Below are 229,609 nucleotides of genomic sequence, written 5' to 3'. Positions count from 1 at the left end.
GCGGCCGACCGTCTCGACGGGATCGGTGATGAGTTCGCCGAACACCGGCAGCGTCGCGGCCGTCGTGATCACCGTGACGAGCGAGAACGCGAGGAAGTTGACCGGCAGCCCCCAGAAATTGCCGCGCTTCACTTCGCCGAACGAGCGGCAGTAGCGCGAGAAATCACCGAAGTTCAGCATCGGCCCGGAGAAGTACGACACGACGAGCGACACAGCCGTGATCATCACCGGAATCACTTCCGCGCCGTGGTACTTCACGCCGCCGAGGTTGATGCCGATGTTGCGCCAGCCTGCGCGCCACACCATGTAGCCCGCGAGCATGAACATCACGACGTAGACGGCCGGCCCCGCGAAGTCGATGAACTTCTTGATCGTCTCCATCCCGTTCCAGAACACGAACGCCTGGAGCACCCACAGCAGCATGAAGCCGGCCCAGCCGACCGCCGAGAGCCCGAGGAAGCCGTGGCGATGCACGTCCGCGTACGGCAGCCATTGCGGGAAGAATTTCAGCACGACGATCACGAGCGCACTCGATGCGAGATAGGTCTGGATGCCGTACCACGCGATCGCGATCAACCCGCGGATCACGGCCGGCACGTTCGCGCCGAGCACGCCGAACGTCGCCCGGCACGCGACCGGATACGGCACGCCGATCTGCTGGCTCGGCCGCGCGATCAGGTTGCACAGCAGGTTGACGATGCCGATCCCGGCGATCAGCGCGATCAGCACCTGCCAGCTCGTCAGCCCGAGCGCGAACAGGCTGCCCGCGAACACGTAGCCGCCGACGCTGTGCACGTCCGACATCCAGAACGCGAAGATGTTGTACGAACCCCATGTCTGATTTTTCAGGGGTGCCAAATCTTCGTTGTACAAACGTTCGCTGTAACCATTCGGCAGTGCCGGGTCGCCGCCCTCGCTGCCTTCTTCCGCCGGATAGGCGCTGTCGTGCGCCACACTGAACTGAGCCATGACTTCTCCTTGACGCGGCCGGGCGGCCGCTCCACCGTCATCGAAATCGCTCCGGATCGACGCCCGGAGTCGGACCAGCGGCCCGCGGCAAACACCGCGGGCCTGCATTTCGCTCGTTCTTGTGGCGCGCGGCCGGGTTCGCGTCGCCGCTCAGGCGCCGCCGAACACTTCGCGCAAATCGACCTGCCCTTGCGCGGGCCGGTCCAGCATCTTCAGTTCGACATGCTGCAGGTGGTGCGCCATCAGCGTCACCGCCCGCTTCGGATCGCCCGTCTCCAGCGCGGCGAGGATCTCGTCGTGGTCGTCGCACGAGCACGGGCTGCGCCCGTGCGATTCGTACAGCGCCGACATCAGCGTCGAGCGTGCGACGAGCCCTTCGAGGCACTCGCTGAGCGTCGCATTGCCCATCAGCGTGGCGAGCGCCGTATGGAATTCGCCCGACAGGCGGATCCAGGCCGCGAAGTCGTGCCGCTCGAACGCCTTGCGTTCCTTCTCGATCAACGAGGCGACGCCCTTCAGCCGCTTCGCGCCGGGCCCGGTCGCCAGCCGCTCGACCACGGCGAGCTCGATGATCCGGCGCATCTCGAACACCTCGTGCACGTCCTGCAGCGTCGGGCTCGCAACGAACGCGCCGCGGTTCGGCTCGAGATCGACCAGCTTGTCGGTCGCGAGCTGCGCGAGCGCCTGGCGGATCGTCCCGCGCTTCACGTTGAATACGTCGCAGAGCTGCGCCTCCGTCAGCTTCGCGCCGGGCGCGAGCCGATGCTCGAGGATCGCCGTGCGGATCCGCTCGGCGATCGCTTCGGGACTGGCGGCACCGGACAGGTGGGATTCGGGCTCGTTCATGATCGGCATCGTGTGATGATCCTCATCCTAGGGCGGACATAAAGATTGTCAACAATTCTTTTCCGGCATTGCGCACAATCGGCGTGCATCGATGCGACCCCGTTCGGTGCACGATGCGCAGAATCCATGCATGACAAGGTTTAGACGTACGACGGAGGCGCCTCTCGTCGTATACGCTCCAGGCCATTTTGTTGACAAAACTGGTGCAAGATCTGGCGCCGACCCGGTTGGCGTCGACGAAAATGTTTGACCGTTAGTTGCGCTTCTACGTAAAGAAAAAGGCGGGAAACCCGCCTTTCGACCGACTGCGCCCGCATCAACCGAGGTGCGGATAGTCCGACACAGTGAGGCGGAAACCGTGCGCGTTCGCGACCAGTTGCGCCTGCGCGCCGAACGGCAGCGTCAACAGATCGGGCACGTGGCCGAACTGGAGGCCCGTCACGACCGGGATCCCGATCACCGCACGCACCTGGTCGATCATCGCCTGCATGTCATAACCGTTGTCGTACTCGAACGGCCGAGCGCCGGTGAACTGGCCGAGCACGAGCGCCTGCTGGCGCGCGAGCAGCCCCGACAGGTGCAATTGATAGATCATCCGTTCGATCCGGAACGGCTGCTCGTTGACGTCTTCGATGAACAGGATGCCGCCTTCGATGTCGGGCATGAACGGCGTGCCGACGAGCGACGTGAGGATCGCGAGGTTGCCGCCCCACAGCGTGCCCGTCACGTTCACGCTCTGCACCTGCGGCGCTTCGGCGACGATCGTCGTGCTCGACTGCGTCAGCGTCTGCCAGAAGTGCTGCATCGTGAAATCGCTCGGCGTTTCCGCGCCGAAGTCGGCGGACAGCATCGGGCCGCCGAACGTCTTGATGCGCGCCTTCGCGTACAGCGCGAGCTGGAGCGCCGTGAAATCGCTGTGGCCGACGAGCGCGACCGGCTGGTCACGCAGCCTGCGTTCGAGCCCGCGATAGTCGAGCCCGTGCAGGATGCGTGCGGCGCCGTAGCCGCCGCGCACCGCGAGCGCGATGTCCGGCAGCGGCCGCTCGGGATCGGCAAGGCGGTTCAGGTCGCCTGCCCGCTCGCCGTCGGTGCCGCCGAACCGCTGGAAGCGCCGCTGCGTCGCTTCGATGTTCTCGATGCGATGCTGCGCGGTGCTGAGGCGCTCGAGCGCGCGATTGATTGCGTCTGGGTCGTGCGGATAGCCGGATGGCGCAAGCAGGCGGATGGTGTAGGACGCGGCGGGCTGGAAGGACATGGCGAAGAGAGGTGTCGGGTCGTCAAACCTGCTTAGAGGGTCCGAACCGTCGCCGGTTCACGGAACCGTGCGCGCCCGGCTCGCACCGAGCGACGGGCGCGGCGAGCGCGCCTATGACGCGCCGGATTCGGCGTCGCGGGCCAGCCGCGCTTCGCGCAGCGCGCGACGGCGCTCGGCGAAGAACGACTTCAGCGCGGCGCCGCACTCGTCGGCGAGCACGCCGCCGGTCACTTCGGTATGGTGGTTCAGCTGAGGATTCGCGAAAGCGTCGATCACACTGCCGCACGCGCCCGTCTTCGGATCGGCGGCGCCGTAGACGACCCGCGCGATGCGCGCATGCATGATCGCGCCCGCACACATCAGGCACGGCTCGAGCGTCACGTACAGTTCGCAGCCGGGCATCCGGTAATTCTGCAGTTGCTGCGCGGCCATGCGCAGCGCGGCCATTTCCGCGTGGGCCGACGGGTCGTGCCCGCCGATCGGATGGTTGAAGCCGCGTGCGATCACTTCGTCGCCACGCACGAGCACCGCGCCGACCGGCACTTCACCGGCCGCGCGCGCCTCTTCGGCGGCAGCCTGCGCAAGACGCATGAAATGCAGGTCGCGCGCCGATACGGGCGCTGCTTCGGGAATGGGAGAATCGGCGGCGGGTTCGGACGCAGGGGCGGCTGCCGACCGGGCTGCATCGTGCAGCGCGTCGGACGTCACATCGGCCCCGCTTCGGCGGGCACTTCGTCGAGCCCGCGCTCGCACAGGCGCTCCGCGATGCGCCGGCAGTAGTCGCGCGGCATCACCATCGGGCCGCCGCGCAGCGATTCGAGCGCCATGTCGAGCGCGAGGATCTTCGCCTGCAGCCGGCACCGGGCGGCACGGTCGCTGACCGCCTGCACTTCGTCATGCAGGTTGCGCAGCGCGCGCAATTGCTCGACGGCCGGCGGCACGAAGCCCGCATTCTTCAGGATACGGTTGGCCACCCGCACCTCCTCGGGCACGAGCAAGTCGTCATCCAGCGCCTGCGGCGCGCCGGTACCCGGCAAATCGTCGAACTCGCCCCGGGCGGCGGCGGCGGCAATACGTTGTTCGACCAGGGCGTCAAGCAATCTCATCAGTCAATCGGAACAATGCGGCAGGCCGAATTCTAGCAGGGTGACGCGGGTATGACAGGCCCTTCGAATATATGCTCGATATTGTATTTTTAGGGGCCGAATCGCAGCGCATGCGCGCCGATCGGTCTCATTTGCCGCTCCGCTGCGCCGCAGCGGGCCGCGGGCCGTTCTGACACCCGCCAAAGCGCACGATGTCGGGCCCTGATTTCTTCTTCAGCAACGCGGATCAAGCCGCGCCGATCCGTTGAAACGGAGGCCGCGTCGACGGGTCACGCGGCCACCGTTTCCAGTCGCGCTTTCGCGAACGGGCGGAACATCATCGCCATCAGGAACGCGCCGACGCCGATCGCGAACGAACCGACGTACAGCCAGCCGTAGCTGCCGAACGTATCGACGATCAGGCCGCCGGCCACGGGGCCCGCGGCCATCCCGAGGCTGCCGGCCATCGCGCAGCCGCCGATCACGGTGCCCATCATCCGCAGCGGGAAGTTCTCGCGCGCAAGCACCGAATACAGCGGCATCACGCCCGCGTAGATGAAGCCGAACAAGGTCGCGACCGCGTAAAACCCGTCGAGCGTGCGCACGAAGTCGTACCCGAGCGCGCCGAGCGCCTGCGCAAGCAGCCCGGCTACCAGCATCCGCTTCGCGCCGATGCGGTCGCCCAGGATCCCGAATGCGATCCGCCCGCCCATGCCGGCAAGCCCTTCGACGCTGTAGATCGACACCGCGACGATCAGCGGGATCCCGCACGTCACCGCGTAGCTGACCGTATGGAAGATCGGGCCGGAATGCGTCGCGCAACAGAAGAAGTTGGTCAGCAGCAGCACGACGAACTGCGGCGAACGCAGCGCATCCGCGACCGACATCGCCGCAGGCTCGCCGGCGGGCGCTGGCGCCGCTGGTGCCGCCGGGGCCGCATGCGCGCCGTCGAGCGCGGGCGCCCGGCGCACCAGCAGCGACACCGGAATCATCGTGACGGCCGCCAGCGCCGCAATCAGCAGCATCGACGTGCGCCAGTCGCGCACCGACACCAGCCATGCGGCCAGCGGGGCCATCGTCATCGGCGCCATCCCCATGCCGGCCGACACGAGTGACACCGCGAGGCTGCGGTGCGTGTCGAACCAGCCCGTCACGCACGCCATCATCGGCGCGAATATCGCAGCCGTCGCGCCGCCGACGGCGAGGCCGAAAGTGAGCTGGAACGCGAGCAGCGACGGTGCGCGGCTCGCCAGCGCCAGGCTTGCCGACAACAGGACGGCGCCCGTCATGACGACCGGGCGCGTGCCGATGCGGTCCGACAGACTGCCCCACGCCATGCTCGCGAAGGCCATCGCGATGAAGCCGAGCGTCATCGCACCGGAAATGCCGGTCATCGACCAGCCCGTGTCGCGCGCGATCGCGCGCAGGAACACCGGCAGCGAAAACATCGCGCCAATCGCGATGCAGCCCATCAGGCCGCCCGCGGCGACGATGACCCAGCGGTATCGGGAATCCGTCATGGGGTGCCTCCTTGTCGTGACGACGATCCTCGGGAGCCGGGCCCCACCTGCTTCGCGCAAGCCCGGTCGATGTGGATACGACGGGCGACCCGTCGGGAAATCGACAGGTGCGGCACACGCGACGTCGAATTTTTTGTTGTCCGCCGAGCCACTCTGCCCGCAACGGGCGAATCGGGCCGGCACCGCATGCCGGATCGTCCATTCGGTCAGCCCCCTGCCGTCGCGCTTTTCCGGAATCGGAAAGTCGAAATCAGAAATAGTTGGTTGGGGCGCGCGATCACGCTGACTACACTCGAGCGATCTTGTCATAACAAGTTGATCGATGACCTCCCCCAACGTCGTGCCGCTGTCCGCGGCCCCGCTCTACGTGCAGATCAAGGACACGCTGCGCGCGCGCATTCTCGACGGCACCTATGCGCCGCACAGCCGGATGCCGTCCGAGCACGAACTCTGCGCGATGTTCGACGTCAGCCGTATCACGGTACGCCAGGCACTCGGCGATCTGCAGAAGGAAGGACTGCTGTTCAAGCTGCACGGCAAGGGCACCTTCGTGTCGAAGCCGAAGGCGTTCCAGAACGTGACCTCGCTGCAGGGCTTCGCCGAGGCGATGTCGTCGATGGGCTACGAGATCGTCAACCAGGTGCGCAGTTTCCGCACCGTCAAGGCCGACCGCCATCTCGCGACGAAGCTGAACGTGCCCGAGGGCGCGCCGCTCGTCGAGATTCATCGCGTGCGGCTGCTGAATCGCGAACCGGTCTCGCTCGAGCAGACCTGGGTGCCCGAAGCCCTCGGCAAGCGCCTCGCGGGCGCCGATCTCGCGACCCGCGACATTTTCCTGGTCCTGGAAAACGACTGCGGCATCCCGCTCGGCCATGCCGACGTGTCGATCGACGCGATCCTCGCCGACGAAGAGATCGTCGATGCGCTGCACGTCGAGGAAAGCAGCCCCGTGCTGCGCATCGAGCGCCTCACGCACGACGCGTCGGGCTCGCCGATCGACTACGAGTACCTTTACTTCCGCGGCGACGCCTTCCAGTACCGGCTGCGCATCGACCGGCAGAAGGCGCGCAAACCTGCAAGGAAACAGCGATGACGACTCATGTGCTCGAATACGACATCGTCGTGGTCGGCGGCGGCACCGCCGGCCCGATGGCGGCGATCAAGGCGAAGGAGCGCGATCCGTCCCTGCGCGTGCTGCTGCTTGAAAAAGCCAACGTGAAGCGCAGCGGCGCGATCTCGATGGGGATGGACGGCCTGAACAATGCGGTGATCCCCGGACATGCGACGCCCGAGCAGTACACGCGCGAGATCACGATCGCCAACGACGGGATCGTCGACCAGGAAGCCGTGTACGCGTATGCGACGCACAGCTTCGAGACGATCGAACAGCTCGACCGCTGGGGCGTGAAGTTCGAGAAGGACGGCACCGGCGACTACGCGGTGAAGAAGGTCCATCACATGGGCTCGTACGTGCTGCCGATGCCCGAAGGACACGACATCAAGAAGGTGCTGTACCGGCAGTTGAAGCGCGCGCGCATTGCGATCACGAACCGGATCGTCGCGACGCGCGTGCTGACCGACGCGCACGGCCGCGCGAGCGGCGTGCTCGGCTTCGACTGCCGCACCGCCGAGTTCCACGTGGTCCGCGCGAAGGCCGTGATTCTCTGCTGCGGCGCGGCCGGCCGCCTCGGCCTGCCGGCCTCGGGCTACCTGATGGGCACGTACGAGAACCCGACCAACGCGGGCGACGGCTACGCGATGGCGTATCACGCCGGCGCCGCGCTCGCGAATCTCGAATGCTTCCAGATCAACCCGCTGATCAAGGACTACAACGGCCCCGCGTGCGCTTACGTGACAGGCCCGCTCGGCGGTTTCACCGCGAACGGCAAGGGTGAACGCTTCATCGAATGCGACTACTGGAGCGGCCAGATGATGTGGGAGTTCTACCAGGAACTGCAAAGCGGCAACGGCCCCGTCTTCCTGAAGCTCGACCATCTCGCGGAAGAAACGATCCAGACCATCGAGCAGATCCTGCATACGAACGAGCGGCCGAGCCGCGGCCGCTTCCACGCGGGGCGCGGCACCGATTACCGCAGCCAGATGGTCGAGATGCACATCTCCGAGATCGGTTTCTGCAGCGGCCACAGCGCATCCGGCGTGTATGTGAACGCACGCGCGGAGACGACCGTGCCCGGGCTCTATGCGGCCGGCGACATGGCAGCCGTCCCGCACAACTACATGCTCGGCGCATTTACGTACGGCTGGTTTGCCGGGCAGAATGCGGCCGACTACGTGGCCGGCCGCGAGCACGCGCCGGTGGACGACGAACAGGTCGCCGGCGAACGCACCCGCGTGCTCGCCCCGCTGCTGCGCGAGCGTGGCCTGGCGCCGGCGCAGGTCGAATACAAGCTGCGCCGCATGGTGAACGACTATCTGCAACCGCCGAAGGTGACGCGCAAGATGGAAATCGGGCTGCAACGCTTTGACGCCATTACCGAGGATATCGAATCGATCAAGGCAAACCATCCACACGAGCTGATGCGTGCCGCCGAGGTGCGCGCGATTCGCGACTGCGCGGAAATGGCCGCGCGCGCGTCGCTGTTCCGCACCGAGAGCCGCTGGGGGCTGTACCACCATCGCGTCGACTTTCCGCATCGCAACGACGCCGAGTGGTTCTGCCACACCTGGCTGCGCAAGGACGCCCATGGCGAGATGCGCAGCGAGAAGCGATCGGTCGAACCGTACGTCGTGCCGCTTGCCGACGACGATCGCGCCGCCTACACGAATCTGCGCATCCGCGAACCGGCCGCGCTCGCGGCCGCCCGTTGAGGAACCTGCCATGCCCCATACGCCACACGACATCTTCCAGCGCAGCAGCGCCCCCGTCACGATCGACGAGGCCCGGTGCATCGCCGACAAGGGCTGCACCGTCTGCGTCGACGTGTGCCCGCTCGACCTGCTCGCGATCGACGTGACCAAAGGCAAGGCCTATATGCAGTTCGACGAATGCTGGTACTGCATGCCGTGCGAGCGCGATTGCCCGACCGGCGCAGTCAAGGTCGACATCCCTTACCTGCTGCGCTGACCGCGTCCCTCAACGCTCTCACCCGTCGCCCATGACCGACTCCTCCCTCGCTGCCGCGCTGCCCCGGGCACACGCCTGCGACGAAGCTGCACTCGCCGCCCGCCTCGCCGCGCCCGACGCCTCCGTGCGCCGCGTCGCGCTGTTCGAACTCGCCGATCTCGAAGCCCCCGGATTCGTGCCCGCTTTCATCGCCGCGCTGCGCGACGATCCGTCGGCCGACGTGCGCGGCGAAGCCGCCCGCGTGCTCGGTGCGTGGGAGCAGCCCGACGTCGTCGACGCACTGTGCGGCGCATTGCTCGATCCGGACAACGACGTGCGCACCGCCGCGGCGCAAAGCCTGTCCGAACTGAAGGACGCGGCATCGGGCGCGGTGCTGTGTCGCTGGGCCGACCGGCCCGAGCCGATCGTGCGCCGTGCCGTCCTGCGCGGATTGCGCGAATTGCGCGACCCTGGCGCATTCGCGCCCGCGCTGCACGCGCTCGACGCCGAACACGCCGCGGTGCGCGCCGAAGCCGTGGCGGTGCTCGGCTGGCTCAAGGATCCGCGTGCGCTGCAGCCGCTCGCACGCATCGCGACCACCGATGCCGCCGCGGACGTGCGACGCGTCGCCGTCGGTGCGATCGGGTTCGCGACGCCCGACGATGCATCCGTCATCCACGCGCTGTTCGCCGCGTTGCGCGACCGCGAATGGCAGGTGCGCGAGGAAGCGGCCACGACGCTCGGCAAGCTGCGCGTCGCGACCGCGCGCGAACCGCTCGTCGCCGCGCTCGGCGACGACTACTGGCAGGTGCGCTTGCGTGCCGCGCGCGCACTCGGGCAACTGCGCGATGCGGCCGCGGCGCCGGCCGTCGTCGCGCTGCTCTCGCATGCGATCAGCAACCTGCGCAAGGAAGCCGCGCTTGCGCTCGGTGAATTGCGCGACCGCGCGACGTTGCCCGCACTGACCCACGCACTGGAGGATCAGGATCCGGAAGTACGCAAGGCCGTGCGGATCGCGATCCGGCAAATCGACGAGGCGTCGCAATGATCGCCCCGACCGAAATCGTGCTCGATCATCCGGCGCGCTCGTTGATCCTCCGCTGGCCGGACGGTCGCACGCAACGCGTCAGCTATGCACGGCTGCGCGGCGATTGCCCGTGCGCGGAATGCAGAAGAATCCGGCTCGACGGCGGTCGTGTCGATGCGCTGCCCGAACTGATGCTGGACAGCCTTGAAACAGCCGGCTACGGCATCCGCGCGGTGTTCGGCGACGGTCATGCCCGTGGCATCTATCCGTGGCCCTATCTGGCGGACATGACGGCGCGGCCGTGACGTGGCTCGCGCGGGTGCGTGGACGAAATAGCAGGCGTGCGCAAACGCTGCGATACTGACGCCCACGATCGTCTCCACCCACCGTGGGAGCCAGAACATGCAAACCGCAGTCGGATTCATCGGCCTCGGCGTGATGGGCACGCCGATGGCGCTCAATCTCGCGCGGGCCGGTACGCCACTCGTCGTGTGGAGCCGGTCGCACGGCAGCGACGATGCGCTGCGCGACGCCGGCGCGCGCGTGGCCGAGCACATCGACGACGTGTTCGCGGCCTGCAGCACCGTGATCCTGATGCTCGCGAACGACGCGGCGATCGACGCCGTCCTCGCGCGCGGCACGCCCGGTTTCGCTGCCCGTGTCGGCGAACACACCATCGTGAACATGGGCACGAACGCACCCGAGTATTCGCGCGCGCTGGCCGATGACATCGCTGCCGCGTCGGGCCGCTACGTCGAGGCACCCGTGTCGGGGTCGCGCAAGCCGGCCGAAGCCGGTCAACTCGTCGTGATGCTTGCCGGCGCACCGGACGACGTCGACGCCGTCCGCGCGCTCGTGAAGCCGCTGTGCCGCGACAGCTTCGTGTGCGGCGACGTGCCATCGGCGCTGACGATGAAACTCGCCGTGAACCTGTTCCTGATCACGATGGTCACCGGCCTGACCGAAGCCACACATTTCGCGCAACGCCACGGCATCGATCTCGCCCGCTTCGCCGATGTGCTGAACGCAGGCCCGATGGCGAGCGACGTGTCGCGCGTGAAACTCGGCAAACTCGTCGCGGCCGATTTTTCGGTGCAGGCCGCGATCACCGACGTGCTGAAGAATGCACGCCTCGTCGCCGAATCCGCCCGCGGCATCGGCATCGCGTCGCCGCTGCTCGACATCTGCCATGCGCTGTACGGCGAGACCGAGCGGGCCGGACATGGCGCGCACGACATGGTCGCCGTGATCCGCGCGATCGAGCAGCGTACCGACGACGCACGATGAATCGTTGCCGGCCGCCACACACACTCGAACGCTTCTGCGCTTGGCAATTCATGTCCGATTCTCCCCGCCCGCCGACCGGCGTCACCGCTTGCGTCCGCCCTGTTCCCGCCGTGATCGGCATCGTCCTGCGGGAGCGCGACGTGCTGCTGGTACGCCGCGCCAATCCGCCCGATGCGGGCTGCTGGGGGTTTCCCGGCGGCAAGATCGAGGTGGGGGAATCGATCTCACACGCGGTCGTGCGCGAGATCGCCGAGGAAACCACCGTCGACGTCGAAGCGCTCGACGCCTTTACCGCGCTGGATGCGTTCGATTACGATGCTGACGGCGACGTGCGTCAGCATTTCGTGATGATCGCGGTGCTGTGCAGATGGCTGCGCGGTACGCCTGCCGCCGGCGACGATGCAATCGATGCGCGCTGGTTCAATCTCGCCGAACTCGACCGCGATGACTTGCCGATGAGCGCGGGTGTTCGTGATGTCGCGCGACGCGCGATCGAGCGTACGGCGGACCTTGACGGCGCGCTACGTCCGGCCAATGCCTGAATGAAATACCTGAACATCGCCGTCTTTCACGCAGCCCTTGCGAGTGGCCCGATCGGAGCCACGGCGGTACCGGTTACCCGCCGAACTTCCAATGACAAATCAAAGCTGGGCCAAACCATGATCAGAATTCGCAAGTCCACCCAGGCCGACGGCGCACGCGTGCTGGATATCTGGCGCAACGCGGTCTACGCCACGCACCACTTTCTCAGCGACGACGATCGTCGCGCGATCGAATCCGAAGTCGTCGCGTTCCTGCCCGGTGCACCGCTCGATCTCGCCGTCGATGAAAGCGGCCGCGCGATCGGCTTCATGCTGCTCGACGGCAGTCACATGGAGGCGCTGTTCGTCGATCCCGCTCACCATGGCGCGGGGGTCGGGCGCCTGCTCGTCGAAGAGGCGCTCAAGCGTCATCCCGACCTGTCGACCGACGTCAACGAACAGAACGAATCGGCAGCGGGATTCTATGAGCGGCTCGGCTTCGAGCGGACCGGGCGTTCGGCGCTCGATGGACAAGGGCGGGCCTATCCGCTGATTCACCTGCGCTTCCGCGCGGCACCGCGGCCGCCCGCCGCATACGCAAGCATGCGCGCGGTGTAGTCGTCCTCCCACGCGGTCAGCAACGTCCTGACGAAGTCCTCGCGATTGCGGAAGTGGTGATAGAACGATCCGCGGGTCACGTTCAGTCGTCGCGCGAGGCTCTCGGCCGAAATGCCCGCGTACCCTTCCCCGTCGAGGGTGTCGAAGCCCGCTGCAATCCAGTCGTTACGCGTCAGTGTGCTCATCGTCATCGCCATACAGGCTGTGTATGGTGCGGCATGGACAGATAGGCCGCGAACCCTATCACGGCCGCCGCCGCTCCCGGCAGCGCGCCACGACGCATGGAGTCCGCCTTGAAAGACATTGCGCTCGTCGCCTTCGACCAGGTCGGCGTTCGCCGCGAGGAGGGTCGTTTCTCGAGTTGAACGAGTCTGTCGCGGGCCCGGAGATGCTAACCTCTCGGCCACTCTAACGACACCGCGTGAAGCAACAGGATTCGACCATGCAAACCGTTGCGGTACTGGACTTCGAAACAACCGGACTTTCGCCGAACATGGGCGACCGTGCGACCGAAATCGCCGTCATCCTGCTCCGGGACGGACAAGTCGTCGACCGTTTCCAGAGCCTGATGAATGCGGGCAGGCGCATACCGTCCGATGTCGTCGCGCTGACCGGCATCACGAACGAGATGATCGCATCGGCACCGCCGGCGTCGAAAGTCATGAAGGAAGCCGCGGCGTTCGTCGGCAAGCATGCGGTCGTCGCTCACAACGCCGGTTTCGACAAGCGGTTCTGGCAGGCGGAACTCGGGCTTCTTGGCGTGTCGGCCGAGCATGCCTTTGCCTGCACGATGCTTGTCGCGCGACGCATCTACCCGGACGCCCAGAGTCACCGCCTGTCGAACCTGGTGGATATGCTGCGGCTGCCGAAATCGGGACGTGCGCACCGGGCGATGGTCGATGCCGAGATGGCCGGCCATCTGTGGTGCCGGCTGCAGCAGGACATCGCGCGGACTTACGGACTGGTTCGCATCGATCACGCGCTCATGACACGCGTGCAGGCAACGGCGAAGGCGAAGGTGCCGATGTACTTGCGTTCGCTCGTGGGCTCGCACGCATGATGAATCCGGAGCGTGACGGCCCTGGCTTGTGCAAGCCGTCAACGAAAAACGGCTTGGCAACCTGCCAAGCCGTTTTCTTGCCGCGACAGTCATCCGGTTGATGCCGTCGTGACCCGCTCCGACGCTGACCAGCCGGGTCGCGACTTGGCTTTCGAACTATTCAAGGCCGATAAGAAGGACCTTGAGGGTACCGCCGTGGTTGAGGTCTCCCAGATAGGCCACGACCTTCTGCTTCTGCCCAAGCGCTGTGAGTGCGTTTCCGATCTGGATCAGCAACGCCGTATTCGAGGCATTCACTGCAAACGAATTCCCGCCCTCGTTATTGAGCATGAAAGGAAGGGTATCGTGATTGTCCCAATAGCCCAGTTGAATTGACTCAACGTCTACGCGTTTCAAACCGTCCGCCTGCTCAGCGAACTTCTGAATTTCACTGAAATTTTCGTTCGACATGACAATTTCTCCTGCTGTGAGTTGAAAAACCGAGAACCAGGGCCGTATAGGTCGAATCTGGCTCGCGCGAGTCACGCATCGACAACGTTCATCACAACCTCCGCAGTGGCTTGGGTCAGCCATCCGCGAAGCGCACCTGCCGGGAAGAAATTAGGCTGAGCGCGCGGAGCAATCAATTACACTCGATTACAGTCGCGGTGAAACTGGGCGGGGTAGCCGCACCGCGTTTACCGACTTCTCTGCCAGGCGGTCTCGCTACGCAGCCCGCGGACGCTGTTTCAAATCCGCGCCTTTTGCGCTGCAACTGATTGCAGGCACCGATCGAGTACGGCACGGTGCAATCGATGAGCAAAGTCGCTGGTTGGACGAGTGTGGAAATAGAAGCACCCGCGACGCCTCATCGCGCACGAATGCTCGGGTGCGTTCCAGTCGATGAAACACGAAATCCGCGCGATGTTCCAATCGGGCGGTGGCGCCAGTCGGGTCACCAAAAACAAAAAAGCCCGCTATGAAGCGGGCTTTGATGTGTTCTGCTGTCAAGTCGTACCGGTACGTGCCGGACGGCCAATCATTCCCACTCGATCGTCGCCGGCGGCTTCCCCGAGATGTCATACACCACACGGTTGATCCCGCGCACCTCGTTGATGATCCGGTTCGACGCGCGGCCGAGCAGCGCGTACGGCAGGTGCGCCCAGTGTGCGGTCATGAAGTCGGTCGTCTGCACCGCGCGCAGCGACGTCACGTAATCGTACGTGCGGCCATCGCCCATCACGCCCACCGACTTGACCGGCAGGAACACCGCGAACGCCTGGCTCGTCAGGTCGTACCAGCTCTTGCCGACATCGGCTTCGCCGCACAGGCCGGCAGCCGCATCGTGCGCGGTCGCGGTCGTGTTGCGCAGTTCCTCGATGAAGATCGCGTCCGCGCGGCGCAGCAGATCCGCGAACTCGCGCTTCACTTCGCCGAGAATCCGCACGCCGAGGCCCGGGCCCGGGAACGGATGGCGGTACACCATCTCCGGCGGCAGGCCGAGCGCGACGCCCAGCTCGCGCACTTCGTCCTTGAACAGGTCGCGCAGCGGCTCGAGCAGCTTCAGGCCGAGCGTTTCCGGCAGGCCGCCGACGTTGTGGTGGCTCTTGATCGTCGTCGCCTTCTTCGTCTTCGTGCCGCCCGATTCGACCACGTCCGGGTAGATCGTGCCCTGCGCGAGCCACTTCGCCTTCGACAGCTTCTTCGCCTCGGCCTGGAACACCTCGACGAACTCGCGGCCGATGATCTTGCGCTTCGCTTCCGGATCGGTCACGCCGGCCAGGTGGCCGAGGAACTGTTCGGACGCGTCGACGTGCACGACCTTCGCATGCAGGCGGCCCTCGAACATGTCGAGCACCATCTTGCCTTCGTTCAGGCGCAGCAGGCCGTGGTCGACGAACACGCAGGTGAGCTGGTCGCCGATCGCGCGATGGATCAGCGCAGCCGCGACGCTCGAATCCACACCGCCCGACAGGCCGAGAATCACTTCCTCGTCACCGACCTGCTCGCGGATCTTCGCGACGGCTTCCTCGATGTGGTTGCTCATGATCCAGTCGGGCTTCGCGCCTGCGATCTGCAGCACGAAGCGCTCGATGATCTGGCGGCCCTTCACCGTGTGCGTGACTTCCGGATGGAACTGCACCGCGTAGTAGCCGCGTGCCTCGTCGGCCATGCCGGCGATCGGGCAGCTCGGTGTCGACGCCATCAGCGCGAAGCCCGGCGGCAGCTCGGCAACCTTGTCGCCGTGGCTCATCCAGACCTTCAGCATCCCGTGGCCTTCGTCCGTCTTGAAATCCTCGATGCCGTCGAGCAGGCGCGTGTGGCCGTGCGCGCGCATTTCCGCGTAACCGAATTCGCGGTGGTCGCTCCATTCGACCTTGCCGCCGAGCTGCACGGCCATCGTCTGCATGCCGTAGCAGATGCCGAGCACCGGCACGCCGAGATCCCACACGGCCTGCGGCGCACGCAGCTGATGGTCTTCGTACGTGCTCGCGTGGCTGCCCGACAGGATCACCGCCTTCGGCGCGAACTCGCGGACGAAGTCGTCGGACACATCGTTCGGATGGATTTCGCAGTAGACGTGCGCTTCGCGCACGCGTCGCGCAATCAGTTGGGTGACTTGCGAACCGAAGTCGAGAATCAGGATTTTGTCGTGCATGGCTGCGGACGGGATGAAGAGAATAAGAAAGGCAGCGCATCATTTTCATCATGCGCTGCGTCAATAGCATGGACAACGGCGTCGGGCGGAAGGCAGCACGCTCGACGCATGGCCGGTCAATCCTGCATCGGCGGGCGCTCGTCGAGTGCGACGCCGCCCGACGATGATTGGCCGGATGCGGCCGGCGAAGGTGCCGCTGGCGCCGCGGGACGGCTGACGACAGGTTCGACACGCTGCGGTGCGGACGACGACGGCGCAGATGCCGTCGCCGTCTCGGCCGGACGCTGCGCCGGCGCGCGCGCCTCGAGCGCCTGCGCCTTTTCGCGCCGGCGCACGGCCGATGCGAGCCGCACGCCGCCTAGGCCGAGCACGATCAACGCGACGCCGGCCACGGCCGACAGCACCCTGCCGGCGGCCGCGAGCGCGGGACCGCTGCCGGTGCCGATCGACCAGACGATCGTCAGCGCGCCGATCAGCCAGTACACATGGCCGACCGCTCGCGCGACCGGCGCGGTGAGATCGCCGTTGAACGCTGCATGAAACGCGAGCCACGCGAGCCCGAGCAGCGCGATGCCGAACGCCTGGCCGAGCATCGCCGGCTGGACGTTCGCGAGCTGCAGCGCGTTGAAGAGCGACTGCCAGGGCGTCAGCACGAACAGCACGCCGAACGCCAGCAACAACACGGCATCGATGATCAGCACGGCTCGCAGCAGCGGTTTCATCGGCGATCAGTCCACGTGGTAGTTCGGCGCTTCCTTCGTGATCTGCACGTCGTGCACGTGCGACTCGCGCATGCCCGCCGCGGTGATCTGGACGAATTCGGCCTTGTCGTGCAGTTCGTCGATCGTGCGGCAGCCGCAGTAGCCCATGCTGGCGCGCACACCGCCGACCAGCTGGAACAGGATCGCGTTGACCGAGCCCTTGTATGCGACACGGCCTTCGATGCCTTCCGGCACGAGCTTGTCGATGTTCGCCGAGTTGTCCTGGAAGTAGCGGTCTGCCGCGCCATCCTTCATCGCACCGACGGAACCCATGCCGCGATACGACTTGTACTGGCGGCCCTGGTACAGGAACACGTCGCCCGGCGCCTCTTCGGTGCCCGCGAACATGCTGCCCATCATCACCGCGTTCGCGCCGGCCGCGAGGGCCTTCGACACGTCGCCCGAGAAGCGCACGCCGCCGTCGGCGATGCACGGCACGCCCGTGCCCTTCAGCGCTTCCGCGACGTTCGCGATCGCGCTGATCTGCGGCACGCCGACACCGGCGACGATTCGCGTCGTGCAGATCGAGCCCGGGCCGATGCCGACCTTGACCGCATCTGCGCCGTATTCGACGAGCGCCTTCGCGGCGGCGGCCGTCGCGATGTTGCCGCCGATCACTTCGACGTGCGGGAAGTTCTGCTTGACCCAGCGAACGCGCTCGAGCACGCCCTTGCTGTGGCCGTGCGCGGTATCGACGACGATCACGTCGACGCCGGCCTGCACCAGCAGCTCGACGCGCTCTTCGTTGTCGGGACCGACGCCGACTGCCGCGCCGGCGCGCAGCTTGCCGTGTTCGTCCTTGCACGCGTCCGGGTGCTCGGTCTGCTTCGTGATGTCCTTGACGGTCATCAGGCCGCGCAGTTCGAACGCGTCGTTGACGACCAGCACGCGCTCGAGGCGGTGGCTGTGCATCAGCGCCTTCGCTTCGGCGAGCGGCGTGCCTTCCTTGACCGTGACGAGACGCTCGCGCGGCGTCATGATCGACTTGACCGGCTCATCGAGGCGGGTTTCGAAACGCAGGTCGCGGTTCGTGACGATGCCGACGAGCTGCGGGCCTTCGACGACCGGGAAACCCGAGATGCCATGCTGGCGCGACAGCGCGATCACGTCGTGCACCTTCATTTGCGGCGGCACCGTGATCGGGTCGCGGACGACGCCCGATTCGAAACGCTTGACCTTCGCGACCTCGCGGGCCTGTTCGGCCGGCGTCAGGTTCTTGTGGACGATACCGACGCCACCCTGCTGTGCCATCGCGATCGCAAGGCGACCTTCGGTGACCGTGTCCATCGCGGCGGACACGAGCGGCATGTTCAGGGAGATGTTGCGGGTCAGCTTGGTCTTGAGGCTGGTGTCGCGCGGGAGAACGTCGGAGAAGGCGGGAACGAGGAGCACGTCATCGAAAGTGAGTGCTTTTTGGATCAGACGCATGGCAAATCCTATGGGCGCAAAAGCGAATTATACGCGAAGCGCTGCGAATTTTCACAACACGAACAACGGCTTAGCCGGTTTCGGCCGTTCGGGGGCCGAATCGTTCGGATCGTCGTTCGGTTCGTTTTCGATCGCCTTTCGTTTCACCGCCGCATCGAGCCATTCGCGCAACCGGCCGCGAAACGGCCCATCCGCCTGTTGCGGACGGGCCACGCGGCGGCAGCGGCGACGGGAAAGCGCGGCCCGGCAACACGCCGCACGGGCATGCCTTCCCCGTCTTACAGCAGCCCGGCCGCGCGGACAATCATCGCCGTGCCGCCGCCGACCGCGACCCAGCCGACGATCCGCGCCACCCGCGCGCCGGCCGGCACGAGGCGCTCGGCGGCGATCGCCACCGTCACGGCCGCCATCACGCGCGGATCCATCATGCCGGCGGCCAGCGCGACCGCCATCAGGTTCCCGCAACACATCCCGCATCGCATGGCCGTTCGCACGCCGTGCCGCCATGCCGCACCGGCCTCGGCGCGCGGCGGGGGCACACCGGTCGCGGCGTGCCGGCAGCACGCCAGCCGGCGCGCCTTCCATCCGGAGAATTGCAGGACGCCGGCAGCCAGTACGACCGCGCCAGCCGCGAACGGCATCGCCCCGGCAAGCGCCGGCAGCCTTGCGGCGGCGCCCGTCAGTGCGGCGCCGGCCGGAAACACGAGCGCTCCCACCGCCATCCACACCGCGAAATACCCGGCACCCGCGACGACGACGAGCCCGGCCGAACGCGCCGCCGCCTGCAGGCCGACGCACTGCCGGTATCGCCAGAGCACCGGCGCCAGCACGGGCAGCATCATCGTCACCGTCATCGTGCCCCACATGCCGGCGAACACCGCGAACGCGCGGCCGGCGCTCCATCCACACGGTCGCTGCCACGGCGCCGACGTCATCATCCAGCCGGCGGACACGGGAGCGCCGCCCATCGCGGCCATCGACGCGTACTGCGCCACGGTCGCCATCGCGGCGACGGTGAACACCGCCACGAGCACCACCGCGAAGGCCTGCGGATCGGGCCCCGGAGCGCCGGGCGCCGGCCGTGCCATCGCCCGCCCTCGCCCGCCGCCGGCGCGCTCAGCCGCGTGCGTACTCGTCATGGCGGCGCCACCACGGGCCGGTCTCGTTGCGCCCGCGCGGCGCGCGATCGAGCCACTGGTACATCCCCCACAGCCCGTCGAGCCCGCGCGCATAGGTCGAGTACGTGTGATAGACGATGCCGTCCTCGCGCACGAACGCGCTCATCCCCGGGCGGTCGAGCGAATACGTGACCGCGTCGGTGCCGCATGTCGCCGCGAACTGCACGACCGGTGCCGGCGGCGGGTCCATGTCCATCGCGTGGCCGGCCCGCGCATAGTTGTACTCGACGTCGCCGGCGCGCTGCTGCGTTTCGGTGAACGACACGTTGAAGTCGAAGTTGAAATCGCTGCCGACCGACGACGCCCACGGGAAGCGCCACCCCATCCGCTGCCGGTACGCGCGCAGCTTCGCGAGCGGCGCGCGCGACACGGCGGCGAGCGTCACGTCGTGGTTCGCCAGGTGCACGGCGAAGCCGTCGAAACCGTCGGCAAGCGACGAGCACGACGGACAGCCGGCCTGGTAGTCGGGGCCGAACATGAAGTGATAGACGAGCAGTTGCGAACGGTCGAGAAACAGGTCGTCGAGTGTTGCCTGCCCGTCCTCGGTGTCGAACCGGTAGGTCTTGTCGACGCGCACCCAGGGCAGTGCCTGGCGCCGCCGCGCGAGTTCGTCGCTTTGCCGCGTCAGTGCCTTTTCCGCGTCGAGCAGCGCGCGGCGCTCGGCCAGCCATTCGTCGCGGGTTCCGGTGAGATGGGTCGTCATGGCGGGTTCCTCCTTCCGATGGGTATCCAGGCACGGCATCCGGTGCCGTGTGCGTGGTGCTAGATTAGTGGGGGGCATCGGACCGAAGGGAGTGACAAGTGTGTCGGGATTCGGATGGATTCGCTGATCACGGCGGCCGCGCGCGCGCTTGCGGCCGGTGACGCGCTCGGCGCGCTGAATCGCGTCGCGTTGCGCGACGATGCGCCGGCGCTCGCACTGCGCGGGATCGCGATGGCGCAGCTCGGCGATTTCGAACGCGCGCGCACGCTCGTGCGCGGCGCCGCTCGTGCGTTCGGCCCGAAGGAGGCCGTGGCGCGGGCGCGCTGCGTCGTCGCGGAAGCGGAGATCGCGCTCGCGTCGCGCGACCTGCGCTGGCCGACGCGCGCGCTCGATGCCGCGTGCGCGACGCTCGACGCGCACGGCGACCGCGCAAACGCCGCGCATGCACGCTATCTCGGCGTGCGCCGGCTACTGCTGATCGGCCAGCTCGACGATGCCGAGCGGCTGCTCGCGCATCTCGATCCCTCACCGTTGCCGGCTGCAGCGCGCGCCGCCCATGAGCTGATCGCGGCCGGCATCGCGATGCGCCGCATCCGCACGCACGCGGCGCGCGCCGCGCTCACCCGAGCACGCGCAGCGGCCCGCGACGCCGGCATTGCCGCGCTGACGGCCGAGGTCGACACTGCGGCGCGCGTGCTCGACGCACCGGCCGCGCGCCTCATCACGCGCGGCACATCGCGGCTCGTGCAACTCGACGAAGTGGAGGCGCTGTTCGCATCGAACGCGCTCGTCGTCGACGCGTGCCGCCACACGGTGCGCGACGCGCGCACGACCGTGTCGCTTGCGCGGCGGCCCGTGCTGTTCGTGCTCGCCCGCGCGCTCGGGGAAGCATGGCCGGCCGACGTGTCGCGCAACGCGCTCGTCGCTGCCGCGTTCCGCGCAAAACACGCGGACGAATCGCATCGCGCACGCCTGCGCGTCGAGATCGGCCGGCTGCGCGCGCTGCTGCGGCCGCTCGCGAACGTCATCGCAACCCCGCGCGGCTTCGCGCTCGAACCGCTCGGCATACGCGAGACCGTCGTCCTGGCGCGCCCGGTCGACGATCGCCACGCAGCCGTGCTCGCGCTCCTCGCCGATGGCGAAGCGTGGTCGAGCTCCGCGCTGGCGCTGGCCCTGTGCACGGGCCAGCGCACCGTGCAGCGCGCGCTCGACGCACTCGCCGAAGCGGACAAGGTCCAGGCGCTCGGCCGCGGCCGCGCACGCCGCTGGATGACGCCGCCGCTGCCCGGTTTCGCGACGACCTTGTTACTCCCTGCTCCGCTGCCGGGCGATTAGGATGGCCTCACCGAACGACGAGGTGACGAACATGAAACGCTACCGTGCAGACATCCTTCGCGAATACGGCCCGTTTCCGGGCGTCGACGGCGTACACGGCGTCACGTACGACGGGCAGTACGTGTGGTACGCGTCCGGCGACAAGCTGAATGCGCTCGACCCGGAACGCGGCACGACCGTCCGCTCGATCGACGTCGCCGCGCATGCGGGCACGGCGTTCGACGGCCGCCACCTGTTTCTGATCGTCGAAGACCGCATCGAGAAGATCGATCCGGAATCGGGCCGCGTGCTCGCGACGATCCCCGCACCCGGCGGCGGCGCCGACTCGGGGCTCGCGTGGGCCGAAGGCACGCTGTGGGTCGGCCAGTACCGCGAACGCAAGATTCATCAGATCGATCCGGAATCGGGTGCCGTGCTGCGCACGATCGAGTCGAACCGCTTCGTCACCGGCGTGACGTGGGTCGACGGCGAGCTGTGGCACGGCACCTGGGAAGCCGACGAGAGCGAATTGCGGCACATCGATCCGCGTACGGGTCGAGTGCTCGAGCAGGTCGCCATGCCGCCCGGCGTCGGGGTGTCGGGGCTCGAATCCGACGGCCGCGACCGTTTCTACTGCGGCGGCGGCAACAGCGGCAAGCTGCGCGCCGTGCGGCGCCCGGCGCGAGTGCGGGCGTCAGGCGACGGCGCCGGTGCGACGCCCGATCCGGCCGACGGCTGATCCGCGACCTGCCGCGGCCGCGAACCCTCGATAACCAGGAACGGACCGCGGCAGCTCCGTCGCACAGCACGTCGAAGCCCAGCCATGCCCCGAGTGCAGGAATGAACAAGACGCCGCCGAACCGGCGTCGCTAAGATGCGCGCTCGTTCATGTATTCGGAGCGGTCGATGCAGCGCGGTGTGGTCTATGGTGTTCTGGCAGGTGCCCTGTGGGGCATGGTCTTTCTCGTTCCGCGGTTGCTGACCGACTTCTCGCCGCTGCTGCTGAGCGCCGGCCGCTACGCGATGTACGGCCTGGTGTCGCTCGCGGCCGCGCTGCCGGCCGCCCGCTCGCTGCTCACGCGGCTGGCCCGCGAAGACCTCGTCGCGCTCGTGAAGCTCGCGGTCGTCGGCAACGTCGCGTACTACATGCTGCTGACCGGCGCCGTGCACCTGATCGGCATCGCGCCCAGCTCGCTGATCGTCGGCGTATTGCCCGTCACCGTCACGCTCGCGGGTCTCGGCGACCACGGCGCCGTGCCGCTGCGGCGGCTCGCTATCCCGCTCGCGCTGGTGATCGCGGGCATCGTCTGCATCAACGTCGACCTGTTCACGTCCGACGCAGCACACGCGACGACGCTCGGCCAGAAGCTCGCGGGCATCGCCTGCGCGGCCGGCGCGCTCGCGAGCTGGACCTGGTACGCGGTCGCGAACGCGCGCTACCTGCAGCGCCATCATCATTTCGGCGGCAACGAATGGTCGGTGCTGTGGGGCGTCGTGACCGGCCTGATCGGCGGGCTCTGCTGGATCGCTATCCTCGCGCTACCGGCCGGCACGGTGCAGGCAGCCGTCCCGGCGTCGCGCTGGCAACTGTTCTGGCTGCTGAACCTCGTGCTCGCGATCGGCGCGTCGTGGCTCGGCAACGGGCTGTGGAATGCCGCGTCGAAACGGTTGCCGCTCACGCTGTCGGGCCAGTTGATCGTGTTCGAAACCGTGTTCGCAATGCTTTACGCGTTCGTCTACGACCAGCGGATGCCGCACGCACTCGAGATCGCCGCGCTCGTGCTGCTGCTGGCAGGCGTGTACGGCTCGGTGCGACAGCACGGCAACACACCCGCCGGCGGCGCTACGCCGGGCAACGCGCCAGTCAACGCGAACGCCGCGGCCCACTGAGCGCCGCGGCGTTTGATCGGACGAATCGGAACGGAAGAAGCGGAACCGCGCGCGTCAGCGCGCGTCCTTGTGCATCCACTTGCGGCCCTCGATGGAGCCTTCGCGACGCGACTTGTCGACACGCCGCTGGCGCGCCAGTTTCGGATCGACGATCAGCGGGCGGTAGATCTCGACGCGGTCGTGGTCGGCGAGCGGCGCGTCGAGCGGCGCGAGCTTGCCGTACACGCCCGTCTTCGCGTTCGCGAGATCGATTTCCGGGTGCTGCGCGAGTACGCCGCTCGCCTCGATCGCCGAACGAACGGTCGCCCCTTCCGGCAGCGACAGCGGAATCAGCGTCTGGCGATCCGGCAGCGCGTAGCAGACTTCGATCGACAGCATCGCGTCACCCCTTCCCGTAGCGCTGGTCGGCGCGCTTCACGAACGAATCGACGAACGTGTTCGCGATATGGCTGAACACGGGCCCGATGATCTTCTCGAGCAGGATGCTCGAGAACTCGTAGTGCAGCGCGAATTCGATCTTGCACGCATCGGCACGCAGTGCCGTGAAGCGCCACGAGCCCGTGAACTTCTTGAACGGGCCGTCCGTGAACTCCATGTCGATCCGCGTCGGACGCTGCTGCGTGTTGCGCGTCGCGAAATGCTGCTTGATACCCTTGAAGTTGATGTCGATGCGCGCTTCCATCCCGGTGTCGTCCTGACGGCGAATCTCGACGCCGCCGCACCAGGGCAGGAAATTGGGGTAATCGGCCACGTCGGTGACGAGGTCGAACATCTGTTCCGCCGAATGACGGATCAATACTGTTTTCTGGACATCTGCCATAAATCGCGCGGCATCGCTTAAGGTGAGAACGCAAGCCGGGCGATTCTCGCCCCGCTTTGCTAAAATCGTGATTTTAAACGAGTTGGCCCAATCCATTCATGAGCATCATCGACAACAGGAAGGCGCACTTCGATTATCACATCGAGGAACGCTACGAGGCGGGGCTCGTGCTGGAGGGCTGGGAAGTCAAGGCGCTGCGCGCCGGGCGCGGCCAGATCAAGGAAGGCTACGTCGTGGTGAAGAACGCCGAGATCTTTCTGATCGGCACCCATATCAGCCCGCTGCCCGAAGCCTCGACGCACATCAAGCCCGACCCGGTTCGCACGCGCAAGCTGCTGCTGCACCGTGAGGAAATCAAGAAACTGATCGGCAAGGTCGAGCAGCGCGGCTACACGCTCGTGCCGCTGAACTTCCATTACAAGGGGGGGCGCGTGAAGTGCGACATCGCGCTCGCGAAGGGCAAGAAGCTGCACGACAAGCGCGAAACCGAGAAAAAGCGCGACTGGGAACGCGAAAAGGCACGCATCATGCGCGCCGGCACCTGACCGCGCACACCACGCATCACAAACGACACGGCCCGCTCTAAGCGGGCCGTGTTGCTTTGGGTGACGTGAATCCGGCATGCCGGCTGCCCGGCAGTGGCCGGATCGGCACTTCGCGCGCCACGCCGCCCGTTTCGATTGAAGAAAGGGTCCGCCTGCGGGGCGACACGGGCATCACTCGTGCCCCGGCTGCGCGACGATTCGCCGCACGCGGCAAGGTGACCTCCTGCGCACCGCGCAGGTCCGACTCAGGCCTTCCCGGCCGAAGCCGCCCCCGCGCTCTTGACGATCGTCAGTGCTGACGAGATCGCGGTGCCGAGATCCGACAGGTTCGCCGGCACGATCAGCGTGTTGCCCTGCTTCGCGAGATTCGAGAATGCGCTGACATACTGCTCGGCAACCTTCAGGTTCACCGCGTCCATCCCGCCCTGCGATTGCATCGCGTTCGCGATCTTCTGGATCGCCTGCGCGTTCGCCTCGGCCACCGCCAGAATCGCAGCGGCCTCGCCCTGCGCCTGGTTGATCGCGGCCTGCCGCTCGCCCTCGGATTTCTGGATCGCCGCTTCGCGTGCGCCCGACGCGAGGTTGATCTGCTCCTGCTTGCGGCCTTCGGAGGCAGCGATCAGCGCGCGCTTTTCACGCTCCGCGGTAATCTGCGCCTGCATCGCGTGCAGAATTTCCTTCGGCGGCGTCAGGTCCTTGATCTCGTAGCGCAACACCTTCACGCCCCAGTTCGCGGCGGCCTCGTCGAGCGCCGACACGATGCTGTGGTTGATGAAGTCGCGCTCCTCGAAAGTCTTGTCGAGCTCCAGCTTGCCGATCACCGAGCGCAGCATCGTCTGCGACAACTGCGTGATCGCAAGCACGAAGTTGCTCGACCCGTACGACGCCTTCATCGGGTCCATCACCTGGAAATACAGCACGCCGTCGACTTGCAGCTGCGTGTTGTCGCGCGTGATGCAGATCTGGCTCGGCACGTCGAGCGGGATTTCCTTCAGCACATGCCGATACGCGATGCGATCGACGAACGGCAGCACGATATTGAGACCGGGCGACAGCGTCGCGTGATAGCGACCGAAGCGCTCGAGCACCCACGCATGTTGCTGCGGCACGATCTTCACCGTCTTCGACACGATCACGATCGCGATGACGAGCAGGACAACCCAGATGATCAGCGAATCCATGAAGTATTCCCTCCTTGTTGTATCGGCGGACGATCAGCCCGCGGGTTTCGCCACGACCACGAGACAGCTGCCGCGCACGGCGCTTACCTGATATACGTGCGCATCGTCGCGCTCGCCGCTCGCAAGCTCGACGTCCCAGTCGGCCCCGCGATACTGCACACGCGCGCGGCCGTCGCGCCACGCGTCGACCGTGACGGTCGCGCCGATATCGAGATTGACGTCGGGATTCGTCGACGTGTCGCGCTTCTGCTTGCGACCGAGCCCCGAACGGCGCAGCACGATCATCGCGACGATCGCGACCACCGCCGCCGCACCGAACTGCATGTGCGGCGCGAAACCGGCCAGTTGCAGCAGCCCGCCCGCGAGAAAGCCGAGCGCGATCATCAGCAGGTAGAACGTGCCCGTCAGCAATTCGGCCACGACCAGCACACCCACCGCGACCCACCAGAACAGATGCCCCGACATCATTGTGGTCTCCAGAAAAACATCCCCGTGCTCACCTGCGTTGCATGGAACCAGAATAAGCGTTGGAGCGCTACTCCGGTGCGACATGCGCGCTGCCCCGAGGGGCTGTCGGCACGCTTGGGGCGGCCCGGGGGTACCGACAAACAAAAACACCCCGGTGCCTACCGGGGTGTTTATAGCATGAAGCTTGCATTTTGCCTTCAACGAAAGCACGGCGCCGCCGTGCTTTCGCCGATGGTGCGTTACCGACCGTTACTTCCGGTTGGCAAGCGCCTGCCACGTATCGATGATCGTGTCGGGGTTCAGCGAGATCGACACGATGCCTTCGTCCGTCAGCCATTGCGCGAAGTCCGGGTGATCGGACGGGCCCTGGCCGCAGATGCCGACATACTTGCCCATCTTGCGGCAGGTATCGATCGCGCGCTTCAGCAGGAACTTGACGGCCGGGTCGCGTTCGTCGAAGTCGACAGCCAGCAGTTCCATGCCCGAATCGCGGTCGAGGCCCAGCGTGAGCTGCGTGAGGTCGTTCGACCCGATCGAGAAACCGTCGAAGAACTGCAGGAAATCTTCGGCGAGGATCGCGTTGGTCGGGACTTCGCACATCATCACGAGGCGCAGGCCGTTTTCGCCGCGCTTCAGGCCGAACTTCTCCAGCAGGCCGACGACGCGCTCCGCCTGCTTCACGGTACGCACGAACGGCACCATGATCTCGACGTTGGTCAGGCCCATCTCGTCGCGCACGCGCTTCAGTGCACGGCACTCCATCTCGAACGCCTGCGCGAAGTCTTCAGCGATGTAACGCGACGCGCCGCGGAAGCCCAGCATCGGGTTTTCCTCGTCCGGCTCGTAACGCGAGCCGCCGATCAGCTTCTTGTACTCGTTCGACTTGAAGTCGGACAGACGCACGATCACGGGCTTCGGATAGAACGCCGCGGCGATCGTCGCGACACCTTCCGTCAGCTTGTCGACGTAGAACTGACGCGGCGATGCGTGACCGCGCGCGACGCTCTCGACGGCCTTCTTCAGGTCCTGGTCGATGTTCGGGTACTCGAGGATCGCCTTCGGGTGAACGCCGATGTTGTTGTTGATGATGAACTCGAGACGCGCGAGGCCCACGCCGGCGTTCGGCAACTGCGAGAAGTCGAACGCGAGCTGCGGGTTGCCGACGTTCATCATGATCTTGACCGGGATTTCCGGCAGTTCGCCGCGCTGCACTTCCGTGACTTCCGTCTCGAGCAGGCCGTCGTAGATCTTGCCTTCGTCGCCTTCCGCGCACGACACGGTGACGAGCGCGCCGTCCTTCAGGATGTCGGTTGCGTCGCCGCAGCCGACGACTGCCGGCACGCCGAGTTCACGCGCGATGATCGCCGCGTGGCAGGTCCGGCCGCCACGGTTCGTGACGATCGCCGCTGCACGCTTCATCACCGGCTCCCAATTCGGGTCGGTCATGTCGGCCACGAGCACGTCGCCCGGCTGCACGCGCTCCATTTCCGACGGATCCTGGATCACGCGCACGGGGCCCGCGCCGATCTTCTGGCCGATCGCACGACCCGTCGCGAGCACCTGCGACTGGCCCTTCAGCTTGAAGCGCTGCTCGGCCTTGCCGGTCGCCTGGCTCTTCACGGTTTCCGGGCGTGCCTGCAGGATGAAGATCTTGCCGTCGCGGCCGTCCTTGCCCCACTCGATGTCCATCGGACGCTGGTAGTGCTTCTCGATGATGACCGCATACTTCGCCAGCTCGATCACGTCTTCGTCGGTGATCGAGTAGCGGTTGCGCTGCTCGTGCGGCACGTCGACCGTCTTCACGCGGCCCGGCTCGCCCGGCTGCGTGAATTCCATCTTGATCAGCTTCGAGCCGATCGAACGGCGGATGATCGGGTACTTGTCCTGCGCGAGCGTCGTCTTGAACACATAGAACTCGTCCGGGTTCACTGCGCCCTGCACGACGGTTTCACCCAGGCCATAGCTCGACGTGATGAACACGGCGTCCTTGAAGCCCGATTCGGTGTCGATCGTGAACATCACGCCGGCCGCGCCAACGTCCGAGCGAACCATGCGCTGCACGCCGGCCGACAGCGCGACTTCCGCGTGCGTGAAGCCCTTGTGCACGCGATACGAGATCGCGCGGTCGTTGTACAGCGACGCGAACACGTGCTTCATGCGGTCGAGCACGTCATCGATGCCGACGACGTTCAGGTACGACTCCTGCTGGCCGGCGAACGATGCGTCGGGCAGGTCTTCCGCGGTCGCGGACGAACGCACGGCGAACGACAACTCGCCCGGCGAGCTCTTCGTCAGGATGTCGAACTGCTCACGGATTTCCTGCTCGAGACGTGCCTGCATCGGCGCATCGACGATCCACTTGCGGATTTCGGCACCGGCTTCGGCGAGCGCCTTCACGTCGTCGATGTCGAGCGACTCGAGACGCTTGGCGATGCGGTCGGTAAGGTCGTTGTGCTTGAGGAAATCGCGGAACGCGAGCGCGGTCGTGGCAAAACCGGTGGGTACGCGAACGCCTGCTTCGGAAAGCTGGCTGATCATTTCGCCAAGCGACGCATTCTTGCCGCCGACGATCTCCACATCGGTCATCCGCAACTGCTCGAACGGAATTACATACGCCTGGTCCTTTGCGACGTTTGCTGCGTTAGTCATACAAGCCCCTAAGTGTGAAAAAAATGCTCGATTGCGCAAGTGGGCTTGGACGCGGGCGCTTGCAAAAAGGCGCGGCGCGTCTTGCGCAACCTGTTAGATAAACAATCGCAGCGCCGGATAATCTTCCGACCCGATTTGCAAAAATCCCGGCAGAAGGGCGATATTTGCAGACAAATCGCCAAACTTGCCGGGAATTTTGGAATCAAGCGGCGAAGCCCGCGGCGCCGTTCGCGCCCTGCCCCCGCAATTGCTTATCCAACAGGTTGCCGCTATTCTACCGTGCCGGCTGCCGGATGTGGCGCGACCTTGTCACTGCGTCTGGAGGCGGACCTCCAGCCGCCCGCGCAACCGCCCTTCACGTTCGACGCCCAGATTCATGCTGCCTACCGTATTCATCGTCTCCGACGGCACCGGGATCACTGCCGAAACCTTCGCGCATTCGATCCTCTCCCAGTTCGACCAGAAATTCCGTCTCGTGCGCGTGCCGTTCGTCGACTCGCTCGACAAGGCCTATGCGACCGTCGAGAAGATCAACGAGGCCGCCGTGCACGACGGCCGCCGCGCGATCGTGTTCACGACGCTCGTCGACAGCGAGTCGAACGACATCGTCAAGCGCTCGAACGCACTCGTGCTCGACATGTTCCAGCGCTTCGTCGAACCGCTCGAGCAGGAACTGGAGCTCAAGTCGAGCCACGCGATGGGCCGCGGCCACCAGAACGCGGACACCGAGGAATACAAGACCCGGATCGAGGCGATCAACTTCTCGCTCGCCCACGACGACGGCCAGTCGAACCGCAACCTGTCGGAAGCCGACGTAATCCTCGTCGGCGTGTCGCGCAGCGGCAAGACGCCGACGAGCCTGTATCTCGCGATGCAGTACGGCGTGAAGGCAGCAAACTATCCGCTGATTCCGGAAGATTTCGAGCGCGGCAAGCTGCCGTCGGCGCTGTCGCCGTACAGCGAGAAGCTGTTCGGGCTGTCGATCGACCCGCAGCGCCTGTCCGAGATCCGTAACGAGCGTCGGCCGGGCAGCAAATACGCGGCGCCCGAGAACTGTCGCTACGAGATCAACGAAGCCGAAGCGATGATGCGCCGCGAGGGGATCAAGTGGCTGTCGTCGACGCACAAGTCGATCGAGGAAATCGCGACGACGATCCTGCAGGAAATCCGCCTCGACCGGCAGTCGTACTAAGACTGGCCGCCGCCGGAAACAACAAGGCCGCGCGAACGCGGCCTTTTTCATGGTGCGGAGGAGCACGCACGCGTATGGCGTCACGCACGCCGCTGCTGACGCACCTGCTCGAACAGGCAGACCGCGGCCGCGGCCGCGACGTTCAGCGACTCCATCCCGCCCGGCTGCGGGATCGTTACGCGAAGCGTGGCCGCGTCGCGCCAAAACGCCGACACGCCGGCACCCTCGTTGCCGAACACCCATGCAACCGGCCCCGACAGGTCGCAGTCGTAGACCGCCTGCGCACCGTGCGAGTCGGTCAGCGCGACCGGCACGTCGAGGCGCTCGGCGAGCGCGCCCGCTTCGACGTCCTCGTGGATCGACAGCAGGAAATGCGCCCCCATGCCCGAGCGCAGCACCTTCGACGACCATGCGTACGCGGTCCCCGGCGCACAGAACACGTGGCGCACGCCTGCAGCCGCCGCGCTGCGCAGGATCGAGCCGACGTTGCCGGCGTCCTGCACGCCGTCGAGCACGACCGACGTATGCGTCACGCGCGCCGGCAGCGGCTGCGCCGGCCGGTCGACGAGCAGCAGGAAGCCGACGCCGCTGACGACGTTCGACAACTGCCCGAACAGTGCATCGGGCAGCGTGACGATCCGTTGCGCATCGATGCGCGCGACGATCGCCTGGGCCTCGGCGTGGCCGAGTGCGCCTTCGGTCGTGACGCACAGCTCGGGCGTCGCGCCAGTGTCGAGGTACGCGCTTGCGAGATGGAATCCTTCGAGCAGCGCCTGGCCGCCGCGGCGCTGATGGGACGTCGAACCCGCGAGCGCCTTCAGGCGCTTGTACAGCGGGTTGTCGCGGGAAGTAATGCTTTTCATCGAATCAGGTCGAGCGCCGCACGCACCGGTGCGAACGAGCGCCGATGGGCCTCGCACGGGCCGTGCTCGCGCAGTGCGGCAAGATGTTTCGCGGTGCCGTAGCCCGCATGCACGTTGAAGCCGTACACGGGGAAGCGTTCGTGCAGGTCGACGAGCATGCGGTCGCGTGTGACCTTCGCGAGGATCGACGCGGCCGAGATGCTCGGCACGAGCGCATCGCCGCTGACGATCGCTTCGGCACGCACCGTCAGCGTCGGGCAGCGGTTGCCGTCGATCTGCGCGAGCGTCGGCAGCACCGACAACCCTTCAACCGCCCGCTTCATCGCGAGCATCGTCGCGTGCAGGATGTTCAGCGTGTCGATCTCGTCGACGCTCGCCGATGCGACGCAATACGACAGCGAGCGAGCGACGATCAGCTCGTACAGCGCCTCGCGCTTCTTCGCGGACAGCGCCTTCGAATCGTCGAGCCCGTCGATCGGCTGCGCCGGATCGAGGATCACCGCGGCGGCCACCACCGGCCCCGCGAGCGGGCCGCGGCCCGCTTCGTCGACGCCGCAGACGATCTCGTCGGGACGGCTGAAATCGAAACCGCCCTGCCCGTCGCTCGACGCGCGACGGCGTGGTGCACGTACTGCGGTCATGCGCGCCCCTTGCGTTGTTCGAGCACGCGCACGACCGCTTCGGCCGCCTTCGCGGCCGTGTTCTGTCGCAGCGAAAGATGCATTTCCGTAAATACTTCGGTCAGCGTGCGGCGGTTCGCGTCATCGCGCAGCTGCGTGAGCGTCGCATCGGCGAGCGCCTCGGGCGTCGCGAAATGCTGCAGCAGCTCGGGCACGACGAAACGCCCCGCCAGGATGTTCGGCAAGCCGACGTACGGCAGGTAACCCTGCCTGCGCATGATCTGCCCGGTCAGCCAGGGCACCTTGTACGAAATCACCATCGGCTTCTTCAGCAGCGCGGCTTCCAGCGTCACCGTACCGCTCTTCACGAGGATCGCGTCGGCAGCCGTCATCGCGACCTGCGAGCGGCCGTCGGTGATCGTCAGCGCAAGCTGAGGATGCGCATCGACGAGCGGCTGCAGCAGCGCGCGCAGCGCCGGCGTCGCCGCCGGCATCACGAACCGCACGCCGGGCTCGCGCTGCTGCATCAGCGCCATCGCCGCGAAGAACGTCGGGCCGATCAGCGCGATTTCCGAGCGCCGGCTGCCCGGCAACACGGCGATCACCGGGCCGTCGGCCGGCAGTCCGAGCGCGATGCGCGCACCCTGCGTGTCGGGTTCGAGCGGGATCTCGTCGGCGAGCGGATGGCCGACGTAGGTCGAGGCAACGCCTGCCTTGTCGAGGATCGCCGGTTCGAACGGGAACAGGCACAGCATGTGATCGACTGACTTCGCGATCTTCTTGATCCGGCCGCCGCGCCATGCCCAGATCGACGGGCACACGAAGTGAATCGACGGGATGCCCGCGTCGCGCGCGGCCTGTTCGACGTTGAAGTTGAAGTCGGGCGCGTCGATGCCGATGAAGGCGTCCGGCCGCTCGGCGAGCAACTGGCGCTTCAGCTCGCCGCGAATCCGCAGGATCTCGGGAATCTGGCCCAGCGCCTCGACGTAGCCGCGCACGGTCAGCTTGTCCATCTGCCAGTGCGAGTCGAAGCCATGTGCGATCATCCGCTGCCCGCCGATCCCGTAGTACTGGGCCGATTCGGGCAGCCGCTCGCGCAGCCCGCCGAGCAGCGACGCGCCGAGCAGGTCGCCCGACGGTTCGCCGGCCACCATCGCGAGCCGGAGCTGAGTGGTCGGAAGCGGCATCGCTTAGCGGATGATGCCGCGTTGCGACGCGTCGATGAACTCGACGAGCGCCTTCACGGGTGCGTCGCCTTCGCCGCCCGCCGCCGCCAGCTCGCGCAACTGCACTTTCGCTTCCTCGAGCGACAGGCCGTTCTTGTACAGCAGGCGATACGCGCTGCGCAGCGCGGAGATCGCGTCGGGCGAGAAACCGCGCCGGCGCAGCCCTTCGACGTTGATCCCATGCGGCTCGGCCTTGTTGCCTGCCGCGATCACGAACGGCGGAACGTCCTGCACGAGCGCCGACGCGCCGCCCAGCATCGAGTGCGCACCAATGCGCACGAACTGGTGGACGCCCGACATCCCGCCGACGATCGCCCAGTCGCCGATCTCGACGTGGCCGGCCATCTGGGCGTTGCTCGACAGGATCACGTGATTGCCGACGGTGCAGTCATGACCGATGTGCACATAGGCCATGATCCAGTTGTCGTCACCGAGCGTCGTCACGCCGGCGTCCTGCACGGTGCCCGTGTGGATCGTCGTGAATTCGCGGATCGTGTTGCGGTTGCCTATCACGAGCTTCGTCGGCTCGTCCTTGTACTTCATGTCCTGCGGACGACCCCCGACCGACGCGTAATGGCCGATGCGGTTGTCCTCGCCGAGCGTCGTATGGCCTTCGATCACGCTGTGCGAGCCGATCGTCGTACGCGCGCCGATCGTGACGTGCGGACCGACGATCGCGTACGGGCCGATCTCGACCGATTCGTCGATCTGCGCGCCCGCCTCGACAATCGCGGTGGGATGAATCCTGGTCATGCGCCGTTGCCTCTCGATGTGATGTGTCGCGTTGCGTTGCCTGTCCGTGCCGCGTCGCTCAGGGCGCCACGTCGGTCGTCTTGACCGTGCACATCAATTCGGCTTCCGCCGCCACCTTGCCGTCCACTTCCGCCACCGCCTTGAACTTCCAGATACCGCGGATGTAGCGTTCGAACGTCACGTTCAGAATCAGTTGGTCGCCCGGCTCGACCGGACGCTTGAAGCGCGCGCCGTCGATCCCGACGAAGTAGTACAGCGTGTTCTCCGGATCCTTCGGCTGCTCTTCCGAGAAGGTCAGCAGCGCCGCGGCCTGCGCGAGCGCCTCGAGGATCAGCACGCCCGGCATCACCGGCCGCTTCGGGAAATGCCCCTGGAAGTACGGCTCGTTGATCGACACGTTCTTCAGCGCTTTGATTCCCTTGTGCGGTTCAAGTTCGAGCACGCGATCGACGAGCAGAATCGGGTAGCGATGCGGCAGCAGCGTGAGGATCTTGTGGATGTCGAGATTGATTTTTTCAGTGCTCATGATGGTTCGTCTCACGCAGAGGCTGCGCGGTGGTGATGCAAAGGCTGAAGCGGGCCGCCGTGCGGCCCAGTCTGGCAAACCGGGCCGGTTGCGCTGGCCGTGCCCGGTTCGAGGTCTCGCATGATGCGCTCAGGCGCCCATGCCGCCCTGGGCGGCGAGCGCGGCTTCGAGCGCCTTGATGCGCTCGCGCAGCTTGTCGAGATTGCGCACGAGCGCGGCGCTCTTGTTCCATTCGCCGTGGTCGACGGCCGGGAACGCGCTGGTATAGATGCCCGCCTTCGGCAGTGACTTCGATACGCCCGATTTCGCGGTGATGATGACATAGTCGCCGAGCGTCACGTGCCCGGCGATCCCGGCCGCGCCGCCGATCATGCAATGGCGGCCGATCGTCGTGCTGCCCGCGATCCCGGCGCTGCCGGCGATCACCGTATAGGCGCCGATCCGGCAGTTGTGGCCGATCTGCACCTGGTTGTCGATCTTCACGCATTCCTCGATGACGGTATCCGCCATCGCGCCGCGGTCGATCGTCGTGTTCGCGCCGATCTCGACGTCCGGGCCGATCGTTACGCCACCGACCTGGGGGATCTTGACCCAGCTGCCGGTGCGCGCGTCGCCGTCACCGACGAAATCCGGCGCGAAGCCGAAGCCGTCGGAGCCGATCACCGCACCCGCATGGATGATCGCGCGCGGGCCGATCTTGCAGCCGTGGTATACCGACGCGTTCGGATACAGATGCGAGCCCGCGCCGATCGTCGTGCCGCGGCCGACGAATACGTTCGCGTCGAGCTGCACGCCGTCTTCGATCACCGCACCGGCCTCGACCGTCACGTGCGGGCCGATCACCGCACTCGCGGCAACCTGCGCGGCCGGATCGATCGTCGCGCTCGGATGCACGCCGGCGGCACGCTGCGGCGTGGCCAGGTCGATGAACATCTGCGCGACGCGCGCGAAGTAAGCGTATGGATTCGGCGTGACAATGAAATTGCGGGGACCGGCCGTCCGGCCGCTCGCGGCCGCGCCCAGCCTTTCCAGATCCTTCGGCGCGATCAGCACCGCGCCTGCGCGGGTCGACTCGACCTGCGACAGGTACTTCGGATTCGCGAGGAACGCGAGTTGCTGCGGGCCTGCCTGGTCGAGCGGTGCGAGCCCGCTCACCTTGCACTGTGCGTCGCCGGCGATCTCGCCGCCGAACCGCTTTACGAGTTCCTCAAGCGTCAATGCCATTCGTCGTCTGCTCCGTTCAGTTCGTCGAGCCGGACGCGAGCGCCTTGAGCACCTTGTCGGTGATGTCGATGCGCGGGCTGACGTACACGGCCTCCTGCACGATCAGGTCGTAATTCTGCTGCTCGGCGATCTGCTTGATGACCTTGTTCGCCCGCTCGAGCACTGCCGCCAGTTCCTCGTTGCGGCGCTGGTTCAGGTCTTCGCGGAACTCGCGCTGCTTGCGCTGGAAGTCGGTATCGAGCTGGGCGAGATCGCGCTGCTTCTGCGCGCGGTCGGCCGCCGACAGTGACGCACCGTTCTTGTCCAGCGAATCGGACATCGACTTCAGACGCGCCGCCAGATCCTGCAGATCCTTGTCGCGCTTCGCGAACTCGGCTTCGAGCTTCGTCTGCGCCGCCTTCGCGGGCGCCGACTCGCGCAGGATCCGATCCGAATTGACCGCCGCGATGCGGGCGACGTCCTGTGCGTGCGCCGTTGCCGCGCCCAAGGCCAGCGCAACGGTCAGCGCGCACATCACTCGTTTCGAAAACTTACCGGTTAGCAAAATTACCCTCTCGTTGCTGTTGTCATGCGTTCGGTCAGAACGCCGTCCCGATCTGGAACTGGAATTTCTGGTACTGATCGCCCTCGTGCTTCTGCAGCGGGAAACCGAGGCTCAGCTTCAGCGGGCCGATCGGCGAGATCCACGCGAGACCCACGCCGTAGCCGTAACGCAGGCCGTTGGCGCCCGTACTCGTGCCGCCCGGCGCGTTGCCCCACACGTTACCGCCGTCGAGGAACGTGAACACGCGCAGCGTGCGGTCGTAGCCCGTGCCCGGCAGCGGGAACGTCAGTTCGATGTTACCGACGACCATCTTCGAACCGCCGATCGGGTCGTTCGTCTTCGTGTCGCGCGGGCCCAGCGAGCTCGGCTCGTAGCCACGCACGGAGCCGATACCGCCCGCGTAGTAGTTCTTGAAGATCGGGTACGGGTTGCCGATACCGTTACCGTAGCCGCCTTGCAGGTTCAGGCCCAGAATGAAGCCGCGCGAGAACGAATAGTAGTACTGGGCCTGCAGGTCGGCCTTGTAGTACTGGATCTTCCCGACCGGCACGCCGTACTCCATGTTCGCCTGCGTGAAGTAGCCGCGGCTCGGAATCAGCGCGCTGTCACGCGCGTCGCGCGACCACGCGACCGTCAGCGGCACCGTGTTCGACACGCGGCCGAACTGGTTCACGTAATCCTGGTAGCTCTGCGGCGTGTTCGAATCGACGTCGAGGCGGTTCTGCTCGAAGCCCGCGCCGAAGTAGACGGTGTCGACTTCCGAGAACGGGATGCCGAACTTCATGTTGCCGCCCGCGCTGATGATCCGGAAGCTCGAGCTCGTCGAATAGTAGAGCGGCTGGTACGTGCGGTAGTAGACGTCCGTGATCCGCTTGATGCCGTCGACCGTGAAATACGGGTCGACCTGCGTGACGGTCAGCGTGCGATAGCTCTTCGCGGTGTTGACGTTCACCGACAGGCTGGTACCCGAACCGAACACGTTGTCCTGCGACACGCCGGCCGACAGCACGACCTTGTCCGTCGACGAGAAGCCGGCGCCGAGCGTGATCGCGCCAGTGGGCTTTTCGTCGACCTTCACGTTCACGTCGACCTGGTCGTTCGTGCCTTCGACCGGCACCGTCGTCACGTCGACGTTGGTGAAGTAGCCGAGACGGTTCACGCGATCCTTCGACAGCGCGAGGCGGTTCGAGTCGAACCACGAGCTTTCGAGCTGGCGCATTTCGCGGCGCACCACTTCGTCGCGCGTGCGCGTGTTGCCGACGACGTTGATGCGGCGCACGTACACACGGCGGCTCGGATCAACGACGAGGTTCAGGTTCACCTTGTGATTCGCCTGGTCGATGTCCGGCTGCGCGTTGACGGTCGCGAATGCGTAACCGTATTCACCGAGCTTGTCGACGATCGACTTGGTGGTCTGCTGCAGCTTTTCGGCCGAGAAGCGGTCGCCCGGCTTGATCTTGATCAGCTTGTTGAGTTCGGCTTCGCGATCGAGCAGGTTGCCCGACAGCTTGATGCCCGACACCGTGTACGGCTCGCCTTCGTGCAGCGTGACCGTCAGGTACATGTCCTTCTTGTCGGGCGAGATCGACACCTGGGTCGAATCGATGTTGAACTCGAGATAGCCGCGGTTCAGGTAGTACGAGCGCACCGCTTCGAGGTCGCCCGTCAGCTTTTCCTTCGAGTACAGGTCGTTCTTCGTGTACCAGGAGAACCAGTTCGGCGTCGACAGCTGCATCTCGTCGCGCAGCGTGCTGGTGCTGAATGCCTTGTTGCCGATGAAGTTGATCTGGCGGATCTTCGCGCTCGGGCCTTCAGCCACCGCGAACAGGATCGACACGCGGTTCGCGTCGACCGGCGTGATCGTCGTCTTGACCTCGGCCGCGTAGAAGCCGCGCGTGAGGTACTGGCGCTTGAGCTCCTGCTCCGCCTTGTCGACGAGCGCCTTGTCGTAGTAACGGCCGTCGGCGAGGCCGACAGCGCGCAGCGCCTTCGTCAGGTTATCCTTGTCGAATTCCTTCGTGCCGGTGAAGTCGATCGACGCGATGGCCGGACGCTCCTGCACCTGCACGATCACGACGTTGCCCTGCGTGGCGATGCGTACGTCGTTGAAGAAACCCGTCGCGTACAGCGCGCGGATTGCTTCGGATGCCTTGTCGTCCGTGAAGGTATCGCCCTGCTTGATCGGCAGATAGGCGAACACCGAACCCGCTTCGACGCGCTGCAGCCCCTCGATCTTGATGTCTTGCACCACGAACGGTGCCGCTGCATGCGCCGCGAGGCCGTGCGCGGCGAGCGCGGCCGCTGCAACTGTCTTAGGTACAAAGCGATGAGGTTTGAACAACATGCATCCCCAATATTTAGCTGCATCAAATCAGGCGGCTGCCCAGCGGCGGCCGCCTGACGCTTCAGAAATGGATTAACCGAGCCAGATCGTTGAACAGCGCGATCGCCGATAATGCGACGATGCAGATCAACCCGGCTCTTTGCAGAATCAGCTGCCAGCGCTCCGAGACGGCTTTCCCGGTCGCGGCTTCAACCGCATAATATAACAGATGCCCCCCGTCCAAAACGGGAATCGGCAACAAGTTCAGGACGCCAAGGCTAATGCTGACAAGGGCGAGGAACGACAGGAACGCCGACGGGCCAAGCCGCGCACTCTTGCCCGCGTAGTCCGCGATCGTCACCGGGCCGGACAGGTTCTTCAGCGACGCGTTGCCCGTGATCATGCGCCCGAACATCCGCAGCGAATACACGGAGATGTCCCACGTGCGATGCACGCCGAGCTGCAGGCTCTCGATCGGCCCGTACCGTACGTCGACGGACGGCGCATGCATCGACAGCGCCGCGCCGATACGGCCGACCTCCTGCCCCGACTCGTCGTCGCGCTGCATCTGCGGCACGATCGACACGGTCTGCGCGGCGCCGTCGCGCTCGATCTGCAGATCGAGCGGCTTGCCCGCATGGTGTTTCACGAAATCGATGAAACGCGGCGCGCCGCCGATCGGCTTGCCGTCGAGCGCGACCAGCTTGTCGCCGGACTTCAGCCCCGCCTGCTCCGCCGCGCTGCCGGGCTGCACCGACGCGACCGACAACGTGCCGCCGCCGGTCTCGAAGCCCAGATGGGCCATGAAATCGTCGTCGAGCTGACTTTCGGGAACATGGCGGAGGTCGACGCGGAAATCGAACGTCGTGTTGCCGTCTCGTGCACCGAGCACGATCTCGCGGTGGTCGAACGCCGCCGCCAGCAGCTTCCAGCGCAGGTCAGACCACGACCGCACCGGCTCGGACTCGCCGCCCTGCGCGTCGCCCACGCGCACGTTGCGGATCGACACGATCTGCTCGTTGCCGTCGAAGCCCGCGCGGGCCGCCACCGTGCCGGCGGCCGGCGGTGCGACGATCGCGGCCGGCTCGGTTACGCCGGTGGCGAATACGATGGAAAACAGCGCAATTGCCAACAGAAAGTTGGCAATCGGTCCGGCCGCGACGATTGCGATACGCTTGTAGACGGACTGCCGGTTGAACGCCTGGCCGAGCTCCTCGGGCGGGATGCCGGGGCCGGGGTCGCGCTCGTCGAGCATCTTCACGTAGCCGCCGAGCGGCAGCGCCGCCAGCGTCCACTCGGTGCCCGTCCTGCGGCTGACCCAGCGCGCGACGGGCTGGCCAAAGCCGATCGAGAAACGCAGCACCTTCACGCCGCACCAGCGTGCGACGCGATAGTGTCCGTACTCATGCACGACGACCAGCACCCCGATCGCCACCGCAAACGCGATCAGTTCGACCAGCACGTTCATGAGCACTCCATTCAGACAGTGCGCTCCACGCGGGGCGCAGGCGCTTTCGCAATGATGTCGGCGGCAAGGCGGCGTGCCTCGGCATCCGCCGCCAGGACGTCCTCGAGCCCGTCGGGCGTACGATTCGGCAGCGTGTTGAGCACGGCGTCGACCGTCGCCGCAATCGCCATGAAGCCGATGCGGCGCTCGAGAAACGCTTCGACCGCGACTTCGTTCGCCGCGTTCAATGCGGCGCTCGCGATACCGCCTTCCTCAAGCGCCTTCAGCGCGAGCGCGAGGCACGGGAAGCGCGCGTAATCGGGCTTCTCGAACGACAGCTGGGCGATCTGCGCGAGATCGAGCTGCTCGACGCCCGCATCGACACGCTCGGGGAATGCGAGCGCGTGCGCGATCGGCGTGCGCATGTCGGGGTTGCCGAGCTGGGCGAGCACCGAGCCGTCGCGATACGACACGAGCGAATGGATCACGCTCTGCGGGTGGATCAGCACGTCGATCCGGTCGCCCGGCAGCCCGAAGATCCAGTGCGCCTCGATCACCTCGAGGCCCTTGTTCATCATCGTCGCGGAATCGACCGAGATCTTGCGGCCCATCACCCAGTTCGGATGCTTGCACGCCTCGTCCGGCGTTACGTCGACGAGCGTAGCCGGTTCGCGCGTGCGGAACGGGCCGCCCGACGCGGTCAGGATGATCTTCGAGATCCCGCCGTGCTCGGCCGCGTCGCGCGGCATGCACTGGAAGATCGCGTTGTGCTCGCTGTCGACCGGCAGCAGGATCGCGCCATGGTCGCGCACGGCGTCCATGAAGATCGCGCCCGACATCACCAGCGCTTCCTTGTTCGCGAGCAGGATGCGCTTGCCGGCGCGCGCGGCCGCAAGGCTCGGCGCCATGCCGGCCGCACCGACGATCGCCGCGACCACCGTATCGCAGCCATCGCTCTTCGACACGTCGACGAGCGCCTGTGGTCCGTACAGCACGGTCGTCTTGCTGCCCGCCGCGCGCAGTTTCGCGTCGACCTGCGCGGCCGTCGCGGCATCGCCGACCACGGCCACTTCGGGTGCGAAGCGCAGGCACTGCTCGACCAGCTTGTCGCCGTTGCGATGTGCGGTCAGCGCATAGACCGAGAAACGCTCGGGATGGCGCGCGACCACGTCGAGCGTGCTGTCTCCGATCGAGCCCGTGGAACCGAGCAATGTCAGACGTTTTTGCATAACAGAATTAATGGTTTAACCAAGCAGCAGCATCGCGAGCGGCAGCACCGGCAGCAACGCGTCGACACGATCGAGTACGCCGCCATGGCCAGGCAGCAGTCCGCTCGAATCCTTCACGCCCGCCTGTCGCTTCAGCAACGACTCGAACAGGTCGCCGATCACGCTGTACGCGACCAGCAGCGTCAGTGCGGCCCACGCGCCGGGCATCCCGTAACGCACGGCAAACGCGGAAAACAGGGTCGGCTCGAACGCGTGCGCGGCCATCGCGACACCGGCGACGACCATGACGGCGAGCCAGCCACCGATCGCGCCTTCCCAGCTCTTGCCGGGGCTGATCGTGATGGCCAGTTTACGCTTTCCGAACGCCTTGCCCGCGAAGTATGCGCCGATATCGGCGAGCCAGACGACCAGAAGCAGCGACAACACGAACGGCACGCCCTGCGCGCGGGCCGCGACGAGCGCATGCCAGCAGGCCGCAAAGACCACGAGGCCGGCCGCGAGCAGGAACGGCCGCCATACGCCGCCCGCGAGCTCCGGCTTGCGCCGCAGCGTGAACGGGCCGACCAGCAGCCAGAACACGCCGGCTGCCATGAAAAGGGGACGGGACGAAGCCGCGTCGACGCCGAGCGGCACCGTTGCCGCGAGCGCCAGCGCCGCGACGGCTGCATAGACGACCGGGCCGGCGCCGCCGAGCTTGAGCAGGCGCGCCCACTCCCACGCGGCAAACACGAGCACGACGCCGATCAGCGCGCCGAATCCGGTGAGCGGCGCGAACAGCGTCACCGGCAGCAATACCGCCAGCATCACGATCGCCGTGATCACACGGGTTTTCAGCATGAAAGGGAGTCGGCGTTCTGCGATTGTGGTTCGAGCTGTGCGCTCGTGCGGCCGAAACGGCGCTCGCGCTCCGTATACGACGCCATTGCGTCGGCCAGTGCCGCGCCGTCGAAATCCGGCCAGTATTTGTCGGTGAAATAGAATTCGGCGTACGCGAGCTGCCACAGCAGGAAGTTGCTGACGCGCTGCTCGCCACCGGTACGGATGAAGAGATCGGGCTCCGGCGCATAGGCCATCGCCAGGTGCGGCGCGAATGCGTCCTCGGTCACCTCGACCTCGCGACCTTCGCGCACGGCCTGCTCGACGAGCTTCTTCGTCGCCTGCAGGATGTCCCACCGGCCGCCGTAGTTGGCCGCGATGGTGAGCGTCAGACGGGTATTGCGCGCCGTCTTGGTTTCGGCGCGGCGAATCAGTTCGCGGATGCGCGGCTCGAAGCGCTCGAGATCGCCGACGACACGCAGGCGGATCCCGTTCGCGTGAAGCTTGCCGACCTCGCGCTCGAGCGCGGTGATGAAGAGGCGCATCAGGAACGACACTTCGTCGTTCGGACGGCGCCAGTTCTCCGAACTGAACGCGAACAGCGTCAGGTATTCGACGCCGGCGCGCGCGCAGCCTTCGACCACCGCCCGCACGGCATCGACGCCGCGGGTGTGCCCCGCAACGCGCGGCAAGCGGCGTTCGGTCGCCCAACGGCCGTTGCCGTCCATGATGATCGCGATGTGACGCGGCACGACGCCGACGTCAGGCACGCGAACGGTAGAGCTGGTATAGGTCATGGCCGTTGAGACAGTAATGCGGGAAGAAGGCGGCGCGCGAGGACGGTCGTCAGACCGTCATGATCTCGGCTTCCTTGGTCTGCACGAGCTTGTCGATTTCGGCAACGTGCTTGTCGGTCAGCTTCTGCACGTCGTCGCTCGCGCGGCGCTCGTCGTCTTCCGAGATTTCCTTGTCCTTCACGAGCTTCTTGAGCGCTTCGTTCGCGTCGCGGCGCAGGTTGCGGATCGCGACCTTGGCCGTTTCGCCTTCGCTCTTGACGACCTTGGTGAGCTCGCGGCGGCGCTCTTCCGTCAGCGCGGGCATCGGCACGCGGATCAGGTCGCCGGCGGTGGCCGGGTTCAGGCCCAGGTCGGCTTCGCGGATGGCCTTCTCGACCTTCGCGACCATGTTCTTTTCCCACGGCTGCACGCCGATCGTGCGCGCATCGACGAGCGTCAGGTTAGCGACCTGCGAGATCGGCACCATCGACCCGTAGTAGTCGACCTGCACGTGATCGAGCAGACCGGTGTGTGCACGGCCCGTGCGGATCTTTGCCAGATCGTTCTTGAACGCTTCGATCGAGCGCTGCATCTTTTGCTCGACGCCCTTCTTGGTATCAGCGACACTCATTTCAACCTCCGAACCTTCTAACCTTCAAAGAACGCGGGCCCTGCCCGGCACATCCGGTGCGCCGCGGCCAATGACCCGCATCCGCGGGAGTTTACACGTGGACGAGCGTACCTTCGTCCTCGCCCAGCACGATGCGCTTGAGCGCGCCCGGCTTGTTGATCGAAAACACGCGAATCGGCAGCTTCTGGTCGCGGCACAGCGCAAAGGCCGTCGCGTCCATCACCTGCAGGTTGCGGCTGATCGCCTCGTCGAAAGTGATCGTCGTGTAACGCGTGGCCGACGGATCCTTCTTCGGATCGGCAGAATATACGCCATCGACCTTGGTCGCCTTCAATACGACCTCGGCGCCCACCTCCGAACCGCGCAGCGCGGCGGCCGTGTCGGTCGTGAAGAACGGGTTGCCCGTACCGGCCGCGAAGATCACGACGCGGCCTTCCTCGAGCTGGCGGATCGCGCGGGGCCGAATGTACGGCTCGACGACCTGGTCCATCCGCAGCGCGGACTGCACGCGCGCCTCGATGCCGGCGTGGCGCATCGCGTCCTGCAGCGCCAGCGCGTTCATCATCGTCGCGAGCATCCCCATGTAGTCTGCCGTCGCGCGATCCATGCCGGCCGCGCCGCCGGCGACACCGCGGAAAATATTACCGCCACCGATCACGACCGCGAGCTGCGTCCCGAGACGCACGACTTCGGCGATATCGGCCACCATCCGTTCGATCGTCGCGCGATTGATGCCGAAGGCATCGTCGCCCATCAGTGCTTCGCCGGAGAGTTTGAGGAGAACGCGTTTATAGGCATTGGACATAGGGGCTTCCGAGCGACGAGAGGATGACAACCACGAACTGTAGGGGCGAAATACTGATTCGGGCAAGCGCCGACGGTCGGACCGGGTTTCCCGGCCGGCCGGCGGCGGCGCCGACCGCGGCGGAGCGGACGCCCGCCGCGGATACTGCCTGACTGCTTACGGCTTACTGCTGCTTTGCTGCTGCGACTTGCGCGGCCACTTCGGCGGCGAAGTCGTCCTGGCGCTTCTCGATGCCTTCGCCGACGACGAACAGCGCGAACTTCTGCACTGCGGCATTTGCCGCCTTCAGCATCTGCTCGATCGTCTGCTTGTCGTTCTTCACGAACGTCTGGTTCAGCAGCGACACTTCCTTCAGGTACTTCTGGACGCTACCGTCGACCATCTTCGCGACGATTTCGGCCGGCTTGCCCGATTCCGCAGCCTTCTGCTCGGCCACGCGGCGTTCCGTCTCGATCAGTTCTGCCGGCACGTCGGCCGACGACAGCGCGACCGGCTTCATTGCCGCGATGTGCATCGCGACGTCCTTGCCGACCTGCTCTTCCTCGCCCGTGTACTCGACGATCACGCCGATACGCGCGCCGTGCAGGTACGTTGCGATCTTGTTTGCGGTTTCGAAACGGACGAAACGGCGGATCGAGACGTTCTCGCCGATCTTGCCGATCAGCGCCAGGCGCACTGCATCGACCGTCGAGCCGTCGAGCGGCAGTGCCGACAGCGCAGCCACGTCGGCCGGGTTTTGCGTCGCGACGAGTTCTGCAACCGTCTTCGAGAAAGCGAGGAAGTCGTCGTTCTTCGCGACGAAGTCGGTTTCGCAGTTCAGCTCGACCAGCGCGCCTGCATTGCCGCCGACGAACGATGCGACGACGCCTTCTGCCGTCACGCGCGATGCCGCCTTGCTCGCCTTGTTGCCGAGCTTGACGCGCAGCAGCTCTTCAGCCTTGGCCAGATCGCCGTCAGCTTCCGTCAGCGCCTTCTTGCACTCCATCATCGGTGCGTCGGTCTTTGCGCGCAGTTCTGCCACCATGCTTGCGGTAATTGCCGCCATCATTCGCTCCTTGAGTCTGTATTCACAACGCCGCCCGCTTGGACGCGAACGGCCGAGATTCGTTTCCGGACCCGCACCGATTCGGCGCGATCAGGTCCGGCGCACAAGCTTAAAAAAAGGGGGCCTGTTGAGAGCCCCCTTTTTGCGCCGGCTCGGGGCCAGTTACGCGTTTTCCTCGACGTACTCGTCGTCGCCGCGAGCAGCCTGGACCACTTCGTTGACCGCGTTCGCACGGCCTTCGAGGATCGCGTCGGCCACGCCTTCAGCGTACAGCGCGACTGCCTTGCTCGAGTCGTCGTTACCCGGGATCACGTAATCCACACCTTCCGGCGAGTGGTTCGTATCGACCACGGCGATGACCGGCACACCCAGCTTGTTCGCTTCGGTCACGGCAATCTTGTGGTAGCCGACGTCGACGACGAAGATTGCGTCCGGAATGCCGCCCATGTCCTTCACGCCGCCGATCGACTTCTGCAGCTTCGCGATTTCGCGTTCGAACAGCAGCGCTTCCTTCTTGCTCATCTTCTCGAGCTCGCCTGCCTCGACTGCCGCTTCCATGTCCTTCAGGCGCTTGATCGAAACCTTCAGCGTCTTGAAGTTGGTCATCATGCCGCCGAGCCAGCGTGCGTTGACGTACGGCATGCCTGCGCGCTGCGCTTCCTGGGCGATCGTGTCACGCGATTGACGCTTCGTGCCGACGAACAGGATCGTGCCGCGGTTCGCTGCCAGCTGGCGCACGTACTTCTGTGCGTCCGTGAACATCGGCAGCGTCTTTTCGAGGTTGATGATGTGAATCTTGTTGCGGTGACCGAAAATGAACGGAGCCATCTTCGGGTTCCAGAAGCGCGTCTGGTGACCGAAGTGGACACCCGCTTCCAGCATTTGGCGCATCGTAACTGCCATGTAAATTCTCCACGAGGGTTGGGTCTTAAGCCGGCCGCCGTACCGCCGCGCGATCCCACCCCGAAGGGCGCGAATGCCGCGCGGCCGGCACCCTGGTTGCGCCGGCTTGCGATTCGACACGAGCGAAATGCGCGTGCCGCAAGCCTTTCACCGCCATGCCGCCCCAAAACGGGGCACATCGGCATTTGGATATCGACTTAGCCAAAGAGTATAGCACGCCGATTTGTCCGCTCTCAAGTCGCCCGCCACTTTCGCTTGCCGCGCGGCAACCGGCCGGACAATCCGCGAAAACCCGCATCCGCGCCGCCGGCAGGGGCTGCGACGCCTGCCAGAAGGTGCGATAATCCGTCAATTCACCGCATTCCAGGCATACCTCGATGGCTATTACGCTCAAAAACGAACACGATATCGCCGAGATGCGCGTCGCCTGCCGTCTCGCGAGCGAAGTGCTCGACTTCATCACGCCGCACGTTGTCGCGGGCGTCACGACCGCCGAACTCGACCGCCTCTGCCACGAGTTCATGCTCAACGAACAGGGCACGATCCCCGCGCCGCTGAACTACCAGCCGCCCGGCTACCCGCCGTACCCGAAGGCCACCTGCATTTCGGTCAACGACGTGATCTGCCATGGCATTCCCGGCGAGAAGGTGATCAAGAACGGCGATGCGCTGAACATCGACATCACCGTGATCAAGAACGGCTACTTCGGCGACACGAGCCGCATGTTCATCGTCGGCGAGGGTTCGATCCTCGCTAAGCGCCTCGTGCAGACCACCTACGAATGCATGTGGCTCGGCATCGACCAGGTCAAGCCCGGCGCGCACCTCGGCGACATCGGCTACGCGATCCAGAAGCACGCCGAAGCGCAGGGCTACAGCGTCGTGCGCGAATACTGCGGCCACGGCATCGGCACGGTGTTCCATGAGGATCCGCAGGTCGTCCACTACGGCCGCCCGGGCACCGGCATCGAACTAAAGGCCGGGATGATCTTCACGATCGAGCCGATGATCAACGCCGGCAAGCGCGACATCCGCACGATGCCCGACCAGTGGACGGTCAAGACGCGCGACCGCAGCCTGTCGGCACAGTGGGAGCACACGGTGCTCGTCACCGAAACCGGCTACGAAGTGCTGACCGTGTCGGCCGGCACGCCGGCCCGCCCCGTGTTCGCGCAACCGGCCGCCGCCGTCTGAGCGCCGTCGCGCCAGCCCGCCCCACCCGCACCTGAACGGCCGCCCATGAGCGCTCACGCTGCCCCCTCGCCCGAAGCGCTGTCGCGGCGCGCCGAATTCAAGGCCGCCAAGACGGAGCTGCTCGAGCGCTTTCGCCACGCGGCGAACGTCGCGTCGCTGATGCACGCGCTGTCGAAGCTCACCGATGCAGCGCTGAAGCGCGTGTGGGACGACTGCGGGCTGCCCGCGACGCTCGCCCTCGTCGCCGTCGGCGGCTACGGGCGCGGCGAACTGGCGCCCTATTCCGACGTCGACATCCTGGTATTGCTGCCTGATGCGCACGACCCGGCGCTCGATGCACGCATCGAGCGCTTCATCGGAATGGCGTGGGATCTCGGCCTCGAGATCGGCAGCAGCGTGCGCACGGTCGCGCAGTGCATCGAGGAAGCGTCGCAGGATGTCACGGTGCAGACCTCGCTGCTGGAAGCGCGCCGCATCGTCGGCAGCACCGCGCTGTTCGAACGCTTCACGGTGCGCTACCACGAGGCGCTCGACGCCCGCGCGTTCTTCACCGCGAAGGTGCTCGAGATGCGCCAGCGCCACGCGAAGTTCCAGGACACGCCGTACAGCCTCGAACCGAACGTGAAGGAAAGCCCCGGCGGGTTGCGCGACCTGCAGACGATCCTCTGGATCGCGCGCGCGGCCGGTTTCGGCAGCAGCTGGCGCGAACTCGACACGCGTGGCCTCATCACCGATCGCGAAGCGCGGGAGCTGCGCCGCAACGAAGGCTTCCTGAAGACGCTGCGCGCGCGGCTGCACGTGATCGCCGGCCGCCGCCAGGACATGCTCGTGTTCGACCTGCAGACGCAGGCTGCCGAGAGCTTCGGCTACCAGCCGACGCAGGCCAAGCGCGCCAGCGAGCAACTGATGCGCCGCTACTACTGGGCCGCGAAAGCCGTCACGCAGCTCGCGACGATCCTGATCCAGAACATCGAGGCGCAGCTCTTCCCTGCGACGAGCGGCATCACGCGCGTGCTGTCGGCCGATCGCTTCGTCGAGAAGCAGGGGATGCTCGAGATCGTCGACGACGGCGTGTTCGAACGCCACCCCGACGCGATCCTCGAAGCGTTCCTGTTGTACGAGACGACCCGCGGCGTGAAGGGGCTATCCGCCCGCACGCTGCGCGCGCTGTACAACTCGCGCGAGATCATGAACAACACGTGGCGCCGCGATCCGCAGAATCGCGACATGTTCATGCGGATCCTTCAGCAACCCGAAGGGATCACGCACGCGTTCCGGTTGATGAACCAGACGAGCGTGCTCGGCCGCTACCTGCTGAACTTCCGCCGCATCGTCGGCCAGATGCAGCATGACCTGTACCACGTGTATACGGTCGACCAGCACATCCTGATGGTGTTGCGCAACCTCCGCCGCTTCGCGGTGGCCGAGCATGCGCACGAATATCCGTTCTGCAGCCAGCTGATCGGCAACTTCGAGCGCCCGTGGGTACTGTATGTCGCGGCGCTGTTCCACGACATCGCGAAGGGCCGCGGCGGCGACCATTCGACGCTCGGGATGGCCGACGCGCGGCGCTTCTGCCGCGAGCACGGTATCGCCAGCGACGACGCGGCGCTGATCGTGTGGCTCGTCCAGCATCACCTGACGATGAGCCAGGTCGCACAGAAGCAGGACACGAGCGACCCTGAAGTCATCAAGCGCTTCGCCGAAGTCGTCGGCAACGAACGGTACCTCACCGCGCTGTACCTGCTGACCGTCGCCGATATCCGCGGCACGAGCCCGAAGGTGTGGAACACATGGAAGGGCAAGCTGCTCGAGGATCTGTACCGCATCACGCTCGCGGTGCTCGGCGGGGCCAACCCCGACGCGCATTCGGAGCTGAAGTCGCGGCAGGAGCAGGCGCTCGCGCTGCTGCGGCTCGAGACCGTGCCCGAGGACGCACATCGCGCGCTGTGGGATCAGCTCGACGTCGGCTTCTTCCTGCGTCACGACGCGGCCGACATCGCGTGGCAGACACGCGTGCTGTACCGGCACGTGAATGCCGAAACCGCGATCGTCCGCGCGCGGCCATCGCCGATCGGCGATGCGCTGCAGGTGCTCGTGTACGTGAAGGACCGCCCCGACCTGTTCGCAGGCATCTGCGCGTATTTCGACCGCAACGGGCTGTCGGTGCTCGACGCACGCATCAGCACGACGCGGCACGGCTACGCGCTCGACAACTTCATCGTCACGCAGACCGAAAGTGACGTGCGGTATCGCGATATCGCGAATCTCGTCGAACAACAGCTCGCGTCGCGGCTCACCGAAACCGCACCGCTGCCGGAGCCGTCCAAGGGCCGCCTGTCGAGGCTGTCCCGGACGTTTCCGATCACGCCGCGCGTCGACCTGCGGGCCGACGAGCGCGGCCAGTACTACATCCTGTCCGTGTCGGCCAACGACCGGCCGGGCCTTCTCTATTCGATCGCGCGCGTACTCGCCGAGCACCGGATCGGCGTCCACGCGGCGCGGATCAACACGCTCGGCGAACGCGTCGAGGACATCTTTCTGCTCGCGGGTGCCGGTCTTTCCGACAGCCGCCTGCAGATCCAGCTCGAAACCGAATTGCTGCGTGCGATCGCAGTCTGAAAGAATTCCAGCGTTTATGCGCACCAAACTAACCGTCAAGAATCCGAAGCCGGCGTCGCCGACCCGCGCCCCTGTCCGCTCCGGCAGCCTCGTCGCCCGCAAGGCGGTGCGCCCCGCTGCGCCGCCCGCAGGTGACAAGCCGGCCCGACCGAAGAAGGCGGCCCCGGCCGCCGCCGGCGAGCGCACGTTCAAGCCGCGTGCTGCCGCGGGCGCCGAACGCCCGGGCGCGGATCGCGCACCGTCCAAGCGTGCGCCGCGTGACGGCGGTGCCGAACGCAGCACGCGTGCCCCTTATCGCGACAACGCATCCGGCGAGGGTGCGAAACGCAGCTTCGGCGACCGTCGCACGTCGTCCGATCGCCCGCCCCGTCGTGATGACGATGCACGTCCGCGTCGTGCAGGTGCCGGTGAAGGCGGCGCACGCGCGCCGTATCGCGACAACGCATCCGGCGAAGGCGCAAAGCGCAGCTTCGGCGACCGTCGCACGTCGTCCGATCGCCCGCCCCGCCGTGATGACGATGCACGTCCGCGTCGTGCAAGTGCAGGCGAAGGTGGTGCTCGCGCGCCGTATCGCGACAACGCAGCCGGCGAAGGCGCGAAACGCAGCTTCGGCGACCGCCGCACGTCGTCCGATCGGCCGCCCCGTCGTGATGACGATGCACGTCCGCGCCGCACAAGTGCCGGCGAAGGTGGTGCTCGCGCGCCGTATCGCGACAACGCAGCCGGCGAAGGCGCAAAACGCAGCTTCGGCGACCGTCGCACGTCCTCGGATCGCCCGCCCCGCCGTGATGACGATGCACGTCCGCGCCGCACAAGTGCCGGCGAAGGTGGTGCTCGCGCGCCGTATCGCGACAACGCATCCGGCGAAGGCGCAAAGCGCAGCTTCGGCGACCGTCGCACGTCGTCCGATCGCCCGCCCCGCCGCGATGACGACGCACGTCCGCGTCGTGCAGGTGCCGGCGAAGGTGGTGCTCGCGCGCCGTATCGCGACAACGCAGCCGGCGAAGGCGCAAAGCGCAGCTTCGGCGACCGTCGCACGTCGTCCGATCGCCCGCCCCGCCGCGATGACGACGCACGTCCGCGTCGTGCAGGGGCCGGTGAAGGCGGTACACGCGCACCCTATCGCGACAAGGCATCCGGCGAAGGCGCAAAGCGCAGCTTCGGCGACCGCCCTGCCCGTCCCGCTCGCGACGGCGAGCGTGGCAGCACCGAACGCCGCTCGTCCGGCACGGGGATGAAGACCGCGAAGCCCGTCAAGCGGCCGGCGGCCGACATCGATTACGGTGACGAATCGGGCCTGATGCGCCTGTCGAAACGGATGTCCGAGCTTGGCATGTGCTCGCGCCGCGAAGCCGACGAATGGATCGAAAAGGGCTGGGTCCTCGTCGACGGCGAACGCATCGACACGCTCGGCACCAAGGTACGCGCCGACCAGAAGATCGAGATCGACGAACGGGCAAGCGCCGCGCAGGCCGCGCAAGTGACGATCCTGCTGCACAAGCCGGTCGGTTACGTATCGGGCCAGGCGGAAGACGGCTACGAGCCCGCGGCCGTGCTGATCACGCGCGCGAACCGCTGGAGCGGCGACCATTCGCCGGTGCGCTTCTCGCCGCAGCACCTGCACGCGCTCGCACCGGCCGGCCGCCTGGACATCGATTCGACCGGCCTGCTCGTGCTGACGCAGAACGGCGTGATCGCGAAGCAGTTGATCGGCGAGCAGTCGGATATCGACAAGGAGTACCTGGTGCGCGTGCGCTTCGGCGAGCGGCTCATCGACATCGACCAGCACTTCCCCGCGGAATCGCTCGCGAAGCTGCGCCACGGCCTCGAGCTCGACGGCGTCGCGCTGAAGCCCGCGATGGTGAGCTGGCAGAACGGCGAGCAGTTGCGCTTCGTGCTGCGCGAAGGCAAGAAGCGCCAGATCCGCCGCATGTGCGAACTGGTCGGCCTCGACGTGATCGGCCTGAAGCGCGTACGGATGGGCCGCGTGATGCTCGGCGCGCTGCCGCAGGGTCAATGGCGCTATCTGTCGGCCGACGAGACGTTCTGACCGCGGGCGCGCACACACGTGCGCCACGCAGTGAAAAAGCCCGCGCAAGCGGGCTTTTTCGTTTCCTGCGAGAAACCAGGCTAGCCGGCGGATCAGTCGTCGGAAGCCGGATCGAGCCCCGGGAACAGCACTTCCGTGAAGCCGAAGCGCGTGAAGTCGGTGATCCGCATCGGATACAGCTTGCCGATCAGGTGATCGTATTCGTGCTGGACGACGCGTGCGTGAAAACCGTCGGCAACGCGATCGATCTTCTCGCCGAACTGGTCGAAGCCGCTGTAGCGCACCTTCGCATAGCGGCTGACGACGCCCCGCATGCCCGGTACCGACAGGCAACCTTCCCAGCCCTCTTCCATGTCCGGCGGCATGTATTCGACCTTCGGGTTGATCAGCACGGTCTCGGGTACCGGCGGCGCATCCGGGTAGCGGTTGTTGCTACCGAAGCCGAAGATGATGATCTGCAGCCCGACGCCGATTTGCGGCGCGGCCAGACCGGCACCGTTCGCATGGTGCATCGTCTCGAACATGTCCGCGACGATCTCGTGCAGTTCGGGGGTATCGAACCGCTCGACCGGCTTGGCGACTTCGAGCAGGCGCGGATCGCCCATCTTCAGGATCTCGCGAATCATGGCGTATTGCCCTCCAGGAGTTGGTGCAGACCGTCTTCGTCCAGCACGGGGATGCCGAGTTCCTCGGCCTTCGCGAGCTTGCTGCCGGCTTCGGCGCCCGCGACCACGTAATCCGTCTTCTTCGATACCGAACCGGCCACTTTCGCGCCGGCCGCTTCGAGCATTTCCTTCGCGGCATCGCGCGTGAGCGTCGGCAGCGTACCGGTCAGCACGACCGTCTTGCCGGCCAGCACCCCCTGCGGCGCCTTCGGCGCGGGCGGCCCTTCCGGCCACGTCACCTTGCCCGGCGCGCGCAATTGCTCGATCACGGTCCGGTTATGCTCTTCCGCGAAGAACTGATGCAGCGACTCGGCGACGATCGGCCCGACGTCGTTGACTTCGAGCAGCTCTTCGATCGATGCGTCCATGATCGGCGTCAGCGAGCCGAAATGCTTCGCGAGATCCTTCGCGGTCGATTCGCCCACATGACGGATACCGAGCCCGTAGATGAAGCGCGCGAGCGTCGTATGCTTCGCCTTCTCGAGCGAGTCGAGCAGATTTTGCGCCGACTTCTCGGCGAACCGGTCGAGCTCGGCGAGCGTCGCAAAGCCGAGATTGAACAGGTCGGCCGGCGTGCGCACGAGATTCAGCTCGACGAGCTGGTCGATGATCTTCTCGCCGAGCCCGTCGATGTCGAGCGCGCGGCGCTGCGCGAAGTGCCACAGCGCCTGCTTGCGCTGCGCCGGGCAGAACAGGCCGCCCGTGCAGCGCGCGATCGCCTCGTCGGGCAGGCGCTCGATCTTCGAGCCGCACACCGGGCATTCGGTCGGCATCACGAATTCGGCCGCATCGGCCGGGCGCCGGTCGAGCAGCGCGCCGACCACCTCGGGGATCACGTCGCCCGCGCGGCGCACGATCACGGTATCGCCGATCCGGATGTCCTTGCGGCGCACCTCGTCCTCGTTGTGCAGCGTCGCATTGGTGACGGTCGCGCCGCCGACGAACACGGGCTCGAGGCGCGCGACCGGCGTGATCGCGCCCGTACGGCCGACCTGCACGTCGATCGCGACGAGCTTGGTCAGCGCTTCCTGCGCGGGGAACTTGTGCGCGAGCGCGAAGCGCGGCGCACGCGACACGAAGCCCAGGCGCTCCTGCTCGTCGCGCCGGTTGACCTTGTAGACGACGCCGTCGATGTCATACGGCAGCGACTCACGCTTCTCGCCGATCTTGCGGAAGAAGTCGAGCAAGCCTTCGGCGCCGTGCACGACCGCGCGCTCCCGGTTCACGGGCAGGCCGAGCGACTCGTACCAGTCGAGCAGCGCGCTGTGCGTATCGGGCATCGGCATCCCGTCGAGCACGCCGATGCCGTAAGCGAAGAACGACAGCGGACGCTGCGCAGTGATCTTCGAGTCGAGCTGGCGCAGGCTGCCGGCCGCCGCGTTGCGCGGGTTCGCGAATTCGCGCTGCTCGGCCGCGCGCTGACGTTCGTTCAGGCGTGCGAAATCGCGCTTGAACATCAGCACCTCGCCACGCACATCGAGCACGGCCGGCACCTTCGTGCCCTTCAGCTTCAGCGGAATCGAGCGGATCGTGCGCACGTTCTCGGTCACGTCCTCGCCCGTCGTCCCGTCACCGCGCGTCGACGCCTGCACGAATACGCCCTGCTCGTAGCGCAGCGAGATCGCGAGACCGTCGAACTTCAGTTCGCATGCGTATTCGACGGGCTCCGTTATCGAGCCGGCGAGATCGGTCGTCTTGTCGAGCGCGTCGGCGACACGCTTGTCGAATGCGACGATATCCTCGTCGGCGAAGCCGTTGTTGAGCGACAGCATCGGCGCATCATGGACGACCGGCGTGAAGCCGCCGGCCGCCTCGCCACCGACGCGCTGGGTCGGCGAATCGGGCGTCACGAGTTCGGGATGGTCGGTTTCGAGCTGCTGCAGTTCGCGGAACAGCCGGTCGTATTCGGCGTCGGGCAGATCCGGCTGGTCGAGCACGTAGTAGGCGTAGTTCGCCCGCTCGAGTTGATCGCGCAGCCACGCGGCGCGCGCGTCGGGCTGGCTGGCTGGCGGTTCGGCTTGGGTTCGGGCCATGCTGGCGGCAGATTCGTTCTGAGAAAATCGGATGCCCGATTATCTCAGTTTGCCGCCGTGGCGGGGCGTGCAATGCGCGCCCGATGCACGTGCTGCAGCGCAAACGGCAAGGTGTGCGCTGCAGCGACGAACGGCGGCGCCGACGCCCGCCGTCCGCGCGTTCGCGTTACTGGCTGAAGAGGCGGCGCGTGACCGGCGAACCGGCCGGAATGCCGGCTTCCTCGAGCTTCGCGTACAGCTTCATCAACTGCTGCTCGATCGCGAGTAGCGTCGACTCCGGCAACGGCCGGCGCGAATCGTCGACCACGCGTGCGCCGATCCGTTCGGACAGCGATTTCGCGTAATCGCACATCAGCCGGAACGGCAGGATGTCCTCTTCGGCAACCGGCACGTCGAGCACCAGCGTGATCATGTTGCCGCCCTTGTACGTGAGGTCGTCACGCAGGAAGTTCGTGTCGCCGAACTGCAGCATGAACACGGGGTTCTGCTTCGCGTCGAGCTTCACGAAACGCGTGCCGTCGCGCGACAGCAACAGCCCGTCCTGCGATGCGACCGCCTGCACGTAGTTCGCCGACCACGGCGCGCCGTCCGACATCACGTTGATCGACAACTGCGCGTCGCATTGCGCGGCAAACGCGTCGAGCTCGCGCGCCATCGCGACCGTTTCCATCATGTCCGGGAATTCGGGCGCGCCGTCGATCGCGTCGGCGAACTGCTGGACGCCCGTCACGAATTCGGAGAACTCGAGCTCGTTCAGCGCGCCGCTGCGGTTCGCGAGCTGTGCGGCCGCGCGCAGTTCCTCGTAGCGCACGCCGTTCTGCAGCAACTCCCACTGGCCGCCTTCCGGCTTGCCTTCGATGTGCACGGGCTTGCTGCCCGCGCGGCGCAGCCGCTGCGCGGCCGGCAGGATCTTGTCGCCCGGCAGCGACCCGCCGAGGCGGATCGGCACGATGCAGTCGATCCGGCGGTCGACGATCGCCGGCGGTGCCGACGAGATCGTCGTTGCGGCCGGCAGCACGGGTTCGGCCGGCTCTGCCGGTTCGGCATGCGTTTCGTGCGCGGAGGCCGGCGCGGCTTCTTCGCCGGCAACCGGCTCGACCGATTCGGCCGGTGTATCGACGCCGGTCGCCTCGGCCTGCAGATCGGCCGGCATATCGGCCGGCGCCGCGCCACCGAACGTCGGCTCGACGCGCGCGACTTCGGCTGGCGTGGCGGCCGCCGCAGCCGGTGCCGTAGGCTCGCGCCGCACCGGCTGACGCACCGGCTCGATGAACGGCAGCTCTTCCTCGCGTTCGGGGCGGTTCATCGCCTCGGCCGCTTCCTCCGGCATCGGGCGCGGCATCCTGCGCCGCACCTTCGCGCCTTGCCATGCGTTGTAGACCACGACGCCGCCCACCACGACGGCGCCCGCGCCGATCAAACCGAGTGTCAACTCGTCCATGCACGCTCCATCAGCAATTCTTGTTCGTCGGAACCGCGAACGGGCGCCCATGCGCCGCGCGAACGCGGTCCGGTTTCGTCAAACGTCAATTCTGGGCAAAACCCGCGGCGGTTTCCATGTCCACCGCGACGATCCGCGATACACCCTGCTCCTGCATCGTCACGCCGATCAGCTGCTGCGCCATTTCCATCGCGATCTTGTTGTGCGAGATGAACAGGAACTGCGTCTTGTCGGACATCGCGCGCACGAGATTCGCGAAACGCTCCGTGTTCGCGTCGTCGAGAGGTGCGTCGACCTCGTCGAGCAGACAGAACGGCGCCGGGTTCAGCTGGAACATCGCGAACACCAGCGCGGTCGCGGTCAGCGCCTTCTCGCCGCCCGACAGCAGGTGGATCGTTGCGTTCTTCTTGCCGGGCGGCTGCGCCATCACCTGCACGCCGGCGTCGAGAATTTCGTCGCCCGTCATGATCAGCTTCGCCTGGCCGCCGCCGAACAGGCGCGGGAACAGGTCGCTGAAGTGGCGGTTGACCTCGTCGAAGGTGCCCTGCAGCAGCGTGCGGGTTTCCTGGTCGATCTTGTGGATCGCGTCCTCGAGCGTCGTGATCGCGTCGATCAGGTCGGCCGACTGCGCATCGAGGAACACCTTGCGCTCGCTCGCGGCCTTCAACTCGTCGAGCGCGGCCATGTTCACCGGGCCGAGCGCGTTGATCGCGTTGTTCAGGCGCGTGACCTCGCCCTGCAGGTACGACGGCTTCAGATCCGGCGTCAGCTTCTCGCTCAGCGCGGCCTCGTCGACCTCGGCCGTCGCGAGCTGCTCGGCGAACTGCTCGACGGCCAAGCGCGCAGCCTGCTCCTTCAGCTGCAGTTCGGTGATGCGGTCGCGCAGCGGCTGCAGCGAGCGCTCGGCGACGAGCCGCTGCTCGTCCGACGCGCGCAGTTTTGCAGTCAGGTCGTCGAGCTCGATCCGTGCAGCCTGCAGCGCTTCTTCCTTCACCGCACGAATCTCGAGCGCGTCCTGCAGGCCCGTATGCGCGGTCTGCTCGTTGATCGTCTCGAGCTCGGCGCGTGCGTCTTCCAGAGAAGCGGCAACACGCTCGCTCTGCTCGTGCGCGACCTGGATGCTGCGCTTGAGCTCGTCGATCCGGGTCACCGCGTTGCGCGCGGCGAAGCGCGCATCGTTCGCGCCGCGCTCCAGATCGCGCGCTTCCTGACGCGCCTGCGTCAGCGATTCGTCGAGCGCTTCGAACGCGAGCTGGTTGTCCTCGAAGCGCGCCTGCAGTTCCGCGAGTTCGCCGTCGAAACGCTCGAAATTCGCTTCCGACTCCGCGCGCATCGCGCGCTGCTCTTCGATCTGCGCGCCGATTTCCTCGAGTTCCTCGCGGATCTGCGTGCTGCGCTGCGTGTAACGTTCGTGCGCCTGCGCCAGCTTCAGCACATCCATCTGCAGCGCGTGCACGCGCTGCGTCGCACGCTCGGCCTGCGCCCGCACGTCGCCGAGCGCCTGCGTGGCCTGCGTGTGCGCGGCTTCCGCACGCACGGCTGCCGTGCGCGCCTCGTCGGCGAGCAGCGCCTGTGCGCGCACCTGGCGCGTCAGGTTTTCGATTTCCTGCTGACGGGCCAGCATCCCGGCCTGCTCCGAATCGGCCGCATACAGCTGCACGCCGACGCGCGTGACGATATGGCCGGCCTTGACGACGAACGCGCCGCCTGCCGGCAACTGCGCGCGCGTCGCGAGCGCCTGCGCGACATCGTCGGCGACGTACACGCTGCCGAGCCAGTCGTTCAGCACCGCGCGGATGCCCGCATCGTCGATACGCACGAGCGACAGCACCGGACGTAGGCCGGCCACGGCCGCGGGCGGTTCGCCGGCCACGGGCGGTGCGTAGAACGCGAGCTTCGCGGGCGGTGCGTCGGTGGCAAAAGCCTTCACCCAGTCGAGATTCGACACTTCGAGCGCGGCGAGGCGCTCGCGCAGCACGGCTTCGAGCGCGGCTTCCCAGCCCGCTTCGACATGCAGCTTCTTCCACAAACGCGGCAGCGCGCCGAGCTCGTGCTTGTCGAGCCACGGCTGCACCTTGCCTTCGGTCTGCACGTTTTCCTGCAACTGCTTCAGCGCGGCGAGACGCGCCTCGAGCTGGTGGATCTGCGCGGCTTCGGCCTGCACGCGCTCCTGCGCGGCACGCCGTTCGCCATCGAGGCGCGGCACCGTTTCCTGCGCGTCGGCAAGGCGCGCCTGCGCTTCGGCCAGAATCTCTTCCTGCTCGGCGAGCTGCATGCGCAGTTCTTCGAGCTGGGCTTCGTCCGGCGCGTCGAGCCCGCCCGCTTCGCTCTTCAGGCGCTCATGGCGCTGCTGAAGCTGCTGGAGCTGCTGGTCGGCGTTGCGCTGGTGCGCGGCTTCGAGCTTCAGCGACTGTTCGGTCTGCGCGATCCGCGCGCGCTCGTCGTTGAGCTGCGCCTGCGCGTCGCGCCACTTCGCCTCGAGCGCCGGCAGCGCGTCGTGTTTCGCGGCCGCGTTGTCTTCGGCGAGCGCGGCCTTCTCGTCGGCCATCGCGCGCGCTTCCTCGGCTTCCTCGAGCTCGTCCTGCGCCTTCTCGGCCTGCGCGCGCCATTGCTCGCGTTGCGCATTGAGCGCGGCGATCTGTGCCTGCACGCGGTTGCGCGATTCGACGATGAACTTGATCTCGGCTTCGAGGCGGCTCACCTCGGCGTTCGCCTCGTAGAGCGAACCCTGCGCGCCCTGCATCGCGTCGCTTGCCGAGTAATGCGCGACGCGCAGCGTCTCGAGCTGCGCCTCGACCTCGCGCAGCTTCGCCGTTTGCGCTTCGAGGTCGATCTGCGCCTGCTCGATCGCACGCTGCTGCTTCTGCTGTTCGCCGGCGGCCTCGTTCTTGCGCAGCAGCCACAACAGGCGCTGCTTCTCCTCGCCGTCGGCGACGAGTTCCTTGTACTTGGTGGCGACGACGGCCTGTGCCTCGAGCTTCTCGAGGTTAGCGCCGAGTTCGCGGACGATGTCCTCGACGCGCGTCAGGTTCTCGCGCGTGTCGTGCAGGCGGTTCTCGGTTTCGCGGCGGCGCTCCTTGTACTTCGACACGCCCGCGGCTTCCTCGAGGAACACGCGCAGCTCTTCCGGCTTCGCCTCGATGATCCGCGCGATCATGCCCTGCCCGATGATCGCGTACGCACGCGGCCCGAGGCCGGTGCCGAGGAAGATGTCCTGGATGTCGCGGCGGCGCGCCGGCAGGTTGTTGATGTAGTAGCTCGACGTGCCGTCGCGCGTGAGCACGCGCTTCACGGCGATCTCGCCGTACTGGCCCCACTGGCCGGCCGCGCGGCCGTCGGAGTTGTCGAAGATCAGTTCGACACTGGCCCGGCTGCCGGGCTTGCGGGCGGTCGAGCCGTTGAAGATCACGTCCTGCATCGACTCGCCGCGCAGCTCGGAAGCGCGCGACTCGCCGAGCACCCAGCGCACGGCGTCGATGATGTTGGACTTGCCGCACCCGTTCGGGCCCACCACGCCGACAAGCTGGCCCGGAACCTGGAAATGCGTGGGATCGACAAAGGATTTGAAGCCAGCGAGTTTGATCGAGCTCAGACGCACGGCGGTATCGGATGTGAAGAAGGTGTGAAACGGACGGAGCCGCACTGCGCGAGGCCGGACGGCCCATGCGCGCGGTGCGCCCCGGAATTCAAAAGCGGGGCCGCGCGCATACAGCGTTGGGCCCCGCAAACGGCTTCCATCATACCATCGCGCGTGCGCCGTCCCGACCGTCGCCGGGTTTGTCCGGTGCCGGCGCGGCGCGATGGACCCGGCTCGACAGCAGCGTCGCCAGCACGATGCACGCGCCGCCCGCCCACTCGCGCGCGCTCGGCAGCTCGTTCGCGAACACCCATGCCGACAGCGCGGTGATCACGATCTCGAACAGCATGATGATCGACGCACGGTTCGCCGGCACGCGCGCCAGCCCGTATTGCACGAGCAGGTTGTTCGACGCCATCGTCACGCCGATCGCGACGATGATCAGCGCGGCCGTGCCGAGCTGGCCGCCCGTCGGCGCCGCCGGTATCCCCTCGAACAGCGACGCGATCGCGCCGAACACGGCCGCGCCGCCGAACAGCGTCGCGGTGCGCATCTCGGCGCGCATCTCCGGCAGCTCGCGACTCGCCTTGATCACGAGCACGTTGCTCATCGCGAAGCTCAACCCGGCCGCGAGACCGGCCCATTCGGCCGGAGTGGCCGGCAGCGGCAGGCCGAGCTTCGGCGACCACAGCATCAGCATCGCGCCGCCGATCGACAGCGCCGCAAGCCCCGCGCCGGCCCAGGTCAGCCGCTCGCGCAGCAGGAAGTGCGCGTAGATCGCGGTCCACGCGGGGGTCAGGTAGAACAGCAGCATCACGCGCAGCACTTCGCCGTGGATCGTGCCCCACACGAACCCGAGGTTCGTCACGCCGGCCGTCACCGCGATGCCGGGCAGCACCCAGTGCCAGCGCAGCGTCGAGATCGTGCGGTGCCGCGCGAATATCACGAACAGGAAGGCGACGAGGCTCGTCAGCGCGCTCGCCAGCGTGCCCGTCACGCCCAGCGATGCCAGGATCCGCAGCGGATACCAGATCAGGCCCCATACCGATGCGCCGATCAGGATGGCCAGCGTCGGCAGGCTGCCGCGTACCGCGTTATTCATTTGGTTCAATACCCTTTATTCGACTGGCCCGGCCGCCGTTCCGGCGGGCCGCGACCACATTCCGTCACGCTATAATCGTTCGTTGCGACCCGCGCACCATCGGCGCCCGTTCGCAGCCGCGCGGCACGCCCGCCGCTTCTTTCGCTCCAACCGGCCGCGATGGCCGCTTCGCCCGTGAACCCTCGACTCGACTCGCTCCAGCCCTATCCCTTCGAAAAGCTGCGCGCCCTGTTCAAGGACGTGACGCCCTCCGGCGCCCTCAAACCGATCAGCTTCGGCATCGGCGAGCCCAAACATGCGACTCCGGCGCTGATCCGCGACGCCGTGGTGGCCGCGCTCGACGGTCTCGCATCTTACCCGGCCACCGCCGGCTCGGACGCGCTGCGCACGTCGATCGCGCACTGGCTCGAGCGCCGCTACGGGCTGCCGGCCATCGATCCGGCGACGCAGGTGCTGCCCGTGTCGGGGTCCCGCGAAGCACTGTTCTCGCTTGCGCAGACGGTGATCGACGCACGCCCGTCCGGACAGGGCGAGAAAGCGATCGTACTCTGTCCGAATCCTTTCTATCAAATTTACGAAGGCGCGGCGCTGCTGGCCGGCGCCGAACCCTATTTCGCGAACAGCGACCCGGCCCGCAACTTCGCGTGCGACTACGCGTCCGTGCCCGACGAAGTCTGGGCGCGCACGCAACTGCTGTATGTCTGCTCGCCGGGCAACCCGACGGGCGCCGTGCTGACGCTCGACGACTGGCGCGAGCTGTTCGCGCTGTCCGACCGCCACGGTTTCGTGATCGCATCCGACGAGTGCTATTCGGAAATCTATTTCGACGAAGCGGCGCCGCCGCTCGGCGGCCTCGAGGCCGCGCACCGCCTCGGCCGCGGCTTCGAGCGACTCGTGATGCTGTCGAGCCTGTCGAAGCGCTCGAACGTGCCGGGCATGCGCTCGGGCTTCGTCGCCGGCGACGCGGCGCTGCTGAAGAAATTCCTGCTGTACCGCACCTATCACGGCGCGGCGCTGTCGCCGGTCTGGCAGCACGCGAGCGTCGCCGCTTGGAACGACGAGGCACACGTGCGCGAGAACCGCGCGCTGTACCTGCAGAAGTTCAATACCGTCACGCCGATGCTGGCCGACGTGATCGACGTGAAGCTGCCGGACGCGGCGTTCTACCTGTGGGCCAACGTGTCGCGCACCGGGCTGTCGGACACCGAGTTCGCCCGCCACCTGTACGCCGACTATAATGTGACGGTTCTGCCCGGCTCGTACCTGGCGCGCGATGCGCACGGCACGAATCCGGGCCGCGATTTCATCCGGATCGCGCTCGTCGCGGGCACCCCCGAATGCGTCGAGGGCGCGCAACGCATCGTCGATTTCTGCCGGTCTCTCGCGCGGTAATCTTCCATCCGATCAATTCCATCCATCTCCTGCGAAAACGAACATGTCGCAACAACTTCAGCAAATCATCGATACCGCCTGGGACAACCGCGCCGAGCTGTCGCCGAAGGCCGCACCGGCCGACGTCCGCGAAGCCGTCGCGCACGCGATCGAGCAGCTCGACAAAGGCGCGCTGCGCGTTGCCGAGAAGATCGACGGCAACTGGACCGTGCACCAGTGGCTGAAGAAGGCCGTGCTGCTGTCGTTCCGCCTGGAGGACAACGCACCGATGCCTGCCGGCGGCTACTCGCAGTTCTACGACAAGGTGCCGTCGAAGTTCGCGAACTACACCGCTGAAGATTTCGCCGCAGGCGGCTTCCGCGTCGTCCCGCCGGCCATCGCGCGCCGCGGCTCGTTCATCGCGAAGAACGTCGTGCTGATGCCGTCGTACACCAACATCGGCGCGTACGTCGACGAAGGCACGATGGTCGACACCTGGGCAACGGTCGGTTCGTGCGCGCAGATCGGCAAGAACGTGCACCTGTCGGGCGGCGTCGGTATCGGCGGCGTGCTCGAGCCGCTGCAGGCGAACCCGGTCATCATCGAAGACAACTGCTTCATCGGCGCGCGCTCGGAAGTCGTCGAAGGCGTGATCGTCGAGGAAAACTCGGTGATCTCGATGGGCGTCTACCTCGGCCAGAGCACGAAGATCTACGATCGCGAAACGGGCGAAGTCAGCTACGGCCGCATCCCGGCCGGCTCGGTCGTCGTCGCCGGCAACCTGCCGTCGAAGGATGGCTCGCACAGCCTGTACTGCGCGGTGATCGTCAAGAAGGTCGACGCCAAGACGCGCGCGAAGGTCGGCCTGAACGAGCTGCTGCGAGGCGACTGATGGCAAAGCCGCACACCGTGGTCGTCTACGGCATTCCAAACTGCGACACCGTGAAGAAGGCCCGCGTGTGGCTCGACGATCACGGCGTCGAATTCGAGTTTCACGACTTCAAGAAACTCGGTGTCAGCGCGCCGCTCGTCGAGGACTGGCTGAAGGACGTGTCGCTCGACGCGCTCGTGAACAAGCGCGGCACGACGTGGCGCGGCCTGGACGACGCGATGAAGGCGGCCGCCGAAACGAAGGCCGGCGCGGTCGCGCTGATGATCCACAAGCCGTCGGTCATCAAGCGCCCCGTGCTGGTGGTCAATGGCCGTGTGAAATCGCTCGGCTTCGTGGCCGATCAATACGCGGCGCTGTTTGCCGCATAGGGCTGCCCGCGCTGCGCGGCGCCCGTTCGCGCAGCGCACGACGTCTCATCGCTGCCGGCCACCGCGCCGGCATTTTTTATCGAAAAGTGGTCCGAACCATGTCCGCCACCCTAGCCCTTACCGAACAGCTGATCGCCCGCGCGTCCGTGACGCCCGACGACCAGCATTGCCAGCAGATCATGACCGAGCGCCTCGCCGCGCTCGGCTTCGAATGCGAGACCATCGCGTCGCACGGCGTGACCAATCTGTGGGCCGTCAAGCGCGGCACCGACGGCCGCGACGGCAAGCTGCTCGCGTTCGCGGGCCACACCGATGTCGTGCCGACCGGCCCGCTCGAGCAGTGGAGCTCGCCGCCGTTCATCCCCGCCCATCGTGACGGCAAGCTGTACGGCCGCGGCGCGGCCGACATGAAGACGTCGCTCGCGGCGTTCGTCGTCGCGTCCGAGGAATTCGTCGCAGCCCATCCCGGCCACCGCGGCGCGATCGCGTTCCTGATCACGAGCGACGAGGAAGGCCCCGCCACCGACGGCACCGTGAAGGTCGTCGAGCTGCTCGAAGCACGCGGCGAACGCATGGACTACTGCATCGTCGGCGAGCCGACGTCGACCACCGAGCTCGGCGACGTCGTCAAGAACGGCCGCCGCGGCTCGATGTCGGGCGAACTCGTCGTCAAGGGCGTTCAGGGCCACATCGCGTATCCGCACCTCGCGAAGAACCCGATCCACCTGCTCGCGCCGGCGCTCGCGGAGCTCGCCGCCGAGCAGTGGGACGAAGGCAACGAGTACTTCCCGCCGACCACCTGGCAGGTGTCGAACCTGCACGCCGGCACCGGCGCGACCAACGTGATTCCCGGCCACGCCGACCTGCTGTTCAACTTCCGCTTCTCGACCGCGAGCACGGTCGAGGGCCTGCAGGCGCGCGTGCACGCGATCCTCGACAAGCACGGCCTCGAATACACGCTGAAATGGTCGGTAAGCGGCCTGCCGTTCCTCACGCCGCGCGGCGAGCTGTCGGGCGCGCTGGAAAACGCGATCCGCACCGAGACCGGCATCACGACCGAACTGTCGACGACCGGCGGCACGTCGGACGGCCGTTTCATCGCGCGCATCTGCCCGCAGGTGATCGAGTTCGGCCCGCCGAACGGCAGCATCCACAAGATCGACGAGCACATCGAAGTGCGCTTCGTCGACCCGCTGAAGAACGTGTACCGCCGCGTGCTCGAACAACTGATCGCCTGATGGAGCCTCGCATGACGACACCTTTTGCCACTGTTCGCGACCTGCTGCGCTACGCGGTCACGCGCTTCTCGAAAGCGAAGCTCGCGTTCGGCCACGGCTCCGACAATGCGTACGACGAAGCGGCCTACCTCGTGCTGCGCACGCTCGACCTGCCGCTCGACACGCTCGAGCCGTTCCTCGACGCGCGGCTGCTGCCCGACGAAATCGCGGCCGTGCTCGCGGTGATCGAGCGGCGCGCGACCGACCGCGTGCCGGCCGCGTACCTCACGCATGAAGCGTGGATGCACGGCCACCGCTTCTACGTCGACGAACGTGTGATCGTGCCGCGCTCGTTCATCGGCGAGCTGCTCGACGACGGGCTGCAGCCGTATGTGGCCGATCCCGAGCAGGTCGGCGCGGTGCTCGAGCTGTGCACGGGCTCCGGCTGCCTCGCGATCCTGGCGGCGAGCGCGTTCCCGAACGCCGAGATCGACGCGGTCGACCTGTCCGACAAGGCACTCGAAGTCGCCGAGATCAACGTGCGCGACTACGGCCTCGAAGACCGCGTCGCACTGCATCGCGGCGACCTCTACGCGCCGCTGCCCGCGTTCCGCACCGACCCGGGCTCACGCTATGACGTGATCCTGACCAACCCGCCCTACGTGAACGCGTCGTCGATGGCCGCACTGCCGCCCGAGTACCGGCACGAGCCGGAGATGGCGCTCGCGGGTGGCGATGACGGGATGGACATCGTGCGACGCATCGTCGCCGAAGCCCACCGCTGGCTGCACGACGACGGCGTGCTCGTCGTCGAGATCGGCAACGAGCGCGAAAACGTCGAAGCCGCGTTCGGTGGCCTCGAACTCACGTGGCTGCCCACCAGCGCGGGCGACGACGCCGTGTTCCTGATCCAGGCGTCGGACCTGCCGCGCAAGGGCTGAACCTTTCCGGCTTGCCACCGTGCGGCGCACCGTTGCGCCGCACGGTTGGGTAAGATGCGCGTAGGCGGCCGCCCGGCCGCGCGACCTCAGGAGTCCGTCACGCGCCCATGACCCTCGACTGGCTACATCTCGGCACCCTGATCCTGACCATCCACGTGCTCGGGATCGTCGCGGCGTGCCACGCGATCATGAATACGCGTACGTCGCAAGGCGCGATCGCGTGGGCCGTCTCGCTCGCCGCGATGCCGTACCTGACGCTCGTTCCGTACCTGTTCCTCGGCCGCAGCAAGTTCTCCGGCTACGTCGACGCACGGCGCCACGAGCTGGAATTGTTGCGCACGCACACGCCGCGCTCGCCGTGGCTCAGCAGCGACGCGACCGACGGGCCGGCCGCCGACGCGCTCGGCCAGGCCGCCGTGCTCGCGCTCACGCGGCTCGGCGGCATGCCGTTCCTCGGCGGCAATTCGGTGCGCACGCTCGTGAACGGCGACGCGACGTTCTCGGCGATCCTGGCGGCTATCGACGCCGCGCGTGACTACGTGGTGGTGCAGTTCTTCATCGTGCGCGACGATGCGCTCGGCCGGATGCTGCGCGACTCGCTGCTCGCGCGTGCGGCAGCCGGCGTGCGCTGCTGCCTGCTGTACGACAGCATCGGCAGCTTCGACCTGCCGCACAGCTACGTCGACACGCTGCGCCGGGGTGGCGTCGAAGTTCATCCGTTCGCGACCAACCGGAAGTTCGTCAACCGTTTCCAGCTCAACTTCCGCAACCATCGCAAGATCGTCGTCGTCGACGGCAATCGCGCGTTCGTCGGCGGCCACAACGTCGGCGTCGAGTATCTCGGCGCGAAGCCACGCCTGTCGCCGTGGCGCGACACGCACATCGAGATCCGCGGCCCGGTGGTCGCGAGCATCCAGTACGTGTTCGCCGAAGACTGGCATTGGGCGACGCAGAAACTGCCGCCCCTCGCGCTGCCGCCGCCCGCGCAGCCCGGCGACAACATGCATTGCCTCGCGGTGCCGATGGGGCCGGCCGACAAGCAGGAGACAGGCTCGCTGTTCTTCGTCGAGGCGATCAACGCTGCGCGCGAGCGGGTCTGGATCACCACGCCGTACCTCGTCCCCGACGAAGCCGTGATCTCCGCGTTGAAGCTCGCCGTGATGCGCGGCGTCGACGTGCGCATCCTGATCCCGAGCCGGCGCGATCACTACGTGGTGTTCGAAGCGTCGAAGCTGTACGCACGCGACCTGGTCGATGCGGGCGTCAAGGTGTTCCGCTACCGGCCGGGCTTCCTGCACCAGAAGGTCGTGCTGATCGACCGCATCGCGGCGGCGATCGGCAGCGCGAATCTCGACAACCGCTCGTTCCGCCTCAATTTCGAGATCATGGTGCTGACCGTCGACCGCACGTTCGCCGATGAGGTCGAGACGATGCTGGATGCCGATTTCGCGCAGGCGTACGAGGTCGATGCGAACGAATACCGCCGGTCGCCCGCCTGGCGGCGCATCGCGATGCACGTCGCACGGCTGTTCTCACCGATCCTCTGACGGCCGGGACGGTGGCGGCGCCCGTGCGATCCGCACCGGCGCCGCGAACGCCGCCGGCAGCCGTCACAGCAGCTTGTCGATATCCGCGGCGATTTCGTCGGGCTTGGTAGACGGCGCGTAGCGCTTGACGATGCGCCCTTCGCGATCGATCAGGAATTTCGTGAAATTCCACTTGATCGCCTTGAGGCCGAGGATGCCGGGCGCCTCGTCGGTCAGGTAGCGGTACAGCGGATGGGCATGGTCGCCCTTCACGTCGATCTTCGCGAACATCGGGAAGGTGACGCCGTAATTGCGCTCGCAGAACGCGCCGATCTGCGCGGCGTCGCCGGGCTCCTGCTTGCCGAACTGGTTGCACGGAAAGCCGAGCACATAGAAGCCGCGTGCCGCGTACTGGTCGTACAGCTTCTGCAGCCCCGCGTACTGCGGCGTGAAACCACACTCGCTCGCGGTGTTGACGATCAGCAGCACCTTGCCGCGATACGCGTCGAGCGAGACCGGCGCGCCGGCAAGCGTCTCTGCGCTGAACGAATACAGGGTGGACATCGGGCACTCCTCTTACGAAACCGGATCGACGTGAAGTCTAGGCGAAATTGCCCCGTTGCGGCATCCGCCGAACGGCCAATCCCCGGCGCGAGCGGCGCGCAGTCTAGAATAGCGGTTTTGGCCAGTCATCTCCGCCGTGATCCGTTTCAATCAGTTCAGCCTTGCGCGCGGCACCAAGCCGCTGTTCGAGTCGACCTCCTTCGTGCTCAATCCCGGCGAGAAAGCCGGCCTGATTGGCGCGAACGGCGCCGGCAAGTCGACCCTGTTCTCGGTCCTGCGCGGCGAGTTGCACTCGGACGGCGGCGATTTCTCGATGCCGCCGTCGTGGCGGATCGCCCATGTGTCGCAGGAAACGCCCGCCGTCGACCGCTCGGCGCTCGACTACACGCTCGACGGCGACGCCGCGCTGCGCGAGATCGAGGCGCGCATCGCCGCCGCGTCGGCTGCGCATGACGGCGCCGCCGAAGCCGATGCGCACGCGGCGTTCGCCGACGCCGACGGCTACACCGCACCCGCCCGTGCCGAGGCGCTGCTGCTCGGCCTCGGCTTCACGCTCGCGCAGACGCGCGAATCCGTCGCCAGCTTCTCCGGCGGCTGGCGCATGCGCCTGAACCTCGCGCAGGCGCTGATGTGCCGTTCCGACCTGCTGCTGCTCGACGAACCGACGAACCACCTCGACCTCGACGCGATCGTCTGGCTCGAAGACTGGCTGCACCGCTACCCCGGCACGCTCGTCGTGATTTCGCACGACCGCGAATTCCTCGATTCGATCTGCAATGTCACGCTGCATCTGGAAAACCGCCAGGTGAAGCGCTACGGCGGCAACTACTCGCAGTTCGAAGTGCTGCGCGCACAGCAACTGGCGTTGCAGCAAAGCGCCTACGAAAAGCAGCAGAAGACGATCGAACACCTGCAGAGCTTCGTCGACCGCTTCAAGGCCAAGGCGACCAAGGCCAAGCAGGCCCAGAGCCGGATGAAGGCGCTCGAGAAGATGGAGTTGATCGCGCCCGCGCACATCGCGTCGCCGTTCACGTTCGAATTCCGTACGCCCGACGCCGCGCCGAATCCGATGATGGTGATGGAAGACGTCCGCTGCGGCTACCGCGCCGACGGCGGAGCAGAGATCCCGATCGTCGAGCGGGTCGCGCTGTCGATCCAGAACGGCCAGCGCATCGGCCTGCTCGGCGCGAACGGCCAGGGCAAGTCGACTTTGATCAAGACGCTGGCCGGCACGCTCGCGCCGCTGTCGGGGCACGTCCGAGACGGCAAGGGGCTGACGATCGGCTATTTCGCCCAGCACCAGCTCGAAACGCTGCGCGAGGACGATTCGCCGCTCGCGCATCTGGCGCGGCTCGCGCCCGACACGCGCGAGCAGGAACTGCGCGACTTCCTCGGCGGCTTCAACTTCTCGGGCGACATGGCGACCACCCCGGTCGGGCCGTTTTCGGGCGGTGAAAAGGCACGCCTCGCGCTCGCGCTGATCATCTGGCAGAAGCCCAACCTGCTGCTGCTCGACGAACCCACCAACCACCTCGACCTCGAAACGCGTCATGCGCTGACGATGGCGCTCGCGCAGTTCGAAGGCACGCTGATCCTCGTCTCGCACGACCGCCACCTGCTGCGCGCCACGACCGACCAGTTCATGCTGGTGGCGAAGCACCGGCTGCAGCCGTTCGACGGCGACCTCGACGACTACCGCGACTGGCTGCTGCAGCACGCGGCCGAGCAGCGCGCCGCCGCGAAGGCCGACAGCGCCGCTGCGCCGGGCGCGGGTGCCGCGACCAACCGCAAGGACCAGAAGCGTCAGGCCGCCGAGGAGCGGCAGCGCCTGTCGGTGTTGAAGAAGCCGCTGCAGACGCGCATCACGAAGCTCGAGAAGGAGATGGAGACGCTGCACGCGGAGAAGGCGCGCCTCGACGCATTCGTCGCCGATCCGGCGAGCTACGCAGCCGAGCGCAAGACGGAACTGACCGATGCGATCCGCAAGCTCGGCGACGTCAACACGCGCCTCGAAACGGTTGAGGCCGACTGGCTCGCCGCGCACGAAGAACTCGAACAGATCGGCTGAACGCGGCCGCTGTACCGCCGGCCGGTGCCGCCGGCCCGGCACGCCGGCGAACGGGTTCTTCGACAAACCATCAGGCCCGCACAGGGCCCGGATGCAACAAGGCCGGACACATTGGCCCGGCCTTGTTATTACCGTCGTTTGCCGGCCGCTCGCCGTGCTGCCAGCTCAGCGTCGCGGCAACGTGTCGCGCGGCATCTGCTCGTCGTCCCCCATCAGGTACCGGCGCCCTTCGGTCGGCCGCCTGATCGCCGCGGCCACTTCCGCTTCCGTTACGTCCTCGGACACGACCTTGCGCGCCAGGCGCCCCTCTTCGTCGATCCATTCGACGATCCGGCATCCGCCGCCCCAGGGTTGGCGAATCGGCTCCGACACGCGGCAGCCACGCAGGTTGTAAAGGCGTCCGCTCGGCGCGTCCCCATACGATTTCAACATAGGTTCCCTTCGCATTGCGCGGTTCGACAATCCGGCAAAGGATAGGGAAAAGCGATGTCCGTCGGGTTACAGAACCCTACATCTTCTTTACAGTGAATTACGCGACAGATCGCCCGCTCGGATGGTCGGGGCGCCTGCCGGGCCGGTCACTCGAGATCGCGAACGCGGTCGATCGCCTGTTCGAGCCGATCGACGGCCATCACGTTCAGCCCTTCGATCGGCTGCTTCGGCGCATTAGCCTTCGGGATCAGCGCGGACGTGAAACCGAGCTTCGCGGCTTCCCGCAGCCGCTCCTGCCCGCGCGGCGACGGCCGGATCTCGCCCGCCAGCCCCACTTCGCCGAACACGATCAGCCCTTTCGGCAACGCCTTGTTGCGCATCGACGAATGGATCGCGAGCAGCACCGCGAGGTCGGCGGCCGGCTCGGTGATCTTCACGCCGCCAACCGCATTGAGAAAGACGTCCTGGTCAAAGCACGCGATACCCGCATGCCGGTGCAGCACCGCGAGCAGCATCGCGAGCCGGTTCTGCTCGAGGCCGACCGCGAGCCGGCGCGGGTTCGGCACGTGCGCCGTATCGACGAGCGCCTGGATTTCGACGAGCAGCGGGCGCGTACCTTCCTGCGTGACGAGCACGCACGAGCCGGGCACGACCTGCTCGTGCTGCGACAGGAACAGCGCGGATGGATTCGTGACGCCGCGCAGGCCGCGCTCGGTCATCGCGAACACGCCGAGTTCGTTGACCGCACCGAAGCGGTTCTTGAACGCGCGCACGAGCCGGAACGACGAATGCGTGTCGCCTTCGAAATACAGCACCGTGTCGACGATGTGCTCGAGCACGCGCGGGCCGGCCAGGTTGCCCTCCTTCGTCACGTGCCCGACCATGATGATCGCGGTGCCCGACTGCTTCGCGATGCGCGTGAGCTGCGCCGCGCACTCGCGGACCTGCGCGACCGAGCCCGGCGCCGACGTGAGCGCTTCCGAATAGACGGTCTGGATCGAGTCGATCACGGCCACGTCCGGCCGTTCGGTGTCGATCGCGGCCTGGATCTTCTCGAGCTGGATCTCGGCGAGCAGCTTCAGTTCATCCGCCGGCGCACCGCCGTCGAGCAGTGCAAGCCGTTGTGCGCGCAACGCGATCTGCGCGGCCGATTCCTCGCCGCTGATATAGAGCGCGCGCCGCTCGCTCGCGATGTCCGCGAGCGACTGCAGCAGCAGCGTCGACTTGCCGATGCCCGGGTCGCCGCCGATCAGCACGACGCCGCCGGCAACCAGCCCGCCGCCGAGCACGCGGTCGAATTCGCCGATGCCGGTCGAGAAGCGCGGCACGTCGGCCGCTTCGATGTCGACGAGACGCTGGACGGGCGCCCGCTTCGCGAGCGACTGGAAACGATGGGCCGACGGCGCCTCGACGACCGATTCAACCAGCGTGTTCCAGGCCTGGCACGACGGGCATTGGCCCTGCCACTTCGGGGTCTGTCCGCCGCACTCGCTGCAGACGTATACGGTTTTCTGTTTGGCCACGCGCGACGCCCTTATTCCGCTCGCACGGGCACGCGGCCGGCGACCGCGCACATCAGCTCGTAACCGATCGTCCCGCAATGGCGGGCGACGTCGTCGATCGGCAGCGCGTTGCCCCACAGCTCGACGCGCGCGCCGACACCGGCCTGCGGGCACGGGGTCAGGTCGACGGTGATCATGTCCATCGATACGCGACCGACGATCCGCGTGCGGATGCCGTCGACGATCACGGGCGTGCCTTCGGGCGCGACCCGCGGATAGCCGTCGGCGTAACCGCACGCGACCACGCCGATCCGCATCGGCGCCTGCGCGGAAAACGTCGAGCCATAGCCGATGGCCTGGCCCTTCCCGATCGTCTGCACCGCGATCAGTTCGGACGCGAGCGTCATCGCAGGCTTCAGCCCGGTATCGGCGATGTCGGACGACAACCCGGACGGCGATGCGCCGTACAGCACGATCCCCGGGCGCACCCAGTCGAAGTGCGTGTCCGGATGCCACAGCACGGCCGCGGAGTTCGCGAGGCTGCGCGCACCGGCGATGTTTTCCGCGCCGCGCTCGAACGTCGCGAGCTGCTCGGCGACGCCGCGCTCGTTGTCCGCATCCGAAAAATGGGTCATCAACGTGATCTGGCCGATGCCGGGGCACGCGCGGGCGCGCTCCCATGCGGCGCGGTATTTTTCCGGCACGTAGCCGAGCCGGTTCATCCCGCTGTTCATCTTGAGCTGCACGTTGACGGGCTTCGACAGCCGCGCCGTTTCCAGCATCCGCATCTGCTCGTCGTTGTGGACGGTCGTCGTCAGGCTGTAGCGGTCGATCACGTCGATGTCGGTCGAGCGGAAGAACCCTTCGAGCAGCAGGATCGGGCCGGCCCAGCCGAGCTCGCGCAGCTTGACGGCCTCGTCGAGGTCGAGCAGGCCGAAGCCGTCGGTGCCGCGCAGGCCGGGAAACACTCGCGCGAGACCGTTACCGTACGCGTTGGCCTTGACGACCGCCCAGACCTTGGACGGGCCGGCAAAGCGGCGGACGACGGAAAGATTATTCGCGAGAGCGGCGGTATGGATGGTGGCGGAGATCGGGCGCGGCATGGGAAATTTACGTAAAGACGCTTGCGAATCATCAGCTTACCGCGCCTTTTGAGCACCGAAGCCGACAATTTGCGGAACGATCGGGGAATCTTGCTAGTCCGAACTGGCGTATTTTCATGTTATAAAGCCGTGCGCACAACCCATTTCGAACGGAATAAGCCGATCGCATACCAGGCGGCCTACGCGGCCCTGCCGCAGCGACGAAAGCATCGCATCAGATGAAAAAAGGTTTTTACACCATCATGGCCGCGCAGTTTTTCTCGTCGCTGGCCGACAATGCGCTCCTCATCGCCGCCATCGCCCTGCTGAAAGACCTCCACGCCCCCAACTGGATGACACCGCTGTTGAAGCTGTTCTTCGTGTTGTCCTATGTGGTGCTGGCGGCCTATGTCGGCGCCTTCGCGGATTCGCGCCCGAAGGGCCGCGTGATGTTCATCACCAACTCGATCAAGGTCGTCGGCTGCATGATCATGCTCCTCGGCGCCCACCCGCTGATCGCGTACGGGATCGTCGGTTTCGGCGCGGCGGCCTACTCGCCCGCGAAATACGGCATCCTCACCGAACTGCTGCCGGCCGACCGGCTGGTCGCCGCGAACGGCTGGATCGAAGGCACGACCGTCAGCTCGATCATTCTGGGCACCGTGCTGGGCGGTGCGCTGATCAGCCCGCACATCGCATCGCACGTGATCGCGCACACGCCCGCCTGGATCGGCACGCCCGCCGAAGCGGCGATGGCGATCATCATGGCGATCTACGTGATCGCCGCGCTGTTCAACCTGCGCATCCCCGATACGGGCGCCCGCTACCCGAAGCAGGAACGCGGCCCGGTCAAGCTCCTCACGGATTTCGCCGACTGCTTCATGGTGCTGTGGCGCGACAAGCTCGGCCAGATCTCGCTGGCGGTCACGACGCTGTTCTGGGGCGCGGGCGCGACGCTGCAGTTCATCGTGCTGAAGTGGGCTGAAGTCTCGCTCGGCATGTCGCTGTCGGAAGGCGCGATCCTGCAGGCCGTGGTCGCCGTCGGCGTCGCGGCAGGCGCAATCGCTGCTGCAGCGCGGATCCCGTTGAAGAAATCGCTGACCGTGCTGCCCGTCGGCATCATCATGGGCATCGCGGTGATGCTGATGGCGTTCTATACGCGTGACCTGTTCCCGTCGCACTGGGCCGTGCACTTCGGCCACCTGCGCATGCCCGTGTACCTGATCGTCGCTTACATCTTCCTGATCTGCGTCGGCGCGTTGTCCGGCTACTTCGTCGTTCCGATGAATGCGCTGCTGCAGCATCGCGGCCACGTGCTGCTGTCGGCCGGCCACTCGATCGCGGTGCAGAACTTCAACGAGAACCTGTCGGTGCTCGTGATGCTGTGCCTGTATGCGGTGCTCGTGTGGCTCGACGTGCCGGTCGGCGTCGTGATCGTGCTGTTCGGCACGTTCGTCTGCCTGACGATGTGGCTCGTGATGCGCCGTCACCAGGCGAACCAGCGCCAGTTCGACTCGGTCGCGCTGATCGGCGAATCGCGGCACTGACGCTACCCTTCCCGTTTCCGTCCGCCGGCGCCGGTCCTCGAACCGGCGCGTTGCCCTCATGACACGCCCGATACCCAATATCCTGACGATCGCCGGCTCCGATTCGGGTGGCGGCGCAGGCATCCAGGCCGACCTGAAGACCTTTTCCGCGCTCGGCGCATATGGCGCGAGCGTGATCACCGCGTTGACCGCTCAGAACACGCGCAGCGTGACAGGTGTGCATGCGCCGGACGCGGCGTTCGTGGCCGCACAACTCGATGCGGTGTTCGGCGATATCCGCATCGATGCGGTCAAGATCGGGATGCTCGCGAATGCCGCGATCGTGCACGCGGTGGCCGACGCGCTGCGCCGTTACGCGCCACGCTTCGTCGTGCTCGACACGGTGATGATCTCGAAGAGCTCGCACGCGCTGCTCGCGCCCGATGCCGTCGACGCGTTGCGCGAGGCGCTGCTGCCGCTCGCGACGGTCGTGACGCCGAACCTGCCCGAAGCGGCCGCCCTGCTGAACGATGCGCCCGCAACCACCGAAGACGAGATGGTGCGGCAAGGTCAGGCCTTGTTACAGACGGGCGCGCGCGCCGTGCTGATGAAAGGCGGCCACCTGCCCGACGCGTCCGCGAGCCCCGACTGGCTCGTCGAAGCAGCGCGCACCGTGCGGCTCGATGGCGCACGCGTGCCGGTCAGCAACACGCACGGCACCGGCTGCACGCTGTCGTCGGCGATCGCCGCGCTGCTGCCGCAGCAGCCCGACCTCGAAAGCGCGGTGCGCGAAGCCAAGATCTACCTGACCGGCGCGATCGCCGCGAGTGGCCGCCTCGACGTCGGGCACGGCGTCGGCCCCGTCCATCACTTCCATCGCTGGTGGTAAGCGCCGGCTAGCCCGGCGTCAGCGATCCTGCGCCGCGAACGCCTGCGCGCGCGCCGGCCAGTCGTCCGGCACGATGAAGCCGCGCGCCGTCTCGCGCCACGTGCCATCGCCACCCTTCTCATGGATACCGATCAACGCGGGAGTCTCGCGTGCTGTCAGCACGGACGGCGGTTCCAGAGTGGCCGCCAGCGTTTCGGGTTCGAATCCGCTATCGACGGCAGCCCGTCGCGGCGCAAGCCACGCCAGCCGCGGCAACACGCTCCATGCGACGCCAGCACGCTGCGCGGCCGCCCAGGCCGGCCACTGCGCGTGCGTGAGCCAGAAACCGTGCGGGTGATCCGGCGCGATTTCCGCGGACACCGACGGCAGCGGCGCGCCGTGCGGATAGAACAGCCAGCCCTTGATGAACATCTGCGCATCGGACGGCGCGCCGTAGCCGAGCCGCGCAAACGCGTCGCGATCGCCGAGCCGCAACTGGTGCTCGAGCAACCGGCTGCGCTTGCGGTCGAACCGGTCGACGAGGTTGGGGCCGACGAAATCGGCGAGCGATGCACCGACTTGCACCGGCGCGCATAAATAGCACTTCACCGCGAGCTCCCAGTGCAGGCGCTGCCCGTCCGGTGCATCGACGAGAAAATCGACCTCGCCGAGCGTCTTGCCGTTGCTGCGCAGCGGCAGATTGGCCGCGACGAGCCGCAGCGACGGCCCATGCGTCAGGAAATACTCGAGCAGGCATTCGGCGTAGCGGCCGAGCCGGGTCGGCCGGAACCCGTCAAGTGCGCGATGCAGCGGCTCGGGCTGCGCATCGAGCGCGGCGAGCCATGTTTCGACAGCCGATTGCCCGGCCGCATCCAGCCACGGGCGCGCAAGCGGCGCGGCCGGCACCGCGGTCAGCAGGCTCGGGCTGGCCAGCAGCCAGCCCAGATCCCGGACCGCGACGTCGTGCAGCGTATCGACGAATGCGACCGCCGCGCCGGTCGTCATTGTCCGGCCGGCCCGTTCGCGTCGCCGCCCTCTGCGCGCCGGAACGTGTCGCGCGCGAGGCACAGGTCGGCCCACGCCTTCGACTTGTCCTGCAGGCTGCGCAACAGGTAGGCCGGGTGGTAGGTCACGATCACCGGCACACCTTCGTATGCATGCACGCGGCCGCGCAGCGACGCAATGCTCGCGTCCGTCTTCAGCAGGGTCTGCGCGGCGAAGCGGCCGAGTGCGACGATCAGTTTCGGCTTCACGAGCGCAACCTGGCGCTGCAGATAGGGCTCGCAGCTCGCGACCTCGTCCGGCTCCGGATTGCGGTTGCCGGGCGGCCGGCACTTGATCACGTTCGCGATGTACACGTTGTCGCCGCGCTTGAGCGACAGCGACTGCAGCATGTTGTCGAGGAGCTTGCCGGCCTGGCCGACGAACGGCTCGCCCTGCTTGTCCTCGTTCTCGCCCGGCGCTTCGCCGATCAGCATCCAGTCCGCTTCGCGGTCGCCGACGCCGAACACGGTGTTGGTCCGCTTGTCGCACAGCCGGCAAAGCGTGCAGTCCGACACGCGTGCAGCCAGCGCATCCCAGTCGAGCGCGGCAACCGGCGCACCGACGGGACGCGATTCGGCCACCGGCACGGGGTCGCCCGGCGGCGCCGCATCGAACCACGCGAAATCGTCGGGTCCGGCAGGCGGCATGTCGTCGATCGGCGGCATCGTGTCGGCCGACGCGACCGGCGCAACCGATGCAGGCGCGCGATCGCCATCGTCGACACGCCGCGCCGGAGCGACAGGCTCGCGAGCCGGCGGAGCATCGACGCGCCGCGCCACTGCCGGCGGTGCATCGTCCTGCACGGGCGTACGCGCGGAGCGCGCAGGTCGCTCGGTCGCGACGGCCGGCGCCGCGTCCGCCGCACCGGTTTGCGCGGCGGCGTGCGCGTCGGTTGCCGCGCCCTCGTCCGCGCCTTCATTCGCGCCTTGCTCGCGCCGCACCCAGATCTGCGCGAGGCCCATTTCCTCGAGCGCCGCTTCAGCCCATGCCATGCGCGTCCCCTTCGTCCTTGTTCAGCGTCAGACGCATCACGATCGCGTCCTCCCGACCGCGATGCTTCGCCGGGTAATAATTCTTGCGCCGGCCGATCGTCAAGAAGCCGAAGCGCTCGTACAGATGAATCGCGCGCGGGTTGGACGGCCGCACCTCGAGCAGCACGCCGCCGAGCCCTTCCGCGCGCGAAATGCGCACGGCCTCGCGCAGCAGCGCCAGGCCCGCGCCCGCGCGCTGCGCGGCCGGCGCGACGCACAGGTTCAGCAGGTGCATTTCGTCGATCACGGGCATCAGCACGCAATAGCCGATCAGCGAACCCGTCACGTGCCGCAGGCACACGCCCAGATAGCCGTTGCGCAACGAATCCTCGAAATTGCCGCGGCTCCACGGAAATTCGTACGCGACGCGTTCGATCGAGACGACCTCGTCGAGATCGGCATCCGTCATCGGCGCCAGATAACGGTCGCTCAACAGTACGCCTGTCATCCCTTCGCTCCGCCCGCCTGCGCGGCCCGTGCCGCGACGCGCTCGGCCGTGGTCTGGGCAACCTTGTCGCGCACGTACTCCGGCGCGGCCTGATCGGCCGGCACCGCGCGGCCGGCGCGGAACGCACGCAAAGCGGCATGGGCGACCGCCAGCGCATGCGGCATCGCGTCACCGTCGATCACGGCCGCGTGCGCCGCGGCCGGCAACTGCGCGCCGAACGCGGCGGCCGCATTGCCCGCGAGCGTGAACGGCGCATCGGGCACGCCGACGGCAGCCGGCGCGTCGAGCGAAGCCGGGTGCAGCGTGCGCCAGTCGCCGGCGCCGTCGTCCCACGCGAAATCTGCCCAGTAGGCTTCATCCATCCGCGCATCCAGCGCGGCCAGCACGCGGATCGTGCCGGGCGCGCGCAGCCGCGCGTGCTCGGCGCACGCGAGCAGCGTGCCGATCGGCACGACCGGCAGCCCGCGCCCGAACGCAAGACCCTGGGTGATCCCCGTCGCGGTGCGCAGGCCCGTGAACGAGCCGGGGCCCGAGCCGAAGGCGATCGCATCGCAATCGGCGAGCGTCAGCCCCGACTCGGCGAAAAGCTCCTGGATGGCCGGCAGCACGCGCGTGCTCGACACGGCGCCCGTCAGTTCGTGGCGGACCCAGGTTTGCGGGGTGGAAACGGCGTCATCGGCATGGGCCGAGCGCAGCAGCGCGACCGAGCAGTATTCGGTCGACGTATCGATGGCGAGGAGCACTGTTTGCGTCATGGGCGACATTGTAATGCGACGCCCCGCTCCCACGGGCGATCGGGCCCGATCCGCGCGTGCGCGCGGCACCCGGTGGCGGTTTGGAAGGATCGCTCGACCCCGCGCGGCGGTCCGCTTGTTAAGATCGCCCGACCTGAAACCCTTACGGAGACACCCGATGAGCGAACTCACCGCCCAATTCGACCAGGCCCAGATCGACGTCAAGCAACTGACGGAACGGCCGGGCAACCTGACCCTGCTGCGCCTTTACGCGCTCTTCAAGCAGGCGACCGACGGCGACGCCCATGGCGACAAGCCGGGTTTCACCGACATCGTCGGCAAATACAAGTACGACGCTTGGGATGCGCTGAAGGGCACGTCGCAGGATGCGGCAAAGCAGCAGTACATCGAACTCGTCGAATCGCTGAAGAACGGCACGGCTTCCTGATCGAACCACGCCCTTCGCAATAGGCAATCAAATCAGTGGCGCAGCGCAGCAAATCTCTTTATAATGCGGCCTGCGTCACCTCCGCGCTCGGCTCGCATGCCGTTCCGGCCCGACGCCTCGTAGCGTTAAGCTCCAATCCGGTTTAGAACCTGTCCCCTCCTGCTTCGACCCTAGCGGTCGTCACTTATCAGGCTGGCGGCCCCGCTCCTGAAGCGCGCCGCACCCAAAACAGCTTCTAATGCCTCATCCGCCGACTGTTCGGCGGATTGCACCCGTTTCCCGATTTGCTCGCTGAATCCGACGACTTGGGTATGCGCGATTGGCGCCGACGTTTCACCCACTGTGTTTCAAGGATTGTTATGACTTCGAGCATCAACTCCAGCCCGCTCAACGCGATCGCCGACCAGGCGCTCGGTCTCGACGACGCCGCCGCACCGGCCGCGGTCGAACCGGCGTCGGACGAGCCGAGCTTCGCGTCGCTCGGGTTGTCGCCGGAGATCGTCTCCGCGCTGCAGGCCGCCGGCTATGTGAAGCCGACGCCGGTCCAGCAGCGCGCGATTCCGGCCGGCATCGCCGGCCGCGACCTGCTGGTGTCGAGCCCGACCGGTTCGGGCAAGACGGCCGCATTCATGCTGCCCGCGATCGAACGTTTCGCGCAGCTCCAGAAGACGCTCGCGCAGCAACCGCGCGCGCCGCGCGAAGCAAGCCAGGGCGACCGCCGCGTGCGCCGCCCGCAACCCGTCGCGCGCCCGGGCCTGCTCGTGCTGACGCCGACCCGCGAACTCGCGATGCAGGTCACCACGGCCGCATCGACCTACGGCAAGCACCTGAAGCGCCTGCGCACGGTCAGCATCCTCGGCGGCGTCGCCTACGGCCAGCAGCTGATGCTGCTCGCGAAGAACCCCGAAATCCTGGTCGCCACGCCGGGCCGCCTGCTCGACCACCTCGAGCGTGGCCGTATCGACCTGTCCGAGCTGAAGATGCTCGTGCTCGACGAAGCCGACCGCATGCTCGACATGGGCTTCATCGACGATATCGAAACGATCGTCGCCGCGACGCCCGCGACGCGCCAGACGATGCTGTTCTCGGCGACGCTCGACGGCAAGATCGGTTCGCTGACGAGCCGCCTGCTGAAGGATCCCGAGCGCATCGAGATCCAGCAGCGCCTCGAGTCGCGCGCGAACATCGCGCAGACCGTGCACTACGTCGACGACCGCGACCACAAGGATCGCCTGCTCGATCACCTGCTGCGCGACGACTCGCTCGACCAGGCGATCATCTTCACGGCGACCAAGATCGACGCCGACCAGCTCGCCGGCCGTCTCGCCGACGCCGGCTTCGAATCGGCCGCGCTGCACGGCGACCTGCCGCAGGGCGCGCGCAACCGCACGATCCGTGCGCTGCGCGAGCGCCGCGTGCGCGTGCTGGTGGCCACCGACGTCGCGGCACGCGGTATCGACATCCCGGGCATCACGCACGTGTTCAACTACGACCTGCCGAAGTTCGCGGAAGACTACGTGCACCGTATCGGCCGCACGGGCCGCGCAGGCCGTTCGGGCATCGCGGTGAGCCTCGTGCACCACGCCGAGCAAGGCGCGCTCAAGCGCATCGAGCGTTTCGTGCGCTCGCCGCTGCCGGTCAACGTGATCGAAGGTTTCGAGCCGCGCAAGGCCCCCCCGCGCAACGGCGGCACTGGTGGCCGTGGCCGTCCGGGCGGCGGTAACGGCGGTCGACGTTTCGGCGGCAAGCCGGGCGGTGGCCATGGCGGCAACGGCCGCAGCTACGGCGGCGGCAATGGCGGCGGCTGGAGCGGCAAGCCGGGCGGCAGCCGTGACGGCGGCCCGCGTCGCGACGGCCAGCGCAGCGGCGGCCCGCGTCGCAGCAACTCCGCGTCGTAAGCACGCATGGGCGGCCACCGGCCGCCCGACGGAGGGCAGACCCGCGGATAGCCGCCCTGCCCATCCAGCCAACCGGCGCATCTGCGCCGGTTTTTTTTCGTCTCGCCCCACATTTCACCATACGGAAAATTTTTTTGTGTCGTAAAAAATCATGCTGCGTGGCACAACCCGGGCGATTGCGGGATGGGAAAAAGCATTTCTCATCCCGAAATAGTGATTGCAAATCATTGATTTAAAACAGCTAAAAATTTACGCCATCCGTCGGAAAGCCCCCTGTCCTGCCTTGGTCGATTTGCCTAGACTCTTATACAAGACCTCACGAACCGGAACACACCGCTCCCGGCTTCGAGAACAGCCTCACCACCGTCAGATTCAACCCATCAGGCATCGCACCGCATCAAGGAGCTCATCATGTCGCGTCAGCAACAGGCACAGGAACTGCAAAAGCAATGGGAAACCGATCCGCGCTGGAAAGGCATCAAGCGCAGCTACTCGGCTGAGGACGTGGTCCGCCTGCGTGGTTCGATCCCGATCGAGCACACGCTCGCGAAGCGCGGCGCGGAAAAACTGTGGAGCCTCGTCAACAACGAGCCGTTCGTCAACGCACTCGGCGCACTGACCGGCAACCAGGCGATGCAGCAGGTAAAGGCCGGCCTGAAAGCCATCTACCTGTCCGGCTGGCAAGTGGCCGGCGACGCGAACGTCGCGGGCGAAATGTACCCTGACCAGTCGCTGTACCCGGCAAACTCGGTGCCGCTCGTCGTGAAGCGCATCAACAACACGCTGACGCGCGCCGACCAGATCCAGTGGTCGGAGGGCAAGAACCCGGGCGACGAAGGCTACGTCGATTTCTTCGCACCGATCGTCGCTGACGCGGAAGCCGGTTTCGGCGGCGTGCTGAACGCATTCGAACTGATGAAGGCGATGATCGAAGCCGGCGCGTCGGGCGTCCACTTCGAGGATCAGCTCGCTTCGGTGAAGAAGTGCGGCCACATGGGCGGCAAGGTGCTCGTGCCGACGCGCGAGGCCGTCGCGAAGCTGTCGGCTGCGCGCCTCGCGGCCGACGTGATGGGTACGTCGACCGTGCTGGTCGCCCGCACCGACGCGGAAGCAGCCGACCTGATCACGTCCGACATCGACGACAACGACAAGCCGTTCCTGACGGGCGAGCGCACGGTGGAAGGCTTCTTCCGCACGAAGCCGGGCATCGAGCAGGCGATCTCGCGTGGTCTCGCCTACGCGCCGTACGCCGACCTGGTCTGGTGCGAAACGGGCAAGCCGGATCTCGAGTACGCGAAGAAGTTCGCGGAAGCGATCCACAAGCAGTTCCCGGGCAAGCTGCTGTCGTACAACTGCTCGCCGTCGTTCAACTGGAAGAAGAACCTCGACGACGCGACGATCGCGAAGTTCCAGAAGGAACTCGGCGCGATGGGCTACAAGTTCCAGTTCATCACGCTGGCCGGCTTCCATGCGCTCAACTACTCGATGTTCAACCTCGCGCACGGCTATGCCCGCACGCAGATGAGCGCGTTCGTCGAACTGCAGCAGGCCGAGTTCTTGGCAGCGGACAAGGGCTTCACGGCGGTCAAGCACCAGCGCGAAGTCGGCACCGGCTACTTCGACGCCGTGACGCAGACGGTCGAGCGCGAAGCATCGACGACCGCGCTGCACGGCTCGACCGAAGACGAGCAGTTCTTCGACGGCAAGAAGGTCGCGTAAGCAGAAAGGCACGACGCGCCACGCGTCATGCCGATGCCCGCCCCGTCTCGCGACGGCGCGGCATCGGCCACCGAACAAAAATCAGGGAGGAGACGGCAGGCGCGCGATACCGATCGCGCGACCGGCCGCACGGCCTGCGGGCCGCCAGCAACGACGCGCGCCGGCTCCGTCCGGCGCGCCCTTCTTCCAGGGCGCCGCCCTACCGATACACGATCACCGGAATTTTCGTATGGGTCAGCACGCGCTGTGTCTCGCTGCCGATCAGCAAGCTGCCGAGCCCGCGGCGTCCGTGGGACGCCATGAAGATCACGTCGCAGCCGCCGCGTTCGGCCGCCTCGATGATGCCGAGATACGGCGACGGACGCACGCTCGTCCAGGTGTCGCAATCGACGCCGGCCGCCTTCGCGGCCGATTCGACTTCGTCGAGGTGCGCGCGCGCCTCGCGCTCGCTGCGCGCCCGGAAATCGGCGGGCGGCTCGATGATCACTTCGGAAAACGGCGAGTACGGATACTGCGGCAGGCACGCGTAGGCCGTGACCCGCGCACCGACCGCGCGCGCCAGGTCGATCGCGCCGTCGATCGCCTTCTGCGACAGTTCGGAACCGTCGGTTGGAACGAGGATGTGCCGGAACATCGCGCCCTCCTTCGTCAATTGCGCTCCGCACGTCGCGATCCCGTCCGAGCCAGCCGCGACGCGTCGGACATGCCTGCTACGAGTGTAGTGCGCGAAACCGCCCAACCGGCGCCGTCAGCGGGTTCGCCCTCATATCGGAAACGCGCGGGCACGCGCGGCCTACTCGCCCCAATATCCAGGCTGTTCGTAGGTGTGCTTCAGATAATCGAGAAACAACCGCACGCGCAGCGGCAGATGCCGGCGTTGCGGAAACACCGCATGGATACCGATCGGCGGTGCGGCGAATGCGTCGAGTACGCTCACGAGCCGGCCGGCCGCGATGTCGTCGCCGACCTCCCACCACGAGCGCCACGCGAGCCCGTGGCCTGCGAGGCACCACTCGTGCAGTACCGCGCCGTCCGAGCATTCCATCGTGCCGTTCACGCGGATCGACACGACCTTGCCGTCCTCCTGGAACGTCCAGCCGCGTTGCTGGTTCGCGTTTGCCGCGAGCGCGAGGCAGTTGTGCCGCGCCAGCTCCGCGAGCGACGTGGGCGTGCCGCGCCGTGCGAGATACCCGGGAGAGGCGACGCACACGCGGCGATTCTCGCCGAGCTTCAGCGACACGAGCGACGAATCGGGCAGCTCGCCGAGCCGCACCGCGCAATCGAACCCCTCGTTGACGAGATCGACCATCCGGTCGGACAGGTCGAGCGTGACCGACACGTCTGGATGGCCAACGCTGAATTCGGGCACGAGCGGCGCGACGTGCCGCCGGCCGAAACCGGCCGGCGCGGAAATCCGCAGGTGGCCACTCGCCTTGACGCCGCCGGCGGACACGCTCGCCTCCGCGTTCTGCATGTCGTTGATGATGCGCTGGCAATCCTCGAGGAACGCCGAGCCCTCGAACGTCAGCGTGAGCTTGCGCGTCGTGCGCACCAGCAGCTTCACGCCGAGCCGCTCCTCGAGTGCGTCGAGGCGGCGGCCGATGATCGCCGGTGCGACGCCTTCCGCGTGCGCGGCCGCCGACAGGCTGCCCTTCGCCGCGACCGCGGCAAACGTTTCGATCTGCTTGAACCGGTCCATCACTCGCAGGGGCGGCGCTGCCGCCCTTCAAATAGCTTGAACCGCTCAAGATTAGGTATATGAAAGTAAAAGATCAAGTGATGTTTAGCGTCTTTTTTAGCACATCCGATCACGAATAGAATTCACCTGACCTCTGAAACTGGAGCGCAAGGCTATGTCGGCCACAACGACACTCTCCTCTCCCGACGCAATCCTCTTCGACGCATTCGGCACGTTGTTCGACGTGCGTGCGGTCCTGGCCGCGGCGGAGCAGATGTTTCCCGGTCACGGGGAACGGTTGTCGCAGCTGTGGCGACGCAAGCAAATCGAATACTCGCAGTTGCGCACGCTCGCCGATCCTGCCGGCGCGCGCTATCGCCCGTTCCGGGACATCACGCTCGATGCGCTGCGATTCGCCGCGCGCCGGCTCGGGCTCATGCTGAACAGCGCGGCCGAGAAACGGCTGATGGACGAATACGCATGCCTGTCCACCTATCCCGACACGGTGCCCGCGCTGCGCAAGCTGCGCGCGCTCGACCCGCGCCCGCCGCTCGGGATCCTGTCGAACGGCACGCCGCAGATGCTCGACATCGCGATCAAGAGCGCCGGCATGTCCGGGCTGTTCGATCGCGTGCTGTCGGCCGACACCGTGCGCGCGTACAAGCCGAGCCCGGCTGCCTACGCACTCGGCACCGACGCGTTCGGATCAAACCGGCGCGGCATCGTGTTCGTGTCGTCGAACGCGTGGGACGTCGCCGGCGCCGTCTGGTTCGGCTACACGACGTTCTGGCTCAACCGCACGGGCGCGCCCGCCGAGGAACTCGGCGCGCCGCCCGACGGCACCGGCGCCAGCATGGCCGACCTGCTCGCATTCCTCGCCACCCCGGCTCCGTCCGGCAGACCCGCAAACCGCACGCGCCCCAGCCCGGGTGCATGACGTTCGCAGCGCTGCCGCCTTCCCCCTTTCACCGAAACCGCAACTGACCGACCAAGGAGATGAGACTCATGAGCACCCCGATCACGCTGCCGCAAGGCATGACGATCACCGGCGAAATCAAGCCGGGTTACGAAGCAATCCTGACGCCCGACGCGCTCGCACTCGTCGCGGCGCTGCACCGCACGTTCGAGCCGCGCCGCCAGGCGCTGCTGCAGGCGCGCGTCGAGCGCACGAAACGTCTCGACGCGGGCGAGCGCCCCGACTTTCTGGCCGAGACGAAGGCGATCCGCGAAGGCGACTGGAAGGTCGCGCCGCTGCCGGCCGACCTGCAATGCCGTCGTGTCGAGATCACTGGCCCCGTCGAGCGCAAAATGATCATCAACGCGCTGAACTCGGGTGCCGATTCGTACATGACGGACTTCGAGGATTCGAACGCGCCGAGCTGGACGAACCAGATCGACGGCCAGATCAACCTGAAGGACGCGGTGCGCCGCACGATCTCGCTCGAGCAGAACGGCAAGTCGTACCAGCTGAACGACAAGGTCGCGACGCTGATCGTGCGTCCGCGCGGCTGGCACCTCGACGAGAAGCACGTGACGGTCGACGGCCAGCGCGTGTCCGGCGGCATCTTCGATTTCGCGCTGTTCCTGTTCCACAACGCGAAGGAACTGCTCGCGCGCGGCTCGGGCCCGTACTTCTACCTGCCGAAGATGGAAAGCCATCTCGAGGCGCGCCTGTGGAACGACATCTTCGTCGCCGCGCAGGAAGCCGTCGGCGTGCCGCGCGGCACGATCCGCGCGACGGTGCTGATCGAGACGATCCTCGCCGCGTTCGAAATGGACGAGATCCTGTACGAACTGCGCGAACACAGCTCGGGCCTGAATGCCGGCCGCTGGGACTACATCTTCTCGGCCATCAAGAAGTTCAAGAACGATCGCGACTTCTGCCTCGCCGAGCGTTCGAGGATCACGATGACGGTGCCGTTCATGCGCGCGTACGCATTGCTGTTGCTGAAGACCTGCCACAAGCGCAACGCGCCGGCGATCGGCGGGATGAGCGCGCTGATCCCGATCAAGAACGATCCGGAAGCGAATGACAAGGCGATGGGCGGCGTGCGCTCGGACAAGCAGCGCGACGCGACCGACGGCTACGACGGCGGCTGGGTGGCGCACCCGGGACTCGTGCCGATCGCGATGGAAGAGTTCGTCAAGGTGCTCGGCGACAAGCCGAACCAGATCGCGAAGCAGCGCGACGACGTGCAGGTCGAAGGCAAGAACCTGCTCGACTTCCAGCCTGAAGCGCCGATCACCGAAGCCGGCCTGCGCAATAACATCAACGTCGGCATCCACTACCTCGGCGCATGGCTCGACGGCAACGGCTGCGTGCCGATCCACAACCTGATGGAAGATGCGGCCACGGCCGAAATCTCCCGTTCTCAGGTATGGCAATGGATCCGCTCGCCGAAGGGCGTGCTCGATGACGGCCGTAAGGTCACGGCCGAACTCGTGCGTGAATTCGCGAAGGCCGAGCTGGACAACGTGAAGCGGTCGGTCGGCGGCAACACGCAGCCGTACGAGCGCGCCGCGGCGATCTTCGAGCAGATGTCGACGTCGGAAGGCTTCACCGAATTCCTGACGCTGCCGCTGTACGAGGAAATCTGACGCAGCTGCCCGCCTCGATGAGCGCGGGCCCTGCGTCGGCGCCGATCGCAAGCGATCACGACATCAAAAAAGCGCCCCTCGGGGCGCTTTTTCATTTGCGTCGGGACCGGCTGCCGCGCATCCGGTCAGATGGCTTCCCGCTCGCGCCGGTGCTGAACCCAGTCGCCCGACGCAATGCGCGGATGCCCGGCAATCGCGTGCGCGGCGACCGGATAGTACAGGCAGGCGTACTGCCGGCCGCCGAGCTCGACGGTCACGTTTTCCGGCTTGAACAGCGAGTCGACGCCCGGATACACGCGCTCGATCTCGTCGAGCACGGGAACGAGCTGGTCGTCGACCTCGTAGACGTCGCCCCAGACCAGCGACTTGCCGGCCGACCCGGCGATCATCCCCGGATACGTACCGAAATCGTACAGTTCGCCCGGCAGCGCGGCGGCACCGAGCAGCGTCGGCGCGGCAATCCCGTGCCTGGCGGCCGCGTGGCCGATGTCGTTGGCCTCCCCGTTTCTCAAGGTGCCGTAGACGAATACGTAACGCATCGTGGTTCTCCTCTTTGATTCGTATGTTGCCGTGTTCGCGCGTCATGCGAGCAAAATCGCCCGAGCACCGATAGACCACGATACCGGCCCGATGGTTCGCACCTGCAAGCGCGCCCGGCCCTCGGCAGTCCCGAAATCGCCAGGCCCCCACACAAAGTTCATTCAAGCGCGGCATGATCGACCGACAAACCGCCGCATGCGCTTTCGCGGCGCCTTCTACAATAACGGCATCGCCGCCGCGCTGCCCGAATCGTCCATGAACCCGCCGTTCCAAGCCGACGTACCGAACCCGTACGTCATCGACATTCCGCCCGAATTCGCGCCGACCGCCGCCCATCCGATGCGCGTACGCGCAAGGCAGGTCAATACCGGGCACCGCATCCCGCTGCATACGCATGCGTGGGCGCAGCTCGCGTACGCATCGCGCGGTGTGCTGCGCGTCGCGACGACCGGCACGACATGGATGGTGCCGCCGTCCCGCGCGATCTGGGTGCCGCCCCGCGTGACGCACGAGGTCGTGATCGTCGAAGAGGCGTATTTGCGCACGCTGTATATCGACGAGTCGATCGTGCCGGGCGGGCTCGACGCGTGTCGCGTCGTCGAAGTGACGGGGCTCCTGCGCGAACTGATCGTCGCACTCGATGCACGCGACCTGAGCGCCACGCGCGAACGCCTGCTGTGCGGGCTCGTGCTGGACGAGTTGAGCCACGCCGAACCGCTGCCGCTCGCGGTGCCGATGCCCGACGAAAAAAGGCTGCGCGTGCTGTGCGAATCGGTCCTCGCACACCCGGCGCACGCGGAGTCGCTCGAGCATTGGGCCAGCGAAGTCGGCGCCAGCACACGCACGATTTCGCGGCTCTTCAAGCAGGAGCTGGGCGTGAGCTTTTCGCAGTGGCGCCAGCAGGCGCTGCTGGCGCGAGCCATTCCGCTGCTGAACCAGGGGCGCCCGCTGTCGCATATCGCGCGCGAACTCGGCTACCAGAGCCAGAGCGCCTTTTCAGCGATGTTTCGGCGCGCATTCGGCGAAAGCCCACGTGCATTCATGCTGCGCGGCTACGAGCACCGCGGCCCGGAAGGCAGCCTCGCGGACGACGAGCCCCCGGACGACGATGCGATCGGCGCTGTACGCTGAATACCCCGCCGGGTCGTCAGGGATTCAGACTGGCCTCACCATGTGGCGGATCGAGCCAAGTTGCGCGAGCCGCGACCCGGTAACCTGATAGCCCATGCGCAAGTAGAGACGCGCGGCTGGATTGTCGACGAACACGCGCAGTTGCAGTTCGTGCAGCCCGCGCGCACGTGCCCAGCGGTGCGACATGTCGAGCATGTAGGTGCCAGCGCCCTGCCCACGGTGGCCGGCCGCGATCTGTACGTCGCGGATGTGCAAGGAGTCGTCCTCCTCGGTCACGCGCAGTACGCCGATGCGCTCGCCGTCGGCCTCGAGGATGAAGTTTTCGGATTCGCGCCAACTCGCGTAGAACAGGTCGCTGCGCCACACGAGCCCATGGCGCTTGTAATAGCCGCCCATGTTGCCGTGCGTCAGCGCTTCGGCAAACGGAAAATCGCTGGCCTCCGCGGGCCGGAGCTGATACAGGAGTCGCAGGTCGGTCGGATCGAGCATCGCGCAGGGGTCAAGAACGCATCCCGCCACGATAGCGCAGTCGCGTGCGGATGCAATCGCGGATTTCTCGTAGCGGCCAGATGCCGGATGACCGGGGGTTACGTACCCGCCGGCGGGCGCAACCGGAAACGCAAATGAAAAAGCCCGCATAAAGCGGGCTTTTTCATTTTCTGGCGGAGCGGACGGGACTCGCCTACATCCTGCAGGCCGCGGATGCGCGTCCACGCGCATCCCTTCGAATCCCGCCGGAAGCCGCGCAGGCGGCTTCCTCCGCTCCACAGCCACGCGCCCGCCAGCGGGCGCAACCGGAAACGCAAATGAAAAAGCCCGCATAAAGCGGGCTTTTTCATTTTCTGGCGGAGCGGACGGGACTCGAACCCGCGACCCCCGGCGTGACAGGCCGGTATTCTAACCGACTGAACTACCGCTCCAGTCTTGCTGCTTGCCTGGCAGGCGTCGGTTGCTTCCTGCCGGCGCATCGTTTGTTCGAACGACGCCGAAATCTGGCGTCCCCTAGGGGATTCGAACCCCTGTACTCACCGTGAAAGGGTGATGTCCTAGGCCTCTAGACGAAGGGGACAACGTACTGCCTACATCTTTAATGCAAAAGCCCGTTCAAAAAACGTTCTTTGAACGGGCTTCGTTCTGGCGGAGCGGACGGGGCTCGAACCCGCGACCCCCGGCGTGACAGGCCGGTATTCTAACCAACTGAACTACCGCTCCAGCTTTTTTACTCCCACCTGCAGGACATCGTCACGTTCCTGCGGGTGATGCGACACTTCTACGAAACGCCGCTGAATCTGGCGTCCCCTAGGGGATTCGAACCCCTGTACTCACCGTGAAAGGGTGATGTCCTAGGCCTCTAGACGAAGGGGACAACGTACTGCTTACATCCTTAATGCAAAAGCCCGCTCAAAGACGTCTTGAACGGGCTTCGTTCTGGCGGAGCGGACGGGACTCGAACCCGCGACCCCCGGCGTGACAGGCCGGTATTCTAACCGACTGAACTACCGCTCCAGCTTTCTTACCCTCACCCGCAGGAAGTCGGTTACGTTCCTGCAAGCGTTGCGACATTTCTATGAAACGCCGCTGAATCTGGCGTCCCCTAGGGGATTCGAACCCCTGTACTCACCGTGAAAGGGTGATGTCCTAGGCCTCTAGACGAAGGGGACAAAATCTTTTCAGATTTGTCTGACTTTCGCTATTCACTTTTCAATCAACAGCGAAGGCCGAAATTCTAACTGCTTTGAATCATTTTGTGAAGCATTTATTACTACCACTGCAGCTTCGCAAATCAACTCAGCTTGTTCTGATGGTGGAGGTAAGCGGGATCGAACCGCTGACCTCTTGCATGCCATGCAAGCGCTCTCCCAGCTGAGCTATACCCCCTTGCAGAACAGAAATGAGATTATATGGAGCTACTTTGAACTTGTAAATACCCTTTTTGCGATTCGAGCGAAATTTTTTGCGAAGCTGCCGCGATGTCACGCACGGGCAGCCTCACTCGCCCTCGAGCCTCAGGCCAACGCGGCCTCGATGCGCGACACCACGACATCGCGACCGAACAGCACGAGCACCGCATCGATCGACGGCGTGTGCGTCGTACCCGCCACCAGCAGACGCACCGGCATCGCGAGTTGCGGCATCTTCAGCTTGTGCGTGCCGAGCGTCGCCTTCAGCGCGGCGGACACGGCCTCCTTCGTCCAGTCGGCCGCCTTCAGCGCAACGACGAGATCGGCCAGCGCCGGACGCACCGCATCGGTCACGTGCTGCGCAAGCGCATCGGCTTCCGGCGCCGGCACACGGTAGAACATCGTGGCGCCTTCCGCGATCTCCTTGACCGTCGTCGCGCGATCCTTCATCAGCCCGACCACCGCTTCGAGCGCAGGGCCCGTCGCGATCGCCGCATCATCGATGCCGAGGGCAGCGAGGAACGGCTTCGCCAGCTCGGCGAGGCGTGCGTTGTCCGCTTCCTTGATGTAATGCGCGTTCAGCCAGCTCAGCTTGCTGTGGTCATACTGCGCGGGCGACTTGCCCAGATGCTCGAGATCGAACCATTCGACGAACTGCTCGCGCGAGAAGATCTCGGCGTCGCCGTGCGACCAGCCGAGGCGCGCGAGATAGTTGACGACGGCTTCAGGCAAGAAGCCCGCGTCGCGGTACGCCATCACGCTCATCGCGCCATGCCGCTTGCTCATCTTCTCGCCCTGCTCGTTCAGCACGGTCGGCAGGTGCGCATAGACGGGCGGCTCGCCGCCGAGCGCGTTCAGGATGTTGATCTGGCGCGGCGTGTTGTTCACGTGATCGTCGCCACGAATCACGTGCGTGATGCCCATGTCCATGTCGTCCACCACCACGCAGAAGTTGTAGATCGGCGTGCCGTCCGGGCGCGCGATCACCAGGTCGTCGAGTTCCTCGTTCGAGATCTCGACACGCCCCTTCACGGCGTCGTCCCACACAACCGTGCCCGTCAGCGGATTGCGGAAGCGCAGCACCGGCTTCACGCCAGCCGGCGGCTCCGGCAACACCTTGCCGGGCTCCGGACGCCACGTGCCGTCATAGCGCGGCTTCAGGCCCGCCTCGCGCTGGCGTTCGCGCAGCGCGTCGAGTTCCTCGGCCGACATGTAGCACGGGTACGCGAGCCCCTTCTCCAGCATCTGCGCGAGCACCTCGCGATAGCGGTCCATCCGCTGCATCTGATAAATCGGGCCTTCGTCGAAATCCAGGCCGAGCCACTGCATCCCTTCAAGGATCGCGTCGACCGCTTCCTGCGACGAGCGCTCGACGTCGGTATCCTCGATGCGCAACACGAACGTGCCCTTCATCTTGCGGGCGAACGCCCACGGATAGAGCGCGGAGCGGATGTTGCCGAGGTGGATGAAGCCGGTGGGACTCGGCGCGAAGCGGGTACGGACAGGACGGGTCATAAACGGTAACTCGAACGCCTGGGGCGCATGAATGATTCGACGCGGGATCGACGGCGGCAGCCCGGACAGCAACGGGGCCGGCGACGCCCGGAACGGGAAAGAAGCCGGAATTATACTCGTGCCGGACTTCGCGCCAAGCGCGCCGCTTGCTTTATGATGTGCGCGCCGCGGCCGCCAGCCGACGCGGCGCCAGCCGCCCGGAACCTGCCGCGCGGCTGCTCGGAACCTATCGCCGCCGCGGGCCGTGTAACCCGCCGCCAAGCTGCCGGAGAACCATTCGATGTCGTCCCCTCGCCTGTCGCGCCGCCACTTCACGATCGCCGCCGCGTCCGCCAGCCTCGCCGCCTGCACGTCGTTCGGCGACAAATCCCGCCCGGACAATGCGTCCGGCGCCACGCAGTCGCACGAGAAACCGGTGAAGATCGGCATCGCGCTCGGCGGCGGCGCCGCGCGCGGCTTCTCGCACATTGGCGTGCTGAAGGCCCTCGAGGCCCGCGGCATCCCGGTCGAAATCGTCGCGGGCACGAGCGCGGGCTCGGTGGTCGGCGCACTCTACGCGTCGGGCATGAGCGCGCTGCAGATCAACAAGATCGCCCTCGACATGGACCAGGCCGCGATCAGCGACTGGGCGCTGCCGTTCCGCTCGCGCGGGCTGCTGCAAGGCGTCGCGCTGCAGAACTTCCTGAACAAGACGCTCAACAACCGGCCGATCGAGAAGATGGCGAAGCCGCTCGGCATCGTCGCAACCGATCTGCAGAGCGGTCAGCCGATCCTGTTCCAGCAAGGCAATACGGGACTCGCGGTGCGCGCGTCGTGCAGCGTGCCTTCGGTGTTCGAACCGGTGAAGATCGGCAACCGCGAGTATGTCGACGGCGGCCTCGTGAGCCCGGTGCCCGCGTCGTATGCACGCAAGATGGGCGCGAGCTTCGTGATCGCGGTCGACATCTCGGCCCGGCCGGACGGCGCGGCAACCAACAACCCGATCGAGATGCTGCTGCAGACTTTCACGATCATGGGCCAGACCATCAAGACCTACGAGCTCGACAAGTACGCGGACGTCGTCATTCGCCCGAACCTCAACGCGATGGGGGGCAGCGACTTCAACCAGCGCAACGCGGCAATCCTCGCGGGCGAGGAAGCCGTCGCGCGCATCATGCCGGAACTGCAGCGCAAGCTCGCGGCAGCGCGCGGCGTGGCCGCCGCGTAAGCACGCGATGCGCGGGCCGGCGCGCCAACGGCGGAACGGCTTTCCGCTGGCCGCTTGCACCGCCCCAAAACAAAAACCCTGCCGCCTTTCGGTGACAGGGTTTTTTCGATCCGGCCGGACGGGCCGTCGAACGTCAGTTGTTGCCGTTCGCCGAATCGTCGCCGATCGTTGCGCGCACGCGCTGACGCAGGTCTTCCGGCTTCATCGGAAACTCCGATTCGATCCGGCGCGCGCCGGTGAAACGCTTTTCCCAGTAGCCGCTGTCGAGATCGTCGACGCGAATGGTGCTGCCCGTCGACGGCGAGTGCACGAACTTGTTGTCGCCGATGTAGATGCCGACGTGCGAGAACGTGCGGCGCATCGTGTTGAAGAACACGAGGTCGCCCGGCTTGAGGTTGCTCATGCTCACCTTCTCGCCGACGCGGCTCATCTCTTCCGCACGGCGCGGCAGCGACATGCCGAGCGTGTCCTGGAACACGTAGCGCACGAAGCCGCTGCAGTCGAGGCCCGAATCCGGCGAGTTGCCGCCCCAGCGATACCGCACGCCGATCATGTTCAGCGCGCCGACGACCACGTCGCCAGCCTTGCCGGCCATGCCGGCGAGGAACGACTTCGCACCGCCGCTCGACGGCTGCGCGCTGGTCTGCTGGAGGGACGAATTCGACGCGTTCTGCGTCGAATTCGTGACATTTTGGTTAAAACTGCTGACTTCGTCGGCGAACACGCCGGGAGCTGCTGCAAACAGGGCGCCGATGAACAGCCCGGCGATGGTGCGCGCGCATGCCTGGGTCAGGGATCGATGCTGCATTGGTCGATGGAATTTGCTTAAAAATCAGCTGATTGGCGGAAAATTTCGGTCGATACTAGCCAGCGCGTAATCGTTTGTCAAAACAAATTAATAAATACAATCGAGATGGTCAGACCATTGGCGGCCTATCACGCTTTCCAGACCGCTTTCAACAGCTTTTGTGTGTAAGGATGTGACGGCCTGGTGAAGATGTCGGCCACCTCCCCCGACTCGACGACGGCCCCGTCCTGCATCACCGCCACGCGGTGCGCCATCGCCCCGATCACCTCGAGGTCGTGGCTGATGAATACATAGCCGAGGTTGTATTTCTGTTGCAAATTCGCGAGCAGTTTCAGCACCTGCTGCTGGATCGACACGTCGAGCGCCGACGTCGGCTCGTCGAGGATCAGGATGCGCGGCTCCAGCACCAGCGCCCGCGCGATCGCGATCCGCTGGCGCTGGCCGCCCGAGAATTCGTGCGGATAACGATGCAGCACCGTGCGGTCGAGGCCGACTTCGCGCAGCACCGCGAGCGACTTCGCGCGGCGCGCATCGGGCGTCATGTCCGGGCGATGCAGCTCGAGCCCCTCGCCGACGATCCGCTCGATCGTGTGACGCGGCGAAAGTGAACCGAAGGGATCCTGAAAGACCACCTGCATGTTCGAGCGCAGCGCGGTTTGTTCGCGGCCGCGATAGGTCGACAGCGCGCGCCCCTGGAATTCGATCGTGCCGCCGGCCGTCTTTTGCAGCCCGAGCAGCGCCATCGCGAGCGTCGACTTTCCCGACCCCGATTCGCCGACGATACCGAGCGTCTCGCCCTGCCGCACCGACACCGACACGTCCGCGACGGCCGTCACCGGCACCGAGCCGAACCAGCCCGCGATGCCCGGCCGCTTGCGCGCGAACTGCACGCTCACGTGGTGCGCGTCGAGCACGACGGGCGCGATCGGCATCACCGGCGTGACCGCGCGTTGCGGCCGGCTGTTCAGCAGCCGCTGCGTATACGGATGCTCGGGTTGCGCGAAGATCCGCTCGACGGACCCGCTCTCGACGAGCCGGCCGTGCTCCATCACCGCGACGCGATCCGCGAAGTGCCGCACGAGATTCAGGTCGTGCGTGATCAGCAGGATCGCCATCCCGCGCTTTTCCGCTTCCTCGCGCTGCAGTTCCAGCAGCAGTTCGACGATCTGCGCGCGGATCGTCACGTCGAGCGCGGTGGTCGGCTCGTCGGCCAGCAGCAGGCGCGGACGGCAGGCGAGCGCCATCGCGATCATCGCGCGCTGCCGCTGGCCGCCCGACAACTGGTGAGGATAACTGTCGACGCGCTTCTCCGGCTCCGCGATGCCCGTGCGTGCGAGCAGCGCAATCGCACGCTTGCGCGCCTCGACGGCCGATACGCCGTCGTGCAGCACGATCGTCTCGCCGATCTGCACGCCGATCGTATACAGCGGGTTGAGCGCGGTCATCGGTTCCTGGAAGATCATCGCGATGTCCGAGCCGCGCAGCCCGCGCATCTCGCGCTCGCTCTTGGCCGCCAGGTCCTGCCCCGCGAAGCGGATCGCGCCGCTCACGTCGGCGTCGCGCAACAGCCGCAGGATTGACAGCGCGGTCACGCTCTTGCCCGAACCCGACTCGCCGACCAGCGCGACGCGCTCGCCGCGGCCGATCGCGAGCGTCACGTCGTCCACCGCGACCGTGTCGCCGAAACGCACATGCAGATGCTCGAGCGCCAGCAGCGGCTCTTGCTGCGTCGATACGACCGGCTCGCTCATCGCTGGCCTCCCGCCGCGCGCACCGAATCGGCGATCCGAGTGTCGAGTGCATTGCGCAGCGCGTCCCCCATGAAGGTCAGCAGCAGCAGCGTCGCAACCAGCACGCCGAACGTCGACAGCGAGATCCACCATGCGTCGAGGTTGCCCTTGCCCTGCGCGAGCAGTTCGCCGAGGCTCGGGGTCGGCGGCGGCACGCCGAGCCCGAGGAAATCGAGGCTCGTGAGCGCGAGGATCGAACCGCTCATCCGGAACGGCAGGAACGTGATCACCGGCGTGAGACTGTTCGGCAGCACGTGGCGCCAGATGATCTGCCAGTTCGTGAGGCCCATCGCGCGCGCGGCGCGCACGTAGTCCTGCGTACGGTTGCGCAGGAATTCCGCACGCACGTAGTCGGCGAGCCCGATCCAGCCGAACAGCGACAGCAGCACGATCAGCAGCAGGAAGCTCGGCTCGAAGATCGACGCGAAGATGATCAGCAGGTACAGCTCGGGCAGCGAGCTCCAGATCTCGATCAGCCGCTGCCCGACGATGTCGATGCGCCCGCCGAAGAAACCCTGCACGGCGCCCGCGGCAATCCCGAGCAGCGTGCCGATCACGGTCAGGATCAGCCCGAACTCGACCGACACGCGGAACCCGTACACGAGCCGCGCAAGCAGGTCGCGCCCCTGATCGTCGGTGCCCAACCAGTTCACGCGCGACGGCGGCGCGGGGTTCGGCACGTTCGAGAAGTAGTTCAGCGTGTCGTAGTAATAACGGTTCGGCGGGTAGACGACGAAGTTGCCGGGCGCCTCGAGCCGCTTGCGCACATACGGATCGAGATAGTCAGCCGGCGTCGGGAAATCGCCGCCGAAGGTCGTCTCCGGATACGCATGGAACATCGGGAAATAGGTCTGGCCGTCGTAACGCACGACGAGCGGCTTGTCGTTCGACCACAGCGGCGCCGCGAGACTGGCGGCGAACGCAATCACGAAGATCACAAAACTCCAGTAGCCGAGCCGCTGTTGCCGGAAGCGCTGCCAAACGCGGCGCATGGGCGACGGCGACACGCGTGCGCGCGCCGCGTCGATGCGGGACGATGCGACGGCACGGTTCATCGCGCGCCTCGCCCGGTGACGCCGGGCATGGGGACGGTCGGTTTCATGTCAGCGCTCCAGGTTGCCGAATTGAATGCGCGGGTCGACCCACACGTAGCAGAGATCGGAGATCAGCTTGGTCGCAAGACCGATCAGCGTGAACACGTACAGCGTACCGAGCACGACCGGATAGTCGCGCCGTACGACCGATTCGTACGACAGCAGCCCGAGGCCGTCGAGCGAAAACAGCTTCTCGATCAGCAGGCTACCCGTGAAGAACGCGCCGATGAACGCAGCCGGGAAGCCGACGATCAGCGGCAGCATCGCGTTGCGGAACACGTGCTTCCACAGCACGTGGCGCTCGGAGAGCCCCTTCGCGCGCGCGGTCAGCACGTATTGTCGGCGGATCTGGTCGAGGAACGCATTCTTCGTGAGCATCGTGACGACCGCGAAGCTGCCGACGACCGACGCCGTGATCGGCAGCGCGATGTGCCACAGGTAGTCGAGCACCTTGCCCACGAGCGACAGCTGCGCGAAGTTGTCCGACGTGAGCCCGCGCAGCGGGAACAGCTGCCAGAACGAGCCGCCGCCGAACAGCACGAGCAGCAGCACGCCGAGCACGAAGCCCGGAATCGCATAGCCGACGAGCACGACGAGGCTTGTCGCGACATCGAACGGCGAACCGTTGCGCACCGCCTTCGCAATGCCGAGCGGCACCGATATGAGGTACGTGAGGAAGAACGTCCACAGCCCGATGCTGATCGACACGGGCAGCTTCTGCACGACCAGCGACCACACGCTCTGGTGGCGGAAGTAGCTGTCGCCGAGATCGAAGCGCGCGAAGCGCTTGAGCATCAGCCAGTAGCGTTCGAGAGGCGGTTTGTCGAAGCCGTACAGCGCCTTGAGCTGCGCGAGCTGCTGCGCGTCGACGCCGGTGTGCGCGCGCATCCCGAACGGCACCGCACCCTGCTCCGACGCACCCTTGCGCAATTCCTGCACGGCCTGTTCGACGGGGCCGCCCGGCACGAACTGGATCACCGCGAACGTGAGGGTCAGCACGCCGATGAGCGTCGGGATCATCAGCAGCAGGCGTTTGAGGATGTAGCTCCACATGGGCGTCGACTCGCGATCGGTAAGCGGGATTGGACTCGGGGCGGCGTGGCTCAGCGATCGGGCTTCGCCCACCAGGTCGACACGACCCAGCCCTCGGCCGAATAGTACAGCGGCAGCGTCTGCGGATAGGCGAGCGTGCGCTTGTACGCGATCCGGTGCGTCGTGCTGTACCACTGCGGAACCGCGTAGTAGCCGTGCATCAGCACGCGGTCGAGCGCGTGGGTCGCGTCGAGCAGGTCTTCGCGCGTCTGCGCAGTACCCAGCGAGTGGAGCAACGCATCGACGGCCGGCGACTTCAGCCCGATGAAGTTGTCGGAACCCGGCTCGTCGGCGAACTTGCTCGCGTAACGCGAGTATTGTTCGGCACCCGGAACCTGCACGCCCGGCCAGCGGATCGTCGTCATGTCGTAGTCGAATGCGTCCAGACGCTTCTGCAGCAGCGCGAAATCGGCCGTACGAAAACGTGCGTCGATGCCGAGCTTCGCCAGATTGCGCTGGTACGCCGCCACGATCCCTTCCATCGCCGCGCCCGAATCGTCGAGGATCTCGAACGTGAACGGCTCGCCCTTCGCGTTGCGCAGCGCGCCGTCGCGATAGGTCCAGCCGGCCTGCGCAAGCAGCGCGCGCGCCTTCAGCAGGTTCGCGCGCAGCGAGCCCGGCGGGTTCGTGTCCGGCTGCGTGACCATCGGGCCGAACACGGCCGGGTCGAGCTGCGCGCGCAGCGGCTCCAGCAGCTTCAGCTCGCCGGGGCCGGGCGTGCCGGTCGCCTGCAGGTCGGTGTCGGCGAAGTAGCTGTCCAGACGCGTGTAGGCGCTGTAGAACAGCTGGCGGTTCAACCATTCGAAGTCGAACGCCAGGTCGAGCGCCTGGCGCACGCGCACGTCGCGGAACAACGGCCGGCGCAGGTTCATGAAGAAACCCTGCATGCCGGCGCCGTTGTGCTGGCGGAATTCGCGCTTGACGAGCTCGCCGTTGTCGAAACGCTTGCCGACGTCGCGGCGCGTCCAGTTGCGCGCGATGTACTCCACGAGCACGTCGTATTCGCCGGCCTTGAACGCCTCAAGCCGCGCGACGCCATCGCCATACAGCTTGTAGACGATCCGCTCGAAGTTGTTGGTGCCCACCCGCACCGGCAGATCGGCGCCCCAATACGCCGGGTTGCGCCGGTAAGTAATGGTGCGGCCGTTGTCGTAGCGCTCGATCAGGTACGGGCCGCTGCCGATCGGCTGCTCGAACGCGAGCTGGTCGAACGGGATGCGCGAGCCGTCCGCGCGCAATCCCCACTTGCGCGAGAACACCGTCACGCCGCCGGCGATCAGCGGCAATTCACGGTTCGCGCTGCGGAACTCGAAGCGCACGGTGGCCGGATCGACGACCACAGCCTTCGCGATCTCCGCGAAATACGCGCCGAACTGCGGCGCGGCCTGCTTGCTTTTCAGCGTGTCGAACGAGAACTTGACGTCGTCGGCGGTAACGCGGTCGCCGTTCGAGAAGCGCGCGCGCGGATTCAGGTGGAACGTGACCGAACGGCGGTCCGGCGCGATGTCGATGTCGTCGGCGAGCAGCCCGTACGCGGATGCCGGCTCATCCGAGCTGCCGGTCGCGAGGCTTTCGAACAGCATGTCGATGCCCGGCGCGGGATTGCCGCGCATCGTGAACGGGTTGAACTTGTCGAACGACGTCAGCCGGTTCGGGTTCGCAAGCACCAGCGTGCCGCCCTTCGGCGCGGCGGGGTTGACGTAGTCGAAATGCTTGAAGCCCGGCGGATACTTCGGCTCGCCGTACTGCGCGATGGCGTGGGCCGCGTGCGCAGCGGTTGCGGCCAGCGCCGCCTGCAATGCGAATACCACGGCCGTGCGGCCTGCAACCCGTATGGCACGGCGGGCGCGCGCGACGGCGGCCCAGGGCGAACCCTTCGTCATAGAGGCCCTGTCGGTCGAATGAGAATAGTCACGGGGGACGATTCTACCCATTCAAGCCTGCGAGCCAAAAGAAAACCGCCACGCGGGCGGTTTCTCCGCGAGCGGATCGGGGGCGCGCATCAGGCGGGCGCCCCCTGACGATCAGTGCCAGCCGTTGTGGCGGCCGTTGTCCCAGTGGCCACGATCGCCGCCCCAGCCTCGGCCGTGACGGCGGTACCACTCGTCACGGCCCCAGTAGCGACGGCCGTCCCAGTAGCGGTCGCCATGCCAGCCGATCACGATAGCCGGCGCCGGCGCATAGACAGGGGCCGGCGCGTAGACCGGCGCAGGCTGATAGACGACCGGCGGCGGAGGCGGCGGCGCATACACGGGTGCGGGCGCGACGTAGACTGGCGCCGGAACGCCGAGATTGATCCCGACATTGACTCCCGCCATTGCTGCGCCCGACACGAGCAAGGCCGTCATACCGGTCAAGAGCGAGGCAACACGCAAGGTCTTCATGGATTCCTCTTCTGGTTGTGTCATGTGTGATTCGACTATAACGACAAGCGCCGTCTCCGCATATTTCCACTTTGTAAGAACTGATGCGCGGCATCGCAACGGGAAGCCTGCGCTAACGTCTTGTAACAATCGGCGCCCGCCCTGCCAGTCGCGCCGCTTTCCTGAAACATCTTTCATCCTGCCCCGCGCCCCGCGTCAAGCGGCGCCACGCACACTGCGCGAGCCGAACCGGGCGCCCGCCGCGCTTCGGCAATTCGCTGACAGGCCGGCGCCCCGCGCCGGCGGAGACCTCGCCGATGCTGAAAGTCGTCCGACTCGCGCTCGCGCGCCCCCTACACGTTCATCGTCCTCGCACTGCTGATCCTGATCACGGGCCCGCTCGCGGCACTGCGCACGCCGACCGACATCTTCCCCGACATCCGGATTCCCGTGATCAGCGTCGTGTGGAATGACGCGGGCCTGCAGCCGGCCGACATGGCCGGGCGCATCGTCACCTACGACGAGCGCACGCTCGGCACGACAGTCAACGACGTTGCGTACATCGAGTCGCAGTCGTTCCGCAGCTTCGGGATCGTCAAGATCTTCTTCCAGCCACGCGTCGACATCCGCACCGCGACCGCGCAGGTCACGTCGATCTCGCAGACCGTGCTCAAGCAGATGCCGCCGGGCACCACACCGCCGCAGATCCTCAACGACAACGCATCGACCGTGCCCGTACTGCAGCTGGCGCCGACAAGCGACACACGGAACGAACAGCAGCTCGGCGACTACGCGACCCACGTGATCCGGCCTCAGCTGCTGTCCGTCGCGGGTGTCGCGATTCCGTCGCCGTACGACGGCAAGGTGCGCCAGGTGCAGATCGATCTCGATCCGCAGGCGCTTCCGCGCAGGACGTCGCGACCGCGCTGGCGCAGCAGAACCAGATCATCCCGGCCGGCACTCAGAAGATCGGCGGCTTCGAGTACAACATCCGGCTCAACGACAGTCCGCTGACCATCGACCCAATCAACGCGCTGCCGATCCGGAGCGTGAACGGCGCGGTGATCTTCATGCGCGACGTCGCACACGTACGCGACGGTTATCCGCCGCAAGGCAACATCGTGCGCGTCGACGGCCGTCGCGCGGTGCCGATGAAAACAAAAAGGCGGCACTCGCGTGCCGCCTTTTTGTTGCATGAAAGCGCATGGATACCGACCGCTGCGCCGCGATGCCGCTCAGCGCGACATCATGTTCATGCTGACGTTGTGCATCACCCACAGCGTGCCGACGATCAGGATCGCCGCGGTCAGCACCGTGTAGCTGAACGCCATCACGTTCCAGCGCTGTCCCGACGAGCCGTTCATGTGCAGGAAGTACACGAGGTGCACGACGATCTGCACGAACGCGAGTACGGCAAGCGCGATCAGCGACGCGTGCGGCGACAGCACGCCACCCATCACGAGGCCGAACGACGCGGCCGTGAGCAGCACCGACAGGATGAAACCGGCGACGTAGCCGCCGACACTGCCGTGCCCTTCTTCGAGTTGAGACGAATGCGAATGGGCCATTTAGATCACGCTCGCGAGATAGACAAAGGAAAACACGCAGATCCACACGATGTCGAGGAAGTGCCAGAAGAGGCTCAGGCACGTCAGGCGTCGCAGGTCGCGATCGGTCAGGTCGCCGCCGCGCAACACGATCTGCCCGGCGAGCACGATCATCCACAGCAGGCCGGCCGTCACGTGCAGCCCGTGCGTGCCGACCAGCGTGAAGAACGCGGACAGGAACGCGCTGCGCTGCGGACCCGCGCCTTCCGCGATCAGGTGCGAGAACTCGCGCAGTTCCATCACGAGAAACGCCGCGCCGAGCACGAACGTCACCGCGAGCCATGCGAGCAGCGCACCGCGCCGCTGCTTGTACGCGGCGAGCATCGCGAAACCGTAGGTGATGCTCGACAGCAGCAGCGCGGCGGTTTCCACCGCGACGCCAGGAATGTCGAACAGGTCTTTCGCGGTCGGCCCGCCCGCATACTGCTGGCCGAGCACCGCGAACGTCGCGAACAGCGCCGCAAAGATCACGCAGTCGGTCATCAGGTACAGCCAGAACCCGAACACCGAATGCGACGGCGGATGGTCGTCGTGCTCGAGCAGGGTTGCGCTCAAGGTTTTCTGCAACATCAGTTGGCCTCCAGTTCCACGTCGTCGACGCGCGCGGCCACGCGCTTCGTCGGCTGCTTGTCTTCGATCTTCCGCACCGTCGACGCGGGGATGTAATAGCCGTCGTTATCGCGCGAGCTGTAGATCACGAGCGTCGCGACGATCCCGACGAGCCCGCCGATCGCCATCCACCAGATGTGCCACACCAGCGCGAAGCCGAGCACCAGGCTGAAGATCGCTACCACGAGGCCTGCACAGGTATTCGACGGCATGTGGATGTCGCGAATCGCTGCCGGGTTCGGCCGGCCTTCGCCACGTGCCTTCATGTCCGCATACGCGTCGAGCGTGCGCACCTGCGGGATCAGCGCGAAGTTGTAGTCGGCCGGCGGCGACGAGGTCGCCCACTCCAGCGTGCGGCCGCCCCACGGATCGCCCGTCGTGTCGCGGTACTCGGGCAGGTTGCGGTTGCGGATGCTGACCACCAGTTGCAGCAGCTGGCACGCAATGCCGATCGCGATCAGCACGGCGCCGAACGCGGCGACCAGCAGCCACGGATGCCAGGTCGGGTTGTCGTAGTGGTTGATCCGGCGCGTCATGCCCATGAAGCCGAGCACGTAGAGCGGCACGAATGCAACGTAGAAACCGATCTGCCAGAACCAGAACGCCGCCTTGCCGAGTTTCTCGTTCAGCTTGAAGCCGAACGCCTTCGGGAACCAGTAGTTGAAGCCTGCAAGATAGCCGAACAGCACGCCGCCGATGATCACGTTGTGGAAGTGCGCGATCAGGAACAGGCTGTTGTGCAGCACGAAGTCCGCGCCGGGAATCGCCATCATCACGCCTGTCATGCCGCCGAGCGTGAACGTGACCATGAAGCCGATCGTCCACAGCACGGGAGTCGTGAATTCGATCCGGCCGCGGTACATCGTGAACAGCCAGTTGAACACCTTCACGCCGGTCGGGATCGCGATGATCATCGTCATGATGCCGAAGAACGCATTCACGTTCGCACCCGAGCCCATCGTGAAGAAGTGGTGCAGCCAGACGAGGAACGACAACACCATGATCGCGCAGGTCGCGTACACCATCGTCTTGTAGCCGAACAGCGGCTTCTTCGCGAACGTCGCGATGACTTCCGAGAAGATGCCGAACGCCGGCAGGATCAGGATGTACACCTCGGGGTGACCCCATGCCCAGATCAGGTTCAGGTACAGCATCGCGTTGCCGCCGGCTTCGTTCGTGAAGAAGTGCATGCCGAGGTAACGGTCGAGGCCGAGCAGCGCGAGCGTCGCGGTCAGGATCGGGAACGACGCCATGATCAGCACGTTCGTGCACAGCGCGGTCCACGTGAACACCGGCATCTTCATCAGCGTCATGCCCGGTGCGCGCATCTTGATGATCGTCACGAAGAAGTTCACGCCGGTCAGCAGCGTGCCGACGCCCGAGATCTGCAGCGCCCACAGGTAGTAGTCGACCCCTACCCCCGGACTGAACTGCAACTCCGACAGCGGCGGATACGCGAGCCAGCCCGTCTGTGCGAATTCGCCGATCACGAGCGAGATGTTGATCAGGATCGCGCTGACGGCCGTCATCCAGAACGAGAGCGAGTTGATGAACGGGAATGCGACGTCGCGCGCACCGATCTGCAACGGCACGATCAGGTTCATCAGGCCGACCATGAACACCATCGCCATGAAGAAGATCATGATCACGCCGTGTGCCGTGAAGACCTGGTCATAGTGGTGCGGCGGCAGGTAGCCGGGCCCGTTGTACGCGAGCGCGAGCTGCATGCGCATCATGATCGCGTCGGCGAAGCCGCGCAGCAGCATGATCAACGCGACGATGATGTACATCACGCCGAGTTTCTTGTGGTCGACCGTGGTCAGCCATTGCGTCCACAGCCATTTCCACCGGCCGGTGATCGTCAGCGCGGCGAGAATGCCCAGCACGACCAGCCCCATGAAGGCACCGGCCCCCATGATGATGGGCTGATCGAACGGGATCGCCGAGAGTGTGAGTTTGCCGAACATGCGTTACCCCTTCGTGCCGCAGGCGGCGTCCTTCAGGTCGAGGACGTGGCCATCGTTGTATTTCGCGATGATGTTGTGGAAGAGCCGCGGATCGACCGACGAGAAGTAGCGTACGGGCGCCTTCTCGCTCGGCTGCGCGACGGTGCCGTACACGGTCGCGTCGAGCCGCTCCGGCGACGCCTTCACCTTCTGCACCCATGCATCGAACTGTTCGCGCGGCTCGGCGAGCGTGCGGAACTTCATGTCGGAGAAGCCACGGCCGCTGAAGTTGGCCGACGTGCCCGCAAAGTTGCCGGGCTCGTCGGCAATCAGGTGCAGGCGCGTCTGCATGCCGGCCATCGCATAGACCTGGCCGCCGAGCTGCGGGATGAAGAACGAGTTCATCACCGAATCCGACGTGATGCGGAAATTCACCGGCGTGCCGACCGGAATCGCGAGCTGGTTCACCGACGCGATGCCGAGCTCCGGATAGATGAACAGCCACTTCCAGTCGAGTGCGACGACCTCGACGTCGATCGGCTTCACCGACGACTCGAGCGGCTTGTACGGGTCGAGCTCGTGCGTGGTCTTCCACGTGAGCACGCCGAGGAACAGGATGATCAGCGTCGGCACCGTCCAGATCACGACCTCGATCGCGGTCGAGTGCGACCAGTCCGGCGCGTAGGTGGCGTTGCGGTTCGACGCGCGATACCGCCACGCGAACCACAGCGTGAGCAGAATCACCGGCACGACGACGATCAGCATCGCCCAGGTGGACGTCGCGATCAGTGCCTTTTCGGCAGCGCCCACGCTTCCTTTCGGATTTAGTACATCTAAATTACAGCCTGACAGGCTCAAAGCCGCGCCGATCGACATCAGCGCCGCCCCGCCTTTTGAAGCTTTTCTTTTCATCACACAGCCCGAGGGTCATTGAATCCGTTTGCGTATGCCCGATGCGCATTCGATCCACGAAAGTGGCCGAATCATACGTCGCGCGAGTGCGATGAAAAACCAGCTAATGCGGAAAATCATCATTGCAGAATCTGCTGTGAGACAGATTGTCGCGGGGCAATTTCACGCAGCCGAAAGCCGGCCCGGCGCGGCGTGCGCCGGGCCAGGACCGGATCGATGTGCGTGCAACGACCGCACCGCCGCCGTGCGATGCGCCCCGCTCGCGCGACCTGCCGCGATCAGCCGTGCGTCGATGCCATGTACGACGGCTGCGGCTGCACGGGGCCGTCCGCTGTCGGCAGCTTCGAATGGCTCGCATCTTCGATCAGCCTGCCGACGGTCGGATCGATCGCGTCGGTGAACGGCTTCGGATCGATGCCGACCGCCAGCACGACCAGTGCGAGCGACGCGAACATCACGACCTCGCGGCGGTTCAGGTCGGCGAGCTTCGCGATCCGCTGGCTCGCGACCTTGCCGAACACGACGCGCTTGAGCATCCACAGCGTGTACGACGCGCTGAGGATCAGCGTGAGTGCCGCGATGGCGCCGATCCAGAAGTTGAAGCGGATCGCGCCCATGATGACCATGAACTCGCCGACGAACCCCGACGTGCCCGGCAGGCCGACGTTGGCCATCGCGAACAGCACCGTGAAGGTCGCGAAACGCGGCATCACGCCCGCGACGCCGCCATACGCGGCAATCTCGCGCTGCTTGGTGCGATCGACGAGCACGTTCACGCACAACAGCATCGCGCCCGCGACGAAGCCGTACGACACGAGCTGCACGATCGCGCCTTCGACACCGATCCGGTTGAACAGGAAGAGCCCGAGCGTGACGATCCCCATGTGCGCGACCGTCGAATACGCGAGCAGCTTGCCGAGATCGGTCTGCGCGAGCGCGATCAGGCTCGCATAGATGATCGCGAACAGCGACAGCGCGATCACGGCCGGCGCGAAGAAGTGGCTCGCATCGGGCGTGACCGGCAGCGCGAAGCGCAGGAACCCGTAGCCGCCGAGCTTGAGCATCGCGAGCATCAGCGCGGCGCCGGTCGGGCCGTCGGTGTAGACGTCGCTCAGCCACGTGTGGACCGGCCACATCGGCACCTTGACCGCGAATGCGGCGAAGAAGCCGAGGAACACCAGCAACTGCGGTGCGAAGCCGAGCTGCAGCGTGCGCCATACGGCCATGTCGAACGTATGCGACTGCGCGTACAGGTACAGCATCGCCATCAGCAGCAACAGCGAGCCGGCGAACGAGATGAAGAAGAATTTCACGGCCGCGTACACGCGCCGCTCGCGCCCCCACGTGCCGATCAGCAGGTAAAGCGGGATCAGCGTCGCCTCGAAGAAGATGAAGAACAGCAGCCCGTCCTGTGCGACGAACACGCCGACCATCAGCCCCGACAGGATCAGGAACGACGCGTAGTACTGCGCGACGCGTACCGTGACCGACTCCCACGACGCCACCACCACCACGAGCGTCGTGAACGCGGTCAGCACGACGAGCCACAGTGACGCGCCGTCGATGCCGACCCGCCATCCGGAATTGAATGCCGCCAGCCAGTTGCGGCTTTCGACGAACTGCATCGCGGCCGAGTGCGCATCGAAACCGGCAACCAGCGGCGCGACCGCCGCAAGCCCCACCAGCGCGCCGACGAGCGCGATCAGCCGCGTACGGCGTGGATGACGATCGGAACCGGCGCGCAGCAGGCACGCGCCGCACAGGATCGGAGCCCAGATGGCCAGGCTCAGGAAGGGAAAATCATGCATGTCAACAAGGCCTAGATGAAGTCGCGCACTGCATCGGGGACAGGCGGGACGAAAGGAACGAAATCAATTTGAAAGATAGATTTCGTGAATCGCCGGTGTTGGCAAAATGTAAAGCGACATCACCGGAAAACTTGACGTCGCTCAAACGCGATCGGGTTAACCAGCATAAGGCGATTGATTATTTTCTGCAGCGCAGCAGAGCATCATTTTTTAGAAACGGCCTATGCCAATGATTTTTATGCGTAATTTTTTGTATTGCTCGAGGATGCCGATCGGGAAAAACGACGCAGCGCCGCATTTTTGACACTGGCGGTCTATTCCTGAGGGTCGAAACGAGTGAATTGACGCGCTCGAGGACAGCGCGCGTGCGGCTCTCTAACCTTACGTTTAAACTTTCATTTTTATTTCATTCCGCCTTGCGCGATGCACGTCGCGGGAATGGTTGCTCAACCCTCGCCTTCAGGTTTCCGACCGCGATCGCTGATGACTCAGGCGATCCCACATGTTCATCTTCATCCCGCGATGACGATCGCGTTGCGCAAGAAATTGGACGAAGCGGCTGTCACGCGTGGCATGGACCAGCGCCAAAGCGAGCATCATCGCTCCGGCGCCATGGGGCGCGCCGATCATGCCGCTTGCGGCGAGCTGCCGACTTCGATGCGGGCGCCGTGACGATCGCATCGTAGCCATGCACGACATCCAGCAACGCGGCGTGCATGTCGAACGCGAGAAGGAACGGATAGAGCACGAGCCGCAACGCTGGCCGGGCTCCAGCGCGACGCACTGCGCGGTGATCGCGCGGCACTTGCACTTGTGCAGGATCTGCTGGCGCTCGCCATACGCGTATATGCTGGCGACTGTCGCATGCCGGTAACCGCATAGCCGGGCAATGTCGAACGCGTATCGTGCCGAACGATCCGAACCGGCCCGTCGGGCGCCTCGGGCATCCGTCGCGGCGCCCCTGACGCGCCCGCTTCCGTGTTTCCCCTATTTACAGACGGATCCGCGTCCCGTACCATTTGCATATGGTAACGATACCACAAAAGAGATTGACCATTCGCGATATCGCCACGCTTGCCGGTGTGTCGACGTCCACGGTCTCGCGCGTGCTGAACAATTCCGGTTACGTGAAGGCGGAGGTACGCGAGCGCATCGAAACCGTGATATCGCAGACGCACTACACCCCGTCGGAACTGGCGAAGCAGTTGAAGTCCCACCGCTCGGGGCTGATCGGCGTGATCATTCCGAAGATCAACTCCTATACCACGGGCGAAATCGTGGCAGGCATCTCGTCGACGCTCGAACCGCTGCGCTACCAGATGCTGCTGGCCAACACGAACAACTCGGTCGCGGAAGAAGCCGCGGCCTACGATCTGTTCCGCCGGCAGCGGGTTGCGGGCGTCCTGCACCTCGGAACGACCGTCAACGGCGGCCTCGTCGACGCGATCCGCGAAGCGGGCCTGCCGATCGTGATGATCGGGCAGGACGCGAGCCATCTCGGCATCACGAGCGTGATTCAGAACGAGCGCTCGGCGGCACGCCAGATGACCGAGCATCTGCTCGGCCGCGGGCATACGCGCATCGGGCTCGTGACGGTGGGCGAAGAGGATCTCCAGGTCGGCGGCGAGCGAACGGCGGGCTATGGCGACGCATTCCGGGCGCGGGGCATGCCGGTCGATCCGGAGCTGATCGTCCGCGCGAGTTTCCGGGCCGAGGCCGGCGAGGAAGCGGCGGAACGCCTGCTGCGGATGACGGGCGACGCGCGCTGCACGGCGATTCTGGCGGTGACCGACCGGCTCGCGGTCGGCGTGATGGCCTGCCTGCACGACCGGGGCATCCGCGTACCCGACGACATGGCGGTCGCGGGCATGGGCGATAGCGACATGGCGCGCATGGTGCGCCCTGCCCTGTCGACCGTGCATTACGACTACGCCGACACGGGCGCGGAGGCTGCCCGGCTGATGCTGGAAATGCGCGAGACCAAGAACGGCAAGGTGTCGCGTGCCGTGATGCCGTACCGGCTCGTGCTGCGCCGGAGTACCTGACCGGACGCGCGAGGCGCTGGCGTCCGGCTGAAAGCCCGACGAACGAACCGATCCGGGCATCAGAGACGATGATGTGGTATCGATACCATATGGCATCGATACCACATCGACCACTCAAGGAGGAGAACATGACTGAAATCGAAACCGCACATGCGTTGCTGCCGCTGATCGGCGGCGCCGCGAACGTCGCGCGGCTCTCGCACTGCGCGACCCGGCTGAGGCTCGTCGTCCACGACGCGGACAAGGTCGACAATGGCGCGATCGGCGCGATCGATCTCGTGAAAGGATCGTTCAGCGGCGCCGGACAGGTTCAGATCATCATTGGCCAGGGCATCGTGGAAAAAGTCCACGACGCCCTGCAGCCGCTGCTGGGCGCGTCGGCCGCCGGATCGCTCGACGCGCTGAAGCAGGAGGCCGTGGCGCGGCAAAACCCGGCACAGAAGCTGGCGCGCACGCTGTCGAACATCTTCGTGCCGATCATTCCGGTGATCGTCGCATCCGGCCTGCTGATGGGTCTGCTCGGCATGCTGAAAAGCATGGGCTGGGTCGCCGGCAACAGCGCCGGCTTCCAGATCCTGAATATCTTCGCGAGCACGGCGTTCGTGTTCCTGCCGATCCTGATCGCCTTCTCGGCGGCCCGCGATTTCGGCGTTTCGCCGTTTCTCGCGGCGGCGCTCGCCGGCATCATGATCCATCCCGAGTTGCAGAATGCGTGGACGCTCGGCACCGGCGTCCATGAATACTGGAATCTGTTCGGGCTGCATATCGCGAAGGTCGGCTATCAGGGCACCGTCCTGCCGATCCTGCTGGCCGTCTGGATGATGTCGTGGATCGAGCGGGGCCTGAAGCGGTGCATCCCGGCCTCGATCGACCTGATCTTCACGCCGTTCCTGACGCTACTGATTTCGGGCGCGATCGCGCTGACCGTGGTCGGCCCGATCGGGCGCGCGCTCGGCGACGGCCTGTCGTTCGGCCTGCAGGCGATCTACCAGCACGGCGGCGCGCTTGCGGGAATCCTGTTCGGCGGCCTGTATTCGATGATCGTCATCACGGGCATCCACCACAGCTTCCATGCGATCGAGGCAGGCCTGCTCGCCAGTCCGGCGATCGGCATCAATTTCCTGCTGCCGATCTGGTCGATGGCCAATGTCGCGCAAGGCGGCGCGGCGCTCGCCGTGTTCTTCACCACGCGCGACGACAAGATCCGCCAGGTTGCGATACCCGCCGCACTGTCGTGCCTGGCAGGCATTACCGAAGCCGCGATCTTCGGCGTCAACCTGCGGTTCTTCTGGCCATTCGTGTTCGCGGCGATCGGCGGCGCGGTCGGCGGCGGCTGGGTAGTGGCGACGCACGTCGGCATGACGGGGCTCGGCCTGACGGCTTTGCCCGGGCTCGCGATCGTGCGCCCGGATGGCCTGGTCAACTACGTGATCGGCGGCGTGCTCGCGTTTTCGGTCGCATTCGCCGGGACCTGGCTGCGCAGCGTCGGCATGAAGAAGCCCTATGGAGAGCTGTCCGGTGCGTGACATGACCAAGCTCGACATCCGCGACGACCGCTGGCGGCCGTCGTTCCATCTGTGCCCGCCGTACGGACTGATCAACGACCCGAACGGCCTGATTTACTGGCAATGCGCTTACCACGTCTTCTACCAATGGAATCCGGACGGCTGCGTGCATCAGAACAAGCATTGGGCGCATGTTGTCAGCACCGACCTGATTCATTGGCAGTCCTTGCCGATCGCGCTGGCGCCGGATAGGCCGTACGACGCGCAGGGCTGCTATTCGGGCTGCGCGATCGACGTGGACGACGCGATGCTGCTGATGTACACGGGCAACGTGCGCGACGACTCGGGCGGCCGCGCGAGCCATCAGTGCCTCGCGCGCTCGTCCGACGGCGTGCGGTTCGAGAAGCTCGGGCCGGTGATCGACGGCGCGCCGTCCGGCTATACCGATCATTTCCGCGATCCGAAAGTGTGGCGGCAGAACGGTGCATGGCATGCCGTCTTCGGTGCCCAGCGCAACGATCTGAAGGGAACCGTCGTGCTCGCGACGAGCCCGGATCTGCGTACGTGGCGCATCGTCGGCGAGCTGCTCGCGCCGACCGATGCCTGCTACATGATCGAATGCCCGGATCTGTTCGCGCTGGACGACGAACACGTACTGATCTGCTGCCAGCAGATCGAGGAAGCGCGCAGCGGCGCCCCGTACCGCGAGGATCGGGCCGGCTATCTGGTCGGCCGACTCGACGTGAATGCCGCGACGTTCGCGCACGGCGGCTTCCGGATGCTCGACCACGGCTTCGATTTCTATGCGCCGCAGACGCTGCACGCGCCCGACGGGCGTCGGCTGATGATCGGCTGGATGGGGCTGCCGTCCCGGCCGGATACGCCGACCGTCGCGGCCGGCTGGACGCACTGCCTGACGTTCCCGCGCGAACTGCGCGTCGAGAACGGGCAGTTGCGGCAGCAACCGCTGCGCGAACTCGAGCGTCTGCGCGGGCCGCTAGTCGGGGTGCCGGAGACCCGGCTTGCCGCCGGCGAATCGTTGACGCTGCCGCCATCACCGGGCGCGGCGTGGGAACTGGACATGTCGATCCGCGCGGAAGCCGGCGCGGACTGGGTACTGCACCTGTTCGACAGCGACGCGCAAGCGTTGCGCGTCGTTCGCGACGGTCGCCGCGGCCGGCTCACGCTCGTCCGGCACTGTCCCGCGGCCGGGCAGTTCGACGAACACGCGGCCTATGAAACCGCATCCGACCTCACCCGGCTGCGGCTGTTCGTCGATGGCAGTGCGGTCGAGCTGTTCGTCAACGACGGCGAAGCGGTCTTCACGACGCGCTGCTACCCGACATCGGCAACAACGTCGCCACGCGTGAGCGCCACCCAGCCGCTGACGCTGCACGACACCCGTATGTGGCCCCTACAAAAAAGAGACGCGTAGCAACGCCGTTCTCGCCAATCAATACCCATCAGAGGTTTGGAGACAGACATGAAAACGTGGATCGGCGCGCTGATCGCGTCCGTATCGCTTTACCCGTACGCAAGCGCGTTCGCGGTGGATCTCGGCGACGATTTCCAGTTCAACGGCTATGTCCGCGCGGGCTTCGTATCGGAGCACAGGACCAACGGCGGCGACGTCAACAAATACGCGCTCGGCAACGGTGGCGAAGAGTTCCGCCTCGGCAACGAAGGCGATACGTACACGGAACTCGGTCTCAGGAAAACGTTTCATTTCGACGGCGGCATCACGTGGTCCGCCGCGTATACCGCGACCTACTGGAATCCCGACGCGAACCGCTTCGTGAGCAGCCACGGACAGTACTTCGCCAAGGAGGCGTACGTGACGACGAGCGGCTACGCGTTCTCGCCGTCGACAATCTTCTGGGCCGGCAAACGCTACATCGAGCGCGAGGATGTCCATATCGTCGATCACTTCTTCTACAGCGTCGGCGGCCCGACGATCGATCCCGGCATCGGCGCGACCAACATTCCGCTCGGCGCGACGGCCCGGCTCGGCGTCAGCGTGTTCCGCAGCCAGCAGCATTACAGCCCGACCCTGAACCGGAAGGACGCGACCCGCATGAACGTCGACGTCTACGACATTCCGGTTGGGTCCGAGGGCAAGCTTCGCGTGATCGGCGAGGTGCTGCGCGGCGATTTCCCCGGCGGCTCGTTCGGCGGCGCGCTGACGCTCAAGTACGACAAGGCCAATTTCCTGCTGCCCGGCGTCACGAATTCGGTGTGGCTGCAAGGCAGCACCGGCTATGCGTCGCTCGAAACGGGATTCGGCGATCTGACCCAGCCGAACGGCACGCGCAGCGTGCGACTGCTCGACTCCATTACCTGGCAGCTCGGCCGCTTCGGCGGCCAGGCGCTTGCCGAGTACCAGCGCGGGCAAGGCGCGCATGGTTCGGGCAGCACGACGGGCACCTCGTTCGGCGGACGGGTGTCGTACGCGGTCGCGCGCTACGTGAAGCTGTTGTCGGAGTGCGGCTGGTCGACGCTGCGCGTCAACGGCGGCCCGTTGCAGAAGCTCGACAAATATACGGCGGCGATCGCGTTCAGCACCGGCCCCGAGTTCATGACCCGCCCCGAACTGCGGTTCTACGCGACCCGTGTTGCGTGGAATCAGGCTGCACTCGACGCGCAGGGCGCGAACTGGGGTTCGTGGTCAGCCGGCCGGCAATCGACAAACATGTTCGGGGTTCAGGTCGAAAGCTGGTGGTGATCCGTCAACGCAGCAGTTTCATATTCACGATGCAATTCATCTGGAGTGCAATATGTCGACTCAATCGAATCACGTCACCGTGCTGGCGCCGCTCTCCGGGACGATCGTCCCGATCGAGGACGTGCCGGATCCCGCCTTCGCGCAAAAGATGGTCGGCGACGGCCTGTCGATCGATCCGGAAACCGACGTCGTCCTGGCGCCGATCGACGGCCGGGTCATCGATCTGCACGCATCCCGGCACGCGGTCGTCATCGAGGGCGATGCGGGCATCAGGATCATGGTGCATGTCGGCATCGACACGGTCATGCTCGACGGCGAGGGTTTCGAAGCACTCGTGCGCAAGGGCGACGACGTGCGCGCCGGGCAACCTCTGTTGCGCGTCGATTTCGCGCACGTCGCCGCGCACGCGGCGAGCGTGCTAACGGAAATCGTCGTCGTCAACGGCGAATGCGTGTCGCAAATCGACAAACGCGACGGCCTCGTCGAAGCCGGCAAGAGCGTGCTGCTGACGCTGCATCTCGCGGCGCGCGAGAACGAAGGCCCTGCGCCCGAACCGGACGGCGAGTGGCTGTATGCGCCGTTCGTCGAACTGCCGAATCCGGCGGGCCTGCATGCGCGGCCGGCTGCCGTGCTGGCCAGGGAAGCCCGGCCATTCTCCGCGCACATCGTGCTGTCGTGCGGGACGCTCGGCGCGGATGCCAAATCGGCCGTCGAGGTGATGGCGCTCGCGACGCGGCAAGGCGATCCAGTCCGGCTGAGCGCGCGCGGCCGCGACGCCGCGCAGGCGCTCGACCGGCTCGTGGGCGTGCTGCGGGATGGCTGCGGCGAGCGTCTCGAGCGCGTCGCCGCGGCCGCGCCGTCCGGGCTGGCCACGACGCGCAGCGCGGCGCCGGCGACCGGTCCGGCGGACGGCACATTCGCGGGCGTGCCCGCGTCGCCGGGGCTCGCGCTCGGCCGCATCGTGCAGTGGCGCGCCGCCGAACTCGAATTCGACGAGACCGGCGGCACCTTCGACGACGAACGGGCGCGCCTGTTCGCTGCGCTGCGGCTGGCGGCCGAGCAGATACAGGCACTGATGGCCGGTCGCGGCGAAGCCGGCGCCTGTCAGGCCGAGATCATGGAAGCGCATCTCGCGTTGCTCGACGATCCGGCGCTGATCGATGCCGCGGAAGCCGCGTTGCGGGCCGGCTCGAACGCGCCGGGCGCGTGGCACCAGGCATGCCGGGCGGTGGCCGAACAGCTGGCCGCGCATGCGAGCCCGCTGCTGCGCGAACGGGCGTCGGACATCCGCGATGTCGGCCTGCGCGTGACGTCCCTGCTGACCGGCGTGCGACGCGCGCCGCCGGCGCTGGACACGCAGTCGATCGTGCTGGCCGACGACCTGACGCCGTCGGACACGGTCGCGCTGGATCGCGACCGGGTCGTCGGCCTGTGCACGGCATCGGGCGGGCCGACCAGCCACGTGGCAATTCTGGCGCGGTCGATGGGAATTCCGGCGATCTGCGGCATCGATACGGCGGCGCTATCGCTGAGCGACGGCGTGACCGCGGTGCTCGACGGCACGGCGGGTACGCTCCGGATCGATCCCGATCCGGCGCTGCTCGCCGACGTGACGCGGCGCATGGACGCAGCCGCCGCGCAGCGCAGCGCGAACGAGCGGGACGCGCACCGGATCGGCAGCACGCGCGACGGCCATCGCGTGGAGGTCGTCGCGAACGTGCGCGACGCGGCGGACACCAGGCAGGCGCTGGCGGCCGGCGCCGAAGGCGTCGGGCTGCTGCGTTCGGAATTCCTGTTCGAGGATCGGGCGGCCGCGCCGGGCGAGGACGAGCAGGCGGCCGCCTACGAGGCGGTCGCGGCCGAACTCGGCCGGCACCGTAAGTTCGTGGTCCGCACGCTCGACGTCGGCGGCGACAAGCCGCTGCGCTACCTGCCGCTTCCGAAGGAGACCAATCCGTTTCTCGGCCTGCGGGGCATCCGCGTCAGCCTCGCCTACCCGGATCTGTTCCGCAGCCAGTTGCGCGCGATGCTGCGCGCGGCGCCCCACGGAGATCTCCACGTCATGTTCCCGATGGTGTCCGATCTCGACGAGGTGCTGGCGGCGAAACGTATCCTGCGGGAGGAACAGCAAACGTGTCCGCATCCCGTCAAGATCGGCGTGATGGTCGAAGTACCGGCCGCCGTCGCGATCGTCGAGGCGCTGGCGCAGGAAGTCGACTTCTTTTCGATCGGCACCAACGACCTTGCGCAATATACGCTGGCGATCGATCGCGGCCACGCGAAGCTGTCGGCGCAGGTGGATACGCTGCATCCGGCCGTGCTGAAGATGATCGACCTGACGGTGTCGGGCGCGCACGCGCACGGGAAATGGGTCGGCGTCTGCGGCGCGATGGCTTCCGATCCCGCCGCGACGGCGCTTCTCGTCGGACTCGGTGTCGACGAGTTGTCGGTCAGCGTGCCGGCGATCGCCGCAATCAAGGCGGAACTGGCGACGCTCGATTTCGATGCCTGCCGGACGCTGGCCCGGCATGCGCTGACGCTCGGCAGCGCTGCACAGGTGCGCCACGCAATCGCGAACTGACCGGGCGAACGCTCCACGACGCGCGTGTCGCGCGTCCACTCACCCCGTTTGTCAAACATGGATTCAATACCTGCACGATGACTACTTCCGCTTCTTTATCCGCGCTCGATCAGCCGCTCGACATGGTGATCTTCGGCGGCGCCGGCGACCTGTCCGCGCGCAAGCTGTTGCCGGCGCTCTACATGGCGCACCTGCACGGCAGCCTGCCCGACGCGACGCGCATCATCGCGGTAGGCCGCAGCGACTGGTCGCGCGAGCGCTACCTGGACTTCGTCGAGCAGCGCTCGCGGCCGTTCGTCGACGACCACGCGCTGAATCCGCAAGCGTGGGAAAGCTTCCTGTCGCGCTTCGACTATGCGTGCGTCGACGTCGGCGTCGCGGACGCGTACGGCCATCTCGCCGGGAAGATGCGCGGCGACGCGTTGCGCGTGTTCTATCTCGCGACCGCGCCGAGCCTGTTCGAGACGGTGTGCGACAACCTGGCCCGCTGCGGACTGGTCGACGACCGCGCACGGGTCGTGCTGGAGAAGCCGCTCGGACACGACCTCGCGTCGGCGAAGGCCATCAACGCATCGGTCGGGCGCCACTTCCCGGAAGACCGCATCTACCGGATCGACCACTATCTCGGCAAGGAGACCGTGCAGAACCTGATGGTGCTGCGCTTCGGCAACGCGATCTTCGGGCCGCTGTGGCAGACGCCGTATATCAAGAGCGTGCAGATCACGGTCGCGGAATCGGTCGGCGTCGGCAGCCGTGCGGGTTTCTACGACGACACCGGCGCGATGCGCGACATGGTTCAGAACCACCTGCTGCAACTGCTGTGCATCGTCGCGATGGAGCCGCCGGTCTCGCTCGATCCCGATGCGATCCGGGACGAGAAGCTGAAGGTGCTGCGTTCGCTGCGGCCGATGACGCCCGAGACGATCGCCCGCGACACGGTGCGCGGCCAGTACACGGCGGGCGCGGTGGACGGCGAATCGGTCAACGGATACCAGGACGAGACCGACGTGCCGGCCGGCAGCGGCACGGAAACCTTCGTCGCCCTGCGCGCGCAAATCAACAACTGGCGCTGGGCCAACGTGCCGTTCTTTCTACGGACCGGGAAGCGGTTGCGCGAGCGGCGTTCGGAGATCGTCATCGAGTTCGCGGACATGCCGTTCTCGATCATTCCGCATGGGCCGTACAGTCACGGAAACCGCCTCGTGATCCAGCTCCAGCCCGAGGAATCGATCCAGTTGCAGATGCTCGCGAAGGAGCCGGGCAGCGGCTTGCAGGTGCTGCCGGTCAACCTGAATCTCGATTTGCAGCAGGCGCTCGCCGGGCGCCGGGCCGAAGCATACGAGCGCCTGCTGATCGACGTGATTCGCGGCCGCCTGACGCATTTCATGCGTTGCGACGAACTCGAGGCGGCCTGGGCCTGGGTCGATCCGATCCTCAAGGGCTGGAAGTCCCTCGGCGACAAGCCGCGCGGCTATATCGCCGGCACCTTCGGACCGGCGGCATCGTCCGCGCTGATGGCGCGCGAAAACATGGTCTGGTCCGAGGAGATCTGAGCGCGCGGCGGCGATGCCGGCCAGCGGCTTGCGCCGCGCCGGTCGACCTTGCTTCGCCTTGCTCCGCGCGCCCTGCTTCACGCCCTTGCCGCGCGGCGCCTCCTTCTCCGGCACCGCGCCGCCGTTGAACTGTTCGAGACACGACAGCGCATCCACGTGAGACAGGAACCGGGCTAGCTGATGGGCCGAAAAAGAAAAAGCCCCGCAAGTCCGAGAACTTGCGGGGCTTTGTCACCGCTTTTGGCGGAGACGGAGGGATTCGAACCCTCGATCCAGGTTTTGGCCCAGATGCTCCCTTAGCAGGGGAGTGCCTTCGACCTCTCGGCCACGTCTCCCAAACTTTCGCTCGCACCAGGGAGGCAGTGCGACGAGAACGAAATAGTATAGGGTTTCGAACCGCCCGTCAATTTCCGTGATGCATTTTCTTCAATGCATCACGAAAAATTCACGATGCCTGATCGAGTTCGAATGCCTTGTGCAGCGCGCGGACGGCCAGCTCCATGTATTTCTCGTCGATCAGCACCGAAATCTTGATTTCGGACGTCGAGATCATCTGGATGTTGATGCCCTCTTCCGACAGCGTGCGGAACATCTTGCTCGCGACGCCCACGTGCGACCGCATGCCGACGCCGACGACCGACACCTTCGACACCTTCGGGTCGCCCTGCACCTGCTCGGCATTCACGTGGCCCTTCACCTGGTTGGTGAGGATGTCCATCGCCTTCTGGTAGTCGCCACGGCCGACCGTGAACGTGAAGTCGGTTTTGCCCTGGACGCTCTGGTTCTGGATGATCATGTCGACGTCGACGTTCGCATCCGCGACCGGGCCGAGGATCTGATATGCAATGCCCGGCTTGTCGGGCACGCCCATCACAGCAATGCGTGCTTCGTCGCGCTGGAACGCGATGCCGGAAATGACTGCCTTTTCCATGGTCTCGTCTTCTTCAAAAGTAATCAGGGTGCCCGAGCGCATTTCTTCGTCGAGCGCAATCAGCGGATCGGTCAGGCTCGACAGCACACGCGTCTTCACCTGGTATTTGCCAGCGAATTCGACCGAGCGGATCTGCAGGACCTTCGAGCCGAGGCTGGCCATTTCCAGCATTTCCTCGAACGTCACGCGATCGAGGCGTCGCGCCTCTTCGACGACGCGCGGATCCGTCGTGTAGACGCCGTCGACGTCCGTATAAATCAGGCACTCTTCGGCACCCAGCGCAGCCGCGACCGCCACCGCCGACGTATCCGAGCCGCCACGGCCCAGCGTCGTGATGTGACCGTCCGGATCGACGCCCTGGAAGCCGGTGATGATCACGACCTTGCCTGCATTCAGATCGGCCTTCACGCGTTCGTCATCGATCGAGTGAATGCGCGCTTTCGTGAACGCGCTGTCGGTCTTGATCGGCACTTGCCAGCCGGCGTAGCTCACGGCCTCGACGCCGATTTCCTGCAGCGCGATCGACAGCAGGCCGACGCTGACCTGCTCGCCCGTCGACGCGATCATGTCGAGCTCGCGCGGGCTCGGCTGGCTCGAAATCTCTTTCGCAAGACCGAGCAGACGGTTGGTTTCGCCGGACATCGCCGAAGGCACGACCACCATCTGGTGCCCGGCCTGATGCCATTTTGCGACGCGTTTCGCGACGTTCTTGATGCGCTCGACCGAGCCCATCGAAGTGCCGCCGTATTTGTGTACGATGAGTGCCATTGTCGTTCTGAACTGGAGGAGAAACCGCACGGGCGCGCTGGGCAGGCCGCGTAGCCGTTCGGTCACGCGGCTTGTGGCTGTGGACGGACGACGAGGGGGACGGCTGGGACGCAACACGCAAGCGTGACGGATTTTGCCCGGAAGGCCGATCAGGCCGCGCAAACCGGGTACGTCACGCGGAAAACCTGCACAAATCGCTCAAAAATCGAGCCGAGCAAACGTCCGAGCGTACCCGATAGAGGCCTGCTTGACAAGCCGCTCGCGGCGTCCGGGGCCGTTCCGGCGCTGTTTACCAAATGGTGAAAATGGGCGTGCCATCGCGCCGCGGGTGGCCTGCCGCCGTCATGCGATCAGCAGGTCCGGACGCCACTCGATCCGGCGCCACGCGCCGTCGCCGGGCGCCCCGCCACCGGTCACGCCGGCATCGCGGTTCACGCCGAGGCGCGGCACGTAGATCAGCAAGTCGCCAGCGAACAACAGCGGCACGTCGCGCTGCCACGCGGGCACGCCGCGCTCCTGGAACAGGTTCTTCAGCGTACGGCCGGGGCCGCCCGGCGACGTGCGCATCCGCTCGCCGCCCGCGCGGGCACGCGCCACCAGCCGCGCGTCGCGCAGCAGCGCCTCCGGCAATGCATCGGCGCTTCCCGGATCGGCCGGCGCGAACACGAACGTGCCGCGCCAACCCGGCAGGTGCCAGACTTCCTGCCCGTCCCACGCGAGCACCGCTTCCGGATACGGGCTCCCGGTGCCGTCATCGGCCGGTTCGCTGCTGTCGCCCGCTTCCCAGTAAACGACATCGCGATAAAGGCGCAGGCATTGCCCCGCGTGATCGACGCGCAGCGCATGGGCGACATGTGTGGCGCGCAACTGCCGCATCATGTTGGCGAGCCGGGCCGCCGACGCACCCGGCAGACCGAGCCGGCGCATCCAGAAGCGCAGCAGGTTCGCGCCGCGCGTATCGTCGAACGCGACCAGCGCGTCGCGCGACAGCGCCTGCCCGTCATCGCGCGCGGCCACGGCAAAGTCGAGTTCGGCCAGATCGTCGAGCAGTCGCTGTGCGGCCGCCGCATGCTGGGCCGCACGGCCGAGCGCGTCGCGAAAGCCCGGGAAATGCACGGCCAGCGCCGGCAGCACGTCGATGCGCAGCGCATTGCGCGCGTAGCGCGTGTCATTGTTCGACTCGTCGTCGATCCATGCCAGGTCGTGCTGCGTCGCATAGCGCTCGAGTTGCGCTCGCAACAGTCGCAGCAGCGGCCGCACACGCTCGACGCTCACGCCGTCAGGACGGTAGCGCGGCGCCATGGCGGCAAGCCCCGCGATTCCCGCGCCGCGCAACAACTGCAGCAACACGGTCTCGGCCTGGTCGTCCGCATGCTGCGCGAGCCACAGCGCAGCCGCGCCGTGGCGTTCGCACATCTCGTCGAGCGCCGCATAGCGTCGCTCGCGCGCCGTCGCCTCGACACCCAGGCCGCTGTCGCGCGGCACGTCGACGCGCATCGACTCGAATGCGACACCGAGCCGTGCCGCACTCGCCTCGGCATGTGCGACCCACGCGTCGGCATTCGCACTCAGCCCGTGATGCACGTGCAGCGCGACGCAGCGCCACGCGCCCGCGACGCGCACTGCCGCGTCGAGCAGCACCGTCGAGTCGAGGCCGCCGCTGTACGCGATCGCGATGCGTGCATCGGGCGGCATGCCGGAAAGCGCAACGCCGACCGCGTCGAGGACGACGCGGTCGGCGGAGAATTCGGTTGGCGGAATCACGAGCGGAACGCGCGCATAGCGGCGCGCGAATGGAGGACGCAGCCGGTCATACGCCCGGCGTGGTTTCCTTGAACTTGCCGTAGGCCATCAGGCGCTCGAAGCGGCGCTCGCGCAGCGCATCGATACTCATGCCCTGGAACTGGCGCAGCGAATCGGCCAGCGCACGGCGCAGCAGCGCAGCCATGCCCTTCGGATCGCGATGCGCGCCGCCGAGCGGTTCGTTGATGATCTTGTCGATCAGGCCCAGCGCCTTCAGGCGGTGCGCGGTCAGGCCCAGCGCTTCCGCTGCTTCCGGCGCCTTCGCGGCGCTCTTCCACAGGATCGACGCGCAGCCTTCCGGCGAGATCACAGAGTAGGTCGAGAATTGCAGCATCATCACAGTGTCGGCCACCGCGATCGCGAGCGCGCCGCCCGAACCGCCCTCGCCGATCACCGTCGTGATGATCGGCGTCTTCAGCTCGGCCATCACGTACAGGTTGCGGCCGATCGCCTCCGACTGGCCGCGCTCTTCCGCGCCGATGCCCGGGTACGCGCCCGGCGTGTCGACGAACGTGAAGATCGGCAGACCGAACTTCTCGGCGAGACGCATCAGGCGTTCGGCCTTGCGATAGCCTTCCGGACGCGGCATCCCGAAGTTGCGCGCGGCGCGCTCCTTCGTGTCGCGGCCCTTCTGGTGACCGATCACCATGCACGGATGGCCGCCGAAGCGCGCGAGACCGCCGACGATCGACAGATCGTCCGCGAATGCCCGGTCGCCGTGCAGTTCGTGAAAATCGGTAAACAGCTCCGCAACGTAATCGAGCGTGTACGGACGCTGCGGATGCCGCGCGATCTGCGAAACCTGCCACGGCGACAGGTTCGCGTAGAGGTCTTTCGTCAGTTGCTGGCTTTTCTTCGACAGCCGCTCGATTTCTTCCGAAATGTCGACAGCCGAGTCGTCCTGCACGAATCGCAGCTCTTCGATCTTGGCCTCGAGTTCGGCGATCGGCTGTTCGAAATCCAGAAACGTGGTCTTCATGTGTTCGAATCCTTGGGTCTTGCGGCAGCGCGTATTCTACCCGCGCGGGCGACGCTCAAAACCGGCTCTCAACTATTGATGTTTAAAACCCGATAGCCAACGCTCAAGCGTCGCCGTCGGGCGCATCGAGGCTGCGCCACATGTACCAGGTCGCGACGGTACGCCACGGTTCCCAGTTGGCCGCCACCTCGCGCGCCTCGCTGCGCGTAACGGGTTCCCCACTGAAGTAATTGACGCTGATCGCACGGATCAGGCCAGGATCGTCGAGCGGCAGGACGTCCGGCCGCGACAGGTTGAAGATCAGGAACATCTCGGCCGTCCAGCGGCTGATGCCGCGGATCTGCGTCAGTTCCGCGATCACGTCCTCGTCGTCCATCGACGTCCATTTGTCGACGTGCAGCGCACCCGACACGAAATGCTGCGCGAGATCGAGAATGTATTCCGTCTTGCGCTTCGACAGCCCGCACGCGATCAGCTTGTCCGCGCCGAGCCGGATCACCGGCTGCGGGGCGAGTTTCGGACAAGCATCCCCGATGCGCGCCCACAGCGACTGCGCCGACGGCACCGAAATCTGCTGGCCGACGACCGAGCGCGCGAGCGTGACGAACGGGTCGCCGCGCTTCACGAGATGCGCGGGGCCGAACTTCGGAATCAGTTTCTTCAGGATCCGGTCGCGCTTGACGAGGTCGGCGCATGCCTTGTCCCAGTAAGCAGGACGCACGACGACCTCCTCGCGGTCCGCTTCGGACGCACGGGCCTTGCGGGCCGCGTCGGCGGCCGGCTGCGCAGCCACCGGCTGCGCATGACCGTTGAGCGCGCCGTTCGGCACGGCGCGCGTGGCGTCCGTCTTCTCCGGCGGCACGCGCTTGGCTGCCGGACGCGCGGCGACCGGGGTCGCGCGCCTGACCGGCGCTTTTCTGGCCGTTGCCATCTTGCCTCCTACCTGACGGATCGGTCAGTGGAACGCACCGCGCTCATACGCGACGCCATTCGGTCGATCCGCCCGGTTTGTCTTCAAGTGCGATACCGGTCTCGAGCAGTTCCGCCCGGATCCGGTCCGCTTCGGCATAGTCCTTCGCTTGCTTCGCCGCGACGCGCGCGGCGATCTTCGCTTCGATCTCGTCGGCGGCAAGCCCGCCCGCCTGCGCGGCGCCCAACGCCTGCTGCAGGAACGCGCGCGGTTCGCGGCCCAGCAGGCCGAGCAGGCCCGCCAGCTGTTTCAGTTGCCGCGCGAGCGATGCGTCGCGCGTGCGATTCACCTCGCCCGCCAGCTCGAACAGCGTCGCCACCGCAACCGGCGTGTTGAAGTCGTCGTTCATCGCGGCTGCGAAACGCTGCGCGTGCGGCTCGTTCCAGTCGAGCGCGAGCGTGTCGGCTTCAACATCTTTCAGTGCTGTGTAGAGACGCGTGAGCGACGCGCGCGCATCGTCGAGATGCACGTCGCTGTAATTGAGCGGCGAACGGTAGTGCGTGCGCACGATGAAGAAGCGCATGACTTCGGCATCGTAGCGCTCGAGCACTTCGCGGATCGTGAAGAAGTTGCCGAGCGATTTCGACATCTTCTCGTTGTCGACCTGCACGAAGCCGTTGTGCATCCAGTAATTGACGAACGTCTGGCCGGTCGCGCCTTCGCTCTGCGCGATCTCGTTCTCGTGGTGCGGGAATTGCAGATCCTGCCCGCCGCCGTGGATGTCGAAATGCTCGCCGAGCAGCGTGCAGCCCATCGCCGAGCACTCGATGTGCCAGCCCGGGCGACCCATCCCGTACTTCGACGCCCACGACGCGCCTTCCGGATCTTCCGGCTTCGCGCGTTTCCACAGCACGAAATCGAGCGGATCTTCCTTTGCGTCGTTCGCGGCGACGCGCTCGCCCGCGCGCAGATCGTCGAGCGACTTGCCCGACAGCTTCCCGTAGTTCGCGAACTTGCGCACCGAGTAATTGACGTCGCCGTCGGTCGCCTGATACGCGTAGCCGTTCGTCTCGAGCGTCTCGATCATGCCGAGCATCTGCGGAATGAACTCGGTCGCGCGCGGCTCGATGTCGGGCCGCTGGATGCCGAGTGCGCTTTCATCGTCGTGCATCGCGCCGATGAACCGGTCGGTCAGCGACTTGATCGTTTCGCCGTTCTCGACCGCGCGGCGGATGATCTTGTCGTCGATGTCGGTAATGTTGCGCACATACGTGACCCGGTAACCGATCGCACGCAACCAGCGCTGGACGAGGTCGAACACGACCAGCATGCGCGCGTGGCCCACGTGACAATAGTCGTATACGGTGATTCCGCATACGTACATCCGCACTTCGCCGGACTGGCGCGGCACGAAAACTTGCTTGTCACGCGCGAGCGTGTTGTAGATGCGCAGTGATTCCATAGAGATGAACCGTGAGCCGAAGGAAACCACCCTGGCGAAGCTCGCCCAGCATGCGAAACGGACGGACCATCTGCTGCGGCACCAGGCCGAGCGTCCTCGATATCACATGGGGCGGTCAGGCTGCAAGCACAGCGGTGACGGCCACGAGAGGCAAAGAAAGACTGTCTGCCGCTCGCCGGAACGCGCAGACGTTTTGTTAGAATGGCTCGGAGTATAACATTCCGATTTACGCCTATGAAACCTCATCGCGGCCGCGCGCAGAGCGCTGCGACCCTCGTTGCGACCACCGTCATGGGCGTCGCGCTGACGCTTTTCGCGGCCCCCGCGGCGCATGCGCAGAAGGCCCCGGCCACCGCCGACGGCACGCCCGAAATCGACGCGTCGATCGCCGGCAAGCAGTGGAAGCAGGCGCTCGCGCAGCTCGACGCACGCATCGCATCGAACCCGCACGACGTGCAGGCGCAGTTCAAGCGCGGCACCGTGCTGGCACGCCTGAACCGCGATAACGACGCGATCCAGCAGTTCGTCGCGATCACGCAGGCCTACCCCGAACTGCCCGAGCCGTACAACAACCTTGCGGCGCTTTACGCGAAGCATGGCCGTTACGACGAAGCGCGCACCGCGCTCGTCACGGCGACGCAATCGAACCCGAGCTATTCGCTCGCGTACGAAAACCTTGGCGATCTCTACCTGCGCCTCGCGGCCGAGTCGTACAAGCGTGCGCAATCGCTCGGCCGCACGAGCGGCGCGACCGCGCAGCGCCTCGCCGATCTCCAGAAGATCGTGTCGCCGTCGAAGCCCGCGCCGAATGCCCGCGCGGCCGCACCGGCCACGCGCGACTACACCGATCGCGCAGCCGCGAACGTGAGCACCACCACGCTGCCGATGTCGCCGACGTTCCAGTTCAGCGGTCCGTCGGGCGCACTGGCGGCGCCGTACGTCGCGCCGTCGCAATAAGCGGCGCGGCCTTCTTTCCCTCCCAACCTGAGGATCGCAATGAAACGTCTGTTGCTGGCGCTTGGCGGCGCCGCCCTTCTCGCGACCGCGACCGCACCTGCGTTCGCGCAATCGGCTACCGCGCACCCCGTCGTGCAGCTGAAGACCTCGCAGGGCGACATCCGCGTCGAGCTCTACCCGGAGAAGGCGCCGAAGTCCGTCGCCAACTTCCTCGATTACGTGAAGGCCGGCCAGTACAACGGCACGATCTTCCATCGCGTGATCAAGGGCTTCATGATCCAGGGCGGCGGCTACAAGACCAACTTCGAGGAGAAGCCGACCCGCGCGCCGATCCCGCTGGAGAGCCGCAATGGTCTGAAGAACCTGACGGGCACGATCGCGATGGCACGCACGAGCGATCCGAACTCGGCCACCGCGCAATTCTTCATCAACACGGTCGACAACAGCGGCCTCGACTACCCGAACCCGGACGGCAACGGCTATGCGGTGTTCGGCAAGGTCGTGTCGGGTCTCGACGTCGTGAAGAAGATCGAAGGCGTCGCGACGACCTCGCGCGGCCCGATGCAGGACGTGCCCGCACAACCGATCGTGATCGAATCGGCCAGCATCGTCTCGAAGTAAGAACCTGCCGGCACGTCCGGCGACTCACGCGGCCGCGTCGCACGACCGGCCGCGTGCCATTTAAACCGCCTCACCGAAGGAATTCATCATGGTTGAACTGCATACGAACCACGGCGTGATCAAGCTCGAGCTCGACGCCGAGAAGGCACCGAAGACGGTCGAGAACTTCCTGAACTACGTGAAGAAGGGCCACTACGACGGCACCGTGTTCCATCGCGTGATCAACGGCTTCATGATCCAGGGCGGCGGCTTCGAGCCGGGCCTGAAGCAGAAGCCGACCGATGCGCCGATCGACAACGAGGCGAACAACGGCCTGAAGAACGACAACTACACGGTCGCGATGGCGCGCACGAACGATCCGCACTCGGCAACCGCCCAGTTCTTCATCAACGTGAACGACAACGACTTCCTGAACCACTCGTCGCCGACGCCGCAAGGCTGGGGCTATGCGGTGTTCGGCAAGGTCGTCGAAGGCCAGGACGTGGTCGACAAGATCAAGGGCGTCAAGACGGGCAACGCTGGTTTCCACCAGGACGTGCCGACCGACGACGTCGTGATCGAGAAGGCTGTCGTAGTCTGACGCGCAGCAAGTAACGGAGGCACTTCGATGTTGCAGGAGAGTCCGCCGCGAAGCGTCTCCGCGGGCGTGCCGGGCGAGCGCGAATACGCGCAAGCCGCACGCCCGTTCCTGTTTCTCTCCGATCTGCACCTGAGCGAAGCGATTCCGAAGACGGTCGCCGCGTTCGAGCATTTCGTGAAATACACAGCCGACAGCGCCGACTCGGTGTTCATCCTCGGCGACCTGTTCGAATACTGGATCGGCGACGACATCCTCGACGACGATCCGTTCGCGGCACGCATGGCCGCGCTGATGCACACGTTCTCGGAGCGCGGCATTGCGCTCTACGTGATGCACGGCAACCGCGATTTCCTGCTCGGGCGGCGCTTCATGAAGGCAGCCGGCGCGATGCTGCTGCCTGATCCTTCGCTGATCATGGCATTCGGCCAGCGCATCGTGCTCGCACACGGCGACGCGCAATGCACGGCCGACCGCGGCTACCAGCTGTTCCGCCGCTTCGCACGCAACCGCGTCGCGCAATGGCTGTTTCTCGCATGGCCGTTCCGCTGGCGCCGCGCGCTCGCTCAGCGCATGCGTTCGAACAGCGAAACGGGCCGGATGCGCCCCGCTTCGGCGATTTACGATGTCACGCGCGAAGGCGTGGCTGCGCTGTTCCGGAAAAGCCGCGCGAGCATAATCATTCACGGCCATACGCACCGCCCCGCGCGGCACATGGAACCGGGCGGCATCCGCTGGGTGCTGCCCGACTGGGATCTCGACCACGGCAAGCCGCGTGGCGGCTACCTGCGCGTCGACGCGGAAGGTATCCACGCGATGCCGCTCGACTGACACGACGGCTGCCATCGCAACGACCGGTAGCCGCCGGCACCGATCGAATTACATGTGGCGTTCGACCGATTTGCCTTCCAGCACGGCCGTCAGCCGGCGCAGGTCGAGACGCGCCGCGTCGGCGCCCTGCAGCGCTTCCAGATGCGCGCCGAGCCGTTCGAGCGCGGCGACGATCTCGTCGACGCGGCGGCTTTCCTTCGCCGCATGATCGATCAGCCCGTGAATCGCGAGTGACATCGGATCGTCGGCATTCGGGGTGATCCCGTATGCGCAGAATGCCGCAGGTTCGGGCTGCGGCTTCGGCTGCGCCGGCATGACGACACGCGCCGGATTGCCGACCGCCGTGCCGCCTGCCGGCACCGGCTTCACGACGACTGCGTTCGAACCGATCTTCGCACCCGCACCGACCGTGAAGCCGCCGAGCACCTTCGCGCCCGCACCGACGATCACGCCGGCCTCGAGCGTCGGGTGGCGCTTGGCGCCGCGCGTGAGCGACGTGCCGCCCAGCGTCACGCCCTGATAGATCGTGCAGTCGTCGCCGACGATCGCCGTCTCGCCGATCACGACACCCATCCCGTGATCGATGAACACGCGCCGGCCGATCGTCGCGCCGGGGTGGATCTCGATCCCCGTCAGGAACCGGCCGGCCTGCGACACGAAACGCGCGAGCCAGTAGCGCTTCACGCGCCAGCATGCGTGCGCGAAGCGATGCAGCAAGAGCGCATGCAACCCCGGATAACAGGTCAGCACTTCCCATGCACTGCGAGCGGCGGGATCCCGCTCGCGAATCGTTGCAACGTCTTCGCGCAGTCTCGTGAACATGATGTGGTCTGGGAAAAGGCCGGCGCGCATCACCGGCAATGACCGGCCGTTATCGCGCCAGGTAATTTATTTATGACGTTCGGCGATTGTAGGGCGAGTCACGAACGGCCGCACGAGCTCGCAAGTTCACCCCGCCGCTGGCGAGGGTATTCGGGCGAAACGCTTGGCTGTTGCCGAGTTTGCGGGGGTGGTCGACCGGGTGGAACGATCGGCCCCGGCGCTTGCGGCGGCCGACGTCGCACCGGCCAAACGGGGCGGTTGCCCCGCGCGCCGAGACGTCCGGCAACCCGTGCGCCGGCCGCTTACGCGTCGCCGTCGGGCTTGCCCGATTTCAGCAGGATGTGCTTCGCGACGCCGCGCAGAATGTTGACCTCCTCGCGCTCGAGACCCGTGCGCGCGAACAGGCGCCGCAGCCGCGGCATCAGCTTCTTCGGGTTGCGCGGATCGAGGAAATCGAGCGCGATCAGCGCGTTCTCGAGGTGCACGTACATCCGCTCGATCTCGTCGCTCTGCGCAAGCGTGCCGGCTTCGGCCGACGGTTGCGTCGACGGCTCGCTCGCCTGTTCGAGAAACGCGACACGCAGCTCGTACGCGAGCACCTGCACGGCCTGTGCGAGATTCAGCGAACTGTAGGCCGGGTTCGCCGGGATATGCGCCAGCGCGCTGCACTGCTCGACATGCTCGTTCGCGAGACCCGTGCGCTCGTTGCCGAATACGAGCGCGATGTCGCCCGTGCCGACCTGCGCGCACGCCTGCGCGGCAGCGGCACGCGGCGCCAGGCGCGGCGGCCCGTATTCGCGCGTGCGCGCGGTCAGCGCGATCGACCAGTGCACGCCCGACAGCGCGTCGCCGAGCGTCGGCACGACATGGGCGGACGCGAGGACGTCGTCCGCGCCGCTGGCCATCGCGATCGCCTCGGGATCGCTCTGCACGTGCGGCACGCGCGGCGCGACCAGCACGAGACGCGAGAAGCCCATCGTCTTCAGCGCGCGGGCGGCCGCCCCGACATTGCCGGGATGACTCGGCTCGACAAGCACGAAACGGGTGGACGTGAAGCCGCCGGACGGCGGCCGGGACGAGGCCGCGCCCGGCTCGGACGGCGCGGCGGTGATCTGCGGAGTTTCCACTACGATACGACTCGGTTCATCAGAATGGCAGTATGGTATCGCCATCGCCGCGGCAAACCCACTCGTCCGGACGGATAGTGGGGGTTTCCCCGTATTCCGGTCGCCTGAAACTGCCGAAAATCGGGTAAAATCATGCCTTTACGCGTCGCGCACTGCGCGGCGCGGGTCGTACCCCGTTCTTTGTCAATTCGCGTCTCACCTCGCCTGCCGCGCTTGCGCCGTGCCGGGCGGTTGTTCCACTTCGTGGCGGCCCATGCCGCCGGCTACAGGATCCAGGCTCATGCATCCCATGCTCAACATCGCTGTCAAGGCTGCGCGCCGCGCCGGACAGATCATCAATCGCGCGTCCCTCGATCTCGACCTGATCGAGATCCGCAAGAAGCAGCAGAACGACTTCGTCACCGAAGTGGACAAGGCCGCCGAAGACGCGATCATCGAGACGCTGAAAACCGCCTACCCCGACCACGCGATCCTCGCGGAGGAATCGGGCGAGTCGGAGAACGAATCCGAATTCAAGTGGATCATCGATCCGCTCGACGGCACGACCAACTTCATCCACGGCTTCCCGTACTACTGCGTATCGATCGCGCTCGAGCACAAGGGCGTCGTCACGCAGGCTGTCGTCTACGACCCGAACAAGAACGACCTGTTCACGGCCACCCGCGGCCGCGGCGCGTACCTGAACGACCGCCGCATCCGCGTCGGCCGCCGCGACCGCCTGTCGGACGCACTGGTCGGCACGGGCTTCCCGTTCCGCGAAAAGGACGGCCTCGATGCCTATGCGCGCCTGTTCACCGAAATGACGCAGGCCTGCACGGGCCTGCGCCGTCCGGGCGCGGCCGCACTCGATCTCGCGAACGTCGCGGCCGGCCGCCTCGACGCATTCTTCGAGCAGGGCATCAACGTGTGGGACATGGCAGCGGGCAGCCTGCTGATCACCGAGGCCGGCGGCCTCGTGGGCAACTACACGGGCGACGCCGATTTCCTGCATCGCCATGAAATCGTCGCCGCGAACCCGAAGATCTACGCGCAGATGATCCCGATCCTGAAAGGCTACACCCACGTGCATCCGGCGGCGGAGTAAGCTCCGGCCGCGCCTGCATGGCGCGGCTTTCGCGCATACCGCTCGCGGGCACCTTCGTGACGGCGCACCGTTCGCCTCCCGGTTGCCGGGAGGCGGGACAATCTTCCTGCACAAGGGTCGCTTCGTGCGCCTATCCTGAAGTTGCTCGAGTGGTTCGGGCCGGTCGGCGTACTGTCGCTTGCACTGCTTTCCCCGCAATGACGGCGAATGGTTTGCGTCCGGCATGCCCAAACGGCGGAGAACACCGCCGGCCTCCCGGCCCCCGACCGTATCAACACCGCCACGACGCCGTGGCAATCGCATCCGAGTCCCCATGTTACGGCTAAGCGAAATTAAACTCCCCCTCGACCACCCCGAAAGCGCGCTTGAGGCCGCGATTCGCGAGCGCCTCGCGGAGCTTGGCGTGGCCGACGACGGGCTCCTCCGTTACACCGTGTTTCGCCGTGCGCACGATGCGCGCAAACGCGCCGACATCAAGCTCACGTACATCGTCGATGTCGAAGTCACGGACGAAGCAGCCGCGATCAAGCGCCTCGCCGGCAAGCCGCATTGCGGCGTGACGCCCGACATGGCGTACCACTTCGTCACGAAGGCGCCCGAGCACGGCAATTTCCTGCGCCCGGTCGTGATCGGCATGGGGCCGTGCGGCCTGTTCGCGGGGCTGATCCTCGCGCAGATGGGTTTCCGCCCCATCATCCTCGAACGCGGCAAGGCCGTGCGCGAGCGCACCAAGGACACCTTCGGCCTGTGGCGCAAGAGCGTGCTCAACCCCGAATCCAACGTGCAGTTCGGCGAAGGCGGCGCCGGGACGTTCTCCGACGGCAAGCTGTACAGCCAGATCAAGGATCCGAACCACTACGGCCGCAAGGTGCTGGACGAATTCGTCAAGGCGGGTGCGCCGGACGATATCCTGTACCTGAGCCGGCCGCACATCGGTACGTTCCGACTCGTCAGCATGGTGGAAAAGATGCGCGCGTCCATCCACGAACTGGGTGGTGAAGTGCGTTTCGAAACGCGGGTCGACGACATCGAGATCGATCAGGGCAAGGTGCGCTCGCTGAAGCTCTCGAACGGCGAAACGCTGCGGTGCGACCACGTGGTGCTGGCCGTGGGCCACAGCGCGCGCGACACCTTCCAGATGCTGCACGATCGCGGCGTCTATATCGAAGCCAAGCCGTTCTCGCTGGGTTTTCGCATCGAGCATCCGCAGGGGCTGATCGACCGCAGCCGCTTCGGCAAGTTCGCGGGACACAAGCAGCTCGGCGCGGCCGACTACAAGGTGGTGCACCACTGCAGCAATGGCCGTGCCGTCTACAGCTTCTGCATGTGTCCGGGCGGCACGGTGGTCGCGGCGACCTCCGAGCCGGGCCGCGTGGTCACCAACGGGATGAGCCAGTACTCGCGGGCCGAGCGCAACGCCAATGCGGGCATCGTCGTCGGCATCACGCCGGACGACTATCCCGGCGGCCCGCTGGCGGGCATCGCGTTCCAGCGCAAATGGGAAGAGCGCGCGTTCGAACTCGGCGGCGGCGATTACCGCGCGCCGGGCCAGCTGGTCGGCGATTTCATCGCGGGCCGGCCGTCCACGTCGCTCGGCTCCGTGGAGCCGTCGTACAAGCCGGGCGTGAACCCGACCGATCTCAGCACAGCACTGCCGGACTACGTGATCGAAGCGATCCGCGAAGCCCTGCCCCAGATCGACAAGAAGATCGCCGGCTTCGCGATGCACGATGCGGTGCTCACCGGAGTCGAGACGCGCACTTCGTCACCGATCCGGATTCGACGCAAGGACGACTACCAGAGCATGAACGTCGAAGGCCTGTATCCGGCTGGTGAAGGTGCGGGGTATGCAGGCGGCATCTATTCGGCAGCCATCGACGGGATCGAAGTCGCGCAAGCGGTGGCGCTCAGCATGACGTCGGCGCACGCGGCCTGATGGACGAGACGAGTCGGCGCGCAAAGGTTCTCGACCTGAGCGGCGCCGACTTTCGCTTGGCCGCTCAGGAGCGCGGCCGGACAGCGGCATGAGAACGACCGCCGCCGGTCACGCAATCTCCGGCAACCTGGCCAAACGGCGAACTTCGCGCGTGCATGCCGAAGCCACTGGTAAACTCGGGCAACCAAAGCAACAACTTCACGCCTGACTTATGACCACGCTGTCGCCCGACGCCTTCGCCGGCCACACCCCAATGATGCAGCAGTACCTGCAGCTTATCTGACAAGGGTCGGCGCACAAAGCTACGCCAACACCTACGCCTCCCCTTTTGGGGGCGGGCCGTTACCGACCCTAGGCCGCCATCCAATCCTCCGCGCCCTCAACGACCGCTAACAAGCATCTTCGGCCAGCTGCCGCATCGCTTTCACACGCCGACTTCGCCGAGCAAAATTCTGCTGAAGTCAGTACGGAATACAGGAGCCTGCACCCATCGGCCGGGGTCGGGCTTTCTGCTCGGGGAACGATCCTCGATACGGTTAGCCTGGATGGCCGGGCTCACGATTACTCGCCGCGGCCCGAAACAAGGCTTGCATTGATCCACGATGCCACGTCGGTGACCGGAATGGCGTGGCGTTGGTTGAACGTCCCACTCTTATCCCATGCGACACCGCGCCCTTGAGCAAAAGCCGCACGATACTTGCGCATCATATTGTTCGGGTCGCGCGCCAGCTCATCCAGCAGATACTGCTCGCTCCACACCGAACGGCTGAACGGCCGGCCGAGGCCCGCTTGCAGCTTGTCTGCAACCTCCGCGTAAGTCACGGTGTCGCCGGCCAGATACACGATCTCGTTCCGGATACGGGGTTGGGCGAACACGATCGCGGCGGTCAGCGCACCGATATCATCGGGCGTCGTCAGCGTCACGGCGGTGTCGAGGCTGCCCAGCGCGTGGACTTCGTCGTTCTGCAGGTCGACGACACCGAATTCCGGCTCGAACAGGTAGCTCATGAACATGCCAGTCGAGATGATGACCCACTCGGTCCCGTGCTGACTGCGCAGCAACTCGCGCACGTCCAGCTGTGCGTCGAAAATGTCCTGCGGACTGCCGCGGCCGATCACGTCGAAATCGACCCCGAACTGCCACGGGAAGTACCGCGGGACGCGCGCCTGCAACGCAGCCTGCGCCAACTTCATCGGCGTGTCGATTCCGGCTGTAATGCCAGCGCAACCAATTACCGTGTCATATCGCGCAAACAAGGCGGCGAGCTCATCGATGGAGCTCTTCACGAAATCGCCTACGACGATCTCGATCCCGAGATCTCGAATCTCCGCGATATCATGCCGCTTGGCGGGTCCGCTGGACTCGACGGCGCTCGCGCGCAGTAGCACGCTGATCTTCGCGCCGGCGATGTCCTTCGCCCGGCGCGCAAGATTGCGCAGGACCGGAAGGCCGAGTTCGCCGGCACCGAGCACGAGAATGTTTTGGGAAGTCGCGTTAGGATCTGTCTGGTTCATCGTCTGGCCTGCTGAGGAATGTGTTGCGGCAGTCTAGCGAGGCATTGACGTATATGAAAGAAGGTACATGCGTGATACTGGGAGCCCGATAGTTGGATCGAGACGAACTTCTCCAATATTCGCAGACCGTGTGCGACGGCCTGCGAGACGATGATGACGGGCTACGGCGGGAGGTGCTCGCACACGCCGGGAGTCGTTGGTCGCTCGGTGTCATCCACACGCTCGGCGTGTACGGCAGGCTGCGCCATGCCGAAATCGGCAGGCGCATGCATGGGGTAACTCAGCGGATGTTGACGCGCACGTTACGACAACTCGAGCGGGACGGCCTGGTGCTCCGTCACGATTTCGATGAAGTGCCCCCTAGAGTCGAATACGAGTTATCCGACACGGGCATGGACCTGCTCGTTCGCATGGTCCCGCTGTGGACCTGGATCGTCGAGAATGCGGACCGCTTCCGAGAAGCGAGGCGGAGTTTCGACAGCCAGCACCGCGACGCGAACTCATAGCTTGCTGGTTGTTGATTTGCAAACCCTACTTCCGTGGCGGGGAGAAGGATTGGAGCCTCTCAATTGGGCCGCCGAAGCAGGACGGCACATTTCGACAGGGCTGAGTCTGATAGCTGAGCGGAACTGACGTTCGAATGTCCTCCCGATAGCGCGGTCGAGCAACCGCAATTGGCCGGTAGCCGCCGCTCGCCATCGCCGACAACTGGCCTGATGGCGAACTTTGACCGATCCCGTTCGGGCCGCTGGTAAACTCGGGCAGCCAAAGCAACTTTTCCCGGTCACATGAGCATGCAACCCACCGCAGCACCTGCACCCGTCACTCCAATGATGCAGCAGTACCTGCGCATCAAGGCCGACCATCCCGACACGCTTGTCTTCTACCGGATGGGCGACTTCTACGAGTTGTTCTTCGAAGACGCGGAGAAAGCCGCACGCCTGCTCGACCTGACCCTCACGCAACGCGGCGCGTCGGCCGGCACGCCGATCAAGATGGCCGGCGTCCCGCATCACGCGGTCGAGCAGTATCTTGCGAAGCTCGTGAAGATGGGCGAGTCGGTCGCGATCTGCGAACAGATCGGCGACCCGGCCACGTCGAAGGGCCCCGTCGAACGCAAGGTCGTGCGCGTCGTCACGCCCGGCACGCTGACCGATGCCGCGCTTCTGTCCGACAAGAACGACGTTTACCTGCTCGCGATGTGCACGGGCCACAACAAGCGCGGCGTGGCGGTGAACATCGGCCTTGCGTGGCTCAACCTCGCGAGCGGCGCGCTGCGCCTCGCCGAAATCGAACCCGACCAGCTCGCTGCCGCGCTCGAGCGCATCCGGCCGGCCGAGATCCTGACGCCGGACGGCGCGACCGACGCCTTACCCGCAGGCGCGGGCGCAAGCAAGCGCGTGCCGGCGTGGCACTTCGACACCGCGTCGGGCACGCAGCGCCTGTGCGACCAGCTCGATGTCGCAAGCCTCGACGGTTTCGGTGCGCATTCATTGACGAGCGCCTGCGGGGCCGCGGGCGCGCTGCTGCTCTACGCAGCGGCCACGCAAGGGCAGCAACTGCGGCACGTGCGCAGCCTGAAGGTCGAGAACGAAACCGAGTACATCGGTCTCGATCCGGCCACGCGCCGCAACCTCGAACTGACCGAGACGTTGCGCGGCACCGAGTCGCCGACCCTGTATTCGCTGCTCGACACCTGCTGCACGACGATGGGCAGCCGTCTGCTACGTCACTGGCTGCATCACCCGCCGCGCGCGTCGGTCGCCGCGCAGTCGCGCCAGCAGGCAATCGGTGCACTGCTCGACGCACCGGCAAACGCAAGCCTCGATGCGCTGCGCAGCGCGCTGCGCCAGATCGCCGACGTCGAACGGATCACCGGGCGTCTCGCGCTGCTCTCGGCGCGCCCGCGCGACCTGTCGAGCCTGCGCGACACGTTCGCCGCACTGCCGGCGCTGCGCGAGCGCCTCAGCGCGATCGTCGCGAATGCGGATGCGCTCACGCGTGTCGACGCGGCGCTCGCACCGCCCGCCGAATGCCTCGACCTGCTGACGAGCGCGATCGCACCCGAGCCGGCCGCGATGGTGCGCGACGGCGGCGTAATCGCGCGCGGCTACGATGCCGAGCTCGACGAGCTGCGCGACATCTCGGAGAACTGCGGGCAGTTCCTGATCGATCTCGAAGCGCGCGAACGCACGCGCACCGGCATCGCGAACCTGCGCGTCGAATACAACAAGGTGCACGGCTTCTACATCGAGGTCACGCGCGGCCAGACCGACAAGGTGCCCGACGACTACCGCCGCCGCCAGACGCTGAAGAATGCCGAGCGCTACATCACGCCCGAACTGAAAACCTTCGAGGACAAGGCGCTGTCCGCTCAGGAACGCGCGCTGGCGCGCGAGCGCGCGCTGTACGACTCGGTGCTGCAGGCGCTGTTGCCGTTCATCCCCGAGTGCCAGCGCGTCGCCTCGGCGCTCGCCGAACTCGACCTGCTCGCCGCATTCGCCGAACGCGCCCGTGCACTCGACTGGGTCGCACCGACCTTCACCGACGAGATCGGCATCGAAATCGAACAGGGCCGCCACCCTGTCGTCGAAGCGCAGGTCGAGCAGTTCATCGCGAACGACTGCCGCTTCGGCACCGAGCGCAAGCTGCTGCTGATCACCGGCCCGAACATGGGCGGTAAGTCGACGTTCATGCGGCAAACCGCACTGATCGCACTGATGGCGTACGTGGGCAGCTATGTGCCGGCCAAGTCGGCATGCTTCGGCCCGATCGACCGGATCTTCACCCGCATCGGCGCGGCGGACGATCTCGCGGGCGGCCGCTCGACGTTCATGGTCGAGATGACCGAAGCCGCTGCGATCCTCAACGACGCGACGCCGCAAAGCCTCGTACTGATGGACGAGATCGGCCGCGGCACGTCGACGTTCGACGGCCTCGCGCTCGCGTGGGCCATCGCGCGCCACCTGCTGGCACACAACGCGTGCTACACGCTGTTCGCGACGCACTACTTCGAGCTGACGCAACTGCCGGCCGAATTCCCGCAAGCAGCCAACGTCCACCTGTCGGCCGTCGAGCACGGCCACGGCATCGTGTTCCTGCACGCGGTCAACGAAGGCCCGGCCAACCAGAGCTACGGCCTGCAGGTCGCGCAACTCGCGGGCGTTCCGGCGCCCGTGATCCGCGCCGCGCGCAAGCACCTCGCGTATCTCGAACAGCAGTCGGCGTCGCAGCACACGCCGCAACTCGACCTGTTCAGCGCGCCGCCGGCGGCCACCGACGATCTCGAATGCGCGGACGCGCCGGCGCTGCCCGACACACCGCATCCGGCGCTCGAAAAACTGCGCGACATCGATCCCGACGATCTCAAGCCGCGCGAGGCGCTCGACCTGCTGTATGAATTGCGCACGCTGGTCCGGACGCACGATGTCGACGGACACGCGTAAGCGCACCCTGCGCGGCCTGCCGGCTCGCACGGCCGCCGCGCTCGTCACGGCCGTGCTCGCGCTCGCGCAAGCCACCGCTTCGGCCGCGCCGCCGAAGCGCAGCACCCCGCCCTACTCGTTCGCGGTCGTGTCGGGTGTGATCAACGCCCCTGCGGACGAACCGGCCGCCCAGCGGCTGCTCGATGCGATCGCGCGCGAGCGCAACCTCGCGTTCGTCGTCTATGCAGGCAATCTCAAGGGTCCGAAGGAAGCGTGCCGCGATGCGCTGTACTCGCAGCGCGGCGCGATCCTGGATGCGGCACGCGTGCCGCTCGTGTTCATTCCCGGCCACGACGACTGGATTACCTGCAACACCGCGGCCGGCGGCAACTACGACCCGGTCGAGCGGCTCGACTTCCTGCGGCAGACACTGCTAGCCGATTCGGCACTGCCCGACCCCGGCGCACTGCAGATCACGCGGGAAAGCGAAGTCGCACGGTTCCGGCCGTATCGGGAAAATGCCCGCTGGATGCGCGACGACATCGTCTACGTCGCGCTCAACGCGCCGGCGCCGAACAACCACTACCTGACGGCCGGCGGCCGCAACGGCGAATTCGAGGACCGCATCATCGCGAACGGTTTCTGGATCGACCACGCGGCCGAATACGCGAAGCGGCGCGAGGCACGCGCGATGGTGGTGATGTTCGAAGGCGATCCACGGTTCGAACGCTATGAACGCGCGGAACGCTTCGCATGGCTGCACTTCAACCGGCCGCGCGTGCGCGACGGCTTTCGTGAGTTGAAACGAACGCTGGTGAAGGCGGCGGCGACGTTCCGCGGCCCGATACTCGTGATTCACGCGAGCGGCGAACCGCTTGCGAACGGCTTTCTGATCGACCGTCCGCTGCGCTCAGACGACGGTGAACTGGTAGGAAACGTCACGCGCGTCGCGATCGGACCGCGCCATCCGGCGAATCAGTGGGTCAGGGTGAGCGTGTCGCCGGCACGGCAGACGATCTTCAACGTAAGCCTACAGGAGGTGCCGAAAAACCTGCCCGTGCCGCCCGCGCTGCCGCTCGTGCCGCGTGACGACGTGCCGCTGCCGCAGATGCCTGAAATCCCCGCGTTGCCGGCGCTGCCCGACTCGTCGTCGGTCGCGCCGCCGTTGCAGGGTGACAGCGCCGCACCGGGCGGCGCGTCGGGGCCGGCGCCCGGCCTGCCTGCGAGCTCAGTGCAGAGTGCGCCCTGACGGCGCTTCACCGTCTTCGTCTTCGTCCTCGTCGACGATCTCGAGCCCTTCTGCGCCATGCGCGTGCTCATGCTCGATTTCGTCTTCGGTTGCTTCGCGAACGTCCTTCACGGTCAGTGCGAAACGCAGCGCCATGCCTGCCAGCGGGTGGTTGCCGTCGAGCACGACCTTGTCTTCGGCGATATCGGTGACCGTGTAGATCAACGAATCGACCTCCTCGTCGCCGTCTTCCGGCGTGCCTTCGAACTGCATACCCACTTCGAGCGGCTCGGGAAAACGATCGCGCGGCTCGATCTTCACGAGTTCGGGATCGTAGTCGCCGAACGCGTCCTGAGGCTCGAGCTGAACCTGCGCCTCATAGCCGGGCTCGTGGCCGTCGAGCTGTTCCTCGATCTTGGGGAACGTGCCATCATAGCCGCCGTGCAGATAGACCATCGGCTCGTCGCTTTCCTCGATCAGATTGCCCTGTACGTCCGACAGCTTGTAAGTGACCGACACGACGGTGTTTTTTGCGATTTTCATCCAATTCTCCCAAATACAACTCTCATTATACGATGCGCAACCGGTCTCAAGCCGAACCGCGGGATGCCGCTGCCGCCCCGCTCGGCGCGCCGCCTTCCGATCTTCCCACACCGCTGCTCGGCGGTCTTACGCCGGCGCAATTCATGCGCGGCTACTGGCAAAAGAAGCCGCTCCTGATCCGCCAGGCGATCCCCGGCGTCGCGTCGCCGGTCTCGCGCGACGCGCTGTTCGAGCTCGCAGCAGACTATGACGCGGAATCGCGACTGATCACCCATTTTCGTAACAAGTGGCAACTGAAGCACGGACCGTTCGAGCCCGACGCGTTGCCGGCCGTCACGCGCAAGGCCTGGACCCTGCTCGTGCAGGGGCTCGACCTGCACGTCGATGCCGCGCGCGCACTGCTTGACCGCTTCCGCTTCATCCCCGACGCGCGTCTGGACGACCTGATGATCTCGTATGCGACGGACGGCGGCGGCGTCGGCCCGCACTTCGATTCATATGACGTATTCCTGCTGCAGGTCGAAGGCCGGCGCCGCTGGCGCGTCGGTGCGCAGAACGACCTGTCGCTGCAGCCGGACGTGCCGCTGAAGATCCTCGAAAACTTCGAGCCGAGCGACGAATGGGTGCTGGAACCCGGCGACATGCTCTACCTGCCGCCGCACATCGCGCACGATGGCGTCGCCGAAGGCGAATGCATGACCTGCTCGATCGGCTTCCGGGCCCCGTCCGCCGGCGAACTGGGCGCCCAGTTCCTGTACTATCTCGCGGAGCGTGGCGGCCTGCGCGACGGCTGCGGCGACGACCTTTACCGCGATCCGAAGCAGCCGGCCGTCGACACGCCCGCGCAGCTGCCTCCGGCGATGGTCGAGCGCGTTGCCGAGATCGTCGACGCGATCCGCTGGCGCAAGCGGGACGTCGCCGAATTCCTCGGCTGCTACCTGAGCGAGCCCAAGCCGAACGTCGTTTTCGACCCGCCGGCGCGCCCGCTGTCCGAGGCCGCGTTCGTCACGCAGGCATCACGTCGTGGCGTGTGTCTCGACAGAAGGGCCACATTGATGTATAACGCGCGCTCGTACTTCATTAATGGCGAAGAAGGACCGCTCGAGCAGGCCAGCGAATGGCTGCCCGAACTGGCCAATCAACGCAAGATGGAGGCGAAACGGTTTGTAACACTATCCCGGGTTCCCTCGATGACAGCCTTGTTGCACGAGTGGTATTGTGCGGGCTGGATACGGGTCGGAAACCGGAATTAGTGTGAGTCGCCCCGTATGCCCGTACGGATCAAATTCTGTATGGGAAAGACAACGTATTGACCCCGCATTTGTCGACGGTCGATAGGAAAGTGCATATAATTTCCGCCCAAGCCGTAGGGAAGATTCACGCTCTAGAAGTGCATCTCCACCAGCGGCCCAGGTCGGTGTTGGAGCACATTACCGGTATTGTTTCGCGCTGTTGCTTACCTTTAACCATAAAAGGACGTGATCATGAAGAAATCCCTCCTCGTAGCTTCCCTGTTGGCTGCTGTTGCACTGGCTGCTTGCAACAAGAGCGCTGATCAAGCTGCTTCGTCGGCTGCAAGCGACGCGGCTGCTGCTGCTTCGTCGGCTGCTTCGGCAGTTGCTGGTGCTGCGAGCGACGCGGCTGCTGCTGCTTCGTCGGCAACGGCTGCTGCGAGCGACGCTGCTGCTGCAGTGGCGTCGGCTGCTTCGGCAGCGACGGCTGCTCCGGCTTCGGGCGCAAGCCAGTAAGCCTCAGCGTCAGCTGAAAAAAAACCGGCCCGAGGGCCGGTTTTTTTACGTCTGCCGTTTCCGCGTCTGTCGCACGGCAGTTACACCGGGCCGCCGCGGCGGCCCTGCCCCGCTCATCCGAGCGCCAGCCAGTCGAAGCCCTCGTCCTGCGTGGCCACCACCACGTCTTCCCCGGTCGTCCCCAATACGCCCCCAAACGCCTGGCGGACCAACTCCGGCAGATTGTTCTGCTGACTCAGGTGCGCCGCGACCAGGTGCTTGAGGCGGCTGCGTTCAAGCGACGCAAGAATGTCCGCCGCGGCGTCGTTGCTCAGATGCCCATGGTTGCCGCCGATACGTGCCTTCAGCGACTGCGGATAGCGGCTCGCAGCCAGCATCGCGGTGTCGTGGTTGGATTCGAGCACCAGCGCGTCACAGCCGCTCAGCACGGCCGTGATGTGAGGCGTCGCCATCCCGACGTCCGTCAGCACGCCGAGCCGGCTGGAGCCGTCCATAAAGACAAACTGGAGCGGTTCGCGTGCATCGTGAGGGACCGTGTAGGGCATCACGGCCAGATCGCGTATTGCGGCCGTCTCGTCGCCCCACAACACGTGGAGATCGACATCGGCCTCGTCCGCGCCGACCGCGCGCGCGGTACCCCAGCTCATGTAGAGCGGCAGCGATGCGCGACGGGCGAGCGTCAGCGCACTGCCGACGTGGTCGCTGTGTTCGTGGGTAATGAGGATCGCATCGAGATCCCCGATGCAGAGATTTAGTCGGCCGAGCCTGCGCTCGACCTCCTTGGCGGAAAAGCCGCAGTCGAGCAGCACGCGGGTGGTGGTCGTGCCGCTCGAGGCCTCGACGACCAGCGCGTTGCCTTCGCTGCCGCTTCCGAGGCTGGAGAATCGCACGCGCTCAGTTCAGCTGCGCGTGGAGCAGCGAAATGATCCGCTGCGCGTCCGACGAGTTGTCGACCTGGCCGTTTGCGCCGACCACTGCGACCTGCGTGCTGCCATTGCCCTGTGCGCGCACGTTGACCAGGAACTCCTTGCCCGGCTTCGCGGCCGACGGGCCGCCGTAGAACAGCTTGCCGAACAGGCCGTCACGCTTGAGCTCTTCCATCGTGTTCGCATAGCGCACGGTGTACACGCCCTTCTCGCGATCGCGATTGTCGACCGCGAAGTTGGTGCGGTCGAGCGCCAGGCCCACACGCAGCCATGCGCGGTCGAACGACTCGGCCAGTTGCAGCGTCGCCCCGCCGCCGCTCGTGTCGCTGACCTGCGCCGGCGCCGTCGCGGGACGTGCATCGGTCAGCAACTGCTTCGCCTGCGCATCGGTCAGGCCGAACTTCTGCATCAGCTTCGACAGGAATACGGCTTCGAGCACCGGGTTGCGCGGACGCTCTTCCCAGCGCGACGACGTGCCGCCCTGCGGGCCGACCATCATTTCCTCCATCGCGCTGTGCGTGATCGAGATGTCGGTGTTGCCGTCCGACGTGCGGTTCACGAGCGTACGGAAGCGGTCGCGCGTGCCGGACGAGTACGCGAAATCGATGACCTTGCCGATCGTGCGGCGGAACCAGTCGTCGGGAATGTTCGCGCGGTTTTCAGCCCAGTCGGTCGCCATGATGCCCGTCGACGGTGCATCGGTCTTCAGCGAGAAGCCGTTCTCCTGCCAGAACTCCTTCAGGATAGGCCACAGCTGCTCGGGCGTTCGGCCATCGACGACAAGCCAGCGGCGGTCGCCGTCGCGCTCGATGTGCATCCCGAGCGGATCCTGCGCGCTCGGAATGCCGTCGGTCGCGTTGCCGGCCTGCGTCGTGACCCGCGGCGGCAACGTGCCGAGCCCGGCGTTGCTCGGCGGCGCGACGAACTGCTGGGTCGTCGGCACCGGCTTCAGGTCGCTCGGCACCGCGAGCGGCGGCGCCGAACCGGTGTTCTTGTAGTTGACCCGGTCAGGGGCCAGATAGTCGTTCAGCGTATCGCAGCCGGCGAGCGCGCCCAGCGCCAGCACCACCACCGACATCTGGATGGCGCGAGAGGAAAAGGCGAAACGTTTCATGAAATCCTTCGTCTTGCTAGAACGCTCGTCAGGAGCGGCGCCGGACGGTGCCGGCCGGTGCGGGTTGATCAGGGTTCGAGCCGGCGGCCGCAGGACGCGGCCGCCTCGGCATCAGGCGAGGACGCCGGCCTCGACGAGGGCCGAACGCACGGCATCGTGGCAGCGCTCGTCGAGCGCCGTGAGCGGCAGCCGGATGCCGCCCTGCATCTTGCCCATCGCCTGCAGCGCCCACTTCACCGGAATCGGGTTCGCCTCGATGAACAGGTTCTTGTGCAGCGACAGCAGCTTCATGTGCAGCGCGCGGGCCGTCTGTACGTCACCGGCCAGCGCCGCGCGGCACAGGTCGCTCATCGCACGCGGTGCGACGTTCGCCGTCACCGAGATGTTGCCGTGGCCGCCGAGCAGCATCAGCGCGATCGCGGTCGGATCGTCGCCGCTGTAGATCGCGAAATGCTTCGGCGCGGCCTTGATCAGGTGCGCGGCGCGATCGATGTTGCCGGTCGCTTCCTTCACACCGATGATGCCCGGCACGTCCGCGAGGCGCAGCATCGTCTCGTTCGCCATGTCCGCGACCGTGCGGCCCGGTACGTTGTACAGGATCACCGGCAGATCGACCGCTTCCGCGATCGTCTTGAAGTGACGGTACATGCCTTCCTGCGTCGGCTTGTTGTAGTACGGCACGACCTGCAGCGTCGCGTCCGCGCCGACAGCCTTCGCGTGCTTCGTCAGCTCGATCGCCTCGGCGGTCGAGTTGCCGCCCGCGCCCGCGATGATCGGGATGCGTTTCGCCGCATGCTCGACCGCCGTGCGGATCATCAGGATGTGCTCTTCGACGTTGAGCGTTGCCGACTCGCCGCTCGTGCCGACCACGACGAGCGCATCGGTGCCTTCCGCGATATGCCAGTCGATCAGTTTGCGAAACGCCGGCAGGTCGAGACTGCCGTCTTCGAGCATCGGGGTGACGATCGCGGGGATGCTGCCGCGGATTTGAATGCCGTCTTGGGTGCCGTTAGCCATGAAACGCGATTGAGGTTATGTACCGGTAAACATTGAGATTGTAGCGGATTAGCCGGGCAGTTCGTAACGTGGAATTCCCGCCCCCGCCTTCGGAGTCGCGCCCTCGCGCACTGCGCAGAGACGCTGGACGAACGCCTCGCGCGGCGCGGCGACGAACCCGTCCTCGTACGCGACCACCCGCAGGCGGCCATGCACGGCGTCCAGCAGCTCGCCCGGGGCGAGCAGGAACGCGGGGTTGGACGGTTTCCCGACCGTTTCGTTTCCTTGCGCGAAGGTTTCGTAGATGAGCACGCCGCCCGGCGCCACCGCATCGAGCAGATGGGGCCAGAGCGGACGATGCAGATAATGGGTGACGACCACCGCCGCAAACTGCTCGCCGGCCGGCAGCGGCCAAGGCGCGCCTTCGAGATCGGCGTCGCGTGCATCGACGCCCGGCATCGCCCGCAATGCGGCCAGTGCGGCCGGGTCGCGATCGAGTGCGACGACCGGATGCCCGTGCGACGCGAACCAGCGCGCATGGCGGCCGCCGCCCGCAGCAACATCCAGCACCGCGCCGCCTGACGGCACGAGTCGCGACCATTGCGCGACCCAGCGCGAAGGCTCGGCCTGGGCGACGTGGCCGCCCGCGGCGGCGATGACGGATGCAGTCATGCGGTCGATCAGTTGTACGACAGGCCCATCGCGTCGCGTACGTCGCGCATCGTTTCCGTTGCGTACTTGCGCGCCTTGTCGCAACCGTCCGCGACGATCGCGCGCAGCAGCGACGGATCGTCCATGTACTTCTGTGCGCGCTCGAGCATCGGCTGCTGTTCGCGCAGGATGCCTTCGACCACCGGCTGCTTGCAGTCGAGGCAACCGATGCCCGCCGAGCGGCAGCCCTTCTGCACCCAGTCGTGCGTCGCTTCATCGGTATAGACCTGGTGCAGCTGCCACACCGGGCACTTGTCGGGATCGCCCGGATCCGTGCGGCGCACGCGCGCGGGATCGGTCGGCATCGTGCGGACCTTCTTCGTGATCGTTTCGGCGTCCTCACGCAGGCCAATCGTGTTGCCGTACGACTTCGACATCTTCTGCCCGTCGAGGCCGGGCATCCGCGATGCTTCGGTCAGCAGCGCCTGCGGCTCGACCAGGATGATCTTGCGCGCGCCTTCGAGATAGCCGAACAGGCGCTCGCGATCGCTCATCGACAGGCTCTGCGATTCCTGCAGCATCGCGCGCGCCTGTTCGAGCGCCTCGTCGTCGCCTTCCTGCTGATATGCGTTGCGCAGCTCGTGATAGAGCTTCGCGCGCTTGCCGCCGAGTTTCTTTGCAGCGTCGAGCGCCTTCTCCTCGAAGCCCGGCTCGCGGCCGTACAGGTAGTTGAAGCGGCGCGCGATCTCGCGCGTCATCTCGACGTGCGGCACCTGGTCTTCACCGACCGGCACGAGCGAGCCGCGATACAGCAGGATGTCGGCCGCCATCAGCACCGGATAGCCGAGGAAGCCGTAGGTCGACAGATCCTTGTCCTTCAGCTTCTCCATCTGCTCCTTGTAGGTCGGCACGCGTTCGAGCCAGCCGAGCGGCGTGCTCATGCCGAGCAGCAGCGCGAGTTCGGCATGCTCCGGCACCTTGCTCTGGATGAACAGCGTGGCCTGCGCCGGATCGATACCGGACGCGAGCCAGTCGATCAGCACGTCCCACACGTTTTTCTCGATGACCTCGGGAGTCTCGTAGTGCGTCGTCAGCGCATGCCAGTCGACGACGCAGAAGAAGCACGGGTACTCGGACTGCAGTTTCACCCAGTTTTTCAGCACGCCGTGGTAATGACCGAGGTGCAGCGACCCGGTGGGCCGCATGCCGGAGAAAATACGTTCAGGGAACATGATTGTCGTTAGAGAAGCGAAGCGAATGGGGACAGGATGGCGCTCAGGACGGCATAGCCGACGTTGACGAGCGGGCGCAGCCAGAAGTTCGTCAGCACGCCCGTCGCGACCAGCAGGAGGACGATGATGAAACCGTACGGCTCGATGCGCGACAGCGCGATCGATTGCTTCGTCGGCAGCAGCGCCGCCAGGATGCGGCCGCCGTCGAGCGGCGGCAACGGAAACAGGTTCAGCACGCCGAGCACGAGGTTCGCGCTGACGCCCGCAAATGCCATCCGCGTGAAGAACGGCTCGTCGATGCCGACGGCAGGCAGCACGAGGGTCAGCACGCCCCAGATCAGCGCCTGCACGAAATTGCAGGCCGGGCCCGCGAGCGATACCCACAGGCTGCCCCAGCGCGGATCGCGCAGGTTGCCGAACGACACCGGCACCGGCTTCGCATAGCCGAACAGGAACGCGCCGCCCGTCAGGAAATACATCGCCAGCGGGATCGCGATCGTGCCGAGCGGATCGATGTGACGCATCGGGTTGAACGACACGCGCCCCATCATGTAGGCGGTGTTGTCGCCCAGCAGGCGGGCGGCGTAGCCGTGCGCGGCCTCGTGCAACGTGATCGCGAAGATCACGGGCAGCGCGTAGACGGCGATGGTCTGTATCAGGGAAGCATCCATATCGCGTTATTGTAACAAGCGCACTCGCGCAAAAAATGGAATGGCGCGCTTACGCCGCCGAGAGTCCGAACGGTTCGAGCGCGCCGCGCCCCGCACGCACGAGCTCGGGTTCGTCGCCGGTCAGGTCGATCACCGTCGACGGCTCGCGCGGGCATGCGCCGCCGTCGATCACGAGGTCGACCTGTTTCTCGAGCCGCATGCGGATTTCTTCGGGATCGTTGAGCGGCTCGTCGTCCGGCGGCAGGATCAGCGTCGTGCCGAGCAGCGGCTGGCCGAGCGATTCGAGCAGCGCGAGCGTAATCGCGTGATCGGGCACGCGCAGCCCGATCGTCTTGCGCGACGGGTGCGACAGCCGGCGCGGCACTTCCTTCGTGGCCTGCAGGATGAAGACGTAAGGGCCCGGCGTCACCGACTTGATCTGCCGGTACTGGCGGTTGTCGACCATCGCGAAGTTGGCGAGCTCCGACAGGTCGCGCACGAGCAGCGACAGGTGCTGCCTCTCGTCGAGGCCGCGAATCCGGCGCACGCGCTCGACCGCGTCCTTGTCGTCGAGATGGCAGGCGAGCGCATAGCTCGAATCGGTCGGCATCGCGATCACGCCGCCCTTGCTGACGATTTCCACGGCCTGCTTGATCAGGCGCGGCTGCGGATTATCCGGATGAATCCTGAAGAACTGGGACATGGGGGTACGTAAAGGGGGAGAAGTCGGGTGCGCGCGGCCGGCAGCAACGCCAGGCCGCCGCCCGGTGTCAGAGCCAGCGCTCCCAGACCGGCGTCAGGTCGGGCGGCAACGGAGGCAGGCCGCCGAGCTCGACACGGCCCTCGCCTGGCGCATGGAAATCCGAGCCGCGCGACGCTTCGAAGCCGAAGCGGCGTGCGACGTCCGCGTATTCGCGGTACTGGTCGGGTGTGTGGCTGCCCGTGACGACCTCGATCGCGCGGCCGCCCAGATCGATGAATTCGCCGAAGAACGCGTCGAATTCGACGGGCGTATAGCGGTAACGGCCCGGATGCGCGACCACGGCTTCGCCGCCGGCCGCCCGAATCCATGCGACGGCGTCGGGCAGCGTTGCCCAGCGGTGCGGGACGAACCCGGGCTTGCCGTCGCCGAGCATGCGATCGAACACATCGGACGTCGACGTGGCGTGACCGTTCTCGACGAGAAAGCGGGCAAAGTGCGTGCGCGAGATCAGGTCGGGATTCGACACGTACCTCAACGCGCCTTCGTACGCCCCGGGAATGCCGAGCGTGGCGAGCTGCTCGCCGATCGCTACCGCGCGCGCCGCACGACCGTGGCGCGTGCGATACAGGCCGTCGACCAGCACCGGATTCGCGGGGTCGACGTTCAGGCCGACGATGTGCACGGTGCGCGACGCCCACGTGACCGAAATCTCGACGCCGCTCAGGTAGCGCATGCCGAGCGCTTCCGCTTCGCTGCGCGCCGCCGCCTGGCCGCCGATCTCGTCGTGGTCGGTCAACGCCCACAGGGTCACGCCGCCGGCATGGGCGCGGCGCGCGACGTCGGCAGGCGGCAGCAACCCGTCGGAAACATTCGAATGGCAGTGGAGATCGGCGTTCATTGTCGGCATGGCAGGTAAGGCTTCATTCTACTGCAACGCGGCAATGCGCCGCCCGCCTGCCCCGCCGCTGCCGCCGTGCGCTTACGCGCAGAACGCCTCGATCAGCGCCGCGATCTGCTCGGGCTGGTCGTGATGCACCATGTGGCCGGCATCTTCGACGAGCTTCTCGCGCCAGTCGGGGAACGCATTGAAACGCGCCTTGAATTCCGGCAGCGGGATGTCACCAGCGATATGTGCCAGCGTCGGCGAATTGACGGCCTCGACGTGCAGCACCTTCGCGCGCACCTGGGCCCAGGTGGCCATCACTTCGTCGAGCCGGTACAACTGCGGGCCCGGCATCTTGTGCGCCGGGTCGGCCAGCAGGTGGTAGAGGCCGTCGTCGCCGCGCTTCGACCAGTGCGCGGCGAGGAACGCCGCACGGCGCGGGTCGAGCCGCGGATTGGTCTTGGTCAGGCGCGCCGCCACGTCGTCGAGTGACGCATAAGGACGCAGTGCGGGCGGTTCACGCAACTCGTCCAGCCAGGCGCGCAGCCGGCGCGGCGCCTGTTCGGCCCGCGCGGGCGCCAGCCCGAAACCCTCGAGATCGACCACGCGCCGCACGCGCTCCGGCCGCGCGCCGGCATACAGGCACACGACGTTTGCGCCCATGCTGTGCCCGACCAGATTGACTTCGCCGGTCGGCGCATAGTGGTCGACGAGCGCATCGAGGTCGCCCAGGTATTCGTGGAACCAGTAGTGACCGCCGCCCTGCCGGGCGACCGGCCAGTCGGACAACCCGAAACCGCGCGCATCGGGCGCGATCACCTGCCAGTCGCCCGCGAGTGCATCGACGACGAACTGGAACGACGCCGCGACGTCCATCCAGCCGTGCAGCATGAACAGCGTCGGCGCATCGGGCCGGCCCCAGCGCCGGACATGCAGCTGGACGCCGCGCACCGTGACGAAATCAGAAACAGAACTCGAGGCACTCATTGCAGCCGCCAGAAAAAAGAATGGTCGTTCGATTATAGCGGCGCCGCCTCCATTTCGGCGGCCGGCAGTCGAGTCCCCTCTCTAGCGGTGCGGCGGCTCGAAGGTCCGACGAAACGGCCGGGAAGCGCCATCAGCCGGGTGCGCGGGCCGGCCTGGCGGCAGGCGACACGCAGCTGGACACGATCCGGCTAACGCGCCGCGTTTCCGTCCGCGGCGTCCTGCGCGGCCAGTTCGTCGAGTTCGGCCTGCTCGAATCCGGCATCGCGACGCGCATCGAAATTGAACGGGCCGCGCAGCCTCGGCGCATGGTATTGCTCGGCGAGCTGACGATAGGCCGGCACCGGATCGCGGCCGGCTTCGTCGCACAGATGCCGGAACCAGCGGTTGCCGATCGCGACATGGCCGATTTCATCGCGCAGGATCACGTCGAGGATCGCGGCCGACGCCTCGTCGCCCGCCTGCACGAGCCGCGCGCGGATCGGCGGCGAAGCATCGAGCCCGCGGGCCTCGAGCGTGCGCGGCACGAGCGCCATGCGCGCCAGCACATCGCCCTTGGTCCGTTCGCACATCTCCCACAGGCCGTTGTGCGCGGGAAAATCGCCGTACGCATGCCCGAATGCCGCCAGCCGGTCGGACAGCAGCGTGAAGTGATAGGCCTCCTCGGCCGCGACCTTCAGCCAGTCCGCATAAAACGCATCCGGCAGGCCCGCGAACCGCCAGACCGCGTCGAGCGCCAAATTGATCGCATTGAATTCGATATGGGCAAGCGCGTGCAGCAGCACGGCACGCCCTTCGGGCGAACGCATGCTGCGTCGCTCGAGCTGGCGCGGCTCGACGAGCGGCGGCCGCGCCGGGCGCCCGGGCAGATCGGCCGGCTCGGGCAATGCGAGCGACGGGGCGATCGCCGCCTGCCCGGCCAGCAGTGCATCGTGGAGCGCGCGCACCTGTGCGGCCTTGGTCGCGGGCTCGGCGTCACGCAGCGCGGCAAGCGCGGCGCGACGCACGCAGGCACGCGCGTTACCGGAAGAAGAAGACTCCATGCTCATAAACGGGGACACCCTGCGCGCGCATCGCGGGAGCGCATGCACGCGACGGTTTACAATAAGCGATTGTTCCCCGGCGCATGCGAATGCGCCGGGCAAACCAGACGCGCCATTCTACCGGCGCCCTTCATCGAAGAGACAAGGAGACTCCGTGACGATCTACAAGCTGGGCGATACGGCCCCGACGATCCACGAAAGCGTATTCGTCGCCGATACGGCGGCCATCATCGGCAAGGTCGTGCTCGAGGAAAACGCGAGTGTCTGGTTCGGCGCGACGATTCGCGGCGACAACGAGACGATTAGCGTCGGTGCAGGCAGCAACGTCCAGGAAGGTGCGGTCCTGCACACGGATCCCGGCTTTCCGCTGACGATTGCCGACAACGTGACGATCGGGCACCAGGCCATGCTGCACGGCTGCACGATCGGTGAAGGTTCGCTGGTCGGTATCCAGGCGGTGGTCTTGAATGGAGCGGTGATCGGCCGCAACTGTCTGGTGGGTGCCGGCGCGGTCGTGACGGAAGGCAAGACGTTCCCGGACAATTCGCTGATTCTCGGCGCACCGGCGAAAGTCGTGCGCGAGCTGTCGGCGGAAGACATTGCGCGACTGCGCACGAACGCGAAGACCTACGTCGAGCGGCGTGCGCATTTCAAGGAGCAACTCGTGCGGATCGGGTGATTCGCACGGATTTCAAGGAAGAAGAGTGAGCGACCAGTTACAGAAATTCATGTTCAATGCGGCGCCCGTGCGCGGCGAGATCGTTTCGCTGCGCAACACGTGGCAGGAAGTGCTCTCCCGCCGCGACTACCCCGCCCCCGTGCGCACGGTGCTCGGCGAGATGATGGCCGCGTGCGCGCTGCTGTCCGCGAACCTGAAATTCAACGGCACCCTGATCATGCAGATCTTCGGCGACGGGCCGGTCCAGATGCTGGTCGTCCAGTGCGGTTCGGATCTGTCGATGCGGGCCACCGCGAAGTTCGCCGGCGATGCCGCCCAGACGATCGGCGACGACACGCGCTTCGCGTCGCTCGTCAATGCGAGCGGTCACGGCCGTTGCGTGATCACGCTCGACCCGGCCGACAAGCTGCCGGGCCAGCAGCCGTACCAGGGCATCGTGCCGCTGAACGGCGTCGACGGCCCGCTCGAATCCGTCTCGCAGGTGCTCGAGCATTACATGCATCACTCGGAGCAGCTCGACACGCGGATGTGGCTCGCGGCCGATCGCGACCGCGCGGTCGGGATGCTGCTGCAGAAGCTGCCGGGCGACGGCGGCATCGTGCCGCGTAACGCCGAAACCGATACCGATACGTGGGAGCGCGTCTGCACGCTGGGCGGCACGTTGTCCGCGCAGGAACTGCTCGAGGTCGAACCGGAAGTCGTGTTCCGCCGGCTGTTCTGGCAGGAGAACGTGCAGCACTTCGAACCGGCCGGCACGCGCTTCCAGTGCTCGTGCTCGCGCGAGAAGGTCGGTGCGATGCTGCGCATGCTCGGCCGTGAAGAAGTCGACAGCGTGATCGTCGAGCGCGGTCACGTCGAGATCCATTGCGAGTTCTGCAATCAGCGCTACGAATTCGATCCGGTCGACGTCGCGCAGTTGTTCGCGGCACCCGGCGTCGAGACGGGCATCGCGCCCGCGACCGAGCAGCGCCACTGAGCAGGGGCCCGATGCCCGCCGTCCGGGCACGGGCGCATAATGACGCACGAGCGTCGCACGCAAGGCACCGGCGCCGAAGTCACGCACTTCGGCGCAAGCCGCTTCCCGTCGTCGGCGCGCTGCAGGAGAAACACATGAATCGCCCACTTCATCGACCGTTTCGCACCATCGTCCTGACGAGCGTTGCCGCCGGCACGCTCGCGCTTGCCGGCTGCGCGATGCCGCCGCCGACGTCCACGATCCTGAGCCGCCTGCCCGAACCCGCTGCATCGGGCGGCCAGCCGCCCGCGCTGTCGAGCGCCGAACGCAAGCGCTATGACGAGATCGACCAGCAGGTGCTGCGCGAACAGAACAACGCCATGGCAGCCGAGGCCGCCGCGCGCGCGTGGGCCTATTACTCGCCGCCGCCCGTAACCGTCTACGGCGGGTATTACGGCGGATGGGGCAATCGCTGGGGCACGGGCATCAGCTACGGCTACCCGGGATGGTGGTGGTGAGCGTACGTCGCTCAGCCGATTGACTACCGGCAGGAAATAAAAAAGCGCGGCATTTCCCGCGCTTTTTCAATGGGTTCGAGCAATCGTGCTCAGTGATGCGCGGCCTTGCCCTTGTCGCCGCCATGATGCCGCGACGGCTTCGCGATCGACTGCGGATTCGGCACGACACGCACCGGTGCCGCCGATACGGCGCCACGCGTCGACGTATTCGACGGCGCGTTGTTCAGCGGTACAGCAGGTGCATTCGGCGACACGAACTGCACGAATACCTCGCCGTCCTTCACCATGCCCATCTCGTAGCGCGCGCGCTCTTCGATGGCCGCGGTGCCGCTCTGCAGATCCTGCACTTCGCCCGCGGTGCGCTCGTTGCGCAGCTTCTCGTCCGCGTTCTTCTGGAGCTGGTCGTCGAGCTGCTGACGCAATTCATGCACCCGCAGCCAGCCGCCGTGTCCCCACCATAGGGGGTACTGAATGAGCGCCAGCAAGGCAATCAGGACGACAGTGACAAGCCGCATGTAAGAACCGCAGATATAAGAAGCGCCGCTCCGCGCACATGCACAGAGCGGCGTCGATATGACGAACCCGATAGTAGCGCGTTAGCGCAGGTTATAGAAAGCCGATTTACCCGGGTAGCTTGCGATGTCGCCGAGATCTTCCTCGATGCGCAGCAGCTGGTTGTACTTCGAAATACGGTCGCTGCGCGACAGCGAACCCGTCTTGATCTGACCGGCGTTCAGGCCGACCGCGATGTCCGCGATCGTCGAATCTTCCGTTTCGCCGGAGCGGTGCGAGATCACGGCCGTGTAGCCTGCGCGCTTCGCCATTTCGATTGCCGCGAACGTTTCGGTCAGCGTACCGATCTGGTTGATCTTGATGAGAATCGAGTTCGCGATGCCCTTCTCGATGCCTTCCTTCAGGATGCGCGTGTTCGTGACGAACAGATCGTCGCCGACCAGCTGAACCTTCTTGCCGAGGCGATCGGTCAGCAGCTTCCAGCCTTCCCAGTCGCTTTCGTGCATGCCGTCCTCGATCGACACGATCGGGAACTTGTCGGCAAGCGTCGCGAGGTAATCGGTGAATTCGGCCGACGACAGTTGCAGGCCTTCGCCCGCGAGCTGGTACTTGCCGTCGTGGTAGAACTCGGATGCCGCGCAGTCGAGCGCGAGCAGCACGTCTTCGCCTGCACGGTAGCCGGCCTTCTCGATCGCCTGCAGGATCGTCGACAGGCACTCGTCGTTGCTGCCGAAGTTCGGCGCGAAGCCGCCTTCGTCGCCGACTGCCGTGCTCATGCCGCGGTCGCTCAGGATCTTCTTCAGTGCGTGGAACACTTCTGCGCCGCAACGCAGGGCTTCACGGAACGTCGGCTGGCTCACCGGGACGATCATGAATTCCTGGATGTCGAGGCTGTTGTTCGCGTGCGCGCCGCCGTTGACGATGTTCATCATCGGCACCGGCAGTTGCATTGCGCCCGAACCGCCGAAGTAGCGGTATAGCGGCAGGCCTGCCTCTTCGGCGGCGGCCTTCGCGACGGCCATCGATACGGCCAGCATCGCGTTCGCGCCGAGGCGCGACTTGTTGTCGGTGCCGTCCAGCTCGAGCAGCGTCTTGTCGAGGAACGCCTGTTCCGACGCGTCGAGGCCCATGATGGCTTCGGAGATTTCGGTGTTGATATGCTCGACTGCCTTCAGCACACCCTTGCCGTTGTAGCGGCCGGCTTCGCCGTCGCGCAGTTCGATCGCTTCACGCGAGCCGGTGGACGCGCCCGACGGCACCGCCGCGCGGCCCATCGTGCCCGATTCGAGCAGCACGTCGCATTCGACGGTGGGGTTGCCGCGCGAATCCAGAATCTCGCGGCCGATGATATCTACGATTGCACTCATGGGTTTCCTCTGAGAATGACGATGGATTCTTCAAACTGCGACGGCGCGCGCGCGTGAACCGCTTTCGCTACTGACGCGCGAAGCCGTCGCAAGGTTCATTCGATCTTTAATTGAAATCGTTTTCCAGGAACGGATTGCGCTTCACCGCCTGGTCGAGCGTGACGAGGGTCTCCAGCAGCGCACCCATCCGGTTCAGCGGCACCGCGTTCGGGCCGTCCGACTTTGCTTCGGCCGGATTCGGGTGCGTCTCCATGAACAGGCCCGCGACGCCCGTCGCGACCGCCGCACGTGCGAGCACCGGCACGAATTCGCGCTGGCCGCCCGAGCTCGTGCCCTGCCCGCCCGGCAGCTGCACCGAGTGGGTCGCGTCGAACACGACCGGGGCGCTCGTCTCGCGCATGATCGCGAGCGAACGCATGTCCGACACCAGATTGTTGTAGCCGAACGAGACGCCGCGCTCGCACGCCATGAAGCGGTCTTCCGACAGCCCCGCTTCACGCGCCGCTTCGCGCGCCTTGTCGATCACGTTCTTCATGTCGTGCGGCGCGAGAAACTGGCCCTTCTTGATGTTGACGGGCTTGCCCGAGCGCGCGCACGCATGGATGAAATCGGTCTGGCGGCACAGGAAGGCCGGCGTCTGCAGCACGTCGACGACCGACGCGACCTGCTCGATCTCTTCGATCGAATGCACGTCGGTCAGCACCGGCAGGCCGAGCTGGCGCTTCACCTCGGAAAGAATCCGCAGGCCCTCGTCCATTCCAAGGCCCCGAAACGACTTGCCCGAGCTGCGGTTCGCCTTGTCGTAGGACGACTTGTAGATGAACGGAACGTTCAGCTTCGCGCAGATCTCCTTCAGGCGGCCCGCCGTGTCGATCGTCATTTGCTCCGATTCGACGACGCAGGTACCCGCGATCAGGAAGAAAGGCTGGTCGAGACCGACCTCGAAATCGCACAGCTTCATGCTTGCACTCCGCGCGCTTGCTTGTTGGCAAGCGCAGCTTCGACGAATGACTTGAAGAGCGGATGGCCGTCACGCGGGGTGGACGTGAATTCCGGGTGGAACTGGACGCCGACGAACCACGGGTGCATCGAACGCGGCAATTCCATCATTTCCGGCAGATCCTCGCTCGGGGTACGGGCGCTGATGATAAGGCCGCCGGCTTCGAGCTGGGGCACGAAGCGGTTATTGACTTCATAACGGTGGCGATGGCGTTCGTTCACGTCCTTGCCATAGATTTCTTCCGCCATCGTGCCCGGCTTGATCGGGCAGCGCTGCGAACCCAGGCGCATCGTGCCGCCGAGATCGGATTCCTCGGTGCGCGTCTCGACCTTGCCGTCGCGGTCGTACCACTCGGTGATCAGCGCGACCACGCGTTCCGGCGTGTCCGGTTCGAATTCCGTGCTGTTCGCCTGCTTCAGGCCGACGACGTCGCGCGCGAACTCGATCACCGCGAGCTGCATGCCGAGGCAGATGCCGAGATACGGCACCTTGGCTTCACGCGCATAGCGGATCGCTGCGATCTTGCCTTCCGTGCCGCGACGACCGAAACCGCCCGGCACCAGCACGGCGTCGAGGTGCTTCAGGCTGTCGACGCCGTTCGTCTCGATCTCTTCCGAGTCGATGTATTCGATGTTGACCTTGGTCGACGTGTGCAGCGATGCATGGCGCAGCGCTTCGATCAGCGACTTGTACGACTCGGTCAGGTCGACATACTTGCCGACCATGCCGATCGTCACTTCGTGCTTCGGGTTCTCGAGCTTCTCGACGAGCTGCGACCACATGGTCAGGTCGGCGTCCTTCGGCGACAGCTTGAGTTCCTCGCAAATGATGCGGTCGAGGCCCTGGTCGTGCAGCATCTGCGGAATCTTGTAGATGCTGTCGGCGTCCCACACCGAGATCACGGCGTCTTCCGGCACGTTCGAGAACATCGAGATCTTCTTCGATTCGTCGTCAGGAATGCGGCGATCCGCGCGGCACAGCAGCACGTGCGGCAGAATGCCGATCTCGCGCAACTTCTGCACGCTGTGCTGGGTCGGCTTCGTCTTCAGTTCGCCGGCCGTCGCGACGTACGGCACCAGCGTCAGGTGCACGAAGCACGCGCTGTTGCGGCCGAGGCGCAGGCTCATCTGGCGTGCGGCTTCCAGGAACGGCAGCGATTCGATGTCGCCGACCGTGCCGCCGATCTCGACGATCGCGACGTCCGGCTCACCGCAGGTGGCCGACGCGGCCCCGCGCTCGATGAACGCCTGGATTTCGTTCGTGATGTGCGGAATGACCTGCACGGTCTTGCCGAGATAGTCGCCGCGGCGTTCCTTGCGGATCACCGATTCGTAGATCTGGCCGGTCGTGAAGTTGTTGGCCTTGCGCATCTTCGTGCTGATGAAGCGCTCATAGTGGCCGAGGTCGAGGTCGGTCTCCGCTCCATCTTCCGTCACGAACACTTCCCCGTGCTGGAACGGGCTCATCGTGCCGGGGTCGACGTTGATGTAGGGATCGAGTTTGAGGAGGGTGACTTTCAGACCGCGCGATTCAAGGATCGCGGCGAGGGAAGCGGCGGCAATACCCTTGCCAAGGGAAGAAACTACGCCGCCGGTGACGAAAACATATTTGGTCATCGCTGGATGCTCGCGGGAAAAACGGATTATACCGTAAAGCCCGCCCTTCTCTCAGCAATTGACTCGATGATCGCGCCCTTTCCCGCAACCCGAACCGGCCGTGCGCGCCGGGGCCAAGCCGCCCGCCGGCCGGTGCAACCGTGCGTGCCGGGAGCGCGCGCCCGGCCGCCGCATCGTGCGTCAGGCGCGCTTCGCGAGCGGGGTGACGCCCTGTGACACCTCACCCTCGGCCGCCTTCAGCGAATTCAGCATCCGCTGCAATGCGCGGGCGGTCTCGAGCGGCCGCTCCATCGGGAACAGGTGACTGCCCTCCAGCCATTCGACGCGGCCGCGCGCCGCGCGGCGCGTCGCATCGAGCCCGACCTGGCGCACCTCGCGCGACCGCGTGCCGGCGAGAAAACCGAGCGGCACCGGCGCGCCGTGCGCGAGCCGCGGGCCGAGCGTGTGCGGCAGCGTCCGGTAGATCAGGTATTCGACCTGCCGGTCGAACGCGAGCGCCCGCTCGCCGTCGGCGCCGGCCTGAGGAATCCCGTAGTCGATGTAGTCGGCCAGCATCCGTTCGTCCCAACGCGCGAACGCCGGTTTCTCGCGGAAGTGCCGCCAGGCTTCGTCACGGCTCGCCCAGCGCGTGCGCCGGTTGCGCGTCGCGGCAGCCGGCGACAGCCGCTCGTCGAGCCCCGCCCATTGGCTCGCACGCAATGCGCCGGCGCGCCAGCCCGCGATGATCGGCGAATCGATCATCACGACGCCGCGCACCCATTGCGGCTTCTTCAGCGCAGCCATCAGCGACAGGTAGCCGCCGAGCGAATGGCCGACGAGCCACACGGGACGCTCGTAGCGGCTGCCGATGTCGTCGAGCAGTTGCTCGACGAGATGCGGCCAGTCGCGCGTCACCGGGTAGCGTCGGTCGTGGCCGATCCGTTCGATGTAGCGCAGCTCGTAGTCGTCGGCCAGTTCGGCGAAGATCGTCCTGTACGTCGACGCCGGAAAGCCGTTCGCATGCGAGAAATGGAGGATGTCCTTCAAACGCCGATGTCTCCTTTGTCGACCGGAGTGGGCGCTTTAGTGCCTACTCCGGTCTTATGCTTCGCTGTTGGCGGGAGTTGGCGCTTTAGCACCGACTCTCGCCCCCATGCTTCGCTGTCGGCCGGGGTGGGTGCTGTAGCGCCTCCTCCGGCCTTACGCTTCGCGGCCTGCCGGGCCCATGCTTCGGCTTCGTGCGCGGATCCCGGGCCGCGTTTCCCGATACGCCGGCTCTCGCCGCGCTCACCGATCCATCCAGTACCGTCGGCGAACGTCGCGATGACGCTCGAACGCAAACCCGCCGTCGGCCGGCGCGACGTCGAACCGCACCGCGCCATCTCGATCGGTGCGCGGCAGCGGAATTCCGCGCGCCGCGTAACGGGCGAGAACCGTGCGATGCGGATGCCCGAAACGATTGCGATAGCCTACAGGAAATACTGCGACGCGCGGCCCGACCGAATCGAGGAAAGGCTCGACCGACGACGTGCGGCTGCCGTGGTGCGGAACGACCAGGATCTGCGCGGCCAGCGCGTCGCGTGCGGCGTCCGCGAGCTGGCGTTCTGCGCGTGCGTCGATGTCCCCCGTCAACAGCGCGGACGTGCCGCCCGCGTCGATGCGCAGCACGCACGATTGCCCGTTCGACGCGCCCGTCCCCGGGCCGCCCGATGGCCAGAGCATCATGAAGACGACGCCGTCCCAGGTCCAGCGCTGCCCGGTCGCGCACGGCAGACGGTCGGCCACGCCGACGGCGGCCGCCTCGCGCCACAGCCGGCTCTTCGGCGGGATGCCGGCCAGCAACTGGCGCACGTCGGCCGCCGCATAGACGGCCGGTGCGCCGCCCGCGTGATCGGCATCCGCGTGACTGAGCACGAGCGAATCGATCACCGCGATGCCGCGTGCACGCAACGCAGGCGCGACGATCCGTGCGCCGGCATGGGTCGACTCCGCTCCCGGCCCGGCATCGAACAGCAAGGTTCGCCGCGCGGTCTCCACCAGCACCGACGCGCCCTGCCCGACGTCAAGAACGGTCAGCCGGAAGCCGCCCGGCGGCGGCGCATCGGCTGCCGGCGCGACCAGCGGCAGCCACGTGAGCGGGGCCGCCCAGCGCAAGGGCCAGCCGCGCGGCATCAGCGCCCATGCGACGCCCACGCAGGCGAGCACCAGCACCGGCCAGTCGGGCATGCGCAGCCAGAACACGCCGGCCGGCCAGTCGGCGAGGTGCCCGAGCAACGTCATCATCGGTTCGAGCGCCGCGTGCGCAAGCCGGAACGCATATGCATCGAGCGGCGCGGGCAGCGCGATGCCGGCCAGCACGACCGGCGTGACGACCGAGCTGACCCAGGGAATCGCGAACGCGTTGCCGAACGGTCCCGACAGGGACATCTGCGCGAACCATGCGGCCGTCAACGGCGCGAGACCGATCGTCACCGCGTACTGCACGCGCGTGGCCTCGGCGATACGGCGCCCGGCGCGTGCCCCCCACGCGCGCAACCGGCTCGACAAACCGGCCGCACCGGTACCCTCCTCGCTTTCCACGTCGACCTCGCGCGCGGCACGCCAGCCGGCGACGGCCAGCAGGATCACGGCAACCGCCCCGAACGACAACCAGAATCCGGCCGACAGCACGGCCCACGGATCGGCAAGCAGCACGCCGCCGAGCGCCGTGCACAGCACCGCGGAAGCCGGTACGCTGCGCCCGGCCAGGTACGCGATGCCGCCGGCCGCGATCATCCACCACGCGCGCTGCGCCGGCACGTTGAAGCCGGCAAGCGCCGCGTAGCCGGCCGCGGCCGCCAGCGCGGCGAGCGCGGCCGCGTACGGTGCCGGCAGCACGAGGGTCGCGGCCCGTGCGCGCCAGCGCAGACGGCGCCAGACCATCGACACGAGGCCGCCCGCGATCGCGCCGACGAGCCCGACATGCAGACCCGAGATCGCGACAAGGTGGCTCGTGCCCGTGCTGCGCAGCGCACGCCAGTCGTCGTCGCCAATGCCCGACTGATCGCCGATCGCGAGCGCGGCGACGATGCCGCGATGACCGGCGTCGTCTCCCAGCGTCTCGCCGATACGCGCGCGCAGCGCGTCGCGCAGCCGATCGATCGACGCACGCCATCCCGATGCGCGCGCATCGAGCAATACCGCTCGCCGGGGCGCGCTGACATAACCGATCGCGCGAATGCCTGCGGCAAGCCACGCCGCCTCGCTGTCGCGTACGCCGGGATTGGCCTCGGCATGCGGGCGCTTCAGGCGCACGACGAAACGCCAGCGCTGTGCGGCGCGCAGATCGGGCAGCGCGTCGCGTGTCGCGGCTGTGCCATAGGCGCGCCACGACAGCCTGATCAACGGCGGAAAGCGGACCACCCCCGCATCGTTCGACTCGACCGCGAACAGCAGCCGCGCGCCTGTCTCGTCGACCACGGGCAGCCCTCGAATCACGCCCGTAACGACGATGTCGCGCCCTTCCCACTCGACGGGCAGGCTGTCGTCCAACCGCCATTCGGCCCGTGCGGCCGCATAGCCGAACCCGACGACGCAGGCCGCGAGCGCGCACAGCATCCATCCAAACGCGACGGTCGTACGCGTGCGCCGGCGGCGCATGCTCCACGCGCCCAGCACCACGCAGCCCGCGAGCACGGCCGCACCGATCGTCCATGCGAGCGCACCCGGCAGCGCCGCCTGCCGCTGCAGTACGACCACGCCGAGCGCGAACGCGATCCACCACACGCGCATCGCACCTCCTCGTCGACCCGGCACCGTCATTGAGAATGCGGCGCCTTCCGGCAACGATTATGCGGACGAAAGTGCGAGTCGCGGCAACGCGACGAGCGCGTTAGCCGAAGTGGATAGGCCAAGTGAACGGGCGTCGATCCCGCGCAATTCGGCAAGCGCGTCGCCGATGCGCGGCACCTGATCGGGCGTGTTGCGGGATTTGTAGGCCCATTCGGGCGCGATGTCGGGGGCGTCCGTCTCGACGACGATCGCCTCGAGCGGCAACTGCGCCGCGAGCCGGCGGATCTGCAGCGCACGCGTGAAGGTGACGTTGCCGCCGAAGCCGAGATGCAGCCCGTGCGCGAGATACGCTTCGGCCTGCTGGAAACTGCCGTTGAACGCATGCGCGATGCCGCGCCGCACGCCGAAACGGCGCAGCCCGGCGAGCACACGATCCTGCGACTTGCGCACATGGCACAGCACGGGCAAGTCGAATTCGCGCGCGAGCTTGAGTTGCCCCTGGTAAAAGTACTGCTGCCGGTCTTCGTCGAGCCCCGGCACGAAATAGTCGAGCCCGATCTCGCCGATCGCGACAAAGCGCGGATCGTCGACGCTCGCCTCGATCTCCATGCGCAGCAGGTCGAGATCCTCGTCGCGTGCGCGTGGCGTATACATCGGGTGGATGCCGAGCGCATAAGCCGCGCCCGGCGTGCGTTGCGCGAGTTCGCGCACCGTCGTGAAGTTGTCGCGCCCGACGCTCGGGATCACGATGCGCGACACGCCGGCCGCGCGCGCCGCAAGCGCGACCGCGTCGCGGTCGGCGTCGAACTCGGCGGCGTCGAGATGGCAGTGCGTGTCGATCCACATGGCGGCAGTCCTGCGCCCTGGCGCCGCACGGGGACGAACCCGGCAGCCGGCCAAGCGCGTTCGCTTCTTACACCGGCAGCGCCGGCTCCTCGTGCAGCACGCCGTCGCGCAGCCGCATGATGCGGTCGCAGCGCGCGGCGAGATCGGGATCGTGCGTGACGATCACGAAGCTCGTTTCGAGCGTCTCGGACAGTTCGAGCATCAGGTTGAACACTGTATCGGCCGTCGTGCCGTCGAGGTTGCCGGTCGGCTCGTCGGCGAGCACGCACGCGGGCTTCGTGACCAGCGCGCGCGCGATCGCGACGCGTTGCCGCTCGCCGCCAGACAGCTCACCCGGACGGTGCTTCGCACGCGGGCCGAGACCGACGCGCTCGAGCATCGCCTGGGCCTGCTCGCGTGCGTCCTCTGTCGTCATCCGGCGGATGCGCAGCGGCATCGCGACGTTGTCGAGCGCGGTGAACTCGGGGAGCAGGTGATGAAACTGGTAGACGAAGCCGAGCGCGCGGTTGCGCAGTTCGTTGCGCTCGCGCTCGGCGAGTTGCGTAAACGGCTTGCCGAGCAGCGACACCTCGCCCGCGCTCGGCTCGTCGAGCCCGCCCAGCACATGCAGCAGCGTGCTCTTGCCGGAACCCGACGCACCGACGACCGCGAGCTTCTCGCCGCGCCGTACCGTCAGCTCGGTATTGTTGAGCACCTGCACGTTGAAGCCGCCCTGCACGAACGCCTTCGTGATCCCGCGCGCCTGAAGCACGTATTCCTGCATACCTGCCGAATCCTGTCTGTTGTGTTGTCGTGAATCCGCGAATGCGGTCGCGCGATCATTCATAGCGAAGCGCCTCCGCCGGCTTCACCTTCGCGCCGCGCCAGCTCGGATAGAGTGTCGCGACCGCCGACAGCGCGAACGCGATCAGCCCGATCCGGATCACGTCGCTCGCGACGAGTTCGGACGGCAGCTCGCTGATGAAATACACGGACGGCGGCAGGAACTGCACGCCGAACAGGTGCTCGATCATCGGGATCAGCCACGGGATGCTCCACGCGATCAGGCAGCCGAGCGCGACGCCCGACGCCGTGCCGACGAAGCCGATCGTCACGCCCTGCACGACGAAGATCTTCATGATCGATCCCGGCTGCGCGCCGAGCGTGCGCAGGATCGCGATGTCGGCCTGCTTGTTGGTCACCGTCATCACGAGCGACGACACGAGGTTGAACGCGGCCACCGCGATGATCAGCGTGAGGATGATGAACATCATCCGCTTCTCGATCTGCACGGCCGAGAACCACGTCTTGTTCTGCTGGGTCCAGTCGCGGATGTACAGGCTGCCCGACAGCGTATGCGACAGCTCGACCGCGACATCCGGCGCCTTCTGCATGTCCTTCAGCCGCAGCCGCACGCCGGTCGGTGCCGTCATCCGGAACAGTGCCTCGGCATCGCGGATGTTGATCATCGCGAGCGTGCTGTCGTATTCGTAGTGGCCCGACTCGAACACGCCGACCACCGTGAACTGCTTCAGCCGCGGCATCATGCCGGCCGGCGTGATCGATCCTTCCGGCGCGACCAGCGTGACCTTGTCGCCGACCGTCACGCCGAGGTTGCCCGCGAGCGCATCGCCGAGCACGATGCCGAACTGGCCCGGCACGAGCGCGCCGAGCTGGCCCGCCTTCATGTCCTTGCCGATGTCCGACACCTGCGGCTCGAGCGTCGGCTCGACGCCGCGCAGCATCACGCCGCTCACCGCGTCCTGGCGGGTAAGCAGCGCCTGCGCGTCGACGTACGGCGCCGCGCCGATCACCGACGGATTGCGGCGCGCTTCCTGCGCGGTCAGTTGCCAGTCGGGCATCGAGCCCGTCGGCGAGAACACCTCGACGTGCGCGAGCACCGACAACATGCGGTCGCGCACCTCCTTCTGGAAGCCGTTCATCACCGACAGCACGACGATCAGCGCCGCGACGCCGAGCGCGATCCCGAGCATCGACACGAGCGCGATGAAGGAAATGAAGCCGTTACCGGTCGTGCGTTTGCCGGCGCGCGTGTAGCGCCAGCCGATCTGCCATTCGTACGGAAGTTTCAAGCGAATCCTTTCTGCTGGTTACGGCGGGGAGGCGCCCCGCGGCCGGACCGCCGCCCGGTGGCGGCCACCGGCCCGGGCACGGTCGAAAAACGGCCGCCGGACGCGAACGGGCCGTCAGCCGGCCCGATCACGCGCGCAGTTTGCCATACAATGCGCACCATCATGCACGACCGACGCCTCCATTTTCTCGTTCCGTTCGCGCTGCCGTCGGCGGCCGACGCGGCCTCGTCCCTGCACACGCTGGACAGCCCCGCGCTCGAAAAGTTGCTCGCCCGCGCGAGCCTCGTCGAGCGCGTGACCGGCGAGGACTTCCAGCGCACGCTGCCGCACGAGCGCTGGCTGGCCCGCCAGTTCGGCGCAACCCACGGCAACGCCGCCGACGAGGCGCCGCTCGCGCCCTACATGCTGCTGGCGGACGGCGGCGACCCCGGCGCACACGCGTGGGCCTGCGTCGAGCCCGTCCACGTCGAAATCGCGCACGATCACCTGGTGCTCGTCGATCCGGCGGCCCTCGCGCTCGACGAAGGAGACGCAGCCGCGCTGCTCGCGGTCGCGCGGCCGCTGATCGAGGAACTCGGCGTCCGGCTCGAGGCGCCGAACCCGTCACGCTGGTACCTGTCGAGCGAGCAGCTCGTCCGCCTCGCCGGCGCCGCGCCGCTGCGCGCGAGCGGACGCAACATCGAGATCTGGCTGCCGCACGAGGCACATACGGGCGAGCGCTCGCGGATGTGGATGAAGCTGCAGAACGAAGTGCAGATGGCGTGGTTCCAGCACCCGGTTAACGAGGCCCGCGAGGCGCGTGGCCTGCCGGCCGTCAATTCGATCTGGTTCCATGCGCAAGGCACGCTGAAGCCGGTCGGCAAGCCGTTCGCGCGCGTGCTGTCCGCCTCGCCCGCGGCGCTCGGCCTTGCGCGCGCCGCGCAAGCCGACGCCGGTGCGCCGCCGGCCGCGTTCGGCACGCTGCCCGCCGCCGAAGGCGCGACGCTCGTCGAACTGCCGGCGCTGACCACCCCGTTCATCGCACAGGACTGGGCGCGCTGGCACGACGGACTCGCCGCGCTCGAGCGCGACTGGTTCGCGCCGGCCCTCGCCGCCCTGCGCAACGGCGAGCTCGCGAGCGTCGATTTCACGCTGTGCGGCGACACGAGTTCCGTAACGCTGCACGCGACGCGCGGCGACCTGCGCAAGTTCTGGCGCCGCCGCGCGCTGGCCTCCCTGTTCGAATAACAAGCAGACCCCGTATGACCCGGATCGTTACCCGCCCCGTCGCGCCCGCCGACGCCGAAGTGCTCGCGCGCCACGGCCTGCATCCCGTCCTTGCGCGCCTGTACGCGTCGCGCGGCGTGCAGTCCCCCGCCGACATCGAGACCGCACTGGCGCGGCTCGTTCCGCCCACCGAGCTGAAAGGCTGCGCCGACGCGGCATCGCTGCTCGCCGATGCAATCGCCGACAAGCGGCGCCTGCTCGTCGTCGCCGACTACGACTGCGACGGCGCGACCGCCTGCGCGGTCGCGGTGCGCGGGCTGCGGATGTTCGGCGCGCAGATCGACTACCTGGTGCCGAACCGTTTCGAATACGGCTACGGCCTCACGCCCGAGATTGTCGAACTCGCCGCCGCGCGCAAGCCCGACCTGCTGATCACCGTCGACAACGGGATCGCGAGCGTCGCGGGCGTCGAAGCCGCGAACGCACGCGGCATCGACGTGCTCGTGACCGATCACCACCTGCCCGGCGACGCGCTGCCCGCCGCGCGCGCGATCGTCAACCCGAACCAGCCCGGCTGCGCGTTCCCGAGCAAGCACCTCGCCGGCGTCGGCGTGATGTTCTACGTGCTGCTCGCGCTGCGCGCCGAGCTGCGCCGCCGCGGCACCTTCGCGAGCAAGGAAGCCGAGCCGCGCCTCGACGGCCTGCTCGATCTCGTCGCGCTCGGCACCGTCGCCGACGTCGTGCGGCTCGACGGCAACAACCGCGTGCTCGTCGCGCAGGGGCTGCAGCGCATCCGCAACGGCCGCATGCAGCCGGGCGTCGCAGCGCTGTTCCGCGCCGCCGCGCGTGAGGCGCGCACGGCATCGGGCTTCGATCTCGGCTTCGGCCTCGGCCCGCGCCTGAACGCCGCCGGGCGGCTCTCCGACATGTCGCTCGGTATCGAGTGCCTGATCACCGACGACATCGGCCGCGCGTGGGATCTCGCGCAGCAGCTCGACGTGATGAACCGCGAACGCCGCGAGATCGAGGCCGGCATGCAGCAGCAGGCGCTCGCCGATCTCGCCGATGTCGATCCTGCCGACGCGTGCACGATCACCCTCTTCAACCCCGCGTGGCACCAGGGCGTGATCGGCATCGTCGCCGGCCGGCTCAAGGAAAAATTCCACCGCCCGTCGTTCACGTTCGCGCACGCGGACGAGGAAGGCAAGCGGGTCAAGGGTTCGGGCCGCTCGATTCCCGGGTTCCACCTGCGCGACGCGCTCGACCTCGTGTCGAAACGGGAGCCCGACCTGATCGTCGCGTTCGGCGGCCACGCGATGGCGGCCGGCCTCACGCTCGACACCGAGAACGTGCCACGCTTCGCGGCCGCGTTCGAGGCCGTTGCGCGCGAGTGGCTGTCCGACGACGCGCTTGCCCGCGTGATCGAGACCGACGGCGAACTCGAGGACGCGTACTTCACGCCGCAGTTCGTCGGGCTGCTCGACGAGGCCGTCTGGGGGCAGGGTTTTCCGGCCCCGCTTTTCTCGGGCGAATTCGACGTCGTGTCGCAGTCGCTCGTGAAGGAAAAGCACCTGAAGCTGCAGCTGGCGCGCGGCCGCCAGCGCTTCAACGCGATCTGGTTCAACCATACCGACCCGCTGCCGGCGAGCGCACTGATCGCGTATCGCCTCGTCGCCGACACGTGGAACGGCGTCACGCGCGTCCAGCTGATCGTCGAACACGCAGCCGGCTGAGCGCGGGCCGCACGGCCCGCGATGCCCGCCGACGCATGCGCGCCGCGCCGGACGCCGCCGCCGCGCGCGGGCAGGCACGGTTTGAGCCACCGGGCAACCCTGCCGATCGGCTATAATTCCGCTTTTTTACGAAGCAAGAATAGCGAGCGATCATGGAAGCGGAACGTCTCAACGCGATCGAAAGCTCCCTGCTCGACCTGCGCAACCGCGCAGGCGAGCTCCGGGGGTATCTTTGACTACGACGCCAAAGCTGCGCGTCTGACCGAAGTCAACAAGGAACTCGAAGACCCGAACGTCTGGAACGATTCGAAGAACGCCCAGGCGCTCGGTCGCGAGAAGAAGCTGCTCGAAGGCGTCGTCACGACGCTCACCGCGCTCGATAGCGACCTGCGCGACGCGCTCGACCTGTTCGAGCTGGCCCGCGAGGAAGGCGACGAGGACACCCTCGTCGCGTCGGAAGAAGACGCCGCGAAGCTCGAGGCACGCGTCGGCGACATCGAGTTCCGCCGGATGTTCTCGAACCCGGCCGACCCGAACAACTGCTTCATCGACATCCAGGCCGGCGCCGGCGGCACCGAGGCGTGCGACTGGGCATCGATGCTGCTGCGCCAGTACCTGCGCTACTGCGAACGCAAGGGCTTCAAGGCCGAAGTGCTCGAAGAGTCCGACGGCGACGTCGCCGGCATCAAGAACGCGACGGTCAAGGTGTCGGGCGAATACGCATACGGCTTCCTGCGCACCGAAACGGGCATCCACCGCCTCGTGCGCAAGTCGCCGTTCGACTCGTCGGGCGGCCGCCACACGTCGTTCTCGTCGGTGTTCGTGTATCCGGAAATCGACGACTCGATCGAAGTCGAGATCAACCCGGCAGACCTGCGCATCGACACGTACCGCGCATCGGGCGCGGGCGGCCAGCACATCAACAAGACCGACTCCGCGGTGCGGATCACGCACATGCCGACCGGTATCGTCGTGCAGTGCCAGAACGACCGCTCGCAGCACCGCAACCGCGCCGAAGCGATGGCGATGCTGAAATCGCGCCTGTACGAAGTTGAAATGCGCAAGCGCCAGGCCGAACAGGACAAGCTCGAATCGAGCAAGACCGATGTGGGCTGGGGCCACCAGATCCGCTCGTACGTGCTCGATCAGAGCCGCGTGAAGGACCTGCGCACGAACGTCGAAATGAGCAACACGCGAGCCGTCCTCGACGGCGACCTCGACGACTTCATCAGCGCGAGCCTCAAACAGGGCGTGTAAGCGCCGCGGCGCGACCCTGCCGGGTCGCGCCCCCTTGCCCTTCCCGTTTGCGTTGCCGCACTACTCCGAATTCCGACCATCATGACCGAACCGACCCAAACGCAGCCCGCCGTCACCGCGGACGAAAACCAGATCATCGCCGAGCGCCGCGAGAAGCTGCGCGCCCTGCGCGAGCAAGGCGTCGCCTACCCGAACGATTTCCGCCCGACGCATCACGCGGCCGATCTGCAGACGACATTCGCCGACTCGGACAAGGCCGCGCTCGAAGCGAACCCGGTCGAGGTGTCGGTCGCCGGCCGCATGATGCTCAAGCGCGTGATGGGCAAGGCGAGCTTCGCGACGGTGCAGGACGGTTCGGGCCAGATCCAGTTCTTCGTGACGCCGAACGACGTCGGCGCGGAAACCTACGACGCATTCAAGAAGTGGGACCTCGGCGACATCGTCGCCGCGCGCGGCGTGCTGTTCCGCACCAACAAGGGCGAATTGTCGGTCCAGTGCAAGGAACTGCGCCTGCTGTCGAAGGCGCTGCGCCCGCTACCGGACAAGTTCCACGGCCTGTCGGACCAGGAAATGCGCTACCGCCAGCGCTACGTCGACCTGATCGTCACGCCGGAAACGCGCGACACGTTCCGCGCGCGCACCAAGACGATCGCGTCGATCCGCAAGTTCATGGATTCGGCCGACTTCATGGAAGTCGAGACGCCGATGCTGCACCCGATCCCGGGCGGCGCGGCCGCGAAGCCGTTCGTCACGCACCACAACGCGCTCGACATGCAGATGTTCCTGCGCATCGCGCCGGAACTGTACCTGAAGCGCCTGATCGTCGGCGGCTTCGAACGCGTGTTCGAAATCAACCGTAACTTCCGGAATGAAGGCGTGTCGCCGCGTCACAACCCGGAATTCACGATGATGGAGTTCTACGCCGCGTACACCGACTATCGCTGGCTGATGGACTTCACCGAGCAACTGATCCGCCAGGCGGCGATCGATGCGCTCGGCACCGCGACGATCCAGTACCAGGGCCGTGAACTCGACCTCGCGAAGCCGTTCCATCGCCTGACGATCACGCAGGCGATCCAGAAGTACGCACCGGAGTACACCGACGGCCAGCTGTCGGACGACGCGTTCCTGCGCACCGAACTGAAGCGCTTCGGCGTCGACGTGTCGCAGCCGGCGTTCCTGAACGCGGGTGTCGGCGCGCTGCAGCTCGCGCTGTTCGAGGAAACGGCCGAAGCGCAGCTGTGGGAGCCGACCTTCATCATCGACTACCCAGTCGAAGTGTCGCCGCTCGCACGCGCATCGGATACGGTGCCGGGCATCACCGAGCGTTTCGAGCTGTTCATGACCGGCCGCGAAATCGCGAACGGCTTCTCGGAGCTGAACGATCCGGAAGACCAGGCCGCGCGCTTCAAGAAGCAGGTCGAGCAGAAGGATGCGGGCGACGAGGAAGCGATGTTCTTCGACGCCGACTACATCCGCGCGCTCGAATACGGGATGCCCCCGACCGGCGGCTGCGGGATCGGCATCGACCGTCTCGTGATGCTGCTGACCGACAGCCCGACGATCCGCGACGTGCTGCTGTTCCCGCATCTGCGCCACGAAGACTGATCGCGGCACCCGCGTGTGCGCCGCGCCCTGCGGCGCGCACGCGTCAGCTTTGTAACGACGCGTAAATCCCGCCAGCCGGCGTCCGCCGGCTTTCGATCCTCCCCCGTTTTATCCCCTCGTCGCGACGGCCTCCCTCGGGTTTTCCCTGCCACAGCCGTCGGCGCGCTGCTGCAATTCGTTACACCTTGATACGGCGCGCCGCTTGCCGGTGGACGACACTCCTCTTGCGTCACCACGCATAACCACGGGACCAGAACGAGGCGCAGGAACGCCAAGTCTGCGCGAGCCCGCAGCGTGGGAACCGGCCCGGCGCCGCAATACCGAGCCGGATCGACATCGGAGAAAAAAATGGACAACGAGAATCAGACCACGCCGCAAAAGCAACGCCTCCACCCGCTCATCGCCACCGCCGCCGGTGCCGTCATCGTCGCCAGCCTCGCGGCGACCGCCGCGATCACCGGCGTGTTCCCGAAGGCCAGCAGCAGCAACGAACAGAACGGCCAGACCCAGGCCGCGCTGATCGCATCGCAGCCGGCCGTCGATACGGCCGCGGCCGCCAGCGCCGCGCTGGCCGCGCAGGCGCAACAGCAGGCGGCCGAACAGGCCGCCGCGCAGCAGAAGGCCGCCATCGCACAGGCCGAGCCGAAACCCGCGCCGCGCCCGGCGACGACGCACCGCCGCCACACGTCGGCGCCGCAGCCGCCGCAATACGCGCAACAGCCGTCGGCGCCTGCCCAGGCGGCCTACTGCCAGAGCTGCGGTACGGTCGTCGCGATCACGCAGACGCGCACGCCGGGGCAGAGCTCCGGGATCGGCGCCGTTGGCGGCGCGGCTGCCGGCGGCCTGCTCGGCAACCAGTTCGGCCACGGTAACGGCCGCACCGCGATGACGATCATCGGCGCGCTGGGCGGCGGTCTCGCCGGCAACCAGGTCGAGAAGCAGGTACGCGCGGAAACCGATTATCAGGTGCAGGTACAAATGGAAAGCGGCGCGACGCGCACGTTCACGTACCACAACCCGCCACCGTTCGGTCAGGGCCAGCGCGTGCGGATCGAGAACGGCACGCTGGTCGGCGCGTAAGCGCCCGCTGCCCACGCGCCGTACGGGCAAGCGACCTGAAAACGAAAACGGCTCGTAGGCGATCGCTCACGAGCCGTTTTCTCATTTGAGCCGGCGTACGCCATTGCGGCACACGCCGCGCTCAATCTTCGTCGTCGAAATCCGATTCGTCGATCCAGTGTGCCTGGATCGCCTCGAGGATCTTCTCGCCGGAGTGCGTCGGATCGTCATTGAAGCCGTCGAGTTCAAGCACCCACTGGCGCAGGTCGACGAAGTTGATCCGCTGCGGGTCGATGTCCGGGTGCTTGTCCGCCAGCGCAATGGCTATTTCACGCGAATCGGTCCATTTCATCGCCTGCCTCCGGTTCCTGTCAGTGGTTTTCCTTCGCGTGGTTGATCGAGTACTTCGGAATCTCGACCACCAGGTCCGAATCTTCCTTCACGATCGCCTGGCACGACAGGCGCGACGTCGGCTCGAGGCCCCACGCCTTGTCCAGCAGATCGTCCTCGTCCTCCTCGGACGGCGTCAGATCGTTGAAGCCTTCGCGGATCACCACGTGGCACGTCGTGCATGCGCACGACTTCTCGCATGCATGCTCGATCTCGATTCCGTGGTCGAGCAGGTTGTCGCAGATACTCTTGCCGGGCGTCGCGTCGATCACTGCGCCATCCGGGCACAGTTCGACGTGAGGCAGCACCACCAGTTGAGGCATGTCCGTTCCGTCAGTCAGGGTGCGGCGCCAGGCGCCGCACGGTTCATTATCGCGCGGGCCGTCGCCGGCCGATGCGCAGTTCGTGAGTTCAGATCTCGTCGAGCCGGCGGCCCGACAGCGCGCGCTTGATGCTCTTGTCCATCCGGCGCGCCGCGAATTCGTCGGTGCCGTCGGCCAACGCCTTGGTCGCCGCTTCGATCGCGTTCGTATCGTCGCCTTGCGCGACCGCACGCAGCGCCGCAGCCAACGTGTCGACTTGCGTGCGCTCGTCCGCGTCGAGCAGTTCGCCGTCGGCCGCCAGCGCAGCCTGCGTCGCCTCGAGCATCCGTTCGGCGTCGACCTGCGCTTCGCGCAGCGCGCGCGCGCGCATGTCGATTTCGGCGGTCTTGAAGCTGTCCTCGAGCATCTTCGCGATGTCGTCGTCGGCAAGACCGTACGACGGCTTCACGACGACCGATGCCTCGACGCCCGCCAACTGCTCGCGGGCGAACACCGACAGCAGGCCATCCGCGTCGACCTGGTAGGTCACGCGAATGCGTGCGGCGCCGGCCGTCATCGGCGGAATGCCGCGCAGTTCGAAGCGCGCGAGCGATCGGCAGTCGGCGACGAGTTCGCGCTCGCCCTGCACCACGTGGATCGCCATCGCGGTCTGGCCATCCTTGAAGGTCGTGAATTCCTGCGCGCGTGCGATCGGAATCGTCGAGTTGCGCGGAATGATCTTCTCGACGAGGCCGCCCATCGTCTCGACACCGAGCGACAGCGGAATCACGTCGAGCAGCAGCCAGTCGTCGCCCGTGCCGCGATTGCCCGCGAGCAGGTCGGCCTGGATCGCCGCGCCGAGCGCGACGACCTGGTCCGGATCGAGGTTCACGAGCGGCGGCTGGCCGAAATATTTCGCGACCGCATCGCGGATCACGGGCATGCGCGTCGCGCCGCCGACGAGCACGACACCCTTGATGTCGGCCGGCGTCACCTGCGCATCGCGCAGCGCCTTGCGGGTCGGCGTGAGCGTGCGCTGCACGAGCGGCTCGACGAGCGACGCGAACGTATCGTGGGAGATCGTCTGCACGAGATGCGCGCCCCCCGACAGCGTGACGTCGAGCGACGCCTGCGGGGCGGACGACAGCGCTTCCTTCAGCACGCGCACACGATCGAGCAGCAGGCGCACGTCCTCGGGCGCGAGCGTCCTCGCATCGATGCCGGCCTGCGCGAGCACGTGATCGAACAGCACATGGTCGAAATCGTCGCCGCCGAGCGCGGAATCGCCGCCTGCGGCCAGCACTTCGAACACGCCCTTCGTCAGCTTCAGGATCGACAGGTCGAACGTGCCGCCGCCGAGGTCATAAACCGCGTAGAGGCCTTCGGCCCCGTTGTCGAGACCGTAGGCGATCGCCGCGGCGGTCGGTTCGTTCAGCAGGCGCAGCACGTTGAGGCCCGCGAGGCGCGCGGCATCCTTGGTCGCCTGGCGTTGCGCTTCATCGAAATACGCGGGCACCGTGATCACCGCGCCGACTAGGTCGTCGCCAAGCGAATCTTCCGCGCGATGGCGCAGTGTCGCGAGAATCTCGGCCGACACTTCGACCGGGCTCTTCACGCCGTCGATGGTGCGGATCTGCACCATGCCCGGCGCATCGACGAATTCGTACGGCGCGTTCGCCGCGCCTTCGACCTCGGCCTTGCCGCGGCCCATGAAGCGCTTGACCGATACGATCGTGTTGCGCGGATCGGTCGCGGCCTGCTCTTTCGCTTCATGGCCGATGCGTCGGCCGCCCTTCTCGAGATAGCGGACCACCGACGGCAGCAGCACGCGGCCCGCTTCGTCCGGCAGGACTTCGGGCACGCTGTTGCGCACCGCCGCGACGAGCGAGTTCGTCGTGCCGAGATCGATCCCGACGGCGAGTCGCCGCTGATGCGGCGCCGGCGCCATGCCCGGTTCGGAAATTTGCAGTAAAGCCATCTTGGTTCGTTCGGGCGCTCGGCCCGTTTGCTGCGCGTGCCGCAAGGCACGCGGTTAAGTTTCGAGGCGCTCGATCTGCGCGCCCACTTCCGACGCGACCCGTTCGATGAACATCAGCTGGCGCACGGCCTCGGCGGCCGCCTGATCGGCGCCGCTGTCGAGCAGCGTGCCGAGGCGCTCCACACGCATGCGCCGCTCTTCGCGCAACTCGGCGAGCAGCGCGTCGAGCGCGTCGACGTTGCGGGCGGCCGCGGCATCCTCGATGCCCTCGCGCCACTCCATCTGCTGCATCAGGAACGCAGGCTCCATCGCGGTATTGTTTTCCGCGCCGATGTCGACGCCGCGCAGCGACAGCAGATACGACGCGCGCTTCAGCGGATCGCGCAGCGTGCGATACGCCTCGTTCGCGCGGGTTGCCCATTGCATCGCGATGCGCTTCTGCGCATCACCGGCCGCCGCGAAGCGGTCCGGGTGCACCTGCGTCTGCACCGTCCGATAGGCGGCGTCGAGCGCCGTCTCGTCGAGCGCGAATTGCGCCGGCAGGTGAAACAGGTCGAAGTGGCTGTCTTTCAGCGAGACCATCGTCGCGTTCAATTCCGGTTCGTCGCACGGCAAACGCCGCACATTAAAAAGGCGGCCCGTGCCGCCTCTTGCCCGCATCGCGCGGAGATCCGCGTCGTCACACGCGGAACGATTCGCCGCAGCCGCACTCGTCCTTCACGTTCGGGTTATTGAACTTGAATCCCTCGTTCAGGCCTTCACGTGCGAAGTCGAGCTCGGTGCCGTCGATGTAGGCCAGGCTCTTCGGATCGACGACGACCTTCACGCCATGGCTTTCGAACACCTGATCCTCGGGAGCCAGTTCGTCGACATACTCGAGCTTGTACGCGAGCCCCGAGCACCCGGTCGTGCGAACGCCAAGCCGCAGGCCCACACCCTTGCCGCGACGGACGAGGTATTTCTGGACGTGCTGTGCTGCTTTTTCGGTCAGTGTAATTGCCATGATGTCCTTGCCGCGGCGCGCCACAGGGACCCGCCGCGTTCCTTCACTCGCGTGCTCGATGCCGCTCAGGCCGCTGCCTGGTCGCCTTCCTTGGTGTCGTGACGCTTCTTGTAGTCCGCCACGGCTGCCTTGATCGCGTCTTCCGCGAGGATCGAGCAGTGAATCTTCACCGGCGGCAGCGCGAGTTCTTCGGCGATTTGCGTGTTCTTGATCGACAGTGCTTCGTCGAGCGTCTTGCCCTTCACCCACTCGGTGACGAGCGAGCTCGACGCGATCGCCGACCCGCAACCGTAGGTCTTGAACTTCGCGTCTTCGATCACGCCGTCCGCGCCGACGCGGATCTGCAGCTTCATCACGTCGCCGCAGGCCGGCGCGCCGACCATGCCCGTGCCGACCGTGTCGTCGTCCTTCGCGAACGAACCGACGTTGCGCGGGTTTTCGTAGTGATCCAGAACCTTGTTGCTGTAAGACATGACTCAGACTCCTTGACTCGTTACGTCTGCGTGCGCGAATCCGCCCGCGGGTATGTTCAATCCGGCGCTCAGTGTGCGGCCCATTCGATCGTCGACAGATCGATGCCTTCCTGGTGCATTTCCCAGAGCGGCGAGAGTTCGCGCAGCTTCGCGATCTTGCTGTTCAGCAGGTTGATCACGAAGTCGACTTCCTGCTCCGTCGTGAAGCGGCCGACCGTGAAGCGGATCGAGCTGTGTGCCAGCTCGTCGTTGCGGCCGAGCGCACGCAGCACGTACGACGGCTCCAGCGACGCCGACGTGCATGCGGAGCCCGACGACACCGCGACGTCCTTGATCGCCATGATCAGCGACTCGCCTTCGACGAAGTTGAAACTGATGTTGAGGTTGTGCGGGACACGACGCTCCATGTCGCCGTTCACGTACGTTTCCTCGATCTGCGACAGGCCGCGCAGCAGCTTGTCGCGCAGCATGCGGACGCGCTCGTTTTCCGTCGCCATTTCTTCGCGGGCGATACGGAACGCTTCGCCCATGCCGACGATCTGGTGCGTCGCCAGCGTGCCCGAACGCATGCCGCGCTCGTGGCCGCCGCCGTGCATCTGCGCTTCGATGCGCACGCGCGGCTTGCGGCGCACGTACAGCGCGCCGATACCCTTCGGGCCGTAGGTCTTGTGCGCCGAGAACGACATCAGGTCGACCTTCAGCTTCGCGAGGTCGATCTCGACCTTGCCGGTCGACTGGGCGGCGTCGACGTGGAACACGATGCCCTTCTCGCGGCAGATTTCACCGATCGTCTCGATGTCCTGGATCACGCCGATCTCGTTGTTCACGTGCATCACCGACACGAGGATCGTGTCCGGGCGCAGTGCGGCCTTGAACACGTCGAGGTCGATCAGGCCGTCATCCTTCACGTCGAGGTAAGTGACTTCGAAACCGTCACGCTCGAGCTCGCGGCACGTGTCGAGTACGGCCTTGTGCTCGGTCTTCACCGTGACGATGTGCTTGCCCTTGCCCTTGTAGAAGTTCGCGGCACCCTTGATCGCGAGGTTGTCCGACTCCGTTGCACCGGACGTCCAGATGATCTCGCGCGGATCCGCGTTCACGAGCGCGGCTACGTTCTCGCGCGCTTCCTCGACCGCACGCTCCGCGTCCCAGCCATACGCGTGGCTGCGCGACGCCGGGTTGCCGAACTGCTCGCGCAGGTACGGCACCATCTTGTCGACCACGCGCGGGTCGACCGGCGTCGTCGCGCTGTAATCCATGTAGATGGGCAGGTGGAGAGTGTCTTGGGTCATCTGTCGCTCCGGGAATTCTGTGCAGGGACTATGTGCGTTATGGGGTATCGCGGCGCCTTCGCGCTCACGAACTCGCGATGTTGAACACCGAATTGGGGCCGAGCGGCATCGTGCGCACCGGTTCGGCCGGCGCGGCGACGGGCTCCGGCGCGCGCCGGTCGCGCAGCACCGCTGGGGCGCCCTCGCGAGCGCGCTGCTGATCGACGAGATCCTGCAGCGACACCGAATCGAGGTATTCGACCATCTTCTGGTTCAGCGTCGACCACAGCTCGTGCGTCATGCAATGGCCGTCGGGCTGCTTCGAGCCGTCGCAAGTGCCTTTGCCGCCGCACTGCGTGGCGTCGAGCGGTTCATCGACCGCGATGATGATGTCGGCGACGGTGACGTCCTGCGCGCGACGCGCGAGGTTGTAGCCGCCGCCCGGGCCGCGCACGGATTCGACGATTTCATGCCTGCGCAGCTTGCCGAACAGCTGTTCGAGATACGAGAGCGAAATCCGCTGGCGCTGGCTGATGCCTGCAAGCGTCACCGGGCCCTGCTCCTGGCGCAGTGCCAAGTCAATCATCGCCGTGACGGCGAAACGGCCTTTGGTGGTGAGTCTCATGGTGTCTAGGGGACTGCAATCTTGACGATTTTGGTCAAGTATAAATATTTGACGTTTTTAGTCAAGTATCCATATCTTTGAAAGGGTATTCGCAGATCGCTGAATACCGCGATCAGCGCTCCATGCGGGCCCGGAGCGTCTCCAGCAGGCCCGCGCACGCGCGCTCGACCTGATCGAGCACCTGCTCGAAGCCCTGCGCGCCGCCGAAATAGGGATCGGCCACTTCGGTTTCGGTCGAATCCGGCGCGAATTCCATCAGCAGGCGCACTTTGTCTTGATACTGCGGCGGACAGCGGCGGCGCAACTCCGCGAGATTCGCCTCGTCCATCGCGAGCAGCAGGTCGAAGCGCTCGAAATCCGCCGCGCTCACCTGTCGTGCGCGCAGCGTCGACAGGTCGTAGCCGCGGCCACGTGCGGCCGCCTGCGCACGCGTATCGGGTGACTCGCCGACATGCCAGTCGCCCGTCCCAGCCGAATCGATCGCGATCCGGTCCGCCAGCGCGGCCGCGTCGACCTGGTGACGCATCACGCCTTCCGCGGTGGGCGAACGGCAGATGTTGCCGAGACAGACGAAACAGATCGAAACGCGGGTCATCGCACTATCGCAAAGCCGCGGCAAGCCGCGTGGGAGAACAACACGCCATTATACAAAGGCGGCCGAAATCGCGCCGCCGCGCAAAGCGACGGCGCCATGCGTTACAGCGCCTTCGGCGCGGCGAGCACGACGTCGCCGGATGCCGCCGGCAGCGGCGTCGCCGCGTCGCCGACCAGCCCGAACGACACCGCGCGCGCCAGCTCAGCGGAAGCCTGGTGAACCGCGAGCGGACCGCGCGACGGCGCCTCGGCCATCGCATGCAGATAGGCAGCCGCGGCCAGCGGAACGACGATTGCCAGCGGCCAGTACATCGATATTGTCTTTTTCATGATGCGGACCTCCTTGACCCCGTACCCCGAAACCCAATTCCGGGGACTACAGACAGGATTCTATAGGCCGCATCTATCGAGATAAATATGCAAATAGCGAACGCACTGTTGTCGCCGGATGAACAGTCGTCAGCCGAGGTGGCTTTGCGACGCCGCGTACAGTTCGCGGAACGTGCGCCCGGTCGGTGTCGGCATGTCGCGCGTGTCCATCCAGCCGCCCATCAGCGGCAGGCGCCGCAGCATGCCGCCGTTGCCGCCCAGCCGCTCGAGGAGGCGTACCGCGAGCTTGGTCGTCAGCGCGTACAGCATCGGCCGCCGCGCGACGAAGCCCCAGGCGGCGAGCGCCGCGCGCTCGCGCCACGGCCGCAGGTGCCGCTCGACCTGCTTCTCACGCAGCGTGCGCAACAGGTGCGACAGCGGAATCCCGGCCGGGCACACGCTGTCGCATTCCCCGCACAGGGTGGCCGCCTGCGGCAGGTCGAGCGAGCGGTCGAGCCCGACGTAGCTCGGCGTCAGCACGGACCCCATCGGCCCCGGGTAGACCCAGCCGTACGCATGGCCGCCAACCTTCTGGTAAACCGGACAATGGTTCATGCATGCGCCGCAGCGGATGCAGCGCAGCATCTCCTGGAATTCGCCGCCGATCAGCCCGGTGCGGCCGCCGTCGACGAGCACCACGTAGTTGTGCTCGGGACCGTCCTCGTCGTCCGGCCCGCGCGGCCCGGTCAGCAGCGAGAAGTAGTTCGACGTCTTTTGCCCCGTCGCGGAGCGTGGCAGCAGGCGCATCGCGGTCGCGAGATCCTCGAGCGTCGGCAGCACCTTCTCGATGCCCGTCACCGCCACATGCACGCGCGGCATCACCGTGCACATCCCCTCGTTCCCTTCGTTCGTCACGATCGCGACCGAGCCCGTCTCGGCGATCACGAAGTTGCCGCCCGTCACGCCCATGTCGGCCGACATGAAATGCGGGCGCAGCACCTCGCGCGCCTCGCGCGTCATGTCCGGGATTTCGGTGAGCCGCTCGCGATGGTGCGTGCGCGCGAACAGGTCGGCAATCTCGTCCTTGTCCTTGTGCACGACGGGCGCAATGATGTGGCTCGGCGGCTCGTTGTCGTTGATCTGCAGGATGTATTCGCCGAGATCCGTCTCGATCGACTGCACGCCCATCTCCGCGAGCACCGCGTTCAGGCGCATTTCCTCGGACACCATCGACTTGGTCTTGATGACCTTCTTCACGTCGTGACGGCGCGCGATGTCGGCCACGAGCCGCGCGGCATCCGCGGTCGTTTCGGCGAACAGCACCGTCGTGCCGCGCCGCGTCGCCTCGCGCTCGAACGCCTCGAGCCACACGTCGAGGTTCTCCAGCGCGCGGTCGCGGCGGGCCTTCAGTGCGGCGCGCGTGGCCGGGAAGTCGATCGCGGTCATCGCGTCGGCGCGCGCGGACACGAATTTCGTCGACAGCTTCTTCAGGTTCTGCTGCAGGCGCTGGTCGGCCAGTTTCTGGCCGGCGCGCGCCTTGAAATGCATCGATTGGACTTGCATCGCGGTATCGGGGGAAAAGTGAGCGGAACCGGGCGTCAGACGTCGCCCGCCAGCACCTGCGCGACGTGCAGCACGCGCGTGTCGCGGTCGCCGGTGCGGCGCAACCGCCCTTCGATGTTCAGCATGCAACCGAGATCGCCGAGCACGACGGCGCCCGTACCGGACGCGCGCACGTTCGCGCATTTCTCGTCCGCGATGGCCGCCGAAATGTCGCCGTACTTGATCGCGAACGTGCCGCCGAAGCCGCAACAGTGCTCGCAGTCCTTCATCTCGGTAACCGCGATGCCGCGCTGCGCGAGCAGCGCGCGCGGCTGCGCTTTCACGCCGAGCTCGCGCAGGCCCGAGCACGAATCGTGGTAGGTGACGGGCCCCGTGAATTCACCCGGCGCGAGCGACACCTTCGCGACGTTCGCCAGGAAATCGGTCAGTTCGAAGACCTTCTGCTGGAACCGCAGGTAGCGCCCCATCAATTCGGGGTCGTCGCGGAACAGGTCGCCGTAGTGCGCGCGGATCATCCCGCCGCACGAACCCGACGGCGCGACGACGTAATCGAACTGCTCGAACTCGCGCAGCGTCTTTTCCGCGAGATCGCGTGCGAGCGCGCGGTCGCCCGAGTTGTAGGCCGGCTGGCCGCAGCAAGTCTGCGCGGGCGGCACGATCACCTCGTAGCCGGCGTCGCGAATCAGCTTGAGCGCCGAAAAACCGATTTCGGGGCGCATCAGATCGACCAGGCAGGTCACGAACAAACCGACTCGCATACGTGCTCCTTCGAGAAAACGGCTCTCATTATCCGCCGTTTGGCCGGCAAGACCAACGCGGGCTTGCGCGCAAGCCCGCACTGCACGAAACGAGGACTTCCTCGAACGGCGTTCGCTTTTTTCACAATACGAGATACAATCGGCGCAACTCCGCTTGACGCGTCAACCGATTTCTCCCCCGACATGAGCCAACCCACCCCGGATTCAAAAACGTCGATCCAGGTGATCGAACGCATGATGCGGTTGCTGGACGCGCTCGCCGCGCACAGTGACCCTGTCAGCCTGAAGGAGCTTGCGCAGCGCACGGAGCTGCACCCGTCGACCGCGCACCGCATCCTCAACGACATGGTGACCTGCCGTCTCGTCGATCGCTCCGATCCCGGCACGTACCGCCTCGGCATGCGGCTGCTGGAGCTCGGCAACCTCGTGAAGGCGCGCCTGTCGGTACGCGACGCGGCGCTGATGCCGATGCGCGAGCTGCACCGTCTCACCGGGCAGACCGTCAACCTGTCGGTGCGCCAGGGCGATGAAATCGTCTACATCGAGCGGGCATATTCGGAGCGCTCGGGGATGCAGGTCGTCCGCGCGATCGGCGGCCGTGCGCCGCTGCACCTCACGTCGGTCGGCAAGCTGTTCCTCGCGGCCGACGAGACGTCGCGCGTGCGCGCCTATGCGACGCGCACGGGGCTATCCGGCCATACGCAGAACAGCATCACCGACATCGCGAAGCTCGAGCGCGAGTTGACGATCGTCCGCCAGCAATCGTGCGCACGCGACAACGAAGAGCTGGAGCTCGGCGTGCGCTGTATCGCGGCCGGCATCTACGACGATTCGGGCAAGCTCGTCGCGGGCCTGTCGCTGTCGGCGCCGGCCGATCGTCTGCAGGATGCGTGGCTCGGCCAGTTGAGCCGCACGGCCCTCACCATTTCGGAATCGCTCGGCTACCGGCCGGCGCCCGCGAAGGAGACGGACGGGCTGCAGCGGCAGGCGTAAACCGCTTCCGCGCACCCGACGAAAAAGCCCCGCGAATGCGGGGCTTTTTTTCGGCCGCAGGCGAGGCGGCGAACCGCCGCCCATCGTGCGATCAGGTCCCGCCGTTCGGCGTGTTGGCCGCCGTCAGGCGCTCGCCGCCGCCGGCATCGAGCCAGTTGCGCAGACGCGCCGCATCGGCGAAGCGCGAATACTTGCCGAACGAATCGAGCAGCACCATCACCATCGGCTTGCCGTGAATCGTTGCCTGCATCACGAGACATTCGCCGGCTTCGTTGATGAAGCCCGTCTTCTGCAGACCGATGTCCCACGAGCCGTTGCCGCGGATCAGCGCGTTCGTGCTGTTGTAGACCAGGTTGCGCTTGCCCGTGTAGACCTCGTAGGTGCGATCGGTCGAGAACTGGCGGATCATCGGGTACTGGTACGCCGCATTGACCATCTTCACGAGGTCGCGCGCGCTCGACACGTTCGAGCTCGACAGGCCCGTCGAATTCTCGAAGTGCGTATCGGTCATGCCGAGCGACTTCGCCTTCGCGTTCATCGCGGCGATGAACGCCGGACGGCCACCCGGGTAGTAGCGCGACAGCGCGGCGGCCGCACGGTTTTCCGACGCCATCAGCGCGATGTGCAGCATGTCTTCGCGCGACAGCACCGAGCCGACCGACAGGCGCGAGCCCGTGCCCTTCTCGTAGTCGCGGTCTTCATCGGTGACTTCGAGCTGGTCCGTCATGGGCGACTTCGAGTCGAGCACGACCATCGCCGTCATCAGCTTCGAGATCGACGCGATCGGCACGACGGCGTGCGAATTCTTGTCGAACAGCGGCTCGCCCGAGTTCTGGTCGACGACGTATGCAACGCTCGAACGCAGCGCGAGCGCGTCCGGCGTGTCGTGCAGGCCGAAGGCCTGGCCGACGGTCGGCCGGCGCGGCTGGAACGCGACCTTGCGGACTGCGCCGTGATGGCCGCCATGCACGTTCGACGCGAGCGTCACGCGCTTGCGCGACGCCTTCGCGCGCGGCGCGTCGGCGGCCGCAACCTTCGCGGATTTGTCGGAGCTGGCCTTGGCCGACTTCTTCTTCGCGGACGAAGCAGGAGCGACGGCCTTTTTCTTGGCAGCTTGCTGGGTTTTCGCAGTGGCGGCAAAGGCGTCAGCAGGCGCGACGGACGCGGTGGTCGCCAGCAAGGCGACTGCGACCGACACAGCCGTGCCGAGCGTCATGCTCTGCAACAATCTGCGCGGTGAAAACGATTCGGCTTTCATTGGGGTCTGGACAAAGCGGGCGGGAGGTTTCCGCAAGTGTAGTTAAAGCTGAAAAAAAGAGCAATATTAGGCACTTACCGATCGTCGTTAAACCGGAATGTAAGGGGCGGCCAACCTCTGACCAATGAACCCTCCCGCTCCCATCGAAAAAATTCATGGGATGCGCTGCCCGACAGTACCCGTCTCCCGATTACACACGGTTAATTGAGATAACGTCACTTCGGAGGCGATTTAAAGCGGGGAAACTACGTATCCGGCGCTCGGGGTGCCTGGGGCGCCGGTCTCGGCCGCGGCGACGGCACTTCGCCACGGTACGCGCATCGAAACGGCGCGTTTTCGACAGGAACAGAAGGATAACGTTCCACGGGCCTGTCAGGTTTACCTGTGCGTGATCATGGTGCGCCGCCCCTGCCCCGCCGTCGTGCGCACCATCTGGGATCACGCCTGAAACCGATTCCGAGCGGACACGATAACTTGTTGTTTTATCGATAATTTGTCACGATTGTGCAACGCACAAAAAATACTTGACAATGGTTTTCTCTGCCCTAAAATAAGCCTCATTGCTGCGTTGCACAAAGCACGCGCATCCGAGGTTCCCCAGCGTAGTGCCCTTTATCCTGCGATCGACGCGATCGCTTTTCAGGAGCTTGACATGTCCTTGCTGACCCCCGAGCAAATCGCCGCCGCCCAGAAAGCCAACCTCGAAAGCCTGTTCGGTCTGACGACCAAGGCGTTCGAAGGCGTCGAAAAGCTGATCGAACTCAACCTGCAGGTCGTGAAGTCGACGCTGGCCGAAGGCCAGGAAAACGCACAGCGTCTGCTGTCGGTGAAGGACGCACAGGAACTGATCGCGCTGCAAGCCAGCCTGTCGCAACCGGTCGCGGAAAAGGTGCTGTCGTACGGCCGTCACCTGTATGAAATCGCATCGTCGACGCAAGCCGAGTTCGCGAAGGTTGCCGAAGCGCAATTCGAGGAGCAGAACAAGAAGGTCCAGGCGCTCGTCGACAACGTCGCTAAGAACGCCCCGGCTGGTTCGGAAACGGCTGTCGCTGCACTGAAGTCGGCACTGAACGCTGCGAACACCACGTACGAAACGGTTCAGAAGGCAACGAAGCAAGCCGTCGAAATCGCTGAAACGAACTTCAACGCTGCTGCTGCCGTCGCAACGAAGGCTGCTACCGCCGCTGCGGCACGTCGTACCAGCAAGCCGGCCGCGTAAGCGTCCCCTGCTCCTGAAAGAGCCGCGCCCAGCGCGGCTTTTTCGTTTCTGGTGCCGGAACACACTGGAACCGGCACGTTGCGGACCGTTCCCGAACGGTCGTTTCATCGGCCGCATGCAAAAGAAAACGCCGCCGCCCGGATTGCCCGGGAGGCGGCGTTTTTTCATGGCCGGTAGATTGCCGGCCAAGCCGGCCGCGTTACTTCTTGCGTTGCGGCGGCAGGTCCGTACAGACGCCTTCGTACAGCTCGGCGGCCATGCCGACCGATTCGCCGAGCGTCGGGTGCGGATGGATCGTCTTGCCGATGTCTTCCGCGTCCGCGCCCATCTCGACGGCGAGGCACACTTCGCTGATCAGGTCGCCCGCGTTCAGGCCGACGATCGCGCCGCCGATCACGCGATGGGTTTCCTCGTCGAAGATCAGCTTCGTGAAGCCTTCGTCACGGCCGTTCGCGATCGCGCGGCCCGATGCGGCCCACGGGAACACGGCCTTGCCGTACTTGATGCCTTCGGCCTTGCACTGGTCTTCCGTCTTGCCGGCCCAGGCCACTTCCGGATCGGTGTACGCCACCGACGGGATCTGCAGTGCGTCGAAGTACGCCTTCTCGCCGTGCGCGGCTTCCGCTGCGACGTGGCCTTCATGCACGGCCTTGTGCGCGAGCATCGGCTGGCCGACGATATCGCCGATCGCGAAGATGTGCGGGACGTTCGTGCGCATCTGCTTGTCGACGTCGATGAAGCCGCGATCCGTGACCGCGACGCCTGCCTTGTCGGCGCCGATCTTCTTGCCGTTCGGGCTGCGGCCCACCGCGACGAGCACGAGGTCGTAGCGCTGCGCTTGCTCCGGCGCCTTCTCGCCCTCGAACGTCACGTAGATGCCGTCTTCCTTCGCTTCCGCGCCGACCGTCTTGGTCTTCAGCATCACGTTGCCGAAGCGCTTCGCGTTGTACTTTTCCCAGACCTTCACGAGATCGCGGTCGGCGCCCATCATCAGGCCGTCCATCATTTCGACGACGTCGATCTCGGCGCCGAGCGTCGAGTACACCGTTGCCATTTCGAGGCCGATGATGCCGCCGCCGATCACGAGCATGCGTTTCGGCAGCTGGCGCAGTTCGAGTGCGCCGGTCGAATCGACGACGCGCGGGTCTTCCGGCATGAACGGCAGCTTCACGGCCTGCGAGCCCGCGGCGATGATCGCCTGCTTGAACTTCACGACCTTCTTGCCGTTTTCGCCCTGCACTTCCATGTGATACGGATCGACGAATGCGCCGACGCCCGTGACCACTTCGACCTTGCGTGCCTTCGCCATGCCGGCGAGGCCCGTCGTCAGCTTCTTGACGACGCCGCCCTTGAAGTCCCGCAGCTTGTCGAGATCGACTTCCGGCTTGCCGAACGTGATGCCGTGCGACGCGAGCGCCGCGGCTTCCTCGACGACGAGCGACGTATGCAGCAGCGCCTTCGACGGGATGCAGCCCACATTCAGGCACACGCCGCCGAGCGTCGAGTAGCGCTCGACGAGCACCGTCTTCATGCCGAGATCGGCTGCACGGAACGCGGCCGAGTAGCCACCGGGGCCGGCACCGAGCACGAGCATGTCGCATTCGATGTCGGCGGCACCTGCGTAGCTGCCGGCTTGCGGCGCGGGTGCCGGAGCGGCTGCAGCCGGTGCCGGCGCAGCGGCTGCAGGCTTGGCTGCCTCGGGTGCTTTCGCGGGCGCGGCGGCGCCAGCCGTTGCTTCGACGATGGCGATGACGGTGCCTTGCGAGACTTTCTCGCCGGCCTTGACCTTGATTTCCTTGACGGTGCCGGCGACGTCGCTGGGCACTTCCATGGAGGCTTTGTCCGATTCGAGCGTGATGAGCGTCTGCTCTTTTTCGATCACGTCGCCCGGCTTCACGTTGACTTCGATGACATCGACGCCGCTGAAATCGCCGATATCCGGAACCTTGACTTCGATGAGACTCATTACTGTCCCCTTCTTGATTAGCTGCAGACAGAGGGGGAGAAACCCGCGGAAGAACTACGGCCCGGCAAAAGAAAGACCGCGACGCTGGACAGGACCACCTTTGCCGTCCGCCCAAGGACGCGCCTTTCTTTTGGTTACTTTTCTTTGGAAGACAAAGAAAAGTGACCGCCGCCCCGCGCAGGGGCGACGCTAGCAGACCGTCAAGAAAGCCAGTTCAACGACAAAGCGTGGATAACAGACAACAAACCCACGCCCCCGCGAGCAAACTCCCCGCTCATCAAAGAATGATGCGACGGAAATCCGCGAGCAACGCGCCGAGATACGCATTGAACCGCGCGGCTTCCGCGCCATCGATCACGCGATGGTCATACGACAGCGACAGCGGCAGCGTCAGACGCGGCACGAACTGCTTGCCGTCCCACACCGGCTTCATCTGGCCGCGCGACAACCCGAGAATCGCCACTTCCGGCGCGTTGATGATCGGCGTGAAGTTCGTGCCGCCGATCCCGCCGAGCGACGAGATCGAGAAGCAGCCGCCCTGCATCTGGTCCGGCTTCAGCTTGCCGTCGCGTGCGGCCTTCGACAGCTCGGCCATTTCCTTCGCGATATCGACGAGACCCTTCTTGTCCGCATCACGAATCACCGGCACGACGAGACCGTTCGGCGTGTCCGCGGCAAAACCGATGTGGTAGTACTGCTTGAACACCAGGTTGTCGCCGTCGAGGCTCGCGTTGAAGGTCGGGAATTTCTTCAGCGCAGCGACAACCGCCTTGATCACGAACGCGAGCATCGTGAACTTCACGCCCGCCTTCTCGTGTTCCTTGTTCAGCTGCACGCGCAGTGCTTCGAGTTCGGTGATGTCCGCTTCGTCGTTGTTCGTGACGTGCGGGATCATTACCCAGTTGCGATGCAGGTTCGCGCCCGAGATCTTCTTGATGCGCGACAGCGGCTTCGCCTCGAACGGGCCGAACTTCGAGAAGTCGACCTTCGGCCACGGCAGCAGGTTCAGCTCGCCGCCGCCTGCCGGCGCGGCTGCCGCGGCCGGCGCTGCGCGCTGGCCCGTCATCACGCCCTTCACGAAGCCCGTGACGTCTTCCTTCGTAATGCGGCCCTTCGGCCCCGAACCCTGCACGCGTGCAACATCGACGCCGAGTTCGCGCGCGAATTTGCGCACCGACGGCGATGCGTGGCTGGCGCGGTATTCGCCCGACGCGGCGGCCGGAGCCGGCGCAGCAGCAGCCGGTGCCGGTGCGGCCTTCGCGGGGGCCGCGGCGGGTGCCGGCGCCGGCGCCGGTGCGGCCGCGGCCGGAGCCGGTGCGCTCGCCTGCGGCGCGGCAGCCGCACCTGCGGCTTCGAGCAGCACGATCAGCGTGCCTTCCGACACCGAATCACCCACCTTGACCTTGATGTCCTTCACGACGCCCGCGGCCGGGCTCGGCACGTCCATCGTCGCCTTGTCCGACTCGAGCGTGACGAGCGACTGCTCCTTCTCGACCGTGTCGCCGACCTTCACGCCGATCTCGATCACCGGCACATCCTTGTAGTCGCCGATGTCAGGGACCTTCACTTCGAGCGTGCCGCCGGCTGCAGCCGGTGCGGCCGCCGGTGCAGCAGCAGCCGGTGCCGGCGCTGCCGCCGGAGCCGGCGCGGGAGCAGCCGCGCCGTTCGCCTGCGCCGCGGCGGCGCCTTCGAGCAGGATGATCAGCGAGCCTTCCGACACGGAATCGCCCACCTTGACCTTGATTTCCTTCACGACGCCGCCTACCGGGCTCGGCACGTCCATCGTCGCCTTGTCCGACTCGAGCGTGACGAGCGACTGCTCCGGCTCGACGGTATCGCCGACCTTCACGCCGATCTCGATCACCGGCACATCCTTGTAATCGCCGATATCCGGCACCTTCACTTCGATCGCTTGACTCATCTGTTTCTGTCTCCATGGCCGTGCGCGCCCCTCGCTAAGGCGGCGCACGGCATCACACGGCGTGTGCGTTAAACGGTCATCGGGTTGGGCTTCGACGGATCGAGGTTGTACTTGGCGATCGCTTCCGCGACCACCTTGCGCTCGATCGTACCCTCGTCGGCCAGCGCGTTGAGCGCGGCGACGGTGACCCAGTGACGGTCGACTTCGAAGAAGTGACGCAGCTTCTCGCGGGTATCCGAGCGGCCGAAGCCGTCCGTGCCCAGCACGACGAAGCGGCGATCGATCTGGCCGCGGATCTGGTCGACCAGTGCGCGGACGTAGTCGGTCGATGCGATGACCGGGCCCTGCGTGTCCTTCAGGCACTTCTGCACGTGCGACAGACGACGCTCCTCGGTCGGATGGAGCAGGTTCCAGCGTTCGACCTGGTGGCCTTCACGCGCCAGCTCGGTGAAGCTCGGCACGCTCCACAGGTCGGCGGCGACGCCCCAGTCGTTCTTCAGCAGGTCGGCGGCAGCAATCACTTCGTTGAAGATCGTGCCCGCGCCGAGCAACTGGACGCGCGGCGCCTTCTTGTCGGCGTCGGCCTTCTTGAACGCGTACATGCCCTTGATGATGTCGGCCGCCACGTGCTCGCCCTGCGGAATCGCCGGGTGCTCGTAGTTCTCGTTCATCACCGTGATGTAGTAGTACACGTCTTCCTGGTCCTGCACCATGCGGCGCAGGCCGTCCTGGACGATCACCGCGAGTTCGTAGCCGAACGTCGGGTCGTAGCTCACGCAGTTCGGCACCGATGCCGCCCACAGGAGCGAGTGGCCGTCTTCGTGCTGCAGGCCTTCGCCGTTCAGCGTCGTGCGGCCCGCGGTACCGCCGAGCAGGAAGCCGCGCGAACGCATGTCGCCCGCGGCCCATGCCAGGTCGCCGATCCGCTGGAAGCCGAACATCGAATAGAAGATGTAGAACGGCACCATGATCTCGCCGTGCGTCGAGTACGACGTCGCCGCAGCGATCCAGTCGCACATGCCGCCCGCTTCGTTGATGCCTTCCTGCAGGATCTGGCCGGTTTCCGATTCCTTGTAGAACATCAGCTGGTCGGAATCTTCCGGCACGTACTTCTGGCCTTCCTGGTTCCAGATACCGATCTGGCGGAACAGGCCTTCCATGCCGAACGTACGCGATTCGTCCGGGACGATCGGCACGACGCGCTTGCCCAGCGCCTTGTCCTTCAGCAGGATGTTCAGGATCCGCACGAACGCCATCGTCGTCGAGATCTCGCGGCCTTCGCCCGTGCCCTTCAGCAGCGGCTCGAATGCGTCGAGCGCCGGCACCGGCAGCGACGTCGCCTTCTCGCGGCGATGCGGCAGGTAGCCGCCGAGGTCCATGCGCTTCTGGCGCATGTATTCGAGCTCCTTCGAGCCTTCCTCGAACTTCAGGTACGGGACGTCGGCGATCTGCTCGTCGGTGATCGGCAGGCGGAACTGGTCACGGAACTTCTTCAGTTGCTCGACCGGCAGCTTCTTCTGCTGGTGCGTGATGTTCATCGCCTGGCCCGACTCGCCCATCCCGTAGCCCTTGATGGTCTTCGCGAGGATGACGGTCGGCGCGCCCTTCGTGTGCGTGGCTTCGTGGAAAGCCGCGTAGATCTTGTGCGGATCGTGGCCGCCGCGGTTCAGCGCCCAGATGTCGTCGTCCGACCAGTCGGCGACGAGTGCCTTCAGTTCAGGCGTGTTGAAGAAGTGCTCGCGCACGAACGCGCCCGATTCCGACTTGTACGTCTGGTATTCGCCGTCGACCACTTCCATCATGCGGCGCATCAGTGCGCCCGTCTTGTCGCGCGCGAACAGCGCATCCCAGCGGCTGCCCCAGATGACCTTGATCACGTTCCAGCCGGCGCCGCGGAATTCCGATTCCAGTTCCTGGATGATCTTGCCGTTGCCGCGCACCGGGCCGTCGAGACGCTGCAGGTTGCAGTTGATCACGAACACGAGGTTGTCGAGCTTCTCGCGGCTCGCCATCCCGATCGCGCCGAGCGATTCCGGTTCGTCCGTCTCGCCGTCGCCGAGGAACGCCCACACCTTGCGGCCTTCCGTCTTCGCGATGCCGCGCGCCTGCAGGTACTTCATGAAGCGCGCCTGGTAGATCGCCATGATCGGGCCGAGGCCCATCGACACGGTCGGGAACTGCCAGAAGTCCGGCATCAGCCACGGGTGCGGGTACGAAGAAATGCCGTTGCCGTCGACTTCCTGGCGGAAGTTGTCGAGTTGCTCTTCCTTCAGGCGGCCGAGCAGGAACGCGCGCGAGTACACGCCCGGCGACGAGTGGCCCTGCACGAACACGAGATCGCCGCCGTGCTGGTCGGACGCTGCATGCCAGAAGTGGTTGTAGCCGACGTCATAAAGCGTCGCGGCCGACGCGAACGATGCGATGTGGCCGCCGACGTTCGTATCCTTGCCTGCGCGCAGCACCATCGCCAGCGCATTCCAGCGCGTGTACGAACGGATGCGGTGCTCGATATCCTGGTCGCCCGGGATCTTCGCCTGAGCCTCGACCGGAATCGTGTTGATGTACGGGGTATTCGCGGAAAACGGCAGATGCTCGCCATGCATGCGCGCGAACTCGATCTGCTTTTCGATCAGGTAGTGCGCGCGGCCGGTGCCCACGGAGGAGATCACGCCATCGAGCGACTCCAGCCACTCGACGGTTTCTTGCGGGTCGTCGTCACGTTCGGCGGCGACATATTTCATCACTTCGTTCGGTACAGCGGACATTCTCGTCTCCTGGGTCCTGGAATGTGAGGATCGCTCTCGTGCAGACGACGCGACGCGACCGGCTGCGGGCAAGCTCCGACGGATTGTAATGAGCGTGCGCGGGCGGGCGCAACAAAATTTTCGAATAGTGAGATCTTTTCTCGTAATACGGAATATTGCTGCGCTGCACCCATTTTCCGGGGCTCTCCGGCGCGTCCCCGCTGAACAAATCCGTTTCCGTTCAACATATCCGGTATAGGTTTTCCATGTATTGCGCTGCGCTACAATCCTGCCATGTTGACCGATCGGCTTTTCGCACGCTCGGCGCGACCGTCGGGCCCGCCGGCGGAGTCGCAGCCGTCCCGTTGGCACCACGGACCGTGGTGGTCCAATTCCTATTTGCTGACGCCACTGCTGTCGATCCTCGTGTTCCTCGTGGTGATGAGCCTCATCCTGTGGAGCCTCAATCGTCGCGAACAGCAACAGCAGGAAGACACCCTCTTCCGTAACGTCGCGTGGGCGCAGCAGCAGATTCGCCTGTCGATGACGGGTGCGCAGGAACAGCTCCAGGCGCTGTCGCGCGATCTCGCAGCCGGCCGCCTCGATCAGAACGCGTTCCAGATGGCCGTCGCGGACGTGATGCAAACGCATCCGGAAATCCTCTACCTGAACTGGTACACGACGCCCGGCGTACAGCGCTGGCCGACCGTGCATCCGCCGCTGCTCGGCCAGCGGCTCGCGAAGCCCGGCGAAGCGCAGATGCAGGACGCCGTGCGCGGCGCCTACGACGAGGCGCGCAGCACGCGCCGCCAGGCCTATTCGCCGCTGCTCTACGACGACTTCGGCAACGGCTTCATCACGCTGCAGACACCGGTGATGCGCGGCGATCGCGAGTACCTCGGCTCGATCGCCGCGGTGTTCTCGGTCGAAGGCATCCTGAAGCACGATATCCCGCAGGAGCTGTCGTCGAAGTACAAGATCTCGATCACCGACGCGAACAACCGCGAACTGTCGTCCACGTCGACGCGCCCGCGCCTGCCGCGCGACTCGCACTACGACCTGCCGCTCGATCCGCCCGGCCAGGGGCTGACCGTGCGCGTGTACGCATTCCCGCAGCTCACGAACCTGACCAACAACACGCTCGTGTGGCTCGTCGCAGGCCTGTCGTGCTTCGTACTGTGGAGCCTCTGGAGCCTGTGGAAGCACACGCGCCAGCGCTTCGAGGCGCAGCAGGCGCTGTACGCGGAAGCGTTCTTCCGCCGCGCGATGGAAAATTCGGTGCTGATCGGCATGCGCGTGCTCGACATGCACGGCCGCATCACGCACGTGAACCCCGCGTTCTGCCGGATGACGGGCTGGGACGAAACCGACCTCGTCGGCAAGGTCGCGCCGTTCCCGTACTGGCCGCGTGACGCGTACCCGGAAATGCAGCGCCAGCTCGACATGACGCTGCGCGGCAAGGCGCCGAGCTCGGGCTTCGAGCTGCGCGTGCGGCGCAAGAACGGCACGCTGTTCCATGCGCGCCTGTACGTGTCGCCGCTGATCGACAGTTCGGGCCGCCAGACCGGCTGGATGTCGTCGATGACCGACATCACCGAGCCGAAGCGAGCGCGCGAGGAACTCGCGGCCGCGCACGAGCGCTTCACGACGGTGCTCGAAAGCCTCGACGCCGCGGTGTCGGTGCTGGCTGCCGACGAGGCCGAGCTGCTGTTCGCGAACCGCTACTACCGCCACCTGTTCGGCATTCGCCCGGACGGCCATCTCGAGCTGTCGGGCGGCGGCTTCGACCGCGCGCAGGCATCGTCCGACTCGATCGACATGGTCGACGCGTTCGCGGGCCTGCCGGCCGCCGCGCTGACGAGCAGCACCGCCGATGCGCAGGAGGTATACGTCGAGAGCATCCAGAAGTGGTTCGAGGTGCGCCGCCAGTACATCCAGTGGGTGGACGGCCACCTCGCGCAGATGCAGATCGCGACCGACATCACGACCCGCAAGAAGGCGCAGGAACTCGCGCACCAGCAGGAAGAGAAGCTGCAGTTCACGAGCCGATTGATGACGATGGGTGAAATGGCGTCGTCGATTGCTCACGAATTGAACCAGCCGCTCGCCGCGATCAACAACTACTGCTCGGGCACGCTCGCACTCGTGAAGAGCGGACGCGGCACGCCGGAGACGCTGCAGCCCGCGCTGGAAAAGACCGCGCAGCAGGCGTTGCGCGCGGGGATGATCGTCAAGCGGATCCGCGAATTCGTGAAGCGCAGCGAGCCGAAGCGCCAGCCGGCGCGGGTCGCCGACATCGTCGCCGACGCGGTCGGGCTCGCCGAAATCGAGGCGAGGAAGCGCAGGATCCGGATCGTCACGGAAATCCTCGCAAGAATGCCTATTATTTATGTCGACCCCGTGCTGATCGAGCAGGTACTCGTGAACCTGATGAAGAACGCGGCCGAGGCAATGGCCGACGTGAAGCCGGCGTCGGCGGACGGCGTGATCCGCGTCGTCGCCGACATCGAGGCGGGCTTCGTCGACATCCGCGTGATCGACCAGGGCCCGGGCGTCGACGAAGCGACCGCCGAGCGCCTGTTTGAACCGTTTTACAGCACCAAGTCCGATGGCATGGGCATGGGGCTGAATATCTGCCGTTCGATCATCGAATCGCATCGGGGGCGTCTGTGGGTGGTCAACAACGTCGAGCCGGATGGCCGCATATCCGGCGCGACGTTCCACTGCAGCTTGCCCATTGGGGAACCCGCTGATCTCGGCCAAGGGGGGCGCGAGGCATCGGCATCACATACCGTTACGGGAGAACTATGAATAGCCCTGTCACCACCACTCAGGAAACCGTCTTTGTCGTTGACGACGACGAGGCCGTACGGGACTCGCTGCGCTGGCTGCTGGAGGCGAACGGCTATCGCGTTCAATGCTTCTCGAGCGCCGAGCAATTCCTCGATGCCTACCAGCCGGCCCAGCAGGCCGGCCAGATCGCGTGCCTGATCCTCGACGTCCGGATGTCGGGCATGAGCGGCCTCGAACTGCAGGAACGCCTGATCGCCGACAATGCCGCGCTGCCGATCATCTTCGTCACGGGTCACGGCGACGTGCCGATGGCCGTCTCGACGATGAAAAAGGGTGCGATGGACTTTATCGAGAAACCGTTCGACGAAGCCGAGCTGCGCAAGCTCGTCGAGCGGATGCTCGACAAGGCCCGAAGCGAAAGCAAGAGCGTCCAGGAACAGCGTGCCGCGAGCGAACGCCTGTCGAAGCTGACCGCGCGCGAGCAGCAGGTGCTCGAACGGATCATCGCGGGCCGCCTGAACAAGCAGATCGCCGACGATCTCGGCATCAGCATCAAGACGGTCGAAGCGCACCGCGCGAACATCATGGAAAAGCTCAACGTCAACACGGTGGCCGACCTGCTGCGCCTCGCGCTGTCGAAGAAGCAGGCCTGAGCGTTCGCGGGCCGCGGCGGCACTGCCCGCCCGGCCTGACCGCCCCGCGCGATGCGGCCCACTCGCGCGGCGGCGGCCTTTCCTCCCGGCGCGCGAGCGCCGCGGCCATGGCGCTTCCTGCTGATTTGCTGTCGGACGGCAGCAGGCGAACGGTATAATCGCGTGCTTTGCTGCGACGCTTCGGGCGCCGCACGACCGCATTCCAACTTCCCGGCAGGACCACCACCATGACAGCCCTCCTCATCGACGGCAACGCCCTTTCGAAGACCCTGCGCGCACAGGCCGCCGAACGCGCCGCCGCCCTGACCGCACGCGGCCACCAGCCCGGTCTCGCGGTGATCCTCGTCGGCGCCAACCCGGCGAGCGAAGTCTACGTGCGCAACAAGATCAAGGCATGCGAGGACAACGGCTTCTTCTCGCTGAAGGATGCGTACCCGGACACGCTGTCGGAGGCCGACCTGCTCGCGCGCATCGACGCGCTGAACCGCGATCCGAAGATCCACGGCATCCTCGTCCAGCTACCGCTGCCCAAGCACATCGACAGCCACAAGGTGATCGAGGCGATCGCGCCGGAGAAGGACGTCGACGGCTTCCACGTCGCGAACGCCGGTGCGCTGATGACCGGCAAGCCGCTGTTCCGCCCGTGCACGCCGTACGGCGTGATGAAGATGTTCGAGGCGCACGACATTGCGCTGCAGGGCGCGAACGCAGTCGTGATCGGCCGCTCGAACATCGTCGGCAAGCCGATGGCGATGATGCTGCTCGACGCCGGCGCGACCGTGACGATCTGCCACAGCAAGACGCGCGACCTCGCCGCGCACACGCGGCAGGCCGACGTCGTGGTCGCCGCGGTCGGCAAGCGCAACATCCTCACTGCCGACATGGTGAAGCCCGGCGCGACGGTGATCGACGTCGGCATGAACCGCGACGACGCCGGCAAGCTGTGCGGCGACGTCGATTTCGCGGGCGTGAAGGAAGTGGCCGGTCACATCACGCCGGTACCGGGCGGTGTCGGCCCGATGACCATCACGATGCTGCTGATCAACACGATCGAAGCCGCCGAGCGCGCCGCCGACGCGGCCGCCTGAGCGCCTGCCCGTTCCTGCCGGCGCGCGATTCCGTGCGCCGGCGCCTCGCCGGCCGCACCGCACCACGTCGGCCGCGCGATCAGACGCCTCCTCCCCGCATTCGACCCCGCGACAATCGCATCGTTAGAAACTAACGATTGGAAAGCGCGCGGTGCGCCCCAATAATGTCGATATCGGGCGCCGCGTTGCCTTACGCGCCTTACCCTTTTCACTCCGGTTCATCCGGCAACAGACAGGGAGTCTTATGTCCGCCAGCGCCAACACCAACCCGCTTCTCGATTTCTCGGGCCTGCCCCGCTTCGGCGAGATCCGCCCGGAACACGTGACGCCCGCGCTCGACACGCTGCTCGATGCCGCCAACCGCGCGGTCGAGACGGCAAGCGCGGCCGCGACGCCGGCAACCTGGGCGGAAGTCGTCGAGACGGTCGAGCGCGCAACGGAGCCGCTCGGTCGCGCGTGGGGCATCGTCGGCCACCTGAACGCAGTCGCCGATACCCCCGAACTGCGGGCCGCCTACGGCGAGAACCTGCCGCGCGTGACCGAATTCTGGTCGAGCGTCGGCCAGAACCTCGCGCTGTACGAGAAGTACAAGGCGATCGCCGCGAGCGCCGAATACGCGACGCTGTCCACCGAACGCAAGAAGATCCTCGACAACGCGCTGCGCGATTTCCGCCTGTCGGGCGCCGAGCTGCCCGAGGACCAGAAACCGCGCTTCGCCGAACTGCAGGAACAGCAGGCCGCACTGTCGAAGGCATTCTCCGATCACGTGCTCGACGCAACCAACGCGTACGCGTATTTCGTGCAGGACGAGGCCGACCTGGCCGGCCTGCCCGGCGACGCGATCGAGGCCGCGCGCGAAGCCGCGCAAAAGGATGCCAAGGACGGCTGGAAATTCACGCTGCACTTCCCGTCGTACTTCCCGGTGCTGCAATACGCCGACAACCGCGCACTGCGCGAGACGCTCTACCGCGCCTATGCGACGCGCGCGTCGGAACTCGGGCCGCAGTACGGCGACGGCAAGGCCGAATGGGACAACACGGCGATCGTCGCCGATGCGCTGAAGCTGCGCCGCGAAGAGGCGCTGATGCTCGGCTACCGCAACTTCGCCGAAGTGTCGCTCGCGCCGAAGATGGCCGAATCGCCGCAGCAGGTGATCGCGTTCCTCGAGGATCTCGCGACGCGCGCGCGCCCGCACGCGGACAGGGACTGGGACGAGTTGCGCACGTTCGCCGCGAAGGAACTCGGCCTCGCCGAACTCGCGCCGTGGGACGTCGCATTCGCGGCCGAGAAGCTGCGCCAGCAGCGCTACGCGTTCTCGGAAAACGAGGTCAAGCAGTACTTCCCCGAACCGGCCGCGCTGAAGGGCCTGTTCACCGTCACCGAGACGCTGTTCGGCGTGCGGATCAAGCCGGACGACGCGCCGGTGTGGCACAAGGACGTGCGTTTCTTCCGCGTCGAGAACCGCGACGGCTCGCTCGTCGCGCAGTTCTATCTCGACCTGTACGCGCGCGAAGGCAAGCGCGGCGGCGCATGGATGGACGACGCGCGTTCGCGCGCGAAGCGCGGCAGCACCGTGCAGACGCCGGTCGCCTATCTCACCTGCAACTTCTCGGCGCCGGTCGGCGGCAAGCCCGCCTGCTTCACGCACGACGAAGTCATCACGCTGTTCCATGAATTCGGCCACGGGCTGCACCACATGCTCACGCGTGTCGACGAACTCGGCGTGTCGGGCATCAACGGCGTCGAATGGGATGCCGTCGAGCTGCCGTCGCAGTTCATGGAAAACTTCTGCTGGGAATGGGACGTGCTGTCGTCGATGTCGTCGCACGTCGACACGGGCGCCGCGCTGCCGCGCGAGCTGTTCGACAAGATGATCGCGGCAAAGAACTTCCAGAGCGGGCTCGGCACGCTGCGCCAGATCGTATTCTCGATGTTCGACATGCTGCTGCACGTCGACTTCGACCCGGCGGGCGCCACCGGCGTAACCGCATTCGCGCGCGCGATCAACGAACGCTATCACGTGATCCCGCAAGCCCCGTTCTCGCGCTGGCCGAACACGTTCAGCCACATCTTCGCGGGCGGCTACGCGGCCGGCTACTACAGCTACAAGTGGGCCGAGGTGCTGTCGGCCGATGCGTACGCAGCGTTCGAGGAAGCGGCCGCCGCGAGCGGCAGCGTGCTCGACGCGGCGACCGGCACGCGCTATCGCCGCGAAATCCTCGAGGTCGGCGGCAGCCGCCCGGCGATGGATTCGTTCAAGGCGTTCCGCGGCCGCGAGCCGCAGATCGATGCGCTGCTGCGCCACAACGGGATGGCTGCGCCCGCGCACTGAGCGCCGCCCGGCCTGTTCGGCTGCAGGCAAGCAAAGGCACCGCTTCGGCGGTGCCTTTTTTCATGGCGCGGGCTATTCGTCGTCGAACAGCGAGAACTGCCCGTGGCGCTCGGCCGTATCCTCGTCGATGCGCACGCCGACGCCGAGCAAGCGCACCGCCTGCGCACGCCGTTGCAGCCCCTTCGCGAGCAGCGTGACCGCCGTGTCCGCGTTCGTCGCATCGGCCACGCATTCGACCGTCGTGCGCTGGAAATCGGCGAAGCGGATCTTCACGTAAAGCTTGCGGATCGACCGCGCGGCGCCCGCCCGTTCGATCCGCGCGTCGAGTTGCACGACGAGGCGGCGGATTTCCGCCGCGCACTGCTCAAGCGTCGTCAGGTCGGTCACGTAGGTCGTCTCGACGCTGACCGACTTACGCTCCTGGTCGGCCTGCACACGCCGCTCGTCGATCCCGCGCGACAGTTCGTACAACCGCCGCCCAAACGCGCCGAATTCGCGATGCAGGTCGATCAGCGGCCAGTCGCGCAACTGCGCGCAGGTCTGGATGCCGAGCCGGTCGAGCCGCGTGGCCGTCACCTTGCCGACGCCGTGCAGCTTGCGCACCGGCAGCGCCGCGACGAACGCGTCGATCTCGTGCGGCCGCACGACGAACAGCCCGTCGGGCTTGTTCCAGTCGGACGCGATCTTCGCGATGAACTTGTTCGGCGCGACCCCGGCCGACACGGTCACGCCGACCGTGTCGAACACGCGCTGGCGGATCTCCCGTGCAATCAGCGTCGCGCTGCCCTGGCACCGCTCCGACCCGCTGACGTCGAGGTACGCCTCGTCGAGCGACAGCGGCTCGACATCGGGCGTGTAGTCGCGATAGATCGCCATGATCTGCCGCGACGCCGCGCGATACTTGTCCATCGCGGACGGCAGGATCAGCAGGTCCGGACACTTGCGCATCGCCAGCGCCGACGACATCGCCGAATGCACGCCGTAGCGCCGCGCCTCGTAGTTGCAGGTCGCGATCACGCCGCGCTGGTCGGGCCGGCCGCCGACCGCGAGCGGCCGGTTGCGCAGCGACGGGTCGTCGCGCATCTCGACCGACGCGTAGAAGCAGTCGCAGTCGCAGTGAATGATCTTGCGCATGCGCGGCAGCGCGTCGTCGGGCGGCAGCACGTACGGGTCGGCAGGCGGAATGATGGGCGGGTTCACGGTGCCGATACTGTACAAAAACACAGTGCCGGTTTCAACTGTCTCGTGCGGCCTCGCCCGGCGGCGCCGTACCGGCCCGCTTTACGCGGATCGTACCGGCCGGGCGCGGACAGCGGCGCCTATACTCGTCTGCCGCAATACATGAAACGCAAAGGTGACGAATGAAGACGATCGGACTGATCGGCGGGATGAGCTGGGAATCGTCGGCCGAGTACTACCGGATGATCAATCGGTATTCGAAGGCGCTGCACGGCGGGCACCACAACGCGAAGAGCGTGCTGGTCACGGTCGATTTCGCCGAGATCGAAGCGCTGCAGCGCACGCACGACTGGGCCGCGCTCGGCGAACGGATGGCCGGCGCCGCGCGGCAGCTCGAAGCGGCCGGCGCCGATCTCGTCGTGCTGACCACCAATACGATGCATCGTGTATATGATGCGATCGAAGCCGCGGTGACGCTGCCGTTCCTGCATATCGCCGATCCGACCGGCGACGCGCTGCGCGATGCCGGCGTCGAGCGCGTCGCGCTGCTGGGCACGCGCTACACGATGGAGTTGCCGTTCTACGCTGAACGGCTGCGCGGCAAATTTGGGCTGGACGTGCTCGTGCCGGACGAACGCGGGCGCGACGACGTGCACCGGATCATCTACGACGAGCTGTGCCACGGCATCGTCTCGCCGGAATCGCGCGCGACTTACGTGACGATCATCGAGGAACTGGCCCGGCGCGGCGCGCAGGCGGTGATCCTCGGCTGCACGGAAATCACGCTGCTGATCGGCGCGGACGACTCGCCGCTGCCGGTGTTCGATACGACCGCGCTGCATGCGAAGGCGGCAGTCGAGTGGGCGGCACGCTGATCACTGCCGCGCAGAAAACAAAAAACCCGGCACGAGGCCGGGTTCTTGTCGACGAAGGGCGCATCGGTCATATGCGCTGCACATCGTCTGGTGTGCATGGTTGCGGGGGTAGGATTTGAACCTACGACCTTCGGGTTATGAGCCCGACGAGCTGCCAGACTGCTCCACCCCGCGTCAGAGAAATAAATTATAGGGTGAGGGAGTACTCACGTCAATACTTTTGTCACAATTTCTTCTCGGTCCATCGAAACAGCCGCGCGCGGCGCCTCCCCCGCCCCGCACGATGCGCGCGTTCGCGCCGCGTGCTCGCGGTAAGATGGCGGCCTTCGCATTCACCCCGCACGCACACTCCCGTTCATGAAAATCGCCACCTGGAACGTCAACTCGCTCAACGTCCGCAAGCAGCATGTGCTCGACTGGCTCGCGCAAAGCGGAACCGACGTGCTGTGCCTGCAGGAACTGAAGCTGCCGGACGAGAAATTCCCGCGCGCCGACCTCGAGGCGGCCGGCTACCGCAGCTGGTTCACGGGCCAGAAAACCTACAACGGCGTCGCGATCCTCGCGCGCGACACGCTGCCGTTTGACGAGTCGGACGTGGTGCGCAACATCCCCGGCTTCGACGATCCGCAGCAGCGCGTGATTGCCGCGACGATCGACGGCGTGCGCATCGTGTCCGCGTATTTCCCGAACGGCCAGGCGCCCGACTCCGACAAGTTCGTCTACAAGATGCAATGGCTCGACGCGCTGCAGGCATGGCTGCGCACCGAGCTGCAGCGCTACCCGAAGCTCGCGCTGCTCGGCGACTACAACATCGCGCCGGAAGACCGCGACGTGCACGACCCCGCGAAATGGGAAGGCCAGAACCTCGTGTCGCCGCAGGAGCGCGCACACTTCGCGCAACTGATCGAGCTCGGCTTCGTCGATGCGTTCCGCCGCTTCGAACAGCCGGAGAAGACCTTCACGTGGTGGGACTACCGGATGATGGCGTTCCGTCGCAACGCGGGGCTGCGCATCGACCACGTGCTGCTGTCGCCGGCGCTCGCGGAAACCTGCACGTCGTGCGAAGTCGATCGCACGCCGCGCACGTGGGAACAGCCGTCCGACCACACGCCCGTCGTCGCGGTCGTCGGCTGATCGCTCGGGCAGCCCGCGCGCGTTCAGCGCCGTGCGGGCGCCGGCCCGAGATGGGCCCACAGGAACCCGAATTCCGCCGCATCGGCTTCCGCGCGTTCCAGATCGTCGGCGCTGCCGTGGCCGCCGTCGGTGTTCTCCCAGTACCACACCCGTTCATGGCCGAGCGCATGCATGCGCGCGGCCATCTTGCGCGCATGCGCGGGATGCACGCGGTCGTCGCGCGTCGATGTCGTCAGCAGTAGCGGCGGATACGCGACGCCGCCGCGCACGCGGTGATACGGCGAGTACGCGGCCAGCGCCGCGCCCTCGTTCGGATCGTCCGGGTCGCCGTATTCGTCGAGCCATGCGGCGCCCGCGTGCAGCTTCGGATAGCGCCGCATGTCGAGCAGCGGCACGCGGCAGAGCACCGCGCCGAACAGCTCCGGCCGCTGCACCATGCACGCGGCGACCAGCAATCCGCCGTTGCTGCCCCCTTCGATGCCGAGCTGCGCGGCGGTCGTCACGCCGGTCGCAGCCAGATCCTCGGCCACCGCGATGAAATCGTCGAACGAACGCTGGCGATGTTCGCGCTGCGCATCGACGTGCCAGCGCGGCCCGAACTCGCCGCCGCCGCGGATGTGCGCGAACGCCATCACGCCGCCGCGCTCGAGCCAGCCGATACCGAACGCATCGCTGTAGCCCGGCAGGTTCGGGATCGCAAAACCGCCATAGCCCGACAGCAGGCACGGCCGCGCAACGCGGGCAGCGCCGTCGGCCACGTCGAGTGCATCGCGCGGCCCGATCAGCGTGTACGGCACCATCGTGCCGTCTCGCGAACGCGCGCTCGCGCGGCGCACGACGAGCCCGGCCGCGTCGAACCGCACCGGCGGCCGGTCGAGCAGCACGAGCCGCGACGGCGCATCGTCCGCGCGATCGGCAAGATCGGCCAGCCAGCATTCGGGCGGATCGAGACAGGTGTCGACGTCCACGTAAATCTCGTCGTTCAGCGTCGCTTCGACGGGCTCGACGTCGATCTGCGCATCGCCCGGCCCCGGCCATTCGAACGGCCGGGCATCCCACGTCCACGTGCCGTCGTCGGCCTGGCTCGGCTGCCACAGCATCGTGCGGTTCTGCACGTCGTCGAGCCAGCTCGCGATCAACGTCGTGCGCGTGTTCGTCCACGTGCACGCGGACGTCGACGGTCGTGGCGCGAACAGCGTCGTGAATTCGCGCGACCCGGCCAGGAACGCCTGCTCGCGGATCGCGAGCAGCGAACCGCCCGCATGGCGCACGCCGTCGCAATCCCAGTCGAGACGCGGCTCCAGCACGAGCCAGCCTTCCCAGAACCCGACCTCGACATGGGTGGGTACGTCGTAGCGCGCCCACTCGCCCGTATCGGTCAGCCGGTACGCATGGGCATCGAAGAAATCGACGCTGCGCCACGCGACGTGGCGCTTGTCGATCGGATCGAAGCCCGCACCCGCGCTGATGTCGTCGGGTTCGCCACGGAACACGACGGGCGCATCGGCAAGCGCCGTGCCGCGCACCCAGCGCCTCGCTTCATACGGATAACCGGCCGCGGTCGCATGCGCTTCGCCGCGATCCCAGCTGACGTAGACGGTATCGCGGTCGATCCAGCCGACCGTGTGATGCCCCGGCTCGTCGATCGTGAAGCCGCCGTCGACGAAACGCCGTTCGACGAGATCGAATTCGCGCACGACGACCGCGTCGGCGCCGCCCGGCGACAGCGACAGCAGTGCGCGATCGCCGTCCGGATACAGGATCGAGTCCTGCTCGAACACCCACGACTCGCCCTCCTGCGCACCGAGCGCATCGACGTCGAGCAGCGTTTCCCACGCCGGTTTTCCCGCGCGCCAGTCGTCCCAGCGCGTGCGGCGCCACAGCCCTTTCGGATGGAGATCGTCCTGCCACAGGTCGTAGGCCCAATCGCGCCAGCGGGTCGGAATCACCGGCCGTTCGCGCGGCAGGTACGCTTTGGCGAGGCGCGCCGTCAGCGCGCGATAGGCGGCGTCGTCACGCAGCGCGGCGCGCGTGCGCGCATTCTGCTCGTCGACCCACGTGCGGGCGCGCTTGCTGTCGAGCGCTTCGAGGAAACGGAACGGGTCGGCCCCGGCGGGCCAGCGGAAGGAATCGGACATTGCGGATCGGCGGAATGGCAAGCTGCGTGCAAACCGCGATTATGTCCGATCGCGGCATGCGCGATGCCCGCGCATGCCGCAAATCGTGCTCAGGGCTCCAGATGGAGTTCCTGGATCTTGCGCGTGATCGTGTTGCGGCCGATACCGAGCCGCTCCGCGGCTTCGACCTTGCGGCCACGCGTGAAGTCGAGCGCCTCGCGAATCACGGCCGCCTCGAAGCGGCGTGCGAGTTCGTCCATCACGTCGGCCGAGTTCTCGCGCAACAGTCGTGCAACCTCGGTGCGCAGGCCATGCTCCCACAACGGATAGCCGGCCGGCACGCTGCCGTTCGGCGCGGACGCGACAGGCGCGGGCATCGCCGGTGCCGCACCGATCGTCGGCGGCGAGAACGCCGTATCGCCACCGACGTGCGCCTCCGCACCGTCGCCCGACGCGGCCACCGGCGCACCGGCCGGCACGAGGTCGGGCGGCAGGTCCTTGATCTCGACCGTTTGCGCGGGCGCCATCACCGTCAGCCAGTTCGCGAGATTCTCGAGCTGGCGCACGTTGCCGGGAAACGCCAGCGACGTGAGGTAAGCCAGCGCTTCGTCGGACACGCGCTTCGGCTCGACGCCGAGATCGCGTGCGCTCTTCTGCAGGAAGTGGCGCGTGAGCAGCGCGATGTCCTCGCTGCGTTCGCGCAGCGGCGGCAAGCGCAGCCGGATCACGTTGAGCCGGTGGTAAAGGTCCTCGCGGAACAGCCCCTGCCGCACGCGCGATTCGAGATTCTGGTGCGTCGCGGCGATCACGCGCACGTTCGCGCGCAGCGGGTTGTGGCCGCCGACCCGATAGAACTGCCCGTCCGACAGCACGCGCAACAGGCGCGTCTGCAGGTCGAACGGCATGTCGCCGATTTCGTCGAGGAACAGCGTGCCGTTCTCGGCCTGCTCGAAGCGGCCCTGCCGCGTCGTCTGCGCGCCGGTGAACGCGCCGCGCTCATGGCCGAACAGCTCGGATTCGAGCAAGTCCTTCGGAATCGCCGCGGTGTTCAGCGCGATGAACGGCCCGTTCGCACGCGGGCTGTGACGGTGCAGCGCACGCGCGACGAGCTCCTTGCCGGTGCCCGATTCGCCGGTGATCAGCACGGTCGCGGCCGAGTGCGACAGGCGGCCGATCGCGCGGAACATGTCCTGCATCGCGGGCGCCTGGCCGAGCATCTCGGGCGCCTCGGCCACGCGCTCGTCCAGCGGCGCGCCGCCGCGCAGGCTTTCCTCGACCGCGCGGCGGATCAGCTCGACCGCCTTGTCGACGTCGAACGGCTTCGCGAGATATTCGAACGCGCCGCCCTGGAACGCCGCAACAGCGCTGTCGAGATCGGAGAACGCCGTCATGATGATGACGGGCAGGCCCGGCAGGCGCTCGTGCATCGCCTGCAGCAACTCGAGGCCCGAGCCGCCCGGCATCCGGATGTCGGATACGAGCACTTGCGGTGTCTCGTGGTCGAGCGCGGCCAGCGCATCACGCACGTTCGCGAAGCTCTTCGTCGCGAAGCTGTCGCGGGCGAGCGCTTTTTCGAGCACCCAGCGGATCGATTGGTCGTCGTCTACTATCCAGATCGGCTTCATAGGTCGGTCAGATATTGGTGAATCTGGTGAATCGCGATGCCGCCGCTCAATGGTCGAGCGGCAGCAGGATCTGAAATTCGGTACGTCCGGGCCGGCTTTCGACCTCGATCATCCCGTCGTGCTGCTGCACGAACGTCTGCGCGAGCGTCAGGCCGAGACCGCTGCCGTCGTCGCGCCCGGATACGAGCGGGTAGAAGATCCGGTCGCGGATTTCTTCCGGAATGCCGGGCCCGTTGTCGATCACGTGCAAGTCCAGTGCCAGCCGGTACAGGCGCTTCGCGATCGTTACCTTGCGCGCGATGCGCGTGCGCAGCTCGATCTTCGCGTCGCCCTGCGCGATCCGTTCGCGCAGCGCCTGCGCGGCGTTGCGCACGATGTTCAGCAGCGCCTGGATCAGCTGCTCCTTGTCGCCACGCAGGTCCGGCACGCTCACGTCGTAGTCGCGCTCGATCGTGAGCCCGCGCGGAAATTCCGCGAGCATCACCGCGCGCACGCGTTCGCATACTTCATGAATGTTCACGTCGCCGACGATGTGCGGATGCCGGTGCGGCTCCAGCAATCGGTCGACGAGCGTCTGCAGGCGATCGGACTCCTTGATGATCACCTGCGTGTATTCGCGCAACTCGCCGCGCTCGCGCTCGCCGAGCTCGAATTCGAGCAGCTGGGCTGCGCCGCGGATGCCGCCGAGCGGGTTCTTGATCTCGTGCGCGAGGTTGCGGATCAGTTGCTTGTTGACCGCGGTCAGGTCGTGGATGCGCTCCTCGCGATCGGTGCGCGACTGCCGCTCGTTCTCGAACAACTCGACGAGCACGAAATCGGGCGCGGTCTCGAGGAAGCCGACGATCGCATGCACATGCAGCGGTTCGCGGCCGGGCCGGTCGAGCACGGTATCGAGATGCGTCGCGTGAAAGCGTTCCTCGCCGATCGCGGTGATCGTCGACGCAAGCTCGTTCGCATTCGGAAAAATCTCGCCCCACGGCCGCTGCGCGAGCTGCCGGCGCGAGATGTCGAGCATCGCCTCGGCAGACGGGTTCGCGAACGCGATCCGCAGCGTCTTGCGGTCGAGCACGATCACGACCGTCGGCAGCGCTTCCAGCCCCGCCAGCAGGCCCGAGCGTGCGAGCCGCTCGTCGTCCGTCAGTCGCTCGGGCTGCCCCGTTTTCGCCTTGATCAGATTCTTCAGAACCATCTGCGTGCTTGTCGCGCCTCTACGGGCCAGAAAAGGAAAATCACCGGAACAAAAAAGGGACGGCTGGACGCCGCCCCTTTCAGACTCCGCCGTTCCCGCCGCAGGCCGCACGACGGGAACGAACCGGCATGACGGCGCTGAATCGAAGCGCCATCCATCGCCGATTAGAGCGAGTAGTACATCTCGAACTCGATCGGGTGCGTCGTCATGCGGAACTTCGCCAGCTCCTGCTCCTTCAGCGCAAGGTACGCGTCCAGCATGCCGTCCGTGAACACGCCGCCGCGCGTCAGGAACTCGCGATCCTTGTCGAGTGCTTCGAGCGCCTGGTCGAGGCCCGCGCACACGGTCGGGATCTTTGCATCTTCTTCCGGCGGCAGGTCGTACAGGTTCTTGTCCGCTGCTTCGCCCGGGTGGATCTTGTTCTGGATCCCGTCGAGGCCGGCCATCATCAGCGCCGTGAAGCACAGGTACGGGTTCGCCATCGGATCCGGGAAGCGCGTTTCGATGCGGCGGCCCTTCGGGTTCGACACGTGCGGAATGCGGATCGATGCCGAACGGTTGCGCGCCGAGTAAGCGAGCTTGACCGGTGCTTCGAAGTGCGGGACCAGACGCTTGTACGAGTTCGTCGTCGGGTTCGTGATCGCGTTCAGTGCACGGGCGTGCTTGATGATGCCGCCGATGTAGAACAGCGCCAGTTCCGACAGGCCGGCGTAGCCGTTGCCCGCGAACAGGTTCTGGCCGTCCTTCCAGATCGACTGGTGAACGTGCATGCCCGAACCGTTGTCGCCGACGACCGGCTTCGGCATGAAGGTCGCCGTCTTGCCGTACGAGTGCGCAACGTTATGGATGATGTACTTCGACCATTGCGTCCAGTCGGCGCGCTGCACGAGCGTCGAGAACTTCGTGCCGATTTCGTTCTGGCCCTGGCCCGCCACTTCGTGGTGGTGCACTTCGACCGGGATGCCGAGCTGTTCGAGCAGCAGGCACATTTCCGAACGGATGTCCTGGAACGTGTCGACCGGCGCGACCGGGAAGTAGCCGCCCTTCGTGCCCGGACGGTGGCCCGTGTTGCCGCCTTCGAATTCCTTGCCTGCCGACCACGGTGCTTCTTCCGAGTTGATCTTCACGAAGCAGCCCGACATGTCCGTGTTCCACTGGACCGAGTCGAAAATGAAGAATTCCGGTTCCGGACCGAAGTAGGCCGTATCGCCGATGCCCGTGCTCTTCAGGTACGCTTCGCCGCGCTTCGCGAGCGAACGCGGATCGCGCTCGTAGCCCTTGCCGTCGGCCGGCTCGACCACGTCGCAGGTCAGGACCAGGGTCGACTCTTCATAGAACGGGTCGACGAATGCGGCGTTCGGATCCGGCATGAGCAGCATGTCCGACGCCTCGATGCCCTTCCAGCCCGCGATCGACGAGCCGTCGAATGCATGGCCGCTTTCGAACTTGTCTTCGTCAAACGCCGAAACCGGCACCGACACGTGCTGTTCCTTGCCGCGCGTATCCGTGAAGCGGAAATCGACAAACTTGACGTCCTCGTCCTTCACGAGCTGCATGACGTCGGCGACGGTTTTACTCATAACCTCTTCTCCTGATTGAACAATTCCGGCGGACTGGGAACCGCCTCGTTTATCGAGCTGATCGGGATCTTGCTTTGGCGCAGCGCGCCCCGATTCGACCGAATCCTATAAAGCAGCTTCCGTGCCACCTATGCGCAAGATTGGCGCGAATCGCGCCGGCGCTCGTCGCGACGGGGCTGGGCTGCGCAATTCCGGGGCTCGGCTTCGCCCCGCCTGCCAACCGAAAGCACCGCAATGGTGCAATCGTTGCAGCACGCCGCGCCCGCCGAATCATTCTGGTGCATGCGCGCCATTCTGCACTTTTTTGGTGAACGCGTGTGAGGCGCGCGCACCGTACCGCCACGGACATCCGTGCCGCGACGCCGCGCTAGAATGTTCGTTTGACCGATAGGAGACTCCTTGCCATGAGTACGCTCGACCAGCTTTACGCGAAGGCCGACGAACGCCGCGCACAAGCCGCGCTCAACTACGCCGGGGCGCTGCTGCCGGCCGAGGCCTTCGAACTGCTGCAGCTCGATCCGTCGGCGCGCCTCGTCGACGTGCGCACCCGCGCCGAACTCGACTGGATCGGCCGCCCGCTCGTCGGCGACGGTCAGTACCTGCACCTCGAATGGACGCGCTACCCGGGCGGCGTGCCGAACGCCGAATTCGTCAACGAACTGAAGGCGGCCCTCCCGACCGATACGCCCATCCTGTTCCTGTGCCGCAGTGCCGCGCGCTCGAAGCTCGCCGCGATCGCCTCCGCGCAAGCCGGCTTCACGAAGGCGTTCGATCTGCTCGAAGGCTTCGAGGGCGCAAAGGACGCCGAAGGCCACCGCAAGACGGTCGACGGCTGGTGCTTCCGGAAACTGCCGTGGATCGGCGCCTGACGGCACGCCGCTCCCGCCGGTGACGACAACCCCATCGTCGAGCCGGGCGATGACATGCCGATGACGGGCCGCGTTGCGCGGCCCGTGGCTTTTGTACGGCTGATTGAGGAGGCGCTCAGGCGCGCGGCGTATCGGGTTCGACGACGTCGCCGCCGAGCAGGTGCACGCCTTCACGCAGCTTCACGTAGGCAGCCGCGACCGCTTCCGGCTCGCCCTTCACGCCGAGATCGATGTGACGGCGCGCATAGATCCCGCCGCGCTCCGCATCGCCGACGCTCGGCAGGCTGAACACGCGCACGCCCGGGAAATCGCGTTCGATGCGCTCCATCAGCGGCGTGAGCGTCGATTCCGGCAGTTCGAACACGTACAGCGAGCGCTCCGCGTGCGGCGTCGCGTGATGCAGGTGCGCGTACTTCGTATCGAGCACCCATTCGATCATCGGCCACGCCATCACCGGGAAGCCCGGCACGAAGTGCAGGTCGCCGACCGAGAAGCCGGGAATCCGGTTGTAGCCGTTCGGGATGATCGTCGCACCCGCCGGGAACACCCCCATGTTGAAGCGGTGCTGGTTCTCCGGCGAATCGAAGTCGACCGGCGTGGCCGGATCGGTGTGCGTTTCGCGGATCCGTTCCGAAATCAGCACCTTCGCTTCCGGATGCAGCTCGAGCGGCACGCCGAGCGCGGCGGCCGCGCACTGGCGCGTGTGGTCGTCCGGCGTCGCGCCGATGCCGCCCGTCGAGAACACGATGTCGCCCGACGCGATCGCGCGTGCGAGGGTCGCCGTGATGCGCGCCGGATCGTCGCCGACGTATTCGGCCCAGTCGAGCGTGAGGCCGCGCGCGCCGAGCAACTCGATGACCTTCGCCAGATGCTTGTCCTGCCGGCGGCCCGAGAGGATTTCGTCGCCGATGATGATGATGCCGATGCTCATGCCTGCCCCATGTCGATTGCGGTGGCGCGCGAACTCGCACGCAGGTCCTCCAGCGCGCGCAGGCAGTAATGCCCGAACCACAGCGCCGAGAAGACGAGGATGAAAGCGTAAACCCAGATCATGGCCGCCGCGACGAACGGGAACAGCACCATCATCCAGACCGACGATACCCATACGAAGGTCGGCACGGTGCCGAGCAGCCCGGTCGCGACGCCGATGCCGATCAGCGGCCAGCGGTGCTGCCGCACGAGCGCCCGGCGCTCGTCGCGGCTCGCGTGCAGCGCGAGCGCGTCGTAGGTCATCACGCGGTAAGTGAGCCAGCCCCAGATCACCGGCGGCAGCAGCGCGAAGAACGGCGGGATCAGCCACAGCGGGATCGCGACGACCAGCACGACGACGCCGGCCAGCGCCGCCCACAGCGAATTGAACACGCTGCCGAAAAAGGTGCCGCCCCGCTTCGGCTCGAGCGCCGCGAACTGCCGGTTCGACAGGTGCTTGATCACGACCGGCATCGAAATCGTCGCGATCAGCAGCAGCACGGTCAGCACGATGAGCGGAATCGCGAGCGACACGACCACGAACGGTGCAACGACCGCGTGCAGCTGCGACATGCCGATCGCGTCGAACGCGCGGTACAGCATGGCCGTCAGCACGAAGCCGTCGAGCGCGCCGCGTGCGAGATCCAGCAGCGTCTGCCACGAGAACCACAGCACGACGCCCCACAGGACGGCCGAGACGAGAAACGGCATCAGGGTGAGCCAGAGCATGCGCGGATGCAGTGCGCTCGCCAATGCCCGGACCAAGGAACGCAGCAAGTCGTTCATGCCAGCCTGTATCGACGGAGAAAAACGGGGAAAGGATAAACCACGCGGCCCGCATGCGCCAAAGCACATGCGGGCCGCGTGGGAGAGCCGCTCAACGTGAAAATGGCCGGATCAGGCCGATGCCGCGCCGCGCTTGGCGGGGAACAGGCGCCGGAAGATCCGCACGAACGCGAGCCCGTGCTGCGCCCAGAAGCCTTCGCCGTAGGACACGCCTTCGACCTGGTCGCGGATGCCGGTCGGCTCGACCGTGCGGTTCCACGACGCGGTGCCGAACATCATGTCCCACCACGGGAACAGCACGCCGAAGTTGCAGCCGTACTTCGTGCCTTCGTGGCCATAGCCGACCGCGTGGTGGCGGCGGTGGAAGATCGGGCTCACGAACAGGCGCTCGCCGAGCCAGCCGAACGGCAGCCGCGCATTCGTGTGCTGAATGCTCTGCATGAAGTTCGTGAACGCGGTCAGCACGACGAACTGCGACGGCGTCACGCCGATCACGAGCGCGATCGCCGCGAAGAAGCACGACTGGATCACGTCGTCGAGCACGTGGTTGCGGTCGTCGCACCACAGCGACATCTGGCGCTGGCTGTGATGCACCGCGTGCAGCTCCCACCAGATGCCGAATTTGTGCTGCCAGCGGTGATACCAGTAGCCGGCGAAATCGAGCACGACGAGATAGATCGCGAACGTGATGATCGGCTTCGAGGTCACGCCCGGCCACAGGTAGTCGAGGTTGAGGTTCGCAACGCCGTGCAGGCGCAACCATGCCTGGAAGTTGTCGAACAGCGGTTGCAGCGCGAAGAAGAAGAACAGCGAGTAGATGCCGAGCTTCGCGATCGCCGTGTAGATCACGTCGACCCGCACGGCACGGCGGTTCGTCCAGCGCTCGACGGGCAGCAGCGCCTCGAGCGGGCGCAGCAGCACGAACATCAGGACCATCTGCAACGCGCCGACGATCACCCAGTACAGCGCGTCGTAGGTGTCCTCGTCATAGTCCATCAGGTTGAACTTGAAGAGGAGCGGCTGCACGACGTCGACGTACAGCCAGGTCTGGATGTCCGATACGAATGCATCGATCAGGTGCAGCATCTTTCCCCCTCGCCCGTCACGCGCCGTTCGCGGCGCGCCACGGCGCGCGGTCGTAGAAATAGATGCCGTGCGGCGAGCGGCCGACTGCGATCGTCTGCACCAGCTTGCGCGACGCCAGGTCGATGATCCCGACCTTCTTCGCGAAGCGGAACGTCACCCACAGCGTCTTCTTGTCGGCGGACAGCTCCATGTCGTCCGGGCCCGGCAGCAGGCCGGTGATGTCGCCGACGTTGGTGAGCGTGTTCTCGTCGATGATGCTGATCGTGTTCGCGACCCGGTTCGTCACCGCGACGTGCGTGCCGTCGGCGAGCGAGCGGAAGTTGTGCGCGCCCTTGCCGGTGTAGATCTGCTTGACGACCTTCTGGTTGCGCCAGTCGACCACCGCGACGTAATCGGCGCCGGTCATCCCGACGAGCAGGTATTTGTCGTCAGGCGTGAGCCACAGGCCGGCCGGCACCTTGCCGACCTTCATCTTCCATTTGACCGTCTGCGTCGGCAGGTCGATCGCCGCGATCTCGCCGGAGACCTGCAGCGATACGAGCAAGGTCTTGCTGTCCTTCGTGAACGCGAGGTGGCTCGGCATCACCTCGAGCGGCACGCGCTTCACGAGCTTCAGGTCGCGGCCGTCGTAGCCGTAGATGTCGACGCGATCGAGGCGCAGGCCCGCCGCCGCGAACCACTTGCGATCGGGCGAGAAGCCGAGCTGGTAAGGATCGTCGATCCCTTCGACGGTGCGCTGCAGCTTGCCCGTCTTAGGATCGAGGAACATCAGGCTGTTCGAGACCGAATTCGCGACGATCAGCGACGAATTGTCGGGCGTCGCCATCAGGTGGTGCGGTTCCTTGCCCGTCGGCATCGTGCCGACGACCTGGCGGGTCTGCTGGTCAATCAGGGACAGCGTCGCTTCGGCCGAATTGAGAATGATCACGTTATTCGCGTGGGCGGCGGGCGCCAGCACGGCGGCGGCCAGCGCGAGCGTGCGGCCGAGGGAAAGGAAAGTGCGCATGAAGACTCACGTCGTGGAACAACCGTCATTGTAAAACGTTCAACCGGCCCGGCCGGTTGACCTAAGCCGGCATTGCGCCACTTCGACGCCTGCCGCGACGGCCCGGTCGGCCGGCGCGGCAGGCGCCGCGCGGCCGACCGAGGCCGACCGCCGGTGCGGGCCCGGGCAATCGATGTTGCGCTAGCGCTGCATCGACTCCCAGACCTTGTGCAGACGCTTGACAGAGACAGGCATCGGCGTGCGCAGTTCCTGCGCGAACAGCGAAATCCGCAGTTCCTCAAGCAGCCAGCGGAATTCCGCGAGCCGGGAATCGGCGACGCCGCCGCGCTGCGACACCGCGCGCTGGTACTGCTGGGCGAGCGGCAACAGGTCGGCCGACTGCTTCGCGTCGCGCGCCGGATCGGCCTTCAGCTTGTCGATCCGCAGCGCGATGCCCTTCAGGTAGCGCGGGAAGTGCGCCAGTTGCGCGTAGGGCGTATCGATCACGAAGCGCTTGCCGACCAGCGCGGCGAGCTGCTGCTGCAGGTCCGCATGCGCCTGCGCGAACGGCTTCGCCTGCGCGAGCTTCTTCACGAGCCCCGCGTATTCGGCCAGGATCTGCCCGACCAGCCGCGCGATTTCCTGCGCGAGCAGGTTCAGGCGGCTCCGGCCCTCGTCGCGGCGCGCGTGGAAGCTCGCGTCGTCGTCGGGCAGCGGATCCTGCAGGCACGCGCGGTCGAGCGCCGTGTCGATCAGCTGGTCGCGCAGCTCGTCTTGCGTGCCGAGCGACATGTACTGCATCGCCATCTCGCGCAGGCCCGGCAGGTTCTTCTCGAGGAACTTGATCGGCTCCTTCAACTGCAGCGCGAACAGCCGCCGCAGGCCGGCCCGGTGGATGCGCGCGGCCTCCTCCGGCGAATCGAACACTTCGACGTCGCAATGCGTGCCGCGATCGACGAGCGCCGGGTAGCCGTACAGCGTCTGGCCGCGCCGGCGGATCTCCAGCAGCTCGGGCAGCTTGCCGAAATTCCACGTCGTCAGGTTCTCGTACAGCGCCGTCGCGCCGGCTTCCGCCGGAGCGGCCGTCTGCGGCACCGCGCCCTTGCCGGCCTTCGCGTTGCGGGCGACCGTACCGGTCGCGGCGGCCGTCGCCGGCGCCTGGCCCATGGCCTGGCCGTCATCGGCATCGCCGCCGGCCGCGATCGTCGACGCCGCCGCAATCTTCTGGAACTGCTGCTGCGCCTGCGCGCCGAGCTCCTGGCGAAGCTGCGCGAGATTGCGCCCCATCGCGAGCTGGCGGCCATGCTCGTCGATCACCTTGAAGTTCATGAACAGGTGCGCGGGCAGCGTCTCGAGCTTGAAGTCGGCCGTTTTCATCGCGACCTGCGTCTCGCCGCGCACGTCGGCGATCAGCGCCTCGACCAGCCCGCCCGCACCGAAGCGCTCGCGGCCCATCCGCTCGACGAAGCCGGCCGCGTATTCGGGCAGCGGCACGCAATGCCGGCGCAGCTTCTGCGGCAGCGACTTCAGCAGCAACTGCACCTTTTCCTTCAGCATCCCGGGCACGAGCCACTCGCAGCGGCGCGCGTCGACCTGGTTCAGCGCATACAGCGGCACCGCGAGCGTCACGCCATCGCGCGGCGTGCCGGGCTCGAAGTGGTACGTGAGCGCCATCTCGACGCCGGCCATCGTCGCGCGCTTCGGGAACAGCTCGGTCGTCACGCCGGCCGCCTCGTGGCGCATCAGGTCGTCGCGCGACAGGTACAGCAGCCGCAGCTTGTCCTCGGGCTGGCCGCCCCGCTTCACCTCGTCGCGATACCAGCGCTCGAACGCGGCGCCCGTGTGAATGCCAGCCGGAATCGCCTGGTCATAGAATGCGTAGATCAGCTCGTCGTCGACCAGCACGTCCTGCCGGCGCGACTTGTGCTCGAGCTGCTCGATGTCGGCGAGCAGCTTGCGGTTGTGCGCGAAGAACGCGAGCTTCGTGTCGAACTCGCCTTCGACCAGCGCGCCGCGGATGAACAGCTCGCGCGCACGCGACGGATCCTGCTTGCCGAACGCGACGCGCCGGCGGTGGTAAATCGGCAGCCCGTACAGCGTCGCGCGCTCGTACGCGCTGACCTGCGCCGGGCGCTTTTCCCAATGCGGCTCCGACAGCGACTTCTTCAGCAGGTGCGCACCGATCTTCTCGACCCATTCGGGCTCGATCTTCGCGAGGCAGCGTGCGTACAGCCGGCTCGTCTCGACGAGCTCGGCCGCCATCACCCAGCGGCCGGCCTTCTTCGCGAGCACGGAGCCCGGCCACAGGTAGAACTTGATCCCGCGCGCGCCGAGATAGTGCGGATCGTCGTCGGCCTTCAGGCCGAGGTTGCCGAGCAGGCCCGTCAACAGCGCCAGATGGATCTGTTCGTAGGTCGCCTCGACTTCGTTCAGGCGCCAGCCGTGCTCGCGCACGACGGTCAGCAGCTGCGAATGGACATCGCGCCACTCGCGCAGCCGCAGGTGCGACAGGAAGTTCTGCCGGCACGCGTCGACCAGCTGGCGGTTCGACTTCTTGTGCGCAACGGCCTCTTCGAACCACGCCCAGATCTTCAGCCACTGCAGGAATTCGGAACGCTCGTCGGCAAACCGGCGGTGCGCCTGGTCGGCCTGCTCCTGCGCTTCGATCGGCCGATCGCGCGGATCCTGCACGGACAGCGCGCTCGCGATGATCAGCACCTCGCGCAGCGACTGCTGGTCGCGCGCGGCAAGAATCATCCGGCCGACGCGCGGGTCGAGCGGCAGCCGCGCGAGTTCGCGGCCGAGCGGCGTCAGCGCGTTGTCGTCGTCGACCGCGCCGAGCTCGTTGAGCAACTGGTAGCCGTCCGCGATCGCGCGGCCGGGCGGCGGTTCGAGGAACGGGAACGATTCGATCGCCGTCAGGTGCAGCGACTTCATCCGCAGGATCACCGACGCGAGCGACGAGCGCAGGATTTCCGGATCGGTGAAGCGCGCGCGCGCCTGGTAATCGCTTTCCTCGTACAAGCGGATGCAGACGCCGTCGGCCACCCGGCCGCAGCGGCCCGCGCGCTGGTTCGCGGCCGCCTGCGAGATCGACTCGACCTGCAGCTGCTCGACCTTGTTCCGGTACGAATAGCGCTTCACGCGCGCGAGGCCCGTATCGACGACGTAGCGGATGCCCGGCACCGTCAGCGAGGTTTCGGCCACGTTGGTCGCGAGCACGATGCGGCGCGCGTTCGACGCCTTGAACACCTTGTCCTGGTCGGCCGCCGAGAGCCGCGCGAACAGCGGCAGGATCTCGGTGTGCGGCGGGTGGTGCTTGCGCAGCGCCTCGGCCGCTTCGCGGATCTCGCGCTCGCCGGGCAGGAACACCAGCACGTCGCCGGGGCCTTCGCGGCACAGCTCGTCGACGGCGTCGACGATCGCGTCCATCAGGTCGCGTTCGGCTTCGCGCGCGGTCTTCACGCGGTCGCGGCCGGCCGTGCCTTCGGCGTTCTTCACGGCCGGGCGATCCTCGGCCACGGGCCGGTAGCGCATCTCGACCGGATACAGCCGCCCGCTCACCTCGATCACGGGCGCGGGACGCTCGTCGGTGCCGAAATGGCGCGCAAAGCGATCGGCGTCGATCGTCGCGGACGTGACGATCAGCTTCAGGTCCGGCCGCCTCGGCAGGATTTCCTTCAGGTAGCCGAGCAGGAAGTCGATGTTCAGGCTGCGCTCGTGCGCCTCGTCGATGATCAGCGTGTCGTACGCCTTCAGCAACGGGTCGGTCTGCGTCTCGGCGAGCAGGATCCCGTCCGTCATCAGCTTCACGGACGCGCCCGGCGCGAGATTATCGGTAAAGCGCACCTTGTAGCCGACCACTTCGCCGAACGGCGTGCCGAGTTCCTCGGCGATCCGGCGGCCGGTGGACGACGCGGCGAGGCGGCGCGGCTGCGTATGGCCGATCAGGCCCGTGCCGCCGGCGCCGAGGCCGCGGCCGAGATCGAGACAGATCTTCGGCAGCTGCGTGGTCTTGCCCGAACCGGTTTCGCCGCAGACGATGACAACCTGATGACCGGCGATCGCGCGCGCGATTTCGTCGCGCTTGCCCGACACCGGCAGGCTTTCGGGGTACGTGATCGGCGGGACCGGGTTCGGTGTGACGACGGCGCGCGGCGGACGCTCGCGGCGCGGCGCGCGCTCGCCCGACGCGGCGGACGCGTCCTTCGCGGCCGGCCGGCGTGCCTCGCCGCGCGATTCGTCGCCGCGCGGACCGCGCGGCGCTTGCGCAGGCTTGCCCGCGTGCTGTTGCTGCGGCCGGCGCGGCGGCTGGCCCGGCTGCTGGCGTGCGTCGGCCGCACCATCCGGGTGCCGGGCCGACGGCGCTTTGGCCCGCGTCGGCGCGGGACTTTTAGGTACATTCGACATGGGGGCGCATTATAATCCCGCCCATGAATTCCCAAACCGACCTCCCTCCCGCTCAGGCCGGCGCCGCGACGCCGCCGGCCGCCGACGATTCGGCCGCCAGCCACGCGCAGTTCGTCGACTGGATGCGTTCCGTCGCGCCCTATATCCACAAGTTCCGCAACAGCACGTTCGTCGTGGGGTTTGGCGGCGAGGTGGTGCAGCAGGGGCTGCTGAACGCGCTCGTGTCCGACATCGCACTGCTGCAGGCGATGGGTATCCAGATCGTGCTGGTGCACGGGTCGCGCCCGCAGGTCGAGGAGCAGCTGAGCCTGCACGGTGTCGAATCCGAGTTTTCGCACGGCCTGCGCATTACCGATGCGCGCGCGCTCGAATCCGCGAAGGAAGCGGCCGGTGAAGTGCGTCTCGACATCGAGGCAGCGATCAGCCAGGGGCTGCCGAACTCGCCGATGGCGCACGCGCACATCAGCGTCGTGTCGGGCAACTTCGTGACCGCGCGGCCGGTGGGGATTCTCGACGGGGTCGATTTCGCGCATACGGGCATCGTGCGCAAGATCGACGCCGAATCGATCCGTCATTCGCTCGCGAGCCGCAAGCTCGTGCTGCTGTCGCCGCTCGGCTTCTCGCCGACCGGCGAAGCGTTCAACCTGTCGATGGAAGACGTGGCGTCGGCCGCCGCGATCGCGCTGCGCGCCGACAAGATCGTGTTCCTGACCGACGGCCCCGGCATCGTCGACGACGAAGGCGAGCTGATCCGCGAAATGTCGCTCGACGCGGCGGCGGAACTGCTCGATTCCGGCAACATCCAGGGCGACGACGCGTTTTTCCTGAAGCATTCGATCCGCGCGTGCCGCGGCGGCGTGACCCGGGCGCACCTGATCCCGCAATCGCTCGACGGCAGCATGCTGCTCGAACTGTTCCTGCACGACGGCGTCGGCACGATGATCTCGTACGAGAACCTCGAAAGCCTGCGCGAAGCGACGCCGGACGACGTCGGCGGCATCCTGTCGCTGATCGAGCCGCTCGAGTCGGACGGCACGCTGGTGCGGCGCGGCCGCCACCAGATCGAACGCGACATCGACCACTTCTCGGTGATCGAGCACGATGGCGTGCTGTTCGGCTGCGCGGCGCTGTATCCGTACCAGCAGGAGAAGATCGGCGAGATGGCGTGCCTGACGGTCGCGCCGGAAGCGCAGGGCTCAGGCGACGGCGAACGCCTGCTCAAGCGCATCGAGCAGCGCGCACGCGCGCGCGGCCTCACGCATATCTTCGTGCTCACGACGCGTACCGAGCACTGGTTCCTCAAGCGCGGCTTCGTCAAGGTCAGCGTCGACGACCTGCCGGAAGACCGCCGCAAACTCTATAACTGGCAGCGCAAGTCGCTCGTGCTGATGAAACAGCTCTGAGCGGCGCAAGACGCCCGCCCTCCCCCAGTCCGATTACAGGAGAAGTACACGATGGCCCGTATGATTCAATGCGCGAAGCTCGGCAAGGAAGCCGAAGGTCTCGATTTCCCGCCGCTGCCGGGCGAACTCGGCAAGCGCATCTATGAAAGCGTCTCGAAGGAAGCATGGCAGGGCTGGCTCAAGCAGCAGACGATGCTGATCAACGAAAACCGCCTGAACATGGCCGACCCGCGTGCGCGCCAGTACCTGATGAAGCAGACCGAGAAGTACTTCTTCGGTGACGGCGCGGACCAGGCGTCCGGCTACGTGCCGCCGACGGAAGGCTGATGACGCGATGCGCGCGGCCGGCAGCCTGCCGGCCGCGCACTCCGGGAAAGACGGCATCGTGTTTCGCACGGTGCCGTTTTCTTTTGGCGATGCGCGTTCGGCGCGTTCCGGCCTCGCACGGGGCGGCATTCCGTGCGGCTCAGCCGGCCGGCTTCAGCGCGCCGCCCTCACCCGGCTGCGCGCGCCCGTCGGCCGCGGCTTGCGCGCTGCCGCCTTCGGTGCCCCATTCAGCCGCGTCGCTGCGTTCGGCGGTCGACAGTTCATCCGCGCGATACCCGGTGCGATTCAGCAGCGCCAGCATGCAGATGAGTGACACGAGCGCGTAAAGCCCCGATGCGACCGCGACGCCGACGATGCTGCCGGTCGCGTTGAGGATCGCCTGCGCGAGCACGGGCGTGCCGCCGCCGACGACGAGCGCGCTCAGTTGGTACGCGAGCGACAGGCCCGTGTAGCGAATGTTCGCCGGGAACACGCGTGCGAGCACGCCGCCGACCGCGCCGTAGAACATCGCTGACGGAATCGTCGAGATGCACATGCCCGCGACGGCCACCCAGTACGAGCGCGTCGCGAGCGCATGGAACATCACGGGCATCAGCACGATTTCCGGAATCAGGATCCAGCACATCGCGCGCCGCATGTCGACCTTCGACACGAACCACGCGCCGACCGGCTGCATCAGGAACTGCACGACGAGCGAGATCGACAGGATGCCGAGGAACGTGCCCTGCGCGTAGCCGAGCTCCTTCGTCGTCCACGACAGCGCGAACGTGCTGCGGAAGTACGTGACGTTGATCACCGGCAGCGTGCCGGCCGCGAGCAGCACGACCACCCAGTGATCGCGCACGACATCGCGCAGCGGCAGCTTCACGGTGCGCTTGCGCGCGAGCACGCGCTGCATGTCGACCGACTCCTCGAGCTTCAGCCGGATCACCATGCCGATGATCACGAGCACGGCCGACAGCAGGAACGGAATGCGCCAGCCCCACATCAGGAACGACGGTGTCGGCAGCGCGCTCAGCGCGAAGAACGCGGCCGTGGCGAGCAGGTTGCCGGTGGGCGAGCCCTGCTGCGCGAACGCCGCATACAGGATGCTGCGATGCTTCGGCGCGTTCTCGCTCGCGATCAGCACCGCGCCGCCCCATTCGCCGCCGACCGCGATGCCCTGCAGTACGCGCAGCACGACGAGGCCGGCCGGCGCCCAGACGCCGATCTGCGCATAGCCAGGCAACAGGCCGATGCCGGTCGTGGCCAGCCCCATCATCACCAGCGTGATCACGAGCGCGGTCTTGCGTCCGACACGATCGCCGAGATGCCCGAACACGATGCCGCCGAGCGGCCGCGCGGCGAAGCCGGCCCAGAACGTGACGAACGCGAGCAGCGTCGCGACGCCGGGATCCATCGTGCGCGAAAAGAACACCTTGCCGAACACGAGCGCCGCGGCCGTGCCGTAGATGTAGAAGTCGTACCACTCGATCGTGGTGCCGACGAACGCCGCGAAGGCGGCGCGGCCGGGCCGCGGTTGCGGCGCGGCGGTCGGGGATTGCTGACGGCTCATCGATGTCTCCATGTTGGGTTTCGGGGGCGCGACTGTCGCGCGCCTTTCCCGGTGGCCGGCATGACGCCGCCGGCCGGCGGCGTCATGTCAGTCGGGGGGCGCGTGGCCGGGCGCCGTTTTCAGCACGCCGGCATCGAGCAGTTGCTGCTGGAGCGCGCGATCGACGCCGAGGCGATCGAGCACCGCGCGCGTGTCGCCGCCGAGCGCGGGTGGCGGCGAACGATAGGTGGCCGGCGTGCGCGACAGCTTCACCGGCGACGCGGTGCCGCGATACGCGCCGATCTCGACGAACAGGTTCCGGTGCATTGCATGCGGATCGTGCGCGACGTCGGCCACCGTTCGCACGGGGCCGCACGGCACGCCGGCCGCCATCAGGTCACGCGCGAGCGGCTCGCAGGCGTGCGCGGCGAGCCGTGCCTCCAGCGCGGCCTTCAGCTCGGGCCGGTGCGCGCAGCGGCTGCGGTTGTCGACGAAGCGCGGATCGCTTGCGAGCGCCGGCGCGCCGAGATGCGCGACGAGCCGCGCGAACTGCCGGTCGTTGCCGATCGCGAGGAAGATCGGCACGGTCGCCGTGCGGTAGCTGTCGTACGGCGCGATGTTCGGATGCGCGTTGCCGCTGCGCTCCGGCACGCGCCCCGAGCCGAAGAAGTTCGGCAGGTGCGGATGCAGCAGCGACACGCCGCAGTCGTACAGCGCGATGTCGATCGACTGCCCGCGCCCGCTCTTCTCCCGCTCCGCGAGTGCCAGCAGGATGCCCGCGAGCGCGTTGAGGCCCGTGACCATGTCGACGATCGGCAGGCCGATCCGCGTCGCGTCGCCGTCGCGCTCGCCGTTCACGCTCATCAGCCCCGCCATCGCCTGGATCACCGCGTCGTAGCCGGGCAGCCCGCCGAGCGGACCGTCCGCGCCGAAGCCCGTCACCGCGCAGTGGATCAGCCACGGAAAGCGCGGTTGCAGGTCGCGCGCATAGTCCATCCCCCAGCGCGCGAGCGTACCCGGCTTGAAGTTCTCGACGAGCACGTCGGCTTCGTCGAGCAAGCGCCACAGGATCGCGCGCCCTTCGTCGCGCGACAGGTCGAGCGCGAGCCCTTGCTTGTTGCGGTTCACGCCCATGAAGTACCACGCGGTATCGCCGAGGAACGGCGGCCCCCAGCCGCGCGTCTCGTCGCCGTCCGGCGGCTCGATCTTGACCACCGTCGCCCCGTGGTCGGCAAGCGCCTGCGTGCAGTACGGACCGCCGAGCACGCGACTCAGGTCGACGACCCTCAGGCCGTCCAGTGCGCCACGCGTCGTGCTCATCGTTCGACCTCCGGCAGCAGGTCGAGCGCGGTATCGAGCGCGATCGGCGTGCCGCGCAGCAGCGCGTCATAGGCGGCCGATTCGTCGTCGCGCGATGCCGGCGCAAGCGGATCGACCGGCAGCAGCTTGTGGCGCAGGATCAGGTGCGCGAGCGCGAGCCGCCGGAAATCCGGCGCGAGCCGCACGCCCTCGCACGCCATCAGCACCGCAGCGCTCGCGTAGTACAGCGCGGACGCGGCCTGGCGCACGCGAGCGTCGTCGCCTTCGGCTGCGACCCGCATGAGCGCGTCGCAAGCGCGCGCGAGAATGCGCCGCAGCGCCGCACGGCTCGCCTCGGGCAGCGGCGCCCCGCCAAGCCGGTCGCCGAGAAACGCGCGCAGCGCATCGAGCGACTGTTCGCGCTGCGCGGCCCGCGCGACGTCGAGCGCGACGATGTTGCTCGTACCCTCCCAGATCGAGCCGAGATGCGCGTCGCGCACGACGCGCGCGTCGCTCCATTCCTCGATGTAGCCGGTGCCGCCGCGCACTTCCATCGCATCGCCCGTCACGCGCCTCGCATCGCGGCACGCGCGGAACTTGATCAGCGGCGTCAGGATCCGCACGCAGCGCGCGGCCTGCTCGTCGCCCGCATCGGCCTGCGGCAGCAGCAGCGCGATCTGCATGAACATCGCGCGCGCGGCCTCGGCCGGCAACAGCATCTTCAGCAACTGGCGCTGCATCAGCGGCATCTCGATCAGCTTGCGACCGAAGGCCTCGCGACGCGCGGCGACGTGCAGCGCTTCGTTCAGCGCACGCCGCATCAGCCCCGCCGCGCGCACGCCGTTCGACAGTCGCGACATGTTGATCATGTCGGCCATCTGGTGAAAGCCGCGGCCGATCTCGCCGATCAGGTACGCCTGCGCACCTTCGAGCGCAATCTCGCCGCTCGCCATCGAACGGCTGCCGAGCTTGTCCTTCAGGCGCACGATTCGGTAGCGGTTGCGCGTGCCGTCCGGCAGCGTCTTCGGCAGCAGGAACAGCGCGAGACCCTTGATGCCGTCCGGCGCGCCGTCGGGCCGCGCGAGCACCATCGCGAGATCGGCATCCGCGTTCGAGCAGAACCACTTGTCGCCGGTCAGGCGCCAGACGGTCTCGCCGTGCGCATCCGTCTCGCGCGTCGCCCGCGTCGAGATCCGGCCGACGTCGGAACCCGCCGCCTGCTCGGTCATGAACATCGCGCCCTGGTACAGCGTGTCGAAGTCGCGCGACGCCAGCATCGGCAGGTAGCGCGCGACGAGCGCCGGATCGCCGAAACGGCGCAGCGTGCGCGTCAGCGAATCGGTCATGCTGACCGGGCAGCACAGCCCGAATTCCGCCTGCACGAACAGGAACGTCAGCGCGTACTTGACGAGCGGCGGCACCGATCCGGACCCGTGGCTCAGCGACGCGAGCCCGAGCTCGGAATACGCGACGCGTTCGAGCGCGACATACGCGGGATCCTTGTCGATCCGCTGCACGGCCTCGCCACGCCGGTTGCGAGGCTCGAGCACGGGCGGGTGCTTGTCCGCGCGCGACGCCCATTCGTCGAGCTCGCCCGACACGCGTGCGCCAAGCGCGCGCAGTTGCGGCTCCAGACCGGCATAGTGCGCATCGCCGAGATGCAGCTTCAGCAACGCGCCGAAATCGGGATCGACCGTGAAGAAATTGATGCCCCGGGTGTCGGGGATGTTGGATGCGCCGGCGTCCGGCGCACGAGCGGTGTCGTTCATGCGTGCGTCTCCTGGGTTGCCTGCACGTCGGCTGGAGGGAGCGCCGCGGCGCCCGGCCAATCCCGTGCAAAGCCTTCCGCAGAGCGTAGGCGCGCGTTCGATAAGCGTCCAATACAGGATTTATCCGGTACGATAGATATCGCTTATCGATACCGATGCCGCGAGGAGACCCCATGGAACTGAGGCAGTTGCGCTACTTCGTGGCGGTCGCCGAGGAACTGCACTTCGGGCGCGCGGCGAAGCGCCTGTTCATCTCGCAGCCGGCGCTGAGTTTCGACATCCGCAAGTTCGAGGACGCACTCGGCGTCCAGCTGTTCTCACGCACCAACAAGACCGTCGCACTGACCAACGCGGGCGAGGTCCTGCTCCGCGAAGCGCGCCGGCTGCTGCTGCAGGCGGCCGAGGCCGAACGCCTGACGGTGCGCTCCGCATCGGGTCTCGCGGGCCGGCTGCGAATCGGCTTCGTTCATTCGATGCTGTATCGCGGGCTGCCCGACGCCGTGCGGCGCTTCGAAGCCGACTATCCGGGCGTCGAGGTCGTGCTGAGCGAAATGAACACACAGGCGCAGGTGCAGGCGATCCAGCGCGGCCAGATCGATCTCGGCTACGCGCACTGGGGCCATTTCCCGCCCGAGGTCGAATCGACGCCCGTCTATGCGGAACCGTTCGTGTGCTGCCTGCCGGCCGCGCATCCGCTCACGCGGCGCAAGCAGGTCGCGCTCGCCTCGCTGGCCGCGGAACCGTTCATCCTGTTCCCGCGCGAAGCGGCGCCGCACTATCACGACCTGATCATCGCGCAGTGCGTGAACGCCGGTTTCAGCCCGCTCATCCGCCACGAGGCGCGGCTGTGGCAGACGATCCTGTCGATGATCGAGTTCGGGATGGGCATCGCGCTGGTGCCGCGCGTGCTGCAGCAGGTGAAAAGCGAGCGGCTCGCGTTCCGGCCGCTGAAGGATGCGTCGCTCGAATCGCGCACGCTCGCGCTGAAGCGCAGCGGCGCCACTGAACCGGTTGCGCTGCGCTTCGCGGACTACGTCCGCGCGTCGATCGACACGCTGCCCGCGCTCGCGGGCTGAGCGCACGCCCCCGCCGCTACGTCACAACTTCGCGTCGGGCTGGAGTACCGGCTGCGCACGGCGATACCACACCGTGTACACGACCGACAGCGCAACCAGGAACGGAATGCCGAAGATCAGCGTCATGTGGAATTCCGCCGTGAAGTAGGTCGTCACCATCACCGCGAGCATCAGGCCCGCGCCGAGCAGCGTCAGCAGCGGAAAACCGCGCATCCGGAACGCGGGCGCCGGCAGGCCGAGCGCCGCGCGGCGACGCCGGAAACAATAGTGCGTGACGAAGATCATCATCCACGTGAACAACGCGCCGAACATCGACACCGCCATCATGATCGTGAACGACGCGTCCGGATACAGCACGCTCAGCACGGTCGCCAGCGCGATGCCGAGCGTCGACAGCATCAGCGCGCCAAACGGCACGCCGCGTGCGTCCACTTCGCCGAGCGCCTTCGGCGCATGGCCCGCACGCGACAGGCTGAACATCATCCGCGTCGTGATGTAGAGCTGGCTGTTCATCGCGGACAGTGCGGCGATCAGCACGACGAAGTTGATCAGCCCGGCCGCGCCCGGCAGGTGAATCGCCTCCATCACCTTCACGAACGGGCTTTCGTCGCGCCCTGCCGCCGTCCACGGCACGATCGCGAGCATCAGCGCGAGCGTGACGAGGTAGAACAGCACGAGGCGCACGATCGTCGAGCGGAACGCACGCGTGACCGCGCGCTCGGGATCCTCGGCTTCACCGGCCGCGACGGCGATCATTTCGATGCTCAGGTAGCTGAAGATCGACACGATCACCGCGACCCACGTGCCCCACGCCCCCTTCGGAAAGAAGCCGCCGTGATCGGTGTAATGGTGGAATCCCGCGCGCGCGGCACCGTCGCCGACCAGCCCCGGATTGCCGAACACGACATAGGCGCCGAGCAGGATGAAGGCAACGATCGCCGCGATCTTCACGACCGAGAAGCCGTACTCGACCGCGCCGAACACGTCGACGCTGCGCGCATTGACGAACACCAGCAGCGCGGAGAACCCGACGATCCACAGCCAGCCCGGCACGCCCGGGAACCAGTACTTCATGTACAGCGCGATCGCGGTGACCTCGGTGCCGACCGCGAGCACGATGCACGCCCAGTACGCGTAGCGCACGAGGAATCCGGCCCACGGGCTCACGTAATGTTCGGCATACGCGCCGAACGAACCGGAGGTCGGGTGCGCGACCGTCATCTCCGCGAGACAGCCCATCAGCAGCAGCGAGATGAACGCGCCGATCGCGTAGCTGACGAGTACGCTCGGGCCCGCGAAGCCGATCGCGAAGCCGCTGCCGAGAAAGAGACCGGTGCCGATGGCGCCGCCGATCGCGATCATCGCCATCTGCCGCGCGGAAAGCGTGCGACGCAGGCCTTGCTCGCGCGCCGCGATATGCTGGAATTGCCGTTCTGGTTGCATCGAATGACCTCGTTCGAAAGCGATTGTCCGGTCGGAACGTCGACAGCGCGCGGGCCGGCGCCGGACCGGCCGGCCGCTGCGCGCCGCGTGCTCAGAACAGGTGACGCAGGCCGGCCGCCACGCCGGTCTGGTTGCCGCGTCCGGGCAATTCCGTGAACGCGCCGCCCGTCACGCGGTTGTAGTCGAGCGTCGCGTAGACCTGCGTTGCCTTCGACAAAGCGTACTCGGCCTCGAGCACGCCCGTATAGCGCTTGCCGCCGTTGCCGGCGACGCCGTTGACGTTGCGGATGTCGTCGTAATACGCGACGCCCGTCACCGACACGGCCGGCGTGACCCTGACGCTCGCGCCCGTATAGAAGATCGCGTCGCGACGCGGGTTGTCCGCGAACGCACCGTAGGTCACGTCGCGGCCGGGCGCGTTCAGCAACTGCTGGTCGAGCATGCCCGTGCGGTCGATGCCGCCGAGATAGCCCGCGTACAGGGTCGCCGCGCCGAACGCGTAGCGTGCGCCCGCGCCCCACGCCTGCTGCGCGCGGCTGTTCAGGTCGCGCACCTGCTGGTACGTCGCGCCGACCATCAGCCCGCCCTGCGTGTACGACACGTGCGTGCCCCAGTACGCATTCGCGCCGAGGCTGCCCGCGACGCCACCGAAGCCGTAGCTCGCGCCGACGTTCAGCCCGCCGAACGTGCCGTCGTAGCTGACGACGTTGCTCGCACGCCCTTGCGTGAGGAAATACGGCCACATGTTGGCCGTGTAGTTGCCGACCGTCAGCGGATCGAGATCGCCGAACAGGTTGAACGCCTCGGTCGCCTGGCGGCCGAGCTTCACGGTACCCCAGTCGCTCGCGAGTCCGACATACGCGTAACGGCCGAACAGCGCGCCGTCGAGCTGCCCGTTCTGCGGCTCGAAGCCGCTCTCCAGCCGGAAGATCGCCTGCAGCCCGCCGCCGAGCGCCTCGCTGCCCTTCAGCCCCCAGCGGCTGTTCGTGATCGCGCCGTTGGTCATCTGCACGCTCGCATCGTTCGACGCGTCGGCATGCGTCGTATAGCGAATGCTCTGGTCGACGATCCCGTACAACGTCACGCTGCTCTGCGCCATCGCACCGCTCGCGGCAAGCGCACCCGCCATCATTGGCAGTGCGAATCGATTGATTGTCCTCATGTTCTCCTCCAGTCCTGCTCTTGTTTATCGATGATTGCGTGAATGCACACCGCGCACTGCGGTGTTCCTGCTAGATGCGTGCCGCGGGCAGCGCGACGTACGCGACGAGTTCGACGCGCATCGCCGGATGGGCGAAACCCTGCACACCGACGCACGTCCGGTTCGGATACGGTTCGCGGAAGTGGCGCCGGTATTCGGTATCGAATTCGGGCATGGCCTTCACGTCGGACAGGTAGACAAGCACCTGCGCGACGTCGTCCATCGTCGCGCCGGCCGCCGCGACGGCCTTCGCGAGATTCGCGAGCGTGACGCGCGCCTGTTCGCCCATCGTGTCGCCGGCAATCGCACCGGACGCGTCGACCGGCCCGTGCCCCGTAAACATCAGCCCGCCCGCGCGGGTCGCCCACGAGAACGGTTGCGCGAGTTGCGGCAGGTCGACCGGGATCGTTTCCGCCATCGTGTCCTCCTTTGGGATCGGGATCGGGAAATTCAGGCGGCCTGCCGCGACACGCCGCCGAGCACGTCGGCGATCGCGTTCGCGACGTGCTCGACGTTCGCATCGTTCAGGCCCGCGATGCACATGCGCCCTGAGCGCAGCAGATAGACGCCGTGCGATGCACGCAACCGGTCGACTTCGGTCGCGGCCATGCCCGTGTAGCTGAACATCCCGCGTTGCGTGACGAGTGCGTCGAACGCGCGGTCCGGCAGCCGCGCGTCGAGCCGGGCCTTCAGTTCGCCGCGCATCCGCTTGATGCGCGCGCGCACCTGCGCGACCTCGTCGTCCCAATGCGCGCGCAATGCGTCGTCGTTCAGCACCGTCGACACGAGTTGTGCGCCGAACAGCGGCGGGCTCGAATAGGTGCGGCGCACGCCGGCCTGCAACTGGCTCAGCACGGTCGCGGCCTCGCCCGCGTTCGCGCAGACGACCGACAGCCCGCCGACGCGCTCGCCGTACAGCGAGAAGTTCTTCGAAAACGAATTGCCGACGATCGCGGGCAGCCCGGCATCGACGATCGCGCGCACGGCCCACGCGTCGTCGGCGAGACCGTCGCCGAACCCCTGGTATGCCATGTCGAGGAACGGAATCAGCCCGCGCCGCGCGAGCACGTCGATCACCGCGCGCCATGCATCGCGGTCGAGGTCGAGCCCCGTCGGGTTATGGCAGCACGGCTGCAGCAGCACGACGCTGCGCGCCGGCAACGCATCGAGCGTGGTGAGCATCGCGTCGACGCGGATGCCGTTGCGCGATGCGTCGTAGTACGGATACGTATGCACGTCGAGGCCGGCGGCCGAGAAGATCACACGGTGGTTGTCCCACGTCGGGTCGCTGATCCAGATCGCGCTGTCGGGGAAATAACGCTTCACGAATTCCGCGCCGAGCCGGATCGCGCCCGATCCGCCGAGCGTCTGCAGCGTCGCGATGCGCCCTTCCGCGAGCGCCGTGCAGTCGTCGCCGAACACGAGGCACTGCACACCGTGCCGGTACGCGGCGAGCCCTTCCATCGGCAGGTACGTGTGAGGCGCACCGGCATCGCGTAGCCGCGCGGCCGCGATGCGGGTGCTGTCGAGCACCGGAATCCGGCCCGAGTCGTCGTAGTAGAGGCCGATGCTCAGGTTGACCTTGTGCGGATGCGCATCCTGCTGGAATGCGTGGAACAGCGACAGGATCGGATCGCCCGGGTAGGCGGGAACGTGTTCGTACATGGCGGAATGACGGTAAAGGTTGAAGGCGGCGGGACAACCGGAGGCATCACGTTGCGTCGGGATGAGCGGCCAGGACATGGGGCGCATGTTATCGAGGACGAAATAGAATGAGCTTCACTTTTCGATGACGAACCAACCAGATTTCAGTAGAGTCTGCGGATCTCATCTAAAAATTCACCGGATTCTGCGAAATGACCCTGGATCGAACCGACATGCGGATCCTCCGGCACCTCGAACGGGACGGACGCATCAGCAATCAAGACCTCGCGAACGCGGTCGCACTGTCGCCGTCGGCATGCCTGCGGCGCGTGAAACTGCTGGAGGAACGTGGCGCCATCGCCGGGTATCGCTGCGCGATCGAGCCGAAGAAGGTCGGTGTCGCGTTCGAGGCGCTCGTGCATGTGTCGATGCGGCCGGACGTACCCGAGTGGCACGACCGGTTCGTGGAGGCGATCCAGCAGTGGCCGGAGGTCATCGCGGCGCAGATCGTCACGGGCGGGTCGAACTACGTGCTGACGGTGCGCGCGCGCGATCTCGATCACTATTCGGATTTCGTGATCAACCGGCTGCACCGCGCCGCGGGCGTGATGTCGATCAACTCGAGCATCGTGCTCGCGACGCTCAAGCGCGACGGGTCGATCCTCGATCTCGTCGAGCCATCCACGGCCGGTTGACCGATCGTTGCGCGGGTCTGAAAAAAATTTGCAGAAAGGGCTTTACGAACCCCAAAAGCTCTGACATAATTTCAGCTTCTTTGGGCGGTTAGCTCAGCGGTAGAGCACTGCCTTCACACGGCAGGGGTCACTGGTTCGATCCCAGTACCGCCCACCAAAGAATTCAAGGCCCTGCGTCTCACGACGCAGGGCCTTTTCGTTTTGATGCGCCGGATTCACCACTCACCTGCGCAGACTCGCCTTGACCGGCAACCATCGCCTCCTCCACGAATCCGTCGTCTCGATCTCGATCAACATGCCCCTTCGTCACCGGCGTGTCGATTTGCGTCTGCGGGCAATCGATGTCGGTCCGGCTAACGCACTGAAGCGCTGCGCGGCTTTCCGACGATAAAGCCGCGCGACCAATCGGACGCCGGTGCAGGAGCATTGCCCTCAAGCGTTGCCCGGCCATTGACGCGCGTCGATTCACCAAACACCATTAACGTGTATCGGCCAATGCAAATCGGATAAATCCGCCGTCAGCAGCAAAATCTTCCATTTCTTCGCGCGTCCAGCCCCGTCGGCTCAATGCCGTCTCCCGGTTCGGCGCACGAACAATGTTCAGACATTTCACTCGGGTCATTAACATCCTTTCATGACGAAAGAAAGCAAATTGCCAGTGTAATTTTTGGTAATTGTTATGTAACATTTGTAGAAATCCAGATGCATAGAATCCTTACACCAAATAACAGCCGGCCGAATCGGCATCGCATTTAGGCACGAAATCATGACTTGCGACGGCGAGAGTTGGCGATAGAGATTGCACACCCATGTCCCCAGAGCATAACGACTACACACTCTGGCTTACCGGTCTGAGCGGCGCCGGCAAGTCAACCCTCTCTCGCGAAATTGCGGCGCAGTTGCGCGCACGCAATATTCCGACGTGCATCCTTGACGGCGATGAATTGCGGGCAGGTGTTTCTCCCGATCTCGGCTTCTCGCGGGAAGATCGTACCGAGAACTGCCGCCGCACCGCCGAGATCGCCAGGTTGCTCAATAGTCAGGGCTTCATGGTGATCGTCGCGCTGATCTCGCCTTACGAGGCCGACCGGCAGCGGGCACGACAGATCGTGGGGGCGGACCGGTTTGTCGAGGTCTACCTGAAAACCGATATCGCCACTTGCTCCGCACGTGATCCGAAGCAGCTTTACGCGAAGGCGATCACCGGCCAGACAATGCAATTCACCGGCATCTCGGATCCCTATGAAGTACCGACCGCGCCTGATCTCGTCGTCGACACGGGATCGATGGATATTGCATCGTCGGTCGCGCTCGTCATGAATTTCGAACGGCAGCGATTCGCGCACGCGTAATCCCGCCCGTTCGTGACCACGCATCCGAACAACGACGCACTGTGCTCCGTTGATCGTGCCACCTCAAAGGTCGACACGATTGACGGACATCCTCCGTGCTGGGGAACGTCACGCCCCGTCGCAAGAAAACCGCTCGGCGGTCCGGCGGCGCGCGTCAGATCCCGAACGGAACACATTCCACATGCGTCCCGCGCCATTGCGGCCGCACGAACCCAGGGCGACGTGTCGCACGACTACCCCACCCGCTCCGCCGTCGCATCGAACGCGCGCTTCGCCTTGTCGACGATCTCGTCGACCTCCGCCTCGCGAATCACGAGCGGCGGCGACAGCAGCATCCGGTCGCCGGTCGCGCGCATGATCAGGTTGCCGTTGAAGCAGAAGTCGCGGCAAATCGTGCCGATATCGACGTTCGCACCGAACCGCTCGCGCCGGTTCCGGTCGCACGCAAGCTGAACGCCCGCGACCAGCCCCGCTCCCGCAATCTCACCGACGATCGGATGGCCGCCCAGCGCATCGCGCAGCCGGCGCTGGAAGTACGGCCCGATATCGTTCTTCACGCGCTCGACGATCCCTTCGTCGCGCAGCAGCTTCAAGTTCGCGACCGCGACGGCCGCGGCAACCGGGTGGCCCGAGTACGTGAGGCCGTGGTTGAATTCGCCGTTGTCGATGATCGGTCGCGCCACGCGCTCGTGAATGCCGACGGCGCCCATCGGCACGTAGCCCGACGTGAGGCCCTTCGCCATCGTGATCAGGTCCGGCTCGAAACCGAAATGCTGGTGTGCGAACCATTCGCCGGTGCGGCCGAAGCCGCCGATCACTTCGTCGGCCACCAGCAGGATGTCGTACTTGCGGCAGATCCGCTGGATTTCCGGCCAGTACGTCGACGGCGGGAAGATCACGCCACCCGCGCCCTGGAACGGCTCGCCGATGAACGCCGCGACGTTCTCCGCGCCGAGTTCGAGGATCTTCGCTTCGAGCTGCTGCGCGCGGGCCAGGCCGAACGCTTCCGGCGTTTCACCGGCCGCTGCCTCGCCGAAGAAATACGGCTGGTCGATATGCACGATGTGCTCGACCTTCGACGGCA

199 protein-coding genes, 10 tRNA genes and 3 pseudogenes (1 of these 212 cut by a window edge) are annotated in these 229,609 nt (G+C 66.4%); 76 read left to right on the top strand and 136 right to left on the bottom strand.

The window, feature by feature from the left end:
* The 6 genes from HWX39_RS19320 to HWX39_RS19295 form a co-directional block, all read right to left on the bottom strand.
* Positions 1-969 carry the 5' portion of an NCS1 family nucleobase:cation symporter-1 gene (locus tag HWX39_RS19320; protein ID WP_175969548.1) on the bottom strand. It extends 516 nt beyond the left edge of the window, so only the first 969 of its 1,485 coding nucleotides appear in the window; it begins with the start codon at positions 967-969; its stop codon lies beyond the left edge, outside the window.
* Positions 970-1,119: 150 nt separating this feature from the next.
* Complete coding sequence (locus HWX39_RS19315) at positions 1,120-1,824, bottom strand: GntR family transcriptional regulator (protein WP_175969547.1); 705 nt, start codon at positions 1,822-1,824, stop codon at positions 1,120-1,122.
* Between the two features lie 307 nt (positions 1,825-2,131).
* On the bottom strand, positions 2,132-3,070 hold the full coding sequence (ldcA, locus tag HWX39_RS19310) for a muramoyltetrapeptide carboxypeptidase (protein ID WP_175969546.1): 939 nt from the start codon (positions 3,068-3,070) through the stop codon (positions 2,132-2,134).
* A 111-nt stretch (positions 3,071-3,181) separates the two neighbouring features.
* Complete coding sequence (tadA, locus tag HWX39_RS19305; RefSeq protein ID WP_175969545.1) at positions 3,182-3,778, bottom strand: tRNA adenosine(34) deaminase TadA; 597 nt, start codon at positions 3,776-3,778, stop codon at positions 3,182-3,184.
* The gene (locus tag HWX39_RS19300; protein ID WP_096471178.1) at positions 3,775-4,176 is read right to left on the bottom strand and encodes a DnaJ family domain-containing protein; all 402 of its coding nucleotides are present in this window, start codon (positions 4,174-4,176) and stop codon (positions 3,775-3,777) included. Before HWX39_RS19300 ends, tadA begins: the two co-directional genes overlap by 4 nt.
* Before the next feature lie 269 nt (positions 4,177-4,445).
* Entirely contained in the window at positions 4,446-5,675 is a 1,230-nt protein-coding gene (locus HWX39_RS19295; protein ID WP_175969544.1) for an MFS transporter, read from the bottom strand.
* 322 nt (positions 5,676-5,997) lie between these two features.
* Here HWX39_RS19295 and HWX39_RS19290 point away from each other — a divergent pair, with 322 nt between their 5' ends.
* The 8 genes from HWX39_RS19290 to HWX39_RS19255 all read left to right on the top strand — a co-directional run bounded on the left by HWX39_RS19290 (position 5,998) and on the right by HWX39_RS19255 (position 12,192).
* Positions 5,998-6,768 (top strand): GntR family transcriptional regulator, encoded by a 771-nt coding sequence (locus tag HWX39_RS19290; RefSeq protein WP_175969543.1) that lies wholly within the window; start codon positions 5,998-6,000, stop codon positions 6,766-6,768.
* Complete coding sequence (locus HWX39_RS19285) at positions 6,765-8,504, top strand: fumarate reductase/succinate dehydrogenase flavoprotein subunit (protein WP_175969542.1); 1,740 nt, start codon at positions 6,765-6,767, stop codon at positions 8,502-8,504. The genes HWX39_RS19290 and HWX39_RS19285 overlap by 4 nt, the downstream gene beginning before the upstream one ends.
* A 10-nt stretch (positions 8,505-8,514) precedes the next feature.
* Complete coding sequence (locus HWX39_RS19280) at positions 8,515-8,760, top strand: ferredoxin family protein (RefSeq protein ID WP_175969541.1); 246 nt, start codon at positions 8,515-8,517, stop codon at positions 8,758-8,760.
* Between the two features lie 31 nt (positions 8,761-8,791).
* On the top strand, positions 8,792-9,787 hold the full coding sequence (locus HWX39_RS19275; protein ID WP_175969540.1) for a HEAT repeat domain-containing protein: 996 nt from the start codon (positions 8,792-8,794) through the stop codon (positions 9,785-9,787).
* Positions 9,784-10,071: a DUF971 domain-containing protein gene (locus tag HWX39_RS19270; protein WP_175969539.1), complete on the top strand. Its 288-nt coding sequence runs from the start codon at positions 9,784-9,786 to the stop codon at positions 10,069-10,071. Before HWX39_RS19275 ends, HWX39_RS19270 begins: the two co-directional genes overlap by 4 nt.
* Before the next feature lie 97 nt (positions 10,072-10,168).
* Entirely contained in the window at positions 10,169-11,053 is an 885-nt protein-coding gene (locus HWX39_RS19265) for an NAD(P)-dependent oxidoreductase (protein WP_175969538.1), read from the top strand.
* Positions 11,054-11,103: 50 nt separating this feature from the next.
* Entirely contained in the window at positions 11,104-11,595 is a 492-nt protein-coding gene (locus tag HWX39_RS19260) for an NUDIX hydrolase (RefSeq protein ID WP_175969747.1), read from the top strand.
* 117 nt (positions 11,596-11,712) lie between these two features.
* Positions 11,713-12,192, top strand: a complete 480-nt coding sequence (locus HWX39_RS19255; RefSeq protein WP_175969746.1) for an acetyltransferase — start codon at positions 11,713-11,715, stop codon at positions 12,190-12,192.
* Here the strand turns inward: HWX39_RS19255 and HWX39_RS19250 are convergent.
* Positions 12,153-12,377: pseudogene (locus tag HWX39_RS19250) on the bottom strand (TetR/AcrR family transcriptional regulator); the annotation flags it as partial. The gene HWX39_RS19255 and the pseudogene HWX39_RS19250 sit on opposite strands and share 40 nt — an antisense overlap.
* 257 nt (positions 12,378-12,634) lie before the next feature.
* Between HWX39_RS19250 and HWX39_RS19245 the strand changes: the two are divergent.
* Complete coding sequence (locus HWX39_RS19245; RefSeq protein WP_175969537.1) at positions 12,635-13,252, top strand: 3'-5' exonuclease; 618 nt, start codon at positions 12,635-12,637, stop codon at positions 13,250-13,252.
* A 156-nt stretch (positions 13,253-13,408) separates the two neighbouring features.
* Here HWX39_RS19245 and HWX39_RS19240 read toward each other — a convergent pair whose 3' ends face one another.
* The 6 genes from HWX39_RS19240 to HWX39_RS19215 form a co-directional block, all read right to left on the bottom strand.
* The gene (locus tag HWX39_RS19240) at positions 13,409-13,702 is read right to left on the bottom strand and encodes a hypothetical protein (RefSeq protein ID WP_175969536.1); all 294 of its coding nucleotides are present in this window, start codon (positions 13,700-13,702) and stop codon (positions 13,409-13,411) included.
* A 568-nt stretch (positions 13,703-14,270) separates the two neighbouring features.
* Positions 14,271-15,890, bottom strand: coding sequence for a glutamine-hydrolyzing GMP synthase (gene guaA, locus HWX39_RS19235; protein WP_175969535.1), 1,620 nt, complete (start codon positions 15,888-15,890; stop codon positions 14,271-14,273).
* Positions 15,891-16,006: 116 nt separating this feature from the next.
* Complete coding sequence (locus HWX39_RS19230; RefSeq protein ID WP_175969534.1) at positions 16,007-16,612, bottom strand: hypothetical protein; 606 nt, start codon at positions 16,610-16,612, stop codon at positions 16,007-16,009.
* A 6-nt stretch (positions 16,613-16,618) separates the two neighbouring features.
* A complete protein-coding gene (guaB, locus tag HWX39_RS19225) occupies positions 16,619-18,079 on the bottom strand; it encodes an IMP dehydrogenase (RefSeq protein ID WP_175969533.1) in 1,461 nt (486 codons plus the stop codon).
* Between the two features lie 278 nt (positions 18,080-18,357).
* Positions 18,358-19,167: a DUF2182 domain-containing protein gene (locus tag HWX39_RS19220; protein ID WP_175969745.1), complete on the bottom strand. Its 810-nt coding sequence runs from the start codon at positions 19,165-19,167 to the stop codon at positions 18,358-18,360.
* 28 nt (positions 19,168-19,195) lie between these two features.
* Positions 19,196-19,960 (bottom strand): DUF899 domain-containing protein, encoded by a 765-nt coding sequence (locus HWX39_RS19215; RefSeq protein ID WP_175969532.1) that lies wholly within the window; start codon positions 19,958-19,960, stop codon positions 19,196-19,198.
* A 114-nt stretch (positions 19,961-20,074) separates the two neighbouring features.
* On the opposite strand from HWX39_RS19215, the gene HWX39_RS19210 reads away from it, so the two are divergent.
* From HWX39_RS19210 to HWX39_RS19200, 3 genes are all read left to right on the top strand, one after another.
* Complete coding sequence (locus HWX39_RS19210) at positions 20,075-21,295, top strand: helix-turn-helix domain-containing protein (RefSeq protein WP_175969531.1); 1,221 nt, start codon at positions 20,075-20,077, stop codon at positions 21,293-21,295.
* A gap of 31 nt (positions 21,296-21,326) precedes the next feature.
* On the top strand, positions 21,327-22,013 hold the full coding sequence (locus HWX39_RS19205; RefSeq protein ID WP_175969530.1) for a PQQ-binding-like beta-propeller repeat protein: 687 nt from the start codon (positions 21,327-21,329) through the stop codon (positions 22,011-22,013).
* 167 nt (positions 22,014-22,180) lie between these two features.
* On the top strand, positions 22,181-23,164 hold the full coding sequence (locus HWX39_RS19200) for a DMT family transporter (protein ID WP_175969529.1): 984 nt from the start codon (positions 22,181-22,183) through the stop codon (positions 23,162-23,164).
* Between the two features lie 54 nt (positions 23,165-23,218).
* On the opposite strand, the gene HWX39_RS19195 is transcribed toward HWX39_RS19200, so the two are convergent.
* Positions 23,219-23,542 (bottom strand): RnfH family protein, encoded by a 324-nt coding sequence (locus tag HWX39_RS19195; RefSeq protein WP_175969528.1) that lies wholly within the window; start codon positions 23,540-23,542, stop codon positions 23,219-23,221.
* Positions 23,543-23,546: 4 nt separating this feature from the next.
* A complete protein-coding gene (locus HWX39_RS19190) occupies positions 23,547-23,984 on the bottom strand; it encodes a type II toxin-antitoxin system RatA family toxin (RefSeq protein ID WP_175969527.1) in 438 nt (145 codons plus the stop codon).
* 98 nt (positions 23,985-24,082) lie between these two features.
* On the opposite strand from HWX39_RS19190, the gene smpB reads away from it, so the two are divergent.
* On the top strand, positions 24,083-24,529 hold the full coding sequence (smpB, locus tag HWX39_RS19185; RefSeq protein ID WP_006478511.1) for an SsrA-binding protein SmpB: 447 nt from the start codon (positions 24,083-24,085) through the stop codon (positions 24,527-24,529).
* Positions 24,530-24,774: 245 nt separating this feature from the next.
* Here the strand turns inward: smpB and HWX39_RS19180 are convergent, their stop codons facing one another.
* From HWX39_RS19180 to ppsA, 3 genes are all read right to left on the bottom strand, one after another.
* Positions 24,775-25,710 carry an SPFH domain-containing protein gene (locus HWX39_RS19180; protein ID WP_175969526.1) on the bottom strand — a complete coding sequence of 312 codons (936 nt, stop codon included), beginning with the start codon at positions 25,708-25,710 and terminating at the stop codon, positions 24,775-24,777.
* 33 nt (positions 25,711-25,743) lie between these two features.
* Complete coding sequence (locus HWX39_RS19175) at positions 25,744-26,178, bottom strand: NfeD family protein (protein WP_175969525.1); 435 nt, start codon at positions 26,176-26,178, stop codon at positions 25,744-25,746.
* Between the two features lie 249 nt (positions 26,179-26,427).
* On the bottom strand, positions 26,428-28,827 hold the full coding sequence (gene ppsA, locus HWX39_RS19170; RefSeq protein WP_175969524.1) for a phosphoenolpyruvate synthase: 2,400 nt from the start codon (positions 28,825-28,827) through the stop codon (positions 26,428-26,430).
* Between the two features lie 376 nt (positions 28,828-29,203).
* Between ppsA and HWX39_RS19165 the strand changes: the two genes are divergently transcribed.
* A complete protein-coding gene (locus HWX39_RS19165; protein WP_006483812.1) occupies positions 29,204-30,019 on the top strand; it encodes a pyruvate, water dikinase regulatory protein in 816 nt (271 codons plus the stop codon).
* A gap of 80 nt (positions 30,020-30,099) precedes the next feature.
* On the opposite strand, the gene HWX39_RS19160 is transcribed toward HWX39_RS19165, so the two are convergent.
* The 16 genes from HWX39_RS19160 to rpsB all read right to left on the bottom strand — a co-directional run bounded on the left by HWX39_RS19160 (position 30,100) and on the right by rpsB (position 45,750).
* Positions 30,100-30,882: an RNA methyltransferase gene (locus tag HWX39_RS19160; protein ID WP_175969523.1), complete on the bottom strand. Its 783-nt coding sequence runs from the start codon at positions 30,880-30,882 to the stop codon at positions 30,100-30,102.
* Positions 30,879-31,523, bottom strand: a complete 645-nt coding sequence (rnhB, locus tag HWX39_RS19155; RefSeq protein ID WP_175953384.1) for a ribonuclease HII — start codon at positions 31,521-31,523, stop codon at positions 30,879-30,881. The genes HWX39_RS19160 and rnhB overlap by 4 nt, the downstream gene beginning before the upstream one ends.
* Positions 31,520-32,689 (bottom strand): lipid-A-disaccharide synthase, encoded by a 1,170-nt coding sequence (gene lpxB / locus HWX39_RS19150; RefSeq protein ID WP_175969522.1) that lies wholly within the window; start codon positions 32,687-32,689, stop codon positions 31,520-31,522. Before lpxB ends, rnhB begins: the two co-directional genes overlap by 4 nt.
* Positions 32,690-32,692: 3 nt before the next feature.
* On the bottom strand, positions 32,693-33,481 hold the full coding sequence (gene lpxA, locus HWX39_RS19145) for an acyl-ACP--UDP-N-acetylglucosamine O-acyltransferase (RefSeq protein ID WP_175969521.1): 789 nt from the start codon (positions 33,479-33,481) through the stop codon (positions 32,693-32,695).
* 58 nt (positions 33,482-33,539) lie between these two features.
* Positions 33,540-34,007 carry a 3-hydroxyacyl-ACP dehydratase FabZ gene (fabZ, locus tag HWX39_RS19140; RefSeq protein WP_011352450.1) on the bottom strand — a complete coding sequence of 156 codons (468 nt, stop codon included), beginning with the start codon at positions 34,005-34,007 and terminating at the stop codon, positions 33,540-33,542.
* A 129-nt stretch (positions 34,008-34,136) separates the two neighbouring features.
* Entirely contained in the window at positions 34,137-35,231 is a 1,095-nt protein-coding gene (lpxD, locus tag HWX39_RS19135) for a UDP-3-O-(3-hydroxymyristoyl)glucosamine N-acyltransferase (protein ID WP_175969520.1), read from the bottom strand.
* Positions 35,232-35,247: 16 nt separating this feature from the next.
* A complete protein-coding gene (locus HWX39_RS19130; protein WP_040144479.1) occupies positions 35,248-35,745 on the bottom strand; it encodes an OmpH family outer membrane protein in 498 nt (165 codons plus the stop codon).
* Positions 35,746-35,809: 64 nt separating this feature from the next.
* The gene (bamA, locus tag HWX39_RS19125) at positions 35,810-38,119 is read right to left on the bottom strand and encodes an outer membrane protein assembly factor BamA (RefSeq protein WP_175969519.1); all 2,310 of its coding nucleotides are present in this window, start codon (positions 38,117-38,119) and stop codon (positions 35,810-35,812) included.
* Between the two features lie 61 nt (positions 38,120-38,180).
* On the bottom strand, positions 38,181-39,566 hold the full coding sequence (rseP, locus tag HWX39_RS19120; protein ID WP_175969518.1) for an RIP metalloprotease RseP: 1,386 nt from the start codon (positions 39,564-39,566) through the stop codon (positions 38,181-38,183).
* 11 nt (positions 39,567-39,577) lie between these two features.
* Complete coding sequence (locus tag HWX39_RS19115) at positions 39,578-40,774, bottom strand: 1-deoxy-D-xylulose-5-phosphate reductoisomerase (RefSeq protein WP_175969517.1); 1,197 nt, start codon at positions 40,772-40,774, stop codon at positions 39,578-39,580.
* Between the two features lie 15 nt (positions 40,775-40,789).
* Complete coding sequence (locus HWX39_RS19110) at positions 40,790-41,611, bottom strand: phosphatidate cytidylyltransferase (protein WP_175969516.1); 822 nt, start codon at positions 41,609-41,611, stop codon at positions 40,790-40,792.
* Positions 41,605-42,387: a polyprenyl diphosphate synthase gene (uppS, locus tag HWX39_RS19105; RefSeq protein ID WP_034207662.1), complete on the bottom strand. Its 783-nt coding sequence runs from the start codon at positions 42,385-42,387 to the stop codon at positions 41,605-41,607. Before uppS ends, HWX39_RS19110 begins: the two co-directional genes overlap by 7 nt.
* A gap of 49 nt (positions 42,388-42,436) precedes the next feature.
* Entirely contained in the window at positions 42,437-42,997 is a 561-nt protein-coding gene (frr, locus tag HWX39_RS19100; RefSeq protein WP_021159105.1) for a ribosome recycling factor, read from the bottom strand.
* Positions 42,998-43,088: 91 nt separating this feature from the next.
* Positions 43,089-43,802, bottom strand: coding sequence for a UMP kinase (gene pyrH, locus HWX39_RS19095; RefSeq protein WP_011352459.1), 714 nt, complete (start codon positions 43,800-43,802; stop codon positions 43,089-43,091).
* A gap of 163 nt (positions 43,803-43,965) precedes the next feature.
* Complete coding sequence (tsf, locus tag HWX39_RS19090) at positions 43,966-44,847, bottom strand: translation elongation factor Ts (RefSeq protein ID WP_175969515.1); 882 nt, start codon at positions 44,845-44,847, stop codon at positions 43,966-43,968.
* Positions 44,848-45,009: 162 nt separating this feature from the next.
* Positions 45,010-45,750: a 30S ribosomal protein S2 gene (rpsB, locus tag HWX39_RS19085; RefSeq protein ID WP_006483818.1), complete on the bottom strand. Its 741-nt coding sequence runs from the start codon at positions 45,748-45,750 to the stop codon at positions 45,010-45,012.
* 377 nt (positions 45,751-46,127) lie between these two features.
* Here rpsB and map point away from each other — a divergent pair, with 377 nt between their 5' ends.
* From map to HWX39_RS19070, 3 genes are read left to right on the top strand one after another with little or no spacing between them, the layout of a single operon-like run.
* Positions 46,128-46,943 carry a type I methionyl aminopeptidase gene (gene map, locus HWX39_RS19080; protein ID WP_012328760.1) on the top strand — a complete coding sequence of 272 codons (816 nt, stop codon included), beginning with the start codon at positions 46,128-46,130 and terminating at the stop codon, positions 46,941-46,943.
* A gap of 45 nt (positions 46,944-46,988) precedes the next feature.
* A complete protein-coding gene (locus HWX39_RS19075) occupies positions 46,989-49,565 on the top strand; it encodes a [protein-PII] uridylyltransferase (protein ID WP_175969514.1) in 2,577 nt (858 codons plus the stop codon).
* Between the two features lie 16 nt (positions 49,566-49,581).
* Positions 49,582-51,615 (top strand): pseudouridine synthase, encoded by a 2,034-nt coding sequence (locus HWX39_RS19070; RefSeq protein ID WP_175969513.1) that lies wholly within the window; start codon positions 49,582-49,584, stop codon positions 51,613-51,615.
* Between the two features lie 92 nt (positions 51,616-51,707).
* Here HWX39_RS19070 and def read toward each other — a convergent pair whose 3' ends face one another.
* The 5 genes from def to HWX39_RS19045 form a co-directional block, all read right to left on the bottom strand.
* On the bottom strand, positions 51,708-52,241 hold the full coding sequence (gene def / locus HWX39_RS19065; protein WP_175969512.1) for a peptide deformylase: 534 nt from the start codon (positions 52,239-52,241) through the stop codon (positions 51,708-51,710).
* Positions 52,238-54,313, bottom strand: a complete 2,076-nt coding sequence (ligA, locus tag HWX39_RS19060) for an NAD-dependent DNA ligase LigA (RefSeq protein WP_175969511.1) — start codon at positions 54,311-54,313, stop codon at positions 52,238-52,240. Before ligA ends, def begins: the two co-directional genes overlap by 4 nt.
* Positions 54,314-54,479: 166 nt before the next feature.
* Complete coding sequence (locus tag HWX39_RS19055) at positions 54,480-55,754, bottom strand: cell division protein ZipA C-terminal FtsZ-binding domain-containing protein (RefSeq protein WP_175969510.1); 1,275 nt, start codon at positions 55,752-55,754, stop codon at positions 54,480-54,482.
* An 85-nt stretch (positions 55,755-55,839) separates the two neighbouring features.
* Entirely contained in the window at positions 55,840-59,352 is a 3,513-nt protein-coding gene (smc, locus tag HWX39_RS19050; protein WP_175969509.1) for a chromosome segregation protein SMC, read from the bottom strand.
* 139 nt (positions 59,353-59,491) lie between these two features.
* On the bottom strand, positions 59,492-60,433 hold the full coding sequence (locus HWX39_RS19045) for a DMT family transporter (protein WP_175969744.1): 942 nt from the start codon (positions 60,431-60,433) through the stop codon (positions 59,492-59,494).
* Between the two features lie 159 nt (positions 60,434-60,592).
* On the opposite strand from HWX39_RS19045, the gene dapC reads away from it, so the two are divergent.
* The 6 genes from dapC to cls all read left to right on the top strand — a co-directional run bounded on the left by dapC (position 60,593) and on the right by cls (position 66,769).
* The gene (dapC, locus tag HWX39_RS19040) at positions 60,593-61,825 is read left to right on the top strand and encodes a succinyldiaminopimelate transaminase (protein WP_175969508.1); all 1,233 of its coding nucleotides are present in this window, start codon (positions 60,593-60,595) and stop codon (positions 61,823-61,825) included.
* A gap of 43 nt (positions 61,826-61,868) precedes the next feature.
* The gene (gene dapD / locus HWX39_RS19035) at positions 61,869-62,696 is read left to right on the top strand and encodes a 2,3,4,5-tetrahydropyridine-2,6-dicarboxylate N-succinyltransferase (RefSeq protein ID WP_014896723.1); all 828 of its coding nucleotides are present in this window, start codon (positions 61,869-61,871) and stop codon (positions 62,694-62,696) included.
* Positions 62,696-63,064, top strand: coding sequence for an ArsC family reductase (locus HWX39_RS19030; RefSeq protein ID WP_069248286.1), 369 nt, complete (start codon positions 62,696-62,698; stop codon positions 63,062-63,064). The genes dapD and HWX39_RS19030 overlap by 1 nt, the downstream gene beginning before the upstream one ends.
* Positions 63,065-63,162: 98 nt before the next feature.
* On the top strand, positions 63,163-64,302 hold the full coding sequence (dapE, locus tag HWX39_RS19025) for a succinyl-diaminopimelate desuccinylase (RefSeq protein ID WP_047850710.1): 1,140 nt from the start codon (positions 63,163-63,165) through the stop codon (positions 64,300-64,302).
* A gap of 11 nt (positions 64,303-64,313) precedes the next feature.
* Positions 64,314-65,222, top strand: coding sequence for a 50S ribosomal protein L3 N(5)-glutamine methyltransferase (gene prmB / locus HWX39_RS19020; RefSeq protein WP_175969507.1), 909 nt, complete (start codon positions 64,314-64,316; stop codon positions 65,220-65,222).
* 107 nt (positions 65,223-65,329) lie between these two features.
* The gene (gene cls, locus HWX39_RS19015; protein WP_175969506.1) at positions 65,330-66,769 is read left to right on the top strand and encodes a cardiolipin synthase; all 1,440 of its coding nucleotides are present in this window, start codon (positions 65,330-65,332) and stop codon (positions 66,767-66,769) included.
* Positions 66,770-66,832: 63 nt separating this feature from the next.
* On the opposite strand, the gene HWX39_RS19010 is transcribed toward cls, so the two are convergent.
* On the bottom strand, positions 66,833-67,312 hold the full coding sequence (locus HWX39_RS19010; protein ID WP_175969505.1) for a glutathione peroxidase: 480 nt from the start codon (positions 67,310-67,312) through the stop codon (positions 66,833-66,835).
* Positions 67,313-67,448: 136 nt separating this feature from the next.
* On the opposite strand from HWX39_RS19010, the gene HWX39_RS19005 reads away from it, so the two are divergent.
* The gene (locus tag HWX39_RS19005) at positions 67,449-69,380 is read left to right on the top strand and encodes an ATP-binding cassette domain-containing protein (protein WP_175969504.1); all 1,932 of its coding nucleotides are present in this window, start codon (positions 67,449-67,451) and stop codon (positions 69,378-69,380) included.
* A 165-nt stretch (positions 69,381-69,545) separates the two neighbouring features.
* Here the strand turns inward: HWX39_RS19005 and HWX39_RS19000 are convergent, their stop codons facing one another.
* The 3 genes from HWX39_RS19000 to alr form a co-directional block, all read right to left on the bottom strand.
* Entirely contained in the window at positions 69,546-69,812 is a 267-nt protein-coding gene (locus HWX39_RS19000; RefSeq protein WP_175969503.1) for a DUF2866 domain-containing protein, read from the bottom strand.
* Positions 69,813-69,958: 146 nt separating this feature from the next.
* Positions 69,959-71,335, bottom strand: a complete 1,377-nt coding sequence (gene radA, locus HWX39_RS18995; RefSeq protein WP_175969502.1) for a DNA repair protein RadA — start codon at positions 71,333-71,335, stop codon at positions 69,959-69,961.
* An 11-nt stretch (positions 71,336-71,346) separates the two neighbouring features.
* Complete coding sequence (gene alr, locus HWX39_RS18990; RefSeq protein WP_175969501.1) at positions 71,347-72,417, bottom strand: alanine racemase; 1,071 nt, start codon at positions 72,415-72,417, stop codon at positions 71,347-71,349.
* Between the two features lie 218 nt (positions 72,418-72,635).
* On the opposite strand from alr, the gene lplT reads away from it, so the two are divergent.
* Together lplT and thiD are read left to right on the top strand one after the other, a co-directional pair.
* Positions 72,636-73,943, top strand: a complete 1,308-nt coding sequence (lplT, locus tag HWX39_RS18985; protein WP_175969500.1) for a lysophospholipid transporter LplT — start codon at positions 72,636-72,638, stop codon at positions 73,941-73,943.
* Positions 73,944-74,001: 58 nt separating this feature from the next.
* Positions 74,002-74,811, top strand: a complete 810-nt coding sequence (gene thiD / locus HWX39_RS18980) for a bifunctional hydroxymethylpyrimidine kinase/phosphomethylpyrimidine kinase (protein ID WP_175969499.1) — start codon at positions 74,002-74,004, stop codon at positions 74,809-74,811.
* Between the two features lie 18 nt (positions 74,812-74,829).
* Here thiD and HWX39_RS18975 read toward each other — a convergent pair whose 3' ends face one another.
* From HWX39_RS18975 to tsaB, 4 genes are read right to left on the bottom strand one after another with little or no spacing between them, the layout of a single operon-like run.
* Positions 74,830-75,795: a DUF1853 family protein gene (locus HWX39_RS18975; protein WP_175969498.1), complete on the bottom strand. Its 966-nt coding sequence runs from the start codon at positions 75,793-75,795 to the stop codon at positions 74,830-74,832.
* Entirely contained in the window at positions 75,792-76,826 is a 1,035-nt protein-coding gene (locus HWX39_RS18970; protein WP_175969497.1) for a uracil-DNA glycosylase, read from the bottom strand. The genes HWX39_RS18975 and HWX39_RS18970 overlap by 4 nt, the downstream gene beginning before the upstream one ends.
* On the bottom strand, positions 76,813-77,313 hold the full coding sequence (gene rimI, locus HWX39_RS18965) for a ribosomal protein S18-alanine N-acetyltransferase (RefSeq protein WP_175969496.1): 501 nt from the start codon (positions 77,311-77,313) through the stop codon (positions 76,813-76,815). The genes HWX39_RS18970 and rimI overlap by 14 nt, the downstream gene beginning before the upstream one ends.
* Positions 77,310-78,077 carry a tRNA (adenosine(37)-N6)-threonylcarbamoyltransferase complex dimerization subunit type 1 TsaB gene (gene tsaB, locus HWX39_RS18960; protein ID WP_175969495.1) on the bottom strand — a complete coding sequence of 256 codons (768 nt, stop codon included), beginning with the start codon at positions 78,075-78,077 and terminating at the stop codon, positions 77,310-77,312. Before tsaB ends, rimI begins: the two co-directional genes overlap by 4 nt.
* 148 nt (positions 78,078-78,225) lie before the next feature.
* Here tsaB and HWX39_RS18955 point away from each other — a divergent pair, with 148 nt between their 5' ends.
* The 3 genes from HWX39_RS18955 (at position 78,226) to aceA (ending at position 82,112) form a co-directional block, all read left to right on the top strand.
* A complete protein-coding gene (locus tag HWX39_RS18955; protein ID WP_011352486.1) occupies positions 78,226-78,495 on the top strand; it encodes an acyl-CoA-binding protein in 270 nt (89 codons plus the stop codon).
* A gap of 359 nt (positions 78,496-78,854) precedes the next feature.
* The gene (locus HWX39_RS18950; protein WP_175969494.1) at positions 78,855-80,393 is read left to right on the top strand and encodes a DEAD/DEAH box helicase; all 1,539 of its coding nucleotides are present in this window, start codon (positions 78,855-78,857) and stop codon (positions 80,391-80,393) included.
* A 411-nt stretch (positions 80,394-80,804) separates the two neighbouring features.
* Positions 80,805-82,112: an isocitrate lyase gene (gene aceA / locus HWX39_RS18945; RefSeq protein ID WP_175969493.1), complete on the top strand. Its 1,308-nt coding sequence runs from the start codon at positions 80,805-80,807 to the stop codon at positions 82,110-82,112.
* Between the two features lie 199 nt (positions 82,113-82,311).
* On the opposite strand, the gene HWX39_RS18940 is transcribed toward aceA, so the two are convergent.
* Both HWX39_RS18940 and HWX39_RS18935 read right to left on the bottom strand, forming a co-directional pair.
* A complete protein-coding gene (locus HWX39_RS18940) occupies positions 82,312-82,746 on the bottom strand; it encodes a universal stress protein (protein ID WP_175969492.1) in 435 nt (144 codons plus the stop codon).
* 159 nt (positions 82,747-82,905) lie between these two features.
* Positions 82,906-83,811, bottom strand: a complete 906-nt coding sequence (locus tag HWX39_RS18935; RefSeq protein ID WP_175969491.1) for a LysR family transcriptional regulator — start codon at positions 83,809-83,811, stop codon at positions 82,906-82,908.
* Between the two features lie 154 nt (positions 83,812-83,965).
* Here HWX39_RS18935 and HWX39_RS18930 point away from each other — a divergent pair, with 154 nt between their 5' ends.
* Together HWX39_RS18930 and aceB are read left to right on the top strand one after the other, a co-directional pair.
* Positions 83,966-84,727: a haloacid dehalogenase type II gene (locus HWX39_RS18930; protein WP_175969490.1), complete on the top strand. Its 762-nt coding sequence runs from the start codon at positions 83,966-83,968 to the stop codon at positions 84,725-84,727.
* Between the two features lie 68 nt (positions 84,728-84,795).
* Positions 84,796-86,388: a malate synthase A gene (aceB, locus tag HWX39_RS18925; protein ID WP_175969489.1), complete on the top strand. Its 1,593-nt coding sequence runs from the start codon at positions 84,796-84,798 to the stop codon at positions 86,386-86,388.
* Positions 86,389-86,513: 125 nt separating this feature from the next.
* Here aceB and HWX39_RS18920 read toward each other — a convergent pair whose 3' ends face one another.
* Positions 86,514-86,927, bottom strand: a complete 414-nt coding sequence (locus HWX39_RS18920; protein ID WP_175969488.1) for a gamma-glutamylcyclotransferase family protein — start codon at positions 86,925-86,927, stop codon at positions 86,514-86,516.
* Between the two features lie 256 nt (positions 86,928-87,183).
* Between HWX39_RS18920 and HWX39_RS18915 the strand changes: the two genes are divergently transcribed.
* Entirely contained in the window at positions 87,184-88,059 is an 876-nt protein-coding gene (locus tag HWX39_RS18915; RefSeq protein ID WP_175969487.1) for a helix-turn-helix transcriptional regulator, read from the top strand.
* 24 nt (positions 88,060-88,083) lie between these two features.
* Here HWX39_RS18915 and HWX39_RS18910 read toward each other — a convergent pair whose 3' ends face one another.
* From HWX39_RS18910 to gltX, 9 genes are all read right to left on the bottom strand, one after another.
* Positions 88,084-88,548 carry a GNAT family N-acetyltransferase gene (locus HWX39_RS18910; RefSeq protein WP_175969486.1) on the bottom strand — a complete coding sequence of 155 codons (465 nt, stop codon included), beginning with the start codon at positions 88,546-88,548 and terminating at the stop codon, positions 88,084-88,086.
* Between the two features lie 354 nt (positions 88,549-88,902).
* Positions 88,903-88,979, bottom strand: a tRNA-Asp gene (locus HWX39_RS18905).
* A 73-nt stretch (positions 88,980-89,052) separates the two neighbouring features.
* Positions 89,053-89,128: transfer RNA gene (locus HWX39_RS18900), tRNA-Glu, on the bottom strand.
* 66 nt (positions 89,129-89,194) lie between these two features.
* Positions 89,195-89,271: transfer RNA gene (locus HWX39_RS18895), tRNA-Asp, on the bottom strand.
* A gap of 78 nt (positions 89,272-89,349) precedes the next feature.
* Positions 89,350-89,425 (bottom strand) — tRNA-Glu (locus tag HWX39_RS18890).
* Between the two features lie 63 nt (positions 89,426-89,488).
* Positions 89,489-89,565 (bottom strand) — tRNA-Asp (locus tag HWX39_RS18885).
* A 79-nt stretch (positions 89,566-89,644) separates the two neighbouring features.
* Positions 89,645-89,720 (bottom strand) — tRNA-Glu (locus HWX39_RS18880).
* A gap of 141 nt (positions 89,721-89,861) precedes the next feature.
* A tRNA-Ala gene (locus HWX39_RS18875) sits at positions 89,862-89,937 on the bottom strand.
* A 128-nt stretch (positions 89,938-90,065) separates the two neighbouring features.
* Positions 90,066-91,475, bottom strand: coding sequence for a glutamate--tRNA ligase (gene gltX, locus HWX39_RS18870; protein ID WP_175969485.1), 1,410 nt, complete (start codon positions 91,473-91,475; stop codon positions 90,066-90,068).
* Positions 91,476-91,755: 280 nt separating this feature from the next.
* Here gltX and HWX39_RS18865 point away from each other — a divergent pair, with 280 nt between their 5' ends.
* Complete coding sequence (locus HWX39_RS18865) at positions 91,756-92,682, top strand: patatin-like phospholipase family protein (RefSeq protein WP_175969484.1); 927 nt, start codon at positions 91,756-91,758, stop codon at positions 92,680-92,682.
* Positions 92,683-92,815: 133 nt separating this feature from the next.
* Here HWX39_RS18865 and HWX39_RS18860 read toward each other — a convergent pair whose 3' ends face one another.
* From HWX39_RS18860 to HWX39_RS18835, 6 genes are all read right to left on the bottom strand, one after another.
* Positions 92,816-93,490, bottom strand: a complete 675-nt coding sequence (locus HWX39_RS18860) for a C40 family peptidase (RefSeq protein WP_175969483.1) — start codon at positions 93,488-93,490, stop codon at positions 92,816-92,818.
* A gap of 128 nt (positions 93,491-93,618) precedes the next feature.
* Positions 93,619-95,241 carry a dipeptide ABC transporter ATP-binding protein gene (locus HWX39_RS18855; RefSeq protein WP_175969482.1) on the bottom strand — a complete coding sequence of 541 codons (1,623 nt, stop codon included), beginning with the start codon at positions 95,239-95,241 and terminating at the stop codon, positions 93,619-93,621.
* Positions 95,238-96,335, bottom strand: coding sequence for an ABC transporter permease (locus tag HWX39_RS18850; RefSeq protein WP_175969481.1), 1,098 nt, complete (start codon positions 96,333-96,335; stop codon positions 95,238-95,240). Before HWX39_RS18850 ends, HWX39_RS18855 begins: the two co-directional genes overlap by 4 nt.
* Positions 96,336-96,383: 48 nt before the next feature.
* Positions 96,384-97,427 (bottom strand): ABC transporter permease subunit, encoded by a 1,044-nt coding sequence (locus HWX39_RS18845; protein WP_175969480.1) that lies wholly within the window; start codon positions 97,425-97,427, stop codon positions 96,384-96,386.
* A 50-nt stretch (positions 97,428-97,477) separates the two neighbouring features.
* Complete coding sequence (locus HWX39_RS18840; RefSeq protein WP_175969479.1) at positions 97,478-99,349, bottom strand: extracellular solute-binding protein; 1,872 nt, start codon at positions 99,347-99,349, stop codon at positions 97,478-97,480.
* Positions 99,350-99,490: 141 nt separating this feature from the next.
* Positions 99,491-99,850 (bottom strand): hypothetical protein, encoded by a 360-nt coding sequence (locus HWX39_RS18835; protein ID WP_175969478.1) that lies wholly within the window; start codon positions 99,848-99,850, stop codon positions 99,491-99,493.
* Between the two features lie 296 nt (positions 99,851-100,146).
* Here HWX39_RS18835 and HWX39_RS18830 point away from each other — a divergent pair.
* Positions 100,147-100,977: pseudogene (locus HWX39_RS18830) on the top strand (efflux RND transporter permease subunit); the annotation flags it as partial.
* Positions 100,978-101,064: 87 nt separating this feature from the next.
* On the opposite strand, the gene cyoD reads toward HWX39_RS18830, so the two are convergent.
* The 5 genes from cyoD to HWX39_RS18805 form a co-directional block, all read right to left on the bottom strand.
* Complete coding sequence (gene cyoD, locus HWX39_RS18825) at positions 101,065-101,397, bottom strand: cytochrome o ubiquinol oxidase subunit IV (RefSeq protein WP_011352504.1); 333 nt, start codon at positions 101,395-101,397, stop codon at positions 101,065-101,067.
* Positions 101,398-102,006, bottom strand: a complete 609-nt coding sequence (cyoC, locus tag HWX39_RS18820) for a cytochrome o ubiquinol oxidase subunit III (protein ID WP_089425723.1) — start codon at positions 102,004-102,006, stop codon at positions 101,398-101,400.
* Positions 102,006-104,012, bottom strand: a complete 2,007-nt coding sequence (cyoB, locus tag HWX39_RS18815; protein WP_175969477.1) for a cytochrome o ubiquinol oxidase subunit I — start codon at positions 104,010-104,012, stop codon at positions 102,006-102,008. Before cyoB ends, cyoC begins: the two co-directional genes overlap by 1 nt.
* 3 nt (positions 104,013-104,015) lie before the next feature.
* Positions 104,016-104,903, bottom strand: a complete 888-nt coding sequence (gene cyoA, locus HWX39_RS18810; RefSeq protein ID WP_175969476.1) for a ubiquinol oxidase subunit II — start codon at positions 104,901-104,903, stop codon at positions 104,016-104,018.
* A gap of 278 nt (positions 104,904-105,181) precedes the next feature.
* Entirely contained in the window at positions 105,182-106,711 is a 1,530-nt protein-coding gene (locus HWX39_RS18805) for an NADH-quinone oxidoreductase subunit M (protein ID WP_175969475.1), read from the bottom strand.
* 483 nt (positions 106,712-107,194) lie between these two features.
* Here HWX39_RS18805 and HWX39_RS18800 point away from each other — a divergent pair, with 483 nt between their 5' ends.
* The 7 genes from HWX39_RS18800 (at position 107,195) to zwf (ending at position 117,117) form a co-directional block, all read left to right on the top strand.
* Entirely contained in the window at positions 107,195-107,383 is a 189-nt protein-coding gene (locus tag HWX39_RS18800) for a hypothetical protein (RefSeq protein ID WP_175969474.1), read from the top strand.
* A gap of 377 nt (positions 107,384-107,760) precedes the next feature.
* Positions 107,761-108,756 (top strand): LacI family DNA-binding transcriptional regulator, encoded by a 996-nt coding sequence (locus HWX39_RS18795; protein WP_244135053.1) that lies wholly within the window; start codon positions 107,761-107,763, stop codon positions 108,754-108,756.
* A gap of 128 nt (positions 108,757-108,884) precedes the next feature.
* Positions 108,885-110,282, top strand: coding sequence for a sucrose-specific PTS transporter subunit IIBC (locus HWX39_RS18790; RefSeq protein WP_175969472.1), 1,398 nt, complete (start codon positions 108,885-108,887; stop codon positions 110,280-110,282).
* Between the two features lies 1 nt (position 110,283).
* On the top strand, positions 110,284-111,696 hold the full coding sequence (locus HWX39_RS18785) for a glycoside hydrolase family 32 protein (RefSeq protein ID WP_175969471.1): 1,413 nt from the start codon (positions 110,284-110,286) through the stop codon (positions 111,694-111,696).
* A 48-nt stretch (positions 111,697-111,744) separates the two neighbouring features.
* Entirely contained in the window at positions 111,745-112,983 is a 1,239-nt protein-coding gene (locus HWX39_RS18780; RefSeq protein ID WP_175969470.1) for a carbohydrate porin, read from the top strand.
* Between the two features lie 52 nt (positions 112,984-113,035).
* The gene (gene ptsP, locus HWX39_RS18775) at positions 113,036-115,564 is read left to right on the top strand and encodes a phosphoenolpyruvate--protein phosphotransferase (protein ID WP_175969469.1); all 2,529 of its coding nucleotides are present in this window, start codon (positions 113,036-113,038) and stop codon (positions 115,562-115,564) included.
* 77 nt (positions 115,565-115,641) lie between these two features.
* Positions 115,642-117,117 carry a glucose-6-phosphate dehydrogenase gene (gene zwf, locus HWX39_RS18770; protein WP_175969468.1) on the top strand — a complete coding sequence of 492 codons (1,476 nt, stop codon included), beginning with the start codon at positions 115,642-115,644 and terminating at the stop codon, positions 117,115-117,117.
* 84 nt (positions 117,118-117,201) lie between these two features.
* On the opposite strand, the pseudogene HWX39_RS36325 reads toward zwf, so the two are convergent.
* The 7 genes and pseudogenes from HWX39_RS36325 to cysS form a co-directional block, all read right to left on the bottom strand.
* Positions 117,202-117,294, bottom strand: a pseudogene (locus HWX39_RS36325) (DUF2894 domain-containing protein); the annotation flags it as partial.
* A gap of 64 nt (positions 117,295-117,358) precedes the next feature.
* Positions 117,359-117,452: transfer RNA gene (locus HWX39_RS18765), tRNA-Ser, on the bottom strand.
* A gap of 110 nt (positions 117,453-117,562) precedes the next feature.
* Positions 117,563-118,816, bottom strand: a complete 1,254-nt coding sequence (locus HWX39_RS18760) for an aspartate kinase (protein ID WP_027787050.1) — start codon at positions 118,814-118,816, stop codon at positions 117,563-117,565.
* A 342-nt stretch (positions 118,817-119,158) separates the two neighbouring features.
* Complete coding sequence (tilS, locus tag HWX39_RS18755; protein WP_175969467.1) at positions 119,159-120,580, bottom strand: tRNA lysidine(34) synthetase TilS; 1,422 nt, start codon at positions 120,578-120,580, stop codon at positions 119,159-119,161.
* 46 nt (positions 120,581-120,626) lie between these two features.
* Positions 120,627-121,598, bottom strand: a complete 972-nt coding sequence (locus HWX39_RS18750; RefSeq protein WP_060023902.1) for an acetyl-CoA carboxylase carboxyltransferase subunit alpha — start codon at positions 121,596-121,598, stop codon at positions 120,627-120,629.
* Between the two features lie 103 nt (positions 121,599-121,701).
* On the bottom strand, positions 121,702-122,529 hold the full coding sequence (locus HWX39_RS18745; RefSeq protein ID WP_175969466.1) for a DNA-3-methyladenine glycosylase: 828 nt from the start codon (positions 122,527-122,529) through the stop codon (positions 121,702-121,704).
* A 43-nt stretch (positions 122,530-122,572) separates the two neighbouring features.
* On the bottom strand, positions 122,573-123,970 hold the full coding sequence (cysS, locus tag HWX39_RS18740; RefSeq protein ID WP_175969465.1) for a cysteine--tRNA ligase: 1,398 nt from the start codon (positions 123,968-123,970) through the stop codon (positions 122,573-122,575).
* A 234-nt stretch (positions 123,971-124,204) separates the two neighbouring features.
* On the opposite strand from cysS, the gene HWX39_RS18735 reads away from it, so the two are divergent.
* The 4 genes from HWX39_RS18735 (at position 124,205) to HWX39_RS18720 (ending at position 126,956) form a co-directional block, all read left to right on the top strand.
* Positions 124,205-124,927 carry a tetratricopeptide repeat protein gene (locus HWX39_RS18735; protein WP_175969464.1) on the top strand — a complete coding sequence of 241 codons (723 nt, stop codon included), beginning with the start codon at positions 124,205-124,207 and terminating at the stop codon, positions 124,925-124,927.
* A gap of 39 nt (positions 124,928-124,966) precedes the next feature.
* Positions 124,967-125,548 (top strand): peptidylprolyl isomerase, encoded by a 582-nt coding sequence (locus HWX39_RS18730; protein ID WP_011352517.1) that lies wholly within the window; start codon positions 124,967-124,969, stop codon positions 125,546-125,548.
* A gap of 88 nt (positions 125,549-125,636) precedes the next feature.
* Positions 125,637-126,128: a peptidylprolyl isomerase gene (locus HWX39_RS18725; protein WP_069257039.1), complete on the top strand. Its 492-nt coding sequence runs from the start codon at positions 125,637-125,639 to the stop codon at positions 126,126-126,128.
* Between the two features lie 27 nt (positions 126,129-126,155).
* On the top strand, positions 126,156-126,956 hold the full coding sequence (locus tag HWX39_RS18720; RefSeq protein WP_175969463.1) for a UDP-2,3-diacylglucosamine diphosphatase: 801 nt from the start codon (positions 126,156-126,158) through the stop codon (positions 126,954-126,956).
* 48 nt (positions 126,957-127,004) lie between these two features.
* On the opposite strand, the gene cysE is transcribed toward HWX39_RS18720, so the two are convergent.
* Together cysE and HWX39_RS18710 are read right to left on the bottom strand one after the other, a co-directional pair.
* Positions 127,005-127,808, bottom strand: coding sequence for a serine O-acetyltransferase (gene cysE, locus HWX39_RS18715; protein ID WP_175969462.1), 804 nt, complete (start codon positions 127,806-127,808; stop codon positions 127,005-127,007).
* A gap of 272 nt (positions 127,809-128,080) precedes the next feature.
* On the bottom strand, positions 128,081-128,905 hold the full coding sequence (locus HWX39_RS18710) for an RNA methyltransferase (RefSeq protein ID WP_175969461.1): 825 nt from the start codon (positions 128,903-128,905) through the stop codon (positions 128,081-128,083).
* A gap of 280 nt (positions 128,906-129,185) precedes the next feature.
* Here HWX39_RS18710 and HWX39_RS18705 point away from each other — a divergent pair, with 280 nt between their 5' ends.
* Positions 129,186-129,989 carry an inositol monophosphatase family protein gene (locus HWX39_RS18705; protein WP_039364710.1) on the top strand — a complete coding sequence of 268 codons (804 nt, stop codon included), beginning with the start codon at positions 129,186-129,188 and terminating at the stop codon, positions 129,987-129,989.
* Between the two features lie 313 nt (positions 129,990-130,302).
* Positions 130,303-131,925 (top strand): NAD(P)/FAD-dependent oxidoreductase, encoded by a 1,623-nt coding sequence (locus HWX39_RS18700; RefSeq protein ID WP_175969460.1) that lies wholly within the window; start codon positions 130,303-130,305, stop codon positions 131,923-131,925.
* 561 nt (positions 131,926-132,486) lie between these two features.
* Here HWX39_RS18700 and HWX39_RS18695 read toward each other — a convergent pair.
* Positions 132,487-133,440: an aromatic alcohol reductase gene (locus tag HWX39_RS18695; protein WP_175969459.1), complete on the bottom strand. Its 954-nt coding sequence runs from the start codon at positions 133,438-133,440 to the stop codon at positions 132,487-132,489.
* A gap of 92 nt (positions 133,441-133,532) precedes the next feature.
* Between HWX39_RS18695 and HWX39_RS18690 the strand changes: the two genes are divergently transcribed.
* From HWX39_RS18690 to HWX39_RS18680, 3 genes are all read left to right on the top strand, one after another.
* The gene (locus tag HWX39_RS18690; protein WP_027807990.1) at positions 133,533-133,946 is read left to right on the top strand and encodes a helix-turn-helix domain-containing protein; all 414 of its coding nucleotides are present in this window, start codon (positions 133,533-133,535) and stop codon (positions 133,944-133,946) included.
* 282 nt (positions 133,947-134,228) lie between these two features.
* Complete coding sequence (mutS, locus tag HWX39_RS18685; RefSeq protein WP_175969458.1) at positions 134,229-136,886, top strand: DNA mismatch repair protein MutS; 2,658 nt, start codon at positions 134,229-134,231, stop codon at positions 136,884-136,886.
* A complete protein-coding gene (locus HWX39_RS18680; RefSeq protein WP_175969457.1) occupies positions 136,867-138,114 on the top strand; it encodes a hypothetical protein in 1,248 nt (415 codons plus the stop codon). The genes mutS and HWX39_RS18680 overlap by 20 nt, the downstream gene beginning before the upstream one ends.
* On the opposite strand, the gene HWX39_RS18675 is transcribed toward HWX39_RS18680, so the two are convergent.
* Positions 138,094-138,636, bottom strand: coding sequence for a peptidylprolyl isomerase (locus tag HWX39_RS18675; RefSeq protein ID WP_175953461.1), 543 nt, complete (start codon positions 138,634-138,636; stop codon positions 138,094-138,096). The genes HWX39_RS18680 and HWX39_RS18675 overlap by 21 nt on opposite strands.
* Before the next feature lie 32 nt (positions 138,637-138,668).
* On the opposite strand from HWX39_RS18675, the gene HWX39_RS18670 reads away from it, so the two are divergent.
* The 3 genes from HWX39_RS18670 to HWX39_RS18665 are packed head-to-tail and all read left to right on the top strand — an operon-like array spanning position 138,669 to position 140,384.
* The gene (locus HWX39_RS18670) at positions 138,669-139,889 is read left to right on the top strand and encodes a cupin domain-containing protein (RefSeq protein WP_175969456.1); all 1,221 of its coding nucleotides are present in this window, start codon (positions 138,669-138,671) and stop codon (positions 139,887-139,889) included.
* Between the two features lie 56 nt (positions 139,890-139,945).
* Positions 139,946-140,191 carry a hypothetical protein gene (locus HWX39_RS36835; RefSeq protein WP_075122947.1) on the top strand — a complete coding sequence of 82 codons (246 nt, stop codon included), beginning with the start codon at positions 139,946-139,948 and terminating at the stop codon, positions 140,189-140,191.
* Complete coding sequence (locus HWX39_RS18665) at positions 140,121-140,384, top strand: hypothetical protein (protein WP_034198493.1); 264 nt, start codon at positions 140,121-140,123, stop codon at positions 140,382-140,384. Before HWX39_RS36835 ends, HWX39_RS18665 begins: the two co-directional genes overlap by 71 nt.
* 113 nt (positions 140,385-140,497) lie before the next feature.
* On the opposite strand, the gene HWX39_RS18660 is transcribed toward HWX39_RS18665, so the two are convergent.
* From HWX39_RS18660 to HWX39_RS18615, 10 genes are all read right to left on the bottom strand, one after another.
* Entirely contained in the window at positions 140,498-141,274 is a 777-nt protein-coding gene (locus tag HWX39_RS18660; RefSeq protein WP_175969455.1) for an MBL fold metallo-hydrolase, read from the bottom strand.
* 4 nt (positions 141,275-141,278) lie between these two features.
* Positions 141,279-142,424: an outer membrane protein assembly factor BamC gene (bamC, locus tag HWX39_RS18655; protein ID WP_175969454.1), complete on the bottom strand. Its 1,146-nt coding sequence runs from the start codon at positions 142,422-142,424 to the stop codon at positions 141,279-141,281.
* A gap of 111 nt (positions 142,425-142,535) precedes the next feature.
* Positions 142,536-143,441, bottom strand: a complete 906-nt coding sequence (dapA, locus tag HWX39_RS18650) for a 4-hydroxy-tetrahydrodipicolinate synthase (RefSeq protein ID WP_175969453.1) — start codon at positions 143,439-143,441, stop codon at positions 142,536-142,538.
* 48 nt (positions 143,442-143,489) lie between these two features.
* Complete coding sequence (locus HWX39_RS18645; protein WP_175969452.1) at positions 143,490-144,092, bottom strand: class I SAM-dependent methyltransferase; 603 nt, start codon at positions 144,090-144,092, stop codon at positions 143,490-143,492.
* 8 nt (positions 144,093-144,100) lie between these two features.
* Positions 144,101-145,303, bottom strand: a complete 1,203-nt coding sequence (locus tag HWX39_RS18640; protein ID WP_011352534.1) for a tryptophan--tRNA ligase — start codon at positions 145,301-145,303, stop codon at positions 144,101-144,103.
* Positions 145,304-145,311: 8 nt separating this feature from the next.
* Positions 145,312-145,974, bottom strand: a complete 663-nt coding sequence (locus HWX39_RS18635; protein ID WP_175953476.1) for a site-2 protease family protein — start codon at positions 145,972-145,974, stop codon at positions 145,312-145,314.
* A 49-nt stretch (positions 145,975-146,023) separates the two neighbouring features.
* Entirely contained in the window at positions 146,024-146,656 is a 633-nt protein-coding gene (locus tag HWX39_RS18630) for an L-threonylcarbamoyladenylate synthase (protein WP_175953478.1), read from the bottom strand.
* A 67-nt stretch (positions 146,657-146,723) separates the two neighbouring features.
* The gene (locus HWX39_RS18625) at positions 146,724-147,554 is read right to left on the bottom strand and encodes a 3',5'-nucleoside bisphosphate phosphatase (protein ID WP_175953480.1); all 831 of its coding nucleotides are present in this window, start codon (positions 147,552-147,554) and stop codon (positions 146,724-146,726) included.
* Positions 147,555-147,635: 81 nt separating this feature from the next.
* On the bottom strand, positions 147,636-148,526 hold the full coding sequence (locus HWX39_RS18620) for an alpha/beta hydrolase (protein WP_175953482.1): 891 nt from the start codon (positions 148,524-148,526) through the stop codon (positions 147,636-147,638).
* Positions 148,527-148,714: 188 nt separating this feature from the next.
* Positions 148,715-149,572 carry a ferritin-like domain-containing protein gene (locus tag HWX39_RS18615; RefSeq protein WP_175969451.1) on the bottom strand — a complete coding sequence of 286 codons (858 nt, stop codon included), beginning with the start codon at positions 149,570-149,572 and terminating at the stop codon, positions 148,715-148,717.
* A 148-nt stretch (positions 149,573-149,720) separates the two neighbouring features.
* Here HWX39_RS18615 and HWX39_RS18610 point away from each other — a divergent pair, with 148 nt between their 5' ends.
* From HWX39_RS18610 to HWX39_RS18600, 3 genes are all read left to right on the top strand, one after another.
* Complete coding sequence (locus HWX39_RS18610; protein WP_175969450.1) at positions 149,721-150,245, top strand: gamma carbonic anhydrase family protein; 525 nt, start codon at positions 149,721-149,723, stop codon at positions 150,243-150,245.
* A 25-nt stretch (positions 150,246-150,270) separates the two neighbouring features.
* A complete protein-coding gene (gene hslO, locus HWX39_RS18605) occupies positions 150,271-151,221 on the top strand; it encodes an Hsp33 family molecular chaperone HslO (protein WP_175969449.1) in 951 nt (316 codons plus the stop codon).
* A gap of 134 nt (positions 151,222-151,355) precedes the next feature.
* A complete protein-coding gene (locus HWX39_RS18600; RefSeq protein WP_175953488.1) occupies positions 151,356-151,718 on the top strand; it encodes a hypothetical protein in 363 nt (120 codons plus the stop codon).
* An 89-nt stretch (positions 151,719-151,807) separates the two neighbouring features.
* On the opposite strand, the gene ftsB is transcribed toward HWX39_RS18600, so the two are convergent.
* The 9 genes from ftsB to HWX39_RS18555 all read right to left on the bottom strand — a co-directional run bounded on the left by ftsB (position 151,808) and on the right by HWX39_RS18555 (position 162,882).
* Positions 151,808-152,233, bottom strand: a complete 426-nt coding sequence (gene ftsB, locus HWX39_RS18595; RefSeq protein ID WP_175969448.1) for a cell division protein FtsB — start codon at positions 152,231-152,233, stop codon at positions 151,808-151,810.
* An 81-nt stretch (positions 152,234-152,314) separates the two neighbouring features.
* Positions 152,315-153,598: a phosphopyruvate hydratase gene (gene eno / locus HWX39_RS18590; RefSeq protein WP_011352544.1), complete on the bottom strand. Its 1,284-nt coding sequence runs from the start codon at positions 153,596-153,598 to the stop codon at positions 152,315-152,317.
* Positions 153,599-153,704: 106 nt separating this feature from the next.
* Complete coding sequence (kdsA, locus tag HWX39_RS18585; protein ID WP_175969447.1) at positions 153,705-154,559, bottom strand: 3-deoxy-8-phosphooctulonate synthase; 855 nt, start codon at positions 154,557-154,559, stop codon at positions 153,705-153,707.
* The gene (locus tag HWX39_RS18580) at positions 154,556-156,214 is read right to left on the bottom strand and encodes a CTP synthase (protein ID WP_175969446.1); all 1,659 of its coding nucleotides are present in this window, start codon (positions 156,212-156,214) and stop codon (positions 154,556-154,558) included. The genes kdsA and HWX39_RS18580 overlap by 4 nt, the downstream gene beginning before the upstream one ends.
* Before the next feature lie 180 nt (positions 156,215-156,394).
* A complete protein-coding gene (locus HWX39_RS18575; RefSeq protein ID WP_175969445.1) occupies positions 156,395-157,240 on the bottom strand; it encodes an alpha/beta hydrolase in 846 nt (281 codons plus the stop codon).
* Between the two features lie 240 nt (positions 157,241-157,480).
* Positions 157,481-159,964 carry a DNA internalization-related competence protein ComEC/Rec2 gene (locus HWX39_RS18570; protein ID WP_175969444.1) on the bottom strand — a complete coding sequence of 828 codons (2,484 nt, stop codon included), beginning with the start codon at positions 159,962-159,964 and terminating at the stop codon, positions 157,481-157,483.
* 57 nt (positions 159,965-160,021) lie between these two features.
* A complete protein-coding gene (locus tag HWX39_RS18565) occupies positions 160,022-160,810 on the bottom strand; it encodes a TatD family hydrolase (protein WP_175969443.1) in 789 nt (262 codons plus the stop codon).
* A 67-nt stretch (positions 160,811-160,877) separates the two neighbouring features.
* Positions 160,878-161,573 (bottom strand): lipoprotein-releasing ABC transporter ATP-binding protein LolD, encoded by a 696-nt coding sequence (lolD, locus tag HWX39_RS18560; protein ID WP_034174517.1) that lies wholly within the window; start codon positions 161,571-161,573, stop codon positions 160,878-160,880.
* 55 nt (positions 161,574-161,628) lie between these two features.
* Positions 161,629-162,882 (bottom strand): lipoprotein-releasing ABC transporter permease subunit, encoded by a 1,254-nt coding sequence (locus HWX39_RS18555; RefSeq protein WP_089461262.1) that lies wholly within the window; start codon positions 162,880-162,882, stop codon positions 161,629-161,631.
* A 150-nt stretch (positions 162,883-163,032) separates the two neighbouring features.
* On the opposite strand from HWX39_RS18555, the gene HWX39_RS18550 reads away from it, so the two are divergent.
* From HWX39_RS18550 to HWX39_RS18530, 5 genes are all read left to right on the top strand, one after another.
* Entirely contained in the window at positions 163,033-164,109 is a 1,077-nt protein-coding gene (locus HWX39_RS18550) for a regulator (protein ID WP_175969442.1), read from the top strand.
* Positions 164,110-164,123: 14 nt separating this feature from the next.
* Complete coding sequence (recJ, locus tag HWX39_RS18545; protein WP_175969441.1) at positions 164,124-165,821, top strand: single-stranded-DNA-specific exonuclease RecJ; 1,698 nt, start codon at positions 164,124-164,126, stop codon at positions 165,819-165,821.
* 152 nt (positions 165,822-165,973) lie between these two features.
* Positions 165,974-167,078, top strand: a protein-coding gene (prfB, locus tag HWX39_RS18540) for a peptide chain release factor 2 (protein ID WP_105392842.1) whose coding sequence is annotated in 2 segments (ribosomal slippage) — positions 165,974-166,054 and positions 166,056-167,078 — 1,104 coding nt in all. Because the reading frame shifts where the segments join, the coding sequence is not laid out codon by codon here.
* A gap of 81 nt (positions 167,079-167,159) precedes the next feature.
* Positions 167,160-168,686, top strand: a complete 1,527-nt coding sequence (lysS, locus tag HWX39_RS18535) for a lysine--tRNA ligase (protein WP_175969440.1) — start codon at positions 167,160-167,162, stop codon at positions 168,684-168,686.
* Between the two features lie 348 nt (positions 168,687-169,034).
* A complete protein-coding gene (locus tag HWX39_RS18530) occupies positions 169,035-169,766 on the top strand; it encodes a glycine zipper 2TM domain-containing protein (protein ID WP_175969439.1) in 732 nt (243 codons plus the stop codon).
* 121 nt (positions 169,767-169,887) lie between these two features.
* Here HWX39_RS18530 and iscX read toward each other — a convergent pair whose 3' ends face one another.
* The 12 genes from iscX to HWX39_RS18470 all read right to left on the bottom strand — a co-directional run bounded on the left by iscX (position 169,888) and on the right by HWX39_RS18470 (position 179,011).
* Positions 169,888-170,097, bottom strand: a complete 210-nt coding sequence (gene iscX, locus HWX39_RS18525) for a Fe-S cluster assembly protein IscX (RefSeq protein WP_011352557.1) — start codon at positions 170,095-170,097, stop codon at positions 169,888-169,890.
* Positions 170,098-170,116: 19 nt separating this feature from the next.
* Positions 170,117-170,458 (bottom strand): ISC system 2Fe-2S type ferredoxin, encoded by a 342-nt coding sequence (gene fdx, locus HWX39_RS18520; protein WP_006478392.1) that lies wholly within the window; start codon positions 170,456-170,458, stop codon positions 170,117-170,119.
* Positions 170,459-170,546: 88 nt separating this feature from the next.
* Positions 170,547-172,415, bottom strand: coding sequence for a Fe-S protein assembly chaperone HscA (hscA, locus tag HWX39_RS18515; protein ID WP_175969438.1), 1,869 nt, complete (start codon positions 172,413-172,415; stop codon positions 170,547-170,549).
* A gap of 54 nt (positions 172,416-172,469) precedes the next feature.
* Complete coding sequence (gene hscB / locus HWX39_RS18510) at positions 172,470-172,997, bottom strand: Fe-S protein assembly co-chaperone HscB (protein ID WP_039364764.1); 528 nt, start codon at positions 172,995-172,997, stop codon at positions 172,470-172,472.
* A 97-nt stretch (positions 172,998-173,094) separates the two neighbouring features.
* Complete coding sequence (gene iscA / locus HWX39_RS18505) at positions 173,095-173,418, bottom strand: iron-sulfur cluster assembly protein IscA (protein WP_011885413.1); 324 nt, start codon at positions 173,416-173,418, stop codon at positions 173,095-173,097.
* Positions 173,419-173,483: 65 nt separating this feature from the next.
* The gene (gene iscU / locus HWX39_RS18500) at positions 173,484-173,891 is read right to left on the bottom strand and encodes a Fe-S cluster assembly scaffold IscU (RefSeq protein WP_006481982.1); all 408 of its coding nucleotides are present in this window, start codon (positions 173,889-173,891) and stop codon (positions 173,484-173,486) included.
* 68 nt (positions 173,892-173,959) lie between these two features.
* Positions 173,960-175,183 (bottom strand): IscS subfamily cysteine desulfurase, encoded by a 1,224-nt coding sequence (locus HWX39_RS18495; RefSeq protein ID WP_175969437.1) that lies wholly within the window; start codon positions 175,181-175,183, stop codon positions 173,960-173,962.
* Between the two features lie 64 nt (positions 175,184-175,247).
* On the bottom strand, positions 175,248-175,787 hold the full coding sequence (gene iscR / locus HWX39_RS18490; protein ID WP_006401955.1) for a Fe-S cluster assembly transcriptional regulator IscR: 540 nt from the start codon (positions 175,785-175,787) through the stop codon (positions 175,248-175,250).
* 112 nt (positions 175,788-175,899) lie between these two features.
* The gene (locus HWX39_RS18485) at positions 175,900-176,382 is read right to left on the bottom strand and encodes a low molecular weight protein-tyrosine-phosphatase (protein WP_175969436.1); all 483 of its coding nucleotides are present in this window, start codon (positions 176,380-176,382) and stop codon (positions 175,900-175,902) included.
* Positions 176,383-176,483: 101 nt separating this feature from the next.
* Entirely contained in the window at positions 176,484-176,711 is a 228-nt protein-coding gene (locus HWX39_RS18480) for a hypothetical protein (protein ID WP_069248357.1), read from the bottom strand.
* A 129-nt stretch (positions 176,712-176,840) separates the two neighbouring features.
* Entirely contained in the window at positions 176,841-178,253 is a 1,413-nt protein-coding gene (locus HWX39_RS18475) for a lactate utilization protein B (RefSeq protein ID WP_175969435.1), read from the bottom strand.
* Positions 178,254-178,288: 35 nt separating this feature from the next.
* Positions 178,289-179,011, bottom strand: a complete 723-nt coding sequence (locus tag HWX39_RS18470; protein WP_175969434.1) for a (Fe-S)-binding protein — start codon at positions 179,009-179,011, stop codon at positions 178,289-178,291.
* Between the two features lie 183 nt (positions 179,012-179,194).
* On the opposite strand from HWX39_RS18470, the gene HWX39_RS18465 reads away from it, so the two are divergent.
* Positions 179,195-180,004: an IclR family transcriptional regulator gene (locus tag HWX39_RS18465; protein ID WP_175969433.1), complete on the top strand. Its 810-nt coding sequence runs from the start codon at positions 179,195-179,197 to the stop codon at positions 180,002-180,004.
* A gap of 91 nt (positions 180,005-180,095) precedes the next feature.
* On the opposite strand, the gene pbpG is transcribed toward HWX39_RS18465, so the two are convergent.
* Positions 180,096-181,262 carry a D-alanyl-D-alanine endopeptidase gene (gene pbpG / locus HWX39_RS18460; RefSeq protein WP_175969432.1) on the bottom strand — a complete coding sequence of 389 codons (1,167 nt, stop codon included), beginning with the start codon at positions 181,260-181,262 and terminating at the stop codon, positions 180,096-180,098.
* Positions 181,263-181,914: 652 nt separating this feature from the next.
* On the opposite strand from pbpG, the gene HWX39_RS18455 reads away from it, so the two are divergent.
* Positions 181,915-182,481 (top strand): phasin family protein, encoded by a 567-nt coding sequence (locus HWX39_RS18455; protein ID WP_039364780.1) that lies wholly within the window; start codon positions 181,915-181,917, stop codon positions 182,479-182,481.
* 199 nt (positions 182,482-182,680) lie between these two features.
* Here HWX39_RS18455 and lpdA read toward each other — a convergent pair whose 3' ends face one another.
* The 3 genes from lpdA to aceE all read right to left on the bottom strand — a co-directional run bounded on the left by lpdA (position 182,681) and on the right by aceE (position 189,133).
* A complete protein-coding gene (gene lpdA / locus HWX39_RS18450) occupies positions 182,681-184,447 on the bottom strand; it encodes a dihydrolipoyl dehydrogenase (protein WP_175969431.1) in 1,767 nt (588 codons plus the stop codon).
* Between the two features lie 277 nt (positions 184,448-184,724).
* Positions 184,725-186,368 carry a dihydrolipoyllysine-residue acetyltransferase gene (aceF, locus tag HWX39_RS18445; protein ID WP_175969430.1) on the bottom strand — a complete coding sequence of 548 codons (1,644 nt, stop codon included), beginning with the start codon at positions 186,366-186,368 and terminating at the stop codon, positions 184,725-184,727.
* A 68-nt stretch (positions 186,369-186,436) separates the two neighbouring features.
* Entirely contained in the window at positions 186,437-189,133 is a 2,697-nt protein-coding gene (gene aceE, locus HWX39_RS18440; protein ID WP_175969429.1) for a pyruvate dehydrogenase (acetyl-transferring), homodimeric type, read from the bottom strand.
* A 273-nt stretch (positions 189,134-189,406) separates the two neighbouring features.
* Here aceE and fixL point away from each other — a divergent pair, with 273 nt between their 5' ends.
* The 4 genes from fixL to HWX39_RS18420 all read left to right on the top strand — a co-directional run bounded on the left by fixL (position 189,407) and on the right by HWX39_RS18420 (position 195,978).
* Complete coding sequence (fixL, locus tag HWX39_RS18435) at positions 189,407-191,923, top strand: oxygen sensor histidine kinase FixL (protein WP_175969428.1); 2,517 nt, start codon at positions 189,407-189,409, stop codon at positions 191,921-191,923.
* Positions 191,920-192,558: an oxygen response regulator transcription factor FixJ gene (gene fixJ / locus HWX39_RS18430; protein WP_006493245.1), complete on the top strand. Its 639-nt coding sequence runs from the start codon at positions 191,920-191,922 to the stop codon at positions 192,556-192,558. The genes fixL and fixJ overlap by 4 nt, the downstream gene beginning before the upstream one ends.
* A gap of 227 nt (positions 192,559-192,785) precedes the next feature.
* Positions 192,786-193,646 (top strand): bifunctional methylenetetrahydrofolate dehydrogenase/methenyltetrahydrofolate cyclohydrolase FolD, encoded by an 861-nt coding sequence (gene folD / locus HWX39_RS18425; RefSeq protein WP_175969427.1) that lies wholly within the window; start codon positions 192,786-192,788, stop codon positions 193,644-193,646.
* Positions 193,647-193,890: 244 nt separating this feature from the next.
* The gene (locus HWX39_RS18420) at positions 193,891-195,978 is read left to right on the top strand and encodes a M3 family metallopeptidase (protein ID WP_175969426.1); all 2,088 of its coding nucleotides are present in this window, start codon (positions 193,891-193,893) and stop codon (positions 195,976-195,978) included.
* Positions 195,979-196,050: 72 nt separating this feature from the next.
* Here HWX39_RS18420 and dinB read toward each other — a convergent pair whose 3' ends face one another.
* Positions 196,051-197,202 (bottom strand): DNA polymerase IV, encoded by a 1,152-nt coding sequence (dinB, locus tag HWX39_RS18415; protein ID WP_175969425.1) that lies wholly within the window; start codon positions 197,200-197,202, stop codon positions 196,051-196,053.
* Positions 197,203-197,339: 137 nt separating this feature from the next.
* On the opposite strand from dinB, the gene HWX39_RS18410 reads away from it, so the two are divergent.
* Positions 197,340-198,032 carry an aspartate/glutamate racemase family protein gene (locus HWX39_RS18410; RefSeq protein ID WP_175969424.1) on the top strand — a complete coding sequence of 231 codons (693 nt, stop codon included), beginning with the start codon at positions 197,340-197,342 and terminating at the stop codon, positions 198,030-198,032.
* A gap of 97 nt (positions 198,033-198,129) precedes the next feature.
* Here the strand turns inward: HWX39_RS18410 and HWX39_RS18405 are convergent.
* A tRNA-Met gene (locus HWX39_RS18405) sits at positions 198,130-198,206 on the bottom strand.
* A 183-nt stretch (positions 198,207-198,389) separates the two neighbouring features.
* Between HWX39_RS18405 and xth the strand changes: the two genes are divergently transcribed.
* Positions 198,390-199,166, top strand: coding sequence for an exodeoxyribonuclease III (gene xth / locus HWX39_RS18400; protein ID WP_175953552.1), 777 nt, complete (start codon positions 198,390-198,392; stop codon positions 199,164-199,166).
* 23 nt (positions 199,167-199,189) lie between these two features.
* Here the strand turns inward: xth and HWX39_RS18395 are convergent, their stop codons facing one another.
* From HWX39_RS18395 to glnA, 4 genes are all read right to left on the bottom strand, one after another.
* A complete protein-coding gene (locus HWX39_RS18395) occupies positions 199,190-201,304 on the bottom strand; it encodes a prolyl oligopeptidase family serine peptidase (protein ID WP_175969423.1) in 2,115 nt (704 codons plus the stop codon).
* An 89-nt stretch (positions 201,305-201,393) separates the two neighbouring features.
* Positions 201,394-202,908 carry a nitrogen regulation protein NR(I) gene (ntrC, locus tag HWX39_RS18390; protein ID WP_175969422.1) on the bottom strand — a complete coding sequence of 505 codons (1,515 nt, stop codon included), beginning with the start codon at positions 202,906-202,908 and terminating at the stop codon, positions 201,394-201,396.
* A 46-nt stretch (positions 202,909-202,954) separates the two neighbouring features.
* Complete coding sequence (glnL, locus tag HWX39_RS18385; protein WP_039364809.1) at positions 202,955-204,097, bottom strand: nitrogen regulation protein NR(II); 1,143 nt, start codon at positions 204,095-204,097, stop codon at positions 202,955-202,957.
* A gap of 164 nt (positions 204,098-204,261) precedes the next feature.
* A complete protein-coding gene (glnA, locus tag HWX39_RS18380) occupies positions 204,262-205,677 on the bottom strand; it encodes a type I glutamate--ammonia ligase (RefSeq protein WP_175953558.1) in 1,416 nt (471 codons plus the stop codon).
* Between the two features lie 404 nt (positions 205,678-206,081).
* Here glnA and HWX39_RS18375 point away from each other — a divergent pair, with 404 nt between their 5' ends.
* Positions 206,082-206,546 (top strand): rhodanese-like domain-containing protein, encoded by a 465-nt coding sequence (locus HWX39_RS18375; protein WP_175969421.1) that lies wholly within the window; start codon positions 206,082-206,084, stop codon positions 206,544-206,546.
* Positions 206,547-206,661: 115 nt separating this feature from the next.
* On the opposite strand, the gene HWX39_RS18370 is transcribed toward HWX39_RS18375, so the two are convergent.
* From HWX39_RS18370 to hrpA, 5 genes are all read right to left on the bottom strand, one after another.
* Complete coding sequence (locus HWX39_RS18370) at positions 206,662-207,477, bottom strand: molybdopterin-binding protein (protein WP_175969420.1); 816 nt, start codon at positions 207,475-207,477, stop codon at positions 206,662-206,664.
* Entirely contained in the window at positions 207,474-208,301 is an 828-nt protein-coding gene (locus HWX39_RS18365) for an EI24 domain-containing protein (protein WP_175969419.1), read from the bottom strand. The genes HWX39_RS18370 and HWX39_RS18365 overlap by 4 nt, the downstream gene beginning before the upstream one ends.
* Positions 208,302-208,412: 111 nt before the next feature.
* Positions 208,413-209,387, bottom strand: a complete 975-nt coding sequence (locus HWX39_RS18360; RefSeq protein WP_175969418.1) for a sterol desaturase family protein — start codon at positions 209,385-209,387, stop codon at positions 208,413-208,415.
* 16 nt (positions 209,388-209,403) lie between these two features.
* Entirely contained in the window at positions 209,404-210,393 is a 990-nt protein-coding gene (locus HWX39_RS18355) for a beta-propeller fold lactonase family protein (protein WP_027786950.1), read from the bottom strand.
* A 180-nt stretch (positions 210,394-210,573) separates the two neighbouring features.
* Positions 210,574-214,782 (bottom strand): ATP-dependent RNA helicase HrpA, encoded by a 4,209-nt coding sequence (hrpA, locus tag HWX39_RS18350; RefSeq protein ID WP_175969417.1) that lies wholly within the window; start codon positions 214,780-214,782, stop codon positions 210,574-210,576.
* Between the two features lie 23 nt (positions 214,783-214,805).
* Here hrpA and argA point away from each other — a divergent pair, with 23 nt between their 5' ends.
* The gene (argA, locus tag HWX39_RS18345) at positions 214,806-216,185 is read left to right on the top strand and encodes an amino-acid N-acetyltransferase (RefSeq protein ID WP_175969416.1); all 1,380 of its coding nucleotides are present in this window, start codon (positions 214,806-214,808) and stop codon (positions 216,183-216,185) included.
* A 51-nt stretch (positions 216,186-216,236) separates the two neighbouring features.
* Positions 216,237-216,512, top strand: coding sequence for an oxidative damage protection protein (locus HWX39_RS18340; RefSeq protein WP_006478357.1), 276 nt, complete (start codon positions 216,237-216,239; stop codon positions 216,510-216,512).
* Positions 216,513-216,651: 139 nt separating this feature from the next.
* Here HWX39_RS18340 and HWX39_RS18335 read toward each other — a convergent pair whose 3' ends face one another.
* The 3 genes from HWX39_RS18335 to HWX39_RS18325 form a co-directional block, all read right to left on the bottom strand.
* Positions 216,652-218,067: an MFS transporter gene (locus HWX39_RS18335; RefSeq protein WP_175969415.1), complete on the bottom strand. Its 1,416-nt coding sequence runs from the start codon at positions 218,065-218,067 to the stop codon at positions 216,652-216,654.
* Between the two features lie 87 nt (positions 218,068-218,154).
* A complete protein-coding gene (locus HWX39_RS18330) occupies positions 218,155-219,366 on the bottom strand; it encodes a CaiB/BaiF CoA-transferase family protein (RefSeq protein ID WP_175969414.1) in 1,212 nt (403 codons plus the stop codon).
* On the bottom strand, positions 219,363-221,114 hold the full coding sequence (locus HWX39_RS18325; protein ID WP_175969413.1) for an acyl-CoA dehydrogenase family protein: 1,752 nt from the start codon (positions 221,112-221,114) through the stop codon (positions 219,363-219,365). The genes HWX39_RS18330 and HWX39_RS18325 overlap by 4 nt, the downstream gene beginning before the upstream one ends.
* Before the next feature lie 173 nt (positions 221,115-221,287).
* Between HWX39_RS18325 and HWX39_RS18320 the strand changes: the two genes are divergently transcribed.
* Complete coding sequence (locus HWX39_RS18320; protein WP_175969412.1) at positions 221,288-222,190, top strand: LysR family transcriptional regulator; 903 nt, start codon at positions 221,288-221,290, stop codon at positions 222,188-222,190.
* A gap of 21 nt (positions 222,191-222,211) precedes the next feature.
* On the opposite strand, the gene HWX39_RS18315 is transcribed toward HWX39_RS18320, so the two are convergent.
* The 4 genes from HWX39_RS18315 to HWX39_RS18300 form a co-directional block, all read right to left on the bottom strand.
* Positions 222,212-223,633, bottom strand: a complete 1,422-nt coding sequence (locus HWX39_RS18315) for an amino acid permease (RefSeq protein ID WP_175969411.1) — start codon at positions 223,631-223,633, stop codon at positions 222,212-222,214.
* 91 nt (positions 223,634-223,724) lie between these two features.
* Positions 223,725-224,762: a porin gene (locus HWX39_RS18310; protein ID WP_175969743.1), complete on the bottom strand. Its 1,038-nt coding sequence runs from the start codon at positions 224,760-224,762 to the stop codon at positions 223,725-223,727.
* A 103-nt stretch (positions 224,763-224,865) separates the two neighbouring features.
* On the bottom strand, positions 224,866-225,252 hold the full coding sequence (locus tag HWX39_RS18305) for a RidA family protein (RefSeq protein WP_175969410.1): 387 nt from the start codon (positions 225,250-225,252) through the stop codon (positions 224,866-224,868).
* Between the two features lie 32 nt (positions 225,253-225,284).
* Complete coding sequence (locus HWX39_RS18300; RefSeq protein ID WP_175969409.1) at positions 225,285-226,499, bottom strand: amino acid aminotransferase; 1,215 nt, start codon at positions 226,497-226,499, stop codon at positions 225,285-225,287.
* Positions 226,500-226,690: 191 nt separating this feature from the next.
* Here HWX39_RS18300 and HWX39_RS18295 point away from each other — a divergent pair, with 191 nt between their 5' ends.
* Positions 226,691-227,173, top strand: a complete 483-nt coding sequence (locus HWX39_RS18295) for an Lrp/AsnC family transcriptional regulator (protein WP_174917730.1) — start codon at positions 226,691-226,693, stop codon at positions 227,171-227,173.
* Between the two features lie 82 nt (positions 227,174-227,255).
* Positions 227,256-227,330 (top strand) — tRNA-Val (locus HWX39_RS18290).
* A gap of 321 nt (positions 227,331-227,651) precedes the next feature.
* Here the strand turns inward: HWX39_RS18290 and HWX39_RS18285 are convergent.
* Positions 227,652-227,861 (bottom strand): hypothetical protein, encoded by a 210-nt coding sequence (locus HWX39_RS18285; protein WP_175969408.1) that lies wholly within the window; start codon positions 227,859-227,861, stop codon positions 227,652-227,654.
* A gap of 121 nt (positions 227,862-227,982) precedes the next feature.
* Here HWX39_RS18285 and cysC point away from each other — a divergent pair, with 121 nt between their 5' ends.
* Complete coding sequence (cysC, locus tag HWX39_RS18280) at positions 227,983-228,525, top strand: adenylyl-sulfate kinase (RefSeq protein WP_175969407.1); 543 nt, start codon at positions 227,983-227,985, stop codon at positions 228,523-228,525.
* Positions 228,526-228,758: 233 nt separating this feature from the next.
* Here the strand turns inward: cysC and HWX39_RS18275 are convergent.
* Positions 228,759-229,609, bottom strand: an 851-nt coding sequence (locus HWX39_RS18275) for an aminotransferase class III-fold pyridoxal phosphate-dependent enzyme (protein ID WP_175969406.1), incomplete at its 5' end; no start/stop codon positions are given.

Origin of the sequence: Burkholderia sp. BCC0322, assembly GCF_902833045.1 — a bacterium.
Classification (GTDB): Bacteria; Pseudomonadota; Gammaproteobacteria; order Burkholderiales; family Burkholderiaceae; genus Burkholderia.
This window is presented reverse-complemented; position numbering and strand designations above follow the sequence as displayed.

What these genes read in the sequence shown, in the direction of transcription:
- HWX39_RS19315 (WP_175969547.1), bottom strand. Translation starts at nt 1,824, where the DNA reads ATGCCGATCATGAACGAGCCCGAATCCCACCTGTCCGGTGCCGCCAGT.
- ldcA (WP_175969546.1), bottom strand. Translation starts at nt 3,070, where the DNA reads ATGTCCTTCCAGCCCGCCGCGTCCTACACCATCCGCCTGCTTGCGCCA.
- HWX39_RS19300 (WP_096471178.1), bottom strand. Translation starts at nt 4,176, where the DNA reads ATGAGATTGCTTGACGCCCTGGTCGAACAACGTATTGCCGCCGCCGCC.
- HWX39_RS19295 (WP_175969544.1), bottom strand. Translation starts at nt 5,675, where the DNA reads ATGACGGATTCCCGATACCGCTGGGTCATCGTCGCCGCGGGCGGCCTG.
- HWX39_RS19290 (WP_175969543.1), top strand. Translation starts at nt 5,998, where the DNA reads ATGACCTCCCCCAACGTCGTGCCGCTGTCCGCGGCCCCGCTCTACGTG.
- HWX39_RS19285 (WP_175969542.1), top strand. Translation starts at nt 6,765, where the DNA reads ATGACGACTCATGTGCTCGAATACGACATCGTCGTGGTCGGCGGCGGC.
- HWX39_RS19280 (WP_175969541.1), top strand. Translation starts at nt 8,515, where the DNA reads ATGCCCCATACGCCACACGACATCTTCCAGCGCAGCAGCGCCCCCGTC.
- HWX39_RS19275 (WP_175969540.1), top strand. Translation starts at nt 8,792, where the DNA reads ATGACCGACTCCTCCCTCGCTGCCGCGCTGCCCCGGGCACACGCCTGC.
- HWX39_RS19270 (WP_175969539.1), top strand. Translation starts at nt 9,784, where the DNA reads ATGATCGCCCCGACCGAAATCGTGCTCGATCATCCGGCGCGCTCGTTG.
- HWX39_RS19265 (WP_175969538.1), top strand. Translation starts at nt 10,169, where the DNA reads ATGCAAACCGCAGTCGGATTCATCGGCCTCGGCGTGATGGGCACGCCG.
- HWX39_RS19260 (WP_175969747.1), top strand. Translation starts at nt 11,104, where the DNA reads ATGTCCGATTCTCCCCGCCCGCCGACCGGCGTCACCGCTTGCGTCCGC.
- HWX39_RS19255 (WP_175969746.1), top strand. Translation starts at nt 11,713, where the DNA reads ATGATCAGAATTCGCAAGTCCACCCAGGCCGACGGCGCACGCGTGCTG.
- HWX39_RS19245 (WP_175969537.1), top strand. Translation starts at nt 12,635, where the DNA reads ATGCAAACCGTTGCGGTACTGGACTTCGAAACAACCGGACTTTCGCCG.
- HWX39_RS19240 (WP_175969536.1), bottom strand. Translation starts at nt 13,702, where the DNA reads ATGTCGAACGAAAATTTCAGTGAAATTCAGAAGTTCGCTGAGCAGGCG.
- guaA (WP_175969535.1), bottom strand. Translation starts at nt 15,890, where the DNA reads ATGCACGACAAAATCCTGATTCTCGACTTCGGTTCGCAAGTCACCCAA.
- HWX39_RS19230 (WP_175969534.1), bottom strand. Translation starts at nt 16,612, where the DNA reads ATGAAACCGCTGCTGCGAGCCGTGCTGATCATCGATGCCGTGTTGTTG.
- guaB (WP_175969533.1), bottom strand. Translation starts at nt 18,079, where the DNA reads ATGCGTCTGATCCAAAAAGCACTCACTTTCGATGACGTGCTCCTCGTT.
- HWX39_RS19220 (WP_175969745.1), bottom strand. Translation starts at nt 19,167, where the DNA reads ATGGCACGGCCGGCGCCCGGCGCTCCGGGGCCCGATCCGCAGGCCTTC.
- HWX39_RS19215 (WP_175969532.1), bottom strand. Translation starts at nt 19,960, where the DNA reads ATGACGACCCATCTCACCGGAACCCGCGACGAATGGCTGGCCGAGCGC.
- HWX39_RS19210 (WP_175969531.1), top strand. Translation starts at nt 20,075, where the DNA reads ATGGATTCGCTGATCACGGCGGCCGCGCGCGCGCTTGCGGCCGGTGAC.
- HWX39_RS19205 (WP_175969530.1), top strand. Translation starts at nt 21,327, where the DNA reads ATGAAACGCTACCGTGCAGACATCCTTCGCGAATACGGCCCGTTTCCG.
- HWX39_RS19200 (WP_175969529.1), top strand. Translation starts at nt 22,181, where the DNA reads ATGCAGCGCGGTGTGGTCTATGGTGTTCTGGCAGGTGCCCTGTGGGGC.
- HWX39_RS19195 (WP_175969528.1), bottom strand. Translation starts at nt 23,542, where the DNA reads ATGCTGTCGATCGAAGTCTGCTACGCGCTGCCGGATCGCCAGACGCTG.
- HWX39_RS19190 (WP_175969527.1), bottom strand. Translation starts at nt 23,984, where the DNA reads ATGGCAGATGTCCAGAAAACAGTATTGATCCGTCATTCGGCGGAACAG.
- smpB (WP_006478511.1), top strand. Translation starts at nt 24,083, where the DNA reads ATGAGCATCATCGACAACAGGAAGGCGCACTTCGATTATCACATCGAG.
- HWX39_RS19180 (WP_175969526.1), bottom strand. Translation starts at nt 25,710, where the DNA reads ATGGATTCGCTGATCATCTGGGTTGTCCTGCTCGTCATCGCGATCGTG.
- HWX39_RS19175 (WP_175969525.1), bottom strand. Translation starts at nt 26,178, where the DNA reads ATGATGTCGGGGCATCTGTTCTGGTGGGTCGCGGTGGGTGTGCTGGTC.
- ppsA (WP_175969524.1), bottom strand. Translation starts at nt 28,827, where the DNA reads ATGACTAACGCAGCAAACGTCGCAAAGGACCAGGCGTATGTAATTCCG.
- HWX39_RS19165 (WP_006483812.1), top strand. Translation starts at nt 29,204, where the DNA reads ATGCTGCCTACCGTATTCATCGTCTCCGACGGCACCGGGATCACTGCC.
- HWX39_RS19160 (WP_175969523.1), bottom strand. Translation starts at nt 30,882, where the DNA reads ATGAAAAGCATTACTTCCCGCGACAACCCGCTGTACAAGCGCCTGAAG.
- rnhB (WP_175953384.1), bottom strand. Translation starts at nt 31,523, where the DNA reads ATGACCGCAGTACGTGCACCACGCCGTCGCGCGTCGAGCGACGGGCAG.
- lpxB (WP_175969522.1), bottom strand. Translation starts at nt 32,689, where the DNA reads ATGCCGCTTCCGACCACTCAGCTCCGGCTCGCGATGGTGGCCGGCGAA.
- lpxA (WP_175969521.1), bottom strand. Translation starts at nt 33,481, where the DNA reads ATGACCAGGATTCATCCCACCGCGATTGTCGAGGCGGGCGCGCAGATC.
- fabZ (WP_011352450.1), bottom strand. Translation starts at nt 34,007, where the DNA reads ATGAGCACTGAAAAAATCAATCTCGACATCCACAAGATCCTCACGCTG.
- lpxD (WP_175969520.1), bottom strand. Translation starts at nt 35,231, where the DNA reads ATGGCATTGACGCTTGAGGAACTCGTAAAGCGGTTCGGCGGCGAGATC.
- HWX39_RS19130 (WP_040144479.1), bottom strand. Translation starts at nt 35,745, where the DNA reads ATGTGCGCGCTGACCGTTGCGCTGGCCTTGGGCGCGGCAACGGCGCAC.
- bamA (WP_175969519.1), bottom strand. Translation starts at nt 38,119, where the DNA reads ATGTTGTTCAAACCTCATCGCTTTGTACCTAAGACAGTTGCAGCGGCC.
- rseP (WP_175969518.1), bottom strand. Translation starts at nt 39,566, where the DNA reads ATGAACGTGCTGGTCGAACTGATCGCGTTTGCGGTGGCGATCGGGGTG.
- HWX39_RS19115 (WP_175969517.1), bottom strand. Translation starts at nt 40,774, where the DNA reads ATGCAAAAACGTCTGACATTGCTCGGTTCCACGGGCTCGATCGGAGAC.
- HWX39_RS19110 (WP_175969516.1), bottom strand. Translation starts at nt 41,611, where the DNA reads ATGCTGAAAACCCGTGTGATCACGGCGATCGTGATGCTGGCGGTATTG.
- uppS (WP_034207662.1), bottom strand. Translation starts at nt 42,387, where the DNA reads ATGACCTATACCAGCTCTACCGTTCGCGTGCCTGACGTCGGCGTCGTG.
- frr (WP_021159105.1), bottom strand. Translation starts at nt 42,997, where the DNA reads ATGAGTGTCGCTGATACCAAGAAGGGCGTCGAGCAAAAGATGCAGCGC.
- pyrH (WP_011352459.1), bottom strand. Translation starts at nt 43,802, where the DNA reads ATGTCCAATGCCTATAAACGCGTTCTCCTCAAACTCTCCGGCGAAGCA.
- tsf (WP_175969515.1), bottom strand. Translation starts at nt 44,847, where the DNA reads ATGGCGGCAATTACCGCAAGCATGGTGGCAGAACTGCGCGCAAAGACC.
- rpsB (WP_006483818.1), bottom strand. Translation starts at nt 45,750, where the DNA reads ATGGCAGTTACGATGCGCCAAATGCTGGAAGCGGGTGTCCACTTCGGT.
- map (WP_012328760.1), top strand. Translation starts at nt 46,128, where the DNA reads ATGGCTATTACGCTCAAAAACGAACACGATATCGCCGAGATGCGCGTC.
- HWX39_RS19075 (WP_175969514.1), top strand. Translation starts at nt 46,989, where the DNA reads ATGAGCGCTCACGCTGCCCCCTCGCCCGAAGCGCTGTCGCGGCGCGCC.
- HWX39_RS19070 (WP_175969513.1), top strand. Translation starts at nt 49,582, where the DNA reads ATGCGCACCAAACTAACCGTCAAGAATCCGAAGCCGGCGTCGCCGACC.
- def (WP_175969512.1), bottom strand. Translation starts at nt 52,241, where the DNA reads ATGATTCGCGAGATCCTGAAGATGGGCGATCCGCGCCTGCTCGAAGTC.
- ligA (WP_175969511.1), bottom strand. Translation starts at nt 54,313, where the DNA reads ATGGCCCGAACCCAAGCCGAACCGCCAGCCAGCCAGCCCGACGCGCGC.
- HWX39_RS19055 (WP_175969510.1), bottom strand. Translation starts at nt 55,754, where the DNA reads ATGGACGAGTTGACACTCGGTTTGATCGGCGCGGGCGCCGTCGTGGTG.
- HWX39_RS19045 (WP_175969744.1), bottom strand. Translation starts at nt 60,433, where the DNA reads ATGAATAACGCGGTACGCGGCAGCCTGCCGACGCTGGCCATCCTGATC.
- dapC (WP_175969508.1), top strand. Translation starts at nt 60,593, where the DNA reads ATGGCCGCTTCGCCCGTGAACCCTCGACTCGACTCGCTCCAGCCCTAT.
- dapD (WP_014896723.1), top strand. Translation starts at nt 61,869, where the DNA reads ATGTCGCAACAACTTCAGCAAATCATCGATACCGCCTGGGACAACCGC.
- HWX39_RS19030 (WP_069248286.1), top strand. Translation starts at nt 62,696, where the DNA reads ATGGCAAAGCCGCACACCGTGGTCGTCTACGGCATTCCAAACTGCGAC.
- dapE (WP_047850710.1), top strand. Translation starts at nt 63,163, where the DNA reads ATGTCCGCCACCCTAGCCCTTACCGAACAGCTGATCGCCCGCGCGTCC.
- prmB (WP_175969507.1), top strand. Translation starts at nt 64,314, where the DNA reads ATGACGACACCTTTTGCCACTGTTCGCGACCTGCTGCGCTACGCGGTC.
- cls (WP_175969506.1), top strand. Translation starts at nt 65,330, where the DNA reads ATGACCCTCGACTGGCTACATCTCGGCACCCTGATCCTGACCATCCAC.
- HWX39_RS19010 (WP_175969505.1), bottom strand. Translation starts at nt 67,312, where the DNA reads ATGTCCACCCTGTATTCGTTCAGCGCAGAGACGCTTGCCGGCGCGCCG.
- HWX39_RS19000 (WP_175969503.1), bottom strand. Translation starts at nt 69,812, where the DNA reads ATGTTGAAATCGTATGGGGACGCGCCGAGCGGACGCCTTTACAACCTG.
- alr (WP_175969501.1), bottom strand. Translation starts at nt 72,417, where the DNA reads ATGCCGCGCCCGATCTCCGCCACCATCCATACCGCCGCTCTCGCGAAT.
- lplT (WP_175969500.1), top strand. Translation starts at nt 72,636, where the DNA reads ATGAAAAAAGGTTTTTACACCATCATGGCCGCGCAGTTTTTCTCGTCG.
- thiD (WP_175969499.1), top strand. Translation starts at nt 74,002, where the DNA reads ATGACACGCCCGATACCCAATATCCTGACGATCGCCGGCTCCGATTCG.
- HWX39_RS18975 (WP_175969498.1), bottom strand. Translation starts at nt 75,795, where the DNA reads ATGACGACCGGCGCGGCGGTCGCATTCGTCGATACGCTGCACGACGTC.
- HWX39_RS18970 (WP_175969497.1), bottom strand. Translation starts at nt 76,826, where the DNA reads ATGGCATGGGCTGAAGCGGCGCTCGAGGAAATGGGCCTCGCGCAGATC.
- rimI (WP_175969496.1), bottom strand. Translation starts at nt 77,313, where the DNA reads ATGACAGGCGTACTGTTGAGCGACCGTTATCTGGCGCCGATGACGGAT.
- tsaB (WP_175969495.1), bottom strand. Translation starts at nt 78,077, where the DNA reads ATGTCGCCCATGACGCAAACAGTGCTCCTCGCCATCGATACGTCGACC.
- HWX39_RS18955 (WP_011352486.1), top strand. Translation starts at nt 78,226, where the DNA reads ATGAGCGAACTCACCGCCCAATTCGACCAGGCCCAGATCGACGTCAAG.
- HWX39_RS18950 (WP_175969494.1), top strand. Translation starts at nt 78,855, where the DNA reads ATGACTTCGAGCATCAACTCCAGCCCGCTCAACGCGATCGCCGACCAG.
- aceA (WP_175969493.1), top strand. Translation starts at nt 80,805, where the DNA reads ATGTCGCGTCAGCAACAGGCACAGGAACTGCAAAAGCAATGGGAAACC.
- HWX39_RS18940 (WP_175969492.1), bottom strand. Translation starts at nt 82,746, where the DNA reads ATGTTCCGGCACATCCTCGTTCCAACCGACGGTTCCGAACTGTCGCAG.
- HWX39_RS18935 (WP_175969491.1), bottom strand. Translation starts at nt 83,811, where the DNA reads ATGGACCGGTTCAAGCAGATCGAAACGTTTGCCGCGGTCGCGGCGAAG.
- HWX39_RS18930 (WP_175969490.1), top strand. Translation starts at nt 83,966, where the DNA reads ATGTCGGCCACAACGACACTCTCCTCTCCCGACGCAATCCTCTTCGAC.
- aceB (WP_175969489.1), top strand. Translation starts at nt 84,796, where the DNA reads ATGAGCACCCCGATCACGCTGCCGCAAGGCATGACGATCACCGGCGAA.
- HWX39_RS18920 (WP_175969488.1), bottom strand. Translation starts at nt 86,927, where the DNA reads ATGCGTTACGTATTCGTCTACGGCACCTTGAGAAACGGGGAGGCCAAC.
- HWX39_RS18915 (WP_175969487.1), top strand. Translation starts at nt 87,184, where the DNA reads ATGAACCCGCCGTTCCAAGCCGACGTACCGAACCCGTACGTCATCGAC.
- HWX39_RS18910 (WP_175969486.1), bottom strand. Translation starts at nt 88,548, where the DNA reads ATGCTCGATCCGACCGACCTGCGACTCCTGTATCAGCTCCGGCCCGCG.
- gltX (WP_175969485.1), bottom strand. Translation starts at nt 91,475, where the DNA reads ATGACCCGTCCTGTCCGTACCCGCTTCGCGCCGAGTCCCACCGGCTTC.
- HWX39_RS18865 (WP_175969484.1), top strand. Translation starts at nt 91,756, where the DNA reads ATGTCGTCCCCTCGCCTGTCGCGCCGCCACTTCACGATCGCCGCCGCG.
- HWX39_RS18860 (WP_175969483.1), bottom strand. Translation starts at nt 93,490, where the DNA reads ATGCAGCATCGATCCCTGACCCAGGCATGCGCGCGCACCATCGCCGGG.
- HWX39_RS18855 (WP_175969482.1), bottom strand. Translation starts at nt 95,241, where the DNA reads ATGAGCGAGCCGGTCGTATCGACGCAGCAAGAGCCGCTGCTGGCGCTC.
- HWX39_RS18850 (WP_175969481.1), bottom strand. Translation starts at nt 96,335, where the DNA reads ATGAACCGTGCCGTCGCATCGTCCCGCATCGACGCGGCGCGCGCACGC.
- HWX39_RS18845 (WP_175969480.1), bottom strand. Translation starts at nt 97,427, where the DNA reads ATGTGGAGCTACATCCTCAAACGCCTGCTGCTGATGATCCCGACGCTC.
- HWX39_RS18840 (WP_175969479.1), bottom strand. Translation starts at nt 99,349, where the DNA reads ATGACGAAGGGTTCGCCCTGGGCCGCCGTCGCGCGCGCCCGCCGTGCC.
- HWX39_RS18835 (WP_175969478.1), bottom strand. Translation starts at nt 99,850, where the DNA reads ATGAAGACCTTGCGTGTTGCCTCGCTCTTGACCGGTATGACGGCCTTG.
- cyoD (WP_011352504.1), bottom strand. Translation starts at nt 101,397, where the DNA reads ATGGCCCATTCGCATTCGTCTCAACTCGAAGAAGGGCACGGCAGTGTC.
- cyoC (WP_089425723.1), bottom strand. Translation starts at nt 102,006, where the DNA reads ATGTTGCAGAAAACCTTGAGCGCAACCCTGCTCGAGCACGACGACCAT.
- cyoB (WP_175969477.1), bottom strand. Translation starts at nt 104,012, where the DNA reads ATGTTCGGCAAACTCACACTCTCGGCGATCCCGTTCGATCAGCCCATC.
- cyoA (WP_175969476.1), bottom strand. Translation starts at nt 104,903, where the DNA reads ATGAAAAGAAAAGCTTCAAAAGGCGGGGCGGCGCTGATGTCGATCGGC.
- HWX39_RS18805 (WP_175969475.1), bottom strand. Translation starts at nt 106,711, where the DNA reads ATGCATGATTTTCCCTTCCTGAGCCTGGCCATCTGGGCTCCGATCCTG.
- HWX39_RS18800 (WP_175969474.1), top strand. Translation starts at nt 107,195, where the DNA reads ATGACTCAGGCGATCCCACATGTTCATCTTCATCCCGCGATGACGATC.
- HWX39_RS18790 (WP_175969472.1), top strand. Translation starts at nt 108,885, where the DNA reads ATGACTGAAATCGAAACCGCACATGCGTTGCTGCCGCTGATCGGCGGC.
- HWX39_RS18785 (WP_175969471.1), top strand. Translation starts at nt 110,284, where the DNA reads ATGACCAAGCTCGACATCCGCGACGACCGCTGGCGGCCGTCGTTCCAT.
- HWX39_RS18780 (WP_175969470.1), top strand. Translation starts at nt 111,745, where the DNA reads ATGAAAACGTGGATCGGCGCGCTGATCGCGTCCGTATCGCTTTACCCG.
- ptsP (WP_175969469.1), top strand. Translation starts at nt 113,036, where the DNA reads ATGTCGACTCAATCGAATCACGTCACCGTGCTGGCGCCGCTCTCCGGG.
- zwf (WP_175969468.1), top strand. Translation starts at nt 115,642, where the DNA reads ATGACTACTTCCGCTTCTTTATCCGCGCTCGATCAGCCGCTCGACATG.
- HWX39_RS18760 (WP_027787050.1), bottom strand. Translation starts at nt 118,816, where the DNA reads ATGGCACTCATCGTACACAAATACGGCGGCACTTCGATGGGCTCGGTC.
- HWX39_RS18750 (WP_060023902.1), bottom strand. Translation starts at nt 121,598, where the DNA reads ATGAAGACCACGTTTCTGGATTTCGAACAGCCGATCGCCGAACTCGAG.
- HWX39_RS18745 (WP_175969466.1), bottom strand. Translation starts at nt 122,529, where the DNA reads ATGGCAACGGCCAGAAAAGCGCCGGTCAGGCGCGCGACCCCGGTCGCC.
- cysS (WP_175969465.1), bottom strand. Translation starts at nt 123,970, where the DNA reads ATGGAATCACTGCGCATCTACAACACGCTCGCGCGTGACAAGCAAGTT.
- HWX39_RS18735 (WP_175969464.1), top strand. Translation starts at nt 124,205, where the DNA reads ATGAAACCTCATCGCGGCCGCGCGCAGAGCGCTGCGACCCTCGTTGCG.
- HWX39_RS18730 (WP_011352517.1), top strand. Translation starts at nt 124,967, where the DNA reads ATGAAACGTCTGTTGCTGGCGCTTGGCGGCGCCGCCCTTCTCGCGACC.
- HWX39_RS18725 (WP_069257039.1), top strand. Translation starts at nt 125,637, where the DNA reads ATGGTTGAACTGCATACGAACCACGGCGTGATCAAGCTCGAGCTCGAC.
- HWX39_RS18720 (WP_175969463.1), top strand. Translation starts at nt 126,156, where the DNA reads ATGTTGCAGGAGAGTCCGCCGCGAAGCGTCTCCGCGGGCGTGCCGGGC.
- cysE (WP_175969462.1), bottom strand. Translation starts at nt 127,808, where the DNA reads ATGCGCGCCGGCCTTTTCCCAGACCACATCATGTTCACGAGACTGCGC.
- HWX39_RS18705 (WP_039364710.1), top strand. Translation starts at nt 129,186, where the DNA reads ATGCATCCCATGCTCAACATCGCTGTCAAGGCTGCGCGCCGCGCCGGA.
- HWX39_RS18700 (WP_175969460.1), top strand. Translation starts at nt 130,303, where the DNA reads ATGTTACGGCTAAGCGAAATTAAACTCCCCCTCGACCACCCCGAAAGC.
- HWX39_RS18695 (WP_175969459.1), bottom strand. Translation starts at nt 133,440, where the DNA reads ATGAACCAGACAGATCCTAACGCGACTTCCCAAAACATTCTCGTGCTC.
- mutS (WP_175969458.1), top strand. Translation starts at nt 134,229, where the DNA reads ATGAGCATGCAACCCACCGCAGCACCTGCACCCGTCACTCCAATGATG.
- HWX39_RS18680 (WP_175969457.1), top strand. Translation starts at nt 136,867, where the DNA reads ATGTCGACGGACACGCGTAAGCGCACCCTGCGCGGCCTGCCGGCTCGC.
- HWX39_RS18675 (WP_175953461.1), bottom strand. Translation starts at nt 138,636, where the DNA reads ATGAAAATCGCAAAAAACACCGTCGTGTCGGTCACTTACAAGCTGTCG.
- HWX39_RS18670 (WP_175969456.1), top strand. Translation starts at nt 138,669, where the DNA reads ATGCGCAACCGGTCTCAAGCCGAACCGCGGGATGCCGCTGCCGCCCCG.
- HWX39_RS18665 (WP_034198493.1), top strand. Translation starts at nt 140,121, where the DNA reads ATGAAGAAATCCCTCCTCGTAGCTTCCCTGTTGGCTGCTGTTGCACTG.
- bamC (WP_175969454.1), bottom strand. Translation starts at nt 142,424, where the DNA reads ATGAAACGTTTCGCCTTTTCCTCTCGCGCCATCCAGATGTCGGTGGTG.
- dapA (WP_175969453.1), bottom strand. Translation starts at nt 143,441, where the DNA reads ATGGCTAACGGCACCCAAGACGGCATTCAAATCCGCGGCAGCATCCCC.
- HWX39_RS18645 (WP_175969452.1), bottom strand. Translation starts at nt 144,092, where the DNA reads ATGACTGCATCCGTCATCGCCGCCGCGGGCGGCCACGTCGCCCAGGCC.
- HWX39_RS18640 (WP_011352534.1), bottom strand. Translation starts at nt 145,303, where the DNA reads ATGTTCCCTGAACGTATTTTCTCCGGCATGCGGCCCACCGGGTCGCTG.
- HWX39_RS18635 (WP_175953476.1), bottom strand. Translation starts at nt 145,974, where the DNA reads ATGGATGCTTCCCTGATACAGACCATCGCCGTCTACGCGCTGCCCGTG.
- HWX39_RS18630 (WP_175953478.1), bottom strand. Translation starts at nt 146,656, where the DNA reads ATGTCCCAGTTCTTCAGGATTCATCCGGATAATCCGCAGCCGCGCCTG.
- HWX39_RS18625 (WP_175953480.1), bottom strand. Translation starts at nt 147,554, where the DNA reads ATGAACGCCGATCTCCACTGCCATTCGAATGTTTCCGACGGGTTGCTG.
- HWX39_RS18620 (WP_175953482.1), bottom strand. Translation starts at nt 148,526, where the DNA reads ATGAGTGCCTCGAGTTCTGTTTCTGATTTCGTCACGGTGCGCGGCGTC.
- HWX39_RS18615 (WP_175969451.1), bottom strand. Translation starts at nt 149,572, where the DNA reads ATGAGCATGGAGTCTTCTTCTTCCGGTAACGCGCGTGCCTGCGTGCGT.
- HWX39_RS18600 (WP_175953488.1), top strand. Translation starts at nt 151,356, where the DNA reads ATGAATCGCCCACTTCATCGACCGTTTCGCACCATCGTCCTGACGAGC.
- ftsB (WP_175969448.1), bottom strand. Translation starts at nt 152,233, where the DNA reads ATGCGGCTTGTCACTGTCGTCCTGATTGCCTTGCTGGCGCTCATTCAG.
- eno (WP_011352544.1), bottom strand. Translation starts at nt 153,598, where the DNA reads ATGAGTGCAATCGTAGATATCATCGGCCGCGAGATTCTGGATTCGCGC.
- kdsA (WP_175969447.1), bottom strand. Translation starts at nt 154,559, where the DNA reads ATGAAGCTGTGCGATTTCGAGGTCGGTCTCGACCAGCCTTTCTTCCTG.
- HWX39_RS18580 (WP_175969446.1), bottom strand. Translation starts at nt 156,214, where the DNA reads ATGACCAAATATGTTTTCGTCACCGGCGGCGTAGTTTCTTCCCTTGGC.
- HWX39_RS18570 (WP_175969444.1), bottom strand. Translation starts at nt 159,964, where the DNA reads ATGCGCGTGTGGTGGATCGCGTTCGCGCTCGGCGTGGTCGTACTGCAG.
- HWX39_RS18565 (WP_175969443.1), bottom strand. Translation starts at nt 160,810, where the DNA reads ATGTGGATCGACACGCACTGCCATCTCGACGCCGCCGAGTTCGACGCC.
- lolD (WP_034174517.1), bottom strand. Translation starts at nt 161,573, where the DNA reads ATGCAGGAATACGTGCTTCAGGCGCGCGGGATCACGAAGGCGTTCGTG.
- HWX39_RS18550 (WP_175969442.1), top strand. Translation starts at nt 163,033, where the DNA reads ATGCGCACCATCATGCACGACCGACGCCTCCATTTTCTCGTTCCGTTC.
- recJ (WP_175969441.1), top strand. Translation starts at nt 164,124, where the DNA reads ATGACCCGGATCGTTACCCGCCCCGTCGCGCCCGCCGACGCCGAAGTG.
- lysS (WP_175969440.1), top strand. Translation starts at nt 167,160, where the DNA reads ATGACCGAACCGACCCAAACGCAGCCCGCCGTCACCGCGGACGAAAAC.
- HWX39_RS18530 (WP_175969439.1), top strand. Translation starts at nt 169,035, where the DNA reads ATGGACAACGAGAATCAGACCACGCCGCAAAAGCAACGCCTCCACCCG.
- iscX (WP_011352557.1), bottom strand. Translation starts at nt 170,097, where the DNA reads ATGAAATGGACCGATTCGCGTGAAATAGCCATTGCGCTGGCGGACAAG.
- fdx (WP_006478392.1), bottom strand. Translation starts at nt 170,458, where the DNA reads ATGCCTCAACTGGTGGTGCTGCCTCACGTCGAACTGTGCCCGGATGGC.
- hscA (WP_175969438.1), bottom strand. Translation starts at nt 172,415, where the DNA reads ATGGCTTTACTGCAAATTTCCGAACCGGGCATGGCGCCGGCGCCGCAT.
- hscB (WP_039364764.1), bottom strand. Translation starts at nt 172,997, where the DNA reads ATGGTCTCGCTGAAAGACAGCCACTTCGACCTGTTTCACCTGCCGGCG.
- iscA (WP_011885413.1), bottom strand. Translation starts at nt 173,418, where the DNA reads ATGGCAATTACACTGACCGAAAAAGCAGCACAGCACGTCCAGAAATAC.
- iscU (WP_006481982.1), bottom strand. Translation starts at nt 173,891, where the DNA reads ATGTCTTACAGCAACAAGGTTCTGGATCACTACGAAAACCCGCGCAAC.
- HWX39_RS18495 (WP_175969437.1), bottom strand. Translation starts at nt 175,183, where the DNA reads ATGACCCAAGACACTCTCCACCTGCCCATCTACATGGATTACAGCGCG.
- iscR (WP_006401955.1), bottom strand. Translation starts at nt 175,787, where the DNA reads ATGAGACTCACCACCAAAGGCCGTTTCGCCGTCACGGCGATGATTGAC.
- HWX39_RS18485 (WP_175969436.1), bottom strand. Translation starts at nt 176,382, where the DNA reads ATGACCCGCGTTTCGATCTGTTTCGTCTGTCTCGGCAACATCTGCCGT.
- HWX39_RS18480 (WP_069248357.1), bottom strand. Translation starts at nt 176,711, where the DNA reads ATGAAAAAGACAATATCGATGTACTGGCCGCTGGCAATCGTCGTTCCG.
- HWX39_RS18475 (WP_175969435.1), bottom strand. Translation starts at nt 178,253, where the DNA reads ATGCAAGTCCAATCGATGCATTTCAAGGCGCGCGCCGGCCAGAAACTG.
- HWX39_RS18470 (WP_175969434.1), bottom strand. Translation starts at nt 179,011, where the DNA reads ATGCGAGTCGGTTTGTTCGTGACCTGCCTGGTCGATCTGATGCGCCCC.
- HWX39_RS18465 (WP_175969433.1), top strand. Translation starts at nt 179,195, where the DNA reads ATGAGCCAACCCACCCCGGATTCAAAAACGTCGATCCAGGTGATCGAA.
- pbpG (WP_175969432.1), bottom strand. Translation starts at nt 181,262, where the DNA reads ATGAAAGCCGAATCGTTTTCACCGCGCAGATTGTTGCAGAGCATGACG.
- HWX39_RS18455 (WP_039364780.1), top strand. Translation starts at nt 181,915, where the DNA reads ATGTCCTTGCTGACCCCCGAGCAAATCGCCGCCGCCCAGAAAGCCAAC.
- lpdA (WP_175969431.1), bottom strand. Translation starts at nt 184,447, where the DNA reads ATGAGTCTCATCGAAGTCAAGGTTCCGGATATCGGCGATTTCAGCGGC.
- aceF (WP_175969430.1), bottom strand. Translation starts at nt 186,368, where the DNA reads ATGAGTCAAGCGATCGAAGTGAAGGTGCCGGATATCGGCGATTACAAG.
- aceE (WP_175969429.1), bottom strand. Translation starts at nt 189,133, where the DNA reads ATGTCCGCTGTACCGAACGAAGTGATGAAATATGTCGCCGCCGAACGT.
- fixL (WP_175969428.1), top strand. Translation starts at nt 189,407, where the DNA reads ATGTTGACCGATCGGCTTTTCGCACGCTCGGCGCGACCGTCGGGCCCG.
- fixJ (WP_006493245.1), top strand. Translation starts at nt 191,920, where the DNA reads ATGAATAGCCCTGTCACCACCACTCAGGAAACCGTCTTTGTCGTTGAC.
- folD (WP_175969427.1), top strand. Translation starts at nt 192,786, where the DNA reads ATGACAGCCCTCCTCATCGACGGCAACGCCCTTTCGAAGACCCTGCGC.
- HWX39_RS18420 (WP_175969426.1), top strand. Translation starts at nt 193,891, where the DNA reads ATGTCCGCCAGCGCCAACACCAACCCGCTTCTCGATTTCTCGGGCCTG.
- HWX39_RS18410 (WP_175969424.1), top strand. Translation starts at nt 197,340, where the DNA reads ATGAAGACGATCGGACTGATCGGCGGGATGAGCTGGGAATCGTCGGCC.
- xth (WP_175953552.1), top strand. Translation starts at nt 198,390, where the DNA reads ATGAAAATCGCCACCTGGAACGTCAACTCGCTCAACGTCCGCAAGCAG.
- HWX39_RS18395 (WP_175969423.1), bottom strand. Translation starts at nt 201,304, where the DNA reads ATGTCCGATTCCTTCCGCTGGCCCGCCGGGGCCGACCCGTTCCGTTTC.
- ntrC (WP_175969422.1), bottom strand. Translation starts at nt 202,908, where the DNA reads ATGAAGCCGATCTGGATAGTAGACGACGACCAATCGATCCGCTGGGTG.
- glnL (WP_039364809.1), bottom strand. Translation starts at nt 204,097, where the DNA reads ATGGTTCTGAAGAATCTGATCAAGGCGAAAACGGGGCAGCCCGAGCGA.
- glnA (WP_175953558.1), bottom strand. Translation starts at nt 205,677, where the DNA reads ATGAGTAAAACCGTCGCCGACGTCATGCAGCTCGTGAAGGACGAGGAC.
- HWX39_RS18375 (WP_175969421.1), top strand. Translation starts at nt 206,082, where the DNA reads ATGAGTACGCTCGACCAGCTTTACGCGAAGGCCGACGAACGCCGCGCA.
- HWX39_RS18370 (WP_175969420.1), bottom strand. Translation starts at nt 207,477, where the DNA reads ATGAGCATCGGCATCATCATCATCGGCGACGAAATCCTCTCGGGCCGC.
- HWX39_RS18365 (WP_175969419.1), bottom strand. Translation starts at nt 208,301, where the DNA reads ATGAACGACTTGCTGCGTTCCTTGGTCCGGGCATTGGCGAGCGCACTG.
- HWX39_RS18360 (WP_175969418.1), bottom strand. Translation starts at nt 209,387, where the DNA reads ATGCTGCACCTGATCGATGCATTCGTATCGGACATCCAGACCTGGCTG.
- HWX39_RS18355 (WP_027786950.1), bottom strand. Translation starts at nt 210,393, where the DNA reads ATGCGCACTTTCCTTTCCCTCGGCCGCACGCTCGCGCTGGCCGCCGCC.
- hrpA (WP_175969417.1), bottom strand. Translation starts at nt 214,782, where the DNA reads ATGTCGAATGTACCTAAAAGTCCCGCGCCGACGCGGGCCAAAGCGCCG.
- argA (WP_175969416.1), top strand. Translation starts at nt 214,806, where the DNA reads ATGAATTCCCAAACCGACCTCCCTCCCGCTCAGGCCGGCGCCGCGACG.
- HWX39_RS18340 (WP_006478357.1), top strand. Translation starts at nt 216,237, where the DNA reads ATGGCCCGTATGATTCAATGCGCGAAGCTCGGCAAGGAAGCCGAAGGT.
- HWX39_RS18335 (WP_175969415.1), bottom strand. Translation starts at nt 218,067, where the DNA reads ATGAGCCGTCAGCAATCCCCGACCGCCGCGCCGCAACCGCGGCCCGGC.
- HWX39_RS18330 (WP_175969414.1), bottom strand. Translation starts at nt 219,366, where the DNA reads ATGAGCACGACGCGTGGCGCACTGGACGGCCTGAGGGTCGTCGACCTG.
- HWX39_RS18325 (WP_175969413.1), bottom strand. Translation starts at nt 221,114, where the DNA reads ATGAACGACACCGCTCGTGCGCCGGACGCCGGCGCATCCAACATCCCC.
- HWX39_RS18320 (WP_175969412.1), top strand. Translation starts at nt 221,288, where the DNA reads ATGGAACTGAGGCAGTTGCGCTACTTCGTGGCGGTCGCCGAGGAACTG.
- HWX39_RS18315 (WP_175969411.1), bottom strand. Translation starts at nt 223,633, where the DNA reads ATGCAACCAGAACGGCAATTCCAGCATATCGCGGCGCGCGAGCAAGGC.
- HWX39_RS18310 (WP_175969743.1), bottom strand. Translation starts at nt 224,762, where the DNA reads ATGGCGGGTGCGCTTGCCGCGAGCGGTGCGATGGCGCAGAGCAGCGTG.
- HWX39_RS18305 (WP_175969410.1), bottom strand. Translation starts at nt 225,252, where the DNA reads ATGGCGGAAACGATCCCGGTCGACCTGCCGCAACTCGCGCAACCGTTC.
- HWX39_RS18300 (WP_175969409.1), bottom strand. Translation starts at nt 226,499, where the DNA reads ATGTACGAACACGTTCCCGCCTACCCGGGCGATCCGATCCTGTCGCTG.
- HWX39_RS18295 (WP_174917730.1), top strand. Translation starts at nt 226,691, where the DNA reads ATGACCCTGGATCGAACCGACATGCGGATCCTCCGGCACCTCGAACGG.
- HWX39_RS18285 (WP_175969408.1), bottom strand. Translation starts at nt 227,861, where the DNA reads ATGTTACATAACAATTACCAAAAATTACACTGGCAATTTGCTTTCTTT.
- cysC (WP_175969407.1), top strand. Translation starts at nt 227,983, where the DNA reads ATGTCCCCAGAGCATAACGACTACACACTCTGGCTTACCGGTCTGAGC.